General features: G+C 49.1%; 237 protein-coding genes, 1 pseudogene, 1 riboswitch and 2 other annotated features (2 of these 241 running past the window's edge). Of the genes and pseudogenes, 210 read left to right on the forward strand and 28 right to left on the reverse strand.

Annotated features, from left to right (window positions below; translation table 11 throughout):
• The 20 genes from adhE to MHH48_RS11225 form a co-directional block, all read left to right on the forward strand.
• On the forward strand, positions 1-231 hold the end of the coding sequence (gene adhE, locus MHH48_RS11130; protein ID WP_076320847.1) for a bifunctional acetaldehyde-CoA/alcohol dehydrogenase. Its footprint begins 2,379 nt before the window's first position; the window shows 231 of its 2,610 coding nt (coding positions 2,380-2,610); its start codon lies beyond the left edge, outside the window; its stop codon occupies positions 229-231.
• Positions 232-550: 319 nt separating this feature from the next.
• Positions 551-2,797 (forward strand): formate C-acetyltransferase, encoded by a 2,247-nt coding sequence (gene pflB, locus MHH48_RS11135; RefSeq protein ID WP_076320848.1) that lies wholly within the window; start codon positions 551-553, stop codon positions 2,795-2,797.
• Between the two features lie 43 nt (positions 2,798-2,840).
• Complete coding sequence (gene pflA, locus MHH48_RS11140) at positions 2,841-3,584, forward strand: pyruvate formate-lyase-activating protein (RefSeq protein WP_076320849.1); 744 nt, start codon at positions 2,841-2,843, stop codon at positions 3,582-3,584.
• Positions 3,585-3,788: 204 nt separating this feature from the next.
• Positions 3,789-5,147 carry an extracellular solute-binding protein gene (locus MHH48_RS11145; protein ID WP_076320850.1) on the forward strand — a complete coding sequence of 453 codons (1,359 nt, stop codon included), beginning with the start codon at positions 3,789-3,791 and terminating at the stop codon, positions 5,145-5,147.
• Positions 5,148-5,238: 91 nt separating this feature from the next.
• Positions 5,239-6,123, forward strand: coding sequence for a sugar ABC transporter permease (locus MHH48_RS11150; RefSeq protein ID WP_076320851.1), 885 nt, complete (start codon positions 5,239-5,241; stop codon positions 6,121-6,123).
• Positions 6,123-6,950, forward strand: coding sequence for a carbohydrate ABC transporter permease (locus MHH48_RS11155; RefSeq protein ID WP_076320852.1), 828 nt, complete (start codon positions 6,123-6,125; stop codon positions 6,948-6,950). The genes MHH48_RS11150 and MHH48_RS11155 overlap by 1 nt, the downstream gene beginning before the upstream one ends.
• A gap of 22 nt (positions 6,951-6,972) precedes the next feature.
• Positions 6,973-8,829 carry a sensor histidine kinase gene (locus MHH48_RS11160; RefSeq protein WP_076321317.1) on the forward strand — a complete coding sequence of 619 codons (1,857 nt, stop codon included), beginning with the start codon at positions 6,973-6,975 and terminating at the stop codon, positions 8,827-8,829.
• Entirely contained in the window at positions 8,807-9,592 is a 786-nt protein-coding gene (locus MHH48_RS11165; RefSeq protein ID WP_076320853.1) for a response regulator, read from the forward strand. Before MHH48_RS11160 ends, MHH48_RS11165 begins: the two co-directional genes overlap by 23 nt.
• Before the next feature lie 99 nt (positions 9,593-9,691).
• The gene (gene nagZ, locus MHH48_RS11170) at positions 9,692-11,332 is read left to right on the forward strand and encodes a beta-N-acetylhexosaminidase (protein ID WP_076321318.1); all 1,641 of its coding nucleotides are present in this window, start codon (positions 9,692-9,694) and stop codon (positions 11,330-11,332) included.
• A 155-nt stretch (positions 11,333-11,487) separates the two neighbouring features.
• Complete coding sequence (locus MHH48_RS11175) at positions 11,488-14,217, forward strand: copper amine oxidase N-terminal domain-containing protein (RefSeq protein WP_076320854.1); 2,730 nt, start codon at positions 11,488-11,490, stop codon at positions 14,215-14,217.
• 230 nt (positions 14,218-14,447) lie between these two features.
• On the forward strand, positions 14,448-14,918 hold the full coding sequence (locus MHH48_RS11180; RefSeq protein WP_076320855.1) for a Fur family transcriptional regulator: 471 nt from the start codon (positions 14,448-14,450) through the stop codon (positions 14,916-14,918).
• Entirely contained in the window at positions 14,915-15,172 is a 258-nt protein-coding gene (gene yidD / locus MHH48_RS11185; RefSeq protein ID WP_076320856.1) for a membrane protein insertion efficiency factor YidD, read from the forward strand. Before MHH48_RS11180 ends, yidD begins: the two co-directional genes overlap by 4 nt.
• A 126-nt stretch (positions 15,173-15,298) precedes the next feature.
• Positions 15,299-15,558 (forward strand) — a binding site (T-box leader).
• An 88-nt stretch (positions 15,559-15,646) separates the two neighbouring features.
• Positions 15,647-17,635 (forward strand): methionine--tRNA ligase, encoded by a 1,989-nt coding sequence (gene metG / locus MHH48_RS11190; RefSeq protein ID WP_076320857.1) that lies wholly within the window; start codon positions 15,647-15,649, stop codon positions 17,633-17,635.
• A gap of 210 nt (positions 17,636-17,845) precedes the next feature.
• Positions 17,846-18,940: a zinc ABC transporter substrate-binding protein gene (locus MHH48_RS11195; RefSeq protein ID WP_076320858.1), complete on the forward strand. Its 1,095-nt coding sequence runs from the start codon at positions 17,846-17,848 to the stop codon at positions 18,938-18,940.
• A 101-nt stretch (positions 18,941-19,041) separates the two neighbouring features.
• Positions 19,042-19,791, forward strand: coding sequence for a metal ABC transporter ATP-binding protein (locus MHH48_RS11200; protein ID WP_076320859.1), 750 nt, complete (start codon positions 19,042-19,044; stop codon positions 19,789-19,791).
• 45 nt (positions 19,792-19,836) lie between these two features.
• The gene (locus tag MHH48_RS11205) at positions 19,837-20,643 is read left to right on the forward strand and encodes a metal ABC transporter permease (protein ID WP_076320860.1); all 807 of its coding nucleotides are present in this window, start codon (positions 19,837-19,839) and stop codon (positions 20,641-20,643) included.
• A 17-nt stretch (positions 20,644-20,660) separates the two neighbouring features.
• Positions 20,661-21,374 (forward strand): cytochrome c biogenesis protein CcdA, encoded by a 714-nt coding sequence (locus MHH48_RS11210; protein ID WP_076320861.1) that lies wholly within the window; start codon positions 20,661-20,663, stop codon positions 21,372-21,374.
• A gap of 152 nt (positions 21,375-21,526) precedes the next feature.
• Positions 21,527-21,952 (forward strand): transcriptional regulator MntR, encoded by a 426-nt coding sequence (gene mntR, locus MHH48_RS11215; RefSeq protein WP_076320862.1) that lies wholly within the window; start codon positions 21,527-21,529, stop codon positions 21,950-21,952.
• Between the two features lie 116 nt (positions 21,953-22,068).
• Entirely contained in the window at positions 22,069-23,628 is a 1,560-nt protein-coding gene (locus tag MHH48_RS11220; protein ID WP_076320863.1) for a family 10 glycosylhydrolase, read from the forward strand.
• A gap of 78 nt (positions 23,629-23,706) precedes the next feature.
• Entirely contained in the window at positions 23,707-24,630 is a 924-nt protein-coding gene (locus tag MHH48_RS11225; protein ID WP_076320864.1) for a patatin-like phospholipase family protein, read from the forward strand.
• Between the two features lie 48 nt (positions 24,631-24,678).
• Here MHH48_RS11225 and MHH48_RS11230 read toward each other — a convergent pair whose 3' ends face one another.
• Positions 24,679-25,011, reverse strand: a complete 333-nt coding sequence (locus MHH48_RS11230; protein WP_076320865.1) for a hypothetical protein — start codon at positions 25,009-25,011, stop codon at positions 24,679-24,681.
• A 6-nt stretch (positions 25,012-25,017) separates the two neighbouring features.
• Positions 25,018-26,010 (reverse strand): DUF1385 domain-containing protein, encoded by a 993-nt coding sequence (locus MHH48_RS11235; protein WP_076320866.1) that lies wholly within the window; start codon positions 26,008-26,010, stop codon positions 25,018-25,020.
• A 163-nt stretch (positions 26,011-26,173) separates the two neighbouring features.
• Between MHH48_RS11235 and MHH48_RS11240 the strand changes: the two genes are divergently transcribed.
• From MHH48_RS11240 to spo0A, 31 genes are all read left to right on the forward strand, one after another.
• Positions 26,174-26,671, forward strand: coding sequence for a YqhR family membrane protein (locus MHH48_RS11240; protein WP_076320867.1), 498 nt, complete (start codon positions 26,174-26,176; stop codon positions 26,669-26,671).
• Between the two features lie 77 nt (positions 26,672-26,748).
• Positions 26,749-27,195, forward strand: a complete 447-nt coding sequence (gene aroQ / locus MHH48_RS11245) for a type II 3-dehydroquinate dehydratase (protein WP_076320868.1) — start codon at positions 26,749-26,751, stop codon at positions 27,193-27,195.
• Between the two features lie 30 nt (positions 27,196-27,225).
• Positions 27,226-28,296, forward strand: coding sequence for a Xaa-Pro peptidase family protein (locus MHH48_RS11250; RefSeq protein WP_076320869.1), 1,071 nt, complete (start codon positions 27,226-27,228; stop codon positions 28,294-28,296).
• 91 nt (positions 28,297-28,387) lie between these two features.
• Positions 28,388-28,945: an elongation factor P gene (gene efp, locus MHH48_RS11255; protein WP_076320870.1), complete on the forward strand. Its 558-nt coding sequence runs from the start codon at positions 28,388-28,390 to the stop codon at positions 28,943-28,945.
• 241 nt (positions 28,946-29,186) lie between these two features.
• Positions 29,187-30,440: an aspartate kinase gene (locus MHH48_RS11260; RefSeq protein ID WP_076320871.1), complete on the forward strand. Its 1,254-nt coding sequence runs from the start codon at positions 29,187-29,189 to the stop codon at positions 30,438-30,440.
• A 201-nt stretch (positions 30,441-30,641) separates the two neighbouring features.
• Complete coding sequence (locus tag MHH48_RS11265; RefSeq protein ID WP_076320872.1) at positions 30,642-30,908, forward strand: YqhV family protein; 267 nt, start codon at positions 30,642-30,644, stop codon at positions 30,906-30,908.
• Between the two features lie 98 nt (positions 30,909-31,006).
• Positions 31,007-32,005 carry a stage III sporulation protein AA gene (gene spoIIIAA, locus MHH48_RS11270; RefSeq protein WP_076320873.1) on the forward strand — a complete coding sequence of 333 codons (999 nt, stop codon included), beginning with the start codon at positions 31,007-31,009 and terminating at the stop codon, positions 32,003-32,005.
• Positions 31,998-32,516 (forward strand): stage III sporulation protein SpoIIIAB, encoded by a 519-nt coding sequence (spoIIIAB, locus tag MHH48_RS11275; RefSeq protein WP_076320874.1) that lies wholly within the window; start codon positions 31,998-32,000, stop codon positions 32,514-32,516. Before spoIIIAA ends, spoIIIAB begins: the two co-directional genes overlap by 8 nt.
• Positions 32,517-32,532: 16 nt before the next feature.
• Positions 32,533-32,736: a stage III sporulation protein AC gene (gene spoIIIAC, locus MHH48_RS11280; RefSeq protein ID WP_007129715.1), complete on the forward strand. Its 204-nt coding sequence runs from the start codon at positions 32,533-32,535 to the stop codon at positions 32,734-32,736.
• A 10-nt stretch (positions 32,737-32,746) separates the two neighbouring features.
• On the forward strand, positions 32,747-33,136 hold the full coding sequence (spoIIIAD, locus tag MHH48_RS11285) for a stage III sporulation protein AD (protein ID WP_071223846.1): 390 nt from the start codon (positions 32,747-32,749) through the stop codon (positions 33,134-33,136).
• Positions 33,137-33,151: 15 nt separating this feature from the next.
• On the forward strand, positions 33,152-34,360 hold the full coding sequence (spoIIIAE, locus tag MHH48_RS11290; RefSeq protein ID WP_076320875.1) for a stage III sporulation protein AE: 1,209 nt from the start codon (positions 33,152-33,154) through the stop codon (positions 34,358-34,360).
• Positions 34,361-34,401: 41 nt separating this feature from the next.
• Positions 34,402-35,124, forward strand: a complete 723-nt coding sequence (spoIIIAF, locus tag MHH48_RS11295) for a stage III sporulation protein AF (RefSeq protein WP_076320876.1) — start codon at positions 34,402-34,404, stop codon at positions 35,122-35,124.
• A gap of 14 nt (positions 35,125-35,138) precedes the next feature.
• A complete protein-coding gene (gene spoIIIAG / locus MHH48_RS11300; protein WP_179090583.1) occupies positions 35,139-35,783 on the forward strand; it encodes a stage III sporulation protein AG in 645 nt (214 codons plus the stop codon).
• A gap of 65 nt (positions 35,784-35,848) precedes the next feature.
• Entirely contained in the window at positions 35,849-36,721 is an 873-nt protein-coding gene (locus MHH48_RS11305) for a SpoIIIAH-like family protein (protein WP_076320878.1), read from the forward strand.
• A gap of 169 nt (positions 36,722-36,890) precedes the next feature.
• On the forward strand, positions 36,891-37,394 hold the full coding sequence (accB, locus tag MHH48_RS11310; protein ID WP_076320879.1) for an acetyl-CoA carboxylase biotin carboxyl carrier protein: 504 nt from the start codon (positions 36,891-36,893) through the stop codon (positions 37,392-37,394).
• 54 nt (positions 37,395-37,448) lie between these two features.
• Entirely contained in the window at positions 37,449-38,792 is a 1,344-nt protein-coding gene (accC, locus tag MHH48_RS11315) for an acetyl-CoA carboxylase biotin carboxylase subunit (protein WP_076320880.1), read from the forward strand.
• Positions 38,793-38,910: 118 nt separating this feature from the next.
• A complete protein-coding gene (locus tag MHH48_RS11320; RefSeq protein WP_009591235.1) occupies positions 38,911-39,324 on the forward strand; it encodes an Asp23/Gls24 family envelope stress response protein in 414 nt (137 codons plus the stop codon).
• Between the two features lie 72 nt (positions 39,325-39,396).
• Positions 39,397-39,936, forward strand: a complete 540-nt coding sequence (gene amaP, locus MHH48_RS11325) for an alkaline shock response membrane anchor protein AmaP (protein WP_076320881.1) — start codon at positions 39,397-39,399, stop codon at positions 39,934-39,936.
• A gap of 15 nt (positions 39,937-39,951) precedes the next feature.
• The gene (locus MHH48_RS11330; RefSeq protein WP_076320882.1) at positions 39,952-40,185 is read left to right on the forward strand and encodes a DUF2273 domain-containing protein; all 234 of its coding nucleotides are present in this window, start codon (positions 39,952-39,954) and stop codon (positions 40,183-40,185) included.
• 176 nt (positions 40,186-40,361) lie between these two features.
• Positions 40,362-40,820, forward strand: a complete 459-nt coding sequence (nusB, locus tag MHH48_RS11335) for a transcription antitermination factor NusB (RefSeq protein ID WP_076320883.1) — start codon at positions 40,362-40,364, stop codon at positions 40,818-40,820.
• Between the two features lie 61 nt (positions 40,821-40,881).
• A complete protein-coding gene (folD, locus tag MHH48_RS11340) occupies positions 40,882-41,742 on the forward strand; it encodes a bifunctional methylenetetrahydrofolate dehydrogenase/methenyltetrahydrofolate cyclohydrolase FolD (RefSeq protein WP_076320884.1) in 861 nt (286 codons plus the stop codon).
• Between the two features lies 1 nt (position 41,743).
• Positions 41,744-43,114 carry an exodeoxyribonuclease VII large subunit gene (gene xseA / locus MHH48_RS11345; protein ID WP_076320885.1) on the forward strand — a complete coding sequence of 457 codons (1,371 nt, stop codon included), beginning with the start codon at positions 41,744-41,746 and terminating at the stop codon, positions 43,112-43,114.
• Positions 43,104-43,364, forward strand: a complete 261-nt coding sequence (xseB, locus tag MHH48_RS11350) for an exodeoxyribonuclease VII small subunit (RefSeq protein ID WP_076320886.1) — start codon at positions 43,104-43,106, stop codon at positions 43,362-43,364. The genes xseA and xseB overlap by 11 nt, the downstream gene beginning before the upstream one ends.
• Positions 43,365-43,386: 22 nt before the next feature.
• Positions 43,387-44,262: a polyprenyl synthetase family protein gene (locus tag MHH48_RS11355; protein ID WP_179090584.1), complete on the forward strand. Its 876-nt coding sequence runs from the start codon at positions 43,387-43,389 to the stop codon at positions 44,260-44,262.
• A 109-nt stretch (positions 44,263-44,371) separates the two neighbouring features.
• The gene (gene dxs, locus MHH48_RS11360; RefSeq protein WP_076320888.1) at positions 44,372-46,282 is read left to right on the forward strand and encodes a 1-deoxy-D-xylulose-5-phosphate synthase; all 1,911 of its coding nucleotides are present in this window, start codon (positions 44,372-44,374) and stop codon (positions 46,280-46,282) included.
• 20 nt (positions 46,283-46,302) lie between these two features.
• Entirely contained in the window at positions 46,303-47,175 is an 873-nt protein-coding gene (locus MHH48_RS11365; RefSeq protein ID WP_076320889.1) for a TlyA family RNA methyltransferase, read from the forward strand.
• A 68-nt stretch (positions 47,176-47,243) separates the two neighbouring features.
• Positions 47,244-47,735, forward strand: a complete 492-nt coding sequence (locus MHH48_RS11370) for a hypothetical protein (protein ID WP_076320890.1) — start codon at positions 47,244-47,246, stop codon at positions 47,733-47,735.
• Between the two features lie 17 nt (positions 47,736-47,752).
• Positions 47,753-48,202, forward strand: coding sequence for a transcriptional regulator ArgR (gene argR / locus MHH48_RS11375; protein ID WP_076320891.1), 450 nt, complete (start codon positions 47,753-47,755; stop codon positions 48,200-48,202).
• A 51-nt stretch (positions 48,203-48,253) separates the two neighbouring features.
• On the forward strand, positions 48,254-49,993 hold the full coding sequence (gene recN / locus MHH48_RS11380) for a DNA repair protein RecN (protein ID WP_076320892.1): 1,740 nt from the start codon (positions 48,254-48,256) through the stop codon (positions 49,991-49,993).
• Positions 49,994-50,093: 100 nt separating this feature from the next.
• Positions 50,094-51,428 (forward strand): SpoIVB peptidase, encoded by a 1,335-nt coding sequence (gene spoIVB / locus MHH48_RS11385; RefSeq protein ID WP_076320893.1) that lies wholly within the window; start codon positions 50,094-50,096, stop codon positions 51,426-51,428.
• A gap of 196 nt (positions 51,429-51,624) precedes the next feature.
• Positions 51,625-52,428 (forward strand): sporulation transcription factor Spo0A, encoded by an 804-nt coding sequence (gene spo0A / locus MHH48_RS11390; RefSeq protein ID WP_076320894.1) that lies wholly within the window; start codon positions 51,625-51,627, stop codon positions 52,426-52,428.
• A gap of 245 nt (positions 52,429-52,673) precedes the next feature.
• Here the strand turns inward: spo0A and MHH48_RS11395 are convergent, their stop codons facing one another.
• Entirely contained in the window at positions 52,674-53,576 is a 903-nt protein-coding gene (locus tag MHH48_RS11395) for an ArsR family transcriptional regulator (protein ID WP_076320895.1), read from the reverse strand.
• Between the two features lie 283 nt (positions 53,577-53,859).
• On the opposite strand from MHH48_RS11395, the gene MHH48_RS11400 reads away from it, so the two are divergent.
• The 6 genes from MHH48_RS11400 (at position 53,860) to MHH48_RS11425 (ending at position 59,488) form a co-directional block, all read left to right on the forward strand.
• Entirely contained in the window at positions 53,860-55,101 is a 1,242-nt protein-coding gene (locus MHH48_RS11400) for an extracellular solute-binding protein (protein WP_076320896.1), read from the forward strand.
• Between the two features lie 82 nt (positions 55,102-55,183).
• A complete protein-coding gene (locus MHH48_RS11405; protein ID WP_076320897.1) occupies positions 55,184-56,059 on the forward strand; it encodes a sugar ABC transporter permease in 876 nt (291 codons plus the stop codon).
• 53 nt (positions 56,060-56,112) lie between these two features.
• Positions 56,113-57,024: a carbohydrate ABC transporter permease gene (locus MHH48_RS11410; protein ID WP_076320898.1), complete on the forward strand. Its 912-nt coding sequence runs from the start codon at positions 56,113-56,115 to the stop codon at positions 57,022-57,024.
• Positions 57,025-57,103: 79 nt separating this feature from the next.
• A complete protein-coding gene (locus tag MHH48_RS11415) occupies positions 57,104-58,078 on the forward strand; it encodes a family 43 glycosylhydrolase (protein ID WP_076320899.1) in 975 nt (324 codons plus the stop codon).
• A gap of 242 nt (positions 58,079-58,320) precedes the next feature.
• Entirely contained in the window at positions 58,321-59,208 is an 888-nt protein-coding gene (locus MHH48_RS11420; protein WP_076320900.1) for an NAD-dependent epimerase/dehydratase family protein, read from the forward strand.
• Positions 59,209-59,275: 67 nt separating this feature from the next.
• On the forward strand, positions 59,276-59,488 hold the full coding sequence (locus MHH48_RS11425) for a hypothetical protein (protein WP_076320901.1): 213 nt from the start codon (positions 59,276-59,278) through the stop codon (positions 59,486-59,488).
• A gap of 173 nt (positions 59,489-59,661) precedes the next feature.
• Here MHH48_RS11425 and MHH48_RS11430 read toward each other — a convergent pair whose 3' ends face one another.
• Positions 59,662-59,967 (reverse strand): DUF2627 domain-containing protein, encoded by a 306-nt coding sequence (locus tag MHH48_RS11430; protein WP_076320902.1) that lies wholly within the window; start codon positions 59,965-59,967, stop codon positions 59,662-59,664.
• Positions 59,968-60,124: 157 nt separating this feature from the next.
• On the opposite strand from MHH48_RS11430, the gene lpdA reads away from it, so the two are divergent.
• From lpdA to lipB, 5 genes are all read left to right on the forward strand, one after another.
• Positions 60,125-61,546 carry a dihydrolipoyl dehydrogenase gene (lpdA, locus tag MHH48_RS11435; RefSeq protein WP_076320903.1) on the forward strand — a complete coding sequence of 474 codons (1,422 nt, stop codon included), beginning with the start codon at positions 60,125-60,127 and terminating at the stop codon, positions 61,544-61,546.
• A 179-nt stretch (positions 61,547-61,725) separates the two neighbouring features.
• Positions 61,726-62,754 (forward strand): thiamine pyrophosphate-dependent dehydrogenase E1 component subunit alpha, encoded by a 1,029-nt coding sequence (locus MHH48_RS11440; protein WP_076320904.1) that lies wholly within the window; start codon positions 61,726-61,728, stop codon positions 62,752-62,754.
• A gap of 3 nt (positions 62,755-62,757) precedes the next feature.
• A complete protein-coding gene (locus MHH48_RS11445; RefSeq protein WP_076320905.1) occupies positions 62,758-63,744 on the forward strand; it encodes an alpha-ketoacid dehydrogenase subunit beta in 987 nt (328 codons plus the stop codon).
• Positions 63,745-63,761: 17 nt separating this feature from the next.
• On the forward strand, positions 63,762-65,168 hold the full coding sequence (locus MHH48_RS11450) for a dihydrolipoamide acetyltransferase family protein (protein WP_076320906.1): 1,407 nt from the start codon (positions 63,762-63,764) through the stop codon (positions 65,166-65,168).
• 113 nt (positions 65,169-65,281) lie between these two features.
• A complete protein-coding gene (gene lipB / locus MHH48_RS11455) occupies positions 65,282-65,962 on the forward strand; it encodes a lipoyl(octanoyl) transferase LipB (RefSeq protein WP_076320907.1) in 681 nt (226 codons plus the stop codon).
• Between the two features lie 26 nt (positions 65,963-65,988).
• On the opposite strand, the gene prli42 is transcribed toward lipB, so the two are convergent.
• Positions 65,989-66,090 (reverse strand): stressosome-associated protein Prli42, encoded by a 102-nt coding sequence (gene prli42, locus MHH48_RS11460; RefSeq protein WP_144023401.1) that lies wholly within the window; start codon positions 66,088-66,090, stop codon positions 65,989-65,991.
• 109 nt (positions 66,091-66,199) lie between these two features.
• On the opposite strand from prli42, the gene MHH48_RS11465 reads away from it, so the two are divergent.
• Positions 66,200-67,330 carry a tripeptidase T gene (locus MHH48_RS11465; protein WP_076320908.1) on the forward strand — a complete coding sequence of 377 codons (1,131 nt, stop codon included), beginning with the start codon at positions 66,200-66,202 and terminating at the stop codon, positions 67,328-67,330.
• 79 nt (positions 67,331-67,409) lie between these two features.
• On the opposite strand, the gene MHH48_RS11470 is transcribed toward MHH48_RS11465, so the two are convergent.
• The gene (locus MHH48_RS11470; protein WP_076320909.1) at positions 67,410-68,621 is read right to left on the reverse strand and encodes a tetratricopeptide repeat protein; all 1,212 of its coding nucleotides are present in this window, start codon (positions 68,619-68,621) and stop codon (positions 67,410-67,412) included.
• 103 nt (positions 68,622-68,724) lie between these two features.
• Entirely contained in the window at positions 68,725-68,883 is a 159-nt protein-coding gene (mciZ, locus tag MHH48_RS11475; RefSeq protein ID WP_076320910.1) for a Z-ring formation inhibitor MciZ, read from the reverse strand.
• Positions 68,884-68,976: 93 nt separating this feature from the next.
• Between mciZ and MHH48_RS11480 the strand changes: the two genes are divergently transcribed.
• The 16 genes from MHH48_RS11480 (at position 68,977) to MHH48_RS11555 (ending at position 82,730) form a co-directional block, all read left to right on the forward strand.
• Positions 68,977-69,558: an NUDIX hydrolase gene (locus tag MHH48_RS11480; RefSeq protein ID WP_076320911.1), complete on the forward strand. Its 582-nt coding sequence runs from the start codon at positions 68,977-68,979 to the stop codon at positions 69,556-69,558.
• 1 nt (position 69,559) lies between these two features.
• Positions 69,560-70,777 carry an endonuclease Q family protein gene (locus MHH48_RS11485; protein ID WP_076320912.1) on the forward strand — a complete coding sequence of 406 codons (1,218 nt, stop codon included), beginning with the start codon at positions 69,560-69,562 and terminating at the stop codon, positions 70,775-70,777.
• An 86-nt stretch (positions 70,778-70,863) separates the two neighbouring features.
• Positions 70,864-71,487 carry a stage II sporulation protein M gene (gene spoIIM / locus MHH48_RS11490; RefSeq protein WP_076320913.1) on the forward strand — a complete coding sequence of 208 codons (624 nt, stop codon included), beginning with the start codon at positions 70,864-70,866 and terminating at the stop codon, positions 71,485-71,487.
• A 109-nt stretch (positions 71,488-71,596) separates the two neighbouring features.
• Positions 71,597-72,061 (forward strand): Fur family transcriptional regulator, encoded by a 465-nt coding sequence (locus MHH48_RS11495; protein WP_006209405.1) that lies wholly within the window; start codon positions 71,597-71,599, stop codon positions 72,059-72,061.
• Positions 72,062-72,399: 338 nt separating this feature from the next.
• The gene (locus tag MHH48_RS11500) at positions 72,400-72,633 is read left to right on the forward strand and encodes a YqzK family protein (RefSeq protein WP_076320914.1); all 234 of its coding nucleotides are present in this window, start codon (positions 72,400-72,402) and stop codon (positions 72,631-72,633) included.
• Between the two features lie 42 nt (positions 72,634-72,675).
• The gene (gene xerD, locus MHH48_RS11505; protein WP_076320915.1) at positions 72,676-73,560 is read left to right on the forward strand and encodes a site-specific tyrosine recombinase XerD; all 885 of its coding nucleotides are present in this window, start codon (positions 72,676-72,678) and stop codon (positions 73,558-73,560) included.
• Positions 73,561-73,616: 56 nt separating this feature from the next.
• Entirely contained in the window at positions 73,617-74,441 is an 825-nt protein-coding gene (locus MHH48_RS11510; RefSeq protein ID WP_076320916.1) for a purine-nucleoside phosphorylase, read from the forward strand.
• Between the two features lie 443 nt (positions 74,442-74,884).
• Positions 74,885-76,075, forward strand: a complete 1,191-nt coding sequence (locus MHH48_RS11515; protein WP_076320917.1) for a D-alanyl-D-alanine carboxypeptidase family protein — start codon at positions 74,885-74,887, stop codon at positions 76,073-76,075.
• 88 nt (positions 76,076-76,163) lie between these two features.
• Complete coding sequence (gene spoIIAA / locus MHH48_RS11520) at positions 76,164-76,517, forward strand: anti-sigma F factor antagonist (RefSeq protein WP_076320918.1); 354 nt, start codon at positions 76,164-76,166, stop codon at positions 76,515-76,517.
• Positions 76,514-76,972 carry an anti-sigma F factor gene (gene spoIIAB / locus MHH48_RS11525; RefSeq protein WP_076320919.1) on the forward strand — a complete coding sequence of 153 codons (459 nt, stop codon included), beginning with the start codon at positions 76,514-76,516 and terminating at the stop codon, positions 76,970-76,972. The genes spoIIAA and spoIIAB overlap by 4 nt, the downstream gene beginning before the upstream one ends.
• Before the next feature lie 11 nt (positions 76,973-76,983).
• On the forward strand, positions 76,984-77,739 hold the full coding sequence (sigF, locus tag MHH48_RS11530; RefSeq protein ID WP_006209412.1) for an RNA polymerase sporulation sigma factor SigF: 756 nt from the start codon (positions 76,984-76,986) through the stop codon (positions 77,737-77,739).
• Between the two features lie 181 nt (positions 77,740-77,920).
• A complete protein-coding gene (locus MHH48_RS11535) occupies positions 77,921-78,565 on the forward strand; it encodes a stage V sporulation protein AA (protein ID WP_076320920.1) in 645 nt (214 codons plus the stop codon).
• Positions 78,562-78,990, forward strand: a complete 429-nt coding sequence (locus tag MHH48_RS11540; RefSeq protein ID WP_076320921.1) for a stage V sporulation protein AB — start codon at positions 78,562-78,564, stop codon at positions 78,988-78,990. Before MHH48_RS11535 ends, MHH48_RS11540 begins: the two co-directional genes overlap by 4 nt.
• A gap of 23 nt (positions 78,991-79,013) precedes the next feature.
• The gene (locus tag MHH48_RS11545; protein ID WP_076320922.1) at positions 79,014-80,639 is read left to right on the forward strand and encodes a spore germination protein; all 1,626 of its coding nucleotides are present in this window, start codon (positions 79,014-79,016) and stop codon (positions 80,637-80,639) included.
• A 117-nt stretch (positions 80,640-80,756) separates the two neighbouring features.
• Positions 80,757-82,088: a diaminopimelate decarboxylase gene (gene lysA, locus MHH48_RS11550; RefSeq protein ID WP_076320923.1), complete on the forward strand. Its 1,332-nt coding sequence runs from the start codon at positions 80,757-80,759 to the stop codon at positions 82,086-82,088.
• Between the two features lie 210 nt (positions 82,089-82,298).
• Positions 82,299-82,730 carry a peptidylprolyl isomerase gene (locus MHH48_RS11555; RefSeq protein ID WP_009595227.1) on the forward strand — a complete coding sequence of 144 codons (432 nt, stop codon included), beginning with the start codon at positions 82,299-82,301 and terminating at the stop codon, positions 82,728-82,730.
• 69 nt (positions 82,731-82,799) lie between these two features.
• Here the strand turns inward: MHH48_RS11555 and MHH48_RS11560 are convergent, their stop codons facing one another.
• Entirely contained in the window at positions 82,800-83,201 is a 402-nt protein-coding gene (locus MHH48_RS11560; RefSeq protein ID WP_076320924.1) for an acyl-CoA thioesterase, read from the reverse strand.
• Between the two features lie 202 nt (positions 83,202-83,403).
• Positions 83,404-83,588: riboswitch (FMN riboswitch) on the forward strand.
• A gap of 267 nt (positions 83,589-83,855) precedes the next feature.
• Here MHH48_RS11560 and ribD point away from each other — a divergent pair.
• From ribD to MHH48_RS11650, 18 genes are all read left to right on the forward strand, one after another.
• Positions 83,856-84,956 carry a bifunctional diaminohydroxyphosphoribosylaminopyrimidine deaminase/5-amino-6-(5-phosphoribosylamino)uracil reductase RibD gene (gene ribD / locus MHH48_RS11565; protein WP_076320925.1) on the forward strand — a complete coding sequence of 367 codons (1,101 nt, stop codon included), beginning with the start codon at positions 83,856-83,858 and terminating at the stop codon, positions 84,954-84,956.
• A 19-nt stretch (positions 84,957-84,975) separates the two neighbouring features.
• The gene (gene ribE, locus MHH48_RS11570) at positions 84,976-85,644 is read left to right on the forward strand and encodes a riboflavin synthase (protein ID WP_076320926.1); all 669 of its coding nucleotides are present in this window, start codon (positions 84,976-84,978) and stop codon (positions 85,642-85,644) included.
• 47 nt (positions 85,645-85,691) lie between these two features.
• A complete protein-coding gene (locus MHH48_RS11575) occupies positions 85,692-86,930 on the forward strand; it encodes a bifunctional 3,4-dihydroxy-2-butanone-4-phosphate synthase/GTP cyclohydrolase II (protein WP_076320927.1) in 1,239 nt (412 codons plus the stop codon).
• A gap of 261 nt (positions 86,931-87,191) precedes the next feature.
• Positions 87,192-87,659: a 6,7-dimethyl-8-ribityllumazine synthase gene (ribE, locus tag MHH48_RS11580; RefSeq protein ID WP_006209422.1), complete on the forward strand. Its 468-nt coding sequence runs from the start codon at positions 87,192-87,194 to the stop codon at positions 87,657-87,659.
• 65 nt (positions 87,660-87,724) lie between these two features.
• A complete protein-coding gene (locus MHH48_RS11585) occupies positions 87,725-88,516 on the forward strand; it encodes a segregation/condensation protein A (RefSeq protein ID WP_076320928.1) in 792 nt (263 codons plus the stop codon).
• Positions 88,485-89,090 carry an SMC-Scp complex subunit ScpB gene (gene scpB / locus MHH48_RS11590; protein WP_076320929.1) on the forward strand — a complete coding sequence of 202 codons (606 nt, stop codon included), beginning with the start codon at positions 88,485-88,487 and terminating at the stop codon, positions 89,088-89,090. The genes MHH48_RS11585 and scpB overlap by 32 nt, the downstream gene beginning before the upstream one ends.
• A gap of 189 nt (positions 89,091-89,279) precedes the next feature.
• Positions 89,280-89,960, forward strand: a complete 681-nt coding sequence (locus tag MHH48_RS11595; RefSeq protein ID WP_076320930.1) for a DUF2953 domain-containing protein — start codon at positions 89,280-89,282, stop codon at positions 89,958-89,960.
• The gene (gene ytfJ / locus MHH48_RS11600; RefSeq protein ID WP_076320931.1) at positions 89,933-90,382 is read left to right on the forward strand and encodes a GerW family sporulation protein; all 450 of its coding nucleotides are present in this window, start codon (positions 89,933-89,935) and stop codon (positions 90,380-90,382) included. The genes MHH48_RS11595 and ytfJ overlap by 28 nt, the downstream gene beginning before the upstream one ends.
• A 237-nt stretch (positions 90,383-90,619) precedes the next feature.
• Positions 90,620-91,801, forward strand: coding sequence for a D-alanyl-D-alanine carboxypeptidase family protein (locus tag MHH48_RS11605; RefSeq protein ID WP_076320932.1), 1,182 nt, complete (start codon positions 90,620-90,622; stop codon positions 91,799-91,801).
• Between the two features lie 62 nt (positions 91,802-91,863).
• Positions 91,864-92,496, forward strand: a complete 633-nt coding sequence (locus MHH48_RS11610) for a nucleoside recognition domain-containing protein (protein WP_076320933.1) — start codon at positions 91,864-91,866, stop codon at positions 92,494-92,496.
• 7 nt (positions 92,497-92,503) lie between these two features.
• The gene (locus MHH48_RS11615) at positions 92,504-93,037 is read left to right on the forward strand and encodes a spore maturation protein (RefSeq protein WP_076320934.1); all 534 of its coding nucleotides are present in this window, start codon (positions 92,504-92,506) and stop codon (positions 93,035-93,037) included.
• Between the two features lie 125 nt (positions 93,038-93,162).
• Positions 93,163-93,501, forward strand: coding sequence for an N-acetylmuramoyl-L-alanine amidase (locus MHH48_RS11620; RefSeq protein ID WP_076320935.1), 339 nt, complete (start codon positions 93,163-93,165; stop codon positions 93,499-93,501).
• Positions 93,502-93,522: 21 nt separating this feature from the next.
• The gene (locus MHH48_RS11625) at positions 93,523-94,278 is read left to right on the forward strand and encodes a pseudouridine synthase (protein ID WP_071223906.1); all 756 of its coding nucleotides are present in this window, start codon (positions 93,523-93,525) and stop codon (positions 94,276-94,278) included.
• 125 nt (positions 94,279-94,403) lie between these two features.
• Positions 94,404-94,931, forward strand: a complete 528-nt coding sequence (locus MHH48_RS11630; protein WP_076320936.1) for a redoxin domain-containing protein — start codon at positions 94,404-94,406, stop codon at positions 94,929-94,931.
• The gene (locus tag MHH48_RS11635) at positions 94,928-96,631 is read left to right on the forward strand and encodes a cytochrome c biogenesis protein ResB (protein ID WP_076320937.1); all 1,704 of its coding nucleotides are present in this window, start codon (positions 94,928-94,930) and stop codon (positions 96,629-96,631) included. Before MHH48_RS11630 ends, MHH48_RS11635 begins: the two co-directional genes overlap by 4 nt.
• Entirely contained in the window at positions 96,618-97,871 is a 1,254-nt protein-coding gene (gene ccsB / locus MHH48_RS11640) for a c-type cytochrome biogenesis protein CcsB (protein WP_076320938.1), read from the forward strand. The genes MHH48_RS11635 and ccsB overlap by 14 nt, the downstream gene beginning before the upstream one ends.
• 100 nt (positions 97,872-97,971) lie before the next feature.
• On the forward strand, positions 97,972-98,688 hold the full coding sequence (locus tag MHH48_RS11645) for a response regulator transcription factor (RefSeq protein ID WP_009595176.1): 717 nt from the start codon (positions 97,972-97,974) through the stop codon (positions 98,686-98,688).
• A 1-nt stretch (position 98,689) separates the two neighbouring features.
• Positions 98,690-100,123, forward strand: a complete 1,434-nt coding sequence (locus MHH48_RS11650) for an ATP-binding protein (protein WP_076320939.1) — start codon at positions 98,690-98,692, stop codon at positions 100,121-100,123.
• Positions 100,124-100,246: 123 nt separating this feature from the next.
• Here the strand turns inward: MHH48_RS11650 and serA are convergent, their stop codons facing one another.
• Entirely contained in the window at positions 100,247-101,839 is a 1,593-nt protein-coding gene (serA, locus tag MHH48_RS11655) for a phosphoglycerate dehydrogenase (protein WP_076320940.1), read from the reverse strand.
• 191 nt (positions 101,840-102,030) lie between these two features.
• Positions 102,031-102,261, reverse strand: a binding site (T-box leader).
• A gap of 227 nt (positions 102,262-102,488) precedes the next feature.
• On the opposite strand from serA, the gene MHH48_RS11660 reads away from it, so the two are divergent.
• The 3 genes from MHH48_RS11660 to MHH48_RS11670 are packed head-to-tail and all read left to right on the forward strand — an operon-like array spanning position 102,489 to position 104,300.
• Positions 102,489-103,073: a CPBP family intramembrane glutamic endopeptidase gene (locus MHH48_RS11660; protein ID WP_076320941.1), complete on the forward strand. Its 585-nt coding sequence runs from the start codon at positions 102,489-102,491 to the stop codon at positions 103,071-103,073.
• A gap of 1 nt (position 103,074) precedes the next feature.
• Entirely contained in the window at positions 103,075-103,485 is a 411-nt protein-coding gene (locus tag MHH48_RS11665; RefSeq protein ID WP_076320942.1) for a hypothetical protein, read from the forward strand.
• Positions 103,482-104,300 (forward strand): metallophosphoesterase, encoded by an 819-nt coding sequence (locus MHH48_RS11670; RefSeq protein WP_076320943.1) that lies wholly within the window; start codon positions 103,482-103,484, stop codon positions 104,298-104,300. The genes MHH48_RS11665 and MHH48_RS11670 overlap by 4 nt, the downstream gene beginning before the upstream one ends.
• Before the next feature lie 51 nt (positions 104,301-104,351).
• Here the strand turns inward: MHH48_RS11670 and MHH48_RS11675 are convergent, their stop codons facing one another.
• Positions 104,352-105,263: a polysaccharide deacetylase family protein gene (locus MHH48_RS11675; RefSeq protein ID WP_076320944.1), complete on the reverse strand. Its 912-nt coding sequence runs from the start codon at positions 105,261-105,263 to the stop codon at positions 104,352-104,354.
• Positions 105,264-105,356: 93 nt separating this feature from the next.
• On the opposite strand from MHH48_RS11675, the gene MHH48_RS11680 reads away from it, so the two are divergent.
• The 45 genes from MHH48_RS11680 to MHH48_RS11900 all read left to right on the forward strand — a co-directional run bounded on the left by MHH48_RS11680 (position 105,357) and on the right by MHH48_RS11900 (position 143,618).
• A complete protein-coding gene (locus MHH48_RS11680; RefSeq protein ID WP_076320945.1) occupies positions 105,357-105,731 on the forward strand; it encodes a hypothetical protein in 375 nt (124 codons plus the stop codon).
• A gap of 201 nt (positions 105,732-105,932) precedes the next feature.
• The gene (locus MHH48_RS11685) at positions 105,933-106,544 is read left to right on the forward strand and encodes a genetic competence negative regulator (protein ID WP_076320946.1); all 612 of its coding nucleotides are present in this window, start codon (positions 105,933-105,935) and stop codon (positions 106,542-106,544) included.
• Positions 106,545-106,601: 57 nt separating this feature from the next.
• A complete protein-coding gene (gene prsW / locus MHH48_RS11690; protein WP_076320947.1) occupies positions 106,602-107,297 on the forward strand; it encodes a glutamic-type intramembrane protease PrsW in 696 nt (231 codons plus the stop codon).
• A 73-nt stretch (positions 107,298-107,370) separates the two neighbouring features.
• Positions 107,371-107,517, forward strand: coding sequence for a hypothetical protein (locus MHH48_RS11695; protein WP_009595221.1), 147 nt, complete (start codon positions 107,371-107,373; stop codon positions 107,515-107,517).
• Positions 107,518-107,607: 90 nt separating this feature from the next.
• Complete coding sequence (gene ypeB / locus MHH48_RS11700) at positions 107,608-108,957, forward strand: germination protein YpeB (RefSeq protein WP_076320948.1); 1,350 nt, start codon at positions 107,608-107,610, stop codon at positions 108,955-108,957.
• A 197-nt stretch (positions 108,958-109,154) separates the two neighbouring features.
• Positions 109,155-109,817 (forward strand): flagellar brake domain-containing protein, encoded by a 663-nt coding sequence (locus tag MHH48_RS11705; protein ID WP_076320949.1) that lies wholly within the window; start codon positions 109,155-109,157, stop codon positions 109,815-109,817.
• A gap of 64 nt (positions 109,818-109,881) precedes the next feature.
• Positions 109,882-110,169 (forward strand): DUF5359 family protein, encoded by a 288-nt coding sequence (locus MHH48_RS11710; RefSeq protein WP_076320950.1) that lies wholly within the window; start codon positions 109,882-109,884, stop codon positions 110,167-110,169.
• A gap of 176 nt (positions 110,170-110,345) precedes the next feature.
• Positions 110,346-111,026 carry a (d)CMP kinase gene (gene cmk, locus MHH48_RS11715; protein WP_076320951.1) on the forward strand — a complete coding sequence of 227 codons (681 nt, stop codon included), beginning with the start codon at positions 110,346-110,348 and terminating at the stop codon, positions 111,024-111,026.
• A gap of 21 nt (positions 111,027-111,047) precedes the next feature.
• Positions 111,048-111,638: a lysophospholipid acyltransferase family protein gene (locus MHH48_RS11720; protein ID WP_076320952.1), complete on the forward strand. Its 591-nt coding sequence runs from the start codon at positions 111,048-111,050 to the stop codon at positions 111,636-111,638.
• 120 nt (positions 111,639-111,758) lie between these two features.
• Positions 111,759-112,976 (forward strand): 30S ribosomal protein S1, encoded by a 1,218-nt coding sequence (gene rpsA, locus MHH48_RS11725; RefSeq protein WP_076320953.1) that lies wholly within the window; start codon positions 111,759-111,761, stop codon positions 112,974-112,976.
• A gap of 211 nt (positions 112,977-113,187) precedes the next feature.
• On the forward strand, positions 113,188-114,510 hold the full coding sequence (gene der, locus MHH48_RS11730; protein WP_076320954.1) for a ribosome biogenesis GTPase Der: 1,323 nt from the start codon (positions 113,188-113,190) through the stop codon (positions 114,508-114,510).
• Positions 114,511-114,521: 11 nt separating this feature from the next.
• Positions 114,522-115,148 (forward strand): glycerol-3-phosphate 1-O-acyltransferase PlsY, encoded by a 627-nt coding sequence (plsY, locus tag MHH48_RS11735; RefSeq protein WP_076320955.1) that lies wholly within the window; start codon positions 114,522-114,524, stop codon positions 115,146-115,148.
• Positions 115,141-116,181 carry an NAD(P)H-dependent glycerol-3-phosphate dehydrogenase gene (locus tag MHH48_RS11740; protein ID WP_076320956.1) on the forward strand — a complete coding sequence of 347 codons (1,041 nt, stop codon included), beginning with the start codon at positions 115,141-115,143 and terminating at the stop codon, positions 116,179-116,181. Before plsY ends, MHH48_RS11740 begins: the two co-directional genes overlap by 8 nt.
• Before the next feature lie 63 nt (positions 116,182-116,244).
• Entirely contained in the window at positions 116,245-116,520 is a 276-nt protein-coding gene (locus MHH48_RS11745; RefSeq protein ID WP_076320957.1) for a stage VI sporulation protein F, read from the forward strand.
• A 142-nt stretch (positions 116,521-116,662) separates the two neighbouring features.
• On the forward strand, positions 116,663-116,842 hold the full coding sequence (locus tag MHH48_RS11750) for a DUF2768 family protein (protein WP_071223929.1): 180 nt from the start codon (positions 116,663-116,665) through the stop codon (positions 116,840-116,842).
• Between the two features lie 41 nt (positions 116,843-116,883).
• Positions 116,884-117,468 (forward strand): hypothetical protein, encoded by a 585-nt coding sequence (locus MHH48_RS11755; protein ID WP_076320958.1) that lies wholly within the window; start codon positions 116,884-116,886, stop codon positions 117,466-117,468.
• Between the two features lie 69 nt (positions 117,469-117,537).
• Positions 117,538-117,897, forward strand: coding sequence for a 2Fe-2S iron-sulfur cluster-binding protein (locus tag MHH48_RS11760; RefSeq protein WP_071223933.1), 360 nt, complete (start codon positions 117,538-117,540; stop codon positions 117,895-117,897).
• A gap of 23 nt (positions 117,898-117,920) precedes the next feature.
• Positions 117,921-118,673 (forward strand): hypothetical protein, encoded by a 753-nt coding sequence (locus MHH48_RS11765; RefSeq protein WP_144023411.1) that lies wholly within the window; start codon positions 117,921-117,923, stop codon positions 118,671-118,673.
• 602 nt (positions 118,674-119,275) lie between these two features.
• Positions 119,276-120,754, forward strand: a complete 1,479-nt coding sequence (spoIVA, locus tag MHH48_RS11770) for a stage IV sporulation protein A (RefSeq protein ID WP_076320959.1) — start codon at positions 119,276-119,278, stop codon at positions 120,752-120,754.
• 259 nt (positions 120,755-121,013) lie between these two features.
• A complete protein-coding gene (locus tag MHH48_RS11775; RefSeq protein WP_006209463.1) occupies positions 121,014-121,286 on the forward strand; it encodes an HU family DNA-binding protein in 273 nt (90 codons plus the stop codon).
• Positions 121,287-121,370: 84 nt separating this feature from the next.
• Positions 121,371-121,595 carry a trp RNA-binding attenuation protein MtrB gene (gene mtrB / locus MHH48_RS11780; RefSeq protein WP_071223937.1) on the forward strand — a complete coding sequence of 75 codons (225 nt, stop codon included), beginning with the start codon at positions 121,371-121,373 and terminating at the stop codon, positions 121,593-121,595.
• Positions 121,596-121,767: 172 nt separating this feature from the next.
• A complete protein-coding gene (locus tag MHH48_RS11785; RefSeq protein WP_076320960.1) occupies positions 121,768-122,340 on the forward strand; it encodes a DoxX family membrane protein in 573 nt (190 codons plus the stop codon).
• A 127-nt stretch (positions 122,341-122,467) separates the two neighbouring features.
• Positions 122,468-123,430: a 1,4-dihydroxy-2-naphthoate polyprenyltransferase gene (locus MHH48_RS11790; RefSeq protein WP_076320961.1), complete on the forward strand. Its 963-nt coding sequence runs from the start codon at positions 122,468-122,470 to the stop codon at positions 123,428-123,430.
• Positions 123,431-123,543: 113 nt separating this feature from the next.
• Entirely contained in the window at positions 123,544-124,086 is a 543-nt protein-coding gene (locus MHH48_RS11795) for a hypothetical protein (protein ID WP_076320962.1), read from the forward strand.
• 112 nt (positions 124,087-124,198) lie between these two features.
• Positions 124,199-125,059, forward strand: coding sequence for a heptaprenyl diphosphate synthase component 1 (locus MHH48_RS11800; RefSeq protein ID WP_076320963.1), 861 nt, complete (start codon positions 124,199-124,201; stop codon positions 125,057-125,059).
• Positions 125,060-125,095: 36 nt separating this feature from the next.
• Positions 125,096-125,827 carry a demethylmenaquinone methyltransferase gene (locus MHH48_RS11805; RefSeq protein WP_076321320.1) on the forward strand — a complete coding sequence of 244 codons (732 nt, stop codon included), beginning with the start codon at positions 125,096-125,098 and terminating at the stop codon, positions 125,825-125,827.
• Positions 125,820-126,692: a UbiA-like polyprenyltransferase gene (locus MHH48_RS11810; protein WP_076320964.1), complete on the forward strand. Its 873-nt coding sequence runs from the start codon at positions 125,820-125,822 to the stop codon at positions 126,690-126,692. Before MHH48_RS11805 ends, MHH48_RS11810 begins: the two co-directional genes overlap by 8 nt.
• Complete coding sequence (locus MHH48_RS11815) at positions 126,692-127,294, forward strand: flavin prenyltransferase UbiX (RefSeq protein ID WP_076320965.1); 603 nt, start codon at positions 126,692-126,694, stop codon at positions 127,292-127,294. The genes MHH48_RS11810 and MHH48_RS11815 overlap by 1 nt, the downstream gene beginning before the upstream one ends.
• Before the next feature lie 188 nt (positions 127,295-127,482).
• On the forward strand, positions 127,483-128,457 hold the full coding sequence (locus MHH48_RS11820; protein ID WP_076321321.1) for a polyprenyl synthetase family protein: 975 nt from the start codon (positions 127,483-127,485) through the stop codon (positions 128,455-128,457).
• Between the two features lie 112 nt (positions 128,458-128,569).
• On the forward strand, positions 128,570-129,013 hold the full coding sequence (gene ndk / locus MHH48_RS11825) for a nucleoside-diphosphate kinase (RefSeq protein WP_076321322.1): 444 nt from the start codon (positions 128,570-128,572) through the stop codon (positions 129,011-129,013).
• Positions 129,014-129,053: 40 nt separating this feature from the next.
• Entirely contained in the window at positions 129,054-129,854 is an 801-nt protein-coding gene (locus tag MHH48_RS11830; RefSeq protein ID WP_076320966.1) for a protein-glutamate O-methyltransferase CheR, read from the forward strand.
• 170 nt (positions 129,855-130,024) lie between these two features.
• Entirely contained in the window at positions 130,025-131,194 is a 1,170-nt protein-coding gene (gene aroC, locus MHH48_RS11835; protein WP_076320967.1) for a chorismate synthase, read from the forward strand.
• A gap of 1 nt (position 131,195) precedes the next feature.
• Positions 131,196-132,290 carry a 3-dehydroquinate synthase gene (aroB, locus tag MHH48_RS11840; RefSeq protein ID WP_076320968.1) on the forward strand — a complete coding sequence of 365 codons (1,095 nt, stop codon included), beginning with the start codon at positions 131,196-131,198 and terminating at the stop codon, positions 132,288-132,290.
• Positions 132,291-132,293: 3 nt separating this feature from the next.
• Positions 132,294-132,668 carry a chorismate mutase gene (gene aroH / locus MHH48_RS11845; RefSeq protein WP_009595253.1) on the forward strand — a complete coding sequence of 125 codons (375 nt, stop codon included), beginning with the start codon at positions 132,294-132,296 and terminating at the stop codon, positions 132,666-132,668.
• Positions 132,669-133,023: 355 nt separating this feature from the next.
• Positions 133,024-134,577 carry an anthranilate synthase component I gene (gene trpE / locus MHH48_RS11850; RefSeq protein ID WP_076320969.1) on the forward strand — a complete coding sequence of 518 codons (1,554 nt, stop codon included), beginning with the start codon at positions 133,024-133,026 and terminating at the stop codon, positions 134,575-134,577.
• Between the two features lie 19 nt (positions 134,578-134,596).
• Entirely contained in the window at positions 134,597-135,637 is a 1,041-nt protein-coding gene (trpD, locus tag MHH48_RS11855) for an anthranilate phosphoribosyltransferase (RefSeq protein ID WP_076320970.1), read from the forward strand.
• On the forward strand, positions 135,627-136,436 hold the full coding sequence (trpC, locus tag MHH48_RS11860) for an indole-3-glycerol phosphate synthase TrpC (RefSeq protein ID WP_076320971.1): 810 nt from the start codon (positions 135,627-135,629) through the stop codon (positions 136,434-136,436). The genes trpD and trpC overlap by 11 nt, the downstream gene beginning before the upstream one ends.
• A gap of 12 nt (positions 136,437-136,448) precedes the next feature.
• Positions 136,449-137,123: a phosphoribosylanthranilate isomerase gene (locus tag MHH48_RS11865; protein ID WP_076320972.1), complete on the forward strand. Its 675-nt coding sequence runs from the start codon at positions 136,449-136,451 to the stop codon at positions 137,121-137,123.
• The gene (gene trpB / locus MHH48_RS11870; protein WP_076320973.1) at positions 137,120-138,316 is read left to right on the forward strand and encodes a tryptophan synthase subunit beta; all 1,197 of its coding nucleotides are present in this window, start codon (positions 137,120-137,122) and stop codon (positions 138,314-138,316) included. Before MHH48_RS11865 ends, trpB begins: the two co-directional genes overlap by 4 nt.
• Positions 138,313-139,119 carry a tryptophan synthase subunit alpha gene (trpA, locus tag MHH48_RS11875; RefSeq protein ID WP_076320974.1) on the forward strand — a complete coding sequence of 269 codons (807 nt, stop codon included), beginning with the start codon at positions 138,313-138,315 and terminating at the stop codon, positions 139,117-139,119. The genes trpB and trpA overlap by 4 nt, the downstream gene beginning before the upstream one ends.
• Positions 139,120-139,159: 40 nt before the next feature.
• Complete coding sequence (gene hisC / locus MHH48_RS11880) at positions 139,160-140,257, forward strand: histidinol-phosphate transaminase (RefSeq protein WP_076320975.1); 1,098 nt, start codon at positions 139,160-139,162, stop codon at positions 140,255-140,257.
• Between the two features lie 53 nt (positions 140,258-140,310).
• On the forward strand, positions 140,311-141,399 hold the full coding sequence (locus tag MHH48_RS11885) for a prephenate dehydrogenase (RefSeq protein WP_179090573.1): 1,089 nt from the start codon (positions 140,311-140,313) through the stop codon (positions 141,397-141,399).
• A 410-nt stretch (positions 141,400-141,809) separates the two neighbouring features.
• Positions 141,810-142,403, forward strand: a complete 594-nt coding sequence (locus MHH48_RS11890; RefSeq protein ID WP_076321323.1) for a sigma-70 family RNA polymerase sigma factor — start codon at positions 141,810-141,812, stop codon at positions 142,401-142,403.
• Entirely contained in the window at positions 142,400-143,002 is a 603-nt protein-coding gene (locus MHH48_RS11895) for a zf-HC2 domain-containing protein (protein WP_076320977.1), read from the forward strand. The genes MHH48_RS11890 and MHH48_RS11895 overlap by 4 nt, the downstream gene beginning before the upstream one ends.
• Before the next feature lie 28 nt (positions 143,003-143,030).
• A complete protein-coding gene (locus tag MHH48_RS11900) occupies positions 143,031-143,618 on the forward strand; it encodes a histidine phosphatase family protein (protein ID WP_076320978.1) in 588 nt (195 codons plus the stop codon).
• Positions 143,619-143,700: 82 nt separating this feature from the next.
• On the opposite strand, the gene MHH48_RS11905 is transcribed toward MHH48_RS11900, so the two are convergent.
• Together MHH48_RS11905 and MHH48_RS11910 are read right to left on the reverse strand one after the other, a co-directional pair.
• A complete protein-coding gene (locus MHH48_RS11905; protein ID WP_076320979.1) occupies positions 143,701-144,156 on the reverse strand; it encodes a hypothetical protein in 456 nt (151 codons plus the stop codon).
• A 153-nt stretch (positions 144,157-144,309) separates the two neighbouring features.
• Positions 144,310-145,068, reverse strand: coding sequence for a class I SAM-dependent methyltransferase (locus tag MHH48_RS11910; RefSeq protein WP_076320980.1), 759 nt, complete (start codon positions 145,066-145,068; stop codon positions 144,310-144,312).
• Between the two features lie 364 nt (positions 145,069-145,432).
• Between MHH48_RS11910 and MHH48_RS11915 the strand changes: the two genes are divergently transcribed.
• From MHH48_RS11915 to MHH48_RS11950, 8 genes are all read left to right on the forward strand, one after another.
• Positions 145,433-146,584, forward strand: a complete 1,152-nt coding sequence (locus MHH48_RS11915; RefSeq protein ID WP_076320981.1) for a hypothetical protein — start codon at positions 145,433-145,435, stop codon at positions 146,582-146,584.
• 112 nt (positions 146,585-146,696) lie between these two features.
• Complete coding sequence (locus MHH48_RS11920) at positions 146,697-146,876, forward strand: IDEAL domain-containing protein (RefSeq protein WP_006209497.1); 180 nt, start codon at positions 146,697-146,699, stop codon at positions 146,874-146,876.
• A gap of 103 nt (positions 146,877-146,979) precedes the next feature.
• Positions 146,980-147,405, forward strand: coding sequence for a DUF2487 family protein (locus MHH48_RS11925; RefSeq protein ID WP_076320982.1), 426 nt, complete (start codon positions 146,980-146,982; stop codon positions 147,403-147,405).
• A gap of 181 nt (positions 147,406-147,586) precedes the next feature.
• Positions 147,587-148,132 (forward strand): ubiquinol-cytochrome c reductase iron-sulfur subunit, encoded by a 546-nt coding sequence (locus tag MHH48_RS11930; protein ID WP_015734548.1) that lies wholly within the window; start codon positions 147,587-147,589, stop codon positions 148,130-148,132.
• 15 nt (positions 148,133-148,147) lie between these two features.
• Complete coding sequence (locus MHH48_RS11935; RefSeq protein WP_006209500.1) at positions 148,148-148,819, forward strand: cytochrome b6; 672 nt, start codon at positions 148,148-148,150, stop codon at positions 148,817-148,819.
• A 21-nt stretch (positions 148,820-148,840) separates the two neighbouring features.
• A complete protein-coding gene (locus MHH48_RS11940) occupies positions 148,841-149,728 on the forward strand; it encodes a menaquinol-cytochrome c reductase cytochrome b/c subunit (protein WP_076320983.1) in 888 nt (295 codons plus the stop codon).
• A gap of 139 nt (positions 149,729-149,867) precedes the next feature.
• Positions 149,868-150,500, forward strand: coding sequence for a DUF1405 domain-containing protein (locus MHH48_RS11945; RefSeq protein WP_076320984.1), 633 nt, complete (start codon positions 149,868-149,870; stop codon positions 150,498-150,500).
• Positions 150,501-150,566: 66 nt separating this feature from the next.
• Complete coding sequence (locus tag MHH48_RS11950; RefSeq protein ID WP_076320985.1) at positions 150,567-151,427, forward strand: sporulation protein YpjB; 861 nt, start codon at positions 150,567-150,569, stop codon at positions 151,425-151,427.
• Positions 151,428-151,472: 45 nt separating this feature from the next.
• Here MHH48_RS11950 and MHH48_RS11955 read toward each other — a convergent pair whose 3' ends face one another.
• The gene (locus MHH48_RS11955; protein ID WP_076320986.1) at positions 151,473-152,342 is read right to left on the reverse strand and encodes a YitT family protein; all 870 of its coding nucleotides are present in this window, start codon (positions 152,340-152,342) and stop codon (positions 151,473-151,475) included.
• 222 nt (positions 152,343-152,564) lie between these two features.
• Between MHH48_RS11955 and MHH48_RS11960 the strand changes: the two genes are divergently transcribed.
• The 33 genes from MHH48_RS11960 to MHH48_RS12120 all read left to right on the forward strand — a co-directional run bounded on the left by MHH48_RS11960 (position 152,565) and on the right by MHH48_RS12120 (position 183,070).
• Positions 152,565-152,894: a nucleotide pyrophosphohydrolase gene (locus tag MHH48_RS11960; protein ID WP_076320987.1), complete on the forward strand. Its 330-nt coding sequence runs from the start codon at positions 152,565-152,567 to the stop codon at positions 152,892-152,894.
• 49 nt (positions 152,895-152,943) lie between these two features.
• Complete coding sequence (locus tag MHH48_RS11965; RefSeq protein WP_076320988.1) at positions 152,944-153,486, forward strand: tetratricopeptide repeat protein; 543 nt, start codon at positions 152,944-152,946, stop codon at positions 153,484-153,486.
• Between the two features lie 17 nt (positions 153,487-153,503).
• Positions 153,504-154,307 carry a 4-hydroxy-tetrahydrodipicolinate reductase gene (dapB, locus tag MHH48_RS11970; RefSeq protein WP_076320989.1) on the forward strand — a complete coding sequence of 268 codons (804 nt, stop codon included), beginning with the start codon at positions 153,504-153,506 and terminating at the stop codon, positions 154,305-154,307.
• Positions 154,308-154,325: 18 nt separating this feature from the next.
• Positions 154,326-154,745, forward strand: coding sequence for a methylglyoxal synthase (gene mgsA, locus MHH48_RS11975; RefSeq protein WP_071218384.1), 420 nt, complete (start codon positions 154,326-154,328; stop codon positions 154,743-154,745).
• On the forward strand, positions 154,745-155,452 hold the full coding sequence (gene bshB1, locus MHH48_RS11980) for a bacillithiol biosynthesis deacetylase BshB1 (protein ID WP_076320990.1): 708 nt from the start codon (positions 154,745-154,747) through the stop codon (positions 155,450-155,452). Before mgsA ends, bshB1 begins: the two co-directional genes overlap by 1 nt.
• Positions 155,453-155,483: 31 nt before the next feature.
• The gene (bshA, locus tag MHH48_RS11985; protein WP_076320991.1) at positions 155,484-156,647 is read left to right on the forward strand and encodes an N-acetyl-alpha-D-glucosaminyl L-malate synthase BshA; all 1,164 of its coding nucleotides are present in this window, start codon (positions 155,484-155,486) and stop codon (positions 156,645-156,647) included.
• Between the two features lie 43 nt (positions 156,648-156,690).
• Complete coding sequence (locus tag MHH48_RS11990) at positions 156,691-157,989, forward strand: CCA tRNA nucleotidyltransferase (RefSeq protein ID WP_076320992.1); 1,299 nt, start codon at positions 156,691-156,693, stop codon at positions 157,987-157,989.
• Positions 157,976-158,956, forward strand: a complete 981-nt coding sequence (locus tag MHH48_RS11995; RefSeq protein ID WP_076320993.1) for a biotin--[acetyl-CoA-carboxylase] ligase — start codon at positions 157,976-157,978, stop codon at positions 158,954-158,956. Before MHH48_RS11990 ends, MHH48_RS11995 begins: the two co-directional genes overlap by 14 nt.
• A gap of 300 nt (positions 158,957-159,256) precedes the next feature.
• Positions 159,257-160,144 (forward strand): 3-methyl-2-oxobutanoate hydroxymethyltransferase, encoded by an 888-nt coding sequence (panB, locus tag MHH48_RS12000; protein ID WP_076320994.1) that lies wholly within the window; start codon positions 159,257-159,259, stop codon positions 160,142-160,144.
• Positions 160,141-161,031 carry a pantoate--beta-alanine ligase gene (gene panC, locus MHH48_RS12005; RefSeq protein WP_076320995.1) on the forward strand — a complete coding sequence of 297 codons (891 nt, stop codon included), beginning with the start codon at positions 160,141-160,143 and terminating at the stop codon, positions 161,029-161,031. The genes panB and panC overlap by 4 nt, the downstream gene beginning before the upstream one ends.
• The gene (gene panD, locus MHH48_RS12010; RefSeq protein ID WP_076320996.1) at positions 161,024-161,407 is read left to right on the forward strand and encodes an aspartate 1-decarboxylase; all 384 of its coding nucleotides are present in this window, start codon (positions 161,024-161,026) and stop codon (positions 161,405-161,407) included. The genes panC and panD overlap by 8 nt, the downstream gene beginning before the upstream one ends.
• Positions 161,408-161,528: 121 nt before the next feature.
• The gene (locus MHH48_RS12015; protein ID WP_076320997.1) at positions 161,529-162,158 is read left to right on the forward strand and encodes a hypothetical protein; all 630 of its coding nucleotides are present in this window, start codon (positions 161,529-161,531) and stop codon (positions 162,156-162,158) included.
• A 171-nt stretch (positions 162,159-162,329) separates the two neighbouring features.
• Complete coding sequence (gene dinG, locus MHH48_RS12020) at positions 162,330-165,206, forward strand: ATP-dependent DNA helicase DinG (RefSeq protein ID WP_076321324.1); 2,877 nt, start codon at positions 162,330-162,332, stop codon at positions 165,204-165,206.
• Between the two features lie 72 nt (positions 165,207-165,278).
• Positions 165,279-165,944 (forward strand): redox-sensing transcriptional repressor Rex, encoded by a 666-nt coding sequence (locus tag MHH48_RS12025; RefSeq protein ID WP_076320998.1) that lies wholly within the window; start codon positions 165,279-165,281, stop codon positions 165,942-165,944.
• Complete coding sequence (locus tag MHH48_RS12030; protein ID WP_076320999.1) at positions 165,919-167,220, forward strand: amidohydrolase; 1,302 nt, start codon at positions 165,919-165,921, stop codon at positions 167,218-167,220. Before MHH48_RS12025 ends, MHH48_RS12030 begins: the two co-directional genes overlap by 26 nt.
• A gap of 31 nt (positions 167,221-167,251) precedes the next feature.
• Positions 167,252-167,770 (forward strand): DUF5590 domain-containing protein, encoded by a 519-nt coding sequence (locus MHH48_RS12035; protein WP_076321000.1) that lies wholly within the window; start codon positions 167,252-167,254, stop codon positions 167,768-167,770.
• A 264-nt stretch (positions 167,771-168,034) separates the two neighbouring features.
• Positions 168,035-168,568 carry a hypothetical protein gene (locus MHH48_RS12040; RefSeq protein ID WP_076321001.1) on the forward strand — a complete coding sequence of 178 codons (534 nt, stop codon included), beginning with the start codon at positions 168,035-168,037 and terminating at the stop codon, positions 168,566-168,568.
• Positions 168,561-170,063: an AAA family ATPase gene (locus MHH48_RS12045; protein ID WP_076321002.1), complete on the forward strand. Its 1,503-nt coding sequence runs from the start codon at positions 168,561-168,563 to the stop codon at positions 170,061-170,063. Before MHH48_RS12040 ends, MHH48_RS12045 begins: the two co-directional genes overlap by 8 nt.
• A 134-nt stretch (positions 170,064-170,197) precedes the next feature.
• Complete coding sequence (locus MHH48_RS12050) at positions 170,198-171,070, forward strand: 3-hydroxyacyl-CoA dehydrogenase NAD-binding domain-containing protein (RefSeq protein WP_076321003.1); 873 nt, start codon at positions 170,198-170,200, stop codon at positions 171,068-171,070.
• On the forward strand, positions 171,067-172,275 hold the full coding sequence (locus tag MHH48_RS12055; RefSeq protein ID WP_076321004.1) for an acetate kinase: 1,209 nt from the start codon (positions 171,067-171,069) through the stop codon (positions 172,273-172,275). The genes MHH48_RS12050 and MHH48_RS12055 overlap by 4 nt, the downstream gene beginning before the upstream one ends.
• A gap of 30 nt (positions 172,276-172,305) precedes the next feature.
• The gene (asnS, locus tag MHH48_RS12060) at positions 172,306-173,601 is read left to right on the forward strand and encodes an asparagine--tRNA ligase (protein ID WP_076321005.1); all 1,296 of its coding nucleotides are present in this window, start codon (positions 172,306-172,308) and stop codon (positions 173,599-173,601) included.
• A gap of 18 nt (positions 173,602-173,619) precedes the next feature.
• Positions 173,620-174,369, forward strand: a complete 750-nt coding sequence (locus MHH48_RS12065) for a DnaD domain-containing protein (protein ID WP_076321006.1) — start codon at positions 173,620-173,622, stop codon at positions 174,367-174,369.
• Between the two features lie 348 nt (positions 174,370-174,717).
• Positions 174,718-175,332 carry an RNA polymerase sigma factor gene (locus tag MHH48_RS12070; RefSeq protein ID WP_144023402.1) on the forward strand — a complete coding sequence of 205 codons (615 nt, stop codon included), beginning with the start codon at positions 174,718-174,720 and terminating at the stop codon, positions 175,330-175,332.
• Entirely contained in the window at positions 175,296-176,315 is a 1,020-nt protein-coding gene (locus MHH48_RS12075; RefSeq protein ID WP_076321007.1) for a DUF4367 domain-containing protein, read from the forward strand. The genes MHH48_RS12070 and MHH48_RS12075 overlap by 37 nt, the downstream gene beginning before the upstream one ends.
• Positions 176,316-176,472: 157 nt before the next feature.
• Complete coding sequence (locus MHH48_RS12080; RefSeq protein WP_076321008.1) at positions 176,473-177,162, forward strand: HAD family hydrolase; 690 nt, start codon at positions 176,473-176,475, stop codon at positions 177,160-177,162.
• Between the two features lie 27 nt (positions 177,163-177,189).
• Positions 177,190-177,846 carry an HAD family hydrolase gene (locus tag MHH48_RS12085; RefSeq protein ID WP_076321009.1) on the forward strand — a complete coding sequence of 219 codons (657 nt, stop codon included), beginning with the start codon at positions 177,190-177,192 and terminating at the stop codon, positions 177,844-177,846.
• A gap of 280 nt (positions 177,847-178,126) precedes the next feature.
• Positions 178,127-178,396, forward strand: a complete 270-nt coding sequence (locus MHH48_RS12090) for a CD3324 family protein (protein WP_071218363.1) — start codon at positions 178,127-178,129, stop codon at positions 178,394-178,396.
• A 144-nt stretch (positions 178,397-178,540) separates the two neighbouring features.
• On the forward strand, positions 178,541-179,575 hold the full coding sequence (locus tag MHH48_RS12095) for a phosphotransferase (RefSeq protein ID WP_076321010.1): 1,035 nt from the start codon (positions 178,541-178,543) through the stop codon (positions 179,573-179,575).
• 483 nt (positions 179,576-180,058) lie between these two features.
• The gene (locus MHH48_RS12100; protein ID WP_256720396.1) at positions 180,059-180,550 is read left to right on the forward strand and encodes an RNA polymerase sigma factor; all 492 of its coding nucleotides are present in this window, start codon (positions 180,059-180,061) and stop codon (positions 180,548-180,550) included.
• On the forward strand, positions 180,547-181,005 hold the full coding sequence (locus tag MHH48_RS12105) for a hypothetical protein (protein WP_076321012.1): 459 nt from the start codon (positions 180,547-180,549) through the stop codon (positions 181,003-181,005). The genes MHH48_RS12100 and MHH48_RS12105 overlap by 4 nt, the downstream gene beginning before the upstream one ends.
• Positions 181,006-181,028: 23 nt before the next feature.
• Positions 181,029-182,144, forward strand: coding sequence for a hypothetical protein (locus MHH48_RS12110; protein ID WP_076321013.1), 1,116 nt, complete (start codon positions 181,029-181,031; stop codon positions 182,142-182,144).
• The gene (locus tag MHH48_RS12115; RefSeq protein WP_083659546.1) at positions 182,125-182,826 is read left to right on the forward strand and encodes a hypothetical protein; all 702 of its coding nucleotides are present in this window, start codon (positions 182,125-182,127) and stop codon (positions 182,824-182,826) included. Before MHH48_RS12110 ends, MHH48_RS12115 begins: the two co-directional genes overlap by 20 nt.
• A 103-nt stretch (positions 182,827-182,929) precedes the next feature.
• Positions 182,930-183,070: a hypothetical protein gene (locus MHH48_RS12120; protein WP_179090574.1), complete on the forward strand. Its 141-nt coding sequence runs from the start codon at positions 182,930-182,932 to the stop codon at positions 183,068-183,070.
• 39 nt (positions 183,071-183,109) lie between these two features.
• Here MHH48_RS12120 and MHH48_RS12125 read toward each other — a convergent pair whose 3' ends face one another.
• The 8 genes from MHH48_RS12125 to MHH48_RS12160 form a co-directional block, all read right to left on the reverse strand.
• Entirely contained in the window at positions 183,110-183,403 is a 294-nt protein-coding gene (locus MHH48_RS12125) for an SdpI family protein (protein WP_076321014.1), read from the reverse strand.
• A gap of 99 nt (positions 183,404-183,502) precedes the next feature.
• Positions 183,503-184,165 carry a methylthioribulose 1-phosphate dehydratase gene (locus MHH48_RS12130; RefSeq protein WP_076321015.1) on the reverse strand — a complete coding sequence of 221 codons (663 nt, stop codon included), beginning with the start codon at positions 184,163-184,165 and terminating at the stop codon, positions 183,503-183,505.
• Entirely contained in the window at positions 184,166-184,846 is a 681-nt protein-coding gene (locus MHH48_RS12135; RefSeq protein WP_076321016.1) for a 2-hydroxy-3-keto-5-methylthiopentenyl-1-phosphate phosphatase, read from the reverse strand.
• The gene (locus MHH48_RS12140) at positions 184,843-186,057 is read right to left on the reverse strand and encodes a 2,3-diketo-5-methylthiopentyl-1-phosphate enolase (RefSeq protein ID WP_076321017.1); all 1,215 of its coding nucleotides are present in this window, start codon (positions 186,055-186,057) and stop codon (positions 184,843-184,845) included. Before MHH48_RS12140 ends, MHH48_RS12135 begins: the two co-directional genes overlap by 4 nt.
• Positions 186,054-186,923 carry a pyrroline-5-carboxylate reductase gene (proC, locus tag MHH48_RS12145; RefSeq protein WP_076321018.1) on the reverse strand — a complete coding sequence of 290 codons (870 nt, stop codon included), beginning with the start codon at positions 186,921-186,923 and terminating at the stop codon, positions 186,054-186,056. Before proC ends, MHH48_RS12140 begins: the two co-directional genes overlap by 4 nt.
• 35 nt (positions 186,924-186,958) lie before the next feature.
• Positions 186,959-188,206 (reverse strand): glutamate-5-semialdehyde dehydrogenase, encoded by a 1,248-nt coding sequence (locus MHH48_RS12150; protein WP_076321019.1) that lies wholly within the window; start codon positions 188,204-188,206, stop codon positions 186,959-186,961.
• Positions 188,207-188,264: 58 nt separating this feature from the next.
• Entirely contained in the window at positions 188,265-189,368 is a 1,104-nt protein-coding gene (gene proB / locus MHH48_RS12155; protein WP_144023403.1) for a glutamate 5-kinase, read from the reverse strand.
• Positions 189,369-189,736: 368 nt separating this feature from the next.
• Positions 189,737-190,930 carry a pyridoxal phosphate-dependent aminotransferase gene (locus MHH48_RS12160; RefSeq protein ID WP_076321020.1) on the reverse strand — a complete coding sequence of 398 codons (1,194 nt, stop codon included), beginning with the start codon at positions 190,928-190,930 and terminating at the stop codon, positions 189,737-189,739.
• Between the two features lie 253 nt (positions 190,931-191,183).
• Between MHH48_RS12160 and MHH48_RS12165 the strand changes: the two genes are divergently transcribed.
• Together MHH48_RS12165 and MHH48_RS12170 are read left to right on the forward strand one after the other, a co-directional pair.
• Positions 191,184-191,996 (forward strand): carbon-nitrogen family hydrolase, encoded by an 813-nt coding sequence (locus tag MHH48_RS12165; RefSeq protein ID WP_076321021.1) that lies wholly within the window; start codon positions 191,184-191,186, stop codon positions 191,994-191,996.
• Positions 191,997-192,087: 91 nt separating this feature from the next.
• A complete protein-coding gene (locus MHH48_RS12170; protein WP_256720398.1) occupies positions 192,088-192,276 on the forward strand; it encodes a hypothetical protein in 189 nt (62 codons plus the stop codon).
• 122 nt (positions 192,277-192,398) lie between these two features.
• Here the strand turns inward: MHH48_RS12170 and MHH48_RS12175 are convergent, their stop codons facing one another.
• Entirely contained in the window at positions 192,399-193,328 is a 930-nt protein-coding gene (locus MHH48_RS12175; RefSeq protein WP_076321022.1) for a LysR family transcriptional regulator, read from the reverse strand.
• 183 nt (positions 193,329-193,511) lie between these two features.
• On the opposite strand from MHH48_RS12175, the gene leuC reads away from it, so the two are divergent.
• The 21 genes from leuC to MHH48_RS12280 all read left to right on the forward strand — a co-directional run bounded on the left by leuC (position 193,512) and on the right by MHH48_RS12280 (position 222,491).
• On the forward strand, positions 193,512-194,936 hold the full coding sequence (leuC, locus tag MHH48_RS12180; protein ID WP_076321329.1) for a 3-isopropylmalate dehydratase large subunit: 1,425 nt from the start codon (positions 193,512-193,514) through the stop codon (positions 194,934-194,936).
• 20 nt (positions 194,937-194,956) lie between these two features.
• Positions 194,957-195,559: a 3-isopropylmalate dehydratase small subunit gene (gene leuD, locus MHH48_RS12185; RefSeq protein WP_076321023.1), complete on the forward strand. Its 603-nt coding sequence runs from the start codon at positions 194,957-194,959 to the stop codon at positions 195,557-195,559.
• Between the two features lie 236 nt (positions 195,560-195,795).
• Complete coding sequence (locus MHH48_RS12190; RefSeq protein WP_076321024.1) at positions 195,796-197,232, forward strand: N-acetylmuramoyl-L-alanine amidase family protein; 1,437 nt, start codon at positions 195,796-195,798, stop codon at positions 197,230-197,232.
• Between the two features lie 40 nt (positions 197,233-197,272).
• Positions 197,273-197,959 carry a GerMN domain-containing protein gene (locus MHH48_RS12195; RefSeq protein ID WP_076321025.1) on the forward strand — a complete coding sequence of 229 codons (687 nt, stop codon included), beginning with the start codon at positions 197,273-197,275 and terminating at the stop codon, positions 197,957-197,959.
• A 201-nt stretch (positions 197,960-198,160) separates the two neighbouring features.
• On the forward strand, positions 198,161-199,540 hold the full coding sequence (locus MHH48_RS12200) for an N-acetylmuramoyl-L-alanine amidase family protein (protein ID WP_076321026.1): 1,380 nt from the start codon (positions 198,161-198,163) through the stop codon (positions 199,538-199,540).
• A gap of 39 nt (positions 199,541-199,579) precedes the next feature.
• A complete protein-coding gene (locus tag MHH48_RS12205) occupies positions 199,580-200,179 on the forward strand; it encodes a GerMN domain-containing protein (RefSeq protein WP_076321027.1) in 600 nt (199 codons plus the stop codon).
• A gap of 78 nt (positions 200,180-200,257) precedes the next feature.
• Positions 200,258-202,987, forward strand: a complete 2,730-nt coding sequence (locus MHH48_RS12210; protein ID WP_076321028.1) for an S-layer homology domain-containing protein — start codon at positions 200,258-200,260, stop codon at positions 202,985-202,987.
• Positions 202,988-203,071: 84 nt separating this feature from the next.
• A complete protein-coding gene (nth, locus tag MHH48_RS12215; RefSeq protein ID WP_076321029.1) occupies positions 203,072-203,743 on the forward strand; it encodes an endonuclease III in 672 nt (223 codons plus the stop codon).
• 253 nt (positions 203,744-203,996) lie between these two features.
• A complete protein-coding gene (locus tag MHH48_RS12220) occupies positions 203,997-204,278 on the forward strand; it encodes a hypothetical protein (protein WP_006209564.1) in 282 nt (93 codons plus the stop codon).
• Between the two features lie 308 nt (positions 204,279-204,586).
• Positions 204,587-206,425 (forward strand): dynamin family protein, encoded by a 1,839-nt coding sequence (locus MHH48_RS12225; RefSeq protein WP_340390701.1) that lies wholly within the window; start codon positions 204,587-204,589, stop codon positions 206,423-206,425.
• 38 nt (positions 206,426-206,463) lie between these two features.
• Complete coding sequence (locus tag MHH48_RS12230; protein WP_340390672.1) at positions 206,464-208,218, forward strand: dynamin family protein; 1,755 nt, start codon at positions 206,464-206,466, stop codon at positions 208,216-208,218.
• Between the two features lie 512 nt (positions 208,219-208,730).
• Positions 208,731-210,509, forward strand: a complete 1,779-nt coding sequence (locus tag MHH48_RS12235) for an ABC transporter ATP-binding protein (RefSeq protein WP_076321030.1) — start codon at positions 208,731-208,733, stop codon at positions 210,507-210,509.
• Positions 210,506-212,371, forward strand: a complete 1,866-nt coding sequence (locus MHH48_RS12240; RefSeq protein WP_076321031.1) for an ABC transporter ATP-binding protein — start codon at positions 210,506-210,508, stop codon at positions 212,369-212,371. Before MHH48_RS12235 ends, MHH48_RS12240 begins: the two co-directional genes overlap by 4 nt.
• 141 nt (positions 212,372-212,512) lie before the next feature.
• The gene (locus tag MHH48_RS12245; protein ID WP_053493894.1) at positions 212,513-212,974 is read left to right on the forward strand and encodes a GNAT family N-acetyltransferase; all 462 of its coding nucleotides are present in this window, start codon (positions 212,513-212,515) and stop codon (positions 212,972-212,974) included.
• Between the two features lie 357 nt (positions 212,975-213,331).
• Positions 213,332-214,090, forward strand: coding sequence for a CAP domain-containing protein (locus tag MHH48_RS12250; protein WP_076321032.1), 759 nt, complete (start codon positions 213,332-213,334; stop codon positions 214,088-214,090).
• A gap of 147 nt (positions 214,091-214,237) precedes the next feature.
• Entirely contained in the window at positions 214,238-215,089 is an 852-nt protein-coding gene (locus MHH48_RS12255; protein ID WP_076321033.1) for a GDSL-type esterase/lipase family protein, read from the forward strand.
• Between the two features lie 36 nt (positions 215,090-215,125).
• Entirely contained in the window at positions 215,126-216,094 is a 969-nt protein-coding gene (locus MHH48_RS12260; protein WP_076321034.1) for an ABC transporter ATP-binding protein, read from the forward strand.
• Positions 216,087-217,076, forward strand: a complete 990-nt coding sequence (locus MHH48_RS12265; RefSeq protein ID WP_076321035.1) for an ABC transporter permease — start codon at positions 216,087-216,089, stop codon at positions 217,074-217,076. The genes MHH48_RS12260 and MHH48_RS12265 overlap by 8 nt, the downstream gene beginning before the upstream one ends.
• Before the next feature lie 115 nt (positions 217,077-217,191).
• On the forward strand, positions 217,192-219,171 hold the full coding sequence (gene parE, locus MHH48_RS12270; protein ID WP_076321036.1) for a DNA topoisomerase IV subunit B: 1,980 nt from the start codon (positions 217,192-217,194) through the stop codon (positions 219,169-219,171).
• 11 nt (positions 219,172-219,182) lie between these two features.
• The gene (gene gyrA, locus MHH48_RS12275; protein WP_076321037.1) at positions 219,183-221,642 is read left to right on the forward strand and encodes a DNA gyrase subunit A; all 2,460 of its coding nucleotides are present in this window, start codon (positions 219,183-219,185) and stop codon (positions 221,640-221,642) included.
• A 417-nt stretch (positions 221,643-222,059) separates the two neighbouring features.
• Entirely contained in the window at positions 222,060-222,491 is a 432-nt protein-coding gene (locus MHH48_RS12280; protein ID WP_076321038.1) for a MarR family transcriptional regulator, read from the forward strand.
• 154 nt (positions 222,492-222,645) lie between these two features.
• On the opposite strand, the pseudogene MHH48_RS12285 reads toward MHH48_RS12280, so the two are convergent.
• The 5 genes and pseudogenes from MHH48_RS12285 to MHH48_RS12305 all read right to left on the reverse strand — a co-directional run.
• Positions 222,646-222,706, reverse strand: a pseudogene (locus tag MHH48_RS12285) (hypothetical protein); the annotation flags it as partial.
• A 225-nt stretch (positions 222,707-222,931) separates the two neighbouring features.
• Positions 222,932-223,651, reverse strand: a complete 720-nt coding sequence (locus MHH48_RS12290; RefSeq protein WP_076321039.1) for an RNA pseudouridine synthase — start codon at positions 223,649-223,651, stop codon at positions 222,932-222,934.
• A gap of 4 nt (positions 223,652-223,655) precedes the next feature.
• A complete protein-coding gene (locus MHH48_RS12295) occupies positions 223,656-224,519 on the reverse strand; it encodes a class I SAM-dependent methyltransferase (RefSeq protein WP_076321040.1) in 864 nt (287 codons plus the stop codon).
• A gap of 124 nt (positions 224,520-224,643) precedes the next feature.
• On the reverse strand, positions 224,644-225,162 hold the full coding sequence (locus MHH48_RS12300; protein WP_076321041.1) for an N-acetyltransferase: 519 nt from the start codon (positions 225,160-225,162) through the stop codon (positions 224,644-224,646).
• A gap of 67 nt (positions 225,163-225,229) precedes the next feature.
• Positions 225,230-227,203, reverse strand: a complete 1,974-nt coding sequence (locus MHH48_RS12305; RefSeq protein ID WP_076321042.1) for a DNA mismatch repair protein MutS — start codon at positions 227,201-227,203, stop codon at positions 225,230-225,232.
• Positions 227,204-227,762: 559 nt separating this feature from the next.
• On the opposite strand from MHH48_RS12305, the gene pepF reads away from it, so the two are divergent.
• The gene (pepF, locus tag MHH48_RS12310; protein ID WP_076321043.1) at positions 227,763-229,565 is read left to right on the forward strand and encodes an oligoendopeptidase F; all 1,803 of its coding nucleotides are present in this window, start codon (positions 227,763-227,765) and stop codon (positions 229,563-229,565) included.
• A gap of 93 nt (positions 229,566-229,658) precedes the next feature.
• On the opposite strand, the gene MHH48_RS12315 is transcribed toward pepF, so the two are convergent.
• On the reverse strand, positions 229,659-230,686 hold the end of the coding sequence (locus tag MHH48_RS12315) for a PAS domain S-box protein (protein WP_076321044.1). It continues 1,987 nt past the right edge of the window; 1,028 of the gene's 3,015 nt are visible here — the last part of the coding sequence; the start codon falls outside the window, past its right edge; the stop codon is at positions 229,659-229,661.

Raw genomic sequence — 230,686 nt, forward strand, 5'->3', positions numbered from 1 at the left:
ACGGAAGAGGGCGTGAACAGTCTGATTGGCGCGATCCGGGAGCTGAACAGCAAGCTCGGTATCGAGGAGTCGTTCCAGCAGCTTGGCATCGATCCTAAAGATTTCGAGAAAAATGTTGAGCATTTGGCGGACCGGGCTTTTGAAGACCAGTGCACAACGAGCAATCCGAAGCTGCCGCTGGTGACAGAGCTCGCAGAAGTTTACCGCAACGCATTCTACGGTCGGTTCTAAATAGGATAGGCTCTGAATGCCGATCATGAAGATCCGGGAATATGTTGAGGTAAGTGATGCAAGACCAGACTCGGAGTGATAAAAATCACGGGAAAAGATAACTTTGTGATTAATATCACAGATGCGAGAGATCAACAGGACTACAATAAAGGTGTAGCAAGAAGCTGAATCTCAGGTCTTTGATAAAGAAGCTTGAAGGTACAAGGCGGGGTAGTGGCATCATTGATCGTGAAAATAATCACATTTAAAGATCTGAGATAGATCAAGGTGTGGCCTCGCCTGTCCTTGCAAGCCCCAGCAAATCTAGGAGGGATTCAATATGTCGGTGATTGAAAAAGAAACAGGCTGGAAAGGTTTTAAATCAGGTAAATGGACCAAGCAAATTGACGTTAATGATTTTATTGCAGAGAACATTACTCCCTATTATGGCTCTGATGAATTTTTGGCAGGACCCACGAATAACACCAAAGCACTGTGGGATATCGTATCGGATTTAACCAAGAGAGAACGGGACAACGGTGGGGTACTGGACGTGGATGTCCATACACCTTCAACCATCACTTCTCATCAACCTGGCTATTTGGATAAGGATAAAGAACAGATTGTCGGCGTTCAGACCGATGAGCCGTTCAAGCGTTCGATCCAGCCTTTTGGCGGGATCCGGATGATGATTGATGCGTGCAACGCATACGGCTTTGAAATGCCGCAGGCCGTTGTAGATATCTTTAACGGCATACGCAAAACGCATAACCAAGGCGTGTTTGATGCCTATACTCCAGAGATGAGAGCAGCGCGCAAGGCCGGGATTATTACGGGACTTCCCGATGCGTACGGTCGCGGACGTATCATTGGTGACTATCGCAGAATATCACTATACGGTGTAGATGCTCTTATTCAGGACAAATTGAGAGAACTCGGTGAGCTTGAAGTGGATGCCATGGATGAGCCGGTCATCCGTTTGCGGGAAGAATTGTCTGAACAAATGCGGGCCCTCAAGGAACTGAAGGAAATGGCGGGTATGCACGGTTTTGACATTTCCAAACCTGCAAATACGGCGAAGGAAGCATTCCAATGGTTGTATTTCGGTTATTTGGCCGCGATCAAGGAGCAGAACGGTGCTGCGATGTCGCTTGGCCGGGTATCCTCTTTCCTTGATATTTATATTCAACGGGATCTGGCTGAAGGCAAGCTAACGGAAGAAACAGCTCAGGAACTGGTCGACCATTTCGTTATGAAACTTCGGATCGTGAAATTCCTGCGTACGCCGGATTATAACGAGCTGTTCAGCGGAGATCCAACGTGGGTAACGGAATCCATCGGCGGCATGTCGATAAACGGTGAGACGAGAGTGACCAAGAACAGCTTCCGTTTCCTGCATACCTTGTATAATTTGGGACCTGCTCCAGAACCGAACTTGACGGTGTTATGGTCGGAGAAGCTGCCGGAAGCCTTCAAAAAATATTGTTCGAAAGTTTCCATCGAAACCAGCTCGATTCAATACGAGAATGATGATCTCATGCGTCCGATTTACGGAGACGATTACGGCATCGCCTGCTGCGTATCCGCCATGCGCATCGGGAAACAGATGCAGTTCTTCGGAGCCAGAGCAAACCTTGCCAAAGCGTTGCTCTATGCGATCAACGGTGGTAAGGATGAGAAATCAGGCGCCCAAGTTGGACCGGAATATCCGGCTATCACTGCCGAGGTCCTGAGTTATGATGAAGTCATGAAGCGATTCAAGCCGATGATGGAATGGCTCGCGAAGCTCTATATGAATACACTTAACGTTATCCATTACATGCATGACAAATACAGCTATGAACGGATTGAGATGGCGCTTCACGACCGGGATATCCTGCGCACGATGGCATGCGGCATCGCAGGCCTGTCCGTAGCAGCGGATTCACTGAGTGCAATTAAATATGCAAAGGTGAAGCCGGTACGCAATGAGCAAGGAATTGCAGTGGATTTTGAAATCGAAGGCGAGTTCCCTTGCTATGGCAACAACGATGATCGCGTGGATAGCATCGCCGTTGAATTGGTCGAGACCTTCATGAGCATGATTCGCAAGAACAAGGCTTACCGTGACGCAATGCCGACCCAATCGGTGCTCACGATTACGTCGAACGTCGTATACGGCAAGAAAACAGGAACCACGCCGGATGGACGTAAGGCAGGCGAGCCGTTTGCGCCGGGCGCAAATCCGATGCACGGACGCGATAAGAAGGGAGCTCTCGCTTCGCTGACTTCCGTGGCCAAGCTGCCTTATGAGGATAGTCTTGACGGCATCTCGAACACGTTCTCGATCGTGCCGAAAGCACTTGGTAAAGAAAGTGATATCCGTGTGAATAATCTGGTTGCGATGTTGGACGGTTATTTTGGCAGCAAGGCACACCATCTGAACGTCAACGTATTTGACCGGGAGCAGTTGATCGATGCGATGGAGCATCCGGAGAATTATCCGCAGTTAACGATTCGGGTATCCGGTTATGCAGTTAACTTCGTCAAACTGACGCGTGAGCAGCAGCTCGATGTCATTAACCGTACGTTCCACGGATCGATGTAAGGATGGAAGACAACCCTAGCGGATACAGAAAGGATGACGCACCATGCTAAAAGGTCATGTACACTCCATAGAAACGTTCGGAACGGTGGACGGTCCGGGTATCCGCTTTGTGCTCTTCATGCAGGGCTGTCTCTTGAAGTGTCAATACTGCCATAATCCGGATACCTGGGGACTGCATGAAGGACGCGAGATGACGGTGGAGGACGTGCTGGCTGAGATTGAACCTTATCTGAGCTACTACCGTTCATCGGGCGGCGGGTTAACCGTCTCCGGTGGTGAGCCGACATTGCAGTATCCCTTTGTCACGGAGCTGTTCAAGGAAGTGAAGCGCCGCTGGAATTTGCATACGACGCTGGACAGCAACGGCTATAATGAACCGGAGAAAATCTCGGAATTGCTGGAGTTTACCGACTTGGTGCTGCTTGATCTGAAGCATATCAACGACGAGAAGCATATCAAGCTCACCGGGAAGTCGAACGAAAGGACGTTAAAGACGGCCCGCTGGCTGTCTGACCATGATCGGAACATGTGGGTCCGCCACGTCTATGTGCCGGGCATCCATGACAACGAAGAAGACTTGATTGCGCTCGGTCAATTTATTCGGACGCTGCACGGCGTCGAGAAATTCGAAATCTTGCCTTACCATCAGATGGGCGTTTACAAATGGAAGGAGCTCGGCATGGCTTATCCATTGGAGGGCGTACCTTCACCTTCCGAGGAAGAAGTGGCACGCGCTTACCGATTGATTGGTGAGATACCCAAGAAAATAGAGACAGTCCAGAGCTAATAGATTTCTAATTAATTTCATATATGCGTTACGATTACTGACAACAACCTTTCCCCATATGGAAAGGTTGTTGTTTTTTTGTAGAGGATTTTATCCCTTGGCAAGAAAAATATCGGCCTATCGAAAAATGGAATCGCTTTCTATAATGAAGATGTGAGGAAAACGCCTATCAAATAAACAAGCACTTCGGGAGGGTCAAAGACAATGAAGAAAAAGGGTCTGGCATTATTAATGTCGCTTCTGTTCGTCTCATCCACGCTTTTGTCTGCATGCGGCGGCGGTGACAAGGCAGCAGAAAAACCGTCAGGTGGTTCGGAAGGAACGGTCAGCAATGAGCCGTTTGAAATCACCATTCGCCATACGCAAGTAGGTGAATCCAAGAAGTTTCGTCTGGCAATGCTGAACGATGTTGTCAGTAAAACCGAAGAAGCGGTGCCCGGGCTTAAAATCAAGCTGGACGCTGTAGACTCTGAAGTGAACCGGAAAGAGAAACTGAGAGGCGAGATGGCAGCCGGTAAGCCGCCGGAAGTATTCGATGTGTTCGGCAGCCCGGATGCAGGCGTATATTCCAAAGAAGGCTTGATGCTTGATTTGACCCCAATTTTGGAAGAGCTAGGCATTAAAGATAAATTTTCTACGCTGGACCCATTTACACATGACGGCAAGATCTACGGATTGCCGATTGGCATTTCCATTGAGGGTATTTTCTATAACAAGGATTACTTCACCCAAAAAGGTTTGAACGTTCCTAAAACATTGGCTGAATTGGAGCAAATTGCCGAAACGATCAAAGCCGACGGGAAGATTCCTTTTGCCCAATCCTCCAAGGATGCTTGGATTCCGCTCATGACCACGAACAACCTGTGGAGCTATTACGCAGGGCCAGAGGTTACTTACGGCTTCAAAACCGGGGAAACCAAATGGACCGATCCAAAAGTCGTGGAAGGTGTGAAGAAGCACCAGGAATGGGTTGAGAAGGGATACTTCAAAAAAGGCGAGCTCGGCTTCGAATATGCGGACATGAGAAACCAAATGATCACTGGCGAAGCCATCATGATGATGGACGGATCGTGGGCAAACTCCGTATTTAGAGATCCGGCTCAAGCAGGTGATTTGGTAAATAAGGTCGGATACTTCAACCTGCCTCCGGTTAATGAAGGCGACCCTGTCATCGTCATGCAGGACGCAAACAACGGATATGGGTTCTCGGCAGCGGTAGCAGAAGATCCTCGTAAACTTCAAGCGGTTAAAGAATTCATTAAAAATATGTGGACAGATGAAATGCAGCTGCGCGGTCTGAAAGAAGACGGTGTACTGCCGGCAATGAAGATGGAGCTGGCAACAATGAACTCCACTTCGGATGATCCGCTTATGCAGGACATTTTCAAAGGCGTCAGTGAGATCAGCAAGTCCTTCCCTGCCTTCGATGGCCTTGTTCAAGCAGATGTGAACACCGCACTGAGCATGGGCATTCAGCAGGTCATTGGCGGCGAGCTTGATGCCGAGAAGATGCTGGAGAATGTGCAAGCAGCGCAAGAAGCGGCCAATGCTTCAGAGGAATAACTAAAATTCTAGACGAAAGGGCGCCACCCGCTGCGGTACATGGGGGTGCCCTTTTGCCTAAACAACATCAGACATAAATACGGAGGTTACCATGAATAAAGCGCTGAGAAATCCTCTGATTTACATCGTTTTTGTGCTGCCGGCATTCTTATTGTTTCTGGCTTTTTTCATATACCCGATCTTTACTGCGTTTGACAACAGCTTTACGAGCTGGAACGGCATCTCCAAAGATGTGAAGTACATTGGGCTCGATAACTATGTGACAGCCTTGAATGATGATGCTTTTTGGAAGGCTGTCAGGAACAATGTTTATTTCATTCTCTTTTCCTGTTTGATCCAGGTTCCGACGATCGTATTTTTCTCCCTGTTAATCGCAAACGTGAAGCGTTTGAAGGGGCTTTATAAAACCGCGGTTTTTGCACCATCCATCATGTCGACGGCTGTGATCGGCATTTTATGGGGATTCATTTACAACCCGGACTTTGGCCTGATGAATGAGATTTTAGGGCTGGTTGGAATTGAACCCATCTACTGGTTATCGGATAGCAAATGGGCCATGATTGCCATCCTGATCACGAATGCGTGGCAATGGACTGGCTTTTACATCGTGATGGTTCTTGCCGCAATTCTATCCATACCCAAAGAGCTGGATGAGGCTGCGGCAATTGATGGCGCGACAGGGGTCCAAAGAGCAACCAAAATCACGCTTCCATTAATTATGCCAATTATCTCTGTTGTGATCATGCTTTCGATCGCGGGAGCCATGAAAGCGGCGGACATTATTCTGGTTATGACCAAGGGCGGGCCGGCCGGCTCAACCGACGTTATGGCGACATATATGATTCGATATGCGATCACGAGCTTCAAGCATGGCTTTGGCAACTCGATCGCCGTGCTGATCTTCCTCTTCACGATTATCGTAACGGTGCTCTACCAGGTGCTGGTCGCAAGACGCAACGAAAGGATTGAATACTGATGAGAGCAATAAAGAAACTGATCCCGCACATTTTTCTGATGGCTTACTTGCTCGTCATACTATATCCTTTCCTGTTCGTCCTGTTCTCTTCGGTGAAGGTGGATAACCAGTCTATTGCAACGAACCCTTTTGGTTTGCCGAGCACGCTGATATTTGATAACTATGTGAACGCATGGGTGAACGCCAAGATTAGCACGTATTTCTGGAACAGCTTATACATCGGCGTGCTGTCAGCCTGCTTGTCGATTCTGTTTGCAGCGATGCTGGCCTTTGCCGTGACGCGGATGAGATATAACCGGATTAGCGCCATCGTCTTTCAATGTATTTTGATAGGCATGCTGATTCCGAATAACTCTCTCATGCTGCCGATATATGGCATCATGAGGCAGTTGGATATTTTGAACACACATATGGCCCTGATTCTACCGTATGTTGCCAATGCCATCCCGTTCTCGGTTATTATACTGGCTGCCTTCATGCGGTCGCTGCCCGGTGAAATCGAGGAGGCTGCGGTTATTGATGGATTGAGGTCCGGAGGGTTGTTTGCTAGAATTATCTTACCTCTGACTGTTCCGGCTATCGTTACCGTATTTATTATCAATTTCCTGGGTAACTGGAACGAATTCTTGCTTGCTAACTACTTCCTATCGAATGATGAACTGAGAACGCTGCCTGTCGGCATGGTCGGTTTCAGGGACGCCTACAATATGAACTACGCACAAATGTCTGCGGGTATCATATTCAGCGTGCTGCCGGTCCTTATCATTTATGCCGTTCTGCAAGAGAAGATCATTGAAGGCGTCACCGCAGGAAGCGTCAAGGGGTAATACTAGGAGCAGGAGCATGCGTATGAATTTGCGGAACAAACTATTCACGGCCTTTTTGGGGCTCATTATTATTCCGTTATTTGTGCTGGGCCTATTTACATTCTTTATTACCTACAATTCGATTGAGAAAAAGTACAGCCAGCAAGCCGAATATTCGCTTAAAGCAATCAGCTACAGCATTCTGAACGTGTTTAAGGAGATGGAGTACGTCACGGATAACGGGATTGCCACCTCTGTCTTCGCCATGGCGCTGAACGCCAAGGATCCCGATGCGCAGAACCTGATTAAGGAATCCAATGCGGACCAGCTGAAATTGAACGACAGACAGCGAAGCTTTCGGAATCTTCTATATAATCATCCAGCGATTAGCTATGCGTTTTTATATCATTTTAATAAAGAGTCACCATCGATTCCTATTTTCAGTAAAGAGGATTTCAGAACGCTGCCTTATGAAAAGTTTAAGAATAGTCCCTTACATGAAGAGGTGGTTCGGCTTAACGGAATTCCCAAATGGCTGGCTCCGCACGAATTTCCGGAGTTGACGGGAGCGGATCCGGTATTCACCCAGATCCGGCTGATTAAGGATGTCACGACACTCCGCAAGCTGGGCATTCTTGTCGTCCAGATCAAGAGGTGGGAGTTTGAAGAAATTTTCCGCAATTTGACACTCCCTAACAATCTGCAGAACACATCTTTTATGTTGGTCAACAATGAAGGCTTCATTCTATTTGACCCCAATAACGATATGGATGGTCAAAATATCAGTCAATATATGAAGCATGACGTTGAGTTTAAGCAAGGCTACCAAAGTTTTAAAGCCAAGTTTAACGGCAAAGAGAATATTGTTTCTATTTATCATCTGAATGATTACGGCTGGAATCTCGTCTCGGTGACCGACTGGAACTCGCTATCGCAAGAGGTTACTTCCTTTGCCAAGTGGTTCTTCGTCATTATGGGCCTCTGTCTGGTTACCGCGATTGTGTTCAATCGTCTGTTCATGAATCGGATTACCGGGACGATCGCTGTTATCGTGCGGTTTATGCGCCGTGTGGAAGATGGGGATTTGAACGCGAGAGTTGAAGAGAAGGGAGAGGATGAACTGCTGCTGCTATCGAAAGGGTTCAACAACTTGATGAACCGGATCAACAATCTGTTTGCGCAGATCAAGAAGGAGCAGAGACAGAAGACCGACGCGGAGATGCGTGTGCTGCAAGCGCAGATCAAGCCGCACTTCCTCTTTAACACCTTGGAATCAATCAATGTTCTCGCTGTCCAGAATGAAGGACGCAAGGTCAGTGAGATGGTTTACCGGCTTGCCAGCATCTTGCGGATCAGTATTCAGGAGAAGGAAGAAATTACGCTGGATGAAGAAATCAAGCACTTGCAGAGTTATCTTGAAATCCAGAAGTTTCGGTTTGAGGACCTGTTCGAATACGAGATTGACGTGCCGAAAGAGCTTATGCACAGCCGTATCCTGAAGCTGACGCTGCAGCCGCTGGTTGAGAACAGCATACAGCATGGCTTTGAAGGCATTTCTTATACGGGATGGATACGCATCTCTGCATGGAAGGAACTCGGTAATGTCATTATTCGGGTCGAGGATAACGGACTCGGCATGACCGCTGAGCAGTTGTCCATGTTTGAATATATGGTGTCCGAGGATAACGGATCCGAACAGACGACGTTGCAGAATCTCAAAGTGAACCAGGAACGACGGGGACTTGGGCTGCGGAGCGTGGCTGACCGACTTAGAATTCAGTACGGGGATTATTACGGTCTGTTTATATGCTCAAGCCGCCCCGGCGGCACCGTTATACAATGCGTCATACCCAATTATGACAGGGGGGAAGGGCAGCATGTTGAAGGCATTATTAGTTGATGATGAGGCTCCCATCCTGAACAATCTCAGCAAGGTTCTGCCTTGGGAAGAGATGGGCATGAAGGTTGTCGGACTTGCCCGAAGCGGGATGGAAGCACTTGAAGTAGCGGATCAGTACAACCCGGATCTGATCCTGTGTGATATCCGGATGCCCGTCATGGACGGACTGACCTTTATAACGAAGATTCGGGAGAAAGGAAGCCGGGCGGAGATCTTTTTGCTGACGGGATATCAGGAGTTTGAATATGCCCGGGAAGCAATTAAGCTGGGCGTCAAGGATTACATCAGCAAGCCAATTCATTACGGGGAACTCGAGATGAAGATTCGTGATATCGGGGAGGAAATCCGCAAGAAGAGGGCGAAAGAGAAGTATTACAGCACCGTTTCGCTTATTGATGAGGCTCCGAATCCCGAAGCCGTAAAGAAAACGCCGGAACAATTGGTAACGTCTGCTCTGGAGTATATCAATACCCATATGGGGCAGGATTTGGGGATTGAGGAGCTTTCGGAGCATCTGGGCATCAGCTCCAGCTACTTCTGTTTATTGTTTAAGAACCATGTCGGACTCACCTTTGTGGAGTACTTGACGAGACAGCGGATGGAGGCAGCCAAGTTCCTGCTGGTGAACAGCGATAAGAATATCGCTCAGATCGGCTCCTTCGTCGGTTATCATGAGCGGCGGTATTTTACCAAGGTATTTCAGAAGGCTACCGGCATGACGCCATCCGAATTCCGGGAAATGTCCGGAGAGGCAACGGTATAGGTTTTGATAGGACCCATGCAGGCTGCTAAAGTCATCACTAGATCAATCCCGCCTGGCTTGCAAAGTCCTTTAAATTGATAGAAGGTAGGTATGAAATCAATGAAATGGACGGCAGCAGATTTATCGTTAGAACAAAAGGTAGGACAAATGTTTATATGCGGCTTCAACGCGCTGACGCCGAATGAGCATGCCAAGATACTGATTGAACAATATCAGGTCGGGGGCATCTGCTATTTTCGCCGGAATGTGAAAACGCTGCCTCAGCTTGCCGAACTGTCGGAGTCCTTACAGCAGCTCGCATCGGACAGCCAGAAGTTCCCGCTTCTGATCTCGATTGATCAAGAGGGCGGTATGGTTGCGCGAATTGATCATGAAGGCATCAGCCGCATTCCGGGGAATATGGCGCTTGGAGCAGCGGGTAGCGCGGAGGATTCGTACAGGGTAGCACAAATCGGGGCACGCGAATTGCGTTCACTTGGTGTAAATATGAACTTCGCTCCTTGTCTCGACGTGAACAACAATCCTCGTAATCCGGTCATCGGCGTGCGTTCCTTCGGCGAAGATCCTCAAGCTGTTGCCGCTCTTGGGACTGCGGCAATGAAGGGATACCAGGAAGAAGGTGTATCCGCTACGGCCAAACACTTCCCGGGCCATGGCGACACCAGCGTCGATTCTCATCTCGGGCGGGCTTCTGTACCGCATGATTTGGAACGGCTCCGCAGCGTGGAATTGTATCCGTTTGCGCAAGCGATCCAGAACGGCGTGGACGCCATCATGACGGCTCACGTCAGTTTCCCGGCGATAGAGCCGAGCGATCTGCCGGCGACGCTCTCTCATGCCGTGTTAACGGGTTTGCTGAGGGAGGAGATGGGGTTTGAAGGTCTGATCATAACGGACTGCCTTGAGATGCACGCAATCTCCAAAGAGTACGGGATTCCGGAGGGCGCGATACGCGCGATCGAAGCGGGTGCGGACTGCGTACTGGTCAGCCATAATCTATCTGAGCAGACGGCCGCGATTACGGCCGTCATTGAGGCTGTCCGCAGCGGGAGACTCCCGGTAGAGCTGATCGACAAGGCTGTAGATCGGATATTGGCGCTTAAGCAGCGTAATGCAAAGCTCGCTGAGGAGCTTCCGGTCTACCCGATTGGCGAGGTTGCGGAAGAGACCAAACAATTGCTGGCTCAAATTGCAGGCAGAGGAATCACGCTGGTGAAAGACGAAGGGCAGCTGCCTCTTAAGCCGGAGCAGGCCGTTGCGGTGATCTGGCCTGAGCTGCTTCAGGCAACCCAGGTGGATGAAGCATGGAGCAAGAGCTACACCTTAGGGGATGCCTTGAGAAGTTACGGGGTTCAGGCAGACGATCTGCGTGTCGGAACGGATATGTCTGATGAAGAGGTAGAGCAAGCCGTTAAGGCAGCTGAAGGATATAAACAGATTGTAGTAGCTACGTACACCTCCGAGAGCCGTCTTCCCGCCGGCCAGCAGAAGCTGGTGAACAAGCTGGTTGAACTTGAGGATGTGGCACTTGTTATCGTCGCTACCCGTAATCCCTATGATATCAATGATCTTCCGCCGGTTCCGACGTATTTGTGCAGCTACGAGAACACACCTTATTATATGAATGCAGCCGCGGGTGTCTTAATAGGACGGGTTACGCCTGAGGGCAAGCTCCCGGTAGGAATCAGCGAGATTTATCCGCTTGGCTGGAGCGGTAATCAGGACTATGTCAATAATTAAATAAGGGTTGCTCAAACCGGAGCCTTCCTACCCAGGAATGCTCCGGTTTTCCTATTTTCCAGCCTTTTCTGAGCAACTTTTCGGGAAAGTCCGCGTCTAATAGTATGTCCAATAGAGGCAGACAGACTATACTGAGAGTTTTAAAGGAGTAGAGAATGAATTTCAAGAGAATCTCGATGATTACAGTCCTTGCCGCGGCCCAGGTATCCATGGCATTTCCCGCGGCAGCTGAATCACCGGATATTACAGCTCCGGCGCTAAATAGCCAATCAGCGCTGCAGTCCCCGGTGGAAGGACAAAGCCAGCAGAGTGGAGAACAACAGACGGACTTGCAGCAAGCGGAGGAAACATCAGCAACGCCAAAGGAAACATCTTCTGATTCAGTCGAAGGTACGATTAGCGATCCGAATGCCGAACCTTCTGCACCCAATGAACAGCAGGAGGATACGGAAAACGATCCTTCCGATAATGAGGTTTCAGAGAACGAAGAGGGCAGCCCATCCGGAGAGCCCGAAGTCAGTACTTCCAATGTTTCGGCGAATGAACTTGTACTGATGATGAACAGCAATGTGATGTACCATAACGGCAAGAAATACAAAGCGGGTCAGCCGATGGCTGTGAAGCAAGGGGTATCCTATGTCGCCATTCGCGCCATGGTTGAACGTGCAGGACTGAAGCTGTCTTACGATAATAAAACGAAGGAAACCATCATCCTTAAGGATGGTAATGAACTTCGGTTTACGACAGGAAGCAGCAACTATAAAGTCAATGGACAGGTACGTTCGATGAAAGGCCCTGCCTACCAGAGCAACAATGTGTTTATGGTTCCGTTAACCGCGATCACGCAAGCGCTTGAAATTCCATACCAGGTGAACCAGCCCGAGAAGAAGGTTATTCTCGATCTATCCGGTATGGGCAGCGGCAACGGTAATGGTGAACAGCCAGGCGGAAATAACGGTGGGGGATCTGGCAGCGAGGTTCCGAATATACCGAATCTCGGGCCCAATGACCTCATCTTGATGATGAACAGCAACAAGATGTATCAGAACGGGAAAGCGTATACGGCAGGTCAGCCGATGGCAGTTAAGAACGGCGTATCCTATGTTGCCATTCGCTCCCTCGTTGATCGTGTCGGCCTGAAGCTGACCTATGACGGAAAGACTAAGGAAACGATTATTATCCGCGGTAACGATGAGCTTCGTTTTAAGACGAACAGCAGCGTTTACACCGTGAACGGGGTCAGAAAATCGATGAAGGGACCGGCTTACCAGTCCAACAATACGTTCATGGTGCCGCTGACCAGCATTACGCAGGCGCTGGACATCACCTATCGGGTGGACCAGCCGAATAAGCGGGTTATCCTTAGCTTGAGCGCAAAGCCCGTAGCTTCCTTCACGGTGCAGCCTGGTGAGATCCTCGCCGGACAAACAACGGTTACGTATAAGACAAATGCCTATTCGCCGACGGGCCTGGCTATTGTTGACGAGCATTGGGAAGGCCGGGAAGAGATTTTTGACGAACCCGGCGTGCATACGGTTTCCTACTCGGTACAGGATTCCAGCGGGGAGTGGAGCGACCCGTATATATTGAGCATTCAAGTATCCGCTCCGAATACGCCGCCTGTTGCCATGTTCGAAACGGATAAACAGGAATATAAGATCGGTGAGAAAATAACGTACATGAATATGAGTTATGACAACGATCCTGGCGATGAGCTTACGTATAAGTGGGAAAACAACGATCAGGCCTTTTTTACGGCAGGACCGCATAAAGTGCTGTTGATTGTTACTGATAAACATGGAGCGACCAGCTCATACGAGAAGATTATCAACGTAACGAGCGAAGTATTGTATACGCGTGATCAATTCAATCAATTGTTTACGGGCATCGGCGACAAATACACCTTTGACGGATCCGCTGTGCCGACATGGAATCTGATGCCGATTACAAGAAGCTCCGAACCTTATCTGTTGATTCGCAGCAACTCTCCGGAAACCGTCTATCAAGAGGGTATCGTCTACCGCGAGGTCGGCAATGCCAGCACGCGATTCATGATCCACCACTTGAACGCAACCGGGAAGAACATGAAGATGTACGTCGTCGCCACTAACATCAACACCATGACAGCGCGTCTGACAACCGAGTATACGGGAATAGGCGGTCCGATTAATATACCGACTGCCACGGGAAAAGCAGCTGTTCAGCGCTACCTCGAGTCTATGCAATCAGCTGATTCATTCAAGACGATCTCGCTCGCGCCTGGGGAAAGCCGGGTCATTCTGCAAGACTTGAGCGCGCAAACCTTGAAGAATCAGCAGGTGCTGTCCATGTTTGCTGATCTCTATTCGGATTCACCGATCCGGTATGATGTCATCATGATTGATGAAGCCAAAGATCCGATTCAAAAGCTTCCTTACCTGAAGCTCCATCCGAGCGATGGCGTTCATAACCGGGGAACGTACCCGGACTCGACACGGATCATTGAATCCCATGATCTGGTTGGCAACACGCCTACCCGTCTAGCGCTCGGTGACAAGACAAACGATCCGAATCTGGAAGGGTATGACGGCATTAACGGTTCATATCAATCCAATGCCGGGAACTTTGGTGTGCTTTACAAAATCAAGCTGCACCGCGTAGCGCCCAATACGCTGATCACGCTGAATCCGCGTGGAGGCAAGTACATGGGTGCGCTGATGGTGAACGGAACTATCATTCAGACGCCGAATACAAGCGGAGGCGCTATATCTGCACCGAATGAAGCTGCCGTTCTCTATCGTACGGGGAATTACGAGCAGACCGTGGAAATCCTGTTTACGGCGGCGCCGGGAAGCAGCTTGCCAATCAACTTCCTGTTCCAGCCGCTTCCGCAAGTGAAGAACTAATCCATTATTTATTCATAACAAAGGGACAGCCTTACAGCCAGCACATGGTTAGGGTTGTCCTTTTTGTTGGCTGATATAAAGGGAGCTCGTCAAATACCAAGCGTTTCGCGTCCCAGCGGCGCAGTACCTTGCAGGGGTTTAGTCTATCCACAACCGCTTTCATTGACGCTGTCTTATTTTTCAGGCATTATAAGGAGAGAGTATCTTCAAGTAGAGGAGGTTACCTCCGTATGCTTACGACGGAACAGATCATCGACGCCATGTCGGAACATGGGCTGCGCATTACCGATCAGCGCAAGACGCTTGCCAAATTGTTTGGGGAACATCCTGGATATTTGACGGCCAAGGATGTGTACGAATATATGGGCCGGAAGTACAGCGGTTTGAGCTTTGATACAGTGTACCGGAATCTTCGGGTATTGTACGAGCTCGGTGTATTGGAGCAGGTAGTGTTCGAGGAAGGCATCAAGTTTCGAGGACGATGCAGCGAAGAGCATCATCATCATCACATGATTTGCCTGCAGTGCCAGAAGACGTACCCGATTACGTTTTGCCCGATGCAGCTGACCGATGCACCGGATGATTTCCAGGTGGTTCAGCATAAGTTCGAAGTGTTCGGCTACTGCCGGGACTGCGGCAAGGACAATACCGATAAGGAAACTTCACCAGCCAGTGGAGGAAAGCGGGACAGCCGGGTATGAGCACGGCACGTAGGGTAGTGAAGGTGCCGATACACTTCTATCGGAAATTCATTTCTCCGTTGAAACCGGCGACTTGCCGATTCTACCCGACCTGCTCAGCCTATGCACTGGAAGCGATTGAGGTACACGGCGCGCTGAAGGGCTCCTGGCTGGCGGCCAAGCGAATAGCAAGATGCCATCCGTTTCATCCAGGCGGCATTGACATGGTTCCACCGCGCAAGGATAAGGTGTCGTCTTCATTGACAGAGAAATAGCGTTTTTGGGGCATCCTAATCGATACGAAGCGGAATGGCATGCTGTCTTTGGACATAGCAATCCCACGGAACGCGACTCACCTTGACACACCGCAGCCCGTTTGATTAAAATGTAAGAAATTATAGGTATATCCGAGGAAGAGATAAGTACGAAAAGCTTGCCTTGAACAGAGAGCCGGAGCAGCTGGAAACCGGTCTTGGCGAATTTCGGAAAATGGTCTTGGAGGATCCGCTTTTGAGCGCTGCAGTCCGGGTAATAAGGCTGCCGTAAAGAAGCGGCGTGAGCCAGCGTTAATGGACGGCCGGATGACGGCAGATGAGCCTGTTACCCGTAAGGGGACAGGGAATTTGGGTGGTAACACGTGAGAACAACTCTCGTCCCATGGGGACGGGGGTTTTTTGCTGTTTACTGCTGTTTTTCAATAAGAGATTACTTGGTACAAACAATCAATTTCACGGTAAAGGAAGGTTACTATGGCAGACAAAAAGACGTTTTATATTACAACGCCAATCTATTACCCAAGCGACAAGCTGCATATCGGCCATGCTTATACTACGGTGGCCGGCGACGCCATGGCTCGTTACAAACGGCTTCGTGGATACGATGTCCGTTATTTGACGGGGACCGATGAGCACGGACAGAAGATTGAACGCAAAGCGGCGGAGGCTGGGAAAACCCCGCAGCAGTTCGTTGACGACATTGTGGCAGGCATCAAAGACCTGTGGAAGAAGCTGGACATATCCAACGAAGATTTCATTCGCACAACGGAGCAGCGCCACACCAAGGTTGTGCAGGAGGTATTTGAACGTCTGCTGAAGCAAGATGACATCTACAAGGGTGAATACGAAGGCTGGTACTGCACGCCTTGTGAGTCGTTCTTCCTGGAACGTCAGCTTGTCAACGGCAACTGTCCGGACTGTGGCCGACCAGTAGAGCTTGTGAAGGAAGAGAGTTACTTCTTCCGCATGAGTAAATATGTGGACCGCCTGCTCCAGTATTACGAGGAGAATCCTGATTTCATTCAGCCGGTATCCCGCAAGAATGAGATGATCAACAACTTCATTAAACCGGGTCTTGAGGATCTGGCTGTGTCCCGGACGACCTATGAGTGGGGCGTGAAGGTGAAGAGCGATCCAAAACACGTGATCTATGTGTGGATTGACGCACTCCTGAACTATATAACGGCACTCGGATACGGTACGGAGGACACCAGCCTGTATGACAAATACTGGCCGGCCGATGTTCACCTGATGAGTAAGGAGATCGTCCGTTTCCATACGATCTATTGGCCGATTATTCTGATGGCGCTCGATGTTCCGCTTCCGAAAAAGGTGTTTGCTCACGGCTGGCTGCTGATGAAGGACGGGAAAATGTCCAAGTCCAAGGGGAATGTGGTCGATCCGGTTACGATGATTGACCGGTATGGTCTCGATGCGCTTCGTTATTACCTGCTGCGTGAAGTTCCATTCGGAGCGGACGGCACCTTTACGCCGGAAAGCTTCGTGGAACGGGTGAACTCCGACCTGGCCAATGACTTGGGTAACCTGTTGAACCGTACCGTGGCCATGGTCGATAAATATTTTGACGGAGTCGTTCCGGCTTTCTCCGCTGGCGTAACGCCGTTTGATGAAGCGATCGAGGAAGCAGCTAAGTCGGTTTATGAGAAAGTCGAAACCGCTATGGAGAATATGGAATTCTCGGTTGCGCTGACGGCGATCAGCCAGTTTGTCAGCCGCAGCAACAAATACATTGATGAGACACAGCCATGGACGCTGGCCAAAGACGAGAGCAAACGAAATGAACTGGCATCTGTCATGAGTCATTTGGTGGAGACGCTCCGTGTGGCATCGATCCTGCTGCAGCCGTTCCTGACCCGTACGCCGAAGAAAATGTGGGATCAGCTCGGTCTGGCGGAAGGCGAATGGACGAATTGGGAAAGCGGACGCCAGTTCGGAGCCATACCGGCTGGAACGAAGCTTCAAAAGGGCGAGCCGATATTCCCACGCCTGGATACAGAGCAGGAAGTGGCTTACATCGCAGAGGCGATGACAGGCGGTACGAAGGCCGCCCAGGAGGAACCTACGACCTCGGCAGCAGCTTCGTCCGCCGAAAGCACGGAGGAGCCTGTAGAGCTTAAAGAGGAAATCGGCATTGAGGATTTTGCCAAGGTCGAGCTGCGCGTAGCGCAGGTAATCGCTGCTGAGCCGGTTAAGAAAGCAGATAAGCTGCTCAAACTGCAGCTTGATCTCGGATTTGAGCAGCGGCAAGTGGTATCCGGCATTGCGAAGTTCTACAAGCCGGAGGAATTAGTCGGACGCAAAGTGATTTGCGTAACGAACTTGAAGCCGGTGAAACTTAGAGGTGAAATGTCGCAAGGTATGATTCTGGCTGCCTCCCACGGCGACCAGCTGACGCTTGCAACGGTGCCGGATGGCATGCCTAACGGCGCCGTTGTCAAATAAAAAGCTCTCTCATTGAATTAAGTCGCGATAGACGGTGTACCCTGTTAAAGGGTACGCCGTTATTTTTTCCTTTAATACGGGGGATATAACATCTCTATTGAAAATTAATAGTAATTTTTACGATTTGGTTGACAATGATGTTTGCCTGCTCTTATAATCTTGTTAGTAAAGATTACGATTAATTGAACGGAGCGGATATGGGAGATGAACATGAACAAGAGAAAGAGAGAAAGTAAACTTAATAGTTGGACCTGGAGTGTAACCTCTATATTGTTGGCGGTACTCATCCTGTCGGGGTGCGGAAGTAAATCTGGCGGCAGCATTGTCGAAGGCAAGGTAAACGTCATTACGACCTTTTATCCAATCTATGAGTTTACGAAGGAAATTGGCGGGGACGACGTCAATGTTGTAAATCTTCTGCCAACGGGTGTGGAACCGCATGATTGGACACCGCGCAGCCAGGATATCGTGAATACTTCCAAGGCCCAGCTGTTTCTCTATAACGGTGCCGGATTGGAAGGCTGGGTACCTGGGTTTCTGAAGGGACTTGATAAAGATACGCAAGTTAAGCCGGTTGAAGTCAGTCACGGGATCAAGCTGATCGATGCCGTGGGAGACGATGGTCATGGACACGGGGCAGCAGCTCATGAAGAAGAGCACGATCACAGCCATGAGGAAGGCACCGAAGAAGAGCACGATCACAGTCATGAGGAAGGCACGGAAGAAGACCATGCGGGCCATGAACACGAGGAAGCGGCCGCTGGGACTAGCGCCGACACACATCATACGGATCCGCATACATGGGTAAGCCCGAAATCGGCACTGGTCATGGCAGAGAATATCAAGAATAGTCTTGTCGAGGTGGATTCCGAGCATAGGGACGGCTACGAACAGCGCTTTGAAGCCCTGAAAGAGAAGCTGGTCAAACTGGATAACGATTTCACAAGCGAGTTGTCCAAAATGCCGAAAAAAGACATTGTCGTTTCCCACCAGGCATTTGGCTATCTGTGCCGGGATTATGGCTTGACGCAGCATGCGATTATGGGACTTTCGCCGGACGCGGAGCCCAGAGCGCAGGATATAGTAAACCTGACCAAAACGGTGAAAGAGAAGGAAGTCAAATATATTTTCTTCGAAGAGCTCATATCGGATAAACTTGCCAAAACGCTGGCGAATGAAGCGGGCGTGGAAACCTTGGTATTGAATCCCGTGGAGGGACTGACGAAGGAGCAGGCAAGCGGCGGTGACAATTATTTCACGCTGATGGAGAAAAATTTGCAAAATCTAACGAAGGCTTTACAATAAGGAAGATGGGGGAGCATATCCCCCTCTTCTTTCGTGTTATGAACGTTTATGATGTTCATATATTTAGATAGAAAGACTACAGAGAGAAAGGCGGCCTGGTTATGGAGCCGGCAGCACAGGATTGCCACCAACCTATTGTACAAATCAAGGATGTATCCTTTCATTACCGCGAGCAACAGGTGATCAAGGATCTCAATTTCACCATAAAAGAGCGGGACTTTGTAGGTATTGTCGGGTCTAATGGGGCAGGCAAAACCACGTTACTCCGCATGATTGTTGGATTGCTGCCTGCCGCGGAAGGGTCTATCGAACTCTTCGGTCAGCCGATCCGTAAGTTTCAGGACTGGGAGCGAATCGGGTACGTTCCGCAGAAAAATTCGTTTAATCCACTGTTCCCCGCCACTGTGCGCGAAGTCGTCATGTCCGGGCTATATAATCGGAAGAAAATGTTTCGCCGTTTGAACCGTCTGGACCACCAGAAATGTGAGGATGCTCTGGAAGTGATGCGCATTCAGGATATTGCTGATAAGCGGATCGGCGCTCTGTCCGGTGGACAGCAGCAGCGCGTTTTTCTCGCCCGGGCGCTCATTAATCGTCCGGATCTTCTCATACTTGACGAGCCTACGATCGGCATTGATGCCGATACCCAGGCCGGATTCTTTGAATTGATTACCCATATGCATGCCCATCATCGCATGACGTTTTTGATGGTTACCCATGATTTGGACATGGTTAAAGACTACTTGGGAGAATCGCCGGTATCGCAGAACGGGAAAATTCAGTTTTTTGTAAGGCATTCTCATGATATCGAAAACTGCGCAGAAGTGGATCTGCAGCATTCGCTCGTATAATGTATAGAAACAAACTTTTTGAAGCAGGAGAAGGGGACGTTATCATTGCTTGATATTTTGTTTAGCGATTTTTTTCAGCGGGCGCTGATCGGAGGAGTTCTGATCGGTATCACAGCCCCGCTAATCGGGATATTCCTCGTGCTGCGCAGACTGTCCATGATCGGCGATACGTTGTCACACGTCACGATTGCGGGTGTGGCACTCGGATTTCTGATCGAAGTATATCCGCTTGCCGCAGGACTTGTATTTGCGGTGCTGGCCTCGTTTGCGATTGAGAAGCTGCGAAAGGCTTATAAAAGTTATGCCGAGCTGTCAATCGCCATTATTATGTCTGGCGGCGTTGCGCTTGCTTCGCTGTTTTTCACCTTGGGAATGGGCTATAATACGGATGTTATGAGTTATTTGTTTGGCAGCATTTATACGCTGGATTCTACCGATATTTATATGGTGGGCGGTGTAACCGTCGTTGTCATTGCGGTTGTGGTTATGTTCTTCAAGGAGTTTTTCCTGCTCAGCTTCGAGGAGGATGCAGCCAGTGTCAGCGGCCTGCCTGTCAAAATGATGAACATGATCATTACCGTACTAACTGCGCTTGTCGTAAGCACCGCCATCAAAATTGTGGGTGCGCTTCTGGTCTCCGCATTGTTGGTGATTCCGGTAGCGATCAGTTTATTGCTGGCGAGAAGCTTCCGAAGCTCCATCGTATTATCGGTTATCATCTCCGAAATTGCCGTTATCGGGGGACTGATGCTTGCAGGCATATTTAATTTGGCACCTGGCGCGACTATCGTGCTGCTGCTAATCAGCTTGCTTATCATTACGCTTGTCGGCAAAAAGGGCTTTACGACATAAGGGGGTTCTGAAATAAAATGGCTGATATTAATATCGGCATCGCGTTTGCTGCCGGTTTTGCTTCTTTTATATCTCCATGCTGTTTACCGCTGTACCCGTCCTACTTATCTATTATTACAGGCATGTCGGTCAATGACCTGAAGAGCGAACAGAACCGCAAGGAGGTCCGATTCCGGACCATGACGCATACACTCGCGTTCATCCTTGGATTTTCTGCCGTTTATTATACCCTCGGTTGGGGTGCTGGCCTATTTGGGGAGTTCTTCACGGAATATCAGGACCTGATCCGTCAGCTGTCCGCGCTGCTTATCATCGTGATGGGACTTATGCTGATTGGTATTTTCCAGCCCAAGTTTTTAATGAAGGACCGGAAATTCAATTTTAAATCCAAACCGACCGGATACATAGGAACATTTCTGTTTGGCATCGGGTTTGCTGCAGGCTGGTCGCCATGTGTCGGACCGATTTTAACGGCCATCATCGCGCTGGCAGCTTCCGATCCGGGAACCTGGTTCCCGCTGATTACCTCTTACTCTTTGGGGTTTGCAGTACCGTTTTTTATCCTGGCCTTTTTCATTGGCTCCACCCGTTGGATTCTGAAGTATTCAAACATCTTGATGAAGGTCGGCGGTATATTGATGATTCTGATGGGGGTTCTGCTATTCACGGATCAAATGTACAAAATTACGATTTGGCTGCAAGGCATTACGCCGGAGTGGCTTAAATTCTAAAGCTGGGGGGAAGGCTGGTCCAATTTATAAGTCATTATTGGCATAGGATTGGACCAGGACTTGCCAACCGGTCTCAAAAACATGTATCATTACTAGTGCAGGTAAAACAGTTTTTTGCACGGGTTATGTAATTATAGAAAAGAGGGAATAAGATGCCGACACCTAGCATGGAGGATTATTTGGAGCGCATCTACAAGTTGATCGACGAAAAAGGATATGCGCGCGTTTCGGATATTGCCGAAGGCTTGGAGGTTCACCCCTCATCCGTCACGAAAATGATTCAAAAGCTGGACAAAGACGAATATTTGATCTATGAAAAATATCGTGGTTTGGTTTTGACCAGCAAAGGCAAAAAAATGGGCAAACGGCTCATGGAACGTCATCATTTGCTTGAGGAATTCCTTGAGATGATAGGTGTACAGGATGAAAATATTTATAGGGATGTTGAGGGAATCGAGCATCATTTAAGCTGGGATTCCATTATGAGAATTGAGACGCTTGTGGAGTATTTCAAGCGCGATGAGAATCGACTTCAGGATTTGCGTGACGTTCATAATGAATTAGTCAACGAATCGTAATGTGGCATCTGTCCGCTTGTGACAGATGCTTTTTTAAACTGAATCGTCATATTTCTAGTGTTATACTAATAAGTTAGATTACCTGCAAATTTCATATTTTCGGAGGATTAATAGAAATGAAGCTTCGTAGATGGTTGTTGGTGCTCATTATGTTATTATTGTGTCTCCCGTCGGTGGTCCCAACTGCGCAAGCGAAGGCAGCTCCAATCAGTATTCAGTTGGACGGCGTAACCTTAAACAGTGACGTATCTCCTTACATATTGCCGAAGGTTAACGTAACCATGGTTCCTACGCGGATTATCAGTGAAGGCCTAGGCGCTTCGGTAGCCTGGAATCAGAAGTTAAAGACTGTAACAATCGGGATGGACGGTTCGAGCCTCCAATTGACATCCGGCAGCAAAACCGCGCTTGTGAACGGCTCATCCATACCGCTGGATGCATCGGTTGAAGTTAAGACCGGCCGGGTTATGGTGCCGCTGCGGTTTATCAGCGAGAACCTGGGTGTGCAAGTTGAATGGAACCAAGCGGCACAGCGCATCTCGCTAACGACAGGCACGGACGTCGTTCTTCCACCACCGGTATCCACGGGGGATGAAGTCAGAGGGGCCTGGATATCCACGGTGTTCAATCTGGATTGGCCGAAAACAAAGACCAGCGCAGAACAGCAAAAGGCATCTTACATCGCCTTGCTGGATTCGCTCCAGGAAGTGGGCATTAATACCGTGTACGTGCAGGTACGTCCGGCTGGCGATGCATTGTATCCTTCAACTATAGTGCCATGGTCCAAGGTGCTGACAGGCATTCAAGGCCTTGATCCGGGGTATGATCCGGTAGCTTTCATGGTCGAGGAAACGCATAAACGGAATATGGAGTTCCACGCATGGTTCAATCCTTTCCGAGCAAACACCGATATTTTGACAGCATCACTCGATCCATCCCATGTTGCGCTCAGCCACCCGGATTGGATCGTGAACATAGGTAAGCAGCTGTACATTAATCCAGGGATCCCGGAAGCTCGGCAGCATATCATCGATACCATTATGGAGGTCGTGAACGGATACGATATTGACGGTATTCACCTGGATGATTATTTCTACCCATCCAATACGGTCTTCAACGATGATGCGGCATACCGCCAATATAACCAAGGTGCTTATTCCAGCCTTGCGGATTGGCGCCGGGGAAATATCAATGCATTTGTGCAAACGCTCGGAGAGAGCATACACCGTGTGAAACCTAATGTGGAATACGGAATCAGTCCTTTCGGCGTATGGCGTAACCAATCCGTGGATAAGACGGGATCGGATACAAAAGCGGGTGTGACGGCTTATGACAGCATGTATGCCGATGTGAGGGCCTGGATTCAGAACGGCTGGATCGATTACGTGGCTCCGCAGATCTACTGGAGCATGAATAACCCTGCCGCCGATTATGATAAGCTGGTTGACTGGTGGGTCAGTGAAGTGCAAGGAACCGGCGTAGACCTTCTGATCGGTCATGCGCCCTACAAACTGGGAACCAGTGAGATCGGTTGGCAGAGCGCATCGGAAATCATCAATCAACTGAAGTACAATCAGAATTATGCCGAGGTTAAAGGCAGCATTTTCTTTAGAGCAGAGAATATTTTAAACAATCCGTTAGGCATTAAAGATCAATTGCAATCATATTATAGATAAATCGGCACGTCCTATAGGTATGAAACATCCCCCGCGCTCATACATAGTCATTAGACCATGTGAGGCGGGGGATTTTATATGCAAATCAATGCGGTATTTGAAGGTGGGGGAGTCAAGGGAATCTCGCTTGCCGGGGCTGTCAAGGCGGCGGAGAATGCCGGCATGGAATTCAGCCGCGTTGCAGGAACGTCCTCCGGATCCATCGTGGCATCCGTGCTGGCAGCAGGTTACCGAGCAGATGAGATCAAGCGCATCATTGAGGAGACGCCTTTTCATTCGTTTCTCCAGCGAGCACCGATCTTTAACACGAAGTTGATCGGTCCTGCCTTGCGGGTGTTGATTAAGAAGGGGCTGTATTCCGGAGAAGCCCTGGAGAACTGGATTCGGGAAATCCTGCTTGCCAAAGGGATATTTACTTTTTCGGACATCCCGGCAGGCAAACTATATATTGTAGCTTCCGACATTACGAATGGAAGGCTGCTGGTGCTTCCGGACGATCTTCGCCAATATGGCATAAACCCTGCATCATTTCCCGTGGCAAAGGCTGTGCGCATGAGCTGCAGCATTCCGTATTTTTTCGATCCCGTCATTCTTCGTTTATTGGGTAGGGCTGCCAAGGGCAAATCGTTTGGAGAACAATTTGTTTATATCGTGGATGGGGGGCTGCTGAGCAACTTTCCGTTATGGCTTTTTGATCGTGAGTCGAAGGGAGGACCTAAGCCGCTGCCAGTGCTTGGCTTTCAGATGGTCGGAAAGAATAGTAACTTGCCCCATCTGATCGATGGCCCGATCGGCATGTTAACCGCCATGTTCGAGACGATGCTTTCCGCTCACGATGAACGCTATATTGAACAGCAAAATCGCAATCGAACGATCAAAATTCCGACGCTTGGCATTGGCACCACTCATTTTAATCTGACCAAGGAAGAGAGCGAAAATTTGTACAATTCGGGATTAACGGCAGGTACGATGTTTTTCACTCGCTGGAAATCCGAGCATTAAAAAAACCGTCCAGCCGGCATGAGTTTGCGCAGTTGGACGGTTTTCTTGTTAGTGATATTTAGGAACATCATCGGATGGGTCGGGTTTTCCTTTTTGCCCATCGATCACTTGAAACGGGTACTGTTTACGTTTTGCAGTTGGACTGCTCTTCCGTACGGTGCTGTTTTTTGCCGCCAACTTTGCTGCCGTTCGCTTAGAAGGCTTCACCTTGGGCCGCTTGTTCAAACGGCGAGGCGGAAACTTGTAGAGCACATACACGACAGCAACAATAATGAGTGGAATCAAAATATTCAGTCTTGAACCAGGGTCTAACAGGAGTACCAGTAGCCCTATGGCGGCTAACGTGATCGCCGTCCAAAAAATGATCGCATGCCTTCTCATGGATTATCACCCTTTCGCGGGATCCAGCACACTTCCTGTCACAGATTGGTGAACTGTAACATTCTCGTATTGAGCATCTAACTCACGCATTCTGTTAAAGGATGCGATGGATACTTCAACTTGATCATCATTAGGTTCCTTCGTCGTTAGAAGCTGCAGCCACAGACCGGGATAACCGAGGAAACGGAGTACCGGCATGTCTCGCATGGCATTGGTAAGTTTCAGGAACTCAAAGGAAACGCCAAGCACGACCGGAAGAAGCGCGATTCTTTGAATGACCCGTTGCGTCATGGTATCCCATGGCACCACCGAGTAGACAACAACGCCGAGAACAATGGTCAGCATCATGAAGCTGCTGCCGCAGCGATAATGCAGTCGTGTATATTTCTGAACATTCTTCACCGTCAACTCTTCGCCAGCTTCAAATGCGCTGATGACTTTATGTTCAGCACCGTGGTACTGGAACAGTCTTTTAATGACAGGTGTTTGAGAGATCGCCCATAAATATACAAGAAGCAGTATTAATTTAATTACGCCTTCAATCAGGTTATGCACAATATAGTGATCAAATGTATTGCCAAAAAAGAAATCCTCTACAAAAACAGGAACGAGTGTAAACAGCAGCTTGCCGAATACAAAGGAAAGCACACTGACGGCGGCCACACCGATAATCATGCTTAAACTCCAGCCTGAGTCTTCTTTCTCCTTCTGTTTCTCACGTTCTTCCGGCTCCAGGGTATCGTCAGCATATGCATCCGCAGAGTAATTCAAATGTTTGGAACCCTTAATTGTAGAATCTATGAGACTGACGATGCCGCGAAGAAGCGGAATCTTCCGCAGCTTCCGAACCCATGTCTTGTCTTCGCGAGGCACCTCGAGAAACTTGATTTCGTTATTTTTACGCCGTACGGCCGTCACATTCACATGCTTTCCGCCGAACATAACGCCTTCGATTACAGCTTGGCCTCCATAGCTGATCGGGGTTGACTTATCGGACAACCAGTTCACCCTCCCTGACATGTTTTTCGTTCTATGAACTATTGTATCGAATTTTGAAAGTAATTTCTAGTTGGATTAGCCGTAAGGGAAGCGGAGCATACTACTTTCAGAGAAGAACGGGGTAAGAGCAATAGTTCGATGACTTAGAGAGGAGAATCATTAGATGCATGAACATCGATTTCGACAGCAGAACCAAGTCACCAATCCATTTGTGTTTGCCCTGGAGCTGGGCTATTACGCTGGTCTGATTTGGGGGGGCGTGGTCTGGATATTTTACTGGTTAAAATTCACGAAGGTGCTGCCGGGCTTTTTGCTGGAGCCATTCTTCAAGCATGAGTTCCTAAAGACGGCTGCCGGACAAATCGCCGGTTGGCTGTCCTTTATCGCGTTTTCCGTCATCGCTTCCCTCATCTATGTCACCTTGTTCAGGAAGCTGAAGGGCCCGTGGCCCGGTATTGCTTACGGAATCATATGGTGGGCGGTGCTGTTCGTCGCGCTCAATCCATGGCTTCGGCTGACGGACCCTGTGAAGAAGCTGCCGTGGGATACAAACATCTCAGAGGTTTGTATTTTTATATTATGGGGACTATTTATCGGTTATACGATCGCGCAGGAATTCACCGATGAGAAACTGCGCGAACCGAAGAAGGTGACAGGCTAAGCAATAAAAACTTCTCAACCCTATGCCGCCTATGGTAAAATAGCTTTTGGTTATTTGACGAAAAGGTGGGAAGCCCTATGAAATCCATATGGGTGATAAACGGACCGAACTTAAACCTGCTCGGCTTCCGTGAACCGGGCATTTATGGTTCACTCAGCCTGCAGGCGATCGAAGATAATTTGCGTAAACAGGCGGATCTCGCCGGTATCGGTATTACCTTCTATCAGTCTAATCATGAGGGTGCTATCATCGACCGTATTCATGAAGCTATTGGACAGGCGGACGGCATACTTCTTAACCCGGGAGCACTGACCCACTACAGCTACGCTGTACGTGATGCCATCAGTTCTGCCCGTATTCCGACAGTGGAAGTTCATCTATCGAACATTCATGCCAGGGAGGAATTTCGTCATACCTCCGTCATCGCACCTGTTGCTGTCGGACAAATCGCGGGTTTTGGCGCAGCGAGTTACACACTGGGCTTGTCGGCCCTTTTGCAAGTCCTGAACGACCCAGAAGGATAGCTTGGGAAATGGGTGAGAGGAGAGGTTAGAATGAGTAACAAACGAGTGGTTAAACTGCGCGAGAAACTTCAAGGCAAAGGCGTAACGGCTATGCTGGTTGCAAGCCCGATCAACCGCAGATATTTGACAGGCTTTACCGGGTCTGCCGGCTATGTGTTGATCACACGGGATAATGCCTATCTCTTGACGGATTTCCGCTATATGACTCAAGCTCCACAGCAAGCCGTCGGGTTTCAAGTGGTTGAGCATGGACCGAAGGTTATGGAGACGGTCAAGGATTTGCTATCTTCCGAGGGGATTACATCGCTTGGATTTGAACAGGACCATGTTACATACGGCGTATTTTCCACCTATTCGGAACAGCTCGCGCCAATTAGCCTGGTGCCGGTTTCAGGTCTTGTAGAGGATTTGCGGATATTCAAGGATGAGGAAGAATTGAGCATTATGCAGCGGGCTGCCGATTTGGCTGATCAAACGTTCAGCCATGTGCTGACCATTCTGGCTGCCGGCAAAACGGAGCGGGAAATCGATCTGGAGATGGAAATGTTCATGCGCAAGCATGGCGCCACAGCGTCTTCCTTTGATACCATCGTCGCTTCCGGTGAGCGTTCGGCTCTTCCGCACGGCGTTGCCAGCGAGCGTGTCATTCAAGGGAACGAATTCGTTACGTTTGATTTCGGTGCGCTGCTTGACGGATACTGCTCTGATCTCACAAGAACCGTTGCGCTCGGAAGTCCTGATCCTAAACTGAAGGAGATTTATGATATCGTGCTGGAAGCACAGCTTCATGCACTGGATCATATTAAACCTGGTATGACAGGACGCGAGGCAGACGCCTTAACTCGTGATATTATTACCCGTTATGGATACGGGGAATATTTTGGACACAGCACGGGGCATGGTTTGGGTATGGAGGTTCATGAATCTCCGAGACTGTCCAAGCTGAGTGATGATGTGCTGAAGCCGGGTATGGTGGTAACAGTGGAGCCGGGCATTTACTTGCCTGGGCTTGGCGGTGTCCGAATTGAAGATGATATCGTCATTACGGAATCGGGTATTCATATACTAACAAGCTCGTCCAAAGACTACACTGTGCTATAAAAGGCTGTTCAAAAAGATAGCTTTTTGAATTTGTACTTTAGGAAAATGATGTACTATATTAATTAGACCGCATCCTTAGGAGGGAATCTTAGTGATTTCAGTTAACGATTTTAAAACAGGTTTGACCGTAGAAGTAGATGGCGATATATTCACCGTTTTGGATTTTCAGCACGTAAAGCCCGGTAAAGGCGCAGCTTTCGTACGTTCCAAATTGAAAAACCTTCGCAACGGCAACACCGTAGAGAAGACGTTCCGTGCAGGTGAAACGATTGGCCGCGCGATCATCGACAATCGTGGTGTACAGTATCTTTACGCCAGCGGTCAAGAGCATGTATTCATGGATAACGAAACTTACGATCAGTTCAGCTTGACTAGCGAGCAGCTGGAATGGGAACTGAACTTCCTGAGAGAGAACATGAATGTAAACATCATCAGCTACCAAGGGGAAATCCTCGGGATCAACCTGCCTAACAGCGTGGAGCTGAAAGTTGTTGAAACCGAGCCGGGAATCAAAGGCAACACGGCTACGGGCGCAACGAAGAGTGCGAAAGTGGAAACCGGCCTGAATGTACAAGTTCCGCTGTTCATTAATGAAGACGATGTGCTTCTGATCGATACACGCGAAGGTAAATACATCTCCCGTGCATAGCAGGCTTTAAACGGGACCCTTCAACGATTGACGGGGTGCCAATATCTTCTAAACAACGAGACTCCTGTACGTATGTACGGGAGTCTTTTTTGTGATGGGCGAAAGCCGATGCGGTAAGCCCGAGTTCTTTTTGCCTTGAAAAGCCTTGACGGGATGACTCACTTTCGTATTATACTGTTTTAAAGTGAGAAACCACCTGAATGCTGTTACATACTGATATTAGTGGGGAGTGAAAGAAGCATTGTCACTGTACGTCATGAAATTCGGAGGCAGCTCTGTAGGGGATACAGAACGTATGAAGCGTGTTGCCAGAAGAATTGTAGAGAAACAAGATGAAGGTCATCAATGTGTAGTCGTGGTGTCTGCTATGGGGGATACGACAGACGATTTGATTGACCAGGCAAAGCTGTTGAACGAGAATCCGCCGGCGCGGGAAATGGATATGCTGATGACCACGGGAGAACAGATATCCATATCGCTGCTATCCATGGCCATTCACGGTCTTGGACGCAAGGCAAAGTCTTTTACCGGCTGGCAGGCGGGGTTCCGAACGGAAGCGGTCCATGGCAAAGCCCGCATTACGGATATTATGCCAGAGCGCGTGTTTAAAGCGCTTGACGAAGGGAATGTCGTCATTGTAGCGGGATTCCAGGGAATGTCTGAGGATGGAGAGATTACAACGTTTGGACGCGGGGGATCAGATACCACGGCGGTTGCTCTAGCTGCTGCCATCCAAGCGGATGTATGCGAAATATATACAGATGTGGACGGAATTTACTCCACGGATCCGCGGGTTGTTAAATGTGCGCGGAAGTTGAAGGAGATTTCCTATGACGAGATGCTGGAGTTAGCCAATCTTGGAGCAGCTGTTCTTCACCCGCGTGCGGTTGAGTATGCGAAGCATAATCAAGTCAAGCTTGTCGTCAGATCCAGCTTTAATCATAACGAGGGTACGGTTGTTAAGGAGGAAACAAGCATGGAACAAGGTGTGGTTGTCAGCGGAATTGCATTTGACAAGAATGTGGTAAGAATTAGTATTCTGGGCGTTTCCGATACGCCAGGCGTTTTGGCTCAAGTGTTCGGAGAGCTTGCAAAAGAAGCGATTGATGTTGATATTATCGTACAGAGCGGTGTGCAGAACGGCGAAGCAGACTTTTCCTTTACCGTTTCCTTGGCCGATCGGGAGCGTGCGTTGTCAGTTATTGAACAAATCCGGAGCAAAACCCCGTATCGTGACGTTACCTCGGAAGACCATCTGGTGAAAGTATCGATTGTTGGCGCTGGCATGGTCAGTCACCCGGGTGTGGCCGCGCAAATGTTTGATGTAATCTCCCGGCAGGGGGTCAGCATCAAGATGGTCAGCACGTCCGAAATCAAAGTATCCTGCGTCATTGAAGGAACCAATCTGGAAGGTGTCGTACAGGCGCTTCATACCGCGTACGGATTGGATACGGATCAGCAGGCTTCCGTTGGCGGACCGCAGGTTCGGCGATAGCCTGTTTTTATGTAATCATTTTCTGCAATCATATCGATATTAAATAGAGTAATCCCGGTCCATAGCGGCCGGGATTTTTTGCGTTGTCCGAAAGATTCAAAGTTCGCTTCTATGAAATTGAAAAAATAGAGATAAAACGAGAGTACCTCGCATATTTTTAAACATCACACATGTGAACAAGGAATAAGGAGGATATATAGCATGCTGGACAAGTTTGTCGCTAGTATGGCCACGCTTCGTTTTTTCTCTGGCAGTCTCGAGATTGTGGCGGCCATCATCATGCTGCGTCTGAACCAAGTTGATAAAGCGCTGGCTGTGAATTCGGCCCTGGCTTTCATGGGCCCGCTGGTACTGATTCTGACAACAACGATTGGCCTTGTGGGAATGGCAGATAAATTGTCGTGGGGGAAGATCGGCTGGATTTTGTGCGGCGTCTCCTGTCTCTTATACGGCGTTCTAAAAAAATGATAGATTCGCTGCATATTTTTCAGGTACAAGCATACACATGGGATATGAAGTTCTCTTATTAGAAGATGATCAAAAAGGACAACCTGGGGGAAATTGATATGACATTGAATTGGTTAGACCTGTTTCCCGAAACCGTAAAACGAATGCTGCTGAGCCTGTCGAATGAGCTTCTCAATCATGTAGAGGAGGTACGTATCCGGGAGGAACGTCCGCTGGAAATTAATTCGGCGGGCAAGCATCATTTTCTGGACCGGCGGGGCGGGCTTACACTGCGGCCTGATGAAGCGTATAAGCCGACGCGTGAAGATACCCATCGGTTGCTGGATCTAATCAGTAACCATTCCCTCTACACCATGGAAGAGGAATTGAGAAAAGGGTTTATCACGATACCTGGGGGGCATCGGGTCGGGCTCACCGGCCGGACGGTGCTCAGCGGGGGTAAGGTTGAACACATTCGGGATATTAGTGGATTTAATGTCCGGATTGCCAAGGAGGTTCAGGGAGCGGCGGATGACATCATCCCGCATTTACTTGACCGGAAACGGAAAAGGGTGATGCACTCGCTGATCTTATCCCCGCCTCAGCAGGGCAAAACAACGCTGCTCAGGGATCTGGCGAGGCAGATCAGTTACGGCAAGTGGGGGAATTCGGCCGTGCATTGGCCGGGAATGAAGGTAGGCATCATCGACGAACGTTCTGAAATCGCCGGTTGTTTGCGCGGAGTCCCTGGATTCGACGTAGGTCCGCGTACGGATGTGCTGGATGGTTGTCCGAAAGCTGAAGGGATGATGATGATGATCCGTTCAATGTCCCCGGATGTGCTGATTGTGGACGAGATCGGACGGCCTGAGGATGCGGAAGCTGTCATTGAAGCCTTGCATGCAGGAATTAGCGTGATTGCAACGGCACATGGCTCATCCATACAAGATATGCGGGGGCGACCGGCACTCGCCGGTCTTTTGGAGAACCGAATGTTTGAAATGTATGCCGTTCTCAGTAGAACAAGCGACCAAAGATCATACAAGCTGTATGACGGAGGTCAGCGAACGCTTCAGACGGCTGCAGTCGGTCCGCCGGGCGGTGATGCCTATGCTTAAACTGGTCGGGGCTGTGCTTGTGCTGGGAGCAGGAACTTTAGCCGGATTTTTTCAGGCCCAGCAATTCGCAGCAAGACCCAGGCAGCTGCGAGAACTTATTCTCGCGCTTCAACGGCTGGAAACGGAGATCAGCTACGGTTTGACGCCGCTACCCGATGCGCTGGAGCGAATTGGCGATTCCCTTCGTGAACCACTCAGATCCTTATTTGCCTCAGCCGCGCTTTACATGAGACCCGATTATGGGTTATCCGCACAGGACAGCATCCGCAAGGCACTGGGCGAATACTGGAAGCGAACATCAATGAAAAGTGCCGAGCGTGAGGTGTTGGAGCAGCTAAGCGGCGTTCTTGGCACCAGTGACAGGCAGGACCAGATCAAACATATCGCTCTGGCCGTGGGACAGCTCAAGCATGAAGAAGCAGCGGCAAGGGATGACCAGGTCAAATATGAAAAGATGAGCAAAAGTCTGGGACTGCTCATTGGAGCATTGATCGTCATTTTGATCTTTTAGCGAGGTGCCAAGGGAAATGAACATTGAAGTGAACGCCATCTTCCAGATTGCCGGTATCGGGATCATCATTGCCATGATTCATACCGTCCTGAAACAGATGGGGAAAGAGGATATGGCACATTGGGTAACCCTGATCGGGTTTGTGGTTGTGCTGTTTATGGTAGTCAGATTGCTCGACGATTTGCTTAAGGAAATCAAAAGTATTTTTCTATTCCAGTAGGTGGACTTATATGGAAATTATCCAGGTGGTAGGACTGGGCATCATCGCTACCGTGCTGATCTTGGTTGTCAAGGAACAGAAGCCGCTCTTTGCCTTTCTTCTGGCAGTGGCAACCTCACTTCTCATCTTCCTGTTCCTGATCGGGAAGATTGGAAATGTCTTATCCATGCTGGAAGATTTGGCGGAGAACTCCGGTGTCCAGATCATTTATCTGAAGACCGTTCTGAAAATCATCGGTATTGCCTATATTGCGGAGATGGGGGCCCAGATCGTACGAGATGCCGGACAGGAATCGATCGCATCCAAAATAGAACTGGCGGGAAAAGTGCTCATATTGGTGCTCGCTGTACCGATTATCGGGATCATCATCGAGACGGTCCTGAAGCTCCTCCCGGCTTGAAAAAGGTGGGGGGACATGGTTACAGGAGTTATACTTCGAAATGGCTTGGCTGTGTTTCGTCTACTGATCCTGATGTTGTTTATGTCCGGATTGTTCTGCGGAACAATAAGTGCGACCGCCGCGGCAAATCCGGCCGATGAGTGGGTAGAGCAGCAGACGCAGCAGCTGCCGACAGACCAGGTCGAGAAATACTGGGACCGGCTCATGAAGGATTACGGCGGTTTCTTCCCGGATGGAAAGACGCCGTCCCTGATGGATATGCTGCTGCCGGGCGGCGATGGTCTTAGCTTCAAAGGGGTTATGTCCGGAATCGGAAAGTATTTGTGGCACGAGGTGCTTTATAACGGCAAGCTGCTGGCGACCATTGTGATGCTGAGCATCATGAGTCTGATCCTTGAGAATCTGCAGACGGCCTTCGAAAAAAGCACCGTGAGTCGGGTTGCCTATACCATCTGTTACATGGTTGTCCTGGTCATTGCCGTTAACAGCTTCAGCATCGCGATTGGATATGCCCGGGACGCCATTACCCAAATGATCGATTTCATGATGGCGATGCTTCCCTTGCTCTTTGCACTGATGGCTTCGATGGGCAATGTCGTGACTGTCTCGGTGGCTCATCCGCTAGTCATCTTCATGGTACATACGGTAGGTACGCTGATCAGCACGATTGTGTTCCCGCTTCTGTTCTTCTCGGCTCTGCTGCATCTGGTAAGTTCGCTATCCGAAAAGTACAAGCTGACCCAGCTGGGCAACCTGCTGCGAGGAGTTTCAATGGGCGTTCTGGGCGTGCTGCTTACCGTGTTTCTGGGGGTTATCTCCGTCCAAGGACTTACCAGCTCGGTTACGGACGGTGTGACGATCCGGGCAGCCAAATATGTAACCGGCAATTTCGTTCCGGTAGTCGGCAAGATGTTCGCAGATGCAACGGATACCGTGATCTCGGCCTCATTACTCGTCAAGAATTCCATCGGGCTGGCAGGGGTCATCATTATTTTGTTCCTTTGCGCATTCCCTGCGATCAAGATCTTGACGCTCGCCTTGATATATAACGTCGCAGCGGCCGTCATGCAGCCGCTCGGAGACACCCCGATCGGCACCTGCCTGCAGACGATCGGAAAGACGATGCTGTATGTTTTTACAGCTTTGGCCGCAGTCAGTATGATGTTCTTCCTGGCCATCACGATTCTGCTCACGGCAGGCAACATTACCGTCATGATGAGGTGAGGCAGAATATAGCGGCGGCTAATCTTTAGGAGGAATGACGAATGGACTGGCTTGGAGGTTGGTTGAAAAGCGTCATCATGGTAGTTCTCTTTGCAGCCTTCGTTGATTTGATACTTCCCGGCAAAGCGCTTGAACGATACGCCAGATTAGTCCTGAGCCTGTTGATTCTGCTTACGCTGCTTAGCCCGATTATCACATTGATAACGGATCCCCCTGAGAATCAACTGGCAATGGAGCTGGAGCGGCAGGAGAAAGGTCTGCCGGAGGAGGTTCAGCTGGAGCATATTCTGGCACAGGCCGAGAAGTTGAAGGAAACGCAGCAGAGTCAAAGCCTTCAGTGGGCAGGCAACGAATTGGCCCAGGTGATGAAAGAAGAGATTGCGGCAGAAACGGGGGAAGCGGTTCAGGAGGTCAAGGTGGTACTGGCTGCAGTTGCTAGGCAGGACAAGGGATATGCAGGCGCTACGATACGATCTGTTGATGTAAGACTGGTTGGAGGTGAATCGGAGAATGCAGAGGTAGAGAACAGCGATGATAAGCAACCCATCGGCATAGAACCTGTGGATTCCGTTCAGGTGAATGTTGAATCCATGCAATCGGAACGGGATGGGAAGGCTGCGGCGAAAGCGAATGCAGAAGCAGTGAGCAAGGCCGAGGAAGCAAGAGCAGAGCCGGTTCGGAAATACATTAGCCGTCGGTGGGATTTGGAGCCGGATCTGATTACGATCTATATGCCAGGGCAGGAGCAGGATAAAAAGCTGTAGCGGAGGTGAGTATGATGGGAAATTGGTTGAAGCGGTTGGAACAATGGCTGGGCGGAGGTGCTGGCGGAGCAAGAAAAATGCAAACCTTCAGGTGGTTGATCATTCTTGGTCTGATCGGCGTTGCGATTATGCTGTTCAACTCCTTCGTCAATGTGAAGAAGCTGGATCATGAGAATATCGGTCGCGAGCCGCCGCCGGAGACGGCTGCGGTCTCAACGACCCAAGGCGGGACTTCAACCAGCGGCGGGGGTGAGTTTGAAAGTATCGAGCAGGATTTTGAAATGCGCACTAAAACCATGCTGGAACAGATTGTTGGGGTTGGGTCCGTCGATGTCATGGTGACTGTGGAATCTACAGAGGAATTGGTCGTCCAGCGTGACATGAAAGATACACAGGAACTGACGGAGGAAACCGATGCTAACGGAGGTAAGCGCCATGTCACAAGTTATCAGCGTGATGGCCAGATTGTCACTTATGAATCTTCCGGAGAAGAAACGCCGATCGTCACCAAGAAGATCAAACCTCAAGTCCGGGGGGTGCTCGTCGTAGCCAAGGGAGCCGAGAATGATGTTGTTAAGAGCTTGATCGTGGATGCGATCCAGCGAGGCCTCAATGTCCCGTCTTATCGTATATCCGTTGTCCCGCGTAAACAGGAATAACCGCAGCCTCTCGAATGATCCGATCATTCGTGCCAAGGTTTTCATTCAAAGGAGGAAACGTTCAAATGAATAACAAAAGACAAACCATATGGTTAGTATCCATGCTCAGTTTGATGGTCATCCTGTCAGCCTACTACTTATTCACCGACGATTCGGGAACGAAAGCGCCGCCGGTTGCCGAGAGCACGCAAGTGGACGGTCAGAAGCCAGGTGCCGGACAAGAAGCAAACGGAACCGCAGGCACTGGCGACGAGCTGGTTGTGAACGAAGTGCTTGAAGAAGGTACTGACGGTGATTCCGGTGCCAATGAGCAAGGAACTGCAACAGGCGATACAGGTGCGGCCGGTACAGAAGACTCTGCAGAAGCAACACAGGGTGAGCAAGGGGATCAAGGAAAAGCAAGTGGCGAAGCCGGTAAAACGGAAGAGCCGGAAGTGAAGGAATCCCAAGAGGGTGCCGAGAATTCCAAAGACGCTAGCAGCACAGACAAAGAGGGCGCCAAGGACTCCAAAGACACAAGCAGCACCAGCAACGGTAAGAAATCGGATGAAGAAGTGCTGGAGCAAGTGGCTGCCAATGCAACATCTGCAGCAGCCCAGTTGGAGTCCTATAAATTGGACCGCTCACAAAAAAATATGAAATTATACGATGAGTTAATGACAAAGATCGACAATCATGAAAACAAGCCGGAGCAAACAGCTCAAGCTACCGAGCAGCTGAAATCGGCCGAAGCGAGAGAAGAAGTGATTCTCAGCATCGAAGAAGCCCTTCAGCAGCAATACGGAAACGCCGTTGTGAAGGAAGAGAGCGAGAAGTATAATGTGGTCGTACTGAGTGAGAAACTCGATGCCAAAGGTGCAGCCGGCATCGTGAGTCTTGTGATGAAGGAACTGAAGGTTTCGCCGGATAAAGTAACCGTTCAATATGTTGCGCCATAAGCTTGTCCGCAGATTTCAACATAAATCACGGATATATTATAAAACCGAAAGAGTCTAAGGATTGCCTTGGGCTCTTTCTATTTCGCTCGATTGTGATATAATACTCTAAGCTATTGACTGACTGTCCTAAGCAAGGGCTTCCAAGAAAGTGAAGGAGTGAACGTCGATAATGTTTAAATTAAACGAAATCAAGGAACTTATTAAGCTGGTGGATCAAACATCCGTGCATGAGCTGGAAATTGAGAGCGAAGGTACACGCTTATCCATTAAGAAACCCAATGCAGCCGAGGTGGTTAACAACTATCAGGCGGCGCCGCAAGCGTTCCTACCGGCACAGCAAGTGATGGCACCACAAATCGTACAGCCGAATACGGGGAATCAAGCACCTGCAGCTGCACCACAGCAGGATTCCGTGGAGGATGGCAACAGCTCATTACATAAAATCGTATCACCGATGGTAGGAACTTTCTATCGTTCCCCATCGCCTGAGGCTGGGCCATTTGTCAGCCCCGGGGACAAGGTGACTGATAAATCAACGGTCTGCATCATTGAGGCCATGAAGCTGATGAATGAACTGGAAGCAGAGATCAAAGGCGAAATCGTAGAGGTTCTCGCACAGAACGGTCAACTTGTAGAATTCGGGCAGCCTCTGTTTCTGGTGAAACCGGAGTAATATGGAGGGACTCGCCAAGAACGAGAGTCGCAAGAGTCCGAAGGAGGTTACTGCATGACATTTCAAAAAGTGCTAATCGCGAACCGGGGAGAGATTGCCGTTCGTATCATCCGGGCTTGCCGGGAACTTGGCATCGCAACGGTGGCCGTATATTCGGAGCCGGACCGGGAATCCCTGCATGTTCGCTTGGCGGATGAGGCCTATTGCATCGGCCCTACGTTATCGAAAGACAGCTATTTGAATTTTACCAATATCATGAGCGTTGCTACACTGACCGAGTGTGACGCCATTCATCCAGGCTATGGCTTTTTGGCCGAGAACGCGGATTTCGCGGAGATTTGTGAATCCTGCAACATTACCTTTATCGGTCCTTCCGCTGACGCGATCAACCGTATGGGAGATAAGGCTGTTGCGAAGCAGACGATGAGGGATGCAGGTGTTCCGGTTATTCCGGGATCCGACGGATTGGTCGAGGATTTAAATGAGGCCGTTATGCTTGCCCGGGATATCGGATATCCCGTCATTATCAAGGCTACTGCAGGTGGCGGAGGTAAAGGAATTCGGATCGCCGAGGATGAAGAATCGCTGGTTAAACAGATTACAAACGCACAGCAGGAAGCCCAGAAGGCCTTCGGCAATGCAGGCGTCTATCTGGAAAAATATTTGACTGGCATGAAGCATGTAGAGATTCAAATTATCGCCGACAAACATGGCAACGCCGTGCATCTCGGGGAGCGTGACTGTTCTGTGCAGCGCCGGAGACAAAAGCTTGTTGAGGAAGCTCCTTGTCCGGTGCTAAGTGAAGAGGTACGCAGCCGGATGGGCGAAGCCGCCGTTCGGGCCGCAAAGGCCGTTAACTATTCCGGTGCAGGTACGCTTGAATTTTTGCTCGGCCAGGACGGTCAGTTCTACTTCATGGAGATGAACACGCGGATTCAGGTGGAGCATCCGGTGACCGAGATGGTGACCGGGGTTGATCTGATTCAGGAAATGATCTCCGTTGCCGAGGGCAACACGCTTTCTTTCACGCAAGAGGAAGTAGTTATTAATGGCTGGTCCATCGAATGTCGGATTAATGCCGAGAATCCGGACAAGAACTTTATGCCTGCGCCTGGAACCATTCAGTTCTATTTGCCTCCAGGAGGTCCTGGCGTGCGGGTAGACAGTGCGGCATATCCCGGTTATACCATTTCGCCTTATTATGATTCGATGATTGCCAAGCTGATTGTATGGGCGCCGACCCGCGATGAAGCCATCGCGAAGATGAGGCGCGCACTGGCTGAATTCGAGATTGAAGGGATCTATTCAACCATCCCGTTCCACCAGAAATTGCTCAAGCATCCTACCTTCTTGAAGGGTGACTTCGATATTAAATTTTTGGAAGAAAATGAGATTTGAAACCTTTGGCCAAGTTTGTCATAAACTTGGCCAAATGGTATAGTATGAGTAATAAGAGCGCATGCCTTAAGCAGTTGGGGTGCATCCGCTAACTTATTCCGAAAGGTGTGTTGAGACAATGGCGGAAACTTTGCCTACAGAATTTGAACGTACAGATATTGGTGAAATTCAGATCGCTCCGGAAGTTATTGAAGTCATAGCTGGACTTGCTACGGTAGAAGTACGTGGGGTTGCAGGGATGAGCGGAGGCTTTGCAGGCGGCATTGCCGAGCTGCTCGGACGCAAGAATTTATCCAAGGGTGTTAAAGTGGAAGTTGGACAACGGGAAGCTGCTGTTGACGTATCCGTTATCGTGGAGTATGGTCATCGTCTTCCTGAAGTAGCCGGAGAAATCCAGCGCAACGTGAAACGTTCGATTGAGAATATGACAGGGCTTACGGTCATTGAAGTCAATGTACATATTCATGATGTCCATTTCATGAAATCCGTAGAGAAGACGGAAGAATTGGATCTGGCTCAACGCGTGAAATAAGAATACTTTCAGGCTAGCCCTGGGCAGCGATGTCGAGGGTTTAATCTAATTTTAAGGAGGCTGTGCTAAATCGTGGCCAAATTAATGGACAGACTTTTGCTGTTTATCTACAGCTTAAGTATCGGTGTTATATCCGTAGTTGCCATCCTCCTGTTGAGTGGCGCTGTTCCGTATGAATTAACAAGCGTTCAGGAACAACGCCTTTTCTGGGCTGGAATTATCGTAGCTGCGGTTCTGTTTTTGCTGAGCATCCGTTTCTTCTACATCTCCGTAAGGCGCGATCGCTCGAACCTGAATTCCATCGATCAGCGCACGGAGTTTGGTGACATTCAAATCTCTGTGGAGACGATCGAGAATCTCTGTCTCAAGGCGGCTTCTCGCGTCCGTGGAGTCAAGGATTTGAAATCCCGGATCAAGGTATCCCAATCGGGTCTTGATATTGCGATACGCGCCGTGGTCGATGGTGAGGAATCGATTCCTACACTGACAACGGAAGTACAGAAGCAGGTGCACGACTTTGTTGAAGATACAACAGGAATACCCGTGTCATCCGTATCCGTATATATTGCTAACGTGGTTCAGGCACCAAGCTTCAAGAGCCGCGTGGAATAGAGGTGAGCTTCCCCAATGCCTTGGAAAGAAATATGGGAGAGTCACAGAGGAAGAATTGCCGGGGTGACCGGCGGGCTTGTGTGCGGACTGATTTACTTATTATCCGGTTTTTGGGATATGCTGTTCTTTGCATTAGTGGTATTTATCGGCTATATATTTGGCAAGCGCAAGGATCTGAAGCAGGGCTCCGTGTTCCACTTTCAGGAATGGGGACGATGGCTTTCCGAGCGCTGGCGGCCGTTTAAATGAACCCTGTGATATGCTTTCTCCGGAAAAAATGCTGAGGACAGGTGTAGTGCGCCTTTTTTGCGGAGAGAGATATTCACAGGTTTTTTTTTGGCCTTTTAAATGTTGTCAAGTCTTGACGGCAAATGGATCATACTAATTAGAAAAATGGATTCAGCAGGGTCCACAGGAGGAACAAAATGAAAAGACGTGTAGTAAGAGAGATTGTCGTTCAAAGCCTTTACCAGATGGAGATGAACGAAGTCGACAGTGTGGAAGCCGTGTCGATGCTGCTCTCGGAAGCGGCCGAAGAAAATGAGACCGAGCGGGTCATCGGCGACGAAGTTCAAGTGAAGGAGTATGTGCTGCAATTGGTTAATGGAACCTGGGAATCCAAGGATTCAATTGATGAACTGCTCGCTCATTATTTAAAAGGCTGGCAGGTAAGCCGTCTTTCCCGTGTGGATCGTCAAATCCTGCGTTTGGCTGTATATGAACTGACATCCCGTGAAGATGTGCCTGGCAAGGTAGCTGTTAATGAAGCGATTGAGTTGTCCAAGCATTTCGGAACCGAGGAGTCAGGGAAATTCGTCAACGGGGTACTGGGCCGGATGATTCAGGAGCTGGATCAAGTCAAGGCGAAGCTGCGTCAGTCTTAATCTGTACGCTTAAGCTAAGCTTGAAACGATATCATTCCATCATATTGGAGGAGAGATTAGGATGACAGCAGCAACGATAATTAGCGGAAAACAGATTTCTGAAGAAATTCGCAAGGGGATTGCGTTAGAAGTAGAACAATTGTCCAAGCAGAATGTACGTCCTGGTTTGGCTGTTGTACTTGTAGGGGATGATCCGGCTTCGCATGTTTACGTTCGTAACAAGGAGAAAGCATGTCAGGATCTGGGTTTTTATTCCGAGGTGCATCGTCTTTCCGCGGAATCCAGCCAGGAAGAAGTGCTGGCGCTCGTGGACAAGCTCAACGCCCAGGAATCCATTCACGGAATTTTGGTCCAGCTCCCTTTGCCCAAACACATCCATGAGAAGGCCGTCATCGATGCGATTGCAGTGGAAAAGGACGTTGACGGTTTCCATCCGGTTAATGTGGGTAACCTCGTGATAGGCGACGACAGTCTGCTGCCGTGCACACCTGCCGGCGTGATTGAAATGATCAAGCGGACAGGCATTGAGATTGCAGGCAAGCATGCTGTTGTAATCGGGAGATCCAATATCGTTGGCAAACCGGTATCCCTTCTCCTCCAGCGCGAGAACGCCACCGTTACGATGTGTCACTCCAGAACGGGGAATATGGCTGAAATCGCTCGTCAAGCGGATATCCTGGTCGTTGCGATCGGCAGAGCGAATATGATTGATGCCAGTTACGTGAAGCCTGGCGCGGTCGTGATCGATGTCGGCATGAACCGTTTGGAGAACGGAAAGCTTGCCGGGGACGTTGACTTTGAGAGCGTGAAGGAAGTGTCAGGTCCGATTACTCCGGTTCCCGGAGGGGTGGGACCCATGACCATTACGATGCTCATGCAGAATACCTTGATAGCCGCCAAAAGGCTGAATGGGTTGAACTGATATGAAGTCGGCAGATCCAGGACGAGTATTATCCGTTAAAGATTTAAACCGTTATATCCGCATGAAAATGGAAGGCGACTCCAGGCTCTCCGACGTATGGATCCGCGGTGAAATTTCGAATTTCACCCATCATTCCAGCGGACATATGTACTTTACCTTAAAGGATGAAGGCAGCCGGATTCGTGCGATCATGTTTGCGACTCATAACCAGAGGCTCCCTTTTATACCGAAGGAAGGCTCTCGCGTTATTGCCAGGGGTAATGTGTCGGTATATGAACGGGATGGTCAGTACCAATTCTATGCGGTTCAAATGCAGCCTGACGGGATCGGCAGTTTGTACCTTGCTTATGAACAGCTGAAGTCGAAGCTTGAGGAAGAGGGTTTGTTTGCAGCCGAGCGCAAGCGGCCTTTGCCGCGTTATCCTAAGACGATTGGTGTTATTACCTCGCCGACGGGTGCCGCTGTTCGGGATATTATGATTACGATCCGGAGACGGTACCCTCAGGCAAGAGCGATATTGTATCCGGTGCTGGTTCAAGGCAAAGGGGCTGCTCCTTCAATCGTGAAGGCTATTCGAACGATGAATGACATGGCTGAGGCCGATGTCCTCATCGTTGGGCGCGGCGGCGGATCACTCGAAGAACTGTGGGCATTTAATGAGGAGATCGTTGCAAGAGCTATTTATCAATCCAATATTCCTGTTATTTCCGCCGTTGGACACGAAACCGATTTTACGATCGCCGATTTTGTAGCGGATTTACGAGCCGCTACGCCAACGGCCGCCGCGGAACTCGCGGTACCGAGCAGTGCGGAACTGAGGGGACAGCTTGTACAAAGACAGCGCCAGCTAAACCAGGGACTTCAGCAGCGTCTTAAGCGAAGTCGTGACCGTTTAGTTTCGCTCCAGCGTTCCCCGGTTCTGGTTCATCCTCGCCGGTATATGCTGCAGCATGCCGAACGGTTGGACATGCTGTCCCAGCGGCTGCAGGGCAACCTGAAATCCCAGCTGTCCCTGGTCCGCCAACGGCAAAAATCACTGCATCAGGGATTAATCCGGTATAATCCGCGAACCCAAGCGGAGTTCGCGGCGAGAAGAAAAGATCAGGTGAGCCGGCAGTTAATGAACACGATGCAGTCGATCATGAAATCCAAGATGTCGCAGCTGCAAACCGAAATGCGGCATCTCGATGCGCTCAGTCCGCTGAAAATTATGTCCAGAGGATATAGTCTCGTGTATGACGAGCAAGAGCAAAAGCTTGTCAAATCCATCGAAGATGTTCAGTTAGGCGATTTGGTTAACGTGAGGGTCAGCGATGGACAACTGCAGTGTCAAGTGTGGGGAATGAAGGAGGATGAAGAGAATGGCGAATGAAACATTGGAGATCAGTTTTGAAGAAGCGATGGCTCAGCTCGAGACGATTGTAGAGCAATTGGAAGATGGAGACGTGCCGCTGGAAAAAGCCATCGATTTGTTTCAACAGGGCATGAAGCTGTCGCAGATGTGCAGCAAAAAGCTGGAGCAGGTGGAGCAAAAAATCGAAATGATCGTAGAAGAAGGCGGAGAACTGAAGCGTAAGCCTTTTGGTGGATCGCTTGATGAGACAGGTGAACTAGGTGAATAACAGACTTCCGATTCATCAATATATGAATGATATTTGGGACAGACTGGATAGCGAGCTTACCAATCTTTTTCCGCCGGGTTGGAAAGTTCCTGAAACCCTTCGCCAGTCCATGTCGTATTCATTAATGGCAGGCGGAAAGCGAATGCGTCCGCTGCTTGTCATTGCTGCATGCGAGGCGGGAGGCGGCAACCGTGACGCAGCCCTTCCGGTCGCTTGCGCCGTTGAGATGGTCCATACATATTCCCTTATACATGATGATCTGCCAGCGATGGATGATGATGATTATCGCCGCGGCAAGCCAACAAATCATAAGGTTTTTGGCGAAGCAAGCGCTATTTTGGCTGGTGATGCCTTGCTGACACATGCTTTTTACAGCGTAATCCAGGCTTCCAGAAAGCATGGAATTCCGGCTGAGCGTGTGCTGTCGATTGTGGAGGATCTTGCAGAGTATGCAGGTCCGCGGGGAATGGTAGGCGGGCAGGTTGCCGATATGGAGGGTGAACAAGGGATAACGACGCTAGAGCAGCTTGAGTATATCCACCTGCACAAGACGAGTGATCTGATCATGTTCTCGCTGATGGCAGGCGGGCATCTTGCCGGGTGTTCGGAGTCCCAGATTGAATCCTTGCGAACCTTTGGGCATCATATCGGCCTTGCTTTTCAGATTCAAGATGATATCCTGGATCTGGTCGGGGATGAGTCCAAGCTTGGGAAGCCGGTGCAAAGCGATGTGAAACAGGAGAAAGTAACGTATCCGTACTTCATCGGTTTGGACGCATCCAGGCGTGAAGTTGAGCGCCTGACAGCAGAAGCGAAGCGGGTCATTTCAGAAGGGAATTTCAATGATCCCTCCAGATTGCTGGAGATTGCCGATTTCTTGATGGCGCGGGACCACTAAGCACGCTTTACATGCAAACGGTTTTTTTGTGATATAATGTCTGTTAATGGCTGAATTCATATCAGCTAAAGAAACGTAAACTTAATCAAGGAAAGCGGGGAGATTCTTCGTGCTTCTTCCAAATATCAAGCATCCCGAACAACTTAAACATCTATCGGTGGACGAACTCGAGGATTTAGCAGGACAAATCCGTCATTTTCTAATCGAAAAGCTGTCCGTTACCGGTGGCCATCTTGCACCGAATCTGGGAGTGGTTGAACTCACGCTGGCCTTGCACTATTGCTTTGACAGCCCTCGTGACAAGATGATTTTTGACGTGGGCCATCAAGCCTATGTACACAAGATCTTGACCGGACGGATGGATAAATTCGATACGCTCCGTAAATACAAAGGCTTGTGCGGCTTTGTAAAGCGTTCCGAAAGCGAGCATGATGTCTGGGAAGCCGGACACAGCAGCACCTCGCTGTCTGCTGCAATGGGTATGGCGATGGCGCGTGATCTGAAAGGTGACAACAACCGGGTTATTGCCATGATCGGTGACGGTGCCCTTACCGGCGGCATGGCGTTTGAAGCGCTCAACCATATTGGCCACGAGCAGAAAAAGCTGATGGTCATCCTGAATGACAATGAAATGTCGATTGCACCGAATGTGGGTGCCATGCACAATTACCTAAGCAAGATCCGTTCCGATCGTTATTATCTTCGTGCCAAGGACGAAGTGGAAATGCTCCTGAAGAAAATTCCTGCCATCGGCGGCAAACTCGCCAAAACGGCAGAGAAGATGAAGGACAGCCTTAAATATATGATGGTTCCCGGCGTTTTATTCGAGGAACTCGGACTTACCTATCTGGGTCCTGTAGACGGACATGATCTAAACAAACTGATCGATACGTTAAAGCAGGCCGACAATGTGGACGGACCCGTTCTGATTCATGCCGTCACAACCAAAGGCAAGGGATACCGGCCTGCGGAATCGGATTCTCATAAATGGCATGGTGTTTCTACTCCTTACAAGATCGAATCTGGTCAAATGCTTAAAACTGTGGGCAATCCAATGTACACGGAAGTGTTCGGACAGACTCTGGTTGAGCTAGGGGAACAGGACAAACGAATCGTGGCCGTTACGCCAGCGATGCCGGGCGGTTCCGGTTTGATCCCGTTCAGCAAGAAATTCCCTGACCGTATGATCGATGTGGGGATTGCCGAGCAACACGCTGCAACATTGTGCGCAGCATTGGCAATGGAAGGCATGAAGCCTGTATTTGCGGTGTATTCCACGTTTATGCAGCGTGCGTACGACCAAATCGTGCATGATATTTGCCGCCATAACGCCAACGTGATGTTTGCAATTGACCGTGCCGGCTTTGTCGGTGCAGATGGCGAGACTCATCAAGGGGTATACGACGTAGCCTTCATGCGTCATATCCCGAATATCGTCATTATGATGCCAAAAGACGAGAACGAGCTTCGTCATATGATGAAAACAGCACTCGATTATAATGAGGGACCTATCGCATACCGTTACCCTCGGAACAATGTGCGCGGCGTTCCAATGGACACCGAACTGGTACCGATTCCTATCGGAACTTGGGAAGTCGTTCGTCCTGGCGAAGGATACGCCATTCTGGCAGCGGGTCCTATGGTTCAATTGGCTGAAGAAGCGGCGGAGCAGCTCAAACGGGAAGGAATTACCGTACAAGTCGTAAACGCCCGTTTCCTTAAACCGCTGGATGGAGGTATGCTGCGGAATCTGGCCGAGACGGGCACGTCCATGCTGGTTCTGGAGGAAGCTTCGCAAGCGGGTAGTATGGGCAGCGCGGTTTTAGAGTTTTTTGCGGAACAGGGAATCCATGATGCGGTTGTATCTTTAATGGGGATCGAAGACCGGTTTATCGAGCATGGAAGCATACCGCAGCAGCGTGAAGAAGTAGGGCTGACATTGGATTCGGTTTGTCAGGAGATCCGGAGCTTGAAGAATGCTCGGACAGCCGTACTTGGCAAGAGAAGTTTTATGTCTTAGTAAACCATCGGGAGTATAATATGGATTCATCTCAGAAAGAACGAATTGATGTCCTGCTCGTGGAGCAGGGATATTATGAGAGTCGCGAAAAAGCCAAAGCCGCGATTATGGCGGGTCTGGTCTATGCCGGAACCGAGCGGATCGAGAAAGCCGGCATGAAAATTCCAAGGACGTCCGAACTGAAAGTCAAAGGCTCGGTTCATCCCTATGTCAGCCGTGGCGGATTAAAGCTTGAGAAGGCGATTCGTTCATTCGATATCGATATGAAGGGGCGTACGATGCTGGATATCGGCTCTTCGACTGGCGGCTTTACGGATTGCGCGCTCCAGCACGGAGCAAGTTATGTGTACGCAATCGACGTCGGTTATAACCAGTTGGATTGGTCGCTTCGTAACGATGAACGCGTTTGTGTCATGGAGCGAACCAATTTTCGCTATATGACGCCGGACGACCTGAATGGACCTCAGCCGGATTTTGCCAGCATTGACGTTTCGTTTATATCCCTTCGCATTATTTTGCCGCCTCTGAAGATGCTCCTGGGTAAACCGGGAGATGTGGCTGCTCTGATCAAACCTCAATTTGAGGCAGGTCGGGAGAAGGTTGGTAAGTCCGGCGTGGTTCGGGATCCGAAGGTTCACAGGGAAGTCCTAACGCAAGTGCTGACTTTTGCAGATGAAATTGGGTTCAAATTAAAGAATCTTACGTTCTCTCCGATTACGGGAGGGGAAGGCAATATAGAATTCCTGGCCCACTGGCGATTAGAGCCGGAGGTTTCTGAAAGCTCGGAAGAACCGACTCAGGGAGATGGACAAGAATCTGTCCATTTGAGTCAATGGATTGATACCGTCGTAACACAAGCGGCTCATACATTCACAGGAAACTCATCGAAATGATGGGTTTCTTTTGCTGAAAAAGAGGAATTGATGTTCTCATCCGCGAATACAAAATTCGAGGTGAGAGGATGAATGAGCGTTATGATTGGTTATTAATGATATTGCTTGGTGTCGTCGTTGCCTTGCTTATCGGTTATAGGCTGAATCGTTGGCTGATGTCGCCATCACCGGATCGACTGCCGGGCATCCCGATCAATGAACACATTCCAGATCACCCAGCCATTGGGATGCTCGAACAAGAAGGATATGATGTGGTTGGGGGTAAAGTAAAAATAAACTTATCGTTTGAAACGGGTCAGAGACCCATTTTGAGTCGGTTGTTTATAGATTACGTTGCATCCGATGACAGTGGCGAGCTGTACATGGTCAAGCTGGCACGGGAACGGATGCCGGTCGATTGGACGGGGGCCGGCATTCGCGATCGGTTGATGCCTTTTTTGCTGCTGTATCCCGAATGTGCCGGTCTGCTCTATATTGATGTAAACGAGAAGTCGATTCACCGTTTAAGCATGGATTGGTCGGACGAAGAATGGATTGGTCAAGATGATTACAACAGTTAATACTCAGGAGGCTCTTTATGAAGGGACAACGCCATATTAAAATCAGGGATATTATTACCCACCAGGATATTGAGACACAGGATGAGCTTGTAGACGCATTGCGTGCGGAAGGTTTTCAGGTTACTCAAGCTACAATTTCACGTGATATCAAAGAACTGCTGCTCATCAAGGTGCCTACGGATGATGGGCGATATAAATACTCTATGCCGACAGATCAGCGTTACAACCCTGTACAGAAGCTCAAAAGAGCGCTTATCGATAATTTTGTTTACATTGACCGTACCGGTAATCTTGTCGTCATGAAGTGCTTGCCTGGAACAGCCAATTCCGTAGCCGTGCTGCTCGATAATATGGAATGGACCCAGATCATGGGGACCATATGCGGCGATGACACGATATTGCTGATTTGCCGAACGGAAGATGACGGAGAACATGTGGTTGCCCAAATTAAAAATTTCATTTCGTAATCAATGTTGTGACTCATTGGCAGTTTTTAAGCAGTAGCGGAGGTGGGAAACATGTTAAACACGCTATCCATTCGGAATCTGGCGGTTGTAGAAAGCGTGGATGTGCATTTTTATCCGGGATTTCACGTTCTGACAGGGGAGACCGGAGCTGGTAAGTCCATCATAATCGATGCGCTGGGATTAATTGCCGGCGGCCGCGGCTCGGCTGAACTAATTCGCTACGGCTGCGACAAAGCAGAGATTGAGGCTTTATTCGAGTTGCCTGCAGGGCATCCCGTCTGGGATACGCTGAAGAAGCTGGGTGTTGAAGCGGATCCAGAAGAGCATTTGTTGATACGGAGAGAACTGACAGCTCAAGGAAAAAGCACCTCCCGTATTAACGGCCAGCTGCTGAATTTAAGCATGCTGCGTGAGGTTGGAGAAAAGCTCATAAATATCCATGGTCAGCATGAACATCAAAGCTTGCTCCGTTCAGAGCAGCATATGAGCCTTCTGGATACGTACGGAGATAAGGTCTTAGGGCCTGTCAAGCGGAAATATCAAGAATTGTACGGGGAATTCAGCAAAGTGGAGCGAGAGCTCAAGGACCTGCAGGAGACCAGCCAGAAGGCGTATCAAATGCTCGATATGTATCGGTTCCAGCTGGAGGAGATTGCAGCGGCGGAGCTAAAATCCGGTGAGGATGAGGAATTGTCCGAGGAAAGAACCAAGCTGTCCCACAGCGAAAAGATGATGGATTCCGTTGCCGGAGCATACGACCTATTGTACGGATCCTCGGGATTGGAATCCGTCAGCCGTGCCCTATCCAAATTGGAGGATGTGTCAGGTTACGATGAGAAGGGTTTAAAGCCGCTTGTTGAGCAACTGCAATCCGCTTATTATCAGCTGGAGGATGCCGTTTTCCAGCTAAGGGATTACCGCGACAGCATTGAATTTAATCCGGAACGTCTGAACGACATTGAGCTTCGTTTAGATATGATCTCCGGATTGCGCCGAAAATATGGGGATAATGTTGAGCAAATTTTGGAATACTACGTGAGAATTCAGCAGGAAACCGATATGCTGGAGAATAAGGACGAATTTATCCAAGCATTGGAACAGCGTCGTGACGAGTTGTTAAGCGTGCTGTTGGTTAGTGCTAAAGAGCTTAGTATTGCCCGCAAGCAGTGTGCGCAAGATTTAGCACGGCAAGTGGAGGGAGAACTGAAGGATCTGCAAATGGAGCGCACCTCCCTTGAGGTTCGTATGGAACTACAGCTGGATCCTAACGGTTACGAATATGAAGGACATAAAGTAAGGTTGACCAGACAGGGTATGGATACGGCAGAATTCCTCATATCCGCCAATCCGGGTGAGCCTCTGCGTCCGCTTGCCAAAATTGCTTCGGGTGGAGAAATGTCCAGAATTATGCTGGCGATGAAGAGTATATTTGCCCGTCATGATCAAATACCGGTCTTAATCTTTGATGAAGTCGACACAGGTGTCAGTGGAAGGGCTGCCCAATCGATTGCGGAGAAGCTGTTTTTGCTGGCCAAAACCTGTCAGGTGTTCTCCATTACGCATTTGCCGCAGGTTGCATGCATGGCAGATCATCAGTATTTAATCGAGAAGAAGCTGGAAGCCTCCAGAACGATGACGCAAGTAGAAAACCTGAATGAAGAGGGGCGTGTAAAAGAGCTTGCACGGATGCTTGGCGGAGTCGAGATCACCGAAAAAACACTTCATCATGCCCAAGAAATGCTCAATCTGGCGGCAGCGCAAAAGGCTTCCAGAAAGGCTCTGGGTCAATGATTGACAGTAATAAATCCATAAGGGCAGGGTAACTTAAAGGTACGCAATTGGCGACCACCTTTTCGTCAAGCGAAAGAAGAAAAAGGGAGCGTGACAGCCATTGAAGCCCAACCTCAGGAGAAAACTGCTCGGTTTCGTTCTTGCTTTCCTTCTTTGTTTCATTGGAACTGCTGATCCTGTCCAGTCTTTTGCTTCATTGCCTAATGAGCTGAGATTGATTTCCGGTCAGCAGTCCCGTCTTGATGTTGCCATGCCTGTTCAAGCCCTCGCTTCAGTTGATCGCCCGGATGTCCTGCAGCTCAACGGCTCCCGCGAGTCAAAACTTCAAGTATCGCTAAAGCATCCACTTCAGCTGAATCCCCAGCAAAGCGGAAATGCCGAAGTTACCCTGAAATTATTTGGTAAAATTCCTCTGAAGACAGTTCATGTGAAGGTGATCCCCGAGCTCAAGGTGATTCCTGGAGGTCAGACCATCGGCGTCAAAGTGAAATCCTCCGGTATACTGGTCGTTGGACATCATCTGGTACGCGTTCAAAACGGTGCTAAAGTGTCCCCTGGAGAAGCGGCCGGCCTGAAGGTTGGCGATCTGCTGACCACGATGGATGGAAAGCCGCTTAATGATGTAACAAAGGTTGCTGATATCGTCGAGAAGGCCGGTAAAGCCAATAAGCCATTGGATATCTCCTTCAAGCGGGGCGGCAAAGAAATGACAACCAAGCTGAGCCCGGCATATGATCAAGAAGATCAAAGCTGGCGCCTTGGTCTGTATATCCGTGATTCTGCAGCAGGTGTAGGCACTTTAACTTTCTACGCACCTCACCAGAAAGTCTACGGGGCTTTGGGCCATGTCATTACCGATATGAATACTCAAACACCCATTGATGTTGGAAGCGGCCAAATTGTTCAGTCCAACGTTACATCCATTAGCCGAAGTGAAGAAGGCGAGCCGGGAGAAAAACGGGCAACCTTCACGAAAGACGGCAAGATTTTGGGCAATGTTGAGCGCAATACCCATTTTGGCATCTTCGGTAAAATGAATAATCTTCCTGAGCATGGTTTGTATCAGGAGCCAATTCCGATAGCCTTATCTCATGAGGTCAAGGAAGGACCGGCAGAGATTTTAACGGTCGTTGAAGGACAAGAGGTTGAGCGATTTACAGTGGATATCGTTCATGTATCTAAACAGGATGCTCCCGCAACGAAAGGGCTTGTACTCCGTATTACCGATCCAAGACTGCTTAAGAAGACAGGCGGGATTGTACAAGGCATGAGCGGTAGTCCAATCGTTCAAGATGGCAAGCTGATTGGAGCGGTTACGCACGTTTTTGTAAATGATCCTAAATCGGGGTATGGATGCTTTATTGAATGGATGCTTCAGGACTCCGGCGTACTACAATCTACAGAATCATCTCCTCAAAATCTTAAGGCGGGTTAATGCCTTGAGATTTTTTGTCGTAAAATAACGAAATAGAGATTAATTTGAAACAAAATATTTAATTATAAATCAACTTCAAAAAAAAATAAAGAAAAATAATTTTCGACAGAAGGAATTTAAATCACTATGTCGAAAACTTTATACACAAGAAAAATATTCTAAAACAACAACTGATCTGATAAAGGAGGAGCACGAATTGCAAAAGATCGAAGTATTATTGGCAGACGACAACCGTGAGTTTACAAACCTGCTTGGTGAATACATTTCGGATCAACAAGATATGGTGGTATCCGGAATCGCTTATAATGGCGAAGAAGTACTGAGTATGATTGAGGAAACGGGAAAAGTACCGGATGTGCTGATCCTTGACATTATTATGCCTCATTTGGACGGCCTTGGCGTACTTGAACGATTACGCGATATGAATTTGTCTCCGCAGCCGAAAGTCATTATGCTTACGGCATTTGGTCAGGAAAATATTACGCAGCGAGCTGTACAATTAGGTGCTTCCTATTATATTTTGAAACCGTTTGATATGGAGGTGCTCGCCAGCCGCATTCGTCAACTTGTTGGCTCGTCCAGCAGCATTTCTTCAGGCGCGTCATTTACAAGTATGAAATCCAATGTGGTTCCTATGGGCAAAGGCAAAAATTTGGACGCGAATATCACTTCGATTATCCATGAAATAGGTGTTCCTGCTCATATCAAGGGCTACCAATATTTGCGTGAAGCCATTACCATGGTATACAACAATATCGAAATTCTTGGGGCGATCACCAAGACTTTGTATCCAGCGATCGCAGAGAAATTCAAAACAACGCCTTCTCGTGTGGAACGTGCAATCCGTCATGCTATCGAAGTAGCCTGGACTCGCGGAAACATCGATTCCATTAGCCATCTGTTCGGCTACACCATCAACATCAGCAAATCCAAGCCAACCAACAGCGAGTTTATCGCGATGGTCGCTGATAAGCTGAGAATTGAGCATAAGGTGTCTTGAAAGGGTAAAGATGAGGAAGGGATTTAGGGTAATGTAAGTGGTTGCCCTAAATGTCTACCTGCGCGGAACATTGAAATCACTCCTTTATTGGTTGCGATGTCGTAATCTGTGAAGGAGTGATTTTATTGTTTGGTCATAGACTTTCAATAACAAAAACAAACCAGCCGTTAATCCGGCTGGTTTGTTTTCATTTCGGTAACTTTACCCGGTAAACGTCCTTCGATGTTACGTACCTTCGATTGGCCTCACAGATAATACATTTTGAACTGGATATCCTGCTCGTGGTTTCCGAACTTCTTCCCGAATAAGGTGGCGCCTCCAACGTGTCTTGCATCTTCCTTCACTTCAATTCGGAAGGTCCAGCGATCACAGGTTGCATCCAAATCATCTACAGATACAGCAGAGAGCGGGTCTCCATCGATATACGTACCGTGGCTCGTAATTCGTATCGTCTTTAGCAGTCCATATTGGTTGATGTTGTGCGGCCACCATGCAGGCGTATATTTCCCCCGCGTATCTGCAAAATCCCCCGGGCTTGTCCAGGTGCCAAGTTCGACCCCGTTTAAGGAGAAGGTAATGTCGGAAGGCCAGACATCATTGGAAAAAGGAAATTCTGAGGAAATCTCTAAACTGATTTCGAACTGCTGCAGCTTTTCATCCTTTTGAAGGAAGTTAGCGATGTTGTATTGGATAAAGCCCTCGGTAAACCACAGGATTTCTGCATCCACTCGCTTGGGATCCATGAAGTATTTGGGTTCGTCTACCCGCCCGATAAATTCCTTCTCAGTCGCAAGGCCGCAGGTAGGCTTCAAGTCATAGTCCGTGTAATGTCCGATCGGCACGGAAGCCTCATATGAAGCAAAGGAATGAAAGATTTTTTTGGGGAAGTTGATTTCGATATGATCCACCTTCAGGATCGAAATTTTCTGTTGGCCTGATTTTCCCGGTACTTTTTCTGTGCGGATAATGCCTGCATCTTCGAGTTTTTTAATATGTTTTGTCACAATCGGACTGCTGATTTGAAGTTCTTGGGCCAAATCTTTGATATTCATTTTGTTTTTGGAGAGCAGCTGAATAATCTTGATTCGAACTTCGCTGGCCAAAGCCTCGTAAACCACAAGCGATGACTTGTCTATTTCCAATTGCATATGACCACTTCTTTCAACAAGTTTTTTCATTCAAAATTCATTAACTAATATGCATCATACCACATGCTTTATTAACCTGCATATAAATCTCACCATTTAATACAACAAAATTTCAATATTATGATTAACATATAAGTTAATTAAATAAAATATTATCGATTAAGATTTGTATTTATGTTATTGACACCGTTTTCAAAACGAGTGTATACTGAACCAAAGTTAATCGTTTTCATCATCCAGGCAGGTGAATGATTAACCAAATGATTAGTAATAGGAGGAGAGTTTGTTGAAGAAAAAAATGGGGGTTTCACTGATACTTGTATTGTTAGCGGTAGCGGTATTAGGGGGATGTGGCAACGGGGATAAGAACACCATTACCTTTTGGACGCCTTTGACGGGTGATGACGGAGCTTACATGGATCAACTTGTGAAGAATTACAACGCCACCAATCCCGAGTACAAAGTGAAACATGTGATTACCTCGGATATGTATACAAAAATATCAACTGTTCTTAATTCAGGCAAAGGCGTTCCTGATTTGTCCATTATTCATGCGGATCGCGTTCCAAGCTTCGTGAAGCAAGGTGTGTTGGAGCCGATGACGGCAGTCATGCAAGCACAACCAGAATTGAAAGCGGATAACTATTTGCCGCAGGCCTGGGCAACCGGAAACGTAGAGGGCACCCAATATACAGTACCGCTTGATATTCACAGCAATGCGATGTATTACAATAAAAACTTGCTCAAAAAATACAATGTTGAAAGCTTCCTGGATGATGATGTCGTGACCATTGATGAAATTTTGTCACTGCAAGGCAAGTTGGATGAAGGCGATTACGTGATCAATGACGCTCTCTTGGGCTGGGTTGTGTTAGCGCAAATCCAGAACCTTGGCGGCGACATTCAACAAGACGGCAAGCCGGCCGTGAACACAGAAGCCATGAAACAAGCGTTTACGGAGATTAAAAAAGTATCGGATGCGGGCTTGATGACCCCATTTGGTGAGGACGGCTATCTGATGTTCCAAGCTGGAAACGTTTTATTTTCCACAGACGGCACATGGAGCTCGACGGCACACGCAACAGTGGATGGATTGGACTTCGGCGTAACCAACATTTATTCGACGAGTGCAGACAAGTATACGAACCGAGCCTCTTCGCACTTATTCTCCATGCTGAAGAACGATAAGAGAACGGACGAAAAAGAGCAAGCCATTGGTCAGTTCCTGGAATTCATCCGCCAAAACTCGATTGAGTGGGCAAAAGCGGGACAGATCGTAGCGAGTAAACAAGTCATTGAGAGCCCGGAGTACAATAACTATATTCAGTCATTCTTTACCTCCAACGAAAAAGAAATTGAATCCTTGTACATTTACACCTACGAGTACTATCCATACGTAGCGGAGGCTGTAGATACATATGCAGCGGACATCGTACGGGGCAATGTTGACATCGACGAAACCCTGGCGACGATGCAGAAATTTGTAGAGGATAAAATCGCGGAAGGAAGCAGTGCCGCAAAGTAAATGACAGCAGAGCAGATTGAAAAAAAGAAAAATGTCCTTGCTTTCATGACACTTTTCTTTTCCAAAGGAGAAATGAAAGGATATGAATAAGAAGTCGTTGACGCCTTATTTCTTTGTAGGTCCCCATCTGATACTTTTTATCGTATTTATTCTATTGCCGACCCTATACGGGATCTATGCTTCCTTTACACAGTGGAATCTGATCAATGACCCTGTGTGGGTTGGGTTGGCCAACTATAAAACGATTCTGTTTGACTCGGAGTCCACCTTCTACACCCAATTTATGAACGGATTAAAAAACACGCTGATCTTTGTTGTTCTAAGTGTACCTATATTAATCATCATTCCGTTAATGATTGCCGTATCGCTGGAACACAAAAAAGTGAAGATGAAAAATGTCATCCAGTCCATTCTCTATATTCCCGGACTCATTTCGATCTCCGCAGCGGCACTGATCTGGTCTTTAATCTTCAATAAGCAGCTTGGGATCACGAATAATATCTTCGGCTCTGAAACAGTCTGGGCAGCCAACCAGCCCTATGCCTGGCTGATCATTATTGTCATTACGGTGTGGGGCGGAGTCGGTGGGAACATGATTATCTACCGGGCTTCCATCAGCGGGGTATCCAAGGATTTGTATGAATCGGCCGAGATGGATGGAGCGGGGCCTGTCCGCAGATTTTCAAGCATTACGCTGCCTTCCATTCGTTTTCCGCTGATCTTTACCTTTGTTATGACGACAGCCGGTGCCTTTAACGTATTCGGTCAGCCATTAATGATGACGGACGGAGGACCTAGACAGAGTACAACCGTGTTGATGATGTACATCCGGCAGTTAGCCTTCGGTCACGGGGAATCGATTGCCGGCATGGCTTCCGCGATGGCAGTTTTGCTCGGACTGGTCATTCTCGTCATTTCAGCCCTTCAGTATTATGTGATGAACCGAAACGCGTCCTAGCGGCACGTTCAGCTTGCAAACAACGGAAACGATAAAGGTAGGTGTACTGTGCAATGTCGAACCCGGTAGTACATGAAGTAAACACGGATTCCAAGCTTGGTCGCTCGGGTCCGAAGAAGGTTTCATCCAACATAAGCGTGTCCAAATATATAGCTTACGCATTTCTGATCATCCTGTGTGTGATATGGGCAATTCCGGTCATATTTGGCATCACCACATCTTTTCGGTCCCAGGCGGAGGTGGTTTCCAGCGGTTTCCGACTGCTGCCCGATAACTGGATTTTCGATAATTATGTCACGATCCTGCAAAACACGTCGACCGCGCCCATCCTGCGCTGGTTGATGAACTCCGTATTTATTGCAACGATGCATACGCTGCTCGTGATCGTTGTCATTTCCATTACCGGTTACGGATACTCGCGCATGAACTTTAAAGGAAGGGATACCTTATTCTTTACCTTGCTTGGGATTTCCTTCTTTCCCGGGGTAGTGAATCTGATTCCGTCTTATAAAATCATTGATGCACTGGGATGGGTGAATACATCTTGGGCGATGATCATTCCAGGTTTGGCCGGGATGGGGAACATTTTTTTGGTCAGACAATTCATGATGGGCGTTCCCAAGGATCTGGATGAATCGGCGCGTGTTGATGGCGCGGGAGATTTTAGAATCTATTCCTCTATTATTTTGCCACTCATGAAACCTGTATTGATTGTATGCGGATTGTTTTCATTTACGGGTTCCTGGAATGATTTCCTCTGGCCCGTTATCGTGTATACCGATGTAGAGAAGATGCCCGTCACAGCAGGACTGCTGTTGTTACAGGACATTTACGGCAATTACCGCATGATCGGACAATTGATGGGTTCTGCGATTCTAGCCATTATTCCGACGCTGCTGTTGTTCCTGTTTGCCCAGAAATATTTTGTCCAGTCGATCAACTTAAACGCAGGCATCAAAGGATAGCAAGAAGATTGGACTCATAGAAACAAGTAAAAATAGAAAGCTAGCGGAAGTCAAACTATAAGGTATAGGAGTCGTCACCATGTCTGAATTAAATATAAAAAATCCCCTGATCGAACAGCGGGCAGATCCGTGGATCTATAAACATACCGATGGTTATTATTATTTTACCGGTTCCGTGCCGGAATACGATCGAATTGAGCTTAGACGCTCGCAAACGATACAAGGACTCGCGGATGCCCAAGGAATTACGATCTGGCGCAAGCATGAGTCAGGCCTGATGAGTGCCAACATATGGGCACCCGAGATTCATTATATGGATGGAAAATGGTATGTATATTACGCCGCTGCCCATACTTCAGAAACGAGAGGCGGATTGTTCGATCATCGGATGTTCGTATTGGAGAACGTTTCGGCGAACCCGCTTGAAGGGGAATGGGTGGAGAAAGGGCAAGTGATCACGAAGTGGGAATCTTTCGCCCTAGACGCAACAACGTTTGAGCATAAAGGCAAACGGTATTATGTATGGGCACAGAAAGATCCGGGCATTCCAGGCAATTCCAATCTGTACATCTCATTGATGGAGAATCCCTGGACCTTGACAGGGGAACAGGTATGCATATCGATTCCCGAGTACGACTGGGAGAAGATCGGGTATCTTGTAAATGAAGGGGCCGCCGTTCTTAAACGCAACGGGCGCATATTCATGACTTATTCCGCGAGCGCCACAGACCACAACTATGCGATGGGGCTGCTGACAGCCGATGAGGACAGTGATTTGCTGAATCCGAGCTCCTGGGTTAAATCGCCTGTACCCGTATTTAAGACATCTGAAGCCAATGGCCAATATGGGCCGGGGCACAACAGCTTCACAATTTCCGAGGACGGCTCGCAGGACATACTGGTGTACCATGCAAGAAGTTACAAGGAGATCGTGGGAGATCCACTATATGATCCGAACCGTCACACGCGCGTACAGGTCATCGGGTGGAACGAAGACGGAACACCGAATTTTGGGGTGCCGAGAGCGGATCATGAACCGGTCTCCAAGCCATGATGCCGACTTTGTAATTGGGGTTGAGAACGGATGTATTTGCAAACATCAGACCGACTGAGCTTAATAGCTTGGTCGGTTTTTTACATTTTAGGAGGTAAGGAGCATAATATAAAGTAGGAAAAAAGAAGGAGTCTTCGATATGGATGGAGAAAAAAGGACAGATCGATTTATGAGATGGTTAAGGATGTATTAAGCGTAGTTCTATTAACATATTCTTATTTCCTGGTAAGGAGGAATTATAAATGGCAAAGATATTAGTATTGGGCGGGACCCGCTTTTTCGGTAAAAGGCTGGTTAACCGGCTGCTGGCTAAAGGCGATGCCGTTACGATTTTGACGCGTGGACATCACCAGGATTCATTCGGAGGTGCCGTTGCGCGGCTTACCGTGGATCGGAAGGACCCGGAATGCTTAAAACAGGCAGTGGGAAGCCAGGACTTTGATATCGTATATGATAATATATGTTATACTCCGGAAGAAGCGGGACAAGCTGCAGACATCTTTGCCGGACGAATTGGACAATACGTGCTGACCTCCACGTTATCGGTATATGATTTTGCGGATCATCCGGTGAGGGAAGAGGAGTTTGATCCCTACAGATACCCTGTTATGACGAACGAAAGCAGGGACTACAGCTATAAGGAAGGCAAGCGCCAGGCAGAGGCGGTATTATTCGGTCGCCATAATCTGAATGTTACGGCTGTCCGGTTGCCGATTGTGCTGGGACCGGATGATTACACGCGAAGACTGCTTTTTCATATTGAGCATGCAGCGCAAGGAGAAGCGATTGGATTGCCTGATCCAGACGCACAAATCTCGTTTGTGCATGCCGAGGAAGCAGCGGAGTTTCTGGAATGGGCAGGTCAAGTGCAATTGGAAGGTCCGGTAAATGCTTGCTCCAGCGGAACGATTTCGGTCCGGGAAATGATGAACTTGATTCAGCAGGAAATTGGTAGTGCGGCACCCCTGCAGTCTTCAGCAGCACCTGATCACATGTCTCCGTTTGGAATTCCGGGAGATTGGACGATGGATCATGGCAAAGCGGCAGCTGCCGGGTTTAAATTCTGGGATTTACACGACTGGATGCCGAAATTGATTGCGGAATTGTCCGCCGATTTAAAGGTTCGCTAGCGAAAGTGGCAGGATTGTTATCATTTGAAGAAAGATAAGAGGGAAGTGCCCTGAAAGGAAGATCAGCATGAACGACAAGATGGAAGCATGGAAAGAGCGTATTCGAGAGGTAGAATCCAAGGGAGACTTATCTCCGGAAGCCCTAACGTTAATCCATGCGATGTATGAAGAGCTGGAAGCTTTGACGAAGCAAAATTTCAATCTGCGGAAAACCGCACTGAAAGCGACGTCCAGAGAAACAAGAATGTCGAGTAAACTGAAGGACGCACTGATGGAATAAACGGCGGAGTCCAGAACATATGATAAACACCGGGGAGGCTCCCCGGTGTTTTTTTGGAAGATATCATAAAGTGTAAACATACGAAGCATGGGCTTCCTGATATCGCAAGAAAAATTACAGCTAACCGCGGTCTGTCTTCTTTGAAGTACGTCGATAGACATTTTTCTTATGAATTAGTTTTTAGATGGTGTTCCTGACTTTGGGGCCTGGCGCTTCTTTTTGAATCTTGGTCCAACGTAATTTCGCTTGCGGTCCCGGAAAAGAATCCAGCCGCCCAAGAATCCGATACCGATGACAAACAGCGCCAACCCGCCTAGAAAAGATAACCAACCGAAAGCGGGGTTTGCCACACTGTCATCCCCATGAACGGAAATATATAGAAAAACCGCATCTTTCATCATTAAGAAACCCATCATTGCCATAAAACCCGGGATAACCAAAATCAAGATGGCAATAAAGCGGGAAATTAACATTTTCATAGAAGATTCCTTCCTGCGACTGATGTAATGAACTACCGTTTATCATACCTTTTTCATAGGGTAATGTCTATTTCGATTATGGGTGATGATTTTGTAATCCGAAAAAAAGAGAGTACAATGAAAGGGTATAATTGGACTTATTATGGAGGTGCCGTTTGTGGCGATAACATGTGATGTAGCAATTCTTGGCGGGGGAACCGGTGGATATGTTGCGGCCATCCGTGCAGCCCAGCTCGGTAAAAATGTGGTCATCATCGAGCAGGACAAACTGGGGGGAACCTGCTTGCACCGCGGCTGTATTCCGAGCAAATCATTGCTTCGGAGTGCCGAGCTGTATGCGGAAATGAAGGATAGCGAGAGCTATGGAATCGAGACGGACGGGGTCCGGCTATCGTTTGACAAAGTGCAGAAGCGCAAAGACGGTATCGTCGATAAGCTGCACCAGGGCGTTCAATATTTGATGCGCAAAAATAAAATTACCGTCGTGCAGGGCAAAGGGAGAGTTATCGGCCCGTCCATCTTCTCTCCACGCAGCGGGGCCGTAGCGGTTGAGCTTCCGGATGGCGAGATGGAAACGGTGGTTCCCACTCATCTGATCATCGCGACCGGCTCACGTCCGCGTCACTTACCGGGGCTTGAGCCTGACGGCATACATATACTAACAAGCGACCATGCGCTTCAGTTAGATGAGCTTCCTACATCCATCATCATCGTAGGCGGTGGCGTAATCGGCGTGGAATGGGCTTCGATGCTGAATGATTTTGGCGTTCAGGTCACAATTGTAGAAGCTTCGTCCCATCTTCTGCCAGCAGAAGACGAGGAGATTGGACGTGAGCTGACAAAGATGCTCACCGCCAGAGGCGTAGAGGTGATCACCAACGTATCACTTCAAACCGACAGCTGTGAGATTCGGAATCAAAGTGTGTCCATCACGATCGAGCAAAAGGACGATACAAGAACATTGTCTGCGGACAAGCTGCTCCTCTCTGTCGGAAGAATCGGCAATACTGAAAATATCGGGCTTGAGAATACCGACGTTCGGGTTGCAAATGGCGTCATTGTGGTAAATGCCAATATGCAAACAACGGAGCCCCATATTTACGCGATCGGCGATTGCATCGGGGGTCTTCAGCTTGCTCATGCGGCAAGCCACGAAGGGATTGCAGCCGTGAACCATCTGGCAGGCGAGAAGACGGAAGCCTACCGCAGCGAATGGATTCCACGCTGTATCTATACCCGGCATGAGGTAGCGAGCGTCGGACTGACGGAGAAGCAGGCCAAAGAACGCGGACATGAGATCAGAATCGGTAAATTCCCGTTCTCGGCGATTGGCAAATCGTTGATCCACGGAACGAAGGAGGGGTTCGTGAAGGTCATTGCCGATCAGAAGACGCAGGATATTCTGGGCGTGCATATGATTGGACCGCATGTAACCGAGCTGATCGGCGAAGCGGCACTGGCACAAGTACTGGATGCAACTCCATGGGAAGTGGGAGCGGCAGTACATGCCCATCCATCATTATCCGAAATCATCGGCGAAGCGATGCTTGCGGTGGATGGACGAGCCATCGGTTTGTAGGGATAAGAACATCCTTTTGTGGAATCCCTCATTTCTTTTTGCCGAGAAAGGGATTATAATAACATTAAGCCAAGTCTTAGTACCAGGTTTTAATACTTGATCAAACACGCCCTTTAACCTCATGTTATGAGGCCGATGATCAAGCCTGAAGTCATGGCTCACATAAAGGAGGGATCTCCATGAAAGAACATGAAACGGTTACGGCAAACAACAATAGGCATGAGCAGCTTGGACTGACCGACGGACAAGTGCTAGACATGTACAAATATATGGTGCTGGCGCGAAAATTCGATGAGCGCAACCTGCTGCTGCAGCGTGCGGGCAAAATTAATTTTCACGTATCCGGTATCGGGCAGGAAGCATGTCAGGTTGCTGCTGCTTTTGCCCTTGACCGGGAGAAGGATTACTTTTTACCCTATTACCGCGACTATGGATTCGTATTGACAGTGGGCATGACGCCTCGCGAACTGATGCTGTCGGCTTTTGCCAAGGCCGAGGATCCGAATAGCGGCGGACGGCAGATGCCGGGGCACTTTGGTAGTAAACGACTGCGAATTGTGACCGGCTCCAGCCCTGTAACAACACAGCTTCCGCATGCAGTGGGTATCGCGCTGGCGGCGAAGATGCAGAAGAAGGACTTTGTATCGTTTGTTACGTTTGGCGAAGGCTCGAGCAATCAGGGGGATTTTCATGAGGGCTGCAACTTTGCTGGCGTTCACAAGCTCCCTGTCATTATCATGTGCGAGAATAACCAATATGCCATTTCGGTGCCGCTTCATAAACAGATTAGCGGGAAGGTAAGCGACCGTGCTCTGGGGTATGGATTCCCGGGCATTCGAGTAGACGGCAACGATGCGCTTGAGGTGTATGCGGCCGTGAAGGAAGCGCGTGAACGTGCGATTCGCGGAGAAGGCCCGACGCTGATCGAATCCATGATGTACCGTTTGTCTCCGCATTCCACATCGGATAACGATTTGGCGTACCGGACAAAAGAAGAGGTCGAAGAGAACTGGAAGAAAGACGGCGTCGCCCGCTTTAAGAATTATTTGGTCGACTGCGGGCTCTGGGACGAAGCACGCGATCAGGATTTGATCGCACAATTAAACCTGGAGATCAAAGAAGCGACGGAATCTGCAGACTTGGCTCCATTTCCGAAGCCAGAAGATACGCTTCTTCACGTATATGCCGATGACGAAGGGAGCGTGTAAAGGATGGCAGTAATGGAATATATCGATGCAATTCGTCTGGCCATGAAGGAAGAGATGGAGCGTGACGAGTCCGTATTTGTGTTAGGCGAGGACGTAGGCGTCAAAGGCGGCGTATTTACAACCACCAAGGGTTTGATGGATCAGTTCGGAGAAATGAGGGTGCTCGATACCCCGCTCGCGGAGTCCGCGATTGCCGGTGTGGCTATCGGCGCAGCCATGTATGGCATGAAGCCGATTGCCGAGATGCAATATTCGGACTTTATGTTCCCGGCAACCAATCAGATTATTAGCGAAGCAGCGAAAATCCGCTATCGTTCTAATAACGATTGGAGTTGTCCTGTCGTCATTCGTGCACCGATTGGCGGCGGAATATTCGGGGGGTTGTACCATTCGCAGTGCCCGGAATCGGTGTTCTTCGGAACGCCGGGACTCAAAATCGTTGCGCCGTACTCGGCCTATGATGCGAAGGGGCTGCTGAAAGCCGCGATACGCGACCCGGATCCGGTATTGTTCTTTGAGAACAAGAAATGCTACAAGCTGATTACTGGCGATGTACCGGACGATGATTACGTTGTACCGATCGGCAAGGCGAATCTGCTGCGCGAAGGATCGGATATTACGGTGATCAGCTACAGCATGCCGCTGCACTTTGTGATGCAGGCTGCTGAAGAGCTAGAGAAGGAAGAAGGCATTAGCGCGCATGTACTGGATCTGCGTACCATACAGCCGCTTGACCGGGAAGCGATTATTGAAGCGGCCCGTGCAACGGGTAAAGTGCTGATCGTTCATGAAGATAATAAAACCGGCGGCGTCGGGGGGGAAGTATCCGCGATTATTGCGGAGTACTGCCTCTATGATCTGGATGCCCCGATCATGCGCTTGTGCGGTCCGGATGTACCGGCTATGCCAATCAGTCCGCCTATGGAGAAATTCTTCATGCTTAACAAGGACAAAGTCAAAGAATCCATGCGTCAATTGGCGCTTTATTAAGAACAGGGAGTGTGAGCATGTCCGAAAATCAGAAATTGACCGATGTTACGATGCCTCAGCTAGCGGAATCCCTTGTTTCGGCGACCATTGCCAAGTGGCTGAAGAAGCCGGGGGATGCCATCGAGCAGTACGAACCGATCTGTGAAGTCATTACCGACAAAGTCAATGCCGAGATTCCATCCACCCTGGACGGCGTCATGGGAGAGATTCTTGCCCAGGAGGGCCAGACCGTCAATGTTGGCGAGATCATTTGCCGGATTTCTGTGGCTTCTGGTCAAGGTGGAACTCCTTCGCCACAGCCAGCAGCAAGTGCTCCCGTGAGTCAGCGTCAGGAAAGTGGAAGCGAAGAGGGCTCGATGCGTTTCCGATATTCCCCTGCTGTGCAGACGCTGGCAGCCGAGCATCAGATTGACCTTTCGCAAGTACAGGGATCAGGCATGGGCGGCAGAATCACCCGTAAGGACGTACTGGCTTATATTGAAAAGGGAGGAGCAGCCCAAAGCCAAGGCGCTCCTGCCGGAGCAGCACCTGCCCAGAGCGCCCAAGCGCCGAAAGAAACGGTACAATCTAGTGGGACTTCGCCGTTTCAGGGGCTGCAGCATCAGATGCCTGCCGAACCGTCGCCTCCTCTCGGTACAGCCATTCCGAATGTGCGTCATTCCGGGCTGCATTTGACGGAATCGCCTAAACTTCCGACCATTGAAGTGGAAGGGATGGAAGGCGGAAGATCCGAATACTTTATTGATGTTACGCCGATGCGTAATGCGATCGCCAGAAACATGCGTCAAAGCGTTACGGAAATTCCGCACGCATGGACGATGATTGAGGTCGACGTGACCAACATCGTATTGCTGCGTAATCAGTTGAAGGATGAATTCAAGCGCAAGGAAGGGGTTAATCTGACCTACCTCGCCTTTTTGCTGAAAGCCGTTGTGAACGCAATTAAAGATTATCCGATCATGAATTCCTTCTGGGCCGTGGATAAAATCGTCGTGAAGCGCGATATCAATCTGTCCCTGGCCGTCGGAACAGAGGATTCCGTGCTGACGCCAGTCATCCACCGTGCCGATCAGAAGAATATTGCCGGCTTGGCAAGAGAGATCGAGGAACTCGCACGGAAGACCCGTGAAGGCAAGCTGAAACTAGACGACATGCAGGGCGGTACCTTTACGGTGAACAACACTGGATCCTTCGGTTCAATTCTGTCCTATCCGATTATCAACTATCCGCAGGCTGCAATCTTGACGTTTGAATCGATTGTCAAAAAGCCGGTGGTTATCAATGACATGATCGCTGTCCGTTCGATGGCGAATCTGTGTTTATCTCTGGATCATCGGATTTTGGATGGGGTAATCTGCGGAAGATTCCTGCAGCGGGTTAAAGATAACCTGGAAGGTTATACTCTGGATACGAAGCTGTATTAATTTCGTCTTTGATCTGATTCTTCGGAAAAAGGTTCGCAGACGTCATTCATACCGACGTCAATCGCAGGACATTCATTGGTTAGTGGGAACCCTATGAAAGAAGGCGTTAGCACATGAACAAACCGTTAGATGTATCGTACACGCCGATTGTAGACTATGGCATGGCTTGGGAGCTTCAGAAAAAACATGTTTCCGCCATCGATCAGGGAGAGCAGCACGAGCGATTGATGCTCCTCCAACATCCTCCGACCTATACCATGGGGTCACAGCGTCATCCGGAGCACTTGCTCTTAAGTAAAGAGGAATTGGAAAAACAGGGCATCGGCCTGTTTGAAATCGATCGTGGCGGAGACATTACATATCATGGTCCAGGGCAGCTTGTCGGGTATCCGCTGTTACTGCTGGATGGCGGCAAAAATTTGAATCTGCACGGATTTCTGCGCGATGTGGAGCAGGTCATCATCGAATACCTGGCATCATACAACATCGAAGCCGGCCGCAAACCCGAATACACCGGGGTATGGGTAGGGGATTTGAAGATTTGCGCCATCGGCGTTAAATTCAATAAAGGCCGCCAGCATCGCGGATTTGTCACGAGTCATGGTTTTGCGTTTAATATTAAATCCGGAATCGCAGACGCGGGTTTCGCAGGCATCATTCCTTGTGGTATACAGGAATACGGTGTAACTTCATTGGAGGACTGCACGGGGCGGATTTTTGAAGTAGAGGAAGTAGCCCGGGAGATCGTGCCTTTCTTCACCCGGGTATTTCCATATGAGGCTCGTTGGTTGTAACTTTAGGCGTTCGTAAATGCAGAGTATCAGCGAAAGAACAATGGCTCAAGGATAACCAGCAGTGTTGATCCGACCATAGCAACCAGCATGAGATAGATAACAATTCGAAACCACTTTTTACGTTGCATTGTGTAACTCCTTTGAAATAGGTTTAATGATGAACATACATGCAGCAGCATCATTTAATTGAGATAGATATAAACATTGTATCGTATCTGCGAAAGAGAGGGAAGTCCAGTGATCTCAAAAGAGCGTATCATCCAAGAGTTTATGGAATTGGTTCAGGTCGATAGTGAAACTAAGCATGAAGAGGAGATCTCCAACGTTCTCAAACATAAATTTTCCAGTCTTGGTTTTGATGTCATCGAAGATGATGCCAAGGAAAAGACAGGACACGGAGCAGGGAACCTGATTATTACCTGGAAAGCAGACGAGTTGGCTCAGCAAGCGCCAAAGCTGCTATTTACCTGCCATATGGATACCGTAACGCCTGGTAAAGGCATTAAGCCGACGCTAGGTGATGACGGCTGGATTCGAAGTGACGGAACGACCATCCTTGGTGCGGATGACAAAGCGGGCATCGCGGCATTGCTGGAAGGTATTCGGGTCATCCAGGAAAATAACATCCCTCATGGACAAGTCCAATTTGTCATTACGGTAGGTGAGGAGTCGGGTCTGGTGGGAGCTCGGGCGCTTGACCCTGATGTTTTGGATGCGGATCTCGGTTTTGCCCTAGATTCCAATGGTGAATTAGGATCGATCGCAGTGGCCGCACCGACCCAAGCGAAAATCAAAATGATCATCAAAGGCAAGTCAGCTCATGCCGGAGTGAATCCGGAGGATGGCATCAGTGCCATCCAGGTCGCTTCTAAAGCGATAGCCAAAATGAAGCTGGGACGCATCGACAAAGAAACCACGGCAAATATCGGCAAGTTCCAGGGCGGGGGCGCAACCAACATCGTCTGTGACCATGTTCAGATTGATGCTGAAGCACGTAGTATCGTTCAAGAGAAAGTGGATAAGCAAGTGAACGATATGCGTGAGGCGCTCGAAACCACCGTTCGTGAGTACAACGCCAATTGTGAGTTTATTAGCGAAATCGTATACCCTGCCTTCAGTTTTAACGAACATGATGAGGTTGTTCAGCTTGCGCAGCGGGCCATCGACGGCTTGGGCTTGCCAACCCGCACGTTCCGGTCCGGAGGCGGTAGTGACGCCAACATTTTTAACGGCCTTGGAATCCCAACCGTCAATTTGGCAATTGGATATCAAGACATTCATACCACGAAAGAGCGTATTCAAGCTTCTGATTTGATCAAGGCTGCCCAGATCGTGGTGGGGATCATTCAGGAAACGGCTAAGGCTTAGTCGATCATTAGATCATATGAAAATGCATAAAGCCCGCAGCGGACGTTTTACATCCGCAGCGGGCTTTTAGATTTGTTTATTAATTCAAGGATGACAAGGGCGAGTGGTTCTCCCGTCTTTTTTGGGCAGGCGACCAGGTGGTATGCCAGTTCGTGTTCTCGACCACATGCAATGCGGCATTGATGTTGTCCAGGTATTGTTCGATCTCTTTCCTCGCCGTTGCTGAGGCATATTGCTCCTCAAGGCGGGCAGAGAGGGAGATCAAGGCTGATTGTAAATAACAAGCGGCTTCGCCGAATCGTATCTCTGTACGCCCGGGGTAAGCCAGTCTAAGCTGCTCGAGCAGAGATGCAGCCTCATCATATCTCCCTTGATCATATAAATTTTCCGCGGCTATGAAGCATACTTTCAGACTGTGGCTGTCTTGCTCTTGAAACGGCAGCGCTTCCAATTGGTTTAATTTTGAAATCGCGAGTCCTCTGTAGCCTTCATCATAAAGAAAACAGATCAGAGCATAATAAGCATGGTCGCCGCTATTGGTTAGCAGATGTTCGGCTATGGAAATCATATTTAGTGATACAGCAGCGCGTGCTAATTCTAAAGTTTCCGACATGACGATAAATCGGTCAGGAATTGAATTCTTTATGTTCCACTCGCAGAGCTGCCTGATTCTGGCCAGCTGAGCCCCTTCAAATGTTCTTGGTCGAGGCAATTCGCGCAGGTGGTGTGTCAAATCGCGAAGGTAGCTGTCGATGAACTGCATGGCGTCAGATACTTGACCCGTCATGACTAGGCAAGTCACATATTGGATGCAGGTATCTGGATATAAACTCCCCTGTTTAGCAAAACAATGGGCAGCATGTGGATAAGCTCCGATGTAGAATAGTGACCTGCCAACCATGATGTTGGAGGATGGAAAGTTCCTCGTTTCGTCCAGGAGCCGTTCACCAATCGTTTGATCCGAAATCCCCTGCATGTGCAGGAGTGCGGCCCATTGATTCAGCGCCTCTTGGACGTAGGTACCGGAATGCTGTACGACGGTTCTGAAAGCTTCCTCCGATTTGCCGAAGGAGCGCATCCGCATGCTCAATAACCCGTATTCGAGCCAGCTTAGATCAACTTCCTTCCATCCCGAGCTCGCCTTATCGGTTGGAGTGGATTGTGCAGCTTCCTTGAAGCTCTTTAGCGCCTTCTCAAGATACCCGCGTCTTTTGTACCATTTTCCGCGCTCATATTCAGTTGAAGGTGGATTAGTAATTGGTTCGGTTTCAATAATAGGTATATGTCGCATGTCGAAGCCTCCCAATGATATAACACCCGTATAGGTGTAAAGGTCATGGTTCATATTCGAAAAAAATAGAAATAAGTCGAAAAACAAGTCCAAAGACCTAATTTCACGTCCTGTTTTCGTAAATATTTTTAGAAGAGTTAGAAATAATATCCATAATCTTCGTTTCCGAGCCCCATTGCTGTTGCCACTGTTTCAGCATGATTCGTATCTGCCAGGCCTGTCCTACCATATGTATTGAATGATCCCCTTTGTAGCTTTTCATGGGCAGTTCCTTCTTTCTTGGAAATTTTGATATAATACACCTTATGCAATAGCATGGTCAGTCATGCCGTTTTTAAACAAAGGAGGTCATTTTGTGAGCGATATCGGCAGTAAGAACCGAGAAGCCTCGGATAATTTGCTGGAAGAAACCACACTATCTACCCAATCGATTTTTGAAGGGAAGATTATTTCACTGCAGGTCGATACGGTGAAGCTGCCAAATGGGCAGACCGCGAAACGTGAAGTTGTCAGACATCCTGGTGCAGTAGCAGTGCTCGCCTTAAAAGGCGACAAAATGTTGGCCGTAAATCAATTTCGACAGCCGCTTGGGCGCTGTGAGGTTGAAATTCCTGCAGGCAAGCTGGAGCGGGGAGAAGATCCGCTGGAAGCCGCGAAGCGCGAACTACAGGAAGAAACGGGTTATACGTGCGGTTCCATTCGTAAGCTGCACTCCTTTTATACATCTCCGGGGTTTGCGGATGAGATCATTCACTTATATTTGGCAGAGGATCTGGTCAGCGGCGACATGAACCCGGACGAGGATGAATTTATAGAGATGATGGAAATCTCGCTGGAAGAGGCGTATTCACTCATACAAGAAGAGAGAATCAGCGATGCCAAGACCATTCTCGCCGTTTATGCTTGGAATATGTATAGCCTGACAGGAAAGATCTGATATGCTGCAGCCTGAAAAGAACATGTCAACCGGGCAGAAGCTTCAGTCCTATTACTGCGACATGCATATTCACATAGGGCGGACAAGCAGCGGACAAGCTGTGAAAATTAGCGCAAGTAACAATTTGACCTTTGAAAATATAGCCGTGGAGGCCTCGGAACGGAAAGGCATCCAAATGATTGGCATCATCGATTGCCATTCTCCTTCGGTACAGCACGATATTCTCCAGTGTTTGGACAGCGGCGTCATGCAGGAGATAGATGGAGGCGGAATTGCTTATCAGGATACGGTGATCCTGCTTGGAAGCGAGATTGAAATTCGCGAAAGCGGCCGTGGTGCAGCCCATGTACTGGCCTATTTCCCTGACCTGAACACCATTCAGGAGTTCACGGCCTGGATGGCAAAATATATGAAGAACGTGCAGCTTAGTTCGCAGCGTATCTATGTCAGCCCCCGTGAGCTGCAGCAGGAGATACTAGACCGCGGCGGGCTGTTGATACCCGCCCATGTCTTTACGCCTCATAAAGGACTGTACGGCAACATGGCGGATCGAATGAGCGAAGTGCTGGACCTGAACGGTATTGCGGGTATAGAGCTTGGGCTCAGTGCCGACTCCTCGATGGCAGGGCGGATAAGCGAACTGGACGCCTACTCCTTTCTGACCAATTCGGATGCGCATTCGCTTGGGAAAATCGGTAGGGAATACAACCGAATCGATATGGTAAAGCCTTCATTTGCAGAATTTCGCCAGGCGCTTGGAACAAGAAACGGTAGAAGAATCAGCGCGAACTACGGGCTGAATCCCAGACTTGGAAAATACCATCGTACTTACTGCAGCGGCTGCGACAGCATTCTGGATGAAGGCAGCGATATTCATGAATTGGTGCGATGCCCATTCTGCGGGAGTACCAAGCTGGTACAGGGTGTGTTTGATCGGATTCTGAACATCGCGGACCGCAAAGAGCCCGTTGTACCGGAAAGCCGACCGGCATATCACTATCAGGTTCCGCTAGAGTTCATTCCGGGCCTGGGCAAATCGGCGATGGCGAAGCTGCTGGGGGCTTTCGGTACCGAAATGAAAATCCTTCACCAGGCTACGGAAGCGGAGCTTGCCGCTGTTGCCGGAGAGGGGCTTGCTGCAAGCATTGTGATGGCCCGAAACGGTACATTGTCCTTATCGGATGGCGGCGGAGGCTCTTACGGAAAGGTTCTCCGCTAAATCAATCAACTCTTTCAATCGCAGGTCATACAAGGAGGGTGATGGTCATAGAGTAGAGTAGAGACACAGAAAGGAGACTCTATTCTATGCAATCATTCCGCCAAGCCTTTAAGGATCAGACCATGCTCTATGTATTCGTTGGCGTCTTGTTTTTAGTTGGGGTGCTGTTTGGAGCGTTAATGGTCAATGCACTTTCATTAGAGCAGCAGCAAGAAATGGCCCGATATTTAAACCACTTTTTTGTAAACGTGCAGGATGGTGGAGAAACCATGAGTCAGTCTTCTTACTGGAGCATCGCAGCCCTTCATCTGAAATGGATTGGTTTGATATGGATTCTGGGATTGTCCGTCATCGGGCTTCCGGGAATATTGATATTGGACTTCTTAAAAGGAGTGCTTATTGGGTTTACGGTCGGTTACTTGGTCGGACAGTATTCTTGGAAAGGCCTGCTGTTCGCCCTGGTGTCGATTGCACCGCAAAATTTGCTCATCATCCCCGTGCTCATGATGTGCAGTGTAGCGGCGATAACCTTCTCTCTATACATCATCAGGGACCGATTTATTATGAATCGGGGCGGGAGCATGGTAAAGCCCTTTGCTTCGTATGCGATGCTGACCTTTTTCATGGTCCTGTTAACGCTCGGAGTCGCTTCATTTGAAACCTGGGTAACCCCGGCCATGATGCGCTGGGTCACGCCAATGTTGCTATAATCCGCGAATTTTTCCATAAAGCAAAACCGTTTGACTTTGTTTGTCAAATCCCCCTATAATGAAGGAAGTGAACAATAACGTGCAGTGATTTCCAAGGGGGAGGGAAACGATGGAAGCGCGGATCGACAAAATTAAGCAGCAGCTACAATCCCAAGGATACAAATTAACGCCCCAACGGGAAGCCACGGTAAGCGTATTGTTGGAAAATGAAGACGACCACCTTAGCGCAGAGGATGTATTTATGCTCGTGAAAGAGAAGGCTCCGGAGATCGGTCTGGCAACCGTGTACCGTACCCTAGAGCTGCTCAGTGAGCTTCATGTTGTCGAGAAGATAAATTTTGGCGATGGTGTCGCCCGTTATGACTTGCGGACGGATACTTCGAAGCATCACCATCATCATTTGATATGTACTCAATGTGGAAGCATGGATGAAATACGCGAGGATTGGCTCGGTCCATTGGAAGAGCGGTTAGAGCGAGAGTTCAACTTTACCGTTCATGACCATCGGCTTGATTTCCATGGCATATGCTACCGTTGCAAAGAGAAGGGCAAGAATGACCAGGACAAATCATAAATTTATATCATGCAACAAACCGCAGTGATGACCATCACGGCAAGCCCTCTACGGCGGTAAGCCGGGAGGGTTTTTTAGATGGCAACCTAATATAGATGGAACATGCACGAATCCGTATCGTTCACGCAAGAACAATCTAGCTTTTTACAACATCAACGTACGTCGAGAAGACGTTTTTTTTATTCTATCCCAATACCACTCAAGTCCAATGACTTTAGAACGATCAGCGAAAAGCCGTCATAATCCTGCATCTTGTATCATAGGCTTTACGTGAAGTGATCCTGTAATACCCACTTTCACTTGGTGATCATTGCAAAGATGAAAGAGAGGCGCTGCCAGTGATTATATCGATCCGAAAAATAGGCTCATTGATCCGATTTATTACGATGTTTGCCGTTCTGACGATGTTTTTATACTTCGTGCTGGGATGGGTGGGAGATTGGCTGACCCCAATGGATCCTTACCGTGCACCTTCCGGTCAAGCGGTTAAGGCTTTTCAGCCTGAAAGCACCATGGACTCCCGATATTCGCCGGCGGAACGTCTGCGATTGTACTACTGGTATGGGGAGTGATTGTGCTTGTAAAGGGCACACGGGAATAGGAGCAAAAAGATTATGAAACAATATCTGGACGAATATGTAACCTATCTGGAAGACGTGAAGGGACTATCCCGAAGTACGATTGAATCATACCGGGCCGACTTACAAGCCTTCATGGCTTTTGCCGCGGAAAGAGACGTTATCCATCCGCAGGAAGTTACACGAACAATGCTTGGATTATACATGGGCAGACTGAGGCAGCAGGGCAAGGCGGCGTCGAGCCTGCTTCGCTGCACGGCGTCCTTGCGTTCCTTTTTTCAATATTTGGTGCGTCAAGCCGTTATAGGATTAGATCCGACCCAGTTGCTAGAAAATCCGAAGCCGGAACGGAAGCCGCCTAAGTCGCTAACCGTTGAGCAGGTGGACAAGCTGCTGTCGGCCCCGGATTCCGGAACCCCTCAGGGGGCCCGGGACAAAGCGATGCTGGAGCTGCTGTATGCTTCAGGCATCAAGGTGTCGGAACTGGTGAACTTGAGCACGCATGACATCAACATGGATATGCGCTTCCTGCGCTGTGCCGTTTCCGGAGGGAAGGAGCGAATTCTTCCGATTACCCAGATCGCAGCCGAGAGCGTGGCTTTTTATATGCAAGATATGCGGGACAAGCTGATTCGAGATGCTGATGAGGATGCATTATTCCTGAATTCACTCGGTACGCGCTTGACACGGCAGGGATTTTGGAAAATTATTAAAAAGTATGGCAAGCTGGCCGAAATCGATGAGGAGATCACGCCGCATACTCTTCGTCATTCGTTTGCCATTCATTTGCTGCAGAATGGTGCCGACTTACGTTCGGTTCAAGAGATGCTGGGTCACTCGGCATTATCCACCACCGGTATATATCAATCCACCAAGAAAAACATGAAGGAAGTATACGATCATTATCACCCGAGATCTTAGTCGGGACCTACTCTACTAGGATCTACAACTTATTCTCAGTTAGGAGAGGTATGAACATGAGTTCAATTCATCAACAAAGCATTAAGGAAGCAGCGGCATACATACGCGGGCAGAAGGGTGTCGAGCCCGAGGTCGGCCTGATTTTGGGTTCAGGACTCGGCGTGCTGGCCGAACTGATTGAGAATCCGGTTTCGATCCCGTACACGGACATTCCTCATTTTCCCGTATCGACTGTAGAAGGCCATGAAGGAGAATTGCTGCTGGGCACCATTCACAATCGACCTGTCGTTCTGATGAAGGGCCGGTTCCATATGTATGAAGGCTATGGTCCGGAAGTGACTGCTTTCCCGGTGCGCGTCATGAAAGAGCTGGGTGTGAAGAGTCTGCTCGTTACCAATGCGGCCGGCGGCATCAACACGTCCTTCGAGCCGGGTGACCTTATGCTGATCTCCGATCATCTGAACATGACAGGAACCAACCCGTTAATCGGGCCGAATGATCCGGATCTGGGCGTGCGATTCCCGGATATGTCCCAGGCTTACAGCCGTCAGCTTCGCCAATTGGCAAAAGAAGTTGCCGTGGGTCAAGGCGTTGCGCTGAGAGAAGGCGTCTATGCAGGTCTGCTTGGACCAACCTATGAGACACCTGCCGAGATCGTCATGCTGCGTACGCTAGGTGCGGATGCGGTTGGTATGTCCACCGTGTCTGAGGTCATTGTGGCCAGACATGCCGGCCTTGAAGTGCTGGGCATCTCTTGCATCAGCAACATGGCAGCCGGCATATTGGATCAACCGCTATCCCATGACGAGGTTATGGAGACAGCGGAGAAGGTCCGGGAGAAATTCCTTGCGCTTGTCATGGCCATTATCCCAAAAATGTAACATCATTCTAGTACGGGGACTGGACTCCTGCAGATGTAAATCTGCCGAAGTCCAGTCTTTTTGCTTAAGATTCTAGAATGTATAGGTTTTCAGCGAAGCTATTCGCATGTATATGTATTGGGGCCCCCGCAAAGTATTTGGAATAAGCATCGAAGCTAGGCTCCACTTTGTGGGGTATGGTATTGGGGTCCCCGCAAAGTAATTGGAATAAGCATCGAAGCGTAAGCTCCACTTTGTGGGGTATGGTATTGGGGTCCCCGCAAAGTAATTGGAATAAGCATCGAAGCATAGGCTCCACTTTGTGGGGCTATTCTGCGTTCCCTTAAGTTTAGGGCGATAATATTTCCTTGAAAACTGGAATAATTTGTTTTCATCCTGACGACAATGAATATCAGACCCGTTTCTTTTCGGGATGCTATTACGAATGTCAGGAGGGGATGGAAGTGAAAAAAGCGTTAATAGCTGGATTTCTGGTTCTATTTGTAGGGTTGTCCAGTGTAGCTGTACCAAGTTATGCAGAAAATAGCAAACCCGGCGAAGGATCATCTCAAGAGGAACTGGCACCAGGTGCTCGTTCTGCTATATTGCTGGATGCGGATACCGGAACCATTATTTACGAGAAAAACAGCCATGATAAGCTGCCTCCGGCGAGCATCACCAAGATCATGACGATGTTGCTTACGATGGAGGCCATCGACGAAGGGCAATTGCAGTGGACGGATAAGGTGCGTACCAGCGAATATGCGGCCTCCATGGGCGGATCCCAGATCTTTCTTGAGCCTGGTGAAGAAATGACGGTGGATGAGATGCTCAAAGGCATTGCCATGGCATCAGGCAATGATGCTTCCGTCGCAGTGGCGGAGAAAATTGCCGGCTCGGAGGAAGCCTTTGTGAAGCTGATGAATGAGAAAGCAGCCGAGCTGGGAATGAAGGATACACATTTTGTGAACTGCAACGGCCTTCCTGCTGAGAATCATTATACTTCAGCCCACGACATTGCGGTCATGAGCCGGGAGCTGCTGAAATACGACCAGATCACCAAATATACGGGCGCCTATCAAGATTATTTGCGTAAAGATTCGGACAAACCGTTCTGGCTGGTCAATACGAACAAGCTGGTTCGATTCTACACAGGCGCTGACGGATTGAAAACCGGATATACATCAGAGGCCAAGTTCTGTCTGTCGGCAACGGCCAAACGGGATGGACTGCGCGCTGTTGCTGTAGTTATGGGAGCTTCGGATACGAAGACGCGGAACAATGAAGTTTCTCGCATGTTTGACTATGCCTTTTCCCAGTATTCGATGCATTCCATCTATAAACCGGGTGAAGTGTTGGGTATCGTGAAGGTCCAGAAGGGAACCGTGCCCGAGATTTCGATTCAAGCGGATAAAGATTACAGCGTGCTGGTTAAGAAGGGCGTAAAAAGTCCGGATATCCGTCATGAAATCCAGCTGGAGCCGAATTTGAAGGCGCCGGTAGCTGCCGGACAAGTTGTCGGCAAGCTAACCGTCTATCAAGGTGAACGCGTGGTGAAGGAGTTCGAGCTGACATCTCCTGTCGAGGTGAAGAAGGCCGGGTTCTGGAAGCTGTTTAAGCGGACAACCGGCAAGTTGTTTCATGTAGATTCATAGGAGTTTTCTTCTAGTTTTGTCGGGATGCAGGAATGTCTTTTTCAAATGTAGAAATCTTTGTTCATGTCAGGGAGGAGAGTGAGCAAACATGAATCTGCATGTTGATATGGAGCATCACAGGCATGTACTGATCGTCCGACTGTCCGGGGAACTGGATCATCATACGGCCGATCATGTCCGGATGCAACTGGATGAAGCTATTCAGAGACGTCAAACAGAGCACTTGGTACTGAGCTTAAAGGACTTGGACTTTATGGACAGCTCAGGACTTGGGGTCATCCTGGGACGCTATAAATTCATCAAGCAAAAGGGCGGAAAGATGGCGGTATGCGATGTCAAGCCGCAGGTTTACCGCTTGCTTGAAATGTCGGGGCTGTTCAAGATCATGCCGATATATGAGAACGAGGGCACGGCACTCTCGGGTTTGGAGGTAGTGTCATGAGTGAAGGAAGAGCACAGCATAATTTTATGACTCTGCAGTTTGCCGCAAAGTCGGAAAACGAATCCTTTGCCCGTGTCGCTGTGGCTGCGTTCATCTCCCAGATGGATCCCAACATGGATGAGCTGAGTGATCTGAAAACGGTAGTCTCTGAAGCGGTCACAAACAGCATTATCCACGGGTACGATAGTGATTCGGAAGGGATTGTCAAGATTGAAGCCTCCATAGACGGGGATATGATTACGCTGTGCATTGAAGATTCCGGCCATGGGATCGAAGACTTGGAAATGGCCAAGCAGCCGCTCTATACATCAAAGCCAGAGCTGGAGCGATCCGGCATGGGATTCACCATCATGGAAAATTTCATGGACGAATTTGAAGTGGTCAGCGAACCAGGCAACGGTACGTCGATCAAAATGAAAAAGAGGATCGAATCTAAGAAAGCTTTATATAATTAGGGGTTGGACAAATGGATGCCGATGTGAAGAAAACTTCGCAGACTTATTTGGACGACGCGGAGGTCAAACGACTCATTGCACTTAGCCAAAGCGGGGATAATGTCGCCCGGGACACGCTCGTCAACTGTAATATTCGTCTTGTCTGGTCTGTCGTTCAGCGGTTTATGAACCGGGGGTATGAGCCTGATGATCTGTTTCAGATCGGCTGTATCGGTCTCCTCAAATCCGTGGACAAGTTCGATCTCAGTTATGACGTAAAGTTCTCGACCTATGCCGTACCGATGATCATCGGAGAAATTCAGCGTTTCTTAAGAGATGACGGGACCCTGAAGGTCAGCCGATCGCTTAAGGAAATGGCCAACAAAGTCAGGAAGAAGCGGGACGAGCTGTCCAAGCAGCTCGATCGTCTTCCAACGGTGAAAGAGGTTGCCGAAGAGCTTGGGGTAACCCCCGAGGAAGTGGTGTTTGCCCAGGAGGCGAATAAACCGCCAACCTCAATTCATGAGACCGTATTTGAAAATGACGGGGATCCCATAACGCTAATGGATCAGATAGCTGATGAATCGCAAGAACGCTGGTTCGACAAGCTGGCCTTGAATGAAGCAATAGGAGGCTTGACCGAACGGGAGCGGCTCATAGTTTATCTGCGGTATTACCGGGATCAGACGCAGTCGGAAGTTGCCAGCCGGCTGGGCATATCCCAGGTGCAGGTATCGCGACTTGAGAAAAAAATATTGCAGAGCATACGGAACGAGATCGCGCAGTAGCGGGCCTCAGCCGTTATTCGAAAGTCTGCTCAAACTTAACGCCGCCCTTAGGGGACGGCGTTTTTTCATTTTTTAGTAAACCTTTTGGTCGTTTGGCGGATAAGAAAGTATGGTAAATCCGAGTAGAAAGGAGAGAGATTTCCCATACTAACGGTAATTTAGCAGTAAAGGAGTGTTTCGGATGAAGGTTAATCCCACTCCGACGGTGTTTCTGCAGCTAAGGAGCCGCATACGGTTACCAAGAGACCAGACCGTCAAACTAGGTGATGTCGCCTTCATTGTCTGCGATCCCGACTGGGAGAGACGGCTTAGAGCCCTGCCGCTTACGCAGCCGAAGGATCTCGATGGCAACCGCCTTGTCATGGATCTGATTCAAATCATCCCGAGGATTCAAGCGTTGATTCCCGGCGCCCATATCGAACCGATGGGAAACCATCATACCTTGGTGGAGCTTGTCGGTCCGGAGAGCAAGCGGTCAAAGTTGTGGTTCCCGCTCATTTGGCTGCTCTTGTTTTTCGGTTCCGCACTGACCATTATGAACTTCCATGCCGATGTTAACATGCTTGAGGTTCATATCCGAATCGTTGAAATGGTGACGGGGAAAAGAGACGAGCATCCCTATTTGTTCCAGATTGCATACTCGCTGGGGCTCGGATTTGGGATGACGGTGTTCTTCAATCATTTGTTCAAGAAAAAATGGAATGAAGAGCCGACACCGCTTGAGGTGGAAATGTACCTCTATCAGGAAAATCTGGATCAGTTCGTGGTCGCCGAAGAATATCGGAAAATGAACGCCGGCCCCGATACGACAGGTAAGGAACCATGATATTGTCCATTCTGCAAGGGATATTCACCTGTTTTCTTGGCGTAGCAGGGGGCATCGCCGTTGGCGGCGGAGTCATAGCGCTCATCATCGTGCTGGACATCATCCCGAGATTGTCCCAACTGACGGCAACATACAGCCGGGTTCATTGGTATGAAGGGGCTTTAATAGCGGGATCTTTCATCGGCACGGTGGCCGATTTCTGGAGATGGTCCATTCCATTGGGACCGGTTGTGAGTACCGTGATCGGATTAATGTGCGGGATATTCATCGGCATGCTGGCAGCTGCATTGACGGAAGTATTGAACGTATTGCCGATTCTGGCCAAGCGGCTCCGATTGACGGGGTATTTGTTTGGTCTTCTTATGGCCATGGTGGCAGGTAAGGTGGCGGGCTCTCTGTTCGATTGGTTTGTTTACAGCAAGTGATAGTAATGGCTAGGAGGTAGGTTATGGACGATAAAACAACACATAGCGGCGAACTGGATAGCGATATTCCGGTCATTCCCATCAAAGCGTTGGGGGAACAAGAGCTGAAGGAGAAAAGAGAGGCAGAAACCTCCAACAGCACTGAGGAATCCGTCATCTACTGGCAGCAAACCGACCATGTCCCCGCGAAGCTGAGTGAACTGAAAAAAGTGCTTAAGGAAGTTATCGGTCTTGGGGTTTCTTTTGATGTGGTATTCCGTGAAATGAACTTTGCCGGCAGAAATGCAGGGCTTCTCTTCTTAAACGGCTTCACGAATGATGTCGTGGTGACAGATATATTGACAAGGCTGACGTACCTGACACCGGAGGATGTGAGCAACCAGGCACTTACCGAGATGATGACCCGCTATATTCCACATGTCCAAGTGGAGCAGGATAAAAGACTAAGCAAAGTGATTAACGAAGTGCTTTCCGGTATATGTGCGCTGTTCATTGAAGACGCGCATTCCGCCATTTTGTTGGATACCCGGAAATATCCTGTGCGTGGGCTCGAGGAGCCTGCGGTGGAACGCGTGGTTCGCGGCGCAAGGGACGGGTTTACGGAGACACTCGTTACCAACGTGAACCTGGTGCGAAGACGAGTTCGTGATCCGGGACTGCATGTAGAGGTTATGAAGGTCGGAAGGCGGACGAGAACGGATGTATGCCTGGTTTTCATTGATGACATCGCGGACCACACCCAGGTTGAGGCAATTCGCAGCAAAATCCAGGAAGTGGATTTAGAGGGGCTTCCTCTCGGTGATAAGCAGCTCGAGGAAGCTATTGTGAACAAAGGGTGGCACCCTTTTCCGCTGGTCAGATATTCCGAACGGCCGGATGTTGTATCCTCCCATCTGCTCGAAGGCCGAATTGTGATCATGGTAGATACTTCGCCGAGTGTGATGATTATGCCCACTACGTTTTTGGATCTTTGTCAGCATGCCGAGGAGAATCGCCAGACTCCGTTTATGGGGACTTATCTCCGTTGGATACGTTTTATAGGCATTTTTGCATCCATGTTCCTGCTCCCGCTGTGGATGCTGCTGGTTGTCCATCCTGAACTGAAGCCGCCGGGACTCGATATCATCGGTCCGCATGAGAACGCTAAAATTCCGATTATCCTGCAGTTTCTGATCGTTGAATTCGGCGTGGATCTGCTCCGTTTGGCTGCCGTTCATACACCGACACCGCTTGCATCGGCGATGGGGTTGATCGCTGCGATTTTGATCGGCGATATCGCTGTTAAGACCGGATTGTTTGTCAACGAGGTCGTCCTGTATATGGCGGTTGCGTCCATTGGAATGTACGCGACCCCGAGTTATGAGCTGGGACTTGCCAACCGGATTGTCAGACTAATTCTGCTGCTCGCCACAGCTTTGTTCGCGGTGAAGGGCTTTGTCATCGGGACGACGCTTCTGATTCTGCTCCTGGCAACCCACCGTTCCTATAACTCATCTTATTTGTGGCCGTTTATACCATTTAGTGCAAAAGCGATGGGCGAAATTTTGTTTCGCAAACCGCTGCTTATGTCAAGAAGACGTCCGGCTCTCAACAAAACACGTGATAACACGAAGATGGGCCCTGAAATGAATCCGAGAGGCGAGCATTAACAATAACACAAATGTTGTGTTGAAAAATCCATTTTGATTACCTTCCGTTGTCTGCTATACTGTGAACAATTATTCGATTACCCTATTTTGAATCAATGGATCGGAGGAATTGTAAGCATGTTTTTACACGGTACTAGCAAGATTAACGATCAGGGGCATTTGGAAATCGGCGGGTGTGACACATCCGATTTAAAAGCTCAATATGGAACACCACTATATATTGTAGACGAGCAGTCGGTCCGTAATCGCTGCCGGGAATACATCGATGCCTTCAAGGCGTCCGGTTTGAAGTTCCAAGTCGCGTATGCCAGTAAGGCGTTTTGCGTGATGGCTATGTGTCAATTGGCTGACCAGGAAGGGATGTCGCTTGACGTTGTTTCCGACGGAGAGCTGTACACTGCACTTGAGGCCGGATTCCCAGCGGAACGGATTCATTTCCACGGAAATAATAAAACGCCGGAAGAGATTGAGATGGCGCTGGATGCGGAAATCGGCTGTTTCGTTGTCGATAACGTAGTTGAACTGCATATGCTGCAAGCGATTGCTGCCGAGAAGAACCGGAAGGTCAACATTTTGCTTCGCGTGACACCGGGAGTTGAGGCTCATACGCATGAGTATATCTCAACAGGCCAAACGGATTCGAAATTTGGCTTCGATATCGGCAACGGCTCCGCTTATGAAGCGGTTAAGCTTGCCGAGTCTCAAGCGAATATTCATTTGATGGGCATTCATTCCCATATCGGCTCCCAGATTTTTGAGGTAGAAGGGTTTCAGATGGCTGTTTCACGCGTTGCAGAATTTGCGGCCAAAGTCAAGGCGGGACTCGGCATTACGTTCGAGGTTGTAAATCTTGGCGGCGGATTTGGAATCCGATATGTGGACGGGGACACTCCGCTTCATGTATCCGACTATGTAAAAGCGATTACGGATGCGGTGAAGACCCACTTCGCCGGCATTGACAACACGCTCCCTGAAATTTGGGTAGAGCCGGGGCGCAGTATTGTCGGTGAAGCAGGCACCACCCTTTATACGGTGGGCACAAGCAAAGATATTCCCGGGATCCGTAAATACGTTGCCGTAGACGGCGGAATGACGGACAACCCGCGTCCGGCGCTGTACGAATCAAAATATGAAGCGCTGCTCGCGAACCGGGCGAATGAGAAGCCGGAAGAAACGGTATCCATTGCCGGCAAGTGCTGTGAGAGCGGAGACATGCTGATCTGGGATCTGGAGCTTCCGAAGGTAGCAACAGGCGATTTGCTGGCCGTATCCTGCACAGGCGCATACAATTATTCCATGGCTAGCAACTATAACCGGATCCGCAAACCTGCGGTTATATTCGTGAAGGACGGACAGAGCAAGCTGGTGGTACGCCGCGAGTCGCTCGCGGACATCATCAGCCACGATGTAGTGCCGGCAAGTGTAACCAAAGAAACCGTAACGAACTAAACGGATGTTTGTTTTACGGCTCTAATATCCTAGAGGGCCCGCCAATGCCACCGGCTGCGGTCAGGGCTCTTTGGCATGCCTTGGACTTGATATGGAATGTGCAAACGGGGACAAGATCATTTTGCTTCGAGGCTCAATTCATAGTAAACTATAGAATGCATTGTAAAAAAATCGATTGAAGCGTTCTAATAACGGAAGGAGATAACACATATGGCTAAAAAAGCAAAGATCACATTGGAGAACGGCAAAGAGGTCGTGTTGGATCTGTTTGAGAATGATGCACCGAACACGGTAGCTAATTTTGAGAAATTGGCAAACTCCGGGTTTTATAACGGTCTTGTATTCCACCGCGTAATCCCTGGGTTCGTAGCTCAAGGCGGTTGCCCACAGGGAACGGGAACAGGCGGTCCTGGCTATACCATCAACTGCGAGATCAACCCTAACAAGCATGAGCGTGGCAGCTTGGCCATGGCGCATGCTGGCCGCAACACGGGCGGAAGCCAGTTCTATGTATGCTACGAGCCGCAGCCGCATTTGGACGGACAACATACGGTGTTCGGCAAAGTTGTTGAGGGCATGGAGTACGTGGATGCATTCAAAGGCCGTGATAAAATGGAAAAAGTAGAAGTATACGAAGCATAAAAATAGCTTCTGTTCAGGACAGGCTCACTCTTAAGGGTGAGCCTGTTTTTATTGTTATTCCGGTAGGAGTTACGCAGGGTCGGGAAAGAATTGACGAAGCTCTTCCGGAACAGGCCGGCTTTTACGAGTATGTACATCCATCGCCACACTGGTAACGGCGGCATCCGCGCAAAGCTCTTCCTGTTTGTTGTAAATCTTCTGAAGCAGCACATAACTTGTACGACCCATAGAATGCGGTTCGGTCACGATGGTCAGCCGTTCGCCTTGGCCGCACTCCTTGCGGTAATTGATGTTGATATTGACGGTAACGGTCTGGACGCCAAGCCGTTTCAGCATATCATATTGAAGACCTCCTGCTTCATACCATTCCTCACGGCCCCACTCCAGATATTCCAGGTATTTGGCGTTGTTTACATGTCCGTTCACGTCGATTTCCGTAGGACGGACGATAATGTCCAGCGAAGTTTTCATCCCAGCTCGCTCCTTTTTAACTGTATCTAGTTCCCGGGTTTATCCTACTAAACTGTTCTCTCTATGGGGAGTATTCTCCTTCTGGAGTCCATACACATATTGGTGAATAAAGTTATAAACTTTAAAAAAGTTAGTTGTTTGTTCTTGCAATTATCAAAAGGTGGTGATAAGATTCTTCATAAGATCAAACAATTTCATATGTTTTATCCTTCGGGGCAGGGTGAAATTCCCTACCGGCGGTGATGAACGCAGTGATTGAGCTTTTGAAAGCAGATGGCTGTGTCTTAGTCCGTGACCCGGATACGCGTGTGTTGGTTACACACCGTATGCGGTGGACCTGGTGAAAATCCGGGACCGACAGTATAGTCTGGATGGGAGAAGGAGTGAGAGACACATAAGCAACATGTGCTATTTGTGTCTATGCACACAACGTGATATGCGTTATGTGCAGGTTTTCACATGCAATTCAAATCTGTGCTCGCGATGATTGGATGTCGCCGGTAACGGATTTGGGTCGTTTGTTATAGGCAAAACCTGCATTTATGACGGTTATTTAGTGTGTCAATGATTAACTCCTATCAAGCCCTGTTAAGGATTCCCTGAATCTTTGGCAGGGCTTTTTTATGTGAACATTGGGAAAGGGGCATGTTTACCATGGATATCGTCAACGATGAATTCTATATGTCACTTGCGCTGGACCTGGCTGAACGTGCTCAGGGTCAAACCGGGATAAATCCGGTGGTTGGCTGTGTCGTTGTTAAGGATGGCGCGCTTGCAGGGGTGGGAACACATTTGGAGCGCGGAACACCGCACGCTGAGGTTCATGCCCTGAATATGGCTGGCAGCAAAGCGGCGGGAAGTACGGTGTACGTGACACTGGAGCCCTGCAGTCACTATGGTACGACGCCGCCCTGCAGCGAGAGGCTGATTGCCGAGGGTGTTCAGCGAGTGGTTGTTGCTTGTGAGGACCCTAATCCTCTGGTTGCGGGCAAAGGGATTCAAATGCTGCGCGCAGCGGGAATTCGGGTTGAGACCGGTGTCCTTAAGGAACGTGCGCTTCGCTTGAACGAAACCTTCATTAAGTTCATTACGACGGGTCAGCCCTTCGTAACGTTAAAGACAGCCAGCACGCTGGACGGAAAAATCGCATCAAAAACCGGCGATAGCAAGTGGATATCCAATGAAGAATCAAGAGAGCTTGTGCATACGCTGCGTCATCGCCATCAAGGCATCATGGTTGGCGTGTCAACAGTTATCGCGGATAATCCGAGCCTGACAACGAGACTTGGCGTGAAAGGTTTGCATCCGATTAGGATCATCGTGGATTCCAGCCTGCGAATCCCGCCCGACAGCCATGTCGTGACAGACGGATTGGCGCCAACGTGGATCTTGACGACGGAGAAGGCCGATGAGACGAAGCGGATCGGGCTGGAAGAGCTGGGCGTTCAGGTCATCCCCTGCGGGCCAGGTCCACGTGTGGATCTGAAGGCTGCGCTGGCGAAGCTGGGACAGAAGGGGATTGCCTCCATTTTGCTGGAAGGTGGCGGTACTCTAAATGGCTCGATGCTGGAACAAAAGCTGGTGGATCGGCTCATCCAGTTTATCGCCCCTAAGATTATCGGCGGGTATGATGCACCTGGAAGTTACATGTTCAGCGGGTATGAACAGATGGACCAAGCGATTATGCTGACAGGACTTGAGACGGAAAGACTGGGCGACAATATTTATGTCACCGGGATTCCGGTCTGGAAATAAGGAGAAAGGAGGGAAGCCTGTGTTTACTGGATTGGTTGAGGAGATCGGCGAAATGAGGCGTATCGGACGGAAAGGCGAAGCCATGCTGCTGAGCATTTCCGCTAGCCGGATCATGGATGATTTAAAGCTGGGGGACAGCGTATCCGTTAATGGCGTCTGCTTGACAGCCACAACGATTGACAAAGGAATATTTACGGTCGATGTGATGCCGGAAACCTACAGAAATACGAACCTTAAGGAACTGCAGCCAGGCGGAAAGGTGAATCTGGAACGGGCAATGGCGGCCGGAGGTCGATTTGGAGGCCATATCGTTCAGGGGCATGTGGATGGCGTCGGCGTCATTCGGAATGTGCAGGCAGATCAGAATGCCGTGGTATACGAGATTGAGCCCGCGAGTGGGGATGTATTCAAATATATCATTCCGAAGGGCTCCGTCACACTGGATGGAATCAGCTTGACCGTTGTCAAAACAACAGATTCCTCCTTTACGGTATCCATCATCCCCCACACGCTGGCGGAGACGGTGCTGGCATATAAAAAAGCAGGCGATACGATTAATATCGAATGCGACATTTTAGGGAAATATGTAGATCACCTGCTGCATTACGGCTCAGAAGGGGCCGGGAGCAGAGGCGGGACAAAACCGGGAATCAGCAGGGATTATCTTGCAGAGCATGGATTTGCCTAAGCCGAGTGCTTCACATAGAGTCTCCATGAGAAGAAGGAGGAGTAGCGATGGATGAGCGCTTTTCATTTCATACAATCGAAGAGGCGTTAACCGATTTGAAGGAAGGCAAGGTCGTCATTGTCGTAGACGATGAAGACCGTGAGAATGAGGGCGATTTTATCGCATTAGCTGATATGGCAACTCCGGAGGTCATTAATTTTATGATCACCGAAGGCAGAGGGTTGGTATGTTTGCCTATGACGCAGGCCAGAGCTCAGGAGCTCGACCTCAAACCGATGGTTACCCAAAATACGGATTATCATGGAACGGCCTTTACGGTCTCCATTGATCATAAGGATACCACGACAGGCATCTCGGCCTATGAGCGGTCCATCACCGTCAAAGGTATCTTGGATTCGAATGCATCTGCATCCGATTTCCGAAGACCGGGTCATATGTTCCCACTGATCGCAAAAGATGGAGGCGTCCTGCGCCGGGCAGGGCATACGGAGGCCGCTGTCGATCTTGCCAGATTGAGCGGGTCCTATCCGGCCGGCGTCATCTGCGAGGTGATCAAGGAAGACGGCACAATGGCACGGCTGCCGGACCTTGTGGAGATTGCGAAGAAGCATGATCTGAAGCTGATCAGCATCAAGGATCTGATTCATTACCGCAATGAAAAAGAAAAGCTGGTCCAGCGAGAGGTAGCTGTGCGGATGCCGACCGATTTCGGCGTGTTTCAAGCGGTTGCCTACACCAACGACGTGGACAATAAAGAGCATGTAGCTTTGGTAAAAGGGGAGATCGATGGGAATGAGCCTGTCCTCGTACGCGTGCATTCCGAGTGCCTGACGGGAGATGTGTTCCACTCCCATCGCTGCGATTGCGGTCCCCAATTCGAGGCGGCCCTCCGCCAAATCGATGAAGCGGGCAGAGGCGTTCTTCTCTACATGCGCCAGGAGGGGCGGGGCATCGGCTTAATCAACAAACTGAAAGCCTACAAGCTCCAGGAAGAGGGACTCGACACTGTAGACGCCAACCTGAAGCTCGGCTTTGCGGCAGATCTGCGTGATTACGGCATCGGAGCCCAGATCCTGAAGGATTTGGGGATCAGAAAGATCCGGTTGCTGACAAACAATCCACGCAAAATCAAAGGCCTCGAAGGATACGGCTTGGAGGTGGTCGAGCGCGTTCCGATCCAAATGCCGGAGAACGAGGATAACACGGGCTACCTGCATACCAAGCAAGCCAAGCTCGGACATATGCTGAAATTCAACGATATTGAGCAGAACGAGAGCACCAATTAATCACCACATAACAAAAGGTCAATCATGTGGGGAGGTTTGCCTCATAGAACGACCAAGCGAAGAGGACGGAATGCTGCTGGAGAAGCGGTAGCGGTCGCCTTTAAATCCTGATTTCTTCCCTCCAGAAAATAGATCATGAAATCAGGAGTTAACAGCGATCGGAAGCAGCAGCCGTCAGCGCAGCGGGCAACCACATTGATGTCATCCCAAATCCCATGTTTGACCTTAAATAAACTCCAAACCGAAAGGAAGTTTTCCATCATGGCAACTATATTTGAAGGTAAATTAGTATCCGAGGGATTAAAGTACGGTATCGTCGTAGGTCGTTTCAACGAGTTCATCACCAGCAAGCTGCTGAGCGGCGCACTGGACGCATTGAAGCGACACGGCGCACAGGAGAACGAAGTGGATGTCGCGTGGGTGCCGGGAGCGTTTGAAATCCCGCTCATCGCCCAAAAAATGGCAGAAAGCGGCAAATACGATGCAATCATCACCTTGGGAACCGTCATTCGCGGCTCTACCACGCACTATGATTATGTGTGCAACGAAGTGGCCAAGGGGGTATCCGCAATTAACCTGAAGACCGGTGTACCAACGATTTTCGGTGTCGTCACGACGGAGAATATCGAACAAGCCGTGGAGCGTGCGGGAACGAAGGCTGGCAATAAAGGTTGGGATTCCGCGATGGCAGCCATCGAGATGGCGAACTTGACGAAAAGCCTAAAATAGTGCTTATTTAATGTAGTGCTCTTTTTTAGAGCACTGCATTTTATTTTTTGGCGGGAGGATTCACCGTGACCGTATTATACAAGCTGGAAACGTTTGAAGGACCGCTCGATCTGCTGCTGCATTTGATTGATAAAGCGGAAATCGACATCCAGGATATTCCCGTCAGCGAGATTACCGAACAATACATGGCCTATTTGCACAACATGCAGGAGCTGGAGCTGGAGATTACGAGTGAGTTTCTGGTGATGGCTGCAACGCTGCTGTCTATAAAAAGCAAGTTATTGCTTCCGAAGCCTCCGGTTATCGAGATGGACGAGTTTGATTTTTATGAAGAAGATGACATGGATCCGAGAGCAGAGCTTATTGCCAAGCTGATCGAATACCGCAAGTACAAAGGCATCGCCCGCCATTTGCATGAGAAGGAATGGGAACGCAGTTTAATTTATTCCAAGGAAGCCGAAGACCTCACGCCTTACATGCCGGAAGTGGAAGAGAATCCGGTGCAAGGATTACATATTTCGGATTTGATCGCTGCTTTTCAAAAAGCATTAAGCAAAGCAGTCAAGCGCACATCGTATGCCCGCATTCAGCGGGATGAAATATCGGTTAAGGACCGGATTCGTCAGGTCATTGATGCCCTGGAGGAGGTTGGGCCGGGAGGCAGGATCCTGTTCTCCAAGCTGCTTGACGAAGAGATGGTACGGCATGAAATCGTGGTAACCTTCCTGGCCATTTTGGAACTGATGAAAATGAAGCAAATTTTGTGCTACCAAGAGAAGTTGTTTGAAGATATCGTCATGGAGTGGAGAGGGGAAGGACGCATTGATGGATTATCCGAAGCTGAAATCGATTATTGAGGGGCTTCTGTTCCTGTCGGGAGAAGAGGGCTTGTCGGTTAGGCAAATTGCTGAGATCACCGAGCAGTCGGATGGCCTGGTTGGCGAAGCGCTTGAGGACATGAAGGAAGAATGGGAGCGTTACGAGCGGGGGATTCAGATCGTACAGATTGCGGGGAACTACAAAATCGCTACGCTGGCCGAACATGCTCCGTATTTTGAGCGCCTGGCGTATTCGCCTTCCCGTTCTTCCTTGTCACAAGCCGCACTCGAAACACTCTCCATCGTTGCCTATCGTCAACCGATTACGCGTGTAGAGATTGAAGACATCCGCGGCGTCAAGGCCGAACGGGCGATCCATACGCTCGTAAGCAAAGGACTGATCGAGGAAGTCGGACGGGCCGAGGCGATTGGCAGACCGATTTTGTATGGAACAACCAAGTCTTTCCTGGAATATTTCGGACTTGCCAATATCAAGGATTTGCCGGAGCCGTCGCAATTTGAGGATAATGATAACTTGGAAGAGGAAACGCAGCTGTTGTTCGATAAGCTTGACGGTCGTCAACTTACGTTTGATGATGTAGAGGAAAGTTAGCTATTATACAACACAATAGGCTGTAATAGAATCCTGGGCGTGGAGAAATCCACCGTCCGGGATTTTTTAATGTCACTTGCGAAAGTTTGAAATCAGGGACTTGGAATCGTTTCGCATCATTTTGGGGCACTTTTGCCATACTAAGCCAAGCGGATTACATTTTACTAAGTACGTTTTGGGGGTTACTTCGTGAGGGTATGGATCTTTCTGGCGGTCGGTTTGGTCGTTCTCCTCATCGTATTGCTGGTCGTTGTGCTGAGCTCCAAGGTAACGATTAAGCTGGATGTGGTTCTAAGAAAAGATGAATATAAATTGTTGGCGGAAATTAAAATGATCTTCGGATTGATTACGCGGAAATATGAAGTCCCCTTTCACCTGGCAGACGGTGGGATCGAGTTTAAGAAGGAAACCGTTCCCGTAGAGCAGGGGATTCCCCTCCGTTCGAAAGAGCAGGAGGATCCTTCAAGCAGAACTATTCGATACAGGGACTATGCGCGGGTATTGTGGTCTACAAAAGGTTTCAAAAAATGGACGAGAAAGACGATGGCGGCCGTTCATCTCATGGATGTGCGCTGGTCAACCCGGATTGCGCTTGAGCATGCGGCCGATACAGCGGTAGCGACCGGGCTGCTGCATGGCATCAAGCATACGCTTCTGGGATGGATGTCGTATCGCCTGATCATGGAAGAGATGCCCCAAATCGATGTGGTGCCAATCTTTAACGGTCCGCCGCAAATTTCCACAGAGCTAAACTGCATAGCGAAAATCTCCTGCGGAAAAGCTATGTATGCTGGACTGGTACTTATAGTTCGCGTGTTAAAGGTGAAAGGAGGAATTAGATCATGGCAGAACACCCTATTCAAGGCTTGATGCAAACGGCTATGGAAAACATCAAGGGAATGGTGGACGTTAATACGATTGTAGGCGACCCGGTGAATACGCCTGACGGCAGCGTTATCCTGCCAATCAGTAAAGTGGCTTTTGGTTTCGCTGCCGGCGGTAGCGACTACAACGTTGAGGCGGGAGGCACACACTCAACTACCACGAACGGGACGCATCACGATCACAGCGCCCTTCCTTTTGGCGGCGGCAGCGGCGGTGGCGTGTCCATTCGGCCGATTGCTTTCCTGGTCGTGGGTAAAGAAGGAGTGCACATCGTGCCGCTCGACAATCAAACCCATCTGTTTGAACGGATTATTGATGCGACACCGTTTTTACTCGATCAAATCCAGTCGATGTTTCAATCAGGCAGCAATGCCGCGAACGACACCACGCCTCCGCCTGCGTACTGATGGAGCAAGCAAATCCCTTTCGTTCACAACGAAAGGGATTTTTGCTGTGAAGATTAGTGGATTTATAAGCTTTCAGCCGAGGCTAAACTCAAACCGATCATTACTGGAAAAACTTCACTTTAATGGGGGGGCGGTCTTGGTGAAAGTACGTCGACAGACGTTTCTATTGCGAAATGGACATACCTTTAGCGTGAACGACATATACTTGTACAAGATTTCTGAACACCGGAGGATAAGATGATGAAAATGAAATGGACGAACTGCAAGTCTTTGTTATCCATGTTAATTGCCATAAGCTGCTTGCTGGTAACGGCTGTCCCCGTGCATGCAGATCATGAGAATGGCCCCGCCAATCATGCGCAGGCAGCTGCACTGATTGATGTCACTTCCGGTAGAGTGCTGTACAGTAAGAACGGGGACGAGCGTTTGAGAATCGCAAGCCTGACCAAGATCATGACAGCCATCGTGGCAATTGAACACGGCAAGCTGGATGATCGCGTCAAGGTCTCCAAAAATGCTTTTGCCAAAGAGGGCTCCTCGATCTTCCTGAAGCTTGGTGAGGAGATGACGCTTGAGAATTTGCTGTACGGCTTAATGCTGCGATCAGGCAACGATGCCGCGACGGCGATTGCCGAACATGTCGGGGGGACGGAAGAAGGCTTTGTATTGCTGATGAACGAGAAGGCGGCCGGGCTCGGCTTGACGAACTCGCATTTTATGAATCCCCATGGACTGGATCATGATGAACATTACTCTTCTGCTAATGACGTAGCCAAACTGACGGCCTATGCCCTCAAGAACCCTGTCTTTAGCGAGATTGTCAAAACCCCGACCAAGAAAGCGCCCAATCCGAATGAAGCGTGGGACTACAAATGGGATAACAAAAACAAGATGCTTCGTTTCTACGAGGGGGCGGACGGCGTCAAAACCGGTTACACCAAAAAAGCATTCCGCTGCCTGGTGAGCTCTGCCACCCGAAACGGTCAGCAGATTGCGGCGGTCACGCTGAACGACGGCAACGATTGGAATGATCATTCCAAGATGCTGGATTACGGATTTGCCCATTTTCCACTGAAAAAGGTTACGGAGAAAGGGCAGAAGATCCAGGGCTATCCACTCGTCACGGGCAGTTCCTTTACGTATGCGTTCGCGCATGATGAGGAAGCACGCTTGGTGAAGAAACTGGTCCTGCATAAAGCGAGCACACCCGACTTGTCTTTCGGACTACGGGGTCATATTGAACTGGTGTTGGATAATGTCAGCATCGGCAAAATTCCAGTCTATGCGGAAGGAAGCAAGCTTCCTGAAGTCCCTGAGGTCTTGCAGAAGTCAAGAAGCACATCCGGACCACTCGGTTCGTTGTCGCTGTGGCAGTCTGCAGGAGAAGTGCTTAGGCATCTGTTCAGGGCCAAATCATAACTAGCCTTCGCTAAAGAGATCGTGGATTCTCACGAGCGGGGGCAGCAAACGGGGGCGAAGAGATGATCAATTTGATTTGGATGGGGATGATACTGATCGGCGTTTGCTTTGCGGCAGTGAACGGGAATATCGAAAGTGTTACAAAAGCCGCATTTGACGGAGCCCAGACGGGAGTGACTGTCTCCTTCGGTCTCATCAGCATACTGGTGTTCTGGCTTGGCATGATGCGCCTGGCAGAGGACGCGGGCCTGCTGAAGAAGGTTGCCAAGCTGCTGGGCCCGGTTGTCCGCTTCCTGTTCCCGGATGTACCGAAGAATCATCCCGCTATGGGATATATACTGTCTAACATGAGCGCCAATTTGTTCGGTCTGGGCAATGCGGCAACTCCGATGGGAATCAAAGCGATGCAGGAGCTTCAGAAGTTAAACCCGGATAAGGAAACAGCTTCTCCGGCGATGTGTACGCTGCTTGCACTAAACACGGCCAGCATTACGCTGATACCGACAACGCTAATCGCAATCAGGTTAAATTATGAGTCCGCTAATCCTTCGGAAATCGTCGGTACCACGCTTTTGGCCACTGCGATTGCAACGGCGGCCGCCATAATGGCTGACCGATGGTATCGAAGACGGACGATACGCCGCCAGAAGCCGCCGGGAATCGGTACAAGCCTGAACCCGGATGTGAAGGGGTGAATGAGGGTTGCTATCATGGATTAATCTCGTATCCGCTTGGTCTATTCCCATTATTATCGCATTCATTCCGCTTTATGCTTATACGCGCAAAGTACCCGTATATGAATCGTTTGTGGATGGAGCCAAGGACGGCTTCTCCACAGCGATTGGGATTATCCCGCACTTGGTCGGCATGATGGTTGCCATTAGCGTATTTCGGTCTTCCGGTGCGCTTGAGTTTTTTGTGGGTTGGACGGGCCCCTTTCTGCAATCGCTAGGGGTACCGAGCGAGATTTTGCCTTTGGGAATTCTCAGGCCGTTGACGGGTACAGGCTCTCTCGCTTACACGACTGAGCTGATCCGCGCATACGGTCCGGATTCCATGATTGGCCGAATCGCGTCCACCATACAGGGAAGCACGGATACGACTTTGTACGTTCTGACCGTCTATTTTGGCGCCGTGGGTATCCGCAATGGCCGGTATGCGCTGAAGGTGGGGCTGTTCTCCGATTTGATCGGTTTTATTGCGGCGATTGCCGTATGTCTGCTGGTGTTCGGATAATTAAGACATGCGGGCTGTCTGAGTAAGACGGAGCGTTTTTTCTATGTAACAGGACGTATGCCTATACCCTCGATTCCATCGCGTCATATACTGCTGCAGTTACAAATTGTAGTAGGGGTGATGAAATGGAATTCGAGGGTTTTGTTATTCATCATACCGTGTGCGAGCGGGAACCGCGGAACTGGGATTTTAAAATCCATCAGGACGGCTCGGTCTCTTCTTCATCCATGCTGGTTCAGCCGGGACAGATTCACATCTGTCTTGAAGGCGACTTCAATATTGGCTACCAGTCCATGTCGCTGGACCAGAAAACACAGCTGTTCACCGCCAGCAAAATCATTTTGGAGCTATCCAGACTCCATGATATTTCCCCGTTGTACTTGTTTCCTCACTCCGACACCTGTCCCGGGGCACATTTTCCATGGAACGCGCTTGTGATTTATCCTGTCGATGGTTATCATTAGGAATGAGGTGACCTAACGAACATGGAGAGATTACAGAAAATTATGGCACAGGCCGGAGTCGCTTCCCGCCGCAAGTGCGAGGAATTGATTCTTGAAGGCAAGGTGCAGGTAAACGGAGAGACCGTTACCGAACTCGGCACGAAGGCCGATCCAGCCCAGGATATCATTACGGTTTCAGGCAAACCGATAAAGAATGAGAAAAAGGTATACATTATGCTGAATAAGCCGAAGGGAGTCATTACAAGCGCTTCTGATCCCGAAGGCCGAAAAATTGTATCGGATTATCTCAAGGGCATTAAAGAGCGGGTATATCCGATTGGACGTTTGGACTATGATACAGAAGGACTCCTGCTGCTGACCAATGACGGCGAATTCGCCAATCTGCTCAGCCACCCTAAATATCATGTACCCAAGACTTATTTGGCTACCGTGAAAGGGGTGCCCCATGGCACCGAACTGGACAAGCTTCGCCAAGGGATTATGCTGGAAGACGGCATGACGTCTCCTGCCGAGGTGGAGTATAAGGATGTGGATCCGGATAATAAACAATCCGTCATATCGATTACCATTCATGAGGGCCGCAACCGTCAAGTGAGAAGGATGTTCGAAGCGATTTCCCATCCGGTAACGCGATTGAAGCGTATATCTTACGGTGATCTGCTGCTGCAAAATTTAAAACGGGGCTTGTACCGCCATTTGACAGCGGATGAAATCAACCAGCTTTTGCAGATGGCGAAAGCCGCTAAGCCGGGCGGGAAACCGAAGAGAAAACGTTAAACCCGACACATAATATTCAAAATGGCGAGCGGCGTTTATGACAAATTTCGTTATAATTGTTCATAGGATGTTCACACCCGTAGTATACGATATGATGAATGTCATAGAAAGGAAGCTGCTGCTTTATGGGCAAATCAAAGAAAAGCGTACAGATTGTGATTCTGCTTGCCATTATCCTGATCGGAGTGTACGCCGTTGCAACCGTTGTATTCGGCTCTGATGAGGTTCCCAAAGTGGGTCAAAAGGCAGCGGATTTTGAACTTCTAGGCATGGATGGCGGCGTACATACCATGAGTGAATACGAGGGTAAGGCCAGGGTGATTAATTTCTGGGGCACCTACTGTCCGCCATGCGTGCGGGAAATGCCGGCTCTACAAGCTCAGTGGGAGAAATGGAGCAGTCAAGGCGTTGAGATCATCGGAATTAATGTGGGAGAGAACAAAATGACCGTTGAGAATTTCGTTGCTCAAACCGGCGTGAAGTTCCCCATACTGATGGATCCGAAACGGAATGCTGTTGCCAGCTATGGGGTTGGGCCCATGCCAACCACCTTTTTTGTTACGGCCTCTGGCAAGATTGACCATATTCGTATAGGCGAACTGGATTTGAACACCCTTGATAAACAAATTGAACAGTTGGTGAATGCGAAATGAGTCAAGGTTCCAAGCCTTTGATCCAGAACACGAAGTGTGATTGTGGACACCAGAATCCAACGGGGACGGTCCTCTGCGAGGCTTGCGGGAAGCCGCTGACCGAGGAAGCGGAGGCCCAGCCGATTCTGGAAATGCGGTATGACGGCGTTGCTCGTCGATCACAGAAAGAAAACCCCGGTATGATCGATCGGGTATGGAATTTCTTCTCTTCGGTAAAGGTAGCAATATATCTGATATTGCTTACCTTGATCGGCTCCTCGCTGGGGACCATCTTTCCGCAGGAAAGTACATTCCTTAATATTGACCCCTCAGTTTATTACAAAGAGGAGTACGGACAACTGGGGCATATTTATTACTTGCTCGGGCTGTCTCATACATACACGTCATGGTGGTTCGTGCTGCTGCTTGTCATGATCGGCGCATCGCTTGTCATTTGCAGTCTTGACCGGGTCCTGCCCCTGTACAAAGCGCTCAGCAGACAGCGGATTCCGAAGCACATGTCCTTCCTTACCCGCCAGAAGGTGGTATACCAAGGGCATGTTGATGAAGACGGTGCCGACTGGGTTGAACGGGTGAAGCCAATCATTAAGAAGAAGGGTTACCGAGTGCGAACGGATGGCGGAACCCTACTGGCAGAGAAGCAGCGGTTCAGCCGCTGGGGCCCCTATGTTCTTCATATCGGTCTGATTGTTTTCCTGCTTGCAGTTCTTGGACGGAATCTTCCCGGACTGCATATGGACGAGCACATGGCTTTCCCTCAAGATGAACCGGTGCACATCAAGAACACCAGTTACTATTTATTGAACGATGGCTTTAAGGTGGAGTTCTACACCGAGGACGATATGCCTGAGGAATTCAAAGGCAAGAATAAAGTACTGCCGAAGGAGTTCCAAACCCAGGCGATCCTGTATATGTGCGAGGCCAATTGCGACGATTTTGATAAAAAACCTCAGCTCGTGGAATTGACACGCCATAACATCGAGGTGAATCATCCTCTTAATTACAAAGGGTTAAAAGCTTATCAATTCGATTATGATCTGACCCCGATTCTCCGTTCGGTTTCGCCGGTGCTGATTAACAGTAAGAGCGGGAAGGAATACGGCAAAATCACATTGTCGATCGACGATCCTCAAAGAGAGTATCAGGCGGGAGAATATACGTTAACGCTTACACAATCCTTTACCGATTTTGGACTCGGCGATAACGGCAAACCGGTAAACCTGTCACCTAACCCGAATGCGCCTGCATTCTTATTTCTGATTAAGGGACCTGAACTGCCGAAGGAAGGCATTCAATACTTCTACTTCCCTAAACAGATTGACAAGGAACGCTTTAATCAGGAAGCGATCAATGCACAGCTGGCGGGTGGGGAAGCGCTCGTACAACTGGATGTACGGAGCATGGACGATGTGGACTTTTCGGAATCTACGACTTATCTGAATATTCGTGTGGATAAAGCCATGCCGTTCATTTGGATTGGTTGTTTTATCGGTATGCTCGGCCTGATCATGGGCTTTTATTTCACCCATCGCCGGATCTGGCTGCGTATTGATAACCAAACGCTGACCCTTGGCGCACATACGAACAAGAACTGGTTTGGGCTTCGCAAGGAGATCTCCACGATCCTCAAGCAAATGAATATCGAAGTCGATGAAAAGTCATTGGAGAATAACGGGGGGACTAAGCATGAATCTAATTGATTTTAGCGGCAACGCATTTATCGTTGCTTTTACCTTGTATTGTGCGGCATTTATCATGTATGCACTTGCCGTTATGGGACGACGGTTCCGCAAGCGGGACCCGGAAGCCCATTTGGCTAAATGGGGGAAGATTGCATTTGTGACGGCATCGATCGGTTTGATCGGACATCTGCTGTACTTCTTTACGAGATGGGCGGGCTCTGGACATGTGCCTGTCAGCAACATGTATGAGTTTATGACCTTCTTGTCGATGGCAATCATGATTGCCTTCCTCGTACTTTATTTTATCTACAAAAAATCGCTGCTCGGATTGTTTGCACTGCCGCTGGCTATTCTGATCATGGCGTATGCTGCTGTGTTTCCGCAGGAGGTGCAGCCGCTGATTCCTTCGCTTCAGTCCTATTGGCTGGGGATTCACGTAACCTTGGCTGCGCTGGGCGATGCATTTTTTGCGGTCGGTTTTATCGCCGGCCTGATGCACTTGCTCCGTACCGTTAACTTTAGCGGAACAGACAAAGGCGCGCGCAAGGAACAGCGCTGGCTTGAACTCTGCATGTTTGCCATCGTGATCCTGATCGGATTTATTTTGTCGGTATACAGTTTCCGTGCGAGCGGATATCAGGCTGAATTTAACCAGACTTTGGTTGACCCGAAGACAGAAAATAGTACAATAGTAAAAGTGGAATATAACATGCCACCGCTTGTCGCACCTTATAAAAGCGAAACGGAGAGCATGCAGTCCTTCTTGGGCATGAAATCTCCACTCATGGAAGCTCCGTCCTGGATGCACGGCGTGAACGCTGGACGTAAGCTGAATACGGTGATATGGTCGCTGATCACGGGGTTGATCCTGTACGGATTGCTCCGCCTTATCCTGCGCAAGCCGCTGGCCAAGTTCATTCAGCCTGCCCTTAATAGATTGGATCCGGACGATCTGGATGAAATCAGTTATCGAGCCATTGCGATTGGGTTCCCGGTATTTACACTGGGAGGTCTCATATTCGCCATGATCTGGGCAGAAATTGCCTGGGGCCGGTTCTGGGGCTGGGATCCGAAGGAAGTATGGGCGCTTATTACATGGTTGTTCTACAGCGTGTACCTTCATCTCCGGCTATCGCGCGGCTGGCAGGGTAAATATTCGTCCTGGCTGTCCGTTATCGGCTTTATCGTGGTCATGTTTACGCTGGTCGGCGTCAACTTGATAATCGCGGGTCTGCATTCCTATGCGGGAACCGATTAATGTAAATCGAATAGCAGTGAATGATCAATCAGAAGGGCCCTTTCTTAATCAAGAGGGCCACTTCTGATTTTCCCTATAAAAATGAAGGAGTTGGCTGCCAATGTCAGAGCACGGAAATCGCATTCTAGTTGTTGATGATGAAGAACGAATTCGCCGATTGTTAAAAATGTATTTGGAGAAGGAAGGGTATGAAATCGAAGAGGCGGAGGATGGAGAAACTGCTCTTCGCAAAGCAAGTTCCGAAGATTACGGGCTCGTTATTCTGGATGTGATGCTGCCCGGGATGGATGGTGTCGAAGTGTGCACACGTCTCCGTCAGGTAAAGTCTACGCCTATTCTCATGCTGACTGCCAAGGGCGAGGAGATCAATCGCGTACAGGGGTTTGAAGTGGGGGCCGACGATTATGTTGTGAAGCCGTTCAGTCCGCGCGAGGTGATCTATCGTGTTAAAGCGATTTTACGCCGCTCGTCCGCTACGGCCTATTTGAGCAAGGAACCGAACCCAAGCAACAGCATTGTTTTCCCGCATTTGATCATTGAACATGATGCTCACCGCGTGACGGCCGGAGGGCATGAAATCAGCTTGACGCCGAAGGAGTATGAGCTTCTGCACTACCTAGCCTCGTCCCCGGACAAAGTATTCTCGCGCGAAGAACTGCTTAAGGACGTATGGAATTATGAATTTTTCGGCGATCTTCGCACCGTCGATACCCACGTAAAGCGGCTGCGCGAGAAGTTAAATAAGGTATCCGCAGAATCCGCAGCGATGATTACGACCGTATGGGGAGTAGGCTACAAGCTGGAGGTACCGAAGTAACGTGAGTTTCTGGAGATCACTCGTCGGCAAGTTGTGGATTACGATAACCTGTTTAGTCGCGTGCGTACTGCTGACGCTCGGATTATTTTTGCTCCCCTATATCGATACCACGTTTGCGAATTCGGATGCCATCAAACGTTTATTTACTTATGTGGCCATTATTGGTTTTTCGATGACCACCTTTTTCGGGTTGTTTCTGTTAACGAAGATTACCCAGCCCATGCAGCAGCTCATTGAGGCAGCCAATGACATCCGTAAAGGGAAGTATGGCACTCGATTGAATTTGGTAACCAGTGATGAGATTGGCGAGCTGGCCAATACGTTCAACCATATGGCAGCAGAGCTGGAAACGAATATCCGCAATTTGAACCATGAGAAGGAGCATCTATCCAGTGTGCTGAGAAGCATGAGCGACGCGGTGATTACTTTTGATAATCATGGTCAGGTCATTTTGGTGAACCCGCCAGGGCAGGAAATCATGAAAACCTGGAAAGGGCTGCAATGGGATGATGAGCTGCAGGGCGGAGGCTGGGCGGCCGATGTCATGCCAAAACCGCTCAGTGAGCTTTATTATGCCACCGTGAACGAAGGAAAAGACCAAAGCGCTGACCTGCATGTGAAGCAGGGAATATGGTCAGCCCATATGGCTCCCTTATATTCGGATGAGGTGATCCGCGGCGCCGTTGTCGTGTTAAGAGATATTACCGAGCAAGTTACGCTGGAGAAGATGCGTACGGATTTCATCGCCAACGTGTCGCATGAAATCCGTACACCGCTGTCCATGATGCAGGGCTACAGTGAAGCGCTGCTTGACGGAATGGCAGCTTCACCGGAAGAGAGCAGAGAATTGATACAGGTAATTCATGAGGAATCGCTTCGTATGGGCCGACTGGTGAAGGATCTGCTTGATTTAACCCGTATGGAAGCGGGGCATGCAGAGCTGTCCCTGCGGAAGATGGATGCAGGTGAATTGTGTGAAAGGGTATATCGGAAGTTTACTGTTCGAGCCAAGGAGCGTGGTATTGATCTTCAGCTTAATAAACTTCACTCGAATCTTCTGCTCGAAGCGGCGGATGAAGATAAGCTAGAACAGGTGCTGACCAATCTGCTGGACAACGCTTTTCGTCATACGCCTTCAGGCAAGCAGATTCGAATCATTGCGGATCGGATTACCGTATCGAACACAGAGGCTCTCCAGGTGAAGATTAGCGACCAAGGCGTCGGTATTCCGCCTGAGGATCTGCCTTTTGTTTTTGAGCGATTCTACAAGGCCGATAAAGCGCGTGTGCGGGGGGAGACGGTGGGAACCGGCATAGGCCTCGCCATCGTGAAAAATATCGTGATTGCGCATCATGGTACGATTAACGCAACAAGTGAAGTAGGCGAAGGAACGGTGTTTACGATGATCATTCCAACAAAATCGGCAGAATCTTAGGGAATGTCTCCACAAAAGACAAAACACGCTCACAGGGAGCGTGTTTTTTTGTTGAAATTAAGAGGTTAATCTTGTTCTACGTGGAACAATGATTAACCCCTTATATCTTAAATTGGCCTGAATTTAGCCCAGCGCGATTTGCTGCGCGGTGTTCAGTTCCGGCAGTCCGGTAAGCTTGATCAGAACGTCCTTAGGAACGTCTTTATCCACCGTCAGAAGCATGATGGCTTCCCCGCCGATGACTTTACGTCCAACCTGCATGGAGGCGATGTTGACATCGTTCTCGCCGAGCAGCGTTCCGACACGACCGATAAGGCCCGGTTTGTCGTTATGGGAGATCAGAATCAGATGACCTTCCGGAGAAATATCGACCGGGAATTTATCCAGACGGACGATCCGTTCGCCGTAACCCAGCAGGAGGGTACCTGCAACAATTCGCTCCAAACCGTTTTGCGTTTTAAGCGTAACGGTAACGAGGTTGGTAAAGTCTTTGGTTTTTGGTGTCTGGGACACAACGACGTGCAGATCACGGCTCTTCGCCAAATGCATGGAGTTTACAATATTCACTTCGCTTCCGAGGTGGCGTTCCAGCACACCCTTCACGATGTATCGGGTTAGGGCTTGCGTATCGACTTCAGCCAGCTCGCCTGCATAGTCAACGTGAATCTCCTTCACCGCGTGTGCGGTGATCTGAGCAGCTACACTGCCCAGTTTCTCGCCGAGCGAGAAGTATGGCTGCAGCTTGTTCATCACGCTAGCCGCTACAAGCGGGAAGTTGACCGCATTCTTAAACGGCTCGTTGCGAAGGATATGGAGCACTTGTTCCGATACATCAATCGCAACGTTCTCCTGAGCCTCAACGGTAGATGCACCCAAATGCGGGGTTACAATAACCTTTGGATGGTTCAGGAACGGATGATCGCTTTCAGGCGGCTCATGTTCGAACACGTCAAATGCGGCTCCGGCAACAATGCCTTCATCGATGGCTTCCACGAGGGCACGTTCGTCAATAATGCCGCCACGGGCGCAGTTCACGATGCGCATGCCGCGCTTCATGACTTCGAATTGCGGTCTTGCGATCATATGGCGGGTTTCCGGCGTAAGCGGAGTATGGACCGTAATGAAGTCTGCGCTGCGGATAATGTTATCTACCGAGGAGAGTGTCACGCCCAGTTTGTCCGCACGCTCTTCCGTCAAGAACGGATCGAAGGCAAGGATGTTCATGCCGAAAGCCTTGGCGCGTTTAGCTACCTCGCTGCCGATCCTTCCCATTCCCATAACGCCCAGCGTTTTGTTGCGCAGCTCAACGCCGAGGAAGGATTTGCGGTCCCAGGATCCACCTACCGTCTTGGCATAGGCCTGCGGGATGTGGCGGGCGAGGGCGATCATCATGGCAAATGTATGCTCTGCGGTGGTAATCGTGTTACCGTCAGGCGCATTAATAACAACGATCCCGCGTTTCGTAGCGGCTTCAAGATCGATATTGTCAACGCCAACACCAGCACGGCCGACAACCTTGAGATTGGTTCCTGCATTCATAATGCGTTCTGTCACACGTGTCTGACTCCGTACGAGGAGCCCGTCATATTCACCGATAATGGCAGTGAGCTCATCTTCATTAAGCCCCGTTTTTTTGTCTACCTGCACATCGGCGGCATCCATTAATTGCTGGATCCCCAAATCACTGATCGGATCCGATACCAATACTTTAAACATGGTTTCTCTTCCTCCTTAAAATCCTCTATAAATTGCGGTATTGCAATATTGAATAAGGATTACGCTGGGCGTATTCCGTTATACACCAAAGATTCCAATAGAGCTGCAAGAGGTCTATACAGGTTTGACGCGGTGTCGTGGCAAAGAGACAGGAACATAAAAAAACTCCCAATCCGCATACTACCTCCGTAGTAAGGGACGAGAGTTATTCGTGGTGCCACCCTTATTCGCTGCCAAGATGCGGCAGCCTCAAGCGGTCTGTTCAGACCATGATTGGTAACGGATATCATCCGATTTGCGCCTACTTCAAGTTTCAGCGAAATATCTCAGGAACGCTTAAGAATACTTTTACGCCACCGATTTACACCAACCATCGGCTCTCTGAGGACGTTACAGCTTCTCTTTTCCATCATCGGTTTTCACAGATTAATTTTTTCATAATGTATCATGGCTCTAACATTGTGTCAATAGGTGTTTATTCCGTCCATAGGCCTTATAGTGGGGGAAGAATCAAGGGTTAGCCTTGAATGTCATGCCGTTAATTTGCTATGATGCATATGCCCGCCTATGATTGAATTATTCTGATATTACTATGGTTGTCCACGAAAATAATCTTTAAAAATCAAGATGAAAGACAGGCCCATCTTCTATGAAAAAATTTAAAATACGCGTAAAAAGAATCGAGGCCCATCAATTAAATGATCGGCTGCTGCTTATTAATCTGTATCTTACCCAAGCATTGACGCTAATTGCAGGTTTGATCTGGATCCTATTTCAGCAGAGGAATCCGTTTGGGCTCTTTATCATTCCGAAGGATATCGAGTTTGTATATTGGGGGCTCGGACTTGCTGCAGCAATGCTGGTCGTGGATTTTGTATTATCCCGGTTTGTGTCAGAGGATAGTATGGACGATGGCGGAATCAATGAAATGTTGTTCCGGAAAAGGCCGGTTTGGCATATTTTTGTTATAGCTCTGATCGTATCCATCTGCGAGGAGTTATTGTTTCGAGGAGCCATCCAGCATGCGTTCGGACCATATTGGACTAGTATCTTGTTCGCACTTATTCATGTCAGATATTTAAAACATTGGCTTCCAACCGGATGGGTTTTCTTGAGCAGTTACGGTCTGGGTTACGTTTATATTCAAACGGGTACCATTTGGGCGCCCATCCTGTGCCATTTTCTGATTGATTTCATATCAGGAATGTTGATTCGGTTTCGGAGGAAAGAGTAACATGAACGAACTTAGCAGAATGCAGCGACATCAGAGCCGAAAAAAAAGCCGCAAGAACAAGTCAACGGCTCAATCAGAAAAAAGAGCGGCAGCGAAATCGCGACAAGCAGATGAAACATCGAGTCGATCTAAATCGCCACCCTCCACAAGTTCCGTGGAACAAAAGCACCAGAGAAGCAGCACAGGGGATGGATTGAGTCGTTCCAGATCGACCCGGTCCCGCCAGCGTCAAGCAGAGGAAGAAGCGTCTGCTCCTAAACGAACGAATACATATTCCTCGTATCGCGTAAGAATGAGCAAATGGTTTGTGAACTCATTGATCGTCATTTTCATATTGTTAATGGTGGGTCTTCTGTGGTGGGGACTTATCGGAGCGCCTCCATTAAAGGAATTGTTAAAGGAGTTATTATGAGTGTGTTGATGTGGATAGCAGGTGCTGCGGCGCTTGGTGCAGGCGCTATCGGCTGGATGAGGGCTGAAGCCAGGGGCTATCGGGTGCGTGAAGAAGAAGTGGTATCCGAACGTGTCCCTCACTCGTTTGACGGGTTTCGGATATTGTTCATTACCGATATACATCGCAGACAATTATCAGAAAAAAAGCTATTATCCAATCTATCATCGGTGGATTGCGTACTGCTTGGTGGAGATATTACGGAAAGAGGCGTGCCCCTTCAGCGTATGAGGCATAATATGTCGGTGCTGGTCCGTATCGCACCCGTGTATGCCGTCTTGGGGAATCATGATTTGAATGCAGGCAAGGACGCCGTCCGTAAAGTATTACGGGAGAGCGGCGTTACTCTGCTGAATGACAAGACCGTTACGTTAAAGCGCAGTAACGAGCTTATGGTTCTCAGCGGGGTAAGGCAGCCGGCAAGCCGGAAGCACCCGTATACGAGATTTCGGGGGAATGCAGCCGAAGACCAGTATCACATTATTCTGGTGCATGATCCAATATGGGTCAAAGACAAGGATGCGGTGCATGGGGATCTCGTGCTGGCGGGACATACCCATGGGGGGCAGATTGTACTGCCAGTTGCAGGAGCCGTTCGATTGACACGTTTCTACAAGAAGTTTAAATCCGGATGGTATACGCTGCCGAGAAAGGCGGGCGAAACCAAGCATTCTTCCAGGATGCTGATCAGCCGGGGATTCGGTACTTCGCATATCCCGCTGCGCTTGCAATGTCCCGCAGAATATCATGTGATTACACTACGCAAAAAACCTTAATTCGAGCGTCAGATGGTGACGGCAGAATTAAGGTTTTTGTGTTTTCTCGGATTATCTTATTTTAGGTTCGATGAATTGCGGATCCACGAAGCCATACCCTTTGGCTTCAAGCTTGATCAGTAAGGTATCGAGGGCCTCTACGGTCCACGGAAGCTCATGCATCAGAATGTTGCTGCCAGGGTGAAGCTGTTCCAGCACATTACTGACTACGGCATCGGGTTTGTTTTTATTTTTGCTTTCCCAATCGAGCGAACCGTTGGACCAGGTCATGAACAGCAGGTCATGATTCAGGGCAACTTCCTTTACAGTATCTCCGCCGGAGCCGAACGGAGGACGGAAAAACTTCGGTTCCGATCCGGTCGCTTCCTTAACGATTTGCTGCACATCCCCAATCTGTTTCTTCACTGTCTGTTTGGTTTCTTTTTTCAGGTCGATATGATCCCAGGAATGATTCCCAATGATTTGACCGCGGTCATGGATCAGTTTCAACAGCTCTGGATGCGCCTTCGCACGGTATCCATTGACGAAGAAAATCGCTTTGGCATCATGTTTGTCCAGCGTGTCGATCATTTGGTTGATCATGGTTTCGTCCTTTGGGCCGTCATCAAACGTGAGCAGCACTACTTTTTCGGGGACGGACTCATCATTGGGGACGATGCGATACACCTTATTCATGTGATACTTCGGTTCAACCGGTGCCTCGGCATCGGGACTCTTGTCGGTTCCATCTGATGGGTCCGCGGATTTATCCACGTCAGGCTCGGCTTCAGGCTTGTCTGTTTCGGTTGCCTTCTCGGTACCTTCTTTCGGAGTGGGCACTGCTCCAGAGGTTTCATTTTGCTGCGCTGCTCTGTCATTACCGACTTCCGTGGCCGTGCTTTGCTTCTGATCCATTCCGTTGTTGCCGCATGCGCTGAGCAAAAGGCAGCAAGCCAGCAGAAGTACTGTTCGTGTTCTAACCATGATTCCATCTCACTTTCCTGTATTTATGTAGCATGAGTTTCTGGCGGTGCGAGAACAATAATCTCGAGTTTATCATAGAAGGAGGTATCATGTGTGAAGACTTCGTCATTTCTATATGGTGTCATTATCGGTGCCGTTGCATGCCGAATCATTTCCCGGAATAACAGCAGACTCTTCTCCTCGATGATGAAAGATGCGAATCTTGGCCGATTTGCGGATACCGCGATGAGTAAAATTCAGGGCACTAAGAGCCAGAAGTACTCTGGCTCGAGCCAAGAAAGCGTGTCTCCCAGTTCAGGCCGACATGATTCCACTCATTCCAATGGAACCGCAGGGGTACAGACATCGACTCATTCGAAGGCTGCCAACCTGAAACAAGTCAAGGATTTCATCCGAAACAACCCTGATGTCAAGAACGAAGTCGAACAGATTTTGAAAGAGACCCACACCGTCATACCGGGTTTGTAAACGGCATGAACCATTTTGAATCATTCACGGGGAGCGGCCACATGAATCCCTGTGAATGATTCTTTTTTCTTCAGCTACATATTTGCGTGCATTTGTGGTTATTAAATGATAAAATCAATTATATAAAACCATTTTTATCACGTCATAATCCAGACATCATAATTTGTTATAAACTTTTGTTTACGTAAGGAGGATCCTGTCATGAAAATAGAGCGTTTGAGTCAAGATAAGATACGGATTTTCCTCACGTTTGACGATCTGAGTGAGCGAGGGATCCAGAAGGAAGAGATGTGGCAGGAAATACCGAAAGTTTATGACCTGTTTACGGAGATGATGGATCAGGCATACAGTGAACTCGGATTTGATGCCACCGGACCTCTTGCCGTTGAGGTGTTTGCACTGCCTGCCCAGGGCATGGTGGTTATTGTGACGAGAGGGAAATACGATCATCATTTCGGCGGCTTGTCCGAAGAAGATATGCCGGACGAGATTTATGAAATGGAAGTAACGCTGGATCAAAGTGATACTATCGTCTATGTTTTTCAAGATTTTGAAGTGCTCATTGAAGCATCGCATATGTTGAAGGATCTTGTAGGCGGAGCGGGTAAGCTCTATCACTATATGGATAGATGGTTTTTGTACTTCGATCCTGAGGAATTGGATAGCGAGAAGCTGCCGGCGGTGATTGCGATGCTGGCTGAATTCGGTGAATCCTCCTCAGTAACGGAGGCTATGCTGGAGGAATACGGGAAGAAAGTCATGCCTCAGCAAGCGATTGAGGTTATCTGTACACACTTCCAGCGTCAGCATTAATCAAGGTGGGCGTGCGTGCCGGACTTCAGGCCCGCAACTAACGGAAGGGGAATTTTAGTGCTGGTGTTCTCGGTAATTGCGTCAGCTTTGGCGCCGGGACTCGCATTGCTCACGTATTTTTACCTGAAAGATAGGTATGATCAAGAGCCCCTGCACATGGTGATCAAGGTGTTCATGCTAGGGGTTCTGATCGTTTTCCCGGTTATGATTTTGCAGCGGGGAATGATACTATGGCTTGGCGACAATCCGGTAGTCAACTCATTGTTCGTTTCGGCGGGCGTTGAGGAATTTCTGAAATGGTTCGTGATGTACCATATTATTTTTAACCATACGGAATTTGACGAGCCTTATGACGGCATCCTTTATGCAGTGGCGATATCGCTGGGATTTGCTACGGTAGAGAACTTGCTTTACGCCTGGTACAGCCAGGCAGCCTTTGGTCCGATGTTCTTGCGAGCCCTGCTGCCCGTTTCGGGGCATGCGATGTTTGGCGTCATCATGGGATACTACATGGGACATGCGAGGTTCACGGAAGGGAAACGAAGAAGGTTCTTTCTCGTTCTATCCTTGTTCCTGCCTTGGATGTGGCATGGTCTGTACGACCTGATTCTGAATCTGCTGACCCACACATGGGTATGGTTTATCGTACCGCTTATGGTGCTGCTATGGTATGGCGGCATGGGCAAAATCTCTAGAGCTAACAACCGTTCTCCTTTTCGTTTCATCAAGCGGGAGGAAGAGGTTAACACTTAACAAATCAGGGCACACTTCTTTCTATAGACCTCGGCTGACAGCCAGGGAATCATAGAAAGGAAGGTGTCTTTTTTTGCGTGTAAAAGTGAAAATTCTTTGTAAGGATTGCGGTGAACGTTTTGTGCTGCGGGGAAAAAAGGAGCAGGGCCGGATCGAAACCGGATTTAAGCAGTGTCTGTGCAACAATCGCGATCACTTCGATATTGAGGAAGATTTCTAAAGGGTGAAGGAATTATACAGATATGCATAAGACTTCTTTCTTCTAGTCAAACTAACGGCAGTGAGTAGAAGAAAGGAGACTATAAGCATCATGTACAAACGATTAAGCGCTATTCTGTTTCCTGTGGCCACAATTTTATTGATCGGGGCTCTGGTATGGGGTTATCAAGAGAATAAAGAGAAAAACGCCATATTGATTAATGCGGAGAACCAATACCAACGGGCATTCCATGACTTGTCTTACAATATGGACAGGATTCATGCCGAGCTCGGCAATACGCTTGCGGTAAGTTCTACCTCCCAAGGGATGCACCGGAAGGGCTTGATGAATGTATGGCGCCTAACCAGCCAGGCTCAGAATGAGATCAGCCAGCTGCCGCTTACGCTCCTTCCTTTCAACAAGACGGAAGAGTTCCTTTCCCGAATTTCGAATTTTGCTTACAAAACAGGTGTACGCGATTTAACGAAGGAGCCGCTCAGTGAGGGTGAAGTCAAAACGTTGAAATCCTTGTACGCCAACTCCGGTGAAATTACGAAGGATTTGCAGCATGTGCAGAATAAGGTTATCGCAAACAGTTTGCGCTGGATGGATGTAGAGACGGCTCTGGCTACGAATAAAGTCCAGGACAACTCCATTATTGACGGCTTCAAAACGGTGGATAAAAAGGTGGAGTCCTACCCTGAGCTTGACTGGGGACCATCGGTAAGCAGCATTTATGACCGCCGTTCTGTGAAGCAATTGGCGGGTATGCCGATATCGGAAGCGGATGTGAAGCGTAAAGCGCTGAAGTTCTCCGATGTGGGTAATAATGCCAAAGTACAAGTGACGAAGAACGGCAGTGGCACCGAGTGGGTATCTTATACGGCGAAGGTGCAACATCCGAAGGGTCATATGCTCAGCATGGACTTTACCGAAAAAGGCGGACAGCTGATCTCTTATACAGATGAGCGGAATGTTGGTGCGAAGAAAGTGTCCGTTCAAAATGCTATCGACAAAGCCCAGCAATTCCTGATAAAAAAAGGCTATTCCGACATGACGGTTGTTTCGGCAGACCAATATGACAACCTGGCCAACTTCTCCTTTGTCCGCGAAGAGGACGGCGTGCTGATTTACCCTGAAAAAATTACCGTTCGTTCGGCTCTGGATAATGGGGATGTCATTGGATTCCAGGCCAGCGACTTTGTGTACGAGCATCAGATCAAGCGAGAAATCCCGCAGCCGAAACTTAGTCTTGCCGAAGCGGAGAAGGTCTTGAATCCTGAGTTCAAAGTGCTCTATCACCGTAAAGCCTTAATCAAAAACGATCGCTCCGAGGATGTTCTGTGTTATGAGTTCGGCGGGCGAATCAACGGGTCCCAATACCGAATTTACATTAATTCGGATACCGGCCTTGAGGAAACGGTTGAGGTCGTCAAGGATGCACAGGCAGGAATTAGATAATCAAAGTATTGCGCGATTGAAGCCGGTTCAGGAGATAACCTGAATCGGCTTTTTGCTTGGATGAAGGAGCTGAAAGAGAGGGAGAGTCCCATGTTTCCCGAGGTTAGACAGGATTCGACCTTAATTTGAAGATTTTGTCCTATGGACCGCGGCATCCCATGATATAATGGAAAATAATGATTATGATGAATTAGTGGGTGAGCGCATTGTATCCAAAGATTAACGACATCCTTTATATCCAGTTGGATACGGGGGATGAGAAGGAAGCCAATATTGTATATAAATCCCGCATCTCCGACATGGATGACGAATCGATGTATATGGAGGTTCCGCTGCAAGAAGGGACAGGCAAGCTGAAAAAGCTATACATCGGGGACGAGCTGTCCGCTTATTTTTTAACGGAAGGGGGAGTTAAGAATTTCTTCAATTCCTACGTCCTGAGTCACCATGAGGATATTATCCGTCTGGTTCGGATCAAGAAGCCGGAGCAGGATCAAATTACGAAGGTACAGAGAAGAAGCTTCCTAAGGGTGCAAGCCGAGCTCGAGGTAGCAGTCATGACCAAAGACGGCACCCAGTTTTTAGCCAAAACCGATGATGTCGGCGGCGGTGGCGTATCCTTTTATCTGCAGCCGGATCATACGATTGCGGAAGGGAGTATACTGACATGCTGGATACTCATCCCGTTTAAGAACGGATCCGTGGAGCATGTTCCGTTTGAAGGCGAGGTTGTGAGGGTGAAGGAGCTGCCTACCAATCGACGCATCGTGATGCTGAAGTTTAGTCAGATCGCAGATATGGAGCGCCAGAAGCTGATTCGTTATTGTTTTGAGAGACAGTTTGATTTTCGCAATCGTTAATGCATAAATAGGACATGCCGGTGGCACACTATCCGAAAAAATTGTCCCGGAGGGGCTGTCTGCCATGTCAGAAGTAGTAAACGACCAAGACCGTCTGCTTGAAAAAACAAGACTGGAAGTTAAGCATGAAGAGAAGGGACAAGCTCTGCATGACCGATATGGAATCATGCTGCTTAAGCTGCTGATCTGGCTTGTACTTGCCCTGGTGATCACCCAGCTGCTATTACATTATGAGCCTAGCCGGCCCTATATTTCGCCCATTCAGCAGATGGAGGGTGTTCCCGTTAACGAGCCAAATGTAAACGATTGGATGGGGGAAAACACCCCTTCTCTTTTGCATCACTCTAGCTAGTGTGGTATAATTTTCACGTCGCAGGCGGGCGCCTGCTTTTTTCTTGAAATATAAGATTGCGCCTTTGTTTCATCCGCGCTTTCTTATAAGTTTTCACTAGAGAAACGGTGATCCCGTCCGTAACGGATGGTAAGCCCTTTCGATTTCGAGGTATATGTTTGAGGAGGAATGCCCCGTTGGTTACGCAGGGGACAGGTTATCGCGACAGAATTAATATTGCCATCGACGGTCCGGCAGGCGCGGGTAAAAGCACCGTAGCGCGTATGGTAGCCAGCAGGCTGCATTACATCTACGTGGATACCGGAGCCATGTACAGGGCAGTCACCTGGTTCATGCTGAACCAAGGGATTTCTCCAGAAAATCCCGAAAAAGTGCTTCAACATGCACAAAACATGGTGATTGAATTAAAACCGCATGAACATGGTCAAATGGTCTGGCTGAACGGGGAAGACGTCACACCATATATTCGTTCACATCAGGTTAGTGCAGTGGTATCCCAATATGCACGAATCGAGGGTTTGCGGATAAAGCTTGTCCGTTTACAGCAGCAAATGGCACAAGACAAGGGCGTTGTCATGGATGGACGTGACATCGGCACAACGGTTTTGCCGGATGCCGAGGTGAAGATTTTCATGACGGCCAGTGTCAAGGAACGTGCTCTCCGCCGCTTCAATGAGTTGAGTGATGAAGGTATATCGCTGGAACAACTGGAAAGAGATATCGCAGAACGTGACAGGCTTGACCAGGAACGTGAAGTGTCGCCGCTCCGATGCGCAGAGGATGCCATCATACTGGATACGACACATATGGATATCAACCAGGTTGTGGAAGCAATTCTTTCATATTGCGAAACTTAAGTGGGATGGGGAGAAATGGGCATGATTTATATTTTTTGCAGAGCGGTGGTCCGCGGTTTGTTCGCTATTCTCTACAGATTCGAATCTGTCGGCGTACATAACATACCTTCAGAAGGCGGCGTGCTAATCTGCAGCAATCATATTAGCATTCGAGATCCGATATCTGTCGGCATTCACGTCAAGCGCCAGGTTAAGTTCATGGCCAAAGCGGAACTGTTCAACATCCCGGTGTTCGGATGGCTGGTTCGTCAGCTTGGAGCATTTCCGGTCAAGCGCGGCGGAGTAAGTAAAGATTCGATCAAAACCGCGCTCACGATATTGCGCACGGGTGAGATCATGGGCATTTTCCCTGAGGGGACGCGTAATTCCGATTCAACGGCGGCCAAACGGGGTGCGGCAAGCTTCGCTCTCCGCAGCGGGGCGACGGTCATACCGGCTGCTATCATTGGAGATTACAAGCTTTTTCGCAAAGTGAAGATCATCTATGGTGCACCTGTGGATCTATCTCAGTTTGAAGGTGACAAGTCACCGGAGGCTCTGGATGCGGCAACCGAGTTGATCATGGCCAAGATTCACGAAATGCGCGCAAGCGGCAAACCAACCATGAACTGATTTATTCGCTTCATGCATAAAAAGCATGGGAAGATTGGAAAGATACTACAGCAATTATGTTTTGAACTTCGCCAATGCGAGTTTAAATAAATGGGGTTTGAATTGAGGAGGTTATTTGACATGTCGGAAGAAACAAGAAATCAAGAGGCTGCTGAAAACCAAGAGCAGCTGGACCAAATCGTATCCTTGAAAAAAGGGGACACCGTGAAAGGGACGATCGTCAAACTGGAGGACAACCAAGCTTATGTAAGCATTGGATATAAATATGACGGCGTAATTCCTGTTCGCGAACTGTCTTCTGTACAACTTGATAACGCATCTGATGCGGTTCAGGTTGGCCAAGAGGTAGAGTGCAAAGTCGTTAGCATTAACGACGATAAGGAAAGCCTGGTTCTTTCCAAGCGCGCGATCGACACAGAGAATTCATGGGAAGAGCTTGAGAAGCATTTTGCGGATCAGGACGTATTCGAAGTAACGGTGGCTGACGTGGTTAAAGGCGGACTCGTAGCTGATGTTGGTGCACGCGGATTTATTCCTGCATCCATGGTAGAGCGTCATTTCGTTGAAGACTTCAGCGACTACAAAGGCCGCACGCTTCGCGTGAAAGTGAAGGAACTGGACCGCGAGAACAACAAAGTGATTCTTTCCCAGAAGGATGTTCTGGAAGAAGAGTTCGAAGCTAACAAACAAAAAGTGATGTCCGAGCTTCAAGATGGCCAAGTGCTGGAAGGTACAGTACAACGGCTTACGCAATTCGGCGCATTTGTTGATGTTGGCGGCGTAGACGGATTGGTTCACGTATCCGAGATCGCTTGGAGCCACGTCGACAAGCCTGCTGATGTATTGTCCGAAGGCGATCAAGTGCGTGTGAAGGTACTGAAAGTGGATCCTGAAAAAGGAAAAATCAGCCTCAGTATCAAAGCAGCGGCTCCAGGTCCTTGGGAAACAGCTGGCGAGCAATTCAACACTGGCGACATCGTAACTGGCGTTGTTAAACGTTTGGTTAATTTCGGAGCTTTCGTTGAACTGGCACCAGGTGTTGAAGGTTTGGTTCATATCTCCCAAATCTCTCACAAGCATATCGGTACACCGCAAGAAGTATTGAAAGAAGGCCAAGAAGTTCAGGTTAAAGTGCTTGATATCAACACTTCTGAGCAACGTATCAGCCTGAGCATCAAAGAAACGGAAGAAGCACCAGCTCAAGCTCCTCGAGCTGAAAAACCGTCCAAAGGTCCTAAAATCGACCTGAAAGACAATCCGAACGTTTCTTTGAACAATCAAGGCATGAGCGTTACGCTTGGAGAGCGTTTCGGCGATAAGCTGAGCAAATTCAAGTAAGCCCGGGAACAGTTTTGTTCGGTCTATTGACCTATCATAACGAAGTCGGCGAACCCAGAAATCTGGGTTCGCCATTTGTTTTTTTAGGGGACGAACGTTTGCGGATGTTGTAACATGGGGAAGAGCATAATAGAAATAAAGATGAAAGGTTAGCCAATTGTAACGTTTTTTGCTATGATGATAATCGTAAGAATTGACAGGAGGAGTGACTATGGCAAGACCCGTAGTGGCTATCGTTGGACGGCCTAACGTCGGTAAATCGACTATATTTAACCGATTGATTGGCGACAGATTAGCCATCGTTGAAGATAAACCGGGTATTACCCGTGACCGGATTTACGGTAGTGCCGAATGGAATGGTAAAGCGTTCAGTGTCATTGATACCGGCGGTATTGAAATTGATGGCGATGACATGATATTGAAATCCATACGCATGCAGGCCGAGCTTGCAATTGAAGAAGCAGACGTCATCGTATTTATGTGCGATGCAAAGGCAGGGGTTACCCAATCGGACGAGGAAGTTGCACAGATTCTGTTCCGTTCAGGTAAACCTGTCATTCTAAGTGTAAACAAAGTGGATAATTTGAAGCGCGTTGATGATATCTATGAGTTCTATTCCCTCGGATTTGGCGATCCTGTCGGAATATCGGGCAGTCACGGCACAGGGATTGGCGACCTGCTGGACGTTGTAGTTGAGAATCTGCCTGAGCTGGAAGACGATGGATATGACGAGGATGTTATTCGAGTTGCCCTGATTGGCAGACCGAATGTGGGCAAGTCCTCCCTAGTTAATGCCATTTTGGGAGAAGAGCGTGTCATTGTCAGTGACGTTGCCGGCACTACACGCGATGCGATCGACACGCCGTTCGAGAAGGATGGGCAGCGGTATGTGCTCATCGATACGGCAGGCATGCGCAAACGCGGGAAAGTCTATGAGACCACAGAGAAATACAGCGTCATGCGTGCCATGCGCGCCATCGAGCGTGCGGATGTTGTTCTCGTCCTCATAAACGGGGAAGAAGGCATCATCGAACAGGACAAGCATATTGCCGGTTACGCCTATGAGGCCGGTAAAGCATCGTTGTTCGTTGTGAACAAATGGGATTTGGTCGAGAAAGAGGACAAAACGATGCAGCAGTTCGAGAAAAAGATTCGGGATCATTTCTTGTTCATGACCTACGCGCCGGTTGTGTTCTTGTCGGCCAAAACGAAGCAGCGCTTGCAAAAGCTGCTCCCTGTCGTTAAGCATGTGGCCGATCAGCATTCACTTCGCATACAGACACACCTCCTTAACGATGTCATATCCGATGCGATTGCCATCAATCCGCCTCCAACGGATAAGGGAAGAAGATTGCGTATCAACTACTCAACACAGGTTGCGGTTAAGCCGCCGACCATGGTCGTATTCGTCAACGATCCTGAATTGATGCACTTCTCATATGAGCGTTACCTTGAGAACAAGATTCGGGCCGCGTTTGACTTTGAAGGTACACCCATCAGGATATTTACTCGAAGAAAGTCTGATGAGAGTTAGGGGAGAATAGCTTGATTTTGGAGATCGTAGCGATAGTAGTGTGTTATTTACTCGGTTCGGTAAGCTTTAGCGTACTGTTTGCCAAAATCCTGAAAGGGATTGACATTCGTCAGCATGGCAGCGGCAACGCTGGGGCAACCAATACCCTTCGCGTCCTGGGAAAGGGACCTGCGATACTTGTATTGGTCTTGGATGTAATTAAGGGCATCGCTGCCGTTTGGATCGGACGATGGCTTGGGGGGGATAATGCGTGGCTGCCGGGATTGTGCGGTATTGCGGCCATTATCGGTCATAATTGGCCTCTATACTTCCGCTTTCGAGGCGGCAAAGGGATTGCAACCGCCATTGGGGTGCTTGCTACGCTTTGCTTTATACCAGCGGTTATAGCAGGCATTATCGCAATTCTATCCATTGTTTTTACCCGTTATGTATCTTTGGGTTCCCTTATTTTTGTAGTGCTTACCCCTGTTTTTCTATTGATCGCGGATTATTCGTGGCCAATCTTTTGGACGAGCTTCATCATATGTGTATTCGCCTTCTGGCGGCATCGCTCGAACATCGTGAAGCTTGTGCAGGGGCGTGAAAACAAGCTGGGTTCTGGAAAAGGAAAGGGCAAAGGAGGGAAGCGCGTTGTCTGACAAAGTCGCTGTTCTGGTGGCAGGCAGTTGGGGAACCGCTTTGGCAAGTGTTCTCGCTTCTAATAATCTGGATGTTGTCGTCTGGACAAGAACAGAGGAACAGACTCGTGAAATCAACGAGTCCCATACCAACAACCGTTATTTACCCGGGGTGGAGTTATCACCGAATATCCGCGCTACAACCGATATGAAAGAGGCTGTCTCGTCGGCTGCTGCTGTGGTTATCGTTGCACCTTCGTCCGCGATGCGGGAAGTGTCGGGGCAGCTGAAGCAGTTTTGGACCGAGGACATGCTGGTGATTCATGCGACCAAAGGATTTGAAATTGAATCCTTGAAGCGGATGTCCACCGTCATATCCGAGGAGCTTGGCTGTGAGGAAGGCCGCGTGGTAGTATTATCAGGACCCAGCCATGCGGAGGAAGTGGTCAGACGCTGCCCGACAACGGTCGTTGTGGCGTCTTTGGATGCCGAGGCGGCTGTAGCCGCTCAGGATTTGTTTATGAACACATATTTCAGAGTGTACACGAATCGGGATATGATTGGTGTTGAGCTGGCCGGGGCCTTGAAGAATATCATTGCTTTGGGCGCCGGGATGTCCGACGGACTGGGCTTCGGTGATAATGCCAAGGCAGCGCTTATTACGAGAGGTTTGGCAGAAATTTTGCGAATCGGCATGGAAATGGGCGCGAATCCGCTGACATTTGCCGGGCTGGCCGGGATCGGTGACCTCGTGGTTACCGCCACCAGCCAGCATAGCCGAAATTGGCGAGCTGGCTCGATGCTGGGTCAGGGTAAGAAGTTAGACGAGGTTCTGGGTTCCATGGGAATGGTTGTGGAAGGCATTCGAACGACCCAAGCCGCACATGCCATCTCCGAGAAATACGGCGTACAGATGCCGATTGCCGATCAGTTGTACCATGTGTTGTTTAAAGACCGCAATCCCCGCATTGCCGTTGAAGCCTTGATGGGCCGGGACCCAAAGACCGAGATGGAATTGATGCCGCTTGAAACTTGGGAGCAATGGCACACTTAGCTTATTCACCATTCCGATGATTGACTCATATAATGATGTGAGGATGTCGGAGGAGGGGTGGATATGAGCAAAAGCTTTCACAAGGATGTACTGAGCGCGATTAACAAGAAAAGCGGCAAGAAAATTTCTTCAGGGGCTGTCAATAAGCTGGCTAGCACGGTTAAGCCGTCTACAATGCAAAATGAAGCCCAGCTCCGCCAGCTGATCAAGCAGGTATCTTCGATGGCGAACATACCTGTTAGTGAGGACACGATCCAGGAGATTGTCGGTGCGGTGAAGAAGAGTGGCATGAATCCGAGCAATATGGAAGCCTTGATGAAAATGATGATGAACAAATAAGATACGATGATAATGTTGAACAAAAGACGCTCCTGATGGGATAGCGGCTTTTGTTCTTTTTTTCGACATACCTGAGGTGAGGCGCTATCATTTTCGTGATATAATAGGTTGAAATTGATGAGAGATTGGAGAGTTTCGTGACATGGATCCAATGCAAAAGATGTGGCTGTCCCTAGTCGCATTATTGATTATGGCACTATCGGTCATCGTGGTTACGCTTGCGCGAAGCAAGACCAAGGGTTTTCTGCGCGGGGCACTGTCGTTCGTAGCCTTTATGATGATGATTTTCGGTTTTATTATTGGACTGGCCTCCATCATATAACGTAGGAAGCCGATCTGCACGATACGGTAAAGGGGTGCAGCATGACGCTGAATGATCTGCCGGAATTGGAGAATGTGTTAGCTACCGCCATTCATAAGATGAATCAGGCGCCTATTGCTTGGCTGCTAGGTGGAAGCTGCAGCTTGCTTCTTCAGGATGTAACATTGGACAAGCCGCCGAGAGATATCGATATCTATACCGATGCAGGGGGTGTACAGCCTTTGCATGAGTCGCTGGCTTCTATGGCCGTGGATGCTCCCCACTTAGACCAAGAAGGGATATATTCCTCGATACTGAGCCACTATGAAATAGAGAAAGTTCCGATTGAACTGGTAGGCGGATTTGAAGTGAATTCAAACGGGTCCTCCTACTGCGTTGAGATCGATCAATTGCTGTATCCTGCAGCACTAGAGAGTCATATACAGGACGTCACGGTGCGCCTGATGCCGTTATCCCATGAACTGGTGTTTAATGTGCTTCGAGACAGGCCGGATCGATACGTCGCCATTGCGGAAGCGATTCGGCGGGACATGGACCATCATATGCCGCTTCTGCAGCAGTTGTTAAGCCGGAACCATCTGCATGGGGAGCATCGAATGGTTTTGAACCGATTAACTGGATTGTAACCAAAGTGCTGTGAAAAATGGCCAGGGAGCTTAGCAGAATGTGTACATAAGAAAAGGAGCGCGTTACCGTTGGACTACGAGGTATTATTTCAGCCGGATCAGAAAAAGGTCAAGGTTCGTCCGCACACGAATGTTCTGGATGCCTCGCGTCGGGCGGGTGTGCGTATTCCTACCCGTTGCGGAGGCAAAGCCGGTTGTTTGATGTGCAAGATCATCGTTCCGAGCGAGGAACGCGATCATTGCTCTGCGCCTGAGCCCAAGGAAATCAGGAAGCTGGGGACATCGATGATTGAACAAGGCTACCGGCTATCCTGCCAGACGAGAATTACGAATCACATTAAGGTAATGATTCCCGAGGATCCGCTCAAAGCTGCGATACGCAAACAGCTGGAAGCTGCGAGAAACCGGGAGTCGGATGACTTTATTTAAAGCGAGGATGATGTTAGTTGAGTATGATCACTTGGATGACCCAAGCGGCAGGCCGTTCGAAGCGGACGTCTGCAGTCTTAATCCTGGTGCTGTTTCCGATGTTGCTGACAGGATGCCTTTATCCTGACGAGAAATTGCAGGAGAACAAGGTTTCGTATAGGGAAAGTGTCAAACGGATACAATCGGCTGTAGATGACTTTTATAAAGAACAGGGAATCTTGCCGATAATTACAGCGGGTCCGGAAATTCCGCGGTATGAGAAATACCGGGTGGATATGGATCAGCTGAAGAACCGGGGATACATCGACCAAATTCCGGATACGGCATTTGAGAAGGGCGGCAGCGGATATTTTCTCATTATTAATGAGGAAACCGAGCCAACCGTGAAGGTGATGGACTTAACCACGGCCCAGAAGGTGAATGACGTTCAGAGAGCCGTGAATTTGTACAAAATGGCGCATGACAACGCTCTCCCTGCAGGAGAAGCCCTCTACCCGGGGTATACGGCAGTGGACCTGTCCAAGACCGATGCCAAATCCATTACATTGATGAGTGTATACTCGGGTCAGGAGATGGCCTTTATGATGGATGAAGAGGGAACGGTGTACGCCGATTATGCCTTTGATATTATGCAGGCGATCCAGAAGAACGATTCCGCCCCTCAAGAAGGAGAGGATTTACGGGCGTTCCTGGAGCAGGAATCCTATTATGTCCCTGTAAAATCCGTACCTTATACATGGAAGGATGGGCAGCCCGTTGCTCAGCCGCTATCCTAAACCTATACCCGCCGTTATCGGCGGGTATTTTTGTTGACTCTGCATGGTGACCCATATCAGTAGAGGAATGAGTATGCGGAAGTCATAATGCAGCCTACATTTTATCCTTGAGACCCTTCTTCGATAGACTTTTTTGAAAATGGTTGAATCTCTTTGGAATATCTATTAAAGTGCGCGCATATTCATAATCTGAAAGAGTAGTGCGGGCAAGAGCCGGTTGCCCACATCATGAGGCATACGAAAACGTCTGAAGGCGCACAGCATGAAGATAAACCGCGCCCCAGCGGTAGTTTTCTTTACGGTATTCGATGACGTGTCTAGTTGGTTTAGGCCTGTTCGATATCTTAAAAAAAACTGGACGGACTTTAAGGGGCAACCGTCATATTTTTGAACCCGGTACATATGATGTTACTAGTCCAAATGCATGTACGAGTTACGCCGCTTTGCCGTTTCCATCAAAACTCATGGAATACCGGCGGCGGGATGCTGGCGACATTGTAAAGGCTGCTCATCTGTTGCAATGGCTTTGGCTATGAGTGGAACACGAAGCGGATGCTCTTAAAGCATTTTTCCTTCGGAGTAATTTGAGGAGGGGATCTCTTTTGGAAAAAGTGGACATTTTTAAGGACATTGCCGAACGGACCGGAGGGGACATTTACTTAGGTGTTGTCGGTGCCGTCCGTACGGGAAAATCAACCTTCATCAAGCGGTTTATGGAGACGGTTGTTCTCCCGAACATTACGAACGAGGCGGATCGAGTAAGAGCTGTCGATGAGCTGCCTCAAAGTGCTGCAGGGAAAACAATCATGACAACCGAGCCGAAATTTGTGCCAAACAACGCGGTACAGATCAAAGTTACGGAAGGTCTTGAGGTCAACGTAAGATTGGTGGATTGTGTAGGCTATGCCGTTGAAGGCGCTAAGGGCTACGAGGACGAGAATGGCCCGAGAATGATCTCGACGCCATGGTTCGAAGAGCCGATTCCGTTCCAGGAAGCGGCAGAAATCGGAACCCGCAAAGTCATCCAGGAGCACTCCACACTTGGCGTTGTCGTCACAACAGACGGAAGCATTGCGGAAATTCCGCGAAGCTCTTATGTTGACGCTGAGGAACGCGTCATCGAGGAACTGAAGGAAGTCGGCAAGCCATTCGTGGTGGTCATCAACTCGACACGACCACGCAGTGAAGAAGCGCTTCAGCTGCGCAATGAGCTGGCTGAGAAATACGACATTCCGGTAATGACACTAAGTGCAGCTACGATGACCGAAGATGATGTAACCGGTGTTCTTCGTGAAGTATTGTATGAATTCCCAGTGCATGAAGTGAACGTCAATCTGCCTAGCTGGGTTATGGTGCTTAACGAGAACCACTGGCTGCGCAGCAACTATGAGAACTCGGTCAGAGATACCGTGAAGGATATCCGCCGTCTGCGTGACGTGGATCGGGTGGTCAGCCAGTTCATGGAGTATGACTTCATCAACCATGCTGGACTTAGCGGCATGAATATGGGTCAGGGCGTTGCCGAGATCGATCTCTTCGCACCTGACGAACTGTATGACCGGATCTTGATGGAGGTTGTGGGTGTCGAGATTCGCGGTAAAGATCATTTACTGCAGCTGATGCAGGAGTTCTCCCATGCCAAACGGGAATACGACCGCTTCGCTGAAGCGCTTGAAATGGTTAAAACGACAGGTTACGGTATCGCTGCTCCTTCCCTGGCTGAGATGGCGCTGGATGAGCCTGAGCTTATCCGTCAAGGCACTCGCTTCGGGGTAAGATTGAAAGCGACCGCGCCTTCCATCCATATGATTCGAGTCGATGTGGAATCCGAGTTCTCGCCGATTATCGGCACAGAGAAGCAGAGCGAAGAGCTTGTGCGCTATCTGATGCAGGATTTCGAGAACGATCCGATCAAGATTTGGGAATCCGATATATTCGGACGCTCGCTGCACTCGATCGTCCGTGAAGGCATTCAAGGCAAAATCGCGATGATGCCTGATAATGCGAGATATAAATTGCAAGAAACTTTAGGTCGGATCATCAACGAAGGTTCCGGCGGTTTGATCGCGATCATTCTTTAAGTGAGTATCGATGAGGTGTTGAATACGCAGTCGCTAACGGGTCTAAAGTCCCGATTAGCGGCTGTTTTTCGTGTTTTCTTTGGTTGGGCAGAGCAAAACGCTTGAAATTATGAGGTGGCTGTATTACTATAAATTTGTTCCGCGTCATGCATTCTAAACGCGAGATAGGGGTAAAATACCCGATTGCACGTATAATTTGCGGTAAAACGGAAACAGTGAATAGCAAGTGGAGCACATTCCTTGTTGGGGAGGTGAAAGAATGAATAAATCGGATCTGATTACACAAGTAGCTGAATCTACTGAGCTTTCCAAGAAGGATGCAACTAAAGCGGTTGATGCCGTTTTCGATGCAATCTCCGAAGCTTTGCAAAGTGGAGACAAGGTACAGCTGGTCGGCTTTGGCAACTTCGAGGTTCGCGAGCGTTCCGCACGGAAAGGCCGCAACCCGCAAACAGGTGAAGAAATCGAAATCCCTGCGAGCAAAATTCCTGCATTTAAACCTGGTAAAGCGCTCAAAGACGGAATCAAATAAAGATTTCTACATATTACCTAAGAGCACAGGTCGTGAATTCGTTCACGGCCTTTTCTTTTAGCTTACGGTGAGGAGGTCTGAACAATGGAGAACGTTCAAAACGGGGATTATTTTATCGTTAAAGCGCTGGACCATGGCGTGCAGGTGATTGGCCTTACCCGCGGTCAGGACACCCGGTTTCATCATACCGAGAAGCTGGACAAAGGCGAGGTCATCATCGCCCAGTTCACGGATCATACATCTGCGGTCAAAATCCGCGGCAAAGCTGAGGTCATGACCAAACACGGGAAGATTGAGTCCGGCATCTGATTAGACTTATCATTTTGGCTAAGCCCCACCAAATTGGTGGGGCTTTTTTATGTTTGATGTTTCCGTGGAAAGATTGTGTGTTAATCAATTGTTAAAGGACCCTTGTTGGATTCGCGAACGTTGTATATACTAGCGGAATGAATAAAAATACGAAAGGATGTTTAAAGAAATCATGGCAAAGCAATTTAGAGAGGGACAATATGTGGTGGTCCCTGAAAATCCGGTATCCCTGTTTCTGTTCAGCAGTACTCGCTCCGGCTGGATTTGGCTGCTCGTGAGGTTGTATCTCGGTTATTCTTGGTTAACGTCGGGGCTGAAAAAGCTGACGGCGGAAGCCTGGACGGGAAGCGAAGCCGGCGCGGCCATTCAGGGGTTTGTCGGGGGAGCGCTGGCTAAGGCGGAAGAGGGGAAGGACGTCACCGGATGGTATGCTTCTTTTCTCGAAGGGTTTGTGCTTCCCAACGCCAAGCTGTTTTCGTATATGGTGTCCTTCGGTGAGGTGTTGGTCGGACTCGGGCTGATTTTGGGTCTGCTGACGGGCATTGCCGCGTTTTTCGGCGGATTAATGAATGCCAGCTTTTTATTCGCGGGCACGGTAAGCTCCAATCCGTTATTCTTTATATTGGCCACATGGCTGGTAATGGCCTGGAAAGTGGCGGGCTGGTATGGTCTGGACCGTTGGGCGCTGCCGCTGCTGGGTACGCCTTGGAGCCGCAGGCGCAAGGATCAGGACATTCCGGAATAAATTTGATTTTACTCTAAAAGTAACATTCGTCACTTTTGCAACGCGTTTGTCAAGTACAATTCCAACAGACCGCGGCCATGAAATCCTTTAATCTGAAATCAGATCAATTGGATAAAGGATGATGGTCATGGGAATCCGAGCTTTTTTTAAACTGGTGGAAATTCAGACAAAGGTAGCCAGCATGATTCCGTTTCTGTTCGGAACTTTGTATGCACTGTTTCGTTTTCAGCAGTTCGATGGGTATCATTTTGCCCTGATGCTTGCATCATTGCTGTCGTTTGATATGGCAACGACGGCGATCAATAACTATTACGATTATAAAAAAGCGATTAAAAAGAACGGCTTCGGTTACGAGGAGCACAATGCCATTGTACGATATAATCTTAAGGAGCCTGCGGTGGTGTCCGTCATCATCTTGCTGCTCTTGACAGCCATTGGTGCGGGGATCGCACTATTCCTGTCTACGGGCTGGTTGATCCTGCTGCTCGGGGGATTGTCTTTTGCCGTAGGGATATTATATTCGTTCGGACCGATTCCGATCTCGCGGATGCCGCTAGGCGAGCTGTTCTCCGGATTGTTTATGGGATTTGTCATTATATTTATTTCGGCTTGGATCCATGCGGAGGGCAACCATCTGGCAGTTTTGGACATGCACGGCAGCGTTCTGTCCTTTCAGGTGAACCTTCCTGAGGTACTGCTGCTGCTGGTGGTATCACTGCCGGCCATACTTGGGATTGCCAACATCATGTTGGCCAACAACATCTGCGACATGGATGAGGATATGGAGAACAAGCGGTATACGCTGCCGGTATATATAGGATTTAGACCTTCTCTAAAGCTGTTCCGAATTCTGTATTGCCTTGCTTATCTGGACCTGGCGGCTCTTCTCCTGATGAAAGTGCATCCCGTGGTAGTGCTTCTGGTGTTTGTCACCCTTGTCCCGATTTATAAAAAAAGCGCCGTTTTCACCTCCCATCCATCCAAAGAGAAGACATTTGTGATTGCGGTGCAAAATTTCGTGCTCATGAATCTGGCGCGGATCGCCGCGCTGGGGGTAGCAGTGGTATGGACTTCTCGCCCCTTTTTCTAAACCGAATACGGTTCGTTTTACCTGAAGCAGGCATAGCCTGCTTTTTTTCTTTATACAATGAGGTATGGACTAATGAGGACCGGAAGAAACTAGGAATAGAGGAGGTTTAGGATATGAAGCACTGGCAATCTGTACGAGCCGTACTCCTGCCCGCGGCGATTGCATTCATCATACTCGCACTGTTAATGGGGCTTCAATCGCAAGCCCGTTATAAGGTCGGCGCTGTGACAGCGGCGATACCCTATCACAGCCGCGAATTAAGCGATGCCGGATTAGTGGACTCCCTAAAGAATCTTCCTCTTCATCTAAAAATAAGCCGGGCAGATTATGATGAAGGCGCGTTGACGCTGGATTTCAAATTGAGCGACCCCGCGGAGACGGCCGCCGAGGTTTATGAGGATATCGCCAGCATTATGTCCTTTACGTTCGAAGGAACGGATAATGTGCAGCAGTTGTATCTAAGAGTAGTAGCCATCGATCGTTGGGGAGGGAAGCGGTATATGCTGCTGGCTTCGAATATGAGCAAGGATACCTGGAACTCACGCTATGCAGAAGCTCTAACCCAACTTGAGAACGGCGATGTTCCGCCATCTATTGCTGCCGCTCTTAACCTAACGTTTACGAATCTTTGGCTAAAGCAGTTCAGCAGCCCATGATAGGGGTAAAATAGTAAGTGACAGGGCATGTACGTGTCTTGAACATGTGTTATAATAGATTGGATTGTGGGCTCAATTGGACAAAAGAACATCAAGTGCACGGAGGCTGAGAATGAAATCGTATCGCGTACCAGAACTGGCAGAGAAATATTTAAATTATGATATGATTCAAAACCACACGGAACTTCCGAATTTTCCGGATGCCCGTGTTCATTTGCTATACATATTTTTAAAGGATTCGGGACGAAATCTTGCCGGTCATGAAGAATTGTACGCACTGGTTACCTCACTGGTTCAAGTGGGACTCGATACGCATGAGAGCATCGACGTTACGGAGGGCAATCAAGGAGAGGCGATGATGCGATCCCGGCAGTTAAAAGTGCTTGCAGGGGATTACTTCAGCAGTCGTTTTTATCAACTCCTTGCCTTAAAGGGCGAAATTGCTGTCATCTCGCTTCTTAGCAAGGCTGTTAGCGATGTGAACGTGTTGAAGATGAGATTGTACGGCAAAATGAAAAAAACGCTGCTGCCTTCTGAAGAATATCTACGGCTAACGGTACAGCTGAATATGCAGCTGTTTCTTTCTTTTACTCCGCTGCTTGAGAAGTCCGTACAAGAAACATGGGAGAAGCTGCTCAAAGAATTTACGGAATGTGAAACACTTGTGCGGGAGATGGAACGCTGTGCGACGCCTGAAATTGGCAGATGCGGTTACGTGTACTGGCATCTGATCGAATCGGGGAGCGACGAGGAACGGAGAATGCTGGTTGGCAAGAAGACGGATATGAAGGACTGGAGGAAGCTGATCCTGAAGCACAAGGTTTCGGAGAAACTGCTGGACAAGCTGCGCGAATCCGTTAATGCCGTACAGCTGCTGCTGGCAAGCCGTGTAGGAGAGAGCCCGTACGCCGGTATGCTAGACCCGTTCCTGAAACGGCTCAGCACGTATAGGTCCGTCGTAAGTGAGAGGTAGGGGGACGCTGTGGATAATCAAACAACGAAGTTAGACATGAATAAGCATGATGGCAAAAATCCGAAAGAGCAATACGTCCACTCCGTCTTTGAAAGCATTTCGGGAAAGTATGATATTATGAATGATATTCTGAGCTTTCGAAGACATAAAGCCTGGCGCAAGTTTACGATGAAAAAGATGAACATGCGCCAAGGCGATACAGCTATCGATTTATGCTGTGGTACTTGTGACTGGACGATCAGTATGGCCCAGGCAAGTGAATCAGGACACATAGTCGGACTCGATTTCAGTGAGGGGATGCTGAATGTCGGCCGGGGGAAGGTTGCCAAGCAGGGGCTGGACCAACAGATAGACCTGGTTCAGGGAAACGCCATGAGCCTGCCGTTCGAAGACAATCAGTTCGATTACGCGACGATCGGTTTCGGTCTTCGCAATGTGCCGGATTACATGCAGGTTCTGCATGAGATGAAACGCGTGGTTAAGCCTGGCGGGATGGTTGTATGTTTGGAATTGTCCAAGCCGACTTGGCAGCCGTTCAAAGGCATTTATTATTTCTACTTTCAACAAGTGCTGCCTCGGATGGGGAAACTGGTAGCCAAGCGTTACGAGCAGTATAAGTGGCTGCCGGAATCGCTGGCTTTGTTCCCAGGACGAGAGGAGCTTGCCGAAGCTTTCCGTCAGACCGGACTTCAACAGGTTCAGGCCTATCCCTTGACTGGTGGCATAGCAGCCTTACATATTGGGATCAAGGAGAATCTGGATGTTTAAGAAAATAGGAACTTATCTTGAAATGATTAAAGTGGAGCATACACTGTTTGCTCTGCCTTTCGCTTTTATGGGGGCGATTCTAGGATCGGCCGTTGTGTTTGACCAATTACCATCCTGGGGAGATATCGGCTGGATCTTTCTTGCCATGTTCGGTGCACGCAGCGCTGCGTTCGGATTGAATCGGCTCACGGACCAGCATATCGATGCCAAGAACCCCCGCACCGTAAATCGCGCCATTCCGGCAGGGCTGCTGAAGCCGCTGGAAGTTATCTTATTCATTATTCTGTCTTTCGCGGTGTTTTTCTGGGCCACTTACATGCTGGATCCATTTGCTTTCCGTTTGCTGCCTATTGCTATTTTTATGCTTATTATTTATTCATACACCAAACGGTTTACTTGGCTTTGTCATCTGGTGCTCGGGCTTACAACAGCATTGGCTCCACTTGGGGGATGGGTTGCGGTAACCGGTCAAATCGACTGGAAGGCCATTGTGTTCTATATCGCGCTTGCGTTCTGGACAGCGGGATTTGATATTGTCTACGCTTGCCAGGATGAGAAGTTTGATGCAACAGAAAAGCTGTATTCGATTCCATCCCGGTTCGGCTTGCATAAAGCATTGTGGTTCGCACGCGGATTTCACGTTGTAACAGCCATCGGCTTTATCATTCTTTTCTTTGTCACACCGGTTGGCTGGTGGTATCTGCTCGGCATGATCATCGCCTGCGGAATTTTGTTCTATCAGCATTACATCTTATCGCCTAACGATATGAGCCGTCTGCAAACTGCCTTTTTTACGATGAACAGTACACTGAGCATCATCCTGTTTGTATTCACTTTAATTGATTTGGTGGTGCGGTATATCTGATGAAATCCATGCGCAGAAAAAGCTGGGTTGTAGGTATTACGGGAGCCAGCGGCAGCATCTACGGTGTTCGCCTTACCGAGAGCCTGCTCTTGCTGGGATATGATGTGCATTTGATCATTTCCAATGCGGGGTGGCGTGTCCTGAAGGAGGAAATGGGCTTTCAGGCAGGCAACCGCGAAGAAGTGCTGGCCGAGAAATTCGGCGGATACGAGGGGAGTGTGATGTACCATCCTATCTCCGACATCGGGGCCACGATCGCCAGTGGATCTTTCCTGGTGGAAGGCATGATCATCATGCCATGCTCCATGGGGACATTATCCTCAGTGGCACACGGATCTTCCGACAATCTGATGGGACGCGCCGCGGATGTGATGATGAAAGAAGGCCGTCCTCTGGTACTTGTCCCGAGAGAGACGCCTCTGCATGCCATTCACCTGGAGAACATGCTGACGCTGGCCAAGCTTGGCGTCAAAATCATTCCCGCGATGCCCGCGTTCTATTACGGACCGAAGACCATTGATGATATCGTGAATTTTCTGGTCGGCAAGGTATTGGACAGCTTGCGCATCGAACATCAACTGTATACGAGATGGGGAGATTAGCAGGCCGGAGTGCATCGAAGGCGTTAGCGGCTGTTGAAATGACGACTCTACGAACCTGTGCTGCGATTTTGACGAACGACAACAGGAAGGTTAAGCTTATATTTCAAGTCGTAGATCAATTTGGCCTGCTAAGATCGCAAGGTAGTGCCGGAGTTATGGAATGAGAATCTAAGCATATGGGTGAAAAGATGAAACGATTTGACATATTCGGAACATTAAAAAAAGATATGGACGTTATCGAGAAGGAACTCTATCTCAGCGTCGAGGGCGACAGCCCCGAGCTGACAGAGACTTCCTTGCATCTGCTTAGAGCAGGAGGCAAGCGGCTCCGTCCTGTTTTTGTACTGATGGGCGGTAAGTTCGGCGACTATGACATTGACAAGCTGAAGCATGTGGCCGTGCCGCTTGAGCTGATTCACAGCGCATCGCTCGTTCACGATGACGTGATCGATGATGCGGACACGCGGCGCGGCAAGCCAACGGTAAAAGCGAAATGGGACAACCGGATTGCCATGTATACCGGCGACTATATTTACGGCAAGGCGCTGGAACTGACGACCCACCTGAAGCAGCCAGAGATTCATCAGATTCTCGCCAAGGCCATGGTTGAAATGTCCATCGGCGAAATGGAGCAGATTCGCGATTTCTTTAATACCGATCAGGACGTCAGAAGATACCTTCTTCGCATTCGCCGCAAGACGTCGCTCTTGATCGCGGTCAGCTGCCAGCTCGGAGCACTGGCTGCGGATGCGGACCGCAAAATCGCAAACAGCCTGTATCGATTCGGATATAACGTCGGCATGGCTTTTCAGATTCAAGACGATCTTCTGGATCTATGCGGGACGGAGAAGCAGATTGGCAAGCCGCCGGGGAGTGATATGAGGCAGGGGAATATTACGCTGCCAGTTATATTTGCGCTCGGAGATAACAAACGGAGGGAGCCTCTGCTGCAAGAGCTGGATCGGATTCATACACTGAATGGTCAGTGTGATGTGACTGACGCTGTGAAGCTTGTAACCTCTAGCGATGGTATATCGAGATCTGAGGCACTAGCTGATCGGTATATCCGTAAAGCATTGGACGCATTGGATACTTTGCCTGACATCAAGACCAAAAAACAGCTTAGAGATATCGCAAATTTTATTACGAAGCGGTCATATTAGCTCTTAACCATGAGGTTGCTTTCTGTTAAAATACGGGTACAAACATGTAACATCACCTGAGCATGGAATGATTGTTCAATATCCTAGAATGAGGGGAAGCGTGATGAGGCCAATGGAACGTACTTTTTTAATGATTAAACCGGATGGTGTACAGCGTGGGCTGATCGGCCGAATCGTCGGCCGTTTGGAGGATAAAGGATTCAAGCTGGTTGCAGGCAAGTTCCTGCAGATTTCAGACGAGCAGGCCAAGCGCCATTATGCGGAACATGAAGGCAAAGATTTTTTTGAAAATCTGGTTGGATTTATAACGTCTGGACCGGTGTTTGCGATGGTGTGGGAAGGGGATGACATCATTGCATTGTCCCGCCAAGTGATCGGCAAAACGAATGTGAAGGATGCGCTGCCCGGGACGATTCGTGGGGATTTTTCAGCACAAACACCGCACAATCTGATTCATGGATCGGATTCACCGGAGAGTGCGCAACGCGAAATTGCCAATTTCTTTGAAGAGAAGGAATTGGTTGAATATAACAAGACGCTGTCCCCTTGGCTGTAAGCGAAGGAAGCGGCATAATCTGATTAAACAGGATGATACGATGACGGAACATGAACTTGTGCTGGATGATCCGGATTATATAGGCTTTGTTCGCAGTATCGAACGAAGCACGGGGATCAATCTGGCAGATTATAAAGAAGCGCAGATGAAGCGAAGGCTGACAACGCTGCGTTTGAAGAAAGGGTTTGAAACCTTTTCGGCCTTCTACGACGCGATGATGAAGGACAAGCCATTATTTCATGAGTTTTTGGACCGAATGACAATTAATGTCTCGGAGTTTTGGCGCAATCCCAACCGGTGGGAAGTTCTCCGCGATAAAATATTGCCAGAGATATCCCGGCAGAATCCCGGGGTATTGAAAATATGGAGCGCTGCCTGCTCCACGGGTGAGGAGCCATATACGCTGGCCATGATACTGTCCGAACAGAACATGCTGAGCCGTGCGCGCATCGTGGCGACAGACATTGATGATGGGGCATTACATAAAGCGAAGGAAGGCCTATATGTCGAGAGGTCATTGAAAGATGTGCCTTCGGATGTAGCCGCCCGCTATTTTAAAGAAGAAGGTTCGGTGTATCGCTTCAGTGAGCATTTGAAGAAGGAAGTAACCTTTCATAAGCAGAATTTGCTGACGGACCGGTTTGAGACGGGATATGATCTGATTGTTTGCCGAAACGTGATGATTTATTTCACGGAAGGGGCCAAGCATAAGCTGTACCAGAAGTTTGCGTCAAGCCTGAAGCCAGGCGGATTTTTGTTTGTGGGCAGCACGGAGCAGATCTTTAATCCTGGACAATATAATCTGGAGAGCAACGAGACTTTCTTCTACCGTAAAATTTAATAGAAATGGCTATCATAACGCATAAGCGCTTTTCAATCCGGAGGATGAGAGGCGCTTTTGCTTGTCCTGCGGCATTCTTGTCAAAGCGTTAGACCTATACTATAATGAGCAGAAGATATTTACGGAGTTTAGCGGTTTAACGCTTAAAAGTTTAAAGGGGGAAAAGCATCATGAGCTTACGCTTTTTAACTGCTGGGGAAACACACGGTCCTCAGTTGACTACCATAATCGAAGGACTTCCAAGCAATTTGGAGCTTGATTTTGAAGCATTGAACTTTCAGCTTCATCGGAGACAGAAGGGGTATGGCCGAGGACGCCGCATGCAGATTGAGAAGGATACCGCGCAAATCCTTGGTGGTGTGCGTCACGGATATACAACGGGTGCGCCAATTGCGTTGGTAGTGCAGAATAACGACTGGAAGCATTGGCAGAACATTATGAATGTGGAGCCGATTGAAGGTAACGACGAGGTGAAAAGACGGGTGCACCGCCCAAGACCGGGGCATGCTGACTTGAACGGCGGTTTGAAGTATAACCTGAAGGATCTGCGTAATGTGCTGGAACGCTCCAGTGCCCGTGAAACCACAGTCCGCGTAGCGGTTGGCGCTATCGCCAGACAATTCCTGGCACAATTCGGCGTTAAAGTGGCTGGCCAGGTCATTCGGATTGGCGAGATCGAAGCTCCCCCGCACAATCTTTCGATTGATGAGCTGATCGAGCGTACGGAAGCCTCCTCGGTTCGCGTCGTGGATGAAGAGACGGAGAAGAAGATGGAAGCCTACATAGATCAGATCAAAAAAGAAGGCGACTCCATTGGCGGCATCGTGGAATGTATCATCGAAGGTTTGCCGGTCGGACTGGGCAGCCATGTCCAATATGACCGCAAGCTGGATGGCCGCATCGCACAAGGCGTGATGTCCATCAATGCCTTTAAGGGTGTTGAGGTCGGCATCGGATTTGAGGCAGGCGAACTGCCCGGTTCCCAGGTGCATGACGAGATTATGTATAGTGAAGAGCGCGGATACTACCGCGCAACCAATCGCCTAGGCGGATTTGAAGGCGGGATGACCAACGGCATGCCGATCGTTGTTCGCGGCGTCATGAAGCCGATTCCAACGCTGTACAAGCCGCTTCAAAGCGTGGATATCGATACGAAGGAAGCTTTCACGGCTCAGGTTGAACGCTCGGATGCCTGTGCGGTTCCGGCAGCCAGCGTTGTTATGGAGCATGTGGTGACCTGGGAGGTAGCGAAGTCGTTTCTTGAGAAGTTTGGCGGTGATTCGATGGAAGAAATTCATGCGAATTACCAGAACTACCTGAAGCAGCTGGAGAACTACTGATATGAGAACACTTCAGGTGGAGCTGGGAGAGCGTTCATATCCGATTTATATCGGAGCTGGGATTTTGGATACGATTGGTGAGTTAAGCACGAAGCATGGAATCACACGCAAGAGCCCGCATTTGATCGTAACGGATGATAAAGTGGCGCCTCATTATTTGTCTCAAGTGGAGGAGCAGTTAAAGTCGAAAGGATATACGGTTATTTCTCACATAGTCCCTTCCGGTGAATCCTCCAAATCGCTTCAGGTTTATGAAGAGGTAATGACGACAGCGATCAACGGTAAACTGGACCGCAGCTCGGCAGTATTTGCGCTGGGCGGAGGCGTTGTAGGTGATTTGGCTGGATTCGTCGCGGCAACGTACATGCGCGGCGTGACATTTGTGCAGATCCCGACTACTATCCTGGCCCATGACAGCAGCGTCGGCGGCAAAGTGGCGGTCAACCATCCGTTAGCTAAAAATATGATCGGCGCGTTTCATCAACCCGTCATGGTGGTTTACGATGTAAATACGCTGATGTCTTTGCCTCCGCGAGAGGTATCTTCTGGTCTTGCGGAAATGGTGAAGCATGGCTTGATCCTGGACCGTGATTTTGCCTATTGGTGCCGGGAGAACGGCTCGAAGCTGCTGAGCCTGGATCCCGATACGTTGATATACGGCCTGGAGCGCGGATGTGCGATCAAGGCGGACGTGGTATCCCAGGACGAGCGGGAAGGCGGTTTGCGTGCCATCCTTAATCTGGGGCATACCATCGGCCATGCCATTGAAGCCGTTGGCGGCTACGGACGCTTTTTGCACGGTGAGGCGATTGCAATCGGAATGGCCGGTTCGGCCCGCCTAGCAGAAAAGCTTGGCAGATCTGCGAATCTGCACAACGAGACAGTGAGCATGCTGAAGGCGGTGAATCTGCCGGTAATCTTGCCGGGTGACGTCTCGGTTGAGCGGATTATGGATGCGATGCAGCACGATAAAAAGTTTGCCGAGGGGAATATGGTATTTATCGTACCGGAATCCATCGGCTCCGTCAGCATCGTTAAGGATGTACCGGTAGAAGCTGTTCGATCTGTGGTTGAGCAGTTGAAGGGAGAGGGATAGTTCATGATGAATCGGGGAATCCGGGGGGCGACAACCGTCACTCGTAACGATGAGCAGGAGATTGTACAGGAAACGCTGCGGCTGCTTGAAGAGATGGTGAGACGCAACGAGCTCCAGCCGGAGTATATCAGCAACATATGGATTACGATGACACAGGATCTGGATGCGACGTTTCCAGCCAAAGCGATACGCCAACTGGAGGGCTGGGATCTCGTTCCTTTAATGTGTTCGGTTGAAATACCGGTTCAAGGCAGTCTGCCGCGCTGCATCCGCTTCATGGTGCAGGTCAATACGGATAAAAGCCAGAGCGAGATCAAGCATGTGTATTTGAACGAAGCCAAGCGGCTGCGTCCGGATTTATCAGGCTCCAACGCTTGATGTTGAAATTTAGGGTTGCAGTAACACGGCATCGTCCTGTATAGTGATATCAGAATAGCTGAGTAGAGTTAGGTTTTACAGATGAGTTGAGTTGAGAAGAGCTGAGGCATTTTAGGCAATAACATAATCGGGATTAAGGATGAACTTGATTTCATGATGAATAGTACAGCACGTTCACACGGCTGGTTACAAGCCTATTTCTTGTATCCGTCTAAGAACAACAGCCGCTGTAGTTTGTCGTTGAATAGTTGGAATTCCTTGACCGCGCTCTTTTTTCATAGACTTATTCTGAACGTTAACCTCTACTTCGGTAGAGGTTTTTTTGTTGTATACCATCAATTAAGGAGGGATTGACATGGCGAATCCATCAATGGAGCAAGTGGTGGCTATGGCAGGTGAATATAACCTGATTCCGGTAGCGATCAGACTGTTAGCCGACATGGAAACCCCGATTCGCATTTTTCAGCGGTATGCGGAACGGAAGCGGGCATTTTTACTTGAAAGCGTTGAGGGTGGAGTACAGTGGGCACGGTATTCGTTTATCGGAACAGACCCCTTCTTAATGATCACGGGTAAAAAAGGCAAGATCGAAATTGAAAGGAACGGAGAGTGTTCCCTTCTGAAAGGAAAGCCTGTCGAGGAGTTAAAGGCGCTGCTGCGAACGTACCGCAGCCCGCAGCTGAAGGAGATGCCACCTTTTACCGGAGGGGCAATCGGATTTTTCGGATATGACCTGCTCCAATATTATGAGAAGCTTCCGGCACATGCGATGGACGATCTCGGAATGGATGATATAAGGTTCATGTTTTGCGATCAAGTCATTGTCTTCGACCATGTGAAACAGCAGATCATGCTGGTTGGCAACGTACACGTGAAACCGGGTGATTCGGACGAAAACATTCGGCAAAGCTATCGGGATGTATGCCGTTCCTTGGAAGCAGCAGCCGAGCAGTTGCAAGAGCAGGGACCGCGGGAGAACGTGAACTCCAAAGGCATTCCAGCGGATGTTGCTATGGGCGACATTAAATCCAATATGACAAAAGAGAAGTACCTCTCCAATGTGGAGCAAGCGAAGGAATACATTCGCGCAGGGGACATTTTTCAGGTGGTATTGTCCCAGCGCTTCCATATTGAGACCGAAGTATCGCCGCTTCACGTATACCGGGTGCTGAGAACGCTGAATCCTTCACCGTATATGTATTACCTCAAAATGGACGACGACATTATCGTGGGCACATCCCCGGAAGCCCTGGTGAAGGTGGATGGACGAAGATTGGAAACTAGACCGATTGCAGGCACCAGGCCTAGAGGCAGCGATGAGGCCGAAGACCAGGCGCTGGCCGATGATCTGCTGCAGGACGAGAAGGAACGCGCCGAGCATTTGATGCTGGTGGATCTGGGGCGTAATGACCTGGGCCGTGTGTCAGAGTTCGGCACGGTGAAGTGCGACACGTTCATGGAGATTGAAAAATACTCCCATGTGATGCATATGGTATCCAGCGTTTCGGGTCAGCTGAGTGAGGATAAGGATTTCTTCGATGCTTTTCTGTCCTGCTTGCCAGCAGGAACGGTATCCGGTGCTCCGAAACTAAGGGCCATGGAAATTATTGCGGAGCTAGAGCGGGAGGCTAGAGGCGCGTATGCCGGGGCCATCGGTTATCTCGGCTTTGGCGGCAATATGGATTCCTGCATTACGATCCGGACGATCATTTTCCGTCAGGGCAAAGCTTATGTTCAGGCGGGGGCAGGCATCGTATGGGACTCGGTACCGGAGAAGGAATATGAAGAAACCGTCAACAAAGCCAAAGGGATGCTGAAGGCGATCCGCGTCGCTGAAGCGATGTTCCCGTCCAGCACGGATGCTAACGATTTAATTAATCAGGATTATCTGTACCAATACACACCTTAAACCGAAGGGGGAGAACGTAATGAACGTCATGGAAACGATGCAATCCAGCCTTACGAAGCTGATTCAAGGTCAAGATTTGAGCCGGGACGAAGCACGCGGGGTCATGCAGTCCATTATGGAAGGCCAGGCAACCCATTCTCAAATCGGGGCGCTGCTTACTGCCCTGAGAATGAAGGGGGAGACAGTTGAAGAGATCACCGGCTTCGCCGAGGCGATGCGTGGTGCGGGCGGGCGCGTCGTTACCGAGCGGAACCAGTTGCTGGATACATGCGGCACAGGAGGATCCGGGATTCACAAGTTTAACATTTCTACCGTATCCGCCATTATTTCCTCCTCGGTTTCGGTCAGAGTGGCCAAACACGGCAACCGCTCGGCATCTGGACGGGCGGGCAGCGCCGATGTGCTGGAAGCGCTGGGCGTGAATATCCACTTGACGGCAGAGCAAGCGACAGCCTGTCTGAATGATATCGGAATCTGTTTCCTGTTTGCCCAGATCTATCATCCATCGATGAAATATGCGGCAGCTCCTCGCAAAGAGCTCGGGGTTCGAACCGTATTTAACATGCTGGGGCCTTTGACAAATCCGGCGGGCGCAGATCGGCAGATGCTCGGGATATACGACATGAACAAAACGGAAACCATCGCACAGGTGCTCAAGGAGCTTGGCTTAAAGCGCGCCATGGTGGTGACCAGCCATGATGGTTTGGATGAAATCAGCATTTCCGCGCCTACGCGAGTCTCCGAGCTCCGTGGCGGAGAAGTCCGTACTTATGATATTCATCCGCATGATCTGGGACTGTCAGTTCATCCGATGAGCGATATTCTGGGCGGTGATGCCAAAGAGAACGCAGCCATTATCGGATCGGTGCTGCGGGGTGAGCGCAGTGCTTATCGGGATATCGTGCTTGCCAATGCCGGTGCCTGCATCTATGTGTCTGGGCTTGCGGATAGTTTGGCTGAAGGTGTGCAGCGCGCAGCGGGAGCCATCGATTCAGGGCTGGCTCAGTCTAAGCTGGAGCAGCTGATCTCAAGAACGGGGGAAATGAGTTATGTATCTTGATCGAATAGTCGAAACGAAGCGCAGGGAGGTTGCCCAACTGCGGGAAACATTCAGCATCTCGGAGGCCGAGAGGCAAATCGCGGATTTACCGCCGACTCTCGGTTTTGAGAAGGCGTTGTCCACGGGGCGTAAACGCAGCATGGGATTAATCGCCGAGGTGAAGAAGGCTTCGCCGTCCAAAGGGTTAATTCGTCCGGACTTTGACCCGATTATGATCGCCAAAGCTTATGAGGCAGCCGATGCCGATTGCCTATCCGTGTTGACCGACAAGGACTATTTCCAGGGCAGTGGAGAGTATTTGAAAGCGGTAAGGGCGGCTGTCAACATTCCTTTGCTGCGCAAGGATTTCATTATCGACGAGACTCAGATTTACGAAGCGCGCCTGTTAGGTGCGGACGCGGTTCTCTTGATCGCGAGCATACTGGAGCCGCAACGGATCGCGGAGTTTATAGACATCGCCGGCTCTATTGGCTTGGATTGCCTGATTGAGGTCCATGATGGGCAGGAGCTGGAATCGGTTCTTAAGCTGGGAACAGCTCATCTTATCGGAATTAACAATCGCAATCTGCGGACCTTTGAAACATCGCTGCAGACAACGGCGGATATCGCGGCACAAGTTCCGCAGGGAGTTACGTTGATCAGCGAGAGCGGAATATCAGGCCCCGCCGATATTTCCTACTTGCATTATGTTGGGGCACATGGTGTTCTGGTAGGGGAGCATTTCATGCGCCAGCAGGATGTGTTCCGTGCAGTAAACGATCTGATGGGACCCTTGCCGATCGCTGCAGACATAGAATAAAGGGGATATTAAGTGATGAGTACGGCGCTAAAAATATGTGGACTTCAAAGCGTTGAAGTGCTAAAATCTATGATAAACTTACCTGTGGATTATATCGGATTCGTATTTGCCAAGAGCCGGCGGAAGGTATCGCCGCAGCAGGCTGCGCAGCTTATTCAAGTATTGCGGGGATGGGATCATGACATGATTCCCGCCGCCGTCGGCGTCTTGGTTAACCCTGATTTGAATGAGCTGGAAGAGCTTCTACGAGAAGCAGCGCTCGACGTCGTGCAGCTGCATGGTCAGGAATCGCCGCAATTTTGCCGGGAAGTGAAGGAGCGCTTCCCGGTTTCCGTTTTTAAGGCGGTATCGATCGAGAGTGACCGCTCGGAAGCGGAACGTCTGTCAGCACTTGATCCGTATGCAGGCAGCATCGACGGATTGCTGATCGACACGTACGATCCGGTATATGGCGGAGGGTCTGGTAAGACATTTGCCTGGGATCTCATCCCACCTTACCAGCAGTGGGCGAAACGGCAAGGGATCCCCTTGTTTGTAGCCGGCGGATTGGATTCGGATAATGTATCGCATTTAATAGGTCAATACGCTCCGTACGGCGTGGATGTATCCAGCGGCGTTGAGAGTGAACCTGGCGTGAAGGACATAAACAAAGTGATTGCATTCGTAGAAAGGGTGAAGGGGAAATGACACAGCTTCCTGATCGTAATGGACGTTTCGGAGTGTTTGGTGGCCGGTTCGTACCGGAAACACTCATGAACGCTTTAATAGAGCTTGAACAAGAGTATAACCGCTTTTCGGAGGATCCTGCGTTCAAAGAGGAGATTGCTTATTTGCTTAAACAGTATTCCGGACGGGAAACGCCGTTATATTATGCCGAGCGGCTCAGCAAACACCTCGGCAAGGCTAAAATTTATCTGAAGCGTGAGGATTTGAACCATACAGGTGCACACAAAATCAACAACGCCATTGCTCAGGGCGTGTTAGCCAAGCGTATGGGCAAAGGCAAGGTCATTGCCGAAACGGGAGCCGGACAGCATGGTGTTGCCACTGCAACCGTGGCCGCTCTACTCGGTCTCGAATGCAAGGTGTTCATGGGCGAAGAGGATACCAAGCGGCAGCAGTTGAACGTATTCCGTATGAAAATGCTTGGAGCCGAAGTGATTCCGGTGACGTCGGGAAGCCGGACGCTGAAAGATGCCGGCAATGAGGCGCTTCGCTACTGGGTCAGCAACGTAGAGGATACCTTCTATGTACTTGGCTCCGCAGTAGGTCCGCATCCGTATCCGATGATGGTGCGGAACTTCCAGCGGATTATCGGTGACGAGACCCGCAAGCAGATTCTGGAGACGGAAGGAAGACTGCCCAACGTGATTCTTGCACCAATCGGTGGAGGGAGCAATGCGATCGGCATGTTCTACCCGTTCCTGGAAGATAAGGAAGTCGGTTTGATCGGTGTCGAAGCGGCTGGCAAAGGGGTAGATACCGATTTTCACGCGGCTACCATGTCCAAGGGGACCCATGGCGTATTCCAGGGATCGATGAGTTATTTGCTACAGGATGAGTATGGACAGGTTCAGGAGGCGCATTCCATTTCTGCCGGCCTTGATTATCCCGGCGTTGGACCTGAGCACTCCTACTTAAAAGATATTGAGCGTGTGCAGTATGTGCCTATAACCGACCAAGAGGCATTGGATGCCTTGCAGCTGCTATGCCGCACGGAAGGCATTATTCCTGCGCTGGAATCCGCGCATGCCGTAGCGCAAGCAGTAAAAATGGCGCCCGCGTGGACCGAAGACGATATCGTCGTCATTAATTTGTCCGGTCGCGGTGACAAGGACGTGGAGTCCATCATGGCTTACACGGGAGGGAAAACCGAATGAACCGAATTGACCAGACCTTTGCGTCGTTGAAACAACAAAACAAGACGGCCTTGATTCCTTATCTGACCGTTGGGGATCCGGACGTGAAATCGACGCTCGATATCATTCATGAGCTTGAAATTGCAGGAGTCGATATTATCGAACTCGGTGTTCCTTATTCTGATCCCCTCGCCGATGGCCCGGTCATCCAGCGTGCTTCTGAGCGCGCCCTAAAGAGCAAGGTGACCATTCGCACTTGCATGGAGACTGCGCGCCTGGCGAGAGAACGGGGCAGTAAGCTGCCGTTTATCCTGTTTACCTATTACAATCCGGTTCTGCAGACCGGACTGGATGTTTTCTTTGAAGAAGTGGTAAGGAATGATATCAGCGGGCTGATCATTCCGGATCTGCCGGTGGAAGAATCCGCAGAGATTCGGAAACGAGCTCATGCTGCGGACGTTCACCTGATTCCGCTGGTGGCACCTACCTCACATGAGCGGATTGCGAGCATCGCTTCGGAAGCGACCGGCTTTGTGTATTGCGTATCCTCGCTCGGCGTGACAGGTGAGCGCACCGATTTTTATTCGGGAGTGGAAGCCTTTCTTGAAACGGTGAAGCAGTACAGCAACGTGCCCATCGCGATTGGCTTTGGCATTTCGTCCGGGGAACAGGTTGCCAGATTCTCGAAAATTTGCGACGGCGTCGTTGTTGGCAGTGCCATCGTGCGTCAGATCGAATCGACGATTCCTCTTCTTGAGAAGGAAGAGACAAGACAGCAGGGACTTTTGCAAATCAGGGAGTTTGTGGCACAATTAAAGGGTTAGTGTTGTCCATAGCAGTTATGAAAGGTGAGGCGAATATCGTATGAAACCAAAAGCGCAAATTGTTAATCTTCCTGTATATCAACCCGGGAAGCCCATCGAAGAAGTCAAAAAAGAATTAGGCCTGGATGTTGTCATTAAACTGGCCTCCAACGAGAATCCATACGGCTGCTCGCCGCGAGCAACCGAAGCCATTACCGCTGAACTCGGTACGCTCAGCTTGTATCCGGATGGAAGTGCGGCTGATTTAACGGCGGAGCTTGCTGAGCAGCTTGGTATTGAACGCAATCAGATTATTTTCGGATGCGGATCCGATGAAATCATCGCCCTCATTATTCGGGCGTTCCTGGAACCGGGAGACGAAACCATTATGGCCGATCAGACCTTCTCGGTGTATAAAACGAATGCGGATATCGAAGGCGCAACAAGCATTGAGGTACCTCTGGTTAACGGGAAGCATAATCTGCCGGGCATGGCCAAAGCCGTTAAAGACAAAACCAAAATCATCTGGGTGTGCAATCCGAATAATCCGACCGGAACTATCGTTTCCGAAAGCGAGCTGGTATCTTTCTTGGATGAAGTCCCGGCTCACGTGATGGTTGTTCTCGATGAAGCTTATTTTGAATATGTAACGGACGCTTCGTATCCGGCCAGCATCAAGTTAATGGAACGTTATCCGAACTTGGTAATCCTGCGTACCTTCTCCAAAATATACGGCCTGGCTGCCCTTCGCATCGGCTACGGCATCGGGCAATCTGAGGTTATTTCCTTGATTAATCGGGTACGTGAGCCGTTTAATACAGGACGCCTGGCCCAAGTGGCGGCGAAGGCAGCCCTGAAAGATCAGGAATTCGTAGCTAAATGCCGACAATTGAATGCCGAGGGAATCACTTATGTCCAGCGGGAGTTTGATCGTCTTGGATTATCCTATTTCCCTGCGAACGGTAACTTTATCATGGTGGATGTGAAGAAGCCGGGCACCGAAGTGTTCAAGTCCCTGCTAAGCAAAGGCATTATCGTACGTCCGGGATTTGAAGTTTACCCGAACTACATTCGCGTAACCGTTGGCTCTGAAGAACAGAACAAGGCTTTCATCGGCGCATTGGAACAAGTGCTCCAGGAAGTGAATGCTCCAGCCTAACCTAATGACATAACAATAATCGCAGCTTGAAACGAGTGAGAGAGAACATGACCATGCAAATTTCTATATTCGGCGTCGGCTTGATCGGCGGTTCGTTAGCATTAAATTTCAAAGGAAAACCAGGCATAACCGTGACCGGTTATGCCCATACGCAAGAGTATGCCGACCAGGTTATCGCCAAGGGCGTTGTCGATAAAGTTACGCTTTCGGTAGAAGAAGCTGCCCAGGGCGCGGACATCATATTTTTGTGTGTTCCGGTAGGAAGTCTCGAGATGTACATAAAACGTCTGAGTGAATTGCGGCTTAAAACCGGATGCATTATTACGGATGTAGGCAGTACCAAAGCGAGTATTGCCGAATGCGCATCCCAACTTGCGCTGAAGGATGCCTACTTTATCGGAGGACATCCGATGGCTGGTTCGGAAAGATCCGGTGTAGGCGCTGCCTCCACCGTATTATTCGAGAATGCATATTATGTGCTTACTCCGCCGGATGAAGTCCCTCAGGAGAAGGTGGACGTACTTGTAGAGCTTCTATCGTATACGCGTGCACACATTGTAAAGGTTGAGCCGAGACTGCACGATGAGATTGTTGGAGCCATCAGTCATCTGCCTCATGTGATCGCAGTGGCTTTGGTGAACCAGATCAGCTCCTACAATGACGATAATCCGTTGTACCGTACGCTGGCTGCAGGCGGTTTTCGGGATATTACCCGTATCGCTTCCAGTGACCCGGTCGTTTGGCGGGACATTCTATTAAATAACCGCAATGTCATGCTGCCGCTTTTACGCGACTGGAACGAAGGAATTCAGCGTTTCATGGATATGCTGGAGTCGAAGGACGGGCCAGCTATTGAAGAGGCCTTCCGCAGAGCGGGGGAATTCCGTAGCGTGCTCCCAGAGCGACGGAAGGGGATGATTGTATCCCAATACGATCTGTATCTGGACGTGCCTGACCATCCGGGTATCATCGGCCGCATAGCGACGGATTTGGGGACAAATAGCATCAACCTCAGCAACATGCAGATTATCGAGAGTCGGGAAGATGTGCCGGGCGTGATGCGGCTTTCCTTCCGCAATGAAATTGAGCAGGAGCGGGCTAAGGAGCTATTGTTGTCGCAAGGGCACTCGGTGTACCAGTAATTTTCCGGTTGTTTTTAAACAACCGGAAATAAATGCGTTTTCAGTGTTGACAAAATGAAAACGTATACATATAATAAAAGTACAGTATGGTTTCTCTCCACTCCTATCCAAAATATTGCACTGTGTGCAACCGCCTTCAATGTTGAAGGCGGATTTTTTTTGTCCTTTTTCCTATCAGTGGGAAATCTACTGCCACAAACCTGAACTTTTCTCCAATATGTGCTATAATGCTAGAGTGCTAGTGTAGAAGATTTGGGGAAATTGCCAAATACATAGAATAGTCAGACATCTTGAGGCGTAACTATATATGGTTTGACGGTACTTTTGCACAAATCCTTGATCATTGCATCCGTGGAGATGTATTGGACAGGGAAGAGGCACCGGATGGTGAAGGAGGAACGAAAAATCATATGACGGATTCCCAACTAATCCAAGAAATTAAGCAAGGCAACACCGAACTTTATTCCGAATTAATGCGGCGTTATCAGAGAAAAATATTAGCATTTGTCTATCATATGTTAAAAAGTTCGCACATGGAGCTTATGGCTGAAGACTTATGTTCGGAAACATTTTATAAGGCTTTCCGGAGCTTGCACTCATTCCGGGAAGTGGATGCATCCTTCTCGACCTGGCTCTATACCATTGCCCGCAACACCGTGCTCAGCGAATTGCGCAAGCATCGAAGCGGCACATTGCCGCTGGAGGAGAGCGGGGTCGTGCCAGTGGCTCCGATGGAAGTTGCTCCGGAGCAGGCCATACTACGCAGTGAACGAGTACATATGGTAAGGGAAGCAATAAATAATTTACCGGAGAAACAGAGGTCGGCACTGATTCTTCGGGAGTATGATCAACTGGATTATCAGGAAATCGCAGATATTTTAGGTCAAAGTGTCAGTTCGGTTAAGTCGTTGTTGTTCAGAGCTCGCGGCAGTGTCAAAATTCAGCTCGAACCCTATTTTTATGAGCCGGTTTTTGAGGATCTGAGAGGGATGAAGAATAGATGACTTGCGATGAAGCCCAAGAGCTGATGGAAACTGTCTGGGATTTGCCGGACAATGATCTGCGGCGACAACGGCTGATCGCACATGTTCAAACCTGCAGCTCATGTGCAGCGGAGTACGAAATGTGGGTGGAAAGCCAGAACATGGTTCATGTTCTGGAGCATGAGATCCCCGACATGGACGCTGAACAGATCAACCGAAACGTGATGGACCGCATTTATCGTGATTTCCCATGGCTGGTGGAGGAAACGTCTAAGAGTCGGGCGGTAAGCCGAGTGTTCCGCAAACGGCTGACACTTATGATTGCCGGTTTTTTGGCTCTGTTTGTATGCAGCTTCGTTTATTTTGCAGCGACTGGCAACCAGCCGAAGCCGGTTCCGGAAGCGGTAACGACAGGGATAATCCCTACGGGGGTGGCTGACACGGCCCAAACCCTGAACACTAAGGACGATTATAACATTCCGAAAACCAACAGCGGCATTATTGATCCTTTTGTGGTTGATATGAGCCCGACCCAGCCAGAATATTGGATGATACTATCCTTATTGGGCATCGGATTCGCCATGTTTTTCCTGAAGAAGTTAAATCGGGTCCGAAGATAAAAAGTGGTTAGGATGGAGGAGATGCGGCATGCAAATCGGCTTGGTTCGTCATGGATTAACGGATTGGAATGCGTTAGGCAAAATCCAAGGTCAAACGGACATTCCACTGAATGAGGAAGGCCGTCGTCAAGCGCGTTTGCTTGGGGAAAGACTTCTGCAAGAGCCTTACCGATGGGACTTTGCGGTTAGCAGCGGACTTTCCCGTGCTGAGGAAACAGCAAAGATCATCTCGTCCATGCTGAACATTCCATTGATACCACCGGATAATCGTTTGCGCGAGCGCAAGTACGGTCAGGTGGAAGGGTTGACAGCGGAAGAGCGTGAATCGCGGTTTGGTGCCGATTGGCACCTGCTCGATTTGGGACAGGAGATGGATCTGGAGCTTCAATCCAGGGGGCTTGTCTTTCTGGATGATATGTGGCATAAACACCCGGATGCCAATATTCTGGTTGTCAGCCACGGTGGTTTTTTAGCGCAGCTATATAAGCTGGTGTGCCGCGGCGTCCTGAGAGAGCGGATCGGCAATCTGTCGCTCACCGTCCTGGAGAGAAAAGATGATGACTGGTCTCCCTTGTTGTTTAACTGTACCAAACATCTGTTGACAAAACAGTCGTAGCATGGAGCTTCATGAATACAAAAAGAGCCTTCCCGCGGGAAGGCTCTTTTTGTATCTATACTGGCGGTAGCTGACGGCCTTTTTATATAGTCACACACGAATCGGTCAGTTCAAAATACCACTCCAGGAAGGAGTTAAAGCTTTCCCATTGCGATTTCAATTTACCAGCAAAAAAATCCTCCATCGGCTGGCCCAATCCTAAGCCTAACACTTCGTCTGCGTTCTTATTATAAAAAAAGCCGAACTCTCCTTCAAAGCTATCCAACGGAATATATTCTTCAGGCAGGTTTAAAACGACATGAGTTCTATCCACGCCTAACATATAATCCGAAGAATTGATCATAAACCAACAAATCTGATAAATTTCACGTCGTCTACTATAGAAAGTCGGACCATCCTCTGCATGCAAATAAAACGCAGCAAAATCTGAACTCAAATCGATGCCTAACTTTACTAATGCGTGTTCATACTCCTCTGCAATGTCTTCAAACCACCAGTTTTTGCTTTTGCAATAATGGATCACTTTTTCCGATAGCATCTCGACTGCTCCTCCGATATAAAATAAACGATCAGAATGGTTTCCTAAGCATATCACATCGCCTTTTCTATCGTTGTTCGTATCTTGCTAAATTACGCTTTATAAGTCATTCGGGTACAGTCGATAAAATGGATAACTATATAGGACAAAGTTTTACGCTTCTGCTATTATAATAAACCGATGCTGCTGCACCTCGAAGTAGCCCTTCGTTCGGATAACCTGATGAACCTGATATAAAGGTTCGAGGTGGCGTTCCACCGTAAAATCAGGAATCTGCCAAGGGATCGCCTGTAGGTAATAGATCAGTGCACCGATGTCGTAAAACCGCTGCGGTGAAAAGTCCTCCCGGCTGAAGGTGACGTTGAAACCGTGATCCTGCAGCTCTTGAACAGCGGTTCCCAGATTCCAATGAGCGAACTCTTCATTCAAGGGAACGCCAAACCACTCGTTGATGCCATAACAGTCGGTTCCTCCGGATTGCTGGGTTACAAACACGCCATGATCGTTTAGAATTCTTTTGATTTCCGCCACGGAATAGGATTCATGCTGATTGATGATCAGATCAAAAAAATGATCCTTTAACGGAAGTGAGGAATCTTCTTCAAAATAGACAACCTTTACGCCAAGCGGTTCAAGTTTTTGCTGTGCAATCGGTACGTTTGGTTTATAGCCTTCGGTTGCATAGACCGTTTCCGGCAGTGGCTGGAGGGAGGATAAGAACTCTCCTCCGCCCGTACCCATGTCCAGCATCGAAGCGGCATTTCGCATCAACGGAATTACCATGCTGCCCAAAGACCAGGGGAGAGCATGGGACTGCATGCGGCCTGAAGCCGTAATTCGTGAGAAGTCCCATCCTGAAAATTGTTGATCCATATCTTGAATAAAGGCCATAAATTCTGCTTCTTTTATCATTTCACATAACCTCCAAGCTTTTATAATGAATGGTACTTTCATTTTTATAAAAAGCTCTTAAGGGAGGCCCTCGAATTCGATGTGCACCTAGTTATATCTCATGTTCTGGAGTTCTCATGATTTTATTCCTCCTGTAGTGATTGAATAATTCCTTCATATAAAGCGGTTTTTTATTTGATTTAGATGTAATACATTATATGTAAATTCTCTGCAACACTTAGTAAGTATTCTATCATTTAATAAGAGAGCATAGTCATTTCTATATACAAAAAAACAAAAAAATATTTCGTTAAACCGAAGCGTATCAGGTATCAAATGTCTCAAACCTTCCCATAATGGTTGTAAAACGGCGAGGCGATGGAAGATGAATCTAGCGGATATGCTCACATATGCCGATATTGGACAGCTTAGCAATATAGCGAATCACTATGATTGTGACGCTAAGCGGAATTCAAAGCACGAACTGATCCAGAGTATTCTGTCCAAGCTCGGACGCAGAGAGTTTTTCGAGGAGCAGGTCAGCAGCTTGTCACCAAGCGATTTGCGTTTTCTGAACAACCTGGCATTTGACACTCGAATAGGCTACAGTCTGGAAGAATTGACGGCTGCGATCCGTCATGCGGCGGAATTGGAGGAGAAGGATGATCAAGCCTCTTCAAACAAGAAAGCTGCCGCCGCCAAAACGGAAAGTCCGCGTGAGGCGGTCGCACGTTATCGCCGAAGCGGCTGGTTGTTTAACGGTTTTACCCATTCCACCAAATATTTGTTTCAAGTGCCATCGGATTTGAAGGAGCGGTTTCGTGACGTGCTGCGTCAGCGGCTTCATCAAAATCTGCAGCGATTAAGTGATGACCCGGAAGTGTACCGGGATGAGCAGGGACTAGCCGCAGAAGATCTCATGCTGATTCTTAAATATGTCGGCAGACATGATATTGAGTTGAATCAGGAAGGATTTATGTATAGGCGAAATCAGCAGCAGCTCATGAGTACGCTGCATATAACGGAACCGCCCATTACCAAGGGAGCATGGCGGTTCGGGTATGGCCGCTCTTGCATTGAATATCCCGATCGGTTTGCGCTGCTGTACGATTATGCTTACGCTAAAAAATGGATCAGGGAAAACAATGCCCGGTTGATCCTCACGGAAAGTGGAACTGCGTTTATGGAGGAAGGAAATCAAGTTAGCGTGATACAGATATTCCGCTTTTGGTTAAGACTTTATAAAGGCGCAATTCCCAATATCTCTTCTCTTGTATACTGGATCAGTCAATGCGCAAGAGGTTGGGTCACCGCAGCCTCTCTTTACGAATCGCTGGGCTGGCTAATCCGTCCTTTCTATTATGACAGTCCGCAAAATATTTTGGAGCAGCGGATTATCCGTATGCTAATGCATTTGGGGATGCTCAGAATAGGGGAGAGTCAGAGCATGGGAACTTCGTACAAAATGACCGCGCTTGGCCTCAAGGCCGCGGAAGCCGGCATACATATCAGCGATTCGAATGATTTGATCCTCTAGCATGGTTGTTTGGTTACATTTATTTGCAGCAGCCGTAAAAATTTTTGAAAGTAAAGTATTTAAAGGGAAAGAATATAAGGTATACGCAAATTTAGTTTGGAGGTGCATCCTAATGGATAAGATGAAGGTTACTTACGAGGTTATGTTAGGTCTGGCGGCCGAAATGGTGTGGGACGAAGCATTGCGCAAGCATCGGAGTGAAGAGCTGTATAAAGAAATTGATGAAGCGCTGGCTTCCGGCGACGAAGTGGCTTTCCGAAACCTGACGGATGAACTGAGGACTTTGAATTGAAGAAATGCTTCATCGCATTTCTTCTTTTTTTTGCTTTACGCGTCCTTCCACTCGTATAATGATAACAAAATGATGATGAGTGAGCAGAAAGGATGTAACTTGCATGAAATTTAGTGAAGTAGACGAGCAGACTTGGCCGGAACTAAAACCTTTTTTGGATACGTGCCTCATTCCGTTTACCGGATTATCGGGTTCGGAAACGCCATGGGAGGCTACAGCTGCGCTTGAACGGCTGCGGGATTTTATGGATTTGGCAGAAATTCCGTTTAAGGGAAGATTGGTTACATATCCTGCTATACAATATGGAAATACTGAAGATATAAAGCTTCTAAATGAAGTTTGTCACAATGTCAAATCCATCGGGTTTAAATTTGTTGTTATCATGACAGCGGATGTTGAGCTCTCTAAAGAAGATGTGCCTGAAAGTACGCTTGTACTGTCCCGGCGCAGGTTGGAAGGCAATGAAGGTGTCCCCCTCTCAGCCACCGTTTCCGGACAAATCAGTGAAATGTGGCAGCAGGAAAGCTGAGTTCAAATGTGACAAAAAACCAACAATTTGCGAAAGGGCTATTGGAAGCGAACCCAAATTTGGGGTTCAAATTCTTGACGGTCTTGGGTGCCTAAGATATTATTAGTATGTCCTAGTAAGTCGTGTGATTTTAATCATTGATGACACTTAAGAACGGTTGACAAAGGGGGTTGAACACAGAATGAGCAGCAACCACAATGACGAGCATGAAGAATCGCACAATCCACCCCGACAGAAAGAGATGTCCCGCAGACAATTTCTTACATACACGTTGGGCGGTGCCACAGCTTATATGGCTGCTGGAGTAGTTTTGCCAATGCTTCGCTTTGCCGTTGATCCGATTCTTCAAAATAAAGAAGAAGGGTCTTTTGTAAAGGTCGCGGAAGAGAGCAAAATTACTAACGATCCACAGGAATTCCATTTTGAGCTCAAGCAGCAGGACGGCTGGTACAACAGTACAGCTACTTTGACGGCGTGGATTCGTAAGAACGATCAGGGTGAAATTGTAGCGCTTTCACCAATTTGTAAGCATTTGGGATGCCTTGTTGGATGGAATAACAACAAAAATTTCCCTGATGAATACCACTGCCCTTGCCACGGTGCGCGTTATACACCGGACGGTAAGAACCTGGCAGTCGCGCCGAAGCCGCTTGACCAGTACGAGACGAAAATCGAAAACGGCTGGATTTACCTCGGCGCCATCGTGCCAAATACCGTAGTTAAATAGGAGGCGTAGATTCAGATGTTGAAGAATGTCTACAACTGGATTGATGAACGTCTCGATATCACGCCGATTTGGAGAGACGTTGCAGATCACGAGGTACCGGAACACGTAAACCCGGCGCATCATTTCTCCGCGTTTGTGTACTGTTTCGGCGGCTTGACGTTTTTTATCACAGTCATCCAGATTCTGTCGGGGATGTTCCTGACGATGTATTATGTACCGGATATCATAAACGCTTACAACAGTGTTGAGTACCTGCAAACACAGGTAGCCTTCGGACAAATTGTCCGCGGCATGCATCACTGGGGCGCCAGCTTGGTAATCGTAATGATGTTCTTGCATACGATGCGCGTGTTCTTCACAGGCTCCTACAAAGCGCCGCGTGAAATGAACTGGGTCGTTGGTATGCTCATTTTCTTTGTTATGCTCGGTCTTGGTTTGACAGGTTACCTGCTGCCATGGGATAACAAAGCTTACTTCGCTACAAAAGTTACATTGGAGATTGCGAACTCCGTACCTTGGCTTGGACCTATCATTAAAGAATTGCTGCAAGGCGGTACGATCGTAGGTGCCGAAACGTTGACGCGTTTCTTCGCGATTCACGTATTCTTCCTTCCGGCTGTCCTTCTTGCTCTATTGGTAGGACACTTTATCATGATCCGCAGACAAGGTATTTCCGGTCCACTATAAGAAGAAGGGAGGCGCATATTTATGGCACATGGTCATAAATCTGATGAGAAAGTAGTTTATGTCGGCGATTCGCGTGTGAAAAAAGGCAGCGGTTGGGTTACGCCGCCGGATTACACCGCTTATCCCGGCAAATCAGAAGCGTTCATTCCTAACTTCTTGTTGAAGGAATGGATGGTTGGTGTAGTTGTATTGGTCGGTTTCCTTGTGCTGACCATCTCGGAGCCGGCTCCGCTCGGTTATCCGGCGGATCCGGGAGCTTCTGTAATCCCGATGCCGGACTGGTACTTCCTGTTCCTGTATGAATACCTGAAGCTTCCATACGCTTCCGGTGATTATGTAGTACTGGGCACCCTTGGCGTTTCGGGCGTTGCCTTTGGCGCATTGCTCTTGGTTCCTTTCCTTGATACGGGGAAAGAGCGACGCTTCTACAAGCGCCCTATTACTTCGGCCCTTATGATTCTGTCGTTATTTGCAGTCATCTATCTGACAAATGCAGCATGGACCCACTATGCGCATGAGCTGGAAGCGACTGGACAGAAGCCTGAGCATATCCAGCGTGAAGAAGAGGCGGAAGAGAAACATGCAGCTGGTCTACCAACGACTAGTGGCAAGCAGGCTGAAGACAGTGTTGTAGCGATCGTTGATAAGGATAATCCCGCGATGGAAACCTTTAAAACAGCTACCTGTATCTCTTGTCATGCTGCAGATTTGAAAGGGGCATCTGGACCGTCGCTTCGCGGTGTCGGGGATACCCACACGAAAGAAGAGATCGTGGCTATTATTGCAAATGGCCAAGGCGGCATGCCGGCTATGAAAGACACGGCGCTTGCGGCTGGTGTCACCGAAGAACAACTTGATCAGTTGGCTGATTGGCTTGCAAGCCAAAAGGCAGAAGCAGCTGCAGAGTAAGATGCATAGAAGAACCTGACCGAATGCGGTCAGGTTCTTTTTTAAATGTTGTACATAGATGAAAAATATGCACAGTTTAGGTATAATCGGCATTAGTCGTAAAAGTAAGAATACAAGGAACAGGACAGGAGGACGGAGTTTGTCGATTTCGTATTTTTGGAGCCGAGAATTTCTAAGCAAGCGATCGATTCTCTGGCTGCTGCTCATCTGCAACATCCTTGGAACGATCTATGGATACATATGGTACGGGGGGCAAATGGTCGATACGGTGGATCATGGCTTGCTATGGCAGGTCATATTCGTCCCGGATAGCCCGACGGCCAGTTTATTCTTCAGTTTGGCGCTTCTGCTGCTCCTCTACCCGCCTCGGGGGCTTGGGGGCTCTTTGTTTCAGCAATTCATTGAGGCGTTGGCGGTCGTGACATCAGTGAAGTATGGGATTTGGGCTGTTGCCATCATATTTGCCGGACAAGCCCAAGGGGATGTGCTGGGATGGCAGGATTGGATGCTCGTCGCTTCGCATACGGCAATGGCAGTGGAAGCGTTATTGTTCGTACGATTGTTTCATTATCGCTGGACAGCGCTCACCGGGGCCATTGCCTGGACACTGCTGAATGATACCGTAGATTATTCGTACGGCGTATTTCCTTGGCTGCCGGGGCAGTTATATGACGACCTATCAGCGGTCGAGCTGTTTACTTATCTTTTGACTCTTTTCAGCGGTTTTGCCGGCTGGATCTTCATGAAATATGGGAATTCCAAACAACGTTAGCCGTTTAGGTTATACAGTTCTATGAGCATCCCTTCTGCCATACATATACGGTAGGAGGGATGTCCCATGTTTCGAACCTTTCCGAAACTCCTGCTGTGTCTGTTTGCACTCCTTATGCTGGTTACTGTCAGCATGGGTGATCCTGTTGTGTGGGCTACCCCGGCAAACGGACAGTCGGAGACTTCGCCCGCTGCATCCATACAGGCTAAGGCGCTGAACAAGGAAGTGGAGCAGCTATACCGCCATGTGGAGGAAGGCAATGTACAAGCCGTGCTGGAGGATGTTCGCCGGGTATCCGGGATGTTTGAGGCTTCGTCATTTCAGGGATTGACCGGTGTAGAAGGAATTCATGCGTTGGCTGAGAGCATTTTGGAGATGAAAGAAGCTACGGCAAGGGCCACGCAGGAGCCGCAGCACTGGATGGTTTCCGCAGGAAAACTCCGAATGGCAACCGATAGCCTGATTCATACCAGAGATGCGTTATGGCTGCAATATTACAAGGTCATGCGTGAAGACCTGAGGGTCATGGGGGAGTATGCCATCCAGCAGGATCAGGCTGGCATGAGACGAGCGTATGACAGCCTGAGTGAACATTATGAACTCATCCGTCCTTCCGTTGTCATACAGCGAAAGCCTGAGGAGGTTAACATGATGGAGTCCTGGATTTCTTATGCCGGGGGTCTGGTGTCATCTGGGGACACAGCTCAGGTACAAAAAGTGGTTCCGCAGGGCGAGGAAATGATCAATACGCTGTTTGGCAAGAAAAAGGATGAGCCCGCCCTAGCTCCGCTGGGAGAGGTCAAGGAGCCATGGACGTGGCAGCTGGTCATCGGGGCTTTCATTTTGGCGGCATTAACGTTTGCGGGATACCGCAAATACCGAGGTCAGTTGTATAGCGCAAAACCCATGTTCCCTCGCAAAATGTAGGCGGGAATCCATAGTTGTTCCGATTGAGGCCCGGTGCAAACCGGGCTATTCTTCTTTAAATCCTTCGCCATGCACATCATTGACATCATTAATGATAATAAATGCCCGAGGGTCCAACGATTTGGCGATTCCCGTTAGGCGGCGAATTTCCTGCCTCGATACGACGCAGTATACCATATGCTTGGCTTGCTTGGAGTAGGCGCCGATGGCCGGGATTAGTGTTACTCCGCGCTCCATCTCGGTTGATATGCGATGGGCAATATCGGGTGCGTGATCACTGATGATGGTGAAGGCTTTGGCGGCATAAGCCCCCTCCTGTATGAAATCGATGACCTTGGAAGCGATGAATACGGCAACGAGGGTATACAATATCCGCTCGAGCGGGATAAAGAATAAAGAAAGCCCGATGATCAAGATATCAAGAGATAGAATGATCTGGCCCATACTGAAGCCGAATTTTCGGTTGATGATTCTGGCAATGATGTCTGAACCGCCTGTCGTCCCGCCGAACCGGAACACAATGCCGAGTCCGGCGCCCAATGTGACACCTGCGTAAAGCGCAGCAAGAATATAATCCTGCTCGGTCTGAAACGGTACAACATAGCCGCGATCGATCAAAGCTTCAAACAGCCACAGAAAAAGGGTTAATGAGGCGATACCGAGACCTGTGTAAATCGACTGGCGTTTACCGAGGATTTTCATGCCGACCAAGAATAACGGGATATTGAGCACCATAGTTGAGATGGACGGCGATATGTTAAAGGCATAGTTCAGCAGTACGGTAATACCGGTGACGCCCCCCTCCATGAGTTCATTCGGAATGATGAAATACAGAAGGCCGAATGCGTAAATGGCGGAACCGGCGATGATCGGAATGATGGTATGAAGCTGATTTAACAACTTGGACGTTTTCATAAGACCCCTCACATTTCCAATTGTGGATATTACCCGTATGTCAGGTTGCTTGTACCTGCTTAGTATGTGCCGATCATGTTCCAGCCATAAAAAATTATTTGTTTTCAAATCCGCTTTACGATAACATAGGTTTAAAACCAATCGCTCGTCATAAGAGAATGCTGCTTACAGCTTGGATATTGCAAGTTGGGGCAGACTGCGCAGTGAAGGGAGTTATAGGTCTTGGAAAAATCAATGGCTGAAATGCAGCAGGAAGTCGATCAGTACATATCACAATTCAAGGAAGGTTATTTCAGTCCTTTATCCATGATGGCCCGGATGTCCGAAGAGGTGGGCGAACTCGCCAGAGAGGTTAATCATCAGTTCGGTGAGAAGCCGAAAAAGGCCGATGAAGCAGACAATTCCATCGAAATGGAACTTGGAGATATATTGTTTATTACGATTTGTTTTGCCAATTCCCTTGGCATCGATCTCGCGGAAGCGCACGCTAAAGTCATGCATAAATTTGCGACGCGTGATGCTGATCGTTGGACGAAAATAAACACCGATTAGGCTGCTGCTACATATGCTGTACCAAACCCGCTGTGGGGAGGGACAGCCCGTGAAACCTGAAAGTTATATACAAAAAGCATATCGATGCATCCTTCAAAATGATTTCGAAGAGGCGTTACGTTGGTTTGAGCAAGCGATCATTGCGAATCCGGGAGATGCCGAAGTGCATTACCGATGCTCCATTACCTACGGCAGAAGCAACAAACTGGAGATGGCGATTACTCACGCGGAGGAAGCCGTGAGGCTGCAGCCGGACAAACCGGAATATGCGCTTCACTTACAGCATATCAAAGCGGCAGAGCTGGTGCAGCGTGCCAGAAAAATGGTGGAGAATCGCAAGGATGTGACCAAGTCTGAGCTCTATCAGGCCGTGTCTCATCTGAAATCAGCCGTAGCGATGGACCCTTTGTACGCTCAAGCCTACGTGTGGCTTGCTCTGGTCTATAGCGAACTCGATGAGCATGCGCGCGCCATTTCTACACTAAAAGAGGTCATCTCATTGTACCCGCAGGAGAGTGGGCTTCAGCATATAATGGAGGAACTCAAACAGCGCTTGAAATCATATATGCAGGATACAACAGCATCGGATTGAAAGTGAGGACATGTACAATGGCAAACAAATGGACAGTTGCGGTCGTCGGTGCCGGCGGCCGTATGGGTAAAGAAGTAGTGAAGCTTGTTTTGGGCGATGAGGAACTGGAACTGGTTGCCGCTGTGGGCCGATCGGATGAAGGTGCTGATGCAGGGACGCTTGTGGGTCTTCCTGCCTGCGGCATTACGGTGACATCCGATCTGGAGATGGCGTTGGTCGAATCGAAACCAGATGTTATGGTTGACTTTACAGCACCGCAATTTGCCTATAGCAACACGGCTCTGGCCATTAAGCACGGCGTCCGTCCGATCATGGGCACTACCGGCTTCACGCCAGAGCAAATCGAAGAGTTGGACAAGCAGTGTATGGAGCAGGATATCGGCGGTTTGATCGCGCCGAATTTCTCCATCGGAGCGATCCTGATGATGAAGTTTGCGGCTGCGGCTGCCAAATATTTACCTCATGTTGAAATCATTGAAACCCATGGCGACCAGAAGCTTGATGCGCCATCCGGAACATCGATCAAAACAGCGGAAATGATTGCTGCAAACCGCGAGGAGATCCGGCAAGGCAATCCGAACGAAGAAGAGGTCATTGAGGGTGCCAGAGGCGGGTATTATAACGGCTTCCGTATTCACAGTGTTCGTCTGCCGGGTGTATTTGCTCAGCAGGAAGTTATATTTGGCGGTTACGGACAAAGCTTGAAGATCCGACATGATTCCTATGAGCGTGCAGCTTATATGCCGGGCGTGAAGATGGCTATAGAGAAGGTAATGGGTTACACCGGCTTGGTCTATGGATTTGATCATTTTATTGACTAACATAGGGGAGAAATTACTATGAATATTGCATTTATCGCTCATGATCGTAAAAAAGAGGAAATGGTCAATTTCGTTATCGCATATGAAAATGTATTCGAAGATCATAATCTTTACTCAACGGGAACGACGGGGACCCGTATTATGGAGCAAACCAAACTCAGCATTCACCGTTTCGCTTCGGGACCGCTTGGTGGCGACCAGCAGATTGGCGCGCTTGTTGCGGACAATGAGATGGATCTCATCATTTTTTTACGGGATCCTTTGATGGCACAACCCCATGAACCGGATATTAATGCACTCCTTCGTTTATGCGACGTGCAGGGAATTCCGCTTGCTACCAATGTGGCAACGGCCGAGATTCTTGTTAAAGCGCTGGACCGTGGCGATTTTGCATGGCGGGAACTCGTTCATAAATACAAACCGGGTGTGGATAGCTGATGAACAGCCAACTGGACATCTTAATCTTCGGAGCACATGCAGACGATGCCGAGATCGGAATGGCAGGAACGATTGCGAAGCATACGGCAGCTGGACTGTCTGTCGGAATTTGCGATCTGACGCAGGCTGAGATGTCGTCTAACGGCACCGTCGACATTCGCAAGCAGGAGGCGGAGCAAGCAGCCCGGATTTTGGATCTTACGGTCCGGACGAATTTGGGACTGCCGGACCGCGGTTTATTTGTGACGCCGGAGCATATTGAACGGGTCACGGCCGAGATTCGCAAGTTTTCCCCCTCGATTGTGTTTGCTCCCTACTGGGAGGATCGCCATCCGGACCATGTGGCTTGCAGCCGTTTAGTTGAGGAAGCGGTATTTAATGCCAAGCTTCGTCGTTACATGCCTGAGCAGCCACCGGTTAAGGTGGACGAGCTTTATTTTTATTTCATTAATGATATCGGAAGAACGGATCTGGTCGTTGACGTTACGGATCAGTATGCCGTTAAGGAACAGGCCCTGTCTTGTTACCGTTCCCAGTTCCAGAAGGCTGAAGAAAATGCAGTCTCTACCCCGTTGACTGAGGGGTACATCGAGCGTGTGCGGGCCAGGGATTCACTGCTTGGAGCGCGCAGGCTTATTCCTTATGCAGAAGGTTTCGCTTGTAAAAGTCCGTATGTTGTTCATCTATTCGGCTCCAAGCAGGCATAATATATAGAGGCGTACGTAAAGGAGGCCTGACATGAATCAACAACCATTAAAAATCGGCATTACCTGTTATCCTTCATTGGGCGGGTCGGGCGTGGTGGCGACAGAGCTGGGGAAACTCCTGGCCGAGCAAGGACACCAGGTTCATTTTATTGCTCACAGCATTCCGTTCCGGTTAGGGACTTTCCATAAAAATATCTTTTATCATGAAGTTGAAGTGAACGACTACTATGTGTTTCGATACCCGCCATATGATTTGTCGCTAGCGACAAAGATGGCTCAGGTAGCCAAAATGCAGCAGCTTGATGTGCTGCATGTGCACTATGCGGTTCCGCATGCCGTGTGTGCCTTCCTAGCGAAGCAGATGGTCGGAGATCAGCTGAAGGTCGTCACGACGCTGCATGGAACCGATATTACGGTTCTGGCGCAGGATGAATCGCTGAAGGACTTGATTCGACTCGCTATTAATGAAAGTGATGCGGTTACGGCTGTTTCTCAGGATCTCATCCGAGAAACGCGGGAGTTGCTGGATATAAGCCGGGATATTGACCTTACCTACAATTTTGTGGATCCGCGGGTGTATTATCCACGGGATTCGGAATCGCTGCGTAAAGATTATGCAGATCCGAATGAGAAGATCTTGATGCACATTTCCAACTTCCGACCGGTAAAACGGGTAGCTGACGTGTTGGAAATATTCGCCCAGGTTCAGGAACAGGTGCCGGCGAAACTGCTGCTTGTCGGGGAAGGGCCCGAGCTTCCGAAAATTCAGTGCCGCATCAATGAACTGGGACTCGCCAGCAAAGTGCATTTTCTAGGCAAGCAAGATGAAATTGCGCACGTCATATCGATGGCGGATGTGCTGCTGCTTCCTTCCGAGAAAGAAAGCTTTGGCCTGGTTGCTCTAGAAGCGATGGCCTGCGGAGTGCCTACCGTCGGCTCTACGGCAGGCGGGATTCCCGAGTTGATAACACACGGCGAAACCGGATATTTGGCTCCTATCGGAGACACCTATTCGATGGCTCAGCATGTGCTTGAAATATTAAAGGATGAAGCACTTAGTGAGCGGCTGCGCAAGGCTTGTCTGCATCGTTCCAAGACGATGTTCTGCAATGAATTAATACGGGGCAAGTACGAAGAAATATATTACCGAGTATTGGGACGGGAGGTTAGCGAGCTGAAGCCGGTCTGCGGCTAAGCTCGACCCTCTCGTTGTTTTTCGGATAAAGGAACGGGAAACTATGGCAGATATGTTTAATTCAATACGATGGCGCAACGCGGATCCCGATATGGCCGAGCGGAGTGCGGACGTGATCCGGACTCTGCTTCGGCATGGACATGAAGCGTATTGGGTCGGAGGCTGTGTCCGTGATGAATACATGGGACGCAGGGTCAGTGATATGGATATTACGACCTCCGCCTTGCCGGAAGTCACCTGTTCCGTCTTTCCCAAGGTCATTCCTACAGGAATCAAGCATGGGACCGTAACGGTGCTGATGGAAGGCCAGTCTTTCGAAGTGACGACTTATCGGGTGGAGAGCGGTTATGAGGATCACCGTCATCCAACGGAGGTCGCTTTCGTCAGAGAAGTGAAGGAAGATTTGAGACGGCGCGATTTTACGATGAATGCGATGGCACGAGGGATTGATGGATCCTGGGTGGATCCGTTTGGCGGACGAGCGGATATTGACAGGCAGGTAATCCGCTGCGTAGGCGATGCGCGTCTCCGTTTCCGTGAAGACGCCCTGCGCATGGTTCGCTGCATCCGTTTCGCCTCTGTGTTCGGTTTCTCCATCGCGCAGCATACATGGAGGGGAATTCTCTCGGAGAGAGACACCTTAAGCTGGATTGCGATGGAACGCATCCGCAGTGAATTTGAAAAGATATTGACAGGACCGGCCCCCTTACGCGGATTGGAGATGTTTGTCCGCAGCGGCTTGTACGCCCGAATGAAAGCGCCGTTTCCGTATACCGGTCATGACACGAAGGCGATAGAAGCCATGAGTGGGATCGAGCCGGAGCATACTACGATCCGCTGGACGCTGCTGCTGCTTGCCTGCGGCATTTCAGCCCAGGCAGCAGAGGGACTGCTACGATCATGGACGTTCTCCAATAAGCAGCGGGAAGCCATCGTTAAGCTGCTGGCGCTTCATGAATCCTATCTGCAAGAGAAGGAAGAGGAAGATACCAAGAGCGCTAGGCTCCAGTGGATTAAGCTGGTTCTTTTCCACGGAGCCGAGGCAGCTCAAGGCTGGCTGCATTTGCAGACGGCGTTGAACCAAACGGGAGCGGCGTCTGCCTCAATTAGCGTAATCGAGCAGCTTGACGGTTGGCTCCGGGAACTCCGAATTCGGAGTTTGAAGGATTTGGCCATCACCGGAAACGAACTGCTTGAAGCGCTGGACAAGCGCGGGGGCCCATGGCTAGGCGAACTTCTCGGGCAATTGCTGGAGAAATCGGCAGCAGGTTTAATTAACAACGATAAGGAATCGTTGATTGAAGAAGCAAAGCGGGTGGTAATTCATAATGAAGGATTATGATCAAGACAATGCACTTCTGAAAATGTTCCAGGAGCATTCCGGCCAGTTTTTGTCCGGAGAAGAGATCAGCCGTAAATTGTCCATCAGCCGGACGGCCGTATGGAAGCAGATCAATAAGCTTCGTCATTTGGGTTATGATTTCGAGGCCGTTCCACGGCTTGGCTACCGCATGATGGATGAACCGGACAAACTGAGCGTGGAACAACTGACAGCGGGGATGACCAGTCAAACCTTCGGGAAACCGCTGAAGCTGCTTGACAAAACGGCGTCAACGCAGGAAGATGCCCGGCAATTGGCGGAAGAAGGGGCAACCGAAGGCACGCTTGTGATCTCGGAAGAGCAGACGGGCGGCCGCGGGAGAATGGGAAGGAAATTCCACTCCCCGAGAGGCAAAGGCATATGGATGAGCCTGGTGCTCAGACCGAAGCAACCTCTGCATTTAACCCAGCAGCTCACCTTGTTGACAGGCGTAGCGGTATGCCGTGCGATCACGAAGTGCGCCGGTGTGCAGACCGATATCAAATGGCCAAATGACATTCTGTTTCAAGGCAAAAAGGTGTGCGGCATTCTGCTGGAGTCTGCAACAGAAGACGAAAGGGTGCGCTACTGCATTGCCGGTATCGGCATCAGCGCCAATCTGAAAGAGTCGGATTTTCCGGAGGAGCTGCGCGGCGTGGCGACTTCGATTCGCATGGCTGGCGGAGCAGCCGTCAATCGGACAGAGCTGATCCAGTCCATCATGGCGGAGATGGAGGTTTTATATGAATTGTACAACGAGCAGGGCTTCGAGCCTATAGCCTCTCTCTGGGAAGCTTTATCCGGCACGGTGGGCAGGGAAGTTCAAGTGCAGACGGCCCTTGACCGTTTTAGCGGGATTGCCACAGGACTCAACCGAGATGGTGCGCTGCTGGTCCGCAATCAAGATGACGAGCTGATCCCCGTATATTCCGGTGAAATTCTTTTTTAATACCAGGTAAATGAAACATGGTGAAATCGTAGTTGGATTTTGTTATACTATGACCAAGAGGCGGTATCGCCATGAGCGAATTGCACTCTACAGCAAGTGGTATTGAACAGCATTATTTTTTTAGAACACCTTCATAACTGTTATGCCGGTTACGTTGGATTCTGCTCTGAGCCGAAAGGACCGAGACAGAAGGGACGATCGCGAGTGACTCTTTTTTGCCTTTCGGACTTTTTAGCAAGTATGTGCTAAAAGGTTTTTTTATTGTGTCTAACTTATTTACACAAAGGAGGCTGTGTCACAATGGCAGGCAAACAACCACTGAACATCGTGAAGATGAAGAACATGAAGAAGAAGGGTGTACCGATCACCATGCTGACCGCGTACGATTATCCTTCCGCCAAGCTGGCGGAGGAAGCGGATATTGATATGATATTGGTAGGCGATTCCCTCGGCAATGTCGTGCTCGGCTATAACTCCACAATTCCGGTAACGCTGGACGACATGGTATACCATACCCGTGCCGTCGCTCGTGGAGCGGAAGAAACTTTTCTCGTAGCGGATATGCCGTTTATGACCTATCACGGAGATATTGATGAAAGTCTGCGCGGGGTGCGGAGATTGATGCAGGAAGGTCATGCGCATGCCGTGAAAATGGAGGGCGGCGAAGAAATCGCCGGCACCGTGAAACGGATCGTACAATCCGGCGTACCGGTACTGGGTCATATCGGGCTGACGCCTCAGTCGGTGAATCAAATTGGAGGCTACCGGATCCAAGGCAAGGATGCCCAGGACGCGCAGCGGCTCATGAATGATGCAAAGGCACTTGAAGCGGCTGGAGCATTCGCAATTGTATTGGAGCTGGTTACAGAAGAGGCTGCGGCGGAAATATCTAAAGCGCTGAGCATACCGACGATTGGCATCGGAGCGGGACGTTACTGCGACGGTCAGGTTCTGGTATTCCATGATTTAATCAAATATGCGTCTCCCTATCGGGACAAACGCTTCGTGAAAACATACGCTGATGTAGGCTCCGTCATCCGTGAAGGCATTACGCAGTATGTGAAGGAAGTGAAGGACCGCTCATTCCCGGCAGAGGAGCATGTCTTCAAGTCCGAGAATCATGAGGCTTCCGAAACGACAACAACATTATATGGAAGCAAAAAGGAAAAGGTGGGCACGACATCATGAAAGTGATTCGCACCATTGCGGAATTAAGATCAGAACTTAAGGACCGCTGGGAATCCGGCAGTGGTTCGGTAGGACTTGTGCCTACGATGGGTTATTTGCATGAAGGACACGCCAGCCTGATGCGTAAGGCGCGAGAAATGGCAGGTACGGTGGTTGTCAGTATCTTTGTCAATCCGATTCAATTCGGACCGGGTGAGGATTATGAGACCTATCCCCGAGATGAGGCACGCGATCTGGCGTTGGCGGAATCCGAAGGGGTGAATGTGGTTTTTATTCCCACGGTTCAGGAAATGTATCCCCAGCCGACCAAAACCAAAATCGCTGTATCGGAAATTACGTCTTTGTTGTGCGGGGCCTCCCGTCCCGGGCATTTTGACGGTGTTACCACGGTTGTTAACAAATTGTTTAATATCGTAAAACCTGACTATGCTTTCTTCGGAATGAAGGATGCCCAGCAGGTAGCCGTCATTGAGCAAATGGTTCAAGATTTGAACATGGACGTAACCATCGTGCCTTGTCCGATCATCCGCGAATCTGACGGCCTTGCTCTAAGCTCACGCAACGTATATTTGAAGCCGGAAGAGCGGGAAGAGGCACTTGTGCTGTCGGGCTCTTTGCGGACCGCTCAGGAGATGATCCAGCAGGGACAAGCGACAACGGCAGGAGAGATCCGTGTTCATCTTCGGGATTCTATATCCCAGTCCCCGCTCGCTGATATTGATTATGCAGAATTGCTCACTTTCCCGGAACTTGTTCCCGTGGAAGATTCATATCGCATTGCGGATGAAGGCAGAACCGTCATTATGGCGCTGGCCGTACGATTTGGCCGCACCCGTCTCATTGACAATGCGTTACTTCAACCAAAAGTAGGGGGATCCCATGTTTAGAACAATGATGAAATCCAAAATCCACCGCGCAACGGTGACGGAAGCCAATCTGAACTATGTGGGCAGCATTACCATTGATGAGGATCTAATGGAGGCTGCAGACCTTTTGGAGAATGAAAAAGTTCAAATCGTGAACAATAACAATGGCGCCCGTTTGGAAACGTACGTGATCAAAGGCGAACGCGGCAGTGGCGTGATTTGTCTGAACGGGGCAGCTGCAAGGCTTGTACAGCCTGGCGACAACGTCATTATCATTTCTTATGCCATGATGTCTAAAGAGGAATACGACAATCATACCCCAACGGTTGTGATCGTTGACGAAATGAATAAGCCGGTTAACACGGAATATCGTGAGGTTCACGCCGCGGTTCTCTAAATGGTCTCCTAAGAGCCAAAATGTGTCGGGACCTTAAAGGGATGAAAAGACCGACTTCTACAGAAAATGAGTTCAGGTCGACGCACTGATCTCATTTTTCCGCTAAGGGTGGGATGCAGCTATGTTTCAACATGTATTCGCTGAAATGAACAACATGTTAGATGAAATTGTGAAGCATTACCCTTCTGCTCAAGGTCCCCAAAAACAGGCGCTGGTACAAAACTGGAACATGCTCAAAAGCATGAGCGAGGGCATTATCGAGGAATGGCTCCATTTTGAAGAGAAGATGGCTATCTTCCGCGAGAGTGCCGCCTCACCTCCTGTTTTTCCACCGACCGAAGCGCCTGAACTGCAGCTCGATGCATTCATTCGCGGCCAAGGTTATTACAAGTTGTTGATGTTCCAGCCGGCTATACAGCAATTTGAAGTGGCCGCCACGGTATTTCCGGATAGCCTTCTGATCAAGCTGTATATTGCGATGTCCCATCTTTATTTGGGGCAAACCATACCAGCGTCCGATGTATTGGTGTCCATCCTGCCCCTGGCAGACAACAAGAAGATGCGAGCGATGATTTACAACGCGCTTGGATGCATCGAGGTGTTGAATGGACAACAAGGGAAAGCCGAGGAGCATTTTGCACTGGCGATTCACAGCGACCCGACACTTCCTGACCCCATTATCAATTTGGAGGTCTGCAAGCAGAATCGCGGTGAGCTCCAGTACGGCAGCCAATTGATCTCTTTGCTGTAGAAATCAAGCCATTACAAGAAGCGATGCCAGAGCTCATTACTGAGACTTTGGTATCGCTTCTTGCCGTATGGAGCGATGGAGGAGAAACGGGGGATTTTTTACCCGGAATGTTCAAAACCCGCAACTTCTGGTATGCTGTTAATTAGTCTGGAGGAAAGGGATTTTATCGAAATGAAATTTGCCGTATTGGATTTTGAAACCACGGGCAACCAGTCAGCAGATGAGATCATTCAGGTTGGACTGGCCATCATCGAAGAGGATCGAAGCATCTCCCGCGTATACGGCACCTATGTCAATCCCGGGATTCCGATCCCTCCTTTTATTACCGGTTTGACCGGCATTTCCGACAGTGATGTAGCGGATGCTCCGTCATTGGAAGAAATGATGATGGAACTCGTGCCCATGCTCGACGATGTCGTATTGGTTGGGCATAATGTCGCTTTTGATTTTAACTTTTTGCAAAATGCACTCGATCGCTGCGGCTATTTACCGTTCAGCGGCCGAATTCTAGATACGATGCACTTCTTAAAAATATGTTTTCCCTCGCTGCCTTCTTATCAGCTCGGGATGGTCTCTTCTCATTTCGGTCTGGAGCATGACCGTCCGCATCAGGCGGACAGCGATGCGCTTGCCACGGCCTATGCGCTGCTGAAATGCCTGGAGGAGATCGATGAGCTTCCTCTCCTTACCGTGCAGCGGTTAAGCGACCTGTTTGCCGACGAGGACAGCGACTTGGCCTGGTTCTTTGACGGCATCCGTGCTGACAGGGAGTTCCAGGCTGTACAAGCCGGAGACACCCATACGTACTATCGTCAATTTGCCCTGGCCGTTGACGATTGGAACGATATTGCGCCTGCCAGGGATGAGTCGGAGCCTAATCCGCTGGCGGATGTAAGCTTTGAGCAATACATGAATGATGTCCGTGAACGTCTAAAGGAAACGCTGCCTCATTATGAGAGCAGGGATGCCCAGGACATGATGTTTCAGGAAGTGATGCAGGCCCTCGATGACAATAAACATTTATTGATCGAAGCCGGCACGGGAACAGGCAAATCCCTCGGGTATTTGCTGCCGTCGATTTATCAAAGCGTGAAGCAGGAACAGAAGGTTATGGTGAGCACGCATACAATCAACCTTCAAGAACAGCTGCGTGACCGGGATATTCCCCTGCTCACCCAGGTTGTTCCTTTTCCTTTTAAAGCGGCTATTTTCAAGGGAAGAGGCCATTATTTGTGTTTGAGAAAATTTGAACATAAAATAAATAGAAGAGATTTTCATTCCCCGAAGGAAGATGTGATCACCGCGGCGCAGATGCTGGTCTGGCTGACCCAGACGGAGAACGGGGATGATGAAGAACTGAACTTTGGCGGTCGCGGAGGGGATTTCTGGGAGACGATCTCCAGTGATTCGGATTCCTGCCTTGGCCGTGCCTGCCCATGGTTCCGCAAATGCTACTATCACAGGGCCAAACATGAAGCGGGCATCGCGGATGTTGTCATTACGAACCATTCGAAGCTGTTCACTGACGTAAAAGCGAATCATCAGCTGCTTCCGAGTTATGAGCGTCTCGTCATTGATGAAGCGCATCATCTGGAGGACGTCGCTGGCAAGCACCTTGGCTTGCAGATGAAATATTTTTCGGTGGTCCATACGTTGACTCGTATGTACAAAGACAGCCGCAGCGGTCAGCTTCCGGCTCTTCGCCAGCTGCTGCAAGCATCATCGCATGAGAAGGCTGTCGAGTGGTCCTCCATCATAGACCGGATTTATCCGGATCTGATCACCGCAAAAGAGAATTGGGACCGGCTCAGCGATCAATTGTTCGGACTGCTTCCGGAACGCGGAGACGCGACTCCGGGGGATGCCGGTCAATTCTCGCTTCGCTTATCGCCTCTGAAGAAGCCGAAGGATTGGGATTCGCTGGCCGAGTTGGAGCATCAAATTCATGTGACGCTGGGCGATGTCGTTCGCAAGGGTGACAAGCTGATCGCCGAGATGAAGGAAGATCTGGACGACTACAGCGCGGACAGTTTGTTAACAGACCTATCGGGTCTGTTTAAGGACCTGGCCGCACACCGCGAGGACCTGAGGTCCTTCATGGCTCTGAATGATGAAGGCACGGTATACTGGATGGAGGCTAACGGGAATTTTCGCGGCAAATCGCTGCAGCTTTATGCAGTGCCTGTCGATGTTAGCACCCACTTGAAGGAATTGTTTTTTGACAAGAAACAAAGCGTGATCCTGACATCGGCGACCTTGTCGGTGGATAAATCGTTTCAGTTCATGATCGAGAACTTGGGTCTTCAGGAAGCGGCAGATAGCGGCAACCTGAACACGGTTCTGCTGCCGTCCCCGTTTAATTACAGGGAGCAGGCCCTCCTTGTCGTGCCGCGCGATTTTCCGAGCGTGAAGGGCTCGGTCGGGGATGCACTCTTTGTGAATACACTTGTGCAATCATTGGCCGATACGGCAATCGCTACGCATGGCCGCATGCTTGTGCTGTTCACTTCGTACCGCATGCTGCGTCAGGTTCACGAGCCGTTGAAGGAGGCGCTGGCATCCAGCGATATTACGGTACTGGGACAAGGGATGGACGGAACCAGCCGTACCAAGTTAATCCGGAGATTCCAGGATAGCAGCGCTTCGGTCCTGCTGGGTACGAGCTCCTTCTGGGAAGGGGTAGACATACCTGGTGAGGCGCTCACTTGCCTCGCGATCGTCCGGCTGCCGTTCCAGCCGCCGAATCATCCCTTGGTCGAAGCCAAGAGCGAATTGCTGCAGCAGCAGAAGAAGAACCCGTTCATGAAACTTTCGGTTCCGCAAGCGGTCATTCGCTTCAAACAGGGATTTGGCCGACTGGTGCGGACCGCGCAAGATAAGGGGATTGTCATTGTCTACGATACCCGGGTCATTGAATCCTATTACGGGAAATATTTCTTATATTCTTTGCCGGGGCCGAAGATGGAGCACATGCCGACAGAGGGGATCGTTCCCCGAATTTCGGAATGGCTGCAGGAAGAGGCAGGCATAGAGAACCAAGCTGAATAAAAGTGAAACAATGAACGAAATGATCTGTCACAAAAAAATGTAGTTATTAACCTATTATTAGGGGGAGCATGAATGAAATCGGAAAAAATTTCGGAAGCCGTGGTCCGCAGATTGCCTGTATACTTGCGCTATTTGAATGAGCTTCAGAAAAGGGAGGTCTCCACGGTTTCCTCCCAGGAACTGGGACAAAAACTGGACCTCAATCCTGCTCAAATTCGTAAGGACCTAGCGTATTTCGGTGATTTTGGACGGAAAGGGATCGGATATGACGTATCTTATCTGATCGAGAAAATTCGCCAGATTCTAAAGCTGGACCAGAAGATCAATGTCGCATTGATTGGGGCCGGTAATCTTGGACATGCATTATCGAATTACAATGCATTTCTAAAGGACAATATGAAGATTGTGGCGGTTTTCGATTCGTATTCTCCCAAAGTTGGTATGAAAATTAACAATTTGGTCGTACAGCCGATGGAGGAACTGGAGAAGACGGTTCATGAGTACGGCATTCGTATCGGGATAATCACCGTTCCGGATTTTGAAGCGCAGAATGTAGCCAATCAGCTTATCGCCGCAGGCATCGAGGCTATCCTGAATTTTGCGCCAACCATCCTGAAAGCCCCATCCCATATCCGGATTCATACGGCTGATTTCACTACGGATTTGCAGAGTTTGGCCTATTATTTGGATAACGGCAAGGAGGATGCAGCACATGACGACAACGAAGTGGATGGTTAAGAACGGAACGTTTGCGGTACTAGAGGAAGGGAGATCCGTGCTACGCGGATATATGGTTGTGGAGAATGACCGGATAACCTATCTGGGTGAAGAAGAGCCAACCGTCCAAGAGGGAATAGAAGTTATCGATGGAACTCATCTGTTTTTCCTACCGGGGTTAGTGAACACGCACGGACATGCGGCGATGTCCCTGCTCCGCGGTTATGGCGACGATCTGGCACTGCAGGTATGGCTTCAGGAAAAAATGTGGCCTATGGAAGCCAAATTCACGGCCGACGATGTATACTGGGGAACCGCACTCTCCGTGCTGGAGATGATCAAAGGCGGAACCACGACATTTGTGGATATGTATGATCATATGGATCAGGTTGCCAAGGTTGTGCAGGACTCAGGAATGCGCGGCGTTCTAATGCGCGGCGTCATCGGATTATGTCCGCCTGAGGTGCAGCAGCAGAAGCTGGATGAGGCGGTGGCATTCGCGAAAGACTGGCATGGCAAGGCTGACGGGAGAATTACGACGATGATTTCACCGCATGCACCTTATACGTGCCCCCCGGATTTCATCGAAAAATTCGTTCAGGCATCGCATGATTTGAATCTGCCTTTGCATACGCATATGTCCGAAACGGAAACGGAAGTAGCTCAGAATGTAAAAGACTACGGACTTCGCCCTGTTGCCCATTTGGAGAAGCTTGGCATGTTCTCCCGGCCAACGCTGCTTGCGCATGCCGTCCATCTGACCGATGAAGAAATCGAAATCCTGGCCAAGCATCAAGTTATGGTGTCGCATAATCCAGGAAGCAATTTGAAGCTTGCCAGCGGCATTGCACGCGTGCCTGCACTGCTGAAAGCTGGGGTCACCGTGTCATTGGGTACCGATGGACCTGCGAGCAATAATAATCTGGATATGTTTGAAGAGATGCGACTGGCTGCACTGATCCATAAAGGTGTAAGTGGGGACCCAACAGCCATTCCAGCATCCGAAGCGCTTCGGATGGGAACAGAGTATGGAGCCCGATCGGCGTTCCTTGAGGATATCGGCACACTTGCGGTAGGAATGAAAGCAGATATGATCGCACTGAACACGGATCAAGCGCACTTCCTTCCACGGACCGATTATATTTCACACGCTATCTACTCAGCCAGTGCGAAGGATGTAGAGCATGTATGGGTTGACGGCAAGCAGGTAGTGAAGAATGGCGCGAGTCTTACCCTCGATGAGGAACGTATCCGCCGGGAAGCGCAGCGTGCATTTGAGCGTCTTACAACCCTCTAGGGAATAATCAAGGGGAGCGAGGAAGACGGATTTGAAGAAAAAAACGAAGTGGATTTTGCTGAGTGTGTCCAGCGTGCTGCTGTTGCTGCTTGGTTTACAGCTCTATTATTCATATGTTATGAAAGATACTTGGAATGAAGAAAGAATGGCAATTGTTGCCGCGAAGCAGCATGGCCAATTGGTTACGTCCGGGAAGACCTATAAATCGGTGTGGGGCGAGGATAATAACTATTGGGTGGTAAGCGGGAAGGATCAAGACAATCAAGATCGTATGGTATGGGTGAAATTTACGGATGACAACGTACCTGTTGAAGGTGCTGACGCTGTCCAGTCCGTTTTATTGAAAACGGGAATGTCAGAAGCCCAGATGCGGGATCAGATCTATAACGAATTGCCTGGAGTGGAAATTAAGCGGTTGCTGCCTGGAATGTATGAGGGCGAGTATGCATGGCAGCTGCAGTATGAACACAACGGTCAGCGCGGCTATCGGTTTTATCGTTTTCAAGATGGTAACACTATCGGAAATGACATTATTCTTCCAAATCAATAAAAATACAGAAAGAGAGGCGCCCTTTAAAATCCATAGGGTGCCTCTCTTTTTCTCCAACATGTAAGCGCATTCAGAAAAAATATGGAAAAACTGTTCTAAATATTTTCACAGACATGCATGAAAAAGTATATAAGATGTGATATACTCGTACTTGTACAAAACGAGCATATAAATTACATGCATCGCAATATATCGTTGTTATATGTACTATTGTGTCACAAAATGATAGACAAAATTTCATATAGGAAATGAAGGAGGAACTTCATGAAACTACGCATTGTACCTATCATGCTGACTGTCGTGATCTCAGCATCGGTTCTCTTTGGCGGATGGTTTCTGTATCGGCAGATGGCTTTGCAAAATCCGCTGGCAAATGTTGTGTCGCAATATGACGGCGTGAAGGATTCTCATATAGATATTAAACAGAATACCGTTACTTTGAATCTCGATTTGGCTCCAGATACAAATTTACAAGGTTTGGTTCAGCATATTAAGAAGGAAGGCAAGTCTGTGATTGGCAAGCGGGAATTGAAAATCCAGGTGGAGGACCATTCCTCGGAAGCACTGGATCAATGGTGGGAGAAGGCCATGCTCTCAGTCGCCGAAGCAATGGATAATAAGCAGTATACTGATATTCAATCATCGCTCGAGCAGCTTGCTGCCCAGTCTCCGAATTTGAAAGCAAAAGCAACCATCGATGACACCAATGTCTATGTCAGCTTGTCAGACGGCAAGTCTGGTAAATTTATAATCTTGCCGCGTCAGCCTGGCAGCATGGAGGTGTGGAATCATGCCTAAATTAGCTAAAGAAATCATGTTAGGCTTTATTCCCGTATTACTGGTATTCCTTGTATTTGTCGGTGTGAACATCGTGCCCTTGCTCATCGCTGCAGGACTTGTAGGCGGCTTGTTGTTTATCGCTAAAATGAAAGGCGGTATTGCTGTAGGCGCAGGGAATGAGCGCAAGCGGAAAAAGAGCGGACCTGCCAAGCTGACGTTCGAAGAAATCGGCGGGCAGGATAATGCTAAACAAGAACTGCGAGAAGCATTGGATTTTCTGATTCGTCATGAAGACATTAAGAAATTCGGCATTCGTCCATTGAAAGGCATTCTCCTAACCGGGCCTCCGGGAACAGGGAAGACGTTGATGGCGAAAGCCGCTGCCCATTATACGGATTCGATCTTTGTTGCTGCATCCGGCAGTGAATTTGTTGAGATGTACGTCGGTGTTGGTGCGGGGCGCATCCGGGATTTGTTTAAGGATGCCCGGAATCGTGCGACAAAAGAAAACAAACAAAACGCCATCATCTTCATCGATGAGATCGATGTCATTGGCGGTAAACGCGAAGGCGGCCAGCAGCGCGAGTATGACCAGACGCTGAATCAGCTGCTAACCGAGATGGATGGCATCTATTCACAGGATACTCCTCGCATTCTGGTTATCGCCGCAACAAACCGGAAAGAAATGCTGGATAGCGCACTGCTGCGTCCAGGCCGATTCGACCGTCATATTCAAGTAGATCTTCCGGATAAGAAGGGACGCACTCATATCTTGAATCTGCATGCGGGTAATAAGCCGCTGCATGAAGATGTTGACTTGGAGAAAATCGCCGAGGAAGCTTACGGCTTCTCGGGTGCACAGCTTGAGAGCGTCATGAATGAAGCAGCCATTTATACGATGCGTGAGAATGAACAGTTTATCCATCAGCGTCACTTGTCCATGGCGATTGACAAGGTTATGATGGGTGAGCGTTCTGATCGCGAATCGAATTTGGAAGAGAAGAAGCGCGTTGCCATCCATGAATTGGGACATGCTATCATGGCAGAGCTTGTGCGTCCCGGCAGTGTGAAACAAGTTGCCCTCAGCCCGCGTGGTAAGGCACTTGGTTATGTTCGTCATAACCCGCAGGAGGAACAATATCTGTACACAAAATCCTTCCTGGAAGAGCAAATTATGATCGCGCTTGGCGGTGCGGCCGCCGAAGAGATCTTTTACGGGGGTCGAAGCACAGGTTCAAGCAATGACTTTGAGCAATCGCTGAACATCGTGGAGACGATGATGAAGTCGGGTTTGACGTCGCTGGGCATTGTTAACATGAATATGGTAACAACTGAAGAGTTAATGAAAGAGAATAATGTGATTTTGGAAGAGTTAATGAACCGCACTAAGAATCTCTTAGGACAAAAACGGCCAATATTCGACAATTCTCTTGATATCCTTTTAAAGGAAGAAATCCTCTCTGGGGAACAATTTCGTTGTCAATTTCGTGAAAACGCGCTTTTACCAGCATAAATTGTTATGCTGGTTATTTTTTTTTACTTTTTTGTCGTGCTAAGATATTATTATACTTTGTGCTCTGAAAATGTATTTTTCGACAAATGGGGTACAATAAAGTATAGAGATAAGGAAAGGGTGGAGTAGAAACCATGTACTTCAAAAAAATCGGCGTTGTAGGCGGCGGGACTATGGGGCAGGGCATTGCGGAGATGCTGGCAGCCAAAGGTCTTGACGTACTGCTCGTAGAGAAAACTCCAGAGAAACTGGACTATTCATACCGAATGATCGAGACCAGTCTAGATAAACAATTGGAGAAGTGGGGAATTACCCAGGCAGAGAAGAAACTCATACTGAACCGGATTCAAAAAGTAACTCATTTTGCCGAGCTTAGCACCTGCGATATGGTGATTGAGACCATAATAGAGGACTTGGAAGCGAAGAAAGAGGTATTTTCACAGCTTGATCAAGTATGTCCGAGCCATGTGATATTAGCAAGTAATACATCCACGCTTAGTTTGACCGAGCTCGCCAGCTCTACCAAATATCCTGAGCGTGTTATTGGCATGCACTTCATTCATCCTGTTTCCAAGGTAGACCTTGTTGAAATCATCCGCGGCCTGAAAACTTCGGAACATACGTTTACAGAAACAAAACGCTTTGTTGAAGAAGTTTCGGATAAAAAAGGCATCATGGTGTATGAGTCTCCAGGTTTCGTTACAACCCGCATGATTACCCTCATGATCAACGAAGCGATGCATCTGCTGCAGGAAGGCGTGGCTTCGGCGGAAGATATCGATGACGCGATGAGAATCGGATATAACTTCCAGCATGGACCGCTTGAGATGGCCGACCGTTTCGGCTTGGATTCCATCCTCGCTGCGCTGGAACGCATGTTCCGCGAGTACGGCGAACTGAAATACCGTCCATCGATTGTCTTGAAGAAACTGGTCCGCGCAGGGCAACTGGGCGTCAAAACCGGAGAAGGCTTTTTCAAGTACGATAAGGATGGTGACCGGGTATGAATATTCTCGTAATTAATGCAGGTAGTTCTTCACTGAAGTATCAACTGTACAACATGACGGATGAATCCGTATTGGCAAAAGGCTTGGTTGAGCGGATCGGTATGGATTCCTCGATTCTGACGCATAAGCCGACGGGAAAACAGGATGTTACGGAAGTCAGCGAAATTCTGGAGCATACCACGGCGATCCGCAAAGTGCTGGGCATGCTTACAAACGAGGAGCACGGTGTGATCGATTCTATCGAAAGCATTCAGGCCGTTGGACACCGCGTAGTGCACGGCGGGGAATCTTTTAAAGAATCCGCGCTCGTTGACAGTGATGCCAAAGCGGAAATCCGTCGCTTGTTCGATTTGGCTCCGCTGCACAATCCCGCATCGATGATGGGGATTAAGGCAGCAGAAACCAATATGCCGGGCGTTCCGCAGGTCGTTGTATTTGATACGGCGTTCCATCAGACGATGCCGGAGAAATCATACCTGTACGCTATTCCGAGAGTACTTTATAATAAATATAAAGTACGTCGTTACGGTGCGCACGGTACATCTCACGCCTATGTCAGCCAGGCAGCGGCAGAATTCCTGAACCGGCCACTGGAGGATCTGAAGATCATTACCTGCCATATCGGTAACGGTGCTTCCCTGACAGCAGTAAAAGGCGGGAAATCCATCGACACTTCCATGGGGATGACCCCGCTGGAAGGGCTCATGATGGGTACGCGAAGCGGTGATTTGGACCCGGCAATCGTACCGTTTGTAATGAACAAGGAAGAGCTGACCGTCAATGAAGTGAACTCCATGCTGAACAAGCATAGCGGACTATTGGCGATCTCCGGAATCAGCAGTGATATGCGTGAGATTACGGAAGGCATGGAAAAAGGCGATCCGAGCTCCACGTTGGCCTTTGAAATGTATGAGTATCGTGTTCGTAAATACATCGGGTCTTACGCTGCTGCCATGAATGGCGTGGATGTCATTGTATTTACTGCGGGCGTCGGCGAGAATTCGATCGTCCTTCGTCAAAGAGTGCTTGAGCAGCTTACCTATCTCGGAGTAGAATTGGATGAGGAGCTGAACAGCATTCGTTCCGGCGAGCCACGCCGTATTTCTGCGGCAAATTCGAAGGTCGAGGTACTTGTGGTCCCTACCAACGAAGAACTGGTTATTGCTCGGGATACGCATCGTATCGTACAAGCTTCCAACCGTTAAATAGTAGTGATATAAGGGAGAGATTTAAGCATGGCCACCAAAAGTGTGATTCGTAACGTCAACCAGCATGTCGGTGAGACCGTCACAATCGGCGCCTGGATCAACAACAAGCGTTCCAGCGGGAAGATTCAATTCCTGCAGCTTCGCGATGGGTCCGGATATATCCAGGGTGTTGTTGTGAAGAGCGAAGTATCCGAACAAGTATGGGATGACGCGAAAAGCCTGACACAAGAAAGCTCTTTGTATGTGACGGGTGTTATACGTGAAGAGCCGCGGAGCCAATCGGGTTATGAGATGACGGTTACCGGCATTGAAATTATACATCTTACGGAAAACTATCCGATTACGCCTAAAGAGCATGGTGTCGATTATTTGATGGACCATCGTCATCTGTGGCTTCGTACACAGAAACAACGTGCGATCATGGTGATCCGTGCTGAAATTATCCGTGCGGTTCAAGATTACTTTGATACCAACGGATTTACGCTTGTGGATCCGCCGATTTTGACCCCAACTTCCGCGGAGGGTACAACCAACCTGTTCCACACGAAGTATTTTGATGAGGATGCCTATTTGACCCAGAGCGGACAGTTGTACATGGAAGCTGCCGCCATGGCGCTCGGTAAGGTATACTCCTTCGGGCCGACGTTCCGTGCCGAGAAGTCCAAAACCCGCCGTCACCTGATCGAGTTCTGGATGATTGAGCCTGAGATGGCCTTCACAGACCATGAGGAGAGCCTTCGCGTGCAGGAGCAGTTCATTAGTCATGTGGTGCAATCCGTGGTTAAAAACTGCCGCCAGGAGCTTGAAACGATCGGTCGCGACATTTCGAAGCTGGAGGCGATCCAGGCACCATTCCCGCGGATTACGTACGATGAGGCTATTGAATTCCTGCATACGCAAGATTTTGATATTCCTTGGGGTGAAGACTTTGGCGCGCCACACGAAACAGCTATTGCTGAGAAGTATGACAAACCGGTCTTTATTACGCATTACCCGGCGGGAATCAAGGCTTTCTATATGAAGCCGGATCCGAATCGTCCGGAAGTCGTACTTTGTGCGGATATGATCGCTCCGGAAGGTTATGGCGAGATTATTGGCGGATCGCAGCGGATAGACGATCCACAGCTGCTTGAAGAGCGCTTCAAGGAGCATGATCTGTCGATGGAAACCTATCAATGGTATATGGATTTGCGTAAATACGGCACCGTGCCTCATTCCGGCTTCGGTTTAGGTCTTGAGCGTACCGTTGCCTGGATTTGCGGCTTGGACCATGTGCGTGAAACGATTCCGTTCCCACGGACCCTGTACCGGTTGTATCCGTAAGCCGTGAGAGGTAAGTCTATGGACCACGACGGTAACGTGGACACGGATGTGAATGGCTGGACGGCCGGCGCCGCTGCCGGCATGAGCCAAGGAATGGCGATCATTCCTTATGCCTTGCTCCGGCATTACCGGTCACTTGGGTTAAGCGACCGTGAAGCCATGCTGGTGATCCATTTGATTGGTTATCAGCAGGTGGAGTTCAAGACGTTTCCTTCGCTGGAGGAGCTTGCGGAAGTGACGGGGGCTCCCACCGGATTCATCGCTACCAGCTTGCAGCGCTTGATGAAGGTAGGGCTGATCGGAATTGATGAGTATGTGGACGAAACACAGGGGATTCATTACGAGCGCTACAATCTCCACGGATTGTATGAGAAGCTCGCTTCGTGCCTGGCTGAAGAGCACAAGGAAAAGACCCCTGATGGAACCAAGTTTGCGTCTCCGCTGTTGAATGCCCGTCCTGCTACCGACAAATCAACTGCATCGGGGAATCCCGTTTCTGAGAAGGAAGAGCGGAATTTGTTCACCATTTTCGAAAAAGAGTTTGGCCGTCCGTTATCGCCCATGGAGCTGGAAACGATCTCCGGCTGGGTTGATGCGGATCGCTATCCGGACGAGTTGATCCTCTTGGCTCTGAAAGAAGCGGTGTTTGCGGGCAAACTGCATTTCCGCTACATTGACCGGATCCTGCTTGAATGGAGCCGCAATCGGGTGCGTACCGCACAGGATGCCAAGGCCTATACGCAGAAATTCAGAAATATCGGAAGATAGATGAGAAGCACGTCCTTATGGGCGTGCTTTTTTAGATTAGAGAATGTATAAGTTTTCAGCGGAGCAAAAGCAATTCTTTAATCGCATTTATATGTTTTTGGGGTCCCCGCAAAGTATTTGGAATAAGCATCAAAGCATAGGCTCCACTTTGTGGGGCTATTTTATGTGTAATATTCTGCATTCCCCTTCCAAGCCATCTGGTTCATGATGGAAGGTGCATTAGAAGCAGTTATTCAAAAATAACTACAATCCGTATTAAAAAAAGATGTCCCTTTATTCCGCTGCCATGTGTTAAAGCTTATGAAGGCACCTGAACAATGGATTGCTGATGAAAGGGGGAATAACGGAGTGAGCTTTCAACCAATGAATTCAGAGCCTAAAGACTTGCGCCTAGAAGAATCCATAGAACAAGTTTTAAACGGGGATCGGCAAGCCTTTGTACATATCGTCGAGGCGTATCAACAGCAGATTTTCATGTATTGCTGGAGGCTATTGAACCAGCGGCAGGATGCGGAGGATGCCGTGCAGGAGATTATGGTCAAGGCTTATCAGAAGTTGGAGACATATGAGCCAAAGACCTCCTTTTCTTCATGGTTATACAAGATTGCTTATCACCATTGTCTAAATATGCTGCGAAGGAAACGATTCTTCTATAGCATTGCACCTTTGTTGAGAGAGGATAAGGAGCAAGCGGCAAGCGCAGAGCAGGAGGCCCAAAAATATATCATTGGCGAGTCCATGGAGCGTGCTCTTCGTAGGCTGTCTCCGGAGGAGCGGAACCTGCTTATTCTGCGGGTTTTTGAGGAAAAAAGCTTTGCGGAAATCGGATTAATTCTCGATAAAACCAAGGATTCGGTCAAAAAACGCTACAGCCGCCTGATACAAAAAATAAAAAAGTGGATGGTTGACAGAGAGGGGAATCTACAGTGGAAGTTAAACGAAATGACGTGGAAGAAAAGCTGATAGAGCAGGACCCAAAGAGCCATTATATCATTGATGTCAGGGATGCAGTCATGGAACGGATTGCTTGCCTACCCGCAAAGAAACCTCAGCCCAACATGTTAAGAAGACCACTCGTGATGGCAGCGTCGCTGCTGCTAGTGACTTCGCTGTCGGTGACGGTTTACGCCGCAACCGAACTGATACAGATTCGCAGCAAAGACGGAAAAGTGGTGCTGGAGACAAAACCTAAAGCTGAAGTGTCCAAGGAATTACAAGAAAAGAAGGATCGATTGCATTCGCTCGATACCGCTTCCAGGAGTTTAGCCTGGCGTTCGGCTTTGCCGGGCCAAGCCATCGCTTATTATATACATAACCAAGAGATGAATGACTTGAAGAGAGAGTTATACGGAGAGGATACATTGCTCGAATTTCAAACGGGTTCTATTTATCTGGGTTCGCTCAATGTGCTTCAAGAGGAAGCTACAAAGCGTGGGATGCCTAATATGAAGATTCCTTCCCGGCTATTAAATGAGTATTCATTTAATGAAGGTTACCTATCCTTTAATCCGGATCTATCTGATTTATTTCATGATGGAGAACCGACAGAAGTTTATTACGAAATACAAAATGAGTTAATCCGACAGGCTGAAGCTTCAACGAACAACAAAAAAGTTTTCGTTAAGGAGATTAAACCGCCAAGAGTGAGTAGCATTTCTCTGTCCTATGTAAAAGGCAAAGAATTAGAGTCTTCGATCACCGTGTTCGTGACCAAACGCGGGATGAACCCCAAGCAGGAGATCCATTTTTCCGAAGAGGATCATGTGGAAAAAGTGCTCGTTAAGGGCCGCGAGATGATTTACGTTAAATATGCGGATGCTTATTTTAATCAGGGCTTGGCTTGGGTGGATGAGCAGCATGACCTTTATTATCATATATCGTTAAATAATAAAGTTGCTCTTAAGAAAGAGGAAGTTCTTGAAATTGCAGAGAGTTTTATTAATTAATATCGATCCCACAGAGTCTGTTTTTTGGCTCTGGGGATTGTTTTTTTCTATGGTTGGTTGGCAGGTATGTGCAGCCACGAGCTGTCAATGGCAGGAGAATATCCCCACGTCAGCGAATTAAATTATTTACAGCCGATGGACGTGAGGGGAGAGAAAAATGAGATATAAAGCGATTATTTTTGATCTGGACAACACACTGCTGGATTACAACCAAAGCGAGCAGAAATGCATGCAGCAGGCACTGGAGCACTACCGGCTGCATGAGGAACTGACGTGGGAGGAATTCTGGAGCACGTTTGGACCGATTAATTTTAATTATTGGATGAACCGAATTCAGAACAATCACGATATCAGGCAGGTGCTGGAGCATTCCTTCACGGATACCTTCCTGAGGTTGAAGCGGGAATTTCGTCAGTTCCGGGAGATCTCAGAAACCTACTGGGGGTTGTTTTGCAGTTCCAACCATATGGAGCCGAATGCCGATCTTATTTTAGAACACCTGCATGGCGATGTTACGCTAGGGGTGATATCTAACGGCATTGGCGAAGCACAGCGTAAACGCCTGACAACAGTAGGATTGTTTCATTATTTTGACTCCTTTATCATTTCGGATGAGGTGAAGTGCTGGAAACCGGACCCGCAGATATTTGAACTCGCTTTGCAGGAATTGGAGGTAGGTCCTGACGAGGTGCTGTACATAGGGGATTCGCTTACGGATGATTATGAAGGAGCAACGAGAGCCGGAATTGATTTCTGTTATTATAATCGCCGGGGTGCCGTTTTAAGTGATCATCATCGACCTGCTTATACGATCAGGGATCTCCTGGAGATCAAGGATCTGGCTTAGGAATCATGTTTGAAGGAGAATGATCGAATGAGATACAATCATATTCTATTTGATTTGGATGGCACCTTGACTGATCCGCGTGAAGGCATCACAAAAGCTGTCCAATACGCACTCGGTAAACATGGGATTAACGTAAGTGATCTTTCCGAGCTGGAATGTTTTATCGGTCCCCCGCTCCAGGCGTCCTTCATCGAGAAATATCATTTTAGTGAAGCCAAGGCATGGGAAGCCGTTCTTAGCTACCGTGAATATTACAAGGACACCGGCCTTTATGAGAATGAGGTGTATGGCGGCATACGCGAATTATTGGATTTGCTGTTATCCCAAGGGCGCCGCTTGTATGTCGCTACCTCCAAACCTACGGATTTTGCCGAAACGGTTCTAGAGCATTTTCAGCTATCCGCTTATTTTTCCATGGTGTGTGGAAGCGAGCTGGACGGCACCCGGTCCGCCAAGACCGAAATCATTCAACATGTTCTGGATACGTGCCGTATTCAGACGCCTGGAGCCGTTATGATTGGAGACCGGAAGCATGATCTGATTGGAGCCCGGAACTGCGGGATACACAGCATCGCTGCAGGCTATGGTTATGGTTCCGAGGAAGAGCTGGCGGCATGCCAGCCAACCTATTGTTTCAACACTGTGGAGGAGATGTTTCGGTCGTTTGCCAGCTTGGTGGTTTGAAATCGGCTTGTAGATGAGACAGATCACTTCGATTTTTCGCGTAACATCGGTTATAATGGTCATAACCAGTCGGAATGTCATTATTTTGAAGGGAGGGCATGAACATGAAGGGAAGATTGACAATGAGCTCTATGCAAAGTCTATTTGATGAACAACGGCGGTTGTTTGCATGGAGCGATGAGAAAGTTACCGCCTGATTACCTCGTGTAGAGAGGCCGTTTATCTAAATGGACTTTGCATCCTTAAAACCTTTATTTTAATTTTAAGGAGCAGAGCTACCATGAAATATATAAACGCGGATATTATACTTCCAGAGGAACTGTTGAAGGAAGTACAGAAATATGTACAGGGCGGGATGGTGTACATCCCTAAACCTGAAGGATTGCGCAAGAAATGGGGAGAAAACTCGGGCAGCCGGGTGTATTTGAAGAAAAGAAACTTGGAAATCCGGCAGTTGTTTGCGTCGGGCGCTACGATTGATCAGCTTTCTTCTCAATTTTGTTTATCCTGCGATTCCATCAAGAAAATCGTATATACCAAAAACAAGTAATACAAAGTCACATTGGAACGATTCTGATGTGGCTTTTTCTTATGTATAAAAGTCATTTTAAATCAATCCTTATATAGGAAGGGCAGATGCTGGGGAATTATAATCATTGGAAGAACGTTCAAACGATAGAGCAGAGGTGAGTTCATGAATGATTTTTTTCAACTTGCAACAGAAGAACAACGGTGTGCGCTGCTCGCTAGGGCCAAGAAAGTTGCGATATCGGCACTTCAGCAGTATAACCTGAGATGGGTTGAGATTGAGTTTATCGGTATTTCGGACACGATTACATATCAAGTTAGGACCAACTTAAATGAAACATACTTATTGAGAATTCATTCGGATCGACGGTCCAGTAATGAAATAGACCTGGAGCTTCAATTCCTGGATGCCCTTATTACCGCAGGTATCAAAGTGCCGTCAGGTATAACCACTCCAAATGGATTAAGAATGTTGAAAATCGGTACGGAGCATGGATTCAGATCTCCTTATGTCACCGTGATGAAGTGGGTGGATGGTGTGCATGCCCATGAAAGACTTACAGAAGATCAAGCATATCAGGTAGGTGTCTTGATAGCCAGACTACATGAAGTGGCACTCGGCTTCGAAAGTTCTTCTGATTCCCGGAGACCTCTATGGGGGATGAACAGCTATGGAGAAGCACTCGTCAAGTTGAAACGATATGCAGGAACTTTTTTGTCAGAAGTCTCATGGTCACTGTATCAACTCGCAGCTGAAAAGGTTTTATCCCAGCTTGATCAGATGAAGACTGATGATTGCAATTATGGCCTCATTCATGCCGATTTACATCTGGGGAATGTGGTGTTTGAAGGTGGCCTTCCTCACCCGATTGATTTCGGTAGGTGTGGCTACGGTTTTTTTCTTTACGATCTGGCAGCGGTGATGTTGTCACTTGTTCCGAACCAACGATTTAAAGTGCTTCAAGGATATGAAAGCGTGCGGAAATTGGGCTCGGGTTATATTCAGTCTCTGGAGTGCTTTTTCATCATGATTATGATGGAGAACTACAGCCACCATGCCTCCAATCCAAGAGAGACAGAAAGTCTGAAGAGTGAGCAAATCTATGCGCTAGCCTATATTCGTGAATATTTGAGCGGGCGTTCGTTTCTGCTAAATGTGGTGGAGCCATTAGAAATAGATGAGGTGCAAATCTCTAGTTGATCCGGTCATTATAGAAGGGTATCATGATATCATAATACGTATTACAGAATGGGTGAGAAAAGCTTGCAAGTAACGAATCGCCCAGGTGGGTTTATCACCAGCTTCATCATCATGATTGTCACCATCGTATGGGTTCAATGGACTTCATTCCATCTATCTATGGCGTGGCTATTCGTTCGAAAGGTCTAGTTCCCGTGATGGTTATGCATTTTGTGATGAATGTTCTATTTGTAGCGGCATGATCCTGTAACTTTCCAAAGGGCGTCGATAGACGTTCTTTTTTTGTTTTCGCCGGTATGGGCAGACTATGGGACAGGCTGTGTTGGACTTTTTTTAAAATGATCCAATATTTTTTTTCGGAAAAGTGCAGGGGCAGCTTTCAAAGCTGACGTCTATGTATTTGGGAAGGAGGGGAGAGTTATTGATGCTGAAACGTTAATCACGCGCATCCTGCAAGGGGATCAAGAAGCCTTTCGGGAACTGGTGAACCACTACAGCCAGCACGTGTTCCATACGGCATACTCGGTCCTGCGGGATGCCAAGGAAGCGGAAGATGCGTCGCAGGAAGTGTTTATTCAAGTATACAAAGCTCTCCCCCAGTACCGATCTGAAGGGTTTAAAACCTGGATTACACGCATCACGCTAAATAAAGCGATTGATATGAAGAGGAAGCTTTCCCGTAAACCGCCGGAGCAGCTGCACGGCGAACATGATGAAGTGCTGGATAAACTCCCTTCCCGGGACGAAGACGTGGTTTCTCTGCTCGTACAGAAGGAGAGAAGAGAGGAACTTCGAGAGAAAATTAAACAATTGCCGGACAATCACCGCGCCATTATAACGGCTTTTTATTTGGAAGAGAAAAACTACGAACAAATCGCAGCCGAGATGGATGTCACGGTCAAGACGGTGGAATCGAAATTATACCGGGCCAGACAATGGATTCGGAAATCGTGGAAGGAGGAGGAATGGAAATGAACGTAAAGGGTAACGAGCTTAAGATGCTGACGGAACGATATGTTAGAGGAGAAGGCTCGGCAGAAGAACGGTCTTCTTATGAAGAGCTCATGTTATTGGATGACAGCGTGCTGGAGATCTATATGCAGGTACTGGCGGAGCTTGATTCCGAACTCCCTAGCCTCTCAGACGTGGAAGCATTTACCCAGCAGGTGGTGGAACACGAACAAATTAAGCCTTACACCCATAAAGCACCGCTGCGGATTCAGGAACGTCCAAAGCGATGGTACGAACGCGCGATCGTTCACTACACCATTGCCGCTTCCATTACCATGCTGTTCCTCTTCACCGGGGCATTTGACCGACTTCTTCCCGGCGATATGAACAGTGAGGTTCCATTATCCGAAACACCTTCTTACAGTAAACAATGGGTGGAAAAAACAACAGGCTGGCTTGACCAGCTATTATCCCGATAAGAAAAATGAAAGGAAGATGCCTTGTGCAACCGCAAAAAAGTAAAGGGTTTGCCTTTATATTAAATATCCTTCCGGGCCTCGGCCATTATTATTGGGGGAGAAAGGGACGTGCCCTGCTATATCCGTTCTTGTTCTTCGGTAGCTTGTTTGGCGGATTTGTGCTCGGGATCATGACGGCTTCCGATGCGGCTTTTGTGCTCGGAATTCTCGGAGCATTAATGATCTGGGGGATTAGCATGCTCGACCTGCTAATTGCCTTAATCCGATATACGCCTGTAACGATTATACACGATGAATATGGACGGCCGATGGAGATTCGCCAGGAAAAAAGTGATGAGTCTGAACGCTTTTATACCATACTGCTGTCCTTCATTCCCGGTTTGGGGCATTTTCAACTGGGATTGATGCAGCGCGGGTTGTCGTTCCTGATCGCATTCTTCGGACTTGGGACGATTCTGCTGTTCTTGACGGGCTTGACTCACGAATCGGTATTTCTGCTGTTCCTGGGCATGCTGCCCATCATTTGGCTCTATTGTATGTTTGATGTGGTTCAGCTGGTTCACCGCAAGCAAGCTGGAGAATTACTTATCGATCGCACGCTGTTTGATGAGCTCGAGAGCGGCCGGGAGAGCGGACGGCGGAGTAAAGTGTTTGCCACCTTGTTATCGGCCTTCCCCGGAGCGGGTCAAATGTATTTGGGATTGCAAAAACGCGGACTGCAGCTCATGGTCCTATTTCTTGGCAGCATCTATGTGCTGGATGTACTCAAGCTGTCGCTGTTCCTGTTCTTGATTCCGCTGATCTGGTTTTATGCATTCTTTGACGGTCTGCAGCAAGTAAGCCGTTACGGCAGGGAGCCGCTGCGTGATCGACCGATCATCTCAGGCCTTGGGAATCAGCAGCGCTGGCTCGGACTTGGACTGCTTGTACTTGGTGTCTATTTCGTATTTACCAGCGTGGTGATGCCTTATATCGATACACAATTCCCACAATTGCAGCTGGATTACCGCATTCGTTCCTATTTGAAGACCGCGATTATCGCCGTACTTCTCATCGGAGGTGGAATCAAGCTGATGACTGGCTCGAAAAAGGATGCATTGAGAGGAGGGCGTTCATATTATGATACCGACAACGAATGATATGTCCATTTATGATCTGGGAAGCCCTCCATCGAAGTCTGCACGACAATGGAGAGTGGGTACACTCTCGATGGGACTCTCCTTGCTCGTGCTTGGCTTGCTTGTCTTGTCCTCCGCCTGGAAAGGGGTAGAGGTGTATAGCTCCGCCGCAAGATGGTGGCCGATCGTATTTGTTCTGTTAGGTGCCGAGATCGTCAGCTACTCGCTGATTTTTCGGAGACGCGGTTGGGTCAAGTATGATATATTCAGCATTCTTCTCATCGGTTTTCTGGCTTTCTGCTGTATCGGCATGGGAGCGCTAAGTGCGACGGGTTTACTGGATCAGATTCGCCGTGAGACGATGTCCGTGCAGCAAACGATTCCGTTACCGGATCAGAAGATAACAATCCCGGACGGGGTTAAAAAAGTCATTGTTCAGGGCAGTTACAATCACAATATCCAACAAGATGCTTCGAGTTCGAAGGAGATGCTGATTTTTGGCAGCCTGCGGACGGAAGATATCAAAATGTGGAGTACGACCGAGTTGCCGTCGATGATTCAGATTAAACAGTCGGGAAACATTCTATATGTCCAGCTGAATGATCCCCCGCGCTATACTTTTCGGGGATCCTTCTCACAACTTGATGTGACGCTATCCGTGCCTTCTGCAGTTAAAGTGATCATTAGAGACCGCAGCAGTTAGGCGAGTCTGCCTGCTGTACATATGTATTGCTAATAACATTCATTGGATCAAGTGGATCCGATCTAATCAAAATGGATATGAACGAGATATGGAGGGAGATATCGTGGCCAAGAATCTGTATTACCTGTTGTACATTACTCTATTTGTTGTGACATGTTTGTTTATCTTCAATGTTTATTCATCACCGGATCAGGTACCTGCGCCTTCGATCTCTTTAACGGAGCATGAGCAGAAACGGCTATAATCCATATAAAGAAAAAACCTGTAAACGATCGGAATCGTTTTACAGGTTTTTTAGTTTTCGTTCAACGAGTATGTATATTAGGATAAAGACGATCAGGGTCGCAATACCGGTGGTCATGAAGTGGCCGGTAAGCCTGGCGATCAGCAGCAGGATGACCCCAAAGATCATCAGCAGCAAACTGACATAGGCATTGGCAACTTTAAAGTTTCGTTCATTTTTGAGAGATGACGTAGTTTTATAAGCATAAACGCTCTTGGAACTTTTAGGCGGAAGTAAAAAGAGGACCAAACCATACAAAATAAAGACGATGCCAATGGCTAAACTTTCGAGCATCCCTATACACTCCTAACGGAAAGATAACGCCGGATGCACACTGAAGACGTTGATCACGGTGCATCCGGCTGATCAAGCTCTGTATCTGCAAATATGGATTTAATTCACCTTGGAACCGGCTGCATTTAAGAGCAGACGACGGTAGGAGTATTCGAATATAAACTCAAAAGCCTCCAGATGTTTCTTTGCTTCGAACGCGTTTTTGCCCCAGGCATAGATGCCGTGGTTGCGCAGCAAAATGCCGGGTACCGCCGGATCAAGCGCATCCGGAACGAGTTCCGCAATCCGCGGAATGTCTGCATAGTTCGGCAGGATCGGAATGCGAATCGCCGCGTCCTCATCCCAAATGTTAAAGGCCTTGATCAGCTCGATTCCTTGGGCAGGGACATAACCTTGTTCACCATACCAGTCGCTGATCAGATTGTTATCGATGGTATGCACATGGAAAATGGCGCCGCAGCCGGTTTTGCGATAAATTTCGCAGTGAATCAAAGTTTCCGCACTAGGCTTTAAACCGGTTGCTTCACAAGGTACGCCGTTCTGATCCACAAAAAGATAATCTTCGGGCGTATGTACCGACTTGTCTTTACCACTGGCTGTTACCGCAAAATAAAACTGCTCTGGATTGAACTCGCCAACACGGACAGATAGATTACCGCTGGTACCCGGGAACCAGTTTCTAGAAGCAAACAGTTCCTTAATTCCTCTAAGATCCTGCAGGGCAGCCTGTTTCTGTTCAAGCTGGATATCTGAAAATGCCACTTACAGCACCTCCTGTTTAAACTTGTCTCTCATGTCGTTCTGAATATCGGTAAATGTCTCGAAGGGTACATGATGAACGCCAAGCTTCTTGCACTGCTCAGTGAGCGAGGAACGGGAATAAACTAGATCCGCCTGTTTGGCGCCTTCGAAGTCGGTAAGGCTGTCCCCGATCAGAATCCGGTAATACCGATCGGTCGGAAAACGGTCCATCACCGTAACCTTGCACATGCCGCAGTAGTTCTGACAGGATTCCTTGCAAGGATGAGGCCAAGTTATCTCGATGTGAGCACCTTCGAAATTGGAGCCGTTGCAGAAGATATGGTCTGCAGGAATGCCAAAGGGCTTCAACAGAGGATCGACAAAAAAATCGATGCCGCCGCTTGTAACGTAAAATTCAATATGTTCGGATTTTAAATAATCCAGGAATGCACTGAAGCCTTCCCGAATCCCTGCATGGCTTAGAACATAATCGGTAATTTCTTCTCTCATGGAGGAAGGGAAGAGGGCGAACATGCGGCCTACGCCTTCCCGTATAGAAATAGTGCGGTCTAGTGTATCCTGCATGATCGACTCAAAGCCTTCCGGCTTGAAGTGCTTCATGATGGCTACAATATTATCGTTGTTCGTGATGGTTCCGTCGAAATCGCAAAAAATGATCGGCTGTTTCTCTCCAGATGTCATACTTCTCCTCCCCAGATGTCCAGTGCGGCTTTCAACTCTTCGTGTTCTTCGGCAAAGTGAGCGAGCGGCAAGGATTTCATCGTTGCCTCAATCGCTTGTACAAAGGCTTTGCCGCCAGCTTCGGTTCCCATTGGATGCCCGTGGATTCCACCGCCTGCGTTAACGGCCACATCGGTGCCGAAGTCCCGGATGATGCGTGGAACGAGTCCCGGATGAATTCCTGCGGATGGTACCGGCATGCTGCGTTTCACGCCAAGTTTAGCGCTATGCAGCTCGTCGCGTATGGCCAGATTCTCTTCTCTCGGCATCGTTACAGATCCGTAAGGAGAAGGGAAGAGCACCAGATCCGCCCCGGCGATCCGCATCAGCTGGCCGAGCAGCACCGGAGCCGTTATTCCATAGTATGGAGAAGGATAAATGGCGCCGGCAAGTGCAGGATGAGCCGCGATAGGCACGATGATATCCGGATCGCTGCTTAGCTCATGCAAAACGTCATACCCATAGGACAGCACGTTAAAGAGCAGGGCGTTAGCGCCAGCATCAATAGCGCGCAGCGCTTGCTCACGCAGCTGTGACGTCCGGCCGGTTAGATTGGCTGCATAGAGCAGCTTTTTGCCTGTTTGTTGTTCAACGTCAGCAGCCGCCTGGATGCACATGCTTACCCGTTTTTCAATCGGGGTGAGGTCGTTCTCGAACAGGATTTCATCATCTTTGATGAGATCCACGCCACCAAGCGCCTGACGGATAAATTGGGCTCTAAGCTCGTCCGCATTCAGTCCGATCACCGATTTGAAGATGCTCATGAGCAGCGGACGGTCATGGACGCCAAGAAGATCGCGAATACCGTCGATGCCATACTTCGGTCCGGGAAACGCACTCAGGAAGTCGGGAGACAAATCCAGGGATGTCAGTTTAATGCGTCCGTCCATGGAAATTTTGCCGAATACCGTCACCAGTAGGGCAGGAATATCCCGGCTGAAATTAATATCCGGATAAGCAATGCTGACATCCGCATAACGACTGCCTGGCTCCCAGCCCTCGTGAACCTGAATGTCAACCACTTCGCCAAGATGCTTCTGCATCGCTTCACGCTTGGCTTGCGGCAGCTCGGTCCAGCTGCCAACCGTCATGCCAACGGCGATGGAAGTTGCTTTCTTACGAAAATCCGCCTGGTCGTCATAGATTCGGTACGTTGCGATACAGCGGCTCATGAGATCTGCTCCTTCAGCATGGCGCCCATTTCTTTGGAGCGCTCAGCGCAGCGGTTTACGGCGGCAATGACGGTTTCGAAGAAATCGCCTTTGTCGAGCGTTTCGAGGGCCGCTTGTGTTGAACCGTTCGGCGATGTGATTTTCGCGCGAAGCGATGAAGGCTGTTCTCCGGTCTGCTGCACCATCCGGGCCGCGCCCAGAATGGTTTGGAGCGTCAACTCGCGACTTTGCTCCTGCGTCAGGCCGCCGCGGATCCCCGCGGCAGTCATGGCTTCCATCATGTAATAGAAGTAAGCCGGTCCACTGCCGGATATACCGGTCAGGATATCCATCTTCTCTTCTTCAATGACCGTTACATTACCAACAGCTTCGAACAAAGTCATGACCAGTTGGCGCTGTTCTTCGCTGATTTCCTTCGAGAACGCGATTCCTGTGGAACCAAGTCCGATAGAGGCAGATGTATTCGGCATTGTGCGTGCAATGGGTTGATGGTTTCCAAGCAGCGTCTGTGTCGTATAAATCGATAATCCGGCGATTACGGAGATGATTAATTGATCGCTTGAGAGCTTCGGTCCCAGTTCTTTCAGCGCTTTAGCAGCATCCTTCGGTTTCATGGCAAGCACGATCACCGGCGAAGTTTTTAGAATTTCGATTTTAGCGGCATCGTCATTGTTGATCTGGACGCCGTACCGCTCACTCAGTTCCTGAAGGCGCTGAACATTGCTTCGGTTGAGCATCGTAATATTCTCCGGAAGCACGACAGAACGGCTCACTAATCCTCGTACGATCGCTTCGGCCATCGAGCCGGCGCCGTAGAAGGTAATTGCTTTATCTATTAAAGGTCGGTTCTGCGGGGATTGGCACATCGTTATTTCCTCCTTCATGGCTTTAGATGAATGATTTATTCGCGTATTTGACCACTACCGATAATAACATATTTGGAGGAAGTAAGCGCGGGTAACCCCATAGGTCCCCGGGCATGCAGCTTCTGGGTACTGATCCCGATTTCGGCGCCGAAGCCAAATTCAAAGCCATCGGTGAAGCGGGTCGATGCGTTATGATAGACAGCGGCTGCGTCTACTTCCTGCAAGAAGCGCTGCGCATGATCCTTATTCTCCGTAACGATACATTCCGAGTGCTTGGTGCCATAAATCGAAATATGCTCAATGGCCTCATCCAGGTGATCCACAATTTTAAGGTTCAAAATATAGTCGTTATACTCGGTAGCGTAATCATCAGACGTAGCTTTTGCAGCCCACGGAACGTAATCCAGGGTACGCTGGCATCCGCGCAGCTCGACATTACGCTCACGGAATGCTTCGGCCAGCGCAGTCAAATGCGATTTGGCATAATCCGCATGGACGAGCAGGGTTTCCATGGAATTGCAGACCGAAGGGCGCTGCACCTTGGCATTGATACTGATGGCGGCCGCCATGTCCGGGGCTGCCGAAACATCCAGATAGGTATGGCATATCCCGGCTCCGGTTTCGATGACTGGTACCGTGGCGTTCATCACAACATTCTGGATCAGCGAGCTGCCACCGCGCGGGATGATGACATCCAGCAGTCCGTTGAGCTTCAGCATTTCATCCACGGAGGAACGGTTCGGATCCTCAATAAGCTGTAGCGCATCTTTAGGCAGTGTGGTGCGTTCCATAGCTTCGTGAAGCACCTCGATGATTTTGCGGTTGGAGGAGAGGGCGGATGAACCACCGCGCAGCACGACCGCATTGCCCGTCTTCAAGCATAGCCCGGCTGCATCAACGGTCACGTTGGGACGTGCTTCATAAATGATGCCAATCACGCCAAGGGGAACGCGCTTCTTGACGATGTTCAGACCGTTCGGGCGGTCGATCGTTTCCAGGGTGTCGCCGATCGGGTCCGGCAGCTTAACGATTTGGCGCAATCCTTCGGCAATGTCCTCGATTCGAGCTTCATTCAGTGCCAGCCGGTCCAGCAGGGAGGCAGAGGTGCCGAGCTCTTTCCCACGGCGAAGATCCTCCGCGTTCGCTTCCATGATATCTGCTGTCCGCTGGATCAGGGCGTCTGCCATGATCAGCAAAGCCTGGTTTTTCTCCTCCGTGCTCAGTCTGCCAAGACGAAATGCTGCCTGTTTGGCGAGTTGGGCTTTGTTGCGTACCTCACTCATAATAAATCCTCCTTATTTGAGTTATCAGTAAATATCTAATTGGTTCATGGCAATCCGGTTATTTTAACGTGATCCATTCGTCGCGGTGAATGACCTCAAGTCGATGGATTTCCCCGATGATGCCGATCACTTTACTGCTTGGCATTCCGAGCACGGCCTGCAGTTGGTCCTCATCGTAATTGACGATCCCTCTGCCGAGCGTTTCGTTGTTCATATTAACGACTTCTACCACGTCCCCTGCATGGAAGCTGCCTTCGATCCGTTTAATGCCAACGGGAAGGAGGCTGTGACCTCCATGAATCAGCGCTTTCTCGGCGCCCGGATCAACAACGATCCGGCCTAACGGCGAGGACATAAAGCCGAGCCATTGCTTTTTCATCGGCAGGGAGGATAGGTGGGTGGCAAAATAAGTTCCTTTGCCTGCATGCTTAAACGCCTTAAGCAAATCCCCGGTCTCGTTGGCTTTTCCGATGAAGACGGGGACACCGCCGCGGGTGGCGATTTTGGCAGCATCGATTTTTGATCGCATGCCGCCTGTACCTACGCTGGAGCCAGCGCCTCCTGCCATGCTGTAAATCTCACCCGTGATTTCATCAATTTCCTCATATTTTGTTGCATTCGGCGACTTGCGTGGATCAGCCGTGTACAAACCGTCCGTATCGGTCAGGATGATTAATTGCTGGGCGCGGACCAAGTTCGCTACCAGCGCGGATAACGTATCGTTATCACCAAATTTCAGTTCGTCAATCGAAACGGTATCATTCTCATTAATAATCGGAATAACGCCTTGCTTCAGAAGCTCCGTAATCGTCATGTTGGCATTATTCATGCGTTTGCGGTTCGCGAAGTCCGTTCTCGTTAACAGAATTTGCGCGGCCTTCAATTGATAGGAGGCCAGCGCATTCTGGTATGCACGCATCAGCAGCGCTTGGCCAAGGGCTGCTGATGCTTGCTTCTCATGCAGTAGCTTGGGTCTACTCTCGTAGCCGATCTCCCGAAAGCCTGCTGCGACGGCGCCGGATGTTACGAGCAGGACCTCATGACCAGCCTTGCGGAGCGCGGCAAGTTCTCCGGCAAAGAAGGCGACAGAATCAAGATTAAGTCCGCCTTCATCTGTCGTCAGGGAGCTGCTTCCAATTTTTACGACGATGCGGGATAGCATCGTGATCACTTCCTTGTATATATGATTAGTTGGTATAGCTGTAACGAATCCATTTCCTGAAAATAAAAAAACTTTCGTCCTGTATGAAAAAGGACGAAAGTTTAACTTCCGCGGTACCACCTTTGTTGATGAGCGCAGCTCATCCGGCTTTAACCCTGTAACAGAAGGCACTGTCCTGGCAAGCCAGGCCGCTCGGGGGTAGGATTCGGAAAGGGGGTCACGGCAAATTCTTTCAGCCCATGGAATTCGCTCTCTGGTCATCGTGCCCTATGCTTTCGTACTGGTCCCGTCTTTGCGTTTTTGAAAACTGCATTCAATTGTTACTGCAAGAATAGCACATCGTTTTTGTTTTTTCAAAAGGAATTAGGTTAACCGAACAGGTTCAGCTTGCCGATTCGGGAGGCGGCTTCCCGCATTCGTCCTTCGCTGCTTAACAGGCCGACGCGGACATATCCTTCGCCGTGATCGCCAAAGCCGACACCAGGCGCAACAGCCACCTTGGCCTCCTCAAGCAGCAGGTCGGCAAAAGATACCGAGGTAAAGCCCTTCGGGACGGGCAGCCAGCTAAAGAAGGAGCCTGCTGGTTTTTGGGCTTCCCAGCCGATTTCGGACAGGGCGCCATAGAATGTGTCTCTTCTCGATTGATAGCGTGCCACCAGCTCTTCAACGCAGTTTTGCGAAGATGTGAGAGCAGTGGCCGCTGCAGCCTGAATGCCGCCGAACAGGCTGACGTAGATGTGGTCCTGCAGCATATTGATCAGCGAGATGATTTTTTTGTTCCCTAGGGCAAAGCCAACACGCCATCCGGCCATATTATAGGTTTTGGAGAGGGTGTAGAATTCTACGCCAACTTCTTTGGCGCCTTCTGCCTGCAAAAAGCTGACTGGACGATCACCATCAAACCCAATCGCTCCATAAGCAAAATCACTGGCTACCACGATCCCGTGTTCGGCGGCGAATGCCACCGTATCCTCGTAGAAGGACAGGGGAGCGACGGCGGATGTCGGATTATTCGGGTAATTCAGGAACATCAGCTTCGCTTTTTCTCGGTCTGCAGATGTGATCGCACCATAGTCGGGAAGAAACCGGTTAGTTGCGGTTAACGGCATGAATTTCATTTGGGCACGGGCCAGTGCAACGCCTGACCAGTAATCCGGATAACCGGGGTCCGGGACAAGACATACATCGCCCGGGTTCAGAAGCACTTGCGGCAGCTGTACGAGACCTGTTTTTCCTCCAAACAGAATCGCTACCTCTGTCTCCGGATCGAGATCAACATTGTAGTCTTCCTTATATCGATGCGCAATGGCTTCTTTAAGGAAGGAAAAGCCGGTAAAAGGCGAATATTTGTGAAACTGCGGATTGTCGGCCGCTTCTTTCAAGCTGGATATGATATGAGACGGTGTGGGCTGATCGGGATTTCCCTGCCCCAGATTGATTACATCGTGTCCCTGCGCCACTTGGCGGTTTACCTTGGAGACCAAGGTCGCGAAAAATTGCGTGGGCAGCTGGGACATGATCTCGGCCGGCTCTATTTGGAATTCGTTTAATTTTTTGTTCATTGCAGTTTCATCACTCCGTTATCTAATTACACTCGAATGCAGCTGATATTGAAAACAATTAGGATTAATTTAACACGATTTATCAGGGGTGTATAGAGGGAAATGGAGCTTGGGTGTTGCAGCAGCAGGGCGGAGGAGGCTATGATGATGACATAAGGAGAATGGTTGAACCCTGTAAAAGAGCCCGTTCGTTGATATCATGATTACAGCGGCGCTGATGCTGGATTCAACCGGAATAACAGGAGGCTGCAAGATGACTGGAGAAGCTAAGGCTCAATTGAATATCGCACTTATCCAAGCTGATATTGAAATAGGAAACGTGAATGCCAATATAAATAAAATGCTCGGCATGATGGAGCAGGCCGCAGCGGCTGATATGAAGCCGGATGTCATAGTACTGCCGGAAATGTGGAATACGGGGTATGCGCTGGACCGGATTCAAGAGCTTGCCGATCCCATGGGGCAGGAAACCTCGCGGATGCTGAGTGAATTTGCGCGAAAACACCGCATCCAAGTCGTGGGCGGATCTGTAGCCGAACGAATCGAAGATCGGATTTATAACAGCATGTATGTGTTTAACCGGAGCGGGGAGCAGATCGCCAAATACTCTAAAATTCACTTGTTCCGTCTGATGGATGAAGAGAAGCATTTGCAAGCCGGACAGCATACCGTAACCTTTGAGCTGGAACAATTGAAAGCGGGCGCGTCCATCTGTTACGATATACGGTTCCCGGAGCTGTCCCGCACCCTTGCACTCAGCGGCGCTCAAGTGCTGTTTGTGCCTGCGGAGTGGCCGCATCCGCGGCTGCATCATTGGAGAACGCTGCTCATGGCCAGAGCGATCGAGAACCAAATGTACGTCGTTGCGTGCAATCGAGTAGGAACCAGCGGAGAAACGGACTTTTTCGGTCACTCCATGATCATCGATCCGTGGGGTGAGGTCATTGCCGAAGGGGATGAGCAGGAAATGATCCTGACCGGTACGCTGGATTGCCGTCTTACGGATGATGTCAGAGGACGTATTCCGGTTTTTGAAGACCGTCGTCCGAATTTGTATTTTCAATAAAGTGTTTATGGTTAAACTCCTCTAAAAAATGAAGTTTCATCTGGGCAGAGGCGGGTATACTATGGGTAATCCGTCTGAGAGGAGGCTTTGAATGATGGCAGAGAACAACCAATTCGACAGCCAAAACCATGAGCAGGAAGAAGAACAGAAACAACAGTTCCGCAGCTTTGTTGAGAATGTTGCCGGAGGCGGCAACGGGAAGAATGAATCGATTCAGGATCAGTCCCGTACTGCCGATGAACAGAACCGATTGATTGATCAGCATAATTTGCGCAAATAAACCTCTGATTTATGATGAAATGGGTAACCGTTTTACTTTAGGAGAAAAAGAGGCATAGCCACTGTCATTTGACGATGGTTATGCCTCTTTATTCGTATATGGGCTGCATTCATTAGCGTTTATTAATCTTGAACGCTTTCCACAACCAGCTTGTCCATAACCTGCTTGAACGTATCAATGAACGCATCCGCGGCTTTGGACAGATACCGGCCGTTACGGTAAGCCACGACCAGCGTACGGCTCGGAACCGGATCAGCGAGCGGCAAGTAGACCGGAATAAACTCGCTGCGTTTCGCACGGGCGATAAAACGAGGCACCAGCGTTATGCCCATTCCGGTTGCGACCAGAGATTGGAGCGTCTCGATGTTGTTGCTCTCGAAGACAACGTTCGGTTCAAATCCGGCCTCTCGACATATATCAAAGGTAAGCTTCCGGAAGCCCTGTCCTTTTTTGAGGACAACAAATGCTTCGTTCCGGATTTCGTCGATCGTAATGGGCCGAACGGGATCAGAGGCTGCTCGCAGCGCAAGCGGGTGCTGCGGAGGAACGGCCAAATCGATCATTTCCTCACCGATCGGAATCCAGGACAGTGACGGCTCGGACAGCGGCAGTGCAAGGAGGCTAAGATCGGCCTTGCCGCTGGCCGTCAGCTTTTCCAGGTTCATGGAGGAGTCTTCCAACAAGGTGATCTCAATATCCGGATATCCCTTTTTAAAGGCTGGCAAAACCCGTGGCAGCAGGTGAGAACCTGTAATCGGCATGCTGCCGACTACGACTTTGCCCTTACGAAGCTGGGAGATGTCCGACATCTCCTGTTTCAGCTGCTCGACGGCGTCCATAATCTTCTGCGCATGCTCGACAAAGCTGGCTCCGGCATGGGTAAGCTCAACGTTGCTCGTATTGCGCTGGAACAGCAGCACGCCGAGCTCTTTCTCCAGCTTGGAGAGCTGCTGGCTCAAGGAAGGCTGGGCGATATGAAGCTTCTCCGCGGCACGGGAGAAATTTTTATCCGCCGCGATTTGCAGCGTATATTGCAGTTGTCTCAGTTCCATTTAAGCATCACTCCGTTATAGCTGAATCCTATTACATCTATAGATATTATATCTTGGAACAATGAAGAAGGAAATGATATATTACTATCAACGTAAAGATGATGCGTTGTAGATCTTCCTTAAAAGAAGATAACAAGCAATTATCTTCTCATGGACGTAAAGAACAATGGGGTGATGATGATGATGAGTAAGAAGACAATGTTCGAGAAAATTTGGGATAACCACGTTATTCATCAAGAAGAAGGCAAACCGGGTATTTTGTACATCGACTTGCATTTGGTTCACGAGGTAACTTCCCCGCAAGCATTTGAAGGTTTGCGTCTTAGCGGCCGTAAAGTACGCCGTCCTGAACTGACCTTCGCAACGATGGATCACAACGTGCCAACGAAAGACCGTTTTAACATTACGGATCCGATTTCGAAGCAGCAAATTGATACCCTGACCAAGAACTGTCAGGATTTTGGCGTTACCCTGTATGATCTCGATACGATTGATCAAGGCGTTGTGCACGTAATGGGACCGGAACTTGGTTTAACGCATCCAGGCAAAACGATTGTGTGCGGCGACAGCCATACATCCACTCACGGTGCATTCGGCGCGCTTGCGTTTGGTATCGGTACGAGCGAGGTTGAGCATGTGCTGGCAACCCAATGTTTGCAGCAGGCCAAAGCGAAGACCATGGAAGTGCGTTTCGTCGGTCGCCGCAATCCGGGCGTGACGGCTAAGGACATGATCCTTGGCGTGATCGCGAAATACGGTACTGATTTTGCAACAGGTTATGTTATTGAGTATACGGGTGAAGCAATCCGCGAACTGTCGATGGAAGAGCGCATGACCGTATGTAACATGTCCATCGAAGGCGGAGCCAGAGCGGGCATGATCGCTCCGGATGAAACGACGTTTGAATACTTGCGCGGACGTCAACATGTTCCGCAAGGTGAAGCTTTTGATGCTGCAGTAGCAGCTTGGAAGAACCTTGTCACAGACGAAGGAGCCGAGTTCGACGTGGTGGTCGAGTTCGATGTAGAATCTCTGATCCCACAAGTAACCTGGGGAACGAGTCCGGGAATGGGTACGGGCATTTCCTCAACGGTTCCTAACCCTGCGGATTTCAAGACCGAGAATGAGCGCAAGGCAGCTGAGAAAGCTTTGGAGTATATGGCGCTCGTGCCTGGGACTCCAATATCCGAGATTCCGATCGATTATGTCTTTATCGGTTCTTGCACGAATGGACGCATTGAAGATTTGCGTGCAGCAGCAGCTGTAGCGAAGGGACATAAAGTGTCCAGCAATGTAACGGCCATCGTTGTTCCAGGGTCGGGCCGAGTGAAGATCCAGGCTGAACAAGAAGGGCTCGACAAAATTTTTGTTGAAGCGGGTTTCGAATGGCGTGAAGCAGGCTGCAGTATGTGTCTCGCGATGAATCCGGATGTACTGAAGCCGGGCCAGCGCTGCGCATCCACGTCCAATCGTAACTTCGAAGGACGCCAAGGCCGGGGCGGCAGAACGCATCTCGTATCGCCGGCAATGGCAGCGGCAGCTGCGGTTAAAGGGCGCTTCGTGGATGTACGTGACTGGAACTTTGTAGCCGAAGAAGTTGTGAGCTAAGAAGGACGGAGGAGAAGTTTATGCAAGCATTTACGAAATTACACGGTATAGTCGCACCTGTGGACCGGGTGAATGTAGATACGGACGCCATTATTCCGAAACAGTTTTTGAAGCGGATTGAACGTACAGGATTTGGACAGTTTCTGTTTTACGAATGGCGGTTTGATGAAGAGGGAGGCAATATCGACACCTTCTCGCTGAATCAGCCCCGCTACCAAGGCTCAACCATCCTGATTTCCCGTGCCAACTTTGGCTGCGGCTCTTCCCGTGAGCATGCCCCTTGGGCGATTCTCGACTACGGATTCCGCGTGGTCATCGCTCCATCGTTTGCTGATATTTTCTACAATAACTGCTTTAAGAACGGGATTCTTCCGATCAAACTGTCGGAGGAGCAAGTGGAGGAACTGTTCCAGCGCACAGAAGCTACAGAAGGTTATAAGCTGAACGTCGATCTGGAGAGCAAAACGATTACAGATGATCAAGGACTCCATATTGACTTTGATCTCGACGAGCACCGCCGTCAATTCCTGCTTCAAGGACTGGATGACATCGGATTGACACTGCAGCATGAAAGTGCAATCGATGCTTACGAGAAGAAGCATGGGGAGCGTCTGTTCGCTTAATCTCGTAATTACACGGCAAAAGGTTACAAGATTATTAAACTTCCATTTCCTGTGTAGGAAATGGAAGTTTTTTTTGGTATTATGGAATTAATATGCAGCGATAGCCAAGAGGAACCACTGTTTTATGTCAGTATTTGTCCGGCGGCGTGTTGTCGGGAATGTGCTGATTTACATATTTTTAGTTTTTTGCTAGATTTGCTTTTCAAATTTAATCATGGGATGATCGAGGTGGATTCATGAAGAAGTTAGGGTTTGTAATGATGTTGATAGTCTTCTTGCTGGCGTTTCCGAAAAGTGGCGAAGCCAGTTCTTCAAATGCAAGCATTTTTCTTGACGGAGAACCATTGAATTTGTCTTCGGGCGTTCAGGTAGCCAACATGAAAGGTAACGTGATGATTCCGATCCGCGTGGTATCCGAGAATCTCGGGTTCAAGGTAGGTTGGGAGAAGGCCAGTCAAACGGTAACGGTCGAGAACAGTGAGAAGGCTGTTCGTATGGTGGTCGGCAGCCAGCAGGCTGAGATGAACGGTGCCCAGGTTGAACTGAACTTGGCCCCTGTCTTAAATGGGCAGAACACGCTTGTACCGCTCCGGTTTGTGAGTGAGCAGATGGGGCTTGATGTGAAATGGGACAACCAAACAAAGGCTGTGTTCCTCTCCAGCTCCATTCCACCGGTTTCTGAAGGAGAGGTTGATCCTGCTGACGGAAACCATTCGGGCAGTGAAACGCCCCCGCCCGTCGAATCAGGGAACCAGGCTGCAATGACAGGGCTAAGCTTTAGCGACAACCGGTTGATGATTGCTACAGATGGTACGGTTACGCCGAAAGTATCCAGCATAACGGGACCGGACCGGATTGTGATCGATCTTCCAAATACCGTCTTCTCTTCTTCGTTCTTGGATGGACATGCAGCCAATGCACAAAGCGGCGGCGCGATGGTAATCACGGATTATCCTGACGTTATGAATGTACGATATGCCATGTTCAGTGACAATCCATCAACCGTGCGTATCGTTATCGACCTGACAGGTCCTAAAAGTTATGGGGTAACCCAAGAAGCGGGACTCATTATTGTTGATCTGAACGCCGAGGGAGAAATCCTCATACCACCCGTTCCCCCGGTAACAGGCAACGGCAAGAAGACGGTTGTTATTGACGCCGGTCACGGTGGAATCAAGCCTGGATCGATCAGCATTTCGGGAAAGAAGGAGAAATCATTTAATTTGGATGTTTCTCTGAAGGTTGAAGCGCTTCTTAAAAACGAGAAGAATATCAATGTTGTGATGACTCGCACTGATGATTCACACCTTGAACTTAGTGATCGCGTCAAGATCGCAAATAACCTGAAGGCGGATATATTCGTGTCTATTCACGGAAACAGCAGCACGACCAGCAGTCCGAACGGTACGGAAACGTATTATACGAGAGATTCAAGCAAATCCTTGGCGAATGTGATACACAAACATCTTGCGAGTGCAACAGGTCTTAAGGATCGGGGAGTTAAATATAGCAGCCTTCATGTTACGAGAGAAACAACGATGCCGGCTGTCCTGCTCGAGATTGGCTTTTTGAGCAACCAGGGTGACGAAGCCCAGTTGTTTAAAGACGATTTCCAAAATCGTGTTGCACAAGGTATTGTAGCGGGTATTAAAGAATATCTTCAAGTACAATAATGTGTACAAGATTTGATGAACTTAGAGGGGGACGAAAGTCATGAACAAAAAATATTGGATGACAGGATTGCTGGCGCTCCTGCTTGCATTTAGTGCCGGCTGTGGACAGAAGCCGACTGCAGCCCCTGCCGAGACAAATCCGGAGACCGCAACAGGAGAAGTACAAACACCTCAGGATAATCCGGGAGAAACGGCGGCTGATGATCATAAGGAAGATGACGCAACATCCGTAAATGCAGGCGAGGGAGCCAGCACACCGTCGCAGAATACAACCGGTCAAAGTACTGGAACTCCTGTGGATACAAAGGATGTGAATGCCACGGAGGATCAAGCGAAGAAGGCCAATATTAAACTCTATTATACGGACCCCGAAATCATGGATCTGAAAGAGGCTAGCAAAGAGATCACATACTCGGGCGAAGAGGATAAATATAAGAAAGCCTTTGAAGGACTTCAAACGAGCAGTGATGCCGCACTCAGTCCACTATGGTCGGATAAGATTACGCTGAAGTCTCTCAAGTTTGATAAAGGAGCTTTGACGCTGGATATCACCAAACCAGCCGAAGCCAACCTCGGAGCTGGAGGGGAAATGTTTGCGATAGATGCCTTACAGAAAACCTTCTTCCAGTTCGATGAGGTGCAGTCTCTGGAATTGCTAGTAGACGGTAAACAGATCGAAAGCTTAATGGGACATGTTGAGCTGGAGCATCCAATGACTCGGAAATAGTCATAAAGAACTATTTGTGAAACTCATACGAAGGACTAAACACCTATTTCGGTTTTTGGAATAGGTGTTTTTTTGGTAAAAAGGGAACAATTTCGCAACTTTCATTGTGACTTTGCGTCTATAGGTTGTCAGGTAATGTCGGACAGGCCGAGTGCAGGAACGCCAATCTATGGCAAAATAATAGGATGGTAGGGGTGAAGGATGAAGAAGTTCGGTTTTTTAATGTTTCTGGTTGTCATCATGATTGCGTTTCCTAAAATGGCGGATGCGAGTTCGTACAGCGCAAAGATTTACCTGGATGGCCAACAAATCAATCTGTCATCTGGCGTGAAGGTCGAGAACAATAACGGTACAGTCATGGTTCCGATCCGTGTCATTTCCGAGAATTTGGGATTTGATGTGTACTGGAGCAAGGCAACCAAGACGGTAACTGTACAAGACGGCTCGCAGACAGTAACGATGGTGATTGGAAGTCAGCAAGCTGACATCAACGGTCAACGTATACAAATGACCAAAGCACCCGTTCTTCGTGAAGGAACAACACTGGTTCCCCTCCGTTTTGTAAGTGAGCAGATGGGTCTTCAAGTAAGATGGGATAACGCGCAGAAAGCAGTTTATCTGACCTCGTCTTATGATGGGAGTAACCCTGGTGAAGAACCCGGCGTATCTACGTCGACCGTGGACGGTATCAGTTTCAGCGAAAATAGGCTGATGGTCGCCGTTACGGGCTCTGCGAAGCCGAATGTATCAAAGCTTAGCAATCCGGACCGTATCGTCATCGATATGGTGAACACGAATTTCTCGGATACGTTCAGCAGTAACGCCAGCTTTGATGACGTGATGAAGACCGGTCAGATGGACGTAACGGGATATCCGGATGTCAAATCCGTGCGTTACTCCTTGTACAACAGCAATCCGATGACCGTGCGCATTGTCATTGATCTCAACTACGCCAAGAATTACACCGTTTCAGGCCTTGAGAACGGATCGGGCCTGTTCATTGTGGATTTGAATACGGGCTCTAACCCGGTACCTGGTACAGGTGGTAAGAAACTCGTGGTCATTGATGCGGGTCATGGAGATCACGACCCGGGAGCAATCGGGGTAACGAAGAAGAGGGAGAAGGATTTCAACCTCGCAATGGCGCTGAAAGTTGAGAAACTGTTGGCCAAAGAACAAAATATCGAGGTCGTTTTAACTCGCAGTAACGATACTTTCCTCGAGCTGAAGGAACGCGCAAAAATTGCGAATGATCTGAAGGCTGATGTTTTCATATCGATACATGCTAATAGTGGCCCATCCACTGCAAGCGGAACCGAAACGTATTACTACCATGAATCTGACAAGGCGCTGGCGAATGCACTCCATAAAGAGATCGTCAAGGCCATGGGATTAAAGGATCGCGGAGTGAGGTATGGTAATTTCCATGTTATTCGTGAGACGAAAATGCCCGGTGCCTTGCTCGAAGTCGGATTCGTGAGCAACAAGACCGATGAGAGCAAGCTATTTGATCCGGCAACGCAGGATCGCGTGGCAGAGGCCATTGTCAGAGGCATCAAAAATTATTTGAAGGTTGATTAACGATACGACAGGGATCGTGATTGCAGGAGGTGGCTACTTTTGAATAAAAAAATATGGTCGGCTGGCCTACTGGCAGCCGTAATGCTGATTGGTGCCGGTTGTGGACAGAAACCCGGAGCAGCTCCGGACAATACGCCTGGGCAAGTAACGCCTGCACCTGATGATCAGACAGGACAGAGTAATAATGAAACGTCGAATGGATCAGGTGGATCGTCTACGGGCAGCGGCAGCGAAGTGACAACGCCGGAAGCGAAAACAGAGAGCATCAAAGCCTATTACACGGATCCTGATATGATGGAGCTGGTAGAAGGTACGGCAGAAATTTCGTACAAGGAAGATCAAGAAAAATACGAAGCTGCTTATCAAACATTGCAGAAGAGTGGTAATGCCGAAATGATTCCTCTGTGGGACAAAATCGGGCTGAATTCCCTGAAATTTGAAAACGGGGCGTTGACACTCGATGTGACGGTCCCGGATGAAGCCAACCTGGGTGCAGGCGGGGAGTCGTTTGCTGTCGATGCGATCAAAAAAACTTTTTTCCAGTTTGACGAAGTACAATCACTTCAAATTCTGGTGGATGGTCAGCAGACCGAATCGTTAATGGGTCATGTCGATTTGGAAAATCCAATGACTCGGTAATGATGGTTGAAGGAGATCACGATCTGCTGTCGAATATTAGTATATGATGAAGCAGTAGTTATTGAGAGGGGAAAGAAAATGGTACTTAGACACAGCAAACATGTTCATTCCAAAAAAGTGGTCTCCGCCGTCATGGCCGGACTTATAGCATTCGGAGGCGGGGCTTCGATCGTCTCGGCAGATGAAGAAACGGCAAATGCGACAACGGCAAATGCCGGCCAAACGGCCATTAACGGATTCAGTGACGTTAATGCCGGATATTGGGGAGAGAAGTATATTTATCAATTAGCAGCACAGGGGATCGTGACCGGAAATAACGGAAAGTTTCGTCCGAACGATCCAGTAACGCAGCAGGAAGCTGTAACGATGGCGATCCGTTTCTTAAGCAAGCAGGATCAATTAAGCAGCGGCGCTGCGACATTACCGACAAATATTAAAGTGAACGATTATTTTACGAAGTATGTTGAACTGGCTTTTCAGCAAAACCTGCTCGACAAGCAAAAAGAATCCGGATATGCGGATGAGAAAGTCATTTGGGGCGCGCAGAAAGCATCCCGTGAATGGATAACCGAAGTGCTTGTCCGTTCCATTGGACGTACCGCGGAAGCCAATGCAGCCAATAATAAAGCGACAGGCTTTGCGGATAACGCCAAGATATCCCCGGATCGTCTGGGTTATGTGAATGTAGCGGTTGAGCTTGGACTTGCGAAAGGCGTGAACGGCAACAAGTTCGATCCGCAAGGGGCCGTTACCCGTGCCCAGCTTGCAACGTTCCTTAGCCGGGCTCAAGCCTATATTACTACAAATTACGAGAACCAATACAAAGGCTCCATCGCTGCGATAGAGAACGGTAAGTTGGAGCTGTACGCCGATGGCAAGCTGAATTCATTCAAGCTGGATAATTCCACAGCGTATTTCACCTCCGATTCGGAGAAGAGATTGCAATTCTCGGAGATCAATCCTTACACTCAAGCGGAGGTTGTCGTGAATAACGGAACGGCTGCTTACGTGGAAATTACGGATCCAACCCAGCAAGTGGAGCGGTTTGACCGCACGTATGCACGTTTGTCGCCGGACAACCTCATTTGGCTGGATACAGGCAGCACCTTTGAAGAGCTGAGTTATGACCCAAGTACAGTGTTCCTGGATCAGAACGGTACTAAGATCGATCCAAAGACGCTTGCAGCCGGCAGTCTGCTTACGATTGAACGTGAAACATACAGCCCGCAGAAGAAAATCGTTTCAATCCGCGTAAAGAGCGGCTTGGTTAACAAGACGGGAGCAGGCATCGTTCAGAACGTGGATACGGCCAACAAAAGAGTAACCCTTAAGGATAGCACCGGTTATGAGGATACGTACACATGGGATGATGCAACCGTTATTCGCTATCAGAATCAAATCTTGGCTCCGGCGGAGCTCAAGAATGGCTACACCGTGAACTTTTCGGTAAGAAACAGCGTTATTCAATCGTTGGAAGTCACGCAAAGCGTCGATCGTACCGTGCAGGCGACGCTGTACTCCGTTGAAGAAAACGGAAAAACGATCACCTACAAGCGCAGTGGAAGCACACAGCTCGAAACGAAGTATTTGGCAGAGAAGCCGGAAATCATCATGGGTGGCGTAGCAAAACCGGTTCTGTCCGATTTGCTCGCTGACGCGGTATCCGGGGATCAAGTGACACTGACCATTAACGGTGAAGAAAAGATTTCGAAAATCGAAGTAACGGGTCGTCAAATTGAGCAATTGGATGCCGCTACCGTCGTAAACTACGATGCCAAGACGCGGTGGCTGACTGTTAAGGATGCGAACAACCAGCCTCGTGTGATCGTTTTGGATGACAAGACAAAGCTGGAATCAAGCTACGGAACGACGCTGGATCGAGTGGAACCTTTGCTTGTCTCAGGACGCAAAGTAAGTGTCTCTCTGATCGGTACCCGCGTAATTTCATTGGAAGTGGTATATAAAGTTGAAGGTAAAATCAGCAACATTAACACATCCAAGAGAGTAATTTCGATTGTGACCGCTAGCGGAAAAGTGGAGGAAATCTCATACTACAATAGTCCGGTTGTGGAAATCTTCGGCAGATCTGGCGTAACGCTGGCGGATTTACGGATCGGTGACGAAGTGTCAGCCCAGCTGTCGAACAATCAGGATTACTTGCAGAGCTTAAAACTCAAAACTTCCGCACAATTCGAGGTGGTATCTACGGAACCAACGAGGAATCGGATTCGAGTGAAAGCGAACGGTTCTACAAGCGATATATATACCGAAAAAACCATATTTACCGGTGAAAGCGGACAAGCAATTCTGCTCAATGACTTGCGTCCGGGAGCACTCGTTAATATAACGTTCCAAGGCTTAACGCCTGTCGCGGTTGCCGAAGTTAAATTGACGCTTGGCGAAGTGACAAGCGCAGATGTTTCCGGAAATGCACTGACCGTGAAGGATTATTCAGGCAACAGTCAGACGTTAGGCGTGAGCGGTGGGGTCAAAGTCGTTAAGAATGGTTCGACGGCTTCGAATTTAAGCACATTGACCGCAGGAGATCGCGTTGAGATTCGAAAAGATATTCAAGGCGTAACGATCGTGCAGGTTCTGGAGAAGGTTGAACGTGCATTCTGGCAGGCAAGCAATACGGAAATTCAAGTGAAGCGCAAATCGATTAACGATAATTTCCGGTATGCATTATCCGATAAAGTATTTGTTCATCAAGGTGACACTACTTTGTCCGTGCAATCCCTTAAGGAAAATGATAATATTGTACTGTACTTAAACAACGGTGTCGTTGTTGAGATCGTAAAACAGTAAATTATCGACCTGGGATTGCTCGAGAAACACCGTCTTGATGCGGGGATTTCCGCATCAAGATTTTTTTTTGCGGGAGGGAAACATATGAATGCGGCAACGGTACGGCATATTTTGGACACGATGGAGAGCATGTTTCCGGATGCACATTGCGAGCTGAATCACAGCAATGCGTTTGAGCTGACCATCGCCGTGCTGCTGTCCGCTCAGTGCACGGATGAAACGGTTAATAAGGTGACAAAGGATCTGTTTCAGAAATACAAAACGCCTTTGGATTATGTATCTGTACCGATCGAGGAACTTGAGCAGGATATCAGACGGATCGGATTATACCGGAATAAGGCCAAACATATTCAGAATTTGTGCAGGATTCTGATCGAACAGTATGGCGGTGAGGTGCCGGAGGCTCATGATGAGCTGGTTAAATTACCTGGGGTTGGACGCAAGACAGCCAATGTCGTCGTTTCCAATGCTTTTGGTGTGCCTGCCATCGCGGTTGACACGCATGTGGAGCGGGTTTCCAAGCGACTTGGACTGGCCGCCTGGAAAGATTCCGTGCTGGAAGTGGAGAAAAAGCTGATGAAGCGGGTACCGCGTGAAGAATGGACGCTGACCCATCATCGGATCATTTTTTTCGGACGGTATCACTGTAAGGCTCAAAATCCGCAATGCCCGGTATGTCCATTGCTGGATGTTTGCCGTGAAGGAAAGAAACGTATGAAAACCTTAGCAGTCAGGAAGAATAAGGAACAATTGTAAAACCAGCAAGAAATAGACAAAAAAGAGGTTCATCTGATTCATCGGGAATACGGCACTTTAATGAATAGCTAGCGAAATGGACATAATTGTAAGCAAGCGCAAAGCTTGCCTTTGTCTCCGGATTTCTATCTTTAGCCGCATGGGAGAATGGAGATCTGGAAACAACAGTATCAAAGGTCGGTTTTTCGCGAGGTGAAAGAGGACGGTATCCTGGATCGGCATGAGCTAAATTTAAAAGAGGATGGGATTACACATGAAATGCATCTCTGTTTACACCGACAATTTTGAATTGTTCTCAGATATTTTTGAACATGTGGTGGAGAGCCAAAGCCAACTGAGTGAGAATGAAGAGCAAGAAGTCGAAGGCGTGACGTTCAGTCATTCCGGGGATGCTCCTGAGCATTATTTGGAGCGTATGTCACAGAAGCCCGAAGTCGTGGTCATGCGCGATAAATCACGCGGATTAACTATTCTGCAGCACGGAAATGTCTTCGAAATTTTGATTCCGGCAGAAGAAAACACCGTTGTATCTTAAGTTCTTCAAATTTGATGTTTTAAAAAATGAGATAAACCTGGTGCTTACAGGGTAATCGAGTGTGAACTCTCACCTCATTCCTTCTGTATGTGTCGGTTTATGAAGCTTTGGATTAATGGCAGGCAAGGAAGATCACTTCCTTGCCTGCCATTTTGCATAGATAAGGACTGTCATATCAAGAAAGGCCCCCGAAAATGAAATGCAATGATTCCTTTACGGCACAAGCGGTGATAAAATAAAATGATGTGAATAGATAGTGTCAGAAATTGAGAGATCAATGGACAGGAGCGAGAAATACATTGAAGTTGATGGCTGAGCATGAAATCGGATACAGTGTGACGGAACTAACCAGAGTTCGAGATCGTTTCTTGGAGTGGAATGACGAATCTTCCTCCGCTTTGACTGAGGATTTAATACGCAAGGGTACAGGCGGCGAGCTAACGCTGGCTTTCTGCGGGCATTTTTCCGCTGGGAAGTCGAGCATGATTAATGCGCTTTGCGGCAAAAAGGTGCTGCCTTCAGGTCCGATACCGACGAGCGCGAATGTGGTTACGATCCGAAGCGGTGAGCCGCGGGCGTTGATTCACCGATCTGCTGGTGAGCCTGGTGAGCCCATAACGGCAACGATTGACGAACTTGCCGAATACTGCAAGGAGGGCCGGGAGTATTCCGCGATTGAAGTGTGGGATGATGTGCCGCTGCTTGGCGAAGATGGCGTCTTGATGGATACCCCCGGGGTCGATTCAACGGATGACGGGCACCGGCTTGCCACGCATTCCGCCCTGCATATGGCTGACATCGTTTTTTACGTCATGGATTATAATCATGTACAGTCGGAGAGTAATCTGATGTTTGCCAAGAGCTTGTCGGATTGGGGGAAACCGCTGTACCTGATCGTCAATCAGATTGACAAGCATCGTGATGATGAATTAACGTTGTCTTCTTATCTAAACGACGTGAAGAAGGCGTTCGTCCAGTGGAAGATCACATATAAAGGGTTGCTATGCACTTCGCTTAAAGTTCAGGACCATCCCTATAACCAATGGGAAACGCTGAAGGCTTTGATCGGTGAGTTGATATCCCATAAGGAACCATTGCTGCGCTACAGCGTATCCTGCTCTATTCGCCATGCTGCTGATCAGCATGTGGAAGCCTATACCCGCAGCCATCAGGAAGAGAAGGAGCGGCTGCTGGAGGAAATGGGTGGCGAGGAGGCAGCTGCGGCGATGAAAGCACGGCTGCAGGAGCTGGAGGAGCAAAAAAGATCCGCCCAGCTGCTGCCGGAATCCGTTCGGACGGAACTCCGCAAAGAAGCGGATGCCCTTCTGGCAAATGCCAATTTGACGCCGGCGGATGTTCGGGATTTAAGTCTCTCCTTTCTGGAAAGCCGCAAGAGTGGTTTTAAAGTCGGATTTCTGTTCACAGGCGGCAAGACGGAGGAGGAGCGTCGGCGTCGTCTGGAGTCATTCCATCATCGATTGGAGGAACAGACCGCATCGCAGATCGATTGGCATCTGCGTGCGCTGTTCCGTAAAAGCGTGGAGCAGCATACGGAGTGGAGTTCCGAGTGGGAGAGTTTGATGGACGCTGAACTTCCCGGTGTGCGGGAGGATATGATTACGCGGACCGTGAATCCGGAAGCGACAGTGTCCGGAGAATATGTATTGAACTATAACCGGGAGCTGGCCGAGGAAATCAAGGGCAGCTACCGCCGGGCCGTGTTGGTGCTTGCCGACCGGCTGAAGGCGGTATTGACGGACGCTTCGACTGTCCGTCTGCAGGAACTGGAGCGCCAGGGCGCCGAGCTCCTGGCGCAATCCGCGGCTTCCGCCAGCTACGATAGCCTGCAGCAGGCGGAAGCCGCCCGCGCGGCCGAGCTGGCGCAGCTGCTCCCGCCGCGCACCTCCCTCACCCCCGGCCTCCTGCCGGAGGTGAGGGAGCCGGAAGGGCAGCCCGCGCAAGCGGCTGCCGGGGCGGCGCCCCGGCGGCGCAGCCGGGGCACGGGCGCACGGCGCCCCGCGCCGCCGCTGCGCAGGCGGCGGCACCGCAGCGGCGCCAGCGGCTGGATGCCGCGGCAGCCGAGCTGCGCGCAGCGGCGGCGCTGCTGGCGCCGCACCCCGCGCTTGTCTCGGCCGCGCGGGATCTGACCGCCCGCGCGGATGCGCTTGCGGGCGGCTCGTTCACGTTGGCGCTGTTCGGCGCGTTCAGCGCCGGGAAGTCCTCCTTCGCCAATGCACTGCTTGGCGAGTCGGTCCTGCCGGTGTCACCGCACCCGACAACGGCGGCAGTGAACCGGATTTTGGCACCGGCTGAAGGGAAATCCCATGGTACCGCAGCCGTACGCATGAAGAGCCGCGATATGTGGTGGGACGATCTGAAGTACTCCTTCAGCGTGCTGGGTCTCCAAGAACCGAATCCGGGGAATTGGCGAAGCGTGGCTGAAGAATTGAATCCGGCCGGTATTCACCCGGCCGGCTTGCCGCATTACGGGTTTCTGAAGGCCGCCGCCGCCGGCTTTGATGTGATGGAGTCCAAACTGGGTACGACAGAAACAGTAGAATTGGCGGAATATCGAGGCTATGTGGCGGACGAAACCAAATCCTGTTTTGTCGACGGGATTGATTTGTATTACAGCTGTCCGATGACAGAGCAGGGGATCGTGCTGGTGGATACGCCTGGAGCCGATTCCCTGCATGCTCGGCATACGGGCGTAACGTTTAATTATATTAAGAATGCGGATGCCATCGTATACGTAACGTATTACAACCACGCCTTCTCCAAAGCGGATCGGCAATTCCTGTCCCAGCTGGGCAGGGTTAAAGACAGTTTTGCTCTGGATAAAATGTTTTTTATCGTCAATGCCGCAGACCTTGCACAATCCGAAGAGGAGCTGGATGAGGTGGTGAAGCATGTTCGTACCAACTTGACATCCAGTGGGGTAGGCAGCCCGCATATCTTCCCTGTTTCCAGTCTGGCAGCGCTGGATAGTAAGCTCTATGGGGATGAAGCAAAATTGAAGGAATCGGGGTTCCCTGTATTCGAAGGAGCGCTTAGCCGATTTGCGGTTGAAGAGCTGCCAAGGCTTTCAGAGCGCGCGGGTTATGATGAACTGGCTTCGGTTAGGGATCGAATCAGGGCATGGGCCGATATGGCAGCCCAGGATGAGAACACGCGTGAGCGTAAAATCGTGGAGATGGAAGAGGTTCATCAACAAGCCTTATCCCGCCTTGCGGCTTTGACGGAGATTAACATGTCCCGCGATATCGCGCAGGAAAGCAGCGAACTGTTGTTTCATGTACGGCAGCGGCTGGATTATGCCATGAACCGTTTCTTTCAGGAGTCGTTTAATCCTTCCGTGCTCCGGGAGGATGCAGGTCACCTGAAATCGGCCTTTGCGGCATGCGGACGTGATTTGATGCGGACGCTATCCTTGGAGCTGGATCAGGAGCTATGGGCAACAACGCTTCGATTAGAGATGGCCGGTCGCAAATTAACCGAAGAAGCAGCGCTTAAAGCAGCAGCGGATATCAACGGTATGGGCGAAGGCTTGTCTCTTGCTATCCGGCGGGATAAGGACTGGTCGCCGCCGGAGCTGGAAGAAACGGAATTGCAAATACAGGGGGACTGGTTGTCCTTCTGGCCGACCTTTAAGAACCCGAAACATTTCTTTGAGGGCAGCGGAAGCTCCAAACTTCGTGAAGCAGCAGAGCCGAAGGTGAAGGAAGCCGTGGCGAGTGTGGTGAGCATTCGGGAAGAGCAGCTGACGGACCACTATGTTCGGATGAGTGAGCGTTCATTGCAGCATCATGGATCGGTGTTGGAGGAACAGCTGAAGGAATCCATGGCTGCCATCCTCGGTTCGCTTCAGGACGGTCAATCTCCGTTGATGTGGAGTAAGCTGGCAGATGAGCTGGATGTTATGATTCAGGCAGCTCGGTAATGGTCAAGAGCATGTATGCACAACGAATAGTATAGATGTTGGAGTCTGGAGCTCCTAGACGCATAACGATTTTATGCAGGTGAACTCCAATCATACACTCCTCAATCCAAAGGCGTTCCCTATCCATCATGGCGGGGCGCCTTTTTTCCTATGCTTATCCGGGCTAATGAAGGTCAAGAGGATGGTATGACGTATTTTAATCCGCTACAACGTTCGTGACTAGGATGAAATCAGCTTAGGATATTACCCTTTTGTAAGCATGTTCAAAAAAGTCGAATAGAGTGGATGAAGCCTGATGGTTGAAGGGACTGACAATGTGATTATATCCCCTAGTATTAATGAGAATTCCCGATGATTTCATTATGAAACAAAGATAAGTTCTACTATTTGCCCCCTTTAGGTCCTTTTGGCTCATTTATGACGGTTTTCCCTCTTTGCCGCGGGTTCAGCTCGATGATAAACTTCATAAATGCTACATAACCTGAACGAAAATAATCCAAAGGAGGATAAACATGAATGTTCTCAGGCAACTGCAGGGCTTCTTTTGGGAGAAACGAAGTTATCTTTTTCTTTCCATGCTGTGTCTGGCGATTGCAACCGCATTAGGACTTGTCTATCCGCAGCTGTTGAAGGTGCTGATTGACGATGCAATCAAGCTGGAGAATTACGGCATCGTACCGCAGCTGGCGCTCACTGTGCTGGGTGTGGTCATCCTTAAAGCTTTCATGCAGTTTTTGCACGGATTTTTTGGGGGGAGGCTGGGTAACTACCTGGCTTACGCGTTGCGAAACGCCTGCTATGAAAAATTGCAATTTCTATCGTTCCGTTACTATGACACGGCTCGGACCGGGGATTTGATGTCACGGCTGACAGGCGATTTGGAAGCCATCCGAATGTTTATCGGCTTCGGTTTCGCTCAGCTGCTCAATCTGGTATTGATGGTGACTTTCGGTTCCATCATGATGTTTACCATCAGCTGGCAATTGACGCTGGTAACTTTGGTAGCGATGCCATTTTTGGTTGTGGCAGCTCTAAAATTCGAATCCAAGATCCATCCGGCTTTCCAGGAAATGCGTCTGGCACTAAGCTCGCTGACGACCGCGGTTCAGGAGAATATTACGGGTGTTCGTACCGTTAAGTCTTTTGCTCGCGAGCCGCACGAAGTGGAGAAATTCTCTGAACGGAATGAGCGTTACAAAACCAACCAGATTTTTGCCTCTTCACTATGGGCACGGTACTTCCCGATGATGGAGCTCTTTGCGAATATCAGTGTCGTCATTTTGCTTGCCATCGGCGGAGGGATGGTTATCCAAGGCTCCATGACGGTAGGGGAACTGGCAGCTTTCTTTACTTTGATCTGGTACATAATCGGCCCGCTTTGGGGGATCGGGTTTCACATTAATAACTACACGCAGTCCAAGGCATCGGGTGAACGGGTGCTGGAGCTGCTGAATCAGCCGATTGATGTTGAAGACCGTGAGCGTGCGGTAGATTTGGTGCCAAACGAGGTGAAGGGCCATGTCGTATTTGATAATGTCACCTTTGCTTACGGTAACAAGATGGCAGCAGTCAAAGATATTAATCTGGATGCTCGTCCCGGCTCCGTGATCGGTTTGCTTGGGGGAACGGGGTCCGGTAAGTCGACCATTATTCAACTCTTGATGCATGCCTATAATGTGAATCAGGGCAGCATCAAACTAGACGGTATGAACATTAATGATATTAAGATCCGGAGTCTGCGCAGTCAGATTGCCACGGTCTTCCAGGAGACCTTCTTGTTCTCGTCCAGTATCCGCAACAATATTTCTTACGGCATGAAGGACGTTAGCATGGAAGAAATCATCCGTGTTGCCAAGCTGGCCAAAGCCCATGAGTTTATTATGGAAATGAAGGATGGTTACGATACCATTGTCGGTGAACGGGGGATGGGACTCTCTGGCGGACAGAAGCAGCGGATTGCGATTGCACGTGCCCTTCTGAAAGATCCGAAAATCCTGATCCTGGATGATGCCACCAGTGCAGTGGATATGGAAACCGAGCATGAAATTCAGTCCGGCTTCCAGGAAGTCATGAACGGCAGAACGACTTTTATTATCGCTCACCGGATCTCTTCCTTGCGTCATGCGGATGAAATTCTCGTTCTGGATGAAGGAAAAGTCGTGCAGCGCGGCAAGCATAACGATTTGATTGCGGTGCCGGGGCCTTACCAGGATGTATACAAAATACAATATGCGGACCTTATTGCGAAGCAAGCTCAAGCAGGAGGTACGCAAGGGCAGGTGCAAGCATGAACGCCAATGTAAATACTGAACCGCATCAGAAGCAAAAGCTTCCGAGGCCGCGGAAGCCCTCGGAAGAAACCAATGAACGTTTTGTATACAAGGACGACGATGCAATTGAGAAACCGTTTAACTGGATGCAGCTGACACGTCTGATCTCGTATATGAAACCATACGCGAAACAGATTCTCCCTTTGATCGGGCTTATGATGGTCATCGGTACCATTACGAAGCTGGCCATTCCGTTCTTGACCAGTTTGGCCATTGACCGGGCTATCGAACCGAAGAGTGGGAATCCAAGTCTGACCTTGTTGTATCAGATTACAATCGCGGTTCTGGCGATGTATATCATTCAATGGGTTGCCGGGATATTCCGTATCAAGTTTACGAATATCATCGGTCAGCGGGTCATTTATGACCTACGAGCGGATCTGTTCCAGCACATTCAGCGCCTGTCCTTTAATTTCTTCGACAAGCGTCCGGCTGGATCTGTGCTGGTCCGGGTTACGAATGATGTTAACTCCCTGCAGGATTTGTTTACTAACGGGGTTGTCAACCTGATCATCGACTGCGTGCAGTTAGTAGGTATTGTGGTCATTCTTCTATTAATAAACTGGAAGCTCGGTCTTGCTGTTATTGTCACGGTACCGATTATGTTCTTCATCTCGACCAAACTCCGTGTACGCATCCGGCGTGCATGGCAGGATGTACGGATTCGGAACTCGCGGATTAACTCCCACTTGAATGAATCGATTCAGGGGATCCGCGTGACCCAAGCTTACACCCAAGAAGAAGAGAATATGAAGTTCTTTGACAACATGAATTTGGACAGCAAAAAGTCTTGGGATAAGGCGTCTGCCATGAACCAAGGGTTTGGGCCTCTTATCGAAATTACCGGTGGTTTTGGTTCACTGATCTTGTTCTGGCTTGGTGCCGTGTTGATCCAACAAGGCGAGCTTACCATCGGTCTGTTAATTGCCTTTACCCAATATGTAGGGAACTTCTGGGAGCCGATCAATCGGCTTGGCCAAATGTATAACCAATTGCTTGTCGCCATGGCTTCCTCTGAACGTATTTTTGAATTTATTGACGAGAAGCCGAGCATTGATGATCAGCCTGGGGCGAAGAAATTGCCGACGATTAAAGGGGACATCAAGCTGGAGAATGTGGTGTTTGAATATGAAAAAGGACGCCAGGCTCTCAAAGGCATCAATCTGGACGTGAAGGCAGGCCAGTCGATTGCGCTGGTCGGTCATACCGGATCAGGCAAGAGCACCATCATTAATCTGCTCAGCCGATTCTATGATATTACCGAAGGTAAATTAACCATCGACGGATACGATATCCAATCGGTAACGGTTGAAAGTCTTCGAAATCAGATTGGCATCGTGCTGCAGGATACCTTCATATTCTCGGGCACGATTCGGGATAATATCCGGTTTGGCCGTCTGGATGCGACTAATGAGGAGATTGAGGATGTAGCCAAGGCGGTCGGCGCACATGAATTTATTGTCCAGATGCCGGGCGGTTACGATACGGAGGTTGAGGAACGCGGGAATATGCTGTCTATGGGCCAGCGGCAGCTGTTGTCCTTTGCCAGAGCGCTCCTTGCCGATCCGCGGATTCTGATTCTGGATGAAGCAACGGCGAGTATCGATACCGAGACGGAGTTGAAAATTCAGGAAGCTCTTAAAGTGCTGCTTCAGGGCCGAACCTCCTTCATCGTGGCCCATCGTTTGTCAACGATCCGCCATGCCGATCATATCGTCGTGTTGGATCATGGCAAGATTATCGAAGAAGGAAATCACAGCCAGCTTATGCAGAAGCAGGGTACGTACCATGGGCTGATTGAAGCACAATACCGATTTTTGTAAAAACGGCTTAACAAAGGTTTAACAAAACCGACACAAATGTAAAAAAAATGTCGCTTGATACTTGCAATCTTCTTCATAAACTTACAAAATAGAAGTAGAGTTTACTCAGAATTCATAGAAGAAGGGAAGCATGAGGGTATAATGAGCATCGAAAGCGTATTATCTGCGCCTGCACTGCTGATTCGAAACTTTGAGAAGAATGATTTGGAAGCTGTCACATCCTTGATGCGCGAACTGAATTATCCGACCACGCTGAATGTCATGCGGGAACGGATGGAAGCCATGAACGACAATCCATTATACGGCAATCTGATTGCTGAGGTTGATGGTGTTGTTGTAGGTATGATCATGCTTCGTCAAGTCAAATCCTTCACTATGACCGAACCGGTCACTCAAATTACTTCGGTTATTGTAACCTCAAGCTGCCGCGGCCAAGGGATTGGCAAAAGATTGATTCGCGGTGCAGAGACATGGGGAAGACAGCATGGTAGCCACCTCTTGTTTCTCACAAGCGGCAACCGGGAAGAACTTGCTCCCGCACATGCATTTTATGAGCATATTGGATTTGAAAAGGCTGGATACCAGTTTAGTAAAAAGCTGTAGTCTTGGTCTTTTCATTAACCCATCCCAATTTTTGGGGTGGGTTTTTTCTTGTTTGGCCTGAAACCCGATTAGAGGACCACCGTTGTTAGGAAACGATTCATCGCTTTTAATAAGGCATCTATCACTACATAGGGTCTGGGACTTGAGCCGACTAGAGCTCTTTTATATAGGTAGGTAGGAATTCAAGGATGTTATTCCAACAATTGTAGGATTGCCGAAGATATCAAATGTGTTACAATGTGTTCGTACGAGATTACAAAAATGTAACTATTGTTTGATCGTCCAGCACCCTAGAAATTCATCTTAGAACGGGCGGTCAAGCAAACTCACAACTATGAGCATAGGAGATGAGCATTCATGAACAACCATTGGATAAAGAAAATCGCAGGCGGCAGCATCGCTGCTGTATTGGCTGTCGGTATCATGCTGCCAACGACGGCGTCTGCTGCACCTGCCGAGAGCAATAATTATGTAAACTGGCAACAAAAGATCCAGGAATTCCTGGAGAGCCAAGGCTTGGAATCACAGTTTAAATGGGTGGTTCAGCAGCCGCAAACCGAAAAGCCTCAGGCAGACAAACCTGTTGAGACTCCGCAAACCAGCAAGCCAGAAACGACTAAACCAGAAACCACAAAACCAGAAACGACTCAACCGGAAACCAGCAAACCGGAAACAAGTAAGCCTGAGACCAGCACTCCATCTACAACACCGTCCCAGCCTTCCGAATCTGCGGGTACAACGGAGAAATCGGATTTTGCTTCCGAAGTTGTCACATTGGTGAACAAAGAACGTGCGAATGCAGGTCTGAAGCCGCTAACGGTCCATGCTAAGCTGACAACCGTGGCGCTGGATAAAGCGAAGGATATGAGTGATAACAATTATTTCAGCCACACTTCGCCGACGCATGGTTCTCCATTTGATATGATGAAAGCTTACGGTATTTCATACGGCTATGCCGGTGAGAATATTGCTAAAGGGCAACGTACACCACAGGAAGTCATGAACTCATGGATGAATAGCCAAGGTCATCGTGAAAATATTCTGTCTCCGAACTTCACTAAAATCGGTGTTGGATATTACAACGGATATTGGGTTCAAGAATTCATCAGTGAATAAGCACTTATCTTGTTTCATCTAAAGGGCTGCCCCGGTCACGCATCGAAAGAATGCGTCCGGGGCAGTCTTCTTTGCGTGTTTTGATTTGCAAATTTTTTATAGAAGTCTTAAGGTAATGTACATGAGGAATTTTGTAGGGGGAATGTCATGAAATCATCTGCATGGATATGGCGAATCACTGCCTCCGTGTCGGTTATTGTAACGATTGTGCTTATTCTTGGTTTTGTGTATGCGTTTAAGGATATTAATGATCCGCAAGGACAGCCCTTGCTGACTGGTGGGGGATCCGAGGCGTCCGAAGAAAAGACAGCGCCGGAGAAGCCGGAGAGCGCTCCGTTACAATCGGTTTTGCCGAATGATTTAAAGGTAGCTGCGATTGGAGATTCACTGGCCAAGGGAACGGGGGACAATACCGGGAGCGGTTTTGTCCGCCGAAGCGTGGATCAATTAAATGGCGATGGACGAACAGCGAGCCTGCTAGCGAATCTGGCCATAAACGGAATGACTACCGAAGGACTCCTTCCCAAGCTGGACGACAAGGGGATACAGTATGCCTTGAAGCAAGCCAATGTCATTATGCTTTCGATTGGAGGCAATGATATCTTTCAAGGCAGCGGGCTGATGGAAGGGGCGGCGGATTCCGGTGAATTGGAGCTCGAACCTGCTAAGCTGATGGCTGCGTTGCCGCAGGCATCTGAACGCCTGCAGGCGATTCTGGAGAAAATTCGCCTCATTAATCCGGATGCGCGAATCGTTTATATCGGTCTGTATCATCCTTTTTCTGATTTGGAAGACTTGTTGATACCCGGCAATATTGTGGTCTCTGCATGGAATCATGCGGTCATGGAGATCGTGAACCGGGATCCCAATATGACATTGGTCCCCACGTTCGATCTGTTTCAGCACAAGCTGGGCGAGTATCTGTCCTCGGACCATTTTCATCCGAACGGGGCAGGATATCAGGCGATAGCGGATCGAATTGTAGAGGGTATGCTGTAGGCATGATGAGGATGTCATATGGGGAGTTGGAACTCGATGAATGAACAAGCACAAGAAATCGTACTATCTGTCCAGCATGTAAAAAAGAAAATCGGTCGAAAATGGATTATACATGATGTGTCGTTCGACGTGCGCGCAGGCGAAATTTTCGGGTTCCTGGGGCCGAATGGGGCAGGAAAGACGACTACAATCCGCATGCTTGTAGACCTGATTAAACCGTCCTCTGGCAGGATCGAGGTCTGCGGTTATGATGTGAACCGCCAGCAGGAGCAGGCGCTGCGTTATATTGGGTCCATCGTGGAGAATCCGGAAATGTATTCGTATATGACGGGATGGGAAAATCTTGAGCATTTTGCACGAATGCAGCCCGGCATTGACCAGCAGCGAATACAGGAAGTTGTGGATACGGTGAGATTGGATCGAAGAATTCATGACAAGGTGAGCACATATTCACTGGGAATGCGGCAGCGGCTCGGGATAGCCCAGGCCCTGCTTGGCAGACCGAGATTGCTCATTCTGGACGAGCCGACGAACGGTCTTGATCCGAAAGGGATCAAAGAGATGCGACAGTTCATACACCAATTGGCCGAAGAAGGGCTGGCTGTTTTTGTCTCCAGCCATCTACTGAGCGAAATTCAGCTGCTATGCCATCGCGTGGCGATCATCAGCAGCGGAAGAGTGCTTGCGGTTGGCGAGGTCGAAGAGTTGATTGCCGGCAGCAGTGATCATGTTATCTGGGATCTAAATCCTGCCGCGCAAGGGAAACGAATATTGCAAAAGCTGGATTATTGCCAAATTGTCGACCGCCCTGAGGAGGTGCTCGACGATAATTTGCTTGCAGGCATGTCTTCGGACGCTATTGTAACTCGTATGAGCGCTACATACACGTCTAGAGCTGTGGAACGGCTGGTAGCCGCGGGAGTACAGGTCCGGGAGGTTCATCGGATCAATCCTACGCTGGAGCAGCTATTCCTGCAGATGACGGAGGGTGAGAGCATTGAGTAACCTGTTGCCCCTGATCAAGAACGAGTGTATCAAAATTATCAAACGAAAGCGGTTCTATGTTGTCCTGCTCGTTCTTCTTGTTCTGGTTCCCATGTTTACCTATGCCCAGATGAAGTCGGCTGAACGAAGCCGGGACAAGTTCAACAGTGACTGGCGGCTTGAGCTTCAGCAGCGAATCACGGATAATGAGAATTCACTTAGCAGTGACAGGGTACCGGATGAATGGAAACGATACAGGCAAATCTTTATTCAGCAAATGCAGTATTATTTGCAGCATGATGTGAATCCTAATCAACCAAACGGGGTTACGTTCACACGTGAATTTTTGAATAATGCGATATCTCTGTTTATCCCGCTGCTCATTATGGCCATCGCTTCGGATATCGTTTCCGGCGAACGGACGACCGGTACCATCAAGATGCTGCTGACAAGGCCTGTGAAGCGATGGAAGGTGTTGCTGAGTAAACTGATCGCCTTGATCATGTTTACGTCTCTTATTGTCGTTTCCACCTTTGTCATAGCCTATCTGATCTCCGGTCTTGCCTTCGGATACAAGGGGTTTGACATACCGGTATTCACGGGATTCCAAATTGTTGGTTCTGATGTGGATATGTCCGGTGTTCATGCTGTTCCTCAGTGGAAGTATTTGCTGATGCAGGGCGGATTGGTGTGGTTTGTCGGCGTGTGTGTCGGTATGCTGGCCTTTATGGTGTCCGTGCTGGTTCGAAGTACAGCGGCGAGCATTGTGATTATGATGGCCGCATTAATTGCCGGAAATATTCTGACGAATATGGCATCGGCGTGGAGCAGCGCGAAATATTTGTTCATGGTAAACCTGAATTTGACCAATTATTTAGCCGGCAATTTGCCGCCAATTGAGGGGATGACTTTGAATTTTTCCCTTATGGTATTGGCCCTCTGGGCAATTTGTGCGGTTATTGTTTCATTCAGTGTCTTTACGAGAAGGGATATCTTGAATTAAAATGGACAAAGCATGAAACATTTGTTTGCATTTTTTAGAGAACAGCGTTCTTCTAAAATATTGAAATGTAGAAATAGAAATACACTAGATACGTGAAATTGAAGGAGGAGCATGAATGGTCGAACAGATCGATATGTTTGCAGAGTCATCGAAGAACGGCGGTAACAACCGTTCAGGATACGATGCTGACGACATTCAAGTGCTCGAAGGCCTCGTTGCGGTGCGCAAACGGCCAGGCATGTACATAGGGAGCACAAGCTCGTCAGGCTTGCATCATCTGGTATGGGAAATTGTGGACAACGCCGTAGACGAGCATTTGGCCAAGTACTGCTCGAGAATTGAAATTACATTGCATAAAGACGGGTCCGCGACGGTATACGATAACGGACGCGGTATTCCAACCGGAATGCACAAGACAGGCATCCCCACCCCGCAGGTTGTTTTTACGATTTTGCATGCCGGCGGTAAATTCGGCGGTTCCGGATATAAGAAGTCCGGCGGTCTTCACGGCGTTGGCGCATCTGTGACCAATGCGCTGTCCGAGTGGCTGGAGGTGGAAATTTACCGTGATGGTAAAATTCACCGCCAACGGTTTGAATACTGGAAGGACAAAAAAGGAAAAGAGCATGTCGGGGAACCGGTAACGGGCCTTGAAGTGCTTGGTAATACGAACAAAACCGGGACGAAGATTACGTTTAAACCGGATGCACGCGTGTTTACCACGGGAACGCACCTGAACTACGACACGCTTGCAGAGCGCTTACAGGAAATTGCCTTCCTGAACTCCGGACTTCGTATTGTATTGAAAGACGAGCGCAGCGGCAACGGGGAAGAGTTTTTCTATGAAGGCGGCGCAAGCCAGTTCGTGCAGTTCTTGAATGAAGGCAAGGATGTGCTGCATGATGTGATCCATTTTTATGCGGAGAAGGATGATATCGAAGTTGAAATCGCCCTTCAATATAATGCAGGCTATACCGAAACGCTGGCCTCATTCGTTAACTCCATCCCGACGCGCGGGGGCGGTACGCATGAGACGGGTTTTAAGACAGCTTATACCCGTGTCATGAATGATTATGCCCGCAAGAACAATCTTTTGAAGGAAAAGGACAAGAACCTGGAGGGGAATGATCTTCGGGAAGGCATGATGACCGTCATCAGCGTTAAGATGGCTGAGGTCGAATTTGTCGGCCAGACCAAGGACCAGCTGGGAAGCGCCTCTGCGCGCAGTGCGGTTGACAGCATTGTCACGGAGAAGATGCAAATCTTCCTCGAGGAGAATCCGCAGATCGCACAAACGCTGTTAAAGAAGGCCATTCAGGCCTCCAAAGCGCGTGAAGCGGCCCGTAAAGCAAGAGATGAGATGCGCACCGGCAAGAAGCGCAGCGAAAGCTCCAATCTGGGCGGCAAGCTGACGCCGGCACAGTCCAAGGATTTTACGAGAACCGAATTGTTTATTGTTGAAGGGGACTCCGCTGGCGGCTCTGCGAAGCAGGGACGGGATTCAAAAATCCAGGCTATACTGCCTCTTAAAGGGAAACCGATGAATCCGGAAAAATCGAAGCTGGCCGACATCCTGAAGAATGATGAATACCGTGCAATTGTAGCGGCGATCGGAGCAGGAATCGGTACGGAGTTCACCGCCGGGGACAGCAATTATTCGAAAATTATCATCATGACCGATGCGGATACGGATGGCGCTCACATTCAGGTGCTGCTGCTTACGTTCTTCTACAGGTACATGAAACCGCTGATTGATGAAGGCCGCGTCTATCTTGCGCAGCCTCCACTATATAAAATCGCAAGCAAGTCCGGAAAGCTGGAGACGGTACGGTATGCTTGGACAGAAGGGCAGCTGGCTAATTACTTGAAGGAATTCAAGAACTATGAACTTCAGCGTTACAAAGGATTGGGCGAGATGAACCCGGAGCAATTATGGGAAACGACGATGAACCCGGAAACACGGACATTGCTGCAGGTACAAATCGATGATGCTGCCAAAGCGGAGCGTCGTGTGTCTACGCTGATGGGGGATAAAGTAGACCCTCGCAAGCGGTGGATTGTAGAAAATGTCAACTTCGCGGAGTTTGAGGAATAGAAGGTGAAGGAATGAGTTTATCGGAGCAATTTTTACCGGCTTATCTGGAAGAGGTCGTAGGTGACCGATTTGGCCGGTATTCCAAGTATATTATTCAGGACCGGGCGATCCCGGACGTCCGTGACGGCCTGAAGCCCGTTCAGCGCCGGATTCTTTATGCCATGTACGATTCGGGTAACACACCGGATAAACCATATCGTAAATCGGCGAAAACGGTCGGGGATGTCATGGGTAATTACCATCCGCACGGGGATTCTTCGATTTATGAAGGTATGGTTCGGATGGCTCAGCCTTGGAAGATGGGGCATGTGCTTGTAGATGGTCACGGAAACTGGGGCTCCCAGGACGATGATCCTGCAGCAGCGATGCGTTATACCGAGGCCAGATTGTCGCGGATTGCCATGGAGCTGCTTCGGGATATCGAGAAGCGGACCGTGCTGTTTAAGGATAATTTTGATAACACGGCTAAGGAACCGGTTGTGCTGCCTTCACGGTACCCAAATCTGCTAGTGAACGGAGCTAGCGGGATTTCCGCAGGCTTCGCGACTGAAATCCCGCCTCACAATCTGCGGGAAGTGATCGATGCTTGTATTGCTGTCATGCAGAAGCCGGAGATTGAGCTGGCCGAGATTATGACCTTTATCAAAGGTCCGGACTTCCCGACCAGTGGAATCATTATGGGCGGCGAAGGCATTTTGGATGCCTATCGGACAGGCAAAGGCCGCGTTTATCTGCGGTCGAAGACGGATATTGAATCGCTTCGCGGCGGCAAGCAGCAGATTGTCATCACGGAAATTCCTTACCAGGTTGTTAAGTCCCGGCTTGTTACCGCTATGGAGAACATACGACTGGAGAAAAAGGTCGAGGGCATCGCCGAGGTTCGCGATGAGAGCGGAAGGGAAGGACTTCGCATCGTCGTTGAGCTGAAGAAGGATGCCGACGCAAACGGGATTCTTGCTTATTTGTTCAAGAAGACCGATCTGCAAGTTACGTACAACTTCAATATGGTTGCGATCGTGAATAAAACCCCTCAACAGCTGGGGCTTAAAGACATGTTATCCGCCTATATCGAGCATCAGCGTGAAGTCGTCACGCACCGGACGCAGTACGAACTGGAGAAAGCAGAGGATCGGGCGCATGTATTGGAAGGCCTGGTGAAGGCATTAAATATACTGGATGAGGTCATTGCGGCGATCAAAGCGTCCAAGAATCGCCAGGATGCCCAGAACAATCTGCAATGGATGTTCGGTTTCACGGAGCGACAAGCCGATTCCATATTGACTTTGCAATTATACCGCCTTACGAACCTTGAAATTCATTCGCTGCAAAAAGAGCTGGACGAGTTGACGAAGAAAATCGAGGGCTTGCGTGCGATACTGGACAGCGATAAGAAACTGATTGCCGTCATTCGCAAAGAGCTGCTAGAAATTCGCGAGAAGTACGGCATCGACCGGCGTTCGGTCATTCAGGAAGAAGTGGAAGAGATCAAGGTTAATCTGGAAGTGCTGGTTAACGCCGAGGACGTGCTCGTAACTCTGTCTAATGAAGGCTATATCAAGCGTACCAGCATGTTATCCTTCACCCGAAGCGGCGGTGAGCTGGAAAGCTCAGGCGTTAAGGAAGGGGATTACATCACCCGACTGTTTGAAGTCAATACTCTGGAGAATCTGCTCATATTCACGAGCCGTGGACAGTATTTCTTATTGCCGGTTCACCAGATTCCGGAATACAAATGGAAAGATGCCGGTACGGCCATCGTGAACGTGATTCAGGTGCCGAAAGAAGACCACATCGTATCGGTCATTCCGGTTTCGAACTTTGAAGAAGAGGGCAAATCCCTTGTGTTCGTCAGCCGCAAAGGTCAGGTGAAGCGCACAGAACTCAAGGAGTATGTCACCAAGCGGGCTGGCGCTGTTGCGGCAGCCAAGGTTGCTGCGGAAGATAGCATTATCCAGGTCGTCGTAAGTGATAGCAGTAAAGATATTGTGCTGATCTCGAAAGAAGGGATGAGCATCCGGTTTAATGAGCAGGAAGTCAACGCCATGGGACGCGTATCCGGCGGGGTCCGGGGAATCCAACTCCGTGACGGGGACGAAGTCGTTGCAGCGTTATGGGTGGAGAACGATGAGGGTGAAATTTTAACCATCACGGATCTTGGCTATGGTAAGCGCAGCTTGGTGTTGGATTACCAGACGCAAAGCCGCGGCGGAAAAGGAATGGCTACGTTTGAGTTTAAGGAAGGCAAGCGGGTGAAGCCTAACGGCAGCGCCATTGTCGGTGCTTTCTATTGCCGTGAACCGCTGCAGATTATGGCGTACAGCGAAGACGGGCAAGCTTATCTGATTCAGACGGAGAAAGTTCCGATCGCGGAACGTAAATCGATAGGCAAGCTGCTTGCCGATGTTGGCAAGCAAGGACAGATTGTCGATGTGGTAAGTCTTCCGCATGCGGAGTTAGGCAAAGAAAGTTAAACAAGAATGAATGAACATCCTTCGTTTAGGTAGTTTCAAGTTTGTTGTAAGATAGATGGATGAAAAGCACCTTCGATGATATTTGTCGAGGTGCTTTTGCTATATTTTGTGTTTGCGTAATATTTGAACTGTTATTTATACTATTTGACATATGTCCGTCTATGTCGAAGTGAGGTGAACCTTGAAAAACGCCGTCATATAAGGGCTGGCGGGTTTTGTCGGTTGGTTGGAAATTATATTTTTTAACGAAAAAAGAAGGATATTAGGAGGTCCCCCGCGAAAAGTTAATCCTATAAACTATTATGGAATCATGACTTTGGTTCAAAACGAAATCCATTCATCGAAGTACAGTGCAACATCCACGGATGGTATCCGATGTTTGATCATGACAGACATAATTGAAGGGACGGGATAAACATGCATACTGCCGAATTCGCCAAGGTGTGGTCCAAGCTGGCTAAGGATTATAAGCTCCATATGGAAGCCGGATTAGCACCGACATTGACGGAATCGCAATTGATGGTGCTGGAGGTGCTTGCTGAGCTAGAGCGAATGAAACCTTCCGATTTCATTCCTTACCTGGCTACAAGTCCGGCAGCCGTGACGATGCTATTGGACCGGATGGAGAAGAATGGATTGATCAAACGGGAACGGGACGAAAATGACAGACGGATCGTCTGGGTGACGATATCCTATAAAGGGCGAGAGGAATATACGCGCGGATTACAGGTTAGGGATGAGTACCTTTCCCAAATTCTGAATCGTATATCCTCGCATAATCAACAGCTGCTTATCTATCTATTAGGGAAGATTAATACAGCTCCAAAGGAAGTTCTGGTTGAGGCGTGAGTTCTTGAAGCTAACGTTGACGTTGCAAACGTAGAGAAGCCCCTGTGCGACTGCATACGGCAGCTACCTTGGGGGCTATTACATATCTTCATTCTATTGAACATCAAGATCATGGTCACACCACGATTTCGAATGTTCATAAGACGTAATGGGATTACTTAAGCAACCACAAAGCCGCGACGTTGGAGGGTTCCCAACCAGGTAGGGATGTGTGGGCTTGGCGGCACTCATAGGTATTGCCTCCATATGTGACTAAATCAACTAAATAATGTTAAACTAATATATTTACTATTCTTTGGTATTCTTTGATAAAAGTAAAGGGATAATATAATATCATAGAGGGATAGAATATTACAATATTTTCCACGATGAAACAGAGGCATGAAAAAACGAAATCCAAGGATGGATTTCGTTTTTTTGAGTTCTATTGTATAGAACCGTTATGTGGCCTCCAGCTTGTCCATGGAGAAGAGACTCCAGGGATAGACGGATGCCGGCATGGAACGGATGGCGATTTCCTCTTTGGTAACGGGGTGCGGAAATTCGACCAATACGGACCATAAGGCAATCTGCTGCCCGGCTTTGTTCACCTTGCTTCCATACTTCTGATCTCCGAACAGCGGATGTCCCGCATAGCTCAGCTGTACACGGATTTGGTGTGGCCTGCCCGTGTGCAGCTCGATCAGGACGAGGCTGAAGCCTTCCGCCGTTTGGAGCACGGTGTAATCCAGAATGGCCTCCTTGGCCCCGTCGGTATCTTTAGAGGTGACATGGACGGTGTTGGTTTTCACATCTTTATACAGCATATTTACGAGCCGACCTGAGGTTTTCGAAGGAATCCCGTGAACGACCGCTACATACTGCTTGCGGAAGCTGCGATTGCGGACGGCTTCCGATAATCGGGATGCGGCTTTGGAGGTCTTGGCAAAGACCATCGCTCCGCCAACCGGACGGTCCAGACGGTGAACCAACCCCAAAAATACATTGCCCGGTTTATTGTAGCGCTCCTTGATATCCTGTTTCAAAATCGTCAGCATGTCGGGATCGCCGGTAGCATCCTCCTGGGAGGGGATGTTTACTGGCTTGGTTACACCTAACACATGATTATCCTCGAAAATTATCGGCACTACCGGATATGCTGCTGGTTCCCGCTTGCTCATCGAATCAGGACTCCCAGCGACCCAGGATGCCGCATGGCAGGTTCATACCGGAGCGGGTAATCGGCAATCCGATTTCACCCGCACTGATGATACCGCCGTATTTCGGCTTCATGGTCATGGTCAGCATGTTATTCAGAACGGTAGGGGAGATGCCGGTCGTATAGGAGTTAATCAGCATAAACAGCGGATTATCCGATACAATGCTCATGCAGCTTTCGAGAAATGGGTACAAGCTTTGTTCAAGCTTCCACGTTTCTCCACTTGGACCGCGGCCATAAGATGGAGGGTCCATAATGATCGCATCGTATTTGTTCCCTCGACGCTGCTCTCGTTGCACGAATTTAAATACATCATCCGTAATATAACGGATAGGACGGTCGGCGAGGCCGGACAATGCCGCATTTTCCTTGGCCCATTGAACCATCCCCTTGGCAGCATCCACATGCACAACCTGAGCTCCGGCCGAGGCGGCCGCGATGGTTGCTCCCCCGGTATAGGCGAACAGGTTCAGCACGCTGACCGGACGTCCGGCTGAGGCGATCTTATCCATCATCCAACGCCAGTTGGCTGCCTGCTCCGGAAACAAACCGGTATGTTTAAAATTGGTTGGTCGAATATGAAATTTTAATTGGTCGTATGAGATGGTCCATCGGTCCGGAAGCTGCTTTTTCATGTCCCATTGCCCGCCGCCGGACGAACTGCGGTGATAGTGTCCGTGAACACTGCGCCATTGTTCATCTTCACGTTCAATCGGCCATATGATCTGCGGATCCGGACGTCTGAGAATCACGTCGCCCCAGCGTTCCAGCTTCTCCCCGCCCCCGGTATCGATGACCTCGTAATCTTGCCAATCCTGAGCTACATACATGTTGAAAACCATCCTTCAAATAGTCATTTAGACTTTATTGTACAACATATCAGAAGCTGAATGCCACCAAGTATTGCCCGGCTTGACCATACCTATTCGGATGATATGGACTTTGAAGCTCGACTTACCCCAAATCTTCGAATGCGGAGTGGAAACGGAATTCGCCATGCAGGTGGTTGAGTGCGCCTAGCTGAAGCTCGGCAACCATGAACACTTCATCGGAAACCGTGAATTGCGTTAAGTCGATCCCATAGGTTCTGGCCTGAACAAAACCGTAACGGGGATAATACGCCGGATGGCCGAATAGAAAAACAAGGGGATAGCCATGCGAGAGGCACCGCCGTTTGCCTTCTTCAATCAAAATTCCGCCGATCCCTTGACGTTGATAATCCGGAAGCACAGCCAGTGGCCCTAGCGCAGCCACGTAATGGCTATGAATGCCGTCAATAAGGCTGGCCTGGCTGAACATAATATGTCCCTTGATGATCCCATCTTCTTCTGCAACGATTGACAATTCCCGTTGAAAGGTTTTGTCTTCCCGCAGCCGTTGTACTAGAAGCGCTTCTTCCTGTCCGGGAAAAGCCTGAGTGAGAAGGTCCTGGACCTTCTCATGATCGTTTATGGTTTCTGTACGTATGTTCATCGTGATCTCTCCTCGCAATTCCTGTGGATTTTTTATAGATATCCTGCGACTCATCCCAAGAGCTTCGTTACTCCGGCTTCGTTTCAATCTGCAGTCCTTCAACGTGCTTGCGGTTCATCAGTTTACGCTTCTTCAGGTTCTCTTTGCTCTCAAAAACGATATCAAGATTATAATCCTCCGGGTAAAGATCCTTGGCGGCAATATAAGGTTTCAGTCGTTTGTGGTTAATCTTCAGTCGATCCTTCTGAATCATAACACCGATATTTCCTCTACCGTCCATGGTCTCATACACGGTTCCGCTACGTTTCAAATAAGGCACATAGACACGATCGCCAAGTTGATAGAGGGAAGAGGGAGAATCCTCATCTACATCTACATCTACATGATCTTGAACAATCACTAGCTCATCCTGTTCGCCTGTCGGTAAGGTAACGTGTTCTGCCAGACTCGCTTCTTCTGCCCATGCTTTAGGCTCTGAGCGAACATCATCTCTAAGGACTTTGTCGCCTCTTGCAGCTCCCGCTTCCGTGATTTCACGTGATCTGGTTATAATCGACTCCGGAATACCCAGCTTCGCGGCAATGACAAAGGCATAACTGTGACCGGCTTCACCGATCCGCAGACGATAGAGGGGCTCAAGTGTGTCAGCGTCAAATTCCATGCGGGCATTCTCAAAGCCGGCTGTGCGCTCGGCAAAATTTTTGATTTCTGTAAAATGGGTGGTGACTACAACCGTTGCTTGACGTTGACTCAATTCCTCCAAAATGGCGATCGACAATCCAACGCCTTCACCAGGGTCCGTTCCGGACGCCATCTCATCGAGCAGTACGAGCGTGGACCGGCTAGCCGTCTGTAAAATGTCGCGGATGTTGCGTATATGTGCAGAGAACGTGCTGAGGGCATGCTCCAAGCTCTGTCCGTCTCCGATATCGACGGAAACCTCGTCAAAGATGGCGCAATGGCTGCCATCCGCTACAGGAACCAGCAGACCGGATTGAACCATGACCGTAATGAGTCCAACCGTCTTGAGCGCTGAAGTTTTGCCGCCGGTGTTAGGTCCTGTAATGATCAGGGTTTTATACCGCTTCCCGATGGTAAAGTCCAGCGGTACCATGGTGGAGCCGATTAAAGGATGCACCGCGGATTTTAAATGGATGAACCCTTCCTGGTTCAGGCTCACATTGCGCCCGCCGATGGAAATGGCATACTTGCCTCTGGCTATGATGTAATCGTAGACTCCAACAATGTCGGCATTGGTTCTCAGTTCGAATTGATATTGCTCGGCAAGTGCGGTTAAATCACTCAACACCTTTGTTTCTTCCCGAACTTCATCGGCGTGCAGGAGAGTTAATTCCATCTGAAGTGCCTGCAAGTCGGAAGGCTCGATGAATACGGTCTGTCCGCTGGCCGATTCATCCAGAATCGAGCCATTCACGGATTTACGGTGCTCCTTCTTGATGGGCAGCACGTAACGTCCTCCGCGTTTGCTGATGACATGCTCTTGCATGATCCCTTTGTAACGGCTTATCAGGCTGTCGAGCTTGCGCTTGATCCGTTCCTCGGTCATGATGATTTTTTTGCGGACTTTTGCCAGATCTTTGCTGGCGCTATCCACGACACGTCCGCCGTGAATGCTGCGTTCGATTTCGGACAGAAGCGGACGCAGTTCATGCATGGAAGAGGCGTAGGAACTGATCAATGGAGCAATGTCGTTCTTGGCATTCATATATTGAATGAGCTGGCGGCAGCTTCTCAGATATTGGACCATATTCCCGAAATCACGCTCAGACAGGACATAGCCGGTACCGAGCAAATCCAGGACCATTTTTATTCCCTCCAGTGAAGGAATAGGTACGCTGGCTCCGGTATGGAGCAAAGTTTTGGCTTCTACCGTTTCATTCAATTTATTGTGGATGGCTTTCATCTGGGTGAGGGGGGCCATCTTCTGAATATGCTCGACTCCCAGATACGATACGGCAAAGCGTTCAAGCTCGGTGCGTATTCTCTCATACTCCAATTTGTTTAATGCGAATGGTTTCATGGGCTTCATTCTCCTTTTGATTTATAAAATGGATGGCATACAATGCAAAAAAGGGCGGAAAGCGAACTACTAAGGTTCGCTTTCCGCCCATAGACCGTTATTCCGATGGCATGGCGTTATGGGACAGCTCCAAATAACCCTTTTGCATAAAAGAGGGGAGACCCAAAAAATCCGCGCTGAACTCAGCACGGATGACCATATCATATCTGAATAAACCCTAAAGGGGCTTCAATTGATATCCGCAGTTCTTAACTAATTCAACGGATGAAATGAAAATCCATCAAAAAATAAACATATCCCAATACAGGAAATGCCCAAAATTTTACATTTCGATCCATATGAAATTTGGTTAGTTAAGAACGACCACCGACATCAAAATCTCTCCTTTAGATAAGAGTATAGAACAACTATATCCATAAATATGGTCCCAAGTCAAGGCCGAAAAGCGGATACGGTCCCTTGAAAAACTGTGATATGATGGAATTGTTATGCAGTTGCTATTCATTAGTAAATGCTGTCGTCAATCACGAGAGTAAAAGACACGAGAGGAGTTGTATCCATGGGGAAGTTGCTGACACGAAGTGAGGTTCCAATCGAGGCAACCTGGAATCTGGATGATTTGTTTGTCTCGCAAGAAGAATTCGAAGCGGGGTTAAAAGCGCTTGAATCGCAAGCTGCTCAATTGACACGATTCAAAGGTAGGCTGGGAGAGGGTGCATCTATTCTTCTGGAATGCTTGAATGAACAGGAAGTTTTGATGGAAAGCATCAGCAAAGTTGGAGCGTATGCCAGATTACGGCAATCGGAGGACGGAACCAACCCGGCTAACTTGGCGAATTCGGCCAAAACGGGCGATGTTCTCTCACGCATCCAATCCTCTCTGACGTTTATTGTATCGGAGCTGCTGGATCTCGAAGATGGCGCCATCGAACATTACATAACGAAGGAAGAAGGGCTTGTTCCATATGCCCGAAGCTTGAAATTGTTGCTGGAAACCAAACCTCACCGCTTGAGCCCTGAGACGGAGAGCGTGCTAGCATCGCTAGGAGAGGTGCTTGGGTCCCCTTACCGCATCTATTTGCGCAGCAAGCTGTCGGATATGACCTTTGACGATATTCGAGTAAATGACGAAACCAAACCGGTCTCGTTCCGTTTGTACGAGAATTCTTACGAAATGTCCGAGGATACGCAGCTTCGACGCGAAGCCTATGCTTCCTTCACGAAGTCACTGCAGGGATCGCGCCATACCTTTGCAGAGGCTTACGCCACCGAAGTGAAGAAGCAAGTGGTGATGTCCCGGCTTCGCGGGTATGATTCCGTAACGGACATGCTGCTGAAGCCGCAGCAAGTGACCATGGAGATGTACAACAATATCCATGATACAATTCTGACGGAGTTAGCTCCGCATATGCGGAGACTTATGAAGCTGAAGAAGCGTGTGCTTGGGCTGGATCAAATGCTGTTCTGCGATTTGAAAGCGCCGATGGATACGGATTTCAATCCAAGCATCACTTATGAAGAAGCTTGCTCTACAATTTCCAGTGCTTTGTCGATACTGGGTCCTGAATACGGCGAGATCGTTCAATCCACGTTCTCCAAGCGCTTAGTGGATTATGCCGATAATATTGGTAAATCTACAGGCGCGTTCTGTTCCTCCGTATACGGAGTACATTCTTATATCCTGATGGCATGGGCGGACAATATGCGCAATGCCTTCACGTTAGCGCATGAAGTCGGGCATGCCGGTCATTTGATGCTGGCTGCTAGCCATCAGCGTATCACCAATGCGCGTCCTTCCTTGTACTTTATTGAAGCGCCTTCAACGATGAACGAGCTGCTGCTGGCGGATCACTTGCTCAGTCAATCCGAGGATAAGCGGATGCGGCGCTCTGTTATTCTTCAGCTTCTGAGCACGTATTACCATAACTACGTGACTCACCTTCTGGAAGCGGAAATGCAGCGACGGGTATACAGCCATGCGATGGCTGATGAGCCGATTACCGCAGATAAGCTATCTGAGCTAAAAGGTGCCGTGCTATCCGATTTCTGGGGTGACGCGGTCGAGCTCGATGAAGGAGCGAAGCTTACCTGGATGCGGCAACCGCATTATTATATGGGTCTTTATCCATATACTTATGCCGCAGGACTGACCGCATCAACAGCTGCAGCACAATTGATTCGCGAGGAAGGACAACCGTCTGTAGACCGCTGGCTCCAAGTCCTTAAAGCCGGAGGCAGCAAGAGTCCGCTGGAATTAATGGCTATGGCGGGAGTCGATATGTCCACTTCTGAACCAATCTCCAAAGCGGTAGCTTATGTTGGCTCATTAATTGACGAATTGGAGTCCCTGTACGAGGAATAGTATCATTTGAATATAGGAGAAAAGGGTGGTCAACAGCTCATTTGCTGAAGATCACCCTTTTGTTTGTGGAAGATATTGGAGAGGCTCTGAAGTTTATTTGTCCGTGTTATCATCATTCAGCGTATGGGTCGGGATCGTAAAATAGAAGGAGGAACCGACATGTTCACGACTCTCGACGCCGATGACCCCTCCCATCAGCTCGACGAGTTTTTTACTGATTGCAAGCCCCAGTCCCGTACCGCCGTATTTGCGATTCAAGGAGGGGTGAAGCTGCGAGAAAGAGGTGAATAGCTGATGCTGCTGTTCAGTAGGGATGCCAATTCCCGTATCCCTTACTTGAAAAGCAAGCGTGAATTCCTGGGTGCCCGTCCTGGGCAGTCCCTCGACACTCATCATGATGCTGCCCTCATGTGTGAATTTGATGGCATTGCTGATGAGATTAACAAGCACTTGCCGCAGCCGCAGGGCATCGCCGATGATCACATCGGGTACCGTGGAGCTGTTGATGCTGCAGGATAACGATAACCCTTTTTCTTTAGCTTTGGCCGAGAATAGATCAACGACGACCTCAAGCAAGGAACGCAAATCGATCGGTTCATGAATGAGTGTCATATTGCCGGTTTCGATTTTGCTGAAATCAAGGATCTCGTTTAGGATGTGCAGCAGCGAACTGCTGCTCTCCATCAGAATATTGGTATAATTCTGTTGGTCCTCGTCAAGCTCGGTCGTTCTTAACAGCTCAATCATCCCCATGATGCCGTTCATCGGTGTGCGGAGTTCATGGCTCATCATGGTCAGAAACTCCGTTTTCGCTTGATCTGCCCGTTCGGCATTCTCCTTCGCCCGGATGATCTCTTTCTCATCGGTTATATCGCGGAACACCATAACGGCGCCTTTGCGCTCCCCTTGATCCCAGATTGGGTTGACCTGATAATTTGCCAGAAAGCTGGTTCCGTCGCCTCGCCAAAGCACAATTTCGGCTCTGGACAGTGGTACTCCTTGTTTGACGGCTCGAACTAGCGGAGAATCGTCCCCCCGATAAAAAGTGCCGTCATGGCGAATTTCTTTGATAATCTGGTCGCAAGGTCTTCCGATGGTGGTAGCCGGTTCATAATCCAGCA

Source organism: Paenibacillus sp. FSL F4-0100 (assembly GCF_037993005.1).
Taxonomy (GTDB): domain Bacteria; phylum Bacillota; class Bacilli; order Paenibacillales; family Paenibacillaceae; genus Paenibacillus_AQ.

Excerpts from the sequence above, each read along its gene's own strand:
- MHH48_RS12280 (WP_076321038.1), top strand. The coding sequence starts at position 222,060 with ATGCATACTGCCGAATTCGCCAAGGTGTGGTCCAAGCTGGCTAAGGAT.
- mgsA (WP_071218384.1), top strand. The coding sequence starts at position 154,326 with ATGAATATTGCATTTATCGCTCATGATCGTAAAAAAGAGGAAATGGTC.
- MHH48_RS11990 (WP_076320992.1), top strand. The coding sequence starts at position 156,691 with ATGGCAGATATGTTTAATTCAATACGATGGCGCAACGCGGATCCCGAT.
- accC (WP_076320880.1), top strand. The coding sequence starts at position 37,449 with ATGACATTTCAAAAAGTGCTAATCGCGAACCGGGGAGAGATTGCCGTT.
- MHH48_RS12030 (WP_076320999.1), top strand. The coding sequence starts at position 165,919 with ATGACGACAACGAAGTGGATGGTTAAGAACGGAACGTTTGCGGTACTA.
- hisC (WP_076320975.1), top strand. The coding sequence starts at position 139,160 with ATGAAACCAAAAGCGCAAATTGTTAATCTTCCTGTATATCAACCCGGG.
- mntR (WP_076320862.1), top strand. The coding sequence starts at position 21,527 with ATGCCGACACCTAGCATGGAGGATTATTTGGAGCGCATCTACAAGTTG.
- panD (WP_076320996.1), top strand. The coding sequence starts at position 161,024 with ATGTTTAGAACAATGATGAAATCCAAAATCCACCGCGCAACGGTGACG.
- MHH48_RS12175 (WP_076321022.1), bottom strand. The coding sequence starts at position 193,328 with ATGGAACTGAGACAACTGCAATATACGCTGCAAATCGCGGCGGATAAA.
- MHH48_RS11410 (WP_076320898.1), top strand. The coding sequence starts at position 56,113 with ATGTCGAACCCGGTAGTACATGAAGTAAACACGGATTCCAAGCTTGGT.
- MHH48_RS12235 (WP_076321030.1), top strand. The coding sequence starts at position 208,731 with ATGAATGTTCTCAGGCAACTGCAGGGCTTCTTTTGGGAGAAACGAAGT.
- nagZ (WP_076321318.1), top strand. The coding sequence starts at position 9,692 with ATGAAATGGACGGCAGCAGATTTATCGTTAGAACAAAAGGTAGGACAA.
- MHH48_RS12160 (WP_076321020.1), bottom strand. The coding sequence starts at position 190,930 with ATGAACAAAAAATTAAACGAATTCCAAATAGAGCCGGCCGAGATCATG.
- MHH48_RS12090 (WP_071218363.1), top strand. The coding sequence starts at position 178,127 with ATGAAATATATAAACGCGGATATTATACTTCCAGAGGAACTGTTGAAG.
- MHH48_RS11645 (WP_009595176.1), top strand. The coding sequence starts at position 97,972 with ATGTCAGAGCACGGAAATCGCATTCTAGTTGTTGATGATGAAGAACGA.
- MHH48_RS11230 (WP_076320865.1), bottom strand. The coding sequence starts at position 25,011 with ATGAGAAGGCATGCGATCATTTTTTGGACGGCGATCACGTTAGCCGCC.
- MHH48_RS12260 (WP_076321034.1), top strand. The coding sequence starts at position 215,126 with ATGAATGAACAAGCACAAGAAATCGTACTATCTGTCCAGCATGTAAAA.
- yidD (WP_076320856.1), top strand. The coding sequence starts at position 14,915 with ATGAGCACGGCACGTAGGGTAGTGAAGGTGCCGATACACTTCTATCGG.
- MHH48_RS11545 (WP_076320922.1), top strand. The coding sequence starts at position 79,014 with ATGGACGATAAAACAACACATAGCGGCGAACTGGATAGCGATATTCCG.
- MHH48_RS11910 (WP_076320980.1), bottom strand. The coding sequence starts at position 145,068 with ATGATAAAAGAAGCAGAATTTATGGCCTTTATTCAAGATATGGATCAA.
- MHH48_RS11405 (WP_076320897.1), top strand. The coding sequence starts at position 55,184 with ATGAATAAGAAGTCGTTGACGCCTTATTTCTTTGTAGGTCCCCATCTG.
- ndk (WP_076321322.1), top strand. The coding sequence starts at position 128,570 with ATGGAACGTACTTTTTTAATGATTAAACCGGATGGTGTACAGCGTGGG.
- MHH48_RS11420 (WP_076320900.1), top strand. The coding sequence starts at position 58,321 with ATGGCAAAGATATTAGTATTGGGCGGGACCCGCTTTTTCGGTAAAAGG.
- trpE (WP_076320969.1), top strand. The coding sequence starts at position 133,024 with ATGGCGAATCCATCAATGGAGCAAGTGGTGGCTATGGCAGGTGAATAT.
- spoIIIAF (WP_076320876.1), top strand. The coding sequence starts at position 34,402 with ATGGACTGGCTTGGAGGTTGGTTGAAAAGCGTCATCATGGTAGTTCTC.
- MHH48_RS11660 (WP_076320941.1), top strand. The coding sequence starts at position 102,489 with ATGAAAAAATTTAAAATACGCGTAAAAAGAATCGAGGCCCATCAATTA.
- MHH48_RS12105 (WP_076321012.1), top strand. The coding sequence starts at position 180,547 with ATGAACGTAAAGGGTAACGAGCTTAAGATGCTGACGGAACGATATGTT.
- spoIIAB (WP_076320919.1), top strand. The coding sequence starts at position 76,514 with ATGAGTGAAGGAAGAGCACAGCATAATTTTATGACTCTGCAGTTTGCC.
- xseB (WP_076320886.1), top strand. The coding sequence starts at position 43,104 with ATGGCGAATGAAACATTGGAGATCAGTTTTGAAGAAGCGATGGCTCAG.
- MHH48_RS11905 (WP_076320979.1), bottom strand. The coding sequence starts at position 144,156 with ATGCTATCGGAAAAAGTGATCCATTATTGCAAAAGCAAAAACTGGTGG.
- parE (WP_076321036.1), top strand. The coding sequence starts at position 217,192 with ATGGTCGAACAGATCGATATGTTTGCAGAGTCATCGAAGAACGGCGGT.
- MHH48_RS11915 (WP_076320981.1), top strand. The coding sequence starts at position 145,433 with ATGAATCTAGCGGATATGCTCACATATGCCGATATTGGACAGCTTAGC.
- trpD (WP_076320970.1), top strand. The coding sequence starts at position 134,597 with ATGAACGTCATGGAAACGATGCAATCCAGCCTTACGAAGCTGATTCAA.
- aroQ (WP_076320868.1), top strand. The coding sequence starts at position 26,749 with ATGAAATCCATATGGGTGATAAACGGACCGAACTTAAACCTGCTCGGC.
- MHH48_RS11930 (WP_015734548.1), top strand. The coding sequence starts at position 147,587 with ATGAGCAGCAACCACAATGACGAGCATGAAGAATCGCACAATCCACCC.
- MHH48_RS11200 (WP_076320859.1), top strand. The coding sequence starts at position 19,042 with ATGGAGCCGGCAGCACAGGATTGCCACCAACCTATTGTACAAATCAAG.
- MHH48_RS11720 (WP_076320952.1), top strand. The coding sequence starts at position 111,048 with ATGATTTATATTTTTTGCAGAGCGGTGGTCCGCGGTTTGTTCGCTATT.
- MHH48_RS11150 (WP_076320851.1), top strand. The coding sequence starts at position 5,239 with ATGAATAAAGCGCTGAGAAATCCTCTGATTTACATCGTTTTTGTGCTG.
- recN (WP_076320892.1), top strand. The coding sequence starts at position 48,254 with ATGTTAAACACGCTATCCATTCGGAATCTGGCGGTTGTAGAAAGCGTG.
- MHH48_RS12220 (WP_006209564.1), top strand. The coding sequence starts at position 203,997 with ATGAAATGCATCTCTGTTTACACCGACAATTTTGAATTGTTCTCAGAT.
- leuD (WP_076321023.1), top strand. The coding sequence starts at position 194,957 with ATGCAAGCATTTACGAAATTACACGGTATAGTCGCACCTGTGGACCGG.
- MHH48_RS11495 (WP_006209405.1), top strand. The coding sequence starts at position 71,597 with ATGGAAGCGCGGATCGACAAAATTAAGCAGCAGCTACAATCCCAAGGA.
- folD (WP_076320884.1), top strand. The coding sequence starts at position 40,882 with ATGACAGCAGCAACGATAATTAGCGGAAAACAGATTTCTGAAGAAATT.
- dapB (WP_076320989.1), top strand. The coding sequence starts at position 153,504 with ATGGCAAACAAATGGACAGTTGCGGTCGTCGGTGCCGGCGGCCGTATG.
- scpB (WP_076320929.1), top strand. The coding sequence starts at position 88,485 with ATGGATTATCCGAAGCTGAAATCGATTATTGAGGGGCTTCTGTTCCTG.
- MHH48_RS11415 (WP_076320899.1), top strand. The coding sequence starts at position 57,104 with ATGTCTGAATTAAATATAAAAAATCCCCTGATCGAACAGCGGGCAGAT.
- MHH48_RS11470 (WP_076320909.1), bottom strand. The coding sequence starts at position 68,621 with ATGCGACATATACCTATTATTGAAACCGAACCAATTACTAATCCACCT.
- MHH48_RS11370 (WP_076320890.1), top strand. The coding sequence starts at position 47,244 with ATGAATGAGCGTTATGATTGGTTATTAATGATATTGCTTGGTGTCGTC.
- spoIIAA (WP_076320918.1), top strand. The coding sequence starts at position 76,164 with ATGAATCTGCATGTTGATATGGAGCATCACAGGCATGTACTGATCGTC.
- MHH48_RS12195 (WP_076321025.1), top strand. The coding sequence starts at position 197,273 with ATGAACAAAAAATATTGGATGACAGGATTGCTGGCGCTCCTGCTTGCA.
- MHH48_RS11180 (WP_076320855.1), top strand. The coding sequence starts at position 14,448 with ATGCTTACGACGGAACAGATCATCGACGCCATGTCGGAACATGGGCTG.
- MHH48_RS12200 (WP_076321026.1), top strand. The coding sequence starts at position 198,161 with ATGAAGAAGTTCGGTTTTTTAATGTTTCTGGTTGTCATCATGATTGCG.
- lysA (WP_076320923.1), top strand. The coding sequence starts at position 80,757 with ATGTTTTTACACGGTACTAGCAAGATTAACGATCAGGGGCATTTGGAA.
- MHH48_RS11445 (WP_076320905.1), top strand. The coding sequence starts at position 62,758 with ATGGCAGTAATGGAATATATCGATGCAATTCGTCTGGCCATGAAGGAA.
- MHH48_RS11995 (WP_076320993.1), top strand. The coding sequence starts at position 157,976 with ATGAAGGATTATGATCAAGACAATGCACTTCTGAAAATGTTCCAGGAG.
- MHH48_RS12210 (WP_076321028.1), top strand. The coding sequence starts at position 200,258 with ATGGTACTTAGACACAGCAAACATGTTCATTCCAAAAAAGTGGTCTCC.
- MHH48_RS11800 (WP_076320963.1), top strand. The coding sequence starts at position 124,199 with ATGAAATCGTATCGCGTACCAGAACTGGCAGAGAAATATTTAAATTAT.
- trpB (WP_076320973.1), top strand. The coding sequence starts at position 137,120 with ATGACACAGCTTCCTGATCGTAATGGACGTTTCGGAGTGTTTGGTGGC.
- MHH48_RS11305 (WP_076320878.1), top strand. The coding sequence starts at position 35,849 with ATGAATAACAAAAGACAAACCATATGGTTAGTATCCATGCTCAGTTTG.
- trpA (WP_076320974.1), top strand. The coding sequence starts at position 138,313 with ATGAACCGAATTGACCAGACCTTTGCGTCGTTGAAACAACAAAACAAG.
- MHH48_RS11635 (WP_076320937.1), top strand. The coding sequence starts at position 94,928 with ATGAGTCAAGGTTCCAAGCCTTTGATCCAGAACACGAAGTGTGATTGT.
- MHH48_RS11785 (WP_076320960.1), top strand. The coding sequence starts at position 121,768 with ATGGCAAAGCAATTTAGAGAGGGACAATATGTGGTGGTCCCTGAAAAT.
- MHH48_RS11745 (WP_076320957.1), top strand. The coding sequence starts at position 116,245 with ATGAGCAAAAGCTTTCACAAGGATGTACTGAGCGCGATTAACAAGAAA.
- prli42 (WP_144023401.1), bottom strand. The coding sequence starts at position 66,090 with ATGCAACGTAAAAAGTGGTTTCGAATTGTTATCTATCTCATGCTGGTT.
- MHH48_RS12305 (WP_076321042.1), bottom strand. The coding sequence starts at position 227,203 with ATGAAACCATTCGCATTAAACAAATTGGAGTATGAGAGAATACGCACC.
- MHH48_RS12225 (WP_340390701.1), top strand. The coding sequence starts at position 204,587 with ATGGCTGAGCATGAAATCGGATACAGTGTGACGGAACTAACCAGAGTT.
- MHH48_RS12165 (WP_076321021.1), top strand. The coding sequence starts at position 191,184 with ATGACTGGAGAAGCTAAGGCTCAATTGAATATCGCACTTATCCAAGCT.
- MHH48_RS12255 (WP_076321033.1), top strand. The coding sequence starts at position 214,238 with ATGAAATCATCTGCATGGATATGGCGAATCACTGCCTCCGTGTCGGTT.
- MHH48_RS11225 (WP_076320864.1), top strand. The coding sequence starts at position 23,707 with ATGCAAATCAATGCGGTATTTGAAGGTGGGGGAGTCAAGGGAATCTCG.
- MHH48_RS12095 (WP_076321010.1), top strand. The coding sequence starts at position 178,541 with ATGAATGATTTTTTTCAACTTGCAACAGAAGAACAACGGTGTGCGCTG.
- MHH48_RS11675 (WP_076320944.1), bottom strand. The coding sequence starts at position 105,263 with ATGGTTAGAACACGAACAGTACTTCTGCTGGCTTGCTGCCTTTTGCTC.
- MHH48_RS11955 (WP_076320986.1), bottom strand. The coding sequence starts at position 152,342 with ATGAAAACGTCCAAGTTGTTAAATCAGCTTCATACCATCATTCCGATC.
- MHH48_RS11220 (WP_076320863.1), top strand. The coding sequence starts at position 22,069 with ATGAAGCTTCGTAGATGGTTGTTGGTGCTCATTATGTTATTATTGTGT.
- MHH48_RS12290 (WP_076321039.1), bottom strand. The coding sequence starts at position 223,651 with ATGAGCAAGCGGGAACCAGCAGCATATCCGGTAGTGCCGATAATTTTC.
- MHH48_RS11605 (WP_076320932.1), top strand. The coding sequence starts at position 90,620 with ATGATGAAAATGAAATGGACGAACTGCAAGTCTTTGTTATCCATGTTA.
- proC (WP_076321018.1), bottom strand. The coding sequence starts at position 186,923 with ATGTGCCAATCCCCGCAGAACCGACCTTTAATAGATAAAGCAATTACC.
- trpC (WP_076320971.1), top strand. The coding sequence starts at position 135,627 with ATGTATCTTGATCGAATAGTCGAAACGAAGCGCAGGGAGGTTGCCCAA.
- spoIIM (WP_076320913.1), top strand. The coding sequence starts at position 70,864 with ATGCAATCATTCCGCCAAGCCTTTAAGGATCAGACCATGCTCTATGTA.
- MHH48_RS11895 (WP_076320977.1), top strand. The coding sequence starts at position 142,400 with ATGACTTGCGATGAAGCCCAAGAGCTGATGGAAACTGTCTGGGATTTG.
- aroH (WP_009595253.1), top strand. The coding sequence starts at position 132,294 with ATGATGAATCGGGGAATCCGGGGGGCGACAACCGTCACTCGTAACGAT.
- MHH48_RS11810 (WP_076320964.1), top strand. The coding sequence starts at position 125,820 with ATGTTTAAGAAAATAGGAACTTATCTTGAAATGATTAAAGTGGAGCAT.
- bshB1 (WP_076320990.1), top strand. The coding sequence starts at position 154,745 with ATGAACAGCCAACTGGACATCTTAATCTTCGGAGCACATGCAGACGAT.
- MHH48_RS11625 (WP_071223906.1), top strand. The coding sequence starts at position 93,523 with ATGGAGAGATTACAGAAAATTATGGCACAGGCCGGAGTCGCTTCCCGC.
- MHH48_RS11805 (WP_076321320.1), top strand. The coding sequence starts at position 125,096 with ATGAATAAGCATGATGGCAAAAATCCGAAAGAGCAATACGTCCACTCC.
- MHH48_RS12125 (WP_076321014.1), bottom strand. The coding sequence starts at position 183,403 with ATGCTCGAAAGTTTAGCCATTGGCATCGTCTTTATTTTGTATGGTTTG.
- MHH48_RS11885 (WP_179090573.1), top strand. The coding sequence starts at position 140,311 with ATGCAAATTTCTATATTCGGCGTCGGCTTGATCGGCGGTTCGTTAGCA.
- MHH48_RS12240 (WP_076321031.1), top strand. The coding sequence starts at position 210,506 with ATGAACGCCAATGTAAATACTGAACCGCATCAGAAGCAAAAGCTTCCG.
- MHH48_RS11925 (WP_076320982.1), top strand. The coding sequence starts at position 146,980 with ATGAAATTTAGTGAAGTAGACGAGCAGACTTGGCCGGAACTAAAACCT.
- mtrB (WP_071223937.1), top strand. The coding sequence starts at position 121,371 with ATGGAGAACGTTCAAAACGGGGATTATTTTATCGTTAAAGCGCTGGAC.
- MHH48_RS11240 (WP_076320867.1), top strand. The coding sequence starts at position 26,174 with ATGCATGAACATCGATTTCGACAGCAGAACCAAGTCACCAATCCATTT.
- rpsA (WP_076320953.1), top strand. The coding sequence starts at position 111,759 with ATGTCGGAAGAAACAAGAAATCAAGAGGCTGCTGAAAACCAAGAGCAG.
- MHH48_RS11555 (WP_009595227.1), top strand. The coding sequence starts at position 82,299 with ATGGCTAAAAAAGCAAAGATCACATTGGAGAACGGCAAAGAGGTCGTG.
- MHH48_RS11940 (WP_076320983.1), top strand. The coding sequence starts at position 148,841 with ATGGCACATGGTCATAAATCTGATGAGAAAGTAGTTTATGTCGGCGAT.
- MHH48_RS11765 (WP_144023411.1), top strand. The coding sequence starts at position 117,921 with ATGATCACTTGGATGACCCAAGCGGCAGGCCGTTCGAAGCGGACGTCT.
- MHH48_RS11935 (WP_006209500.1), top strand. The coding sequence starts at position 148,148 with ATGTTGAAGAATGTCTACAACTGGATTGATGAACGTCTCGATATCACG.
- MHH48_RS12245 (WP_053493894.1), top strand. The coding sequence starts at position 212,513 with ATGAGCATCGAAAGCGTATTATCTGCGCCTGCACTGCTGATTCGAAAC.
- der (WP_076320954.1), top strand. The coding sequence starts at position 113,188 with ATGGCAAGACCCGTAGTGGCTATCGTTGGACGGCCTAACGTCGGTAAA.
- MHH48_RS11670 (WP_076320943.1), top strand. The coding sequence starts at position 103,482 with ATGAGTGTGTTGATGTGGATAGCAGGTGCTGCGGCGCTTGGTGCAGGC.
- spoIIIAA (WP_076320873.1), top strand. The coding sequence starts at position 31,007 with ATGACATTGAATTGGTTAGACCTGTTTCCCGAAACCGTAAAACGAATG.
- panB (WP_076320994.1), top strand. The coding sequence starts at position 159,257 with ATGGCAGGCAAACAACCACTGAACATCGTGAAGATGAAGAACATGAAG.
- MHH48_RS12065 (WP_076321006.1), top strand. The coding sequence starts at position 173,620 with ATGGACCACGACGGTAACGTGGACACGGATGTGAATGGCTGGACGGCC.
- MHH48_RS11685 (WP_076320946.1), top strand. The coding sequence starts at position 105,933 with ATGAAAATAGAGCGTTTGAGTCAAGATAAGATACGGATTTTCCTCACG.
- dinG (WP_076321324.1), top strand. The coding sequence starts at position 162,330 with ATGAAATTTGCCGTATTGGATTTTGAAACCACGGGCAACCAGTCAGCA.
- accB (WP_076320879.1), top strand. The coding sequence starts at position 36,891 with ATGTTTAAATTAAACGAAATCAAGGAACTTATTAAGCTGGTGGATCAA.
- serA (WP_076320940.1), bottom strand. The coding sequence starts at position 101,839 with ATGTTTAAAGTATTGGTATCGGATCCGATCAGTGATTTGGGGATCCAG.
- MHH48_RS11365 (WP_076320889.1), top strand. The coding sequence starts at position 46,303 with ATGGATTCATCTCAGAAAGAACGAATTGATGTCCTGCTCGTGGAGCAG.
- bshA (WP_076320991.1), top strand. The coding sequence starts at position 155,484 with ATGAATCAACAACCATTAAAAATCGGCATTACCTGTTATCCTTCATTG.
- MHH48_RS11610 (WP_076320933.1), top strand. The coding sequence starts at position 91,864 with ATGATCAATTTGATTTGGATGGGGATGATACTGATCGGCGTTTGCTTT.
- MHH48_RS11425 (WP_076320901.1), top strand. The coding sequence starts at position 59,276 with ATGAACGACAAGATGGAAGCATGGAAAGAGCGTATTCGAGAGGTAGAA.
- MHH48_RS11195 (WP_076320858.1), top strand. The coding sequence starts at position 17,846 with ATGAACAAGAGAAAGAGAGAAAGTAAACTTAATAGTTGGACCTGGAGT.
- MHH48_RS12025 (WP_076320998.1), top strand. The coding sequence starts at position 165,279 with ATGAAATCGGAAAAAATTTCGGAAGCCGTGGTCCGCAGATTGCCTGTA.
- nusB (WP_076320883.1), top strand. The coding sequence starts at position 40,362 with ATGAAAAGACGTGTAGTAAGAGAGATTGTCGTTCAAAGCCTTTACCAG.
- ribD (WP_076320925.1), top strand. The coding sequence starts at position 83,856 with ATGGATATCGTCAACGATGAATTCTATATGTCACTTGCGCTGGACCTG.
- MHH48_RS12080 (WP_076321008.1), top strand. The coding sequence starts at position 176,473 with ATGAGATATAAAGCGATTATTTTTGATCTGGACAACACACTGCTGGAT.
- MHH48_RS12295 (WP_076321040.1), bottom strand. The coding sequence starts at position 224,519 with ATGTATGTAGCTCAGGATTGGCAAGATTACGAGGTCATCGATACCGGG.
- asnS (WP_076321005.1), top strand. The coding sequence starts at position 172,306 with ATGGCCACCAAAAGTGTGATTCGTAACGTCAACCAGCATGTCGGTGAG.
- sigF (WP_006209412.1), top strand. The coding sequence starts at position 76,984 with ATGGATGCCGATGTGAAGAAAACTTCGCAGACTTATTTGGACGACGCG.
- ccsB (WP_076320938.1), top strand. The coding sequence starts at position 96,618 with ATGAATCTAATTGATTTTAGCGGCAACGCATTTATCGTTGCTTTTACC.
- MHH48_RS12040 (WP_076321001.1), top strand. The coding sequence starts at position 168,035 with ATGAAACTACGCATTGTACCTATCATGCTGACTGTCGTGATCTCAGCA.
- pflA (WP_076320849.1), top strand. The coding sequence starts at position 2,841 with ATGCTAAAAGGTCATGTACACTCCATAGAAACGTTCGGAACGGTGGAC.
- metG (WP_076320857.1), top strand. The coding sequence starts at position 15,647 with ATGGCAGACAAAAAGACGTTTTATATTACAACGCCAATCTATTACCCA.
- MHH48_RS11755 (WP_076320958.1), top strand. The coding sequence starts at position 116,884 with ATGACGCTGAATGATCTGCCGGAATTGGAGAATGTGTTAGCTACCGCC.
- leuC (WP_076321329.1), top strand. The coding sequence starts at position 193,512 with ATGAGTAAGAAGACAATGTTCGAGAAAATTTGGGATAACCACGTTATT.
- MHH48_RS11820 (WP_076321321.1), top strand. The coding sequence starts at position 127,483 with ATGAAACGATTTGACATATTCGGAACATTAAAAAAAGATATGGACGTT.
- MHH48_RS12050 (WP_076321003.1), top strand. The coding sequence starts at position 170,198 with ATGTACTTCAAAAAAATCGGCGTTGTAGGCGGCGGGACTATGGGGCAG.
- MHH48_RS11160 (WP_076321317.1), top strand. The coding sequence starts at position 6,973 with ATGAATTTGCGGAACAAACTATTCACGGCCTTTTTGGGGCTCATTATT.
- MHH48_RS11950 (WP_076320985.1), top strand. The coding sequence starts at position 150,567 with ATGTTTCGAACCTTTCCGAAACTCCTGCTGTGTCTGTTTGCACTCCTT.
- nth (WP_076321029.1), top strand. The coding sequence starts at position 203,072 with ATGAATGCGGCAACGGTACGGCATATTTTGGACACGATGGAGAGCATG.
- MHH48_RS11330 (WP_076320882.1), top strand. The coding sequence starts at position 39,952 with ATGCCTTGGAAAGAAATATGGGAGAGTCACAGAGGAAGAATTGCCGGG.
- MHH48_RS11560 (WP_076320924.1), bottom strand. The coding sequence starts at position 83,201 with ATGAAAACTTCGCTGGACATTATCGTCCGTCCTACGGAAATCGACGTG.
- spoIIIAD (WP_071223846.1), top strand. The coding sequence starts at position 32,747 with ATGGAAATTATCCAGGTGGTAGGACTGGGCATCATCGCTACCGTGCTG.
- MHH48_RS11265 (WP_076320872.1), top strand. The coding sequence starts at position 30,642 with ATGCTGGACAAGTTTGTCGCTAGTATGGCCACGCTTCGTTTTTTCTCT.
- MHH48_RS12300 (WP_076321041.1), bottom strand. The coding sequence starts at position 225,162 with ATGAACATACGTACAGAAACCATAAACGATCATGAGAAGGTCCAGGAC.
- MHH48_RS11790 (WP_076320961.1), top strand. The coding sequence starts at position 122,468 with ATGGGAATCCGAGCTTTTTTTAAACTGGTGGAAATTCAGACAAAGGTA.
- MHH48_RS11900 (WP_076320978.1), top strand. The coding sequence starts at position 143,031 with ATGCAAATCGGCTTGGTTCGTCATGGATTAACGGATTGGAATGCGTTA.
- MHH48_RS12140 (WP_076321017.1), bottom strand. The coding sequence starts at position 186,057 with ATGAGCCGCTGTATCGCAACGTACCGAATCTATGACGACCAGGCGGAT.
- MHH48_RS11890 (WP_076321323.1), top strand. The coding sequence starts at position 141,810 with ATGACGGATTCCCAACTAATCCAAGAAATTAAGCAAGGCAACACCGAA.
- MHH48_RS11155 (WP_076320852.1), top strand. The coding sequence starts at position 6,123 with ATGAGAGCAATAAAGAAACTGATCCCGCACATTTTTCTGATGGCTTAC.
- ribE (WP_006209422.1), top strand. The coding sequence starts at position 87,192 with ATGGCAACTATATTTGAAGGTAAATTAGTATCCGAGGGATTAAAGTAC.
- MHH48_RS11210 (WP_076320861.1), top strand. The coding sequence starts at position 20,661 with ATGGCTGATATTAATATCGGCATCGCGTTTGCTGCCGGTTTTGCTTCT.
- MHH48_RS11250 (WP_076320869.1), top strand. The coding sequence starts at position 27,226 with ATGAGTAACAAACGAGTGGTTAAACTGCGCGAGAAACTTCAAGGCAAA.
- pflB (WP_076320848.1), top strand. The coding sequence starts at position 551 with ATGTCGGTGATTGAAAAAGAAACAGGCTGGAAAGGTTTTAAATCAGGT.
- MHH48_RS11815 (WP_076320965.1), top strand. The coding sequence starts at position 126,692 with ATGAAATCCATGCGCAGAAAAAGCTGGGTTGTAGGTATTACGGGAGCC.
- MHH48_RS11710 (WP_076320950.1), top strand. The coding sequence starts at position 109,882 with ATGTCAGAAGTAGTAAACGACCAAGACCGTCTGCTTGAAAAAACAAGA.
- MHH48_RS11830 (WP_076320966.1), top strand. The coding sequence starts at position 129,054 with ATGACGGAACATGAACTTGTGCTGGATGATCCGGATTATATAGGCTTT.
- MHH48_RS11750 (WP_071223929.1), top strand. The coding sequence starts at position 116,663 with ATGGATCCAATGCAAAAGATGTGGCTGTCCCTAGTCGCATTATTGATT.
- pepF (WP_076321043.1), top strand. The coding sequence starts at position 227,763 with ATGGGGAAGTTGCTGACACGAAGTGAGGTTCCAATCGAGGCAACCTGG.
- aroB (WP_076320968.1), top strand. The coding sequence starts at position 131,196 with ATGAGAACACTTCAGGTGGAGCTGGGAGAGCGTTCATATCCGATTTAT.
- proB (WP_144023403.1), bottom strand. The coding sequence starts at position 189,368 with ATGCTATCCCGCATCGTCGTAAAAATTGGAAGCAGCTCCCTGACGACA.
- spoIIIAG (WP_179090583.1), top strand. The coding sequence starts at position 35,139 with ATGGGAAATTGGTTGAAGCGGTTGGAACAATGGCTGGGCGGAGGTGCT.
- lipB (WP_076320907.1), top strand. The coding sequence starts at position 65,282 with ATGAACAAACCGTTAGATGTATCGTACACGCCGATTGTAGACTATGGC.
- MHH48_RS11535 (WP_076320920.1), top strand. The coding sequence starts at position 77,921 with ATGAAGGTTAATCCCACTCCGACGGTGTTTCTGCAGCTAAGGAGCCGC.
- ypeB (WP_076320948.1), top strand. The coding sequence starts at position 107,608 with ATGTACAAACGATTAAGCGCTATTCTGTTTCCTGTGGCCACAATTTTA.
- MHH48_RS12015 (WP_076320997.1), top strand. The coding sequence starts at position 161,529 with ATGTTTCAACATGTATTCGCTGAAATGAACAACATGTTAGATGAAATT.
- MHH48_RS11920 (WP_006209497.1), top strand. The coding sequence starts at position 146,697 with ATGGATAAGATGAAGGTTACTTACGAGGTTATGTTAGGTCTGGCGGCC.
- MHH48_RS11145 (WP_076320850.1), top strand. The coding sequence starts at position 3,789 with ATGAAGAAAAAGGGTCTGGCATTATTAATGTCGCTTCTGTTCGTCTCA.
- MHH48_RS11165 (WP_076320853.1), top strand. The coding sequence starts at position 8,807 with ATGTTGAAGGCATTATTAGTTGATGATGAGGCTCCCATCCTGAACAAT.
- MHH48_RS12135 (WP_076321016.1), bottom strand. The coding sequence starts at position 184,846 with ATGACATCTGGAGAGAAACAGCCGATCATTTTTTGCGATTTCGACGGA.
- MHH48_RS11630 (WP_076320936.1), top strand. The coding sequence starts at position 94,404 with ATGGGCAAATCAAAGAAAAGCGTACAGATTGTGATTCTGCTTGCCATT.
- MHH48_RS11440 (WP_076320904.1), top strand. The coding sequence starts at position 61,726 with ATGAAAGAACATGAAACGGTTACGGCAAACAACAATAGGCATGAGCAG.
- MHH48_RS12115 (WP_083659546.1), top strand. The coding sequence starts at position 182,125 with ATGATACCGACAACGAATGATATGTCCATTTATGATCTGGGAAGCCCT.
- spoIIIAB (WP_076320874.1), top strand. The coding sequence starts at position 31,998 with ATGCTTAAACTGGTCGGGGCTGTGCTTGTGCTGGGAGCAGGAACTTTA.
- MHH48_RS11775 (WP_006209463.1), top strand. The coding sequence starts at position 121,014 with ATGAATAAATCGGATCTGATTACACAAGTAGCTGAATCTACTGAGCTT.
- MHH48_RS12170 (WP_256720398.1), top strand. The coding sequence starts at position 192,088 with ATGATGGCAGAGAACAACCAATTCGACAGCCAAAACCATGAGCAGGAA.
- gyrA (WP_076321037.1), top strand. The coding sequence starts at position 219,183 with ATGAGTTTATCGGAGCAATTTTTACCGGCTTATCTGGAAGAGGTCGTA.
- MHH48_RS11430 (WP_076320902.1), bottom strand. The coding sequence starts at position 59,967 with ATGAAAATGTTAATTTCCCGCTTTATTGCCATCTTGATTTTGGTTATC.
- mciZ (WP_076320910.1), bottom strand. The coding sequence starts at position 68,883 with ATGAAAAGCTACAAAGGGGATCATTCAATACATATGGTAGGACAGGCC.
- MHH48_RS11575 (WP_076320927.1), top strand. The coding sequence starts at position 85,692 with ATGGATGAGCGCTTTTCATTTCATACAATCGAAGAGGCGTTAACCGAT.
- MHH48_RS11620 (WP_076320935.1), top strand. The coding sequence starts at position 93,163 with ATGGAATTCGAGGGTTTTGTTATTCATCATACCGTGTGCGAGCGGGAA.
- xerD (WP_076320915.1), top strand. The coding sequence starts at position 72,676 with ATGAAACAATATCTGGACGAATATGTAACCTATCTGGAAGACGTGAAG.
- MHH48_RS11540 (WP_076320921.1), top strand. The coding sequence starts at position 78,562 with ATGATATTGTCCATTCTGCAAGGGATATTCACCTGTTTTCTTGGCGTA.
- MHH48_RS11320 (WP_009591235.1), top strand. The coding sequence starts at position 38,911 with ATGGCGGAAACTTTGCCTACAGAATTTGAACGTACAGATATTGGTGAA.
- panC (WP_076320995.1), top strand. The coding sequence starts at position 160,141 with ATGAAAGTGATTCGCACCATTGCGGAATTAAGATCAGAACTTAAGGAC.
- MHH48_RS12085 (WP_076321009.1), top strand. The coding sequence starts at position 177,190 with ATGAGATACAATCATATTCTATTTGATTTGGATGGCACCTTGACTGAT.
- MHH48_RS12045 (WP_076321002.1), top strand. The coding sequence starts at position 168,561 with ATGCCTAAATTAGCTAAAGAAATCATGTTAGGCTTTATTCCCGTATTA.
- MHH48_RS11450 (WP_076320906.1), top strand. The coding sequence starts at position 63,762 with ATGTCCGAAAATCAGAAATTGACCGATGTTACGATGCCTCAGCTAGCG.
- spoIIIAE (WP_076320875.1), top strand. The coding sequence starts at position 33,152 with ATGGTTACAGGAGTTATACTTCGAAATGGCTTGGCTGTGTTTCGTCTA.
- MHH48_RS11795 (WP_076320962.1), top strand. The coding sequence starts at position 123,544 with ATGAAGCACTGGCAATCTGTACGAGCCGTACTCCTGCCCGCGGCGATT.
- xseA (WP_076320885.1), top strand. The coding sequence starts at position 41,744 with ATGAAGTCGGCAGATCCAGGACGAGTATTATCCGTTAAAGATTTAAAC.
- MHH48_RS11510 (WP_076320916.1), top strand. The coding sequence starts at position 73,617 with ATGAGTTCAATTCATCAACAAAGCATTAAGGAAGCAGCGGCATACATA.
- spoIIIAC (WP_007129715.1), top strand. The coding sequence starts at position 32,533 with ATGAACATTGAAGTGAACGCCATCTTCCAGATTGCCGGTATCGGGATC.
- MHH48_RS12150 (WP_076321019.1), bottom strand. The coding sequence starts at position 188,206 with ATGAGTGAGGTACGCAACAAAGCCCAACTCGCCAAACAGGCAGCATTT.
- argR (WP_076320891.1), top strand. The coding sequence starts at position 47,753 with ATGAAGGGACAACGCCATATTAAAATCAGGGATATTATTACCCACCAG.
- ytfJ (WP_076320931.1), top strand. The coding sequence starts at position 89,933 with ATGGCAGAACACCCTATTCAAGGCTTGATGCAAACGGCTATGGAAAAC.
- MHH48_RS12190 (WP_076321024.1), top strand. The coding sequence starts at position 195,796 with ATGAAGAAGTTAGGGTTTGTAATGATGTTGATAGTCTTCTTGCTGGCG.
- MHH48_RS11665 (WP_076320942.1), top strand. The coding sequence starts at position 103,075 with ATGAACGAACTTAGCAGAATGCAGCGACATCAGAGCCGAAAAAAAAGC.
- MHH48_RS12250 (WP_076321032.1), top strand. The coding sequence starts at position 213,332 with ATGAACAACCATTGGATAAAGAAAATCGCAGGCGGCAGCATCGCTGCT.
- MHH48_RS11395 (WP_076320895.1), bottom strand. The coding sequence starts at position 53,576 with ATGCAATTGGAAATAGACAAGTCATCGCTTGTGGTTTACGAGGCTTTG.
- MHH48_RS11175 (WP_076320854.1), top strand. The coding sequence starts at position 11,488 with ATGAATTTCAAGAGAATCTCGATGATTACAGTCCTTGCCGCGGCCCAG.
- aroC (WP_076320967.1), top strand. The coding sequence starts at position 130,025 with ATGAGCTTACGCTTTTTAACTGCTGGGGAAACACACGGTCCTCAGTTG.
- MHH48_RS11355 (WP_179090584.1), top strand. The coding sequence starts at position 43,387 with ATGAATGATATTTGGGACAGACTGGATAGCGAGCTTACCAATCTTTTT.
- MHH48_RS12055 (WP_076321004.1), top strand. The coding sequence starts at position 171,067 with ATGAATATTCTCGTAATTAATGCAGGTAGTTCTTCACTGAAGTATCAA.
- MHH48_RS11485 (WP_076320912.1), top strand. The coding sequence starts at position 69,560 with ATGCTGCAGCCTGAAAAGAACATGTCAACCGGGCAGAAGCTTCAGTCC.